The organism is Bacteroides sp. A1C1 (assembly GCF_004328515.1).
Taxonomy (GTDB): domain Bacteria; phylum Bacteroidota; class Bacteroidia; order Bacteroidales; family Bacteroidaceae; genus Bacteroides; species Bacteroides uniformis.
Genome location: NZ_CP036491.1, coordinates 115,343 through 346,028, shown reverse-complemented (window position 1 = coordinate 346,028; position 230,686 = coordinate 115,343). Strand labels below are relative to the sequence as shown.

Sequence of the window (230,686 nt, the reverse complement as noted above, 5' to 3'; positions counted from 1 at the left end):
TTCCTCAATCTCTTTCCAATAGCTGTTTCCAATGGTTCAAAGATACTAAAATGAGAGCAAATCACAACGGAGTAACGGCTTCGATGACTGTATATGCGCTGTTTCCAATGGTTCAAAGATACTAAAATGAGAGCAAATCACAACAACATGCTCGGTTATATTCTCCGTATGCCGCTGTTTCCAATGGTTCAAAGATACTAAAATGAGAGCAAATCACAACCGATGCACTTCAAATCCCTTGTTCCTCGATGCTGTTTCCAATGGTTCAAAGATACTAAAATGAGAGCAAATCACAACAATGGTGATAACCAACACACCGTCCTCTACGCTGTTTCCAATGGTTCAAAGATACTAAAATGAGAGCAAATCACAACCAGATGGGGGGTCAAGGCTATAGAGCACGAGCTGTTTCCAATGGTTCAAAGATACTAAAATGAGAGCAAATCACAACTATAATTTGTTTTGCTGTAACACGTGCAAAGCTGTTTCCAATGGTTCAAAGATACTAAAATGAGAGCAAATCACAACTATCCGCGCCCTTATCCATCTTACCGAACTGCTGTTTCCAATGGTTCAAAGATACTAAAATGAGAGCAAATCACAACTGGTACGAACCTATCGCCCAAACAGAAGACGCTGTTTCCAATGGTTCAAAGATACTAAATCTTAATAAGACTCTCTCTGATTTCCCTACTATTTTGTATCTTTACACACTTTTCTTTATACATGAGTACTGACTATAAATAAATCATATTGTGGAAATAACCCAACGCATTCGTCTCCTCCTTTCCGAAATGAACCGGGGAGTATACGAAAAAGAAACTGAAATAAACCTCTCCCTGCTGGCAGCTCTGGCAGGCGAGAGCATTCTGCTCCTGGGACCTCCGGGAGTAGCCAAGTCAATGGTAGCCAGGCGGCTAAAGTCGGCTTTTACAGATGCCCGTGCCTTTGAATACCTGATGTCCCGCTTCTCTACGCCCGACGAGATATTCGGCCCTGTCAGCATTAGCCGACTGAAAGAATCCGACAAGTAAGAACGTGCCATCGACGGCTATCTGCCCACAGCCGATGTCGTGTTTCTGGACGAAATATGGAAAGCAGGCCCTGCCATACAGAACACTCTGCTGACCGTCATCAACGAGAAACTTTTCCGCAACGGCGACAAGGAACTGCATCTCCCCCTCAAACTGCTCGTAGCTGCCAGCAACGAACTGCCTGCCCAAGGCGAGGGACTGGAAGCCCTATGGGACCGCTTCCTCATCCGCATTCTCTGCACCTGCGTCAAGCAGGAAGAGTCTTTCTACAAAATGCTGCTGGACGATTCTGCTGACCATCCGGAAACGACTGCCTGCGAATGGCAAATCTCCGACCGCGAGTATGCCGAATGGCAAGCAGAGATACGCCGCGTAACCTTGCCTCTCGATGTTCTTTCCTGCATCACAGCCATTCGCCACGGACTGACAAGCGTAGAGATGCAAGACTCCGACCTGCGCCGCAATGTCTATGTCAGCGATCGCCGCTGGAAGAACATCGTGAAGCTGCTCAAGACCTCCGCCTTCGTCCACGGCCGCACGGAAGTCTCCATGACCGACTTGCTTCCCGTCTACCACTGCCTATGGAGTGAGCCTGATGAGAGCGTTGCCATCCGTGACATTGTTATCCGTGCCTTATTCGTGTCCCACACAAAACAGATTGCCGGTATCGCCTCCTCGCTGAAATCCGATTTGAAAGTCAGCCGTGTGCGCGAAGCCCTCGACAAAGCCCGCCTTGCCGGCGACCGTAGGGACGATGACCTGCAGATAACGGACCACTTCTACTACCAGGTGGAGAAACATGGTACGGGCAACACCTACATCTTTATCGTGGACTACAAAAATCTGAAGGAGTATAGCACCAAAGATGCCCCCACCTTGGGTATAATGTATGCCGACCCCCTCAATCCCAAGCGTACAATCATCCGTGCCTTTGCCGACACCGGCGCCGTGAAAGAGGAAGGCACCGAACGCGTCACCCTCTACCGCGACGACAAGCATCTCTACATCAACGGTGTGTGCTTCCCCATGCGGCGTCTGCAACGGGGCGAGGAGCAACAACTCTGGCTGGGAAACCTCTCCGTCACCGACCGTGATTACGAGACGGAACTGGATACCGCCGCCACCAGCATAGACCGGCTGGTAAGAGATTTGTCCGCCAACCTTTTCGTCTCCGAAGAGGATAAAAAGAGCGTAGCTCAATACGTCTCCATCGTCCGCAAGGAGATAGCCTGGGCGCGTGTGGACATGCGCAAACTGAGATATGGAGACGAATAATCCTCCAGTAACCAAGAAGAAGATGAACACCACCGCCACCCGATATGACACCGCCTTCTATGTGCAGGCACTGGACCGTTTTGTAGCCACCGGAGAGTGTGCTGAGACGGATACCGAGCCCTTGTATGCCTATCTGCTCTCCGTGATGAACGACTCCATGGTCAAGGTGCAGGTGCTGGGCAATGAGGTCTGTGCACGTATCTTTTACGACACCATGATTCAGTTTATCCACTTGAATTTGGAGAAGGAGAGGTACAACCTCCGGAAAAGCCAGTCGGAACGAAATGAGATGAAACTCGTGCTGGAGTGGTCCATGGCAAAGCGGAAAGACGGCTGGCAAGCCTTGCTTCAGCAGATTTCCGACAAATACCGGGAGTACGGCTTCGACTCCCGCTTCTATCGCAGCCACTTCGGTACCGAAGGAGGATATGCGGACGATGAAGTCTGGGAGAAAATGGTGGACGACTGGGAAGACGCCTTCCAGCTGAAGATGCACGAAGAAAAGGAGAAAGAGATTGCTTTCCGCAAAGATGCCCTCGAGCGCAGGCTCCGTTCCAATCTGAAAGACATCCCCGAGTACATCCGCCAGAACCGCGTGGATAAGGACGAATTCTTCCAGACCTGGGGCATGATGAGCGGCTTGTGGAATACCGTCGACTTTGAGCGTATACGGAAAATCGTGCGCATCCAGCGCTCTTGCCCCGAGATAGTGAAAGTGGCCCACAAGATGGGGCGTATGGCAGACAACGAAGGACGTGAGCAAATCCGCGTTGCCGAGGGAAGCGTCTACAAAATGGAGCACTCCTCCAAATGTGACATCCTGGGCATCAGCACCGGCAACGACCTCAATGCTCTGCTTCCCATTGAGCTTGCCCATTCCGCCGACAGTGAACTGGAAGATTTGTTCGTCTACAAATACCTTACTCGCAAGCTCCAGACCTTCCGTTATAAATCGGAAATCATGCAGCCTGCCCGGCGCATCGAAACCAAGCCCGCCCGTCCCAAAGGTCCGATGATTGTCTGTCTGGACACCTCGGGAAGCATGGCTGGCAAGCCGGAGAAGATTGCCCACTCTCTGCTGATAAAGCTCCTGGAGATAGCCGACCGTCAACGGCGGAACTGCTTTCTGATAGCCTTTTCCGTCTCCATCCATCCGATTGATGTAAGGAAAGAGCGGGCAAGGCTGCTCGAATTCTTCTCAAAGACAGCTTGCGGGGATACAGATGCCACCCGCATGCTGGAAGCCACGTTCCGCCTGCTCAAAGAAGGCAAGGAGTATATGAATGCCGATGTACTTTGGGTCAGCGACTTCAAGATTCCTCACTCTTCACCTGCCCTTATGGAGGAGATTCGCCGTTACCGGGAAGCCGGTACACACTTCTATGGCCTGCAGATTGGCATCACGGAAAACGAGTGGGCACCTTTCTTCGACCGCATCTATCGGGCGGAGTATATCCCTTCGCGACAGTATTAAAAATTGATGTTTACACCTCCCATCACCGTGGCTTTCGGCATGGGGAAGCCTGCATTGATTTCATAGCGTTGTGCCAGCAGGTTTTCACCCTTGACAAAGACGTCGGCAAAACTGCACAGACGGTAGTTGGCACGCAGGTTCCAGAGTACGAAGCTTTCCTGCTTCTCCTTGCCCGGGGTGACCGAGGTATGGAGTCCCTTCACGTATTGTATACCGGTAGACAAGCTCCAGCGTCTTTGTGTAAAGTCCGTACCGGCATAGAGTTTGTGTTCGGGAGCCGCCAGTACCGGATTCTCCATGTGCAGCCAGCTATAATTGGCATTCATCTGCCAGTGTCGGTTGATGCGGTAGCCAAGGTTGGTTTCCACGCCCCAGTTCTCTATCTCTCCGGAGTTGACGTTCTTGCGCAGGGCAGGGTCTGTCATGATGATGTTGTCCCCGTTGATGTAGTAGAGGTTCACCCCATAGGACATGGCCCCTCCCAAAAGCTGCCCCGTAAAGGAGAGTTCATAGTTCATCAGGCTCTCCGCTTTCAAATCGGGGTTCTGTGGAGGGAACATGTACATCTCCCGGATGGTGGGGTTACGGAATCCTTTGCTCACCATTGCTTTCAGTTCCGCCTGCCGGGGCAGATGGAAAGCCAGTCCCCCTTGGGGAATCCATTCCGTGCCTACGTGCGAATGGTGGTCTATGCGGACACCGGCGTCCAGTGAAAGCCAGCTGTTGATGTCCTGCCTGAAATCCACATAGCCTGCAAATTCATCCATCTGCTTGTCCACACCGGGGATGCGGTCACCAATCTGCTGTCCGGGTTTTGCCTCGTCGATGGCGACAACCTTGTTCCAGGACTCTCCGCCGAAGTGCTGGTAATCGAAACCTACGGTCAGGCGGTTGCCGGTGAAGAGCGTGGCGCTTTGATACCACGATATGCCCAGCATCCGGTCCTTGGAGTTGAAGTGCGACTTCTGGGGCTCTCCTCCGGGATGGTAGCCGTCATTAATCCTGTGCCGGCCCCAGTTGTAGAAGAAGCTCACGGCGCCGGAAGTGCGGTCGTAACGATTTTCCAGTGCGAAGGAGGTCATGCCGCGTGTGATGCGCGAGTCGTTGTCTATATACGGATTGTCGGCTTCGCCGGGATTGGAGGCGTTGAAGCGGGTGATGTTCACGTCGCCCCACAGCTTCCAGGTGTCGCTGAAGTCGTATCCCAGTTTGGCATAGCCGCCATACTGCTCAAATTCCATGTCGTCACGGTGTCCGTCGGTACGGTTGTACGAGCCGGTCACCACGCTGCTGAAACGCCCTTTCCTCACGCGGTTGGAGACTTCCGTCTGCAGGGTATTGTAGGAACCGTATCCTATCTGCGCATTGGTTTTCACCCCGTCCTCCTGCATCTTGCGGGTGACGATGTTGATAACCCCGCCCATTGCATTGGACCCATAGAGGACGGAGGCGGGACCGCGCAGCACTTCCACCCGTTCGGCCATCATGCTCTGGTAGGCGTCGGCGATGGGATGCCCCATCAGGCCCATGTATTGCGGATGTCCGTCTATCAGCACCAGCAGGCTGGTCGTAGGTCCTCCGGCTGCGTTTACTCCGGCGCCTATACCGCGCAGGCTCATGCCTCCTGCGGCTCCCGTGGATACGCCGTAGCCCATGATGCCGCGGCTTGTGGTGAAAAGTCCGGGCACCTGCTCGGTCAGTGTAGGCAGGATGGAGGGCTGGTAGGTCTGTTCCAGTTGCTGGCGGCCCACTACGGAGATGGTCATTGGCAGGTGGCGGATGTCTGTTTCATTTCTTGTCCCGGTCACTACGACTTCATCAAGCTTGTAGCTTTTCAGCCGGAGGCTGTCGGCAGGTGCGGACAGCATGCTCCCTGGCAGAGCAATACTTATTAAAATAGCCGTTAAAATCTTTTTATTCATCGTTTATCTATGGTTCTTTCTGCAAAGTTATACAAAAAGATGAATCTGTATATGATTGGTAATCCTCGAAATGAAAACGGATGTGGAAGATAACTCCGTTAAAGGGTTTCCTGCTTCAGCGCTTCCACAAATCGGTCTATCTCCTGCAGTTTCGCCGGGATGTCGATGCCTTGCGGACAGTGTGGGTTGCATTGGCCACAACCGGTGCAGCGGTTGGCTTGGCGGAGACGGGGAACACTGCGGTCATAGCCTATCAGGAAGGCGCGGCGTGCCTCGCGGTAATTCTCGTCCTGGCTGTTCTGCGGCACGTTGCCCTCGTTGATGCAGCGGTTGTAGTGCAGCAGGATGGCTGGAATATCCAGTCCATAGGGGCACGGCATACAGTATTTGCAGTCGTTGCACGGCACGGTGGGGTATTGCAGCATTCGCTGGGCGGTATCTTCCAGTAGGGTAAACTCCTCTTCCGTACATGGAACAAGCGGGGAGAAGGTACGCAGGTTGTCTTGCAGATGCTCCATGTACGTCATTCCGCTTAGTACGGTCAGCACATCGGGGAAAGTACCTGCGAATCGGAAGGCCCAGGAAGCCACGCTCTCCTGCGGGCGGCGTTGTTTCAGATGTGCCATCAAGTGGTCGTTCAGGCGGGATAGGCGTCCGCCCAGCAACGGCTCCATGATAACGGCGGGAATGTTGCGCTTCACCAGCTCGGCATATAGGTATTCGGCATCCGTGTTGCGGGTATTCACTTCTTTGGCATGCCGCCAGTCTACGTAGTTCAGTTGGATTTGTACGAAGTCCCATTTCAGTTCGTCGTGGCGGGAGAGCAGGTAGTCAAAGACTTCGATGTCTCCATGATAGGAGAATCCGAGGTTGCGGATGCGTCCGGCTTCACGCTCTTTCAGCAGGAAGTCCAGCATGCCGTTGTCCAGATAGCGGGAGCGGAGGGCTTCCATGCCGCCCATGCCGATGCCGTGCAACAAGAGGTAGTCGATGTAGTCCACTTGCAGGTCGCGGAAGGAGCGGTGATACATGGCAAGGGACTCTTCGCGGCTGTGCGTGCTGGGACTGAAGTTGGACAGCTTTGTGGCAAGGAAGAATTTCTCCCGTGGATGGCGTTTCAAGGCAATGCCCGTGGCGCGCTCCGACAGACCTTGCACATAGGCGGGGGAGGTGTCGAAATAGTTCACTCCGTGGGCAATGGCATAGTCTATCAGGTCGTTCACGGCTTCCTGGTCTATTTCGTCTCCATTCCCGTCGGTGCGTTTGCGGGTGGGCCATCGCATGCATCCGTATCCTAGCAGGGAAACCCGGTCGCCCGTGTTGGGATTGGTACGGTAGGTCATCTTGTCGGTTGGTATCTCGCCCAGCGCGGCCGATTCGCTCTCCCCGTTGTTCTTGTTGCCCGAACAGCCGTACAGGGCTGCTGCCGAGGCAAGCGTTCCTGCACCGGCGAGCTTGAAGAAATCGCGGCGGTTTATCTTGTTCTTGTCTTCTTTCATTGTGATAGGACTGAAATTATAAATGGATATTTGGGTGATAAAGCTGCTTTAGACAGTTCTGTGCATCACATGGCCTTCCACATAAATGGCACTGAACGGACGCGACGGACAAAGGTTCTCGCATGCTCCGCATCCGGTGCAGCGTTCGGCGTTGACTACCGGTATCTTGATGGAGGCTTCGTCTTCCGGGTCTGAAGGAACCATCTGTATGGCACCGGCCGGACAATGGCGGGCACAGTTCCCACATTCCATCTTGTCTGTAATGCAGATGCAATTCTCCTTAATCCATACGGCATGACCGATTTGGATGGCCGATTTCTCGGCGAGGTTCGTCAGATGGATGGCATCGGTAGGACACACCTCCGCACACTTGGCGCATTCGGGGCGGCAGTAACCGCGTTCGTAAGACATTTCCGGCTGCATCAGTTTTGTCAAGTCCGAAGAAGGACGGAGCACTTGGTTGGGGCATACCGATACGCAGAGCTGGCAGGCTGTGCAGTGTTGTGCAAAGTGGCGGGCGCTCAGTGAGCCCGGAGGAGTGATGGGAGTGGCGCGCTCGGGGATTTTTTTGTCCTCGATGACAGCCAGTCCACCGTCCACTTTCTTCTCTTGTGCCTTGAGGGCTGCCGTAGCAGCAAACACGGCGGTTGTAGAGAGAAATGCGCGGCGGGCGTCGTTTACCTGCTCCGGTGCCACGGAGGTTTCCTGAGAGACTGCAGCGGAGGCCGGCTTGCGGCGTGTGTAAGTGATGGCACCTTTCCTGCACTTGTTGATACAGTCCATACATGCCACGCAACGGCTGTAATCTATTTCGTGTGCCTTGATGTTGATGCACGATGCCTTGCAGTTACGGGCACAAAGTCCACAACTGTTGCACTTCTTTGTGTCAATTACCGGTTTCAGCAAGGAATACTTCGAGAGGAAGCCAAGCACTGTACCTACCGGACAGATGGTGTTACAATAGGTACGTCCGCCTCGCCATGCCAGCACGATGAGGACCACCAGAGTGACCGTGGCAATCAGCAGGGTAGGGAGACTCTTCATCCATACATCCGTTTCATAGAAGGCATAGCTGTCAGCACGTTCGGCCAGGTAGGCCAGTCCGTTGTTTGCCCATTGGTAGAGCGGGGAGAAAAGGCTGGAAACGATGCGCCCGTATGAGCTGTAAGGGGCCAGTAGCACGACAAAAGAGTTCAGTCCGTCGATAATGGCAAGTACGAATACTCCCAGCACACCGTAGCGTAGCCATTTCAGTACAGGCGAATAGCGGAAACGGTTCTTCTTCCGTTTGGCGGAGAGCCAGGAAACAATATCCTGGAATACTCCTAACGGGCAGATGACGGAGCAGTAGATGCGTCCGAATACCAAGGTCAGCACTGCAAGAAACAGTACTACACCGATGTTCAGTGCCAGCACGGCCGGCAGGAATTGTATTTTCGCCATCCATCCGAACCAGGCATGCAGTGTTCCCGTGAAGTCGAGGAACAACAGCGTGATGAATGCGAAGAAGATGACGGCAAGGGTCAGTCTGATGGTACGTAGCATAAATGTTTAGTATTCGTTCTTTATACTTTTTTCCCCATCTCGTAGGCTTCGTGCATGGAAGGCTTGTCGTTTATCTCGCCTACCTTCCAGGCACCCACGCCATAAATGGTGCCGCATTCTTTGGGCTCTTCCAGGCAGTCGAGGAAGCCACGGAAACCATCAATGGTACGTTCCATCATGGGGACACTTTCTTCGGCGGCGGCGATGATGAAGTAGAACTCCTTGTTCTTTATTTCAAGGTAGCGTGCACAACAACGGTCAATCAGTGTCTTCATCTGCGCGCTCATGGTGTAGAAGTATACGGGAGTTGCCATGACGATGACGTCGGCGGCAATCATCTTTTCCACCACTTCGGCGGCATCGTCCTTTTGCGGGCAGGGTTTGCCGTACATGCTGCATATGCTGCATCCCGTGCAGTAGTTGATGTGCTTGTCTTTCAGGAAAATCTTTTCTACTTGATGTCCGGCTTCTGCGGCACCGCGCATGAATTCGTTGCACAAGAGGTCGGAGTTTCCATTCCTGCGGGGACTGGAGGAGAGGATTAATACTTTTTTGCTCATATTCGTTGTTCGTTAGTTAGTAAATGATTACGTGCTACAAAAATAGGCCGGTTTTATGAGAACAGCAGTATACAAATTACGGTTGTTGTTACCTAAATTACTGATTCATTCCAAAAGTATCTCCCGTTCGATGCCGGTGTCTTTCAGAAATTCCCGGTCGTGGCTGATGGCAATTACGGTGCCGGCGTAGTTGCGTATCGTTGCCGTTATTATTTCTATGCTCTCGATGTCCAGATTGTTGGTGGGTTCGTCCAAAATGAACATGTCCGGGGTGTTGTCGGCAATCATCAGGCAGCAGAAGGAAAGACGCATCTTTTCGCCGCCACTCAGTTTGCTGCACGGCTTGTTCCACACGTCGCGGGGAAAGAGATAGCGGTTGAGGATGGTTTTCACTTCATGTTCCGGCAGGTGGCGGTGGTTGAAGGCTTCTGCTTGTTGGAGTACGCTGCGCTCATTACGGACGAGGGAGTATTCCTGGTCCAGATAGACGGAGGTGAAGCCGGCACGCTCCATCACTCCGTCGGTGGGGTGCAATTCGCCCATGATGAGTTTCAGCAGGGTTGTTTTTCCACTGCCGTTTTTTCCTTTCAAGCTGAGGCGGTCGCCGCTTCTTAGCTGGAAGGTGAGAGGAGAAGCCCAGAGGCTCTTTGCAGTCGTCTCCGTGTGGGGTGTTTCTGCGGGGGAGGCTGTATGGTTGGGATAATGGAAGTTGATGTCCCTTGCCGTAACCAGAATCTTGCCCGTATGCAGATGGGAGGCGTTGAAGTCTGTTTTCAGCTTGTCCGTCTGCGACAGTGAACTTTTGATACCTGCCATTTCCGTCTGCAGCTTTTCCGCTTTCTCCGCATGTATGCTGATGAGTCTGCTACTACTGTTTTCCGCATTGTTTTTCAGTCCTCCCATTAGGATGCGGGGAATCCCTTTTTTGATGGAGGCTTTTTCTCCCCGCACATTCTGTTTGGCTTTGCGCTCTTCTACTTCGCGTGCCACTTTGCGGGCAAGGCGCAGGGCTTTCTGTTTCTCTTCCAGTTGTTGGGTAAGGGCGTTCTGTTGCAGGGTCTTTTGTTCTTTGTAGAAGTCGTAGTTTCCGCTGTAATACGTCAAACCCTGGGAGGAGAGTTCGCAGATGGCAGGCAGCAGATTCAGTAGCGTGCGGTCGTGGCTGATGACGAGTACGGTGGCCGATGTTCGTCGTAGCAGGTTATGCAGACGTTCCCGTCCGTCCGCGTCCAGATGGTTGGTCGGTTCGTCCAGCAGGATGGCTGTCGGGTTGTGCAGCTCCATGCCTGCCAGGAAGATGCGGGTCTTTTCGCCGCCGCTTAGTCCTTCCATCGGGCGGGAAAGCGGGATGCCGCCCAGTCCCCAACTGTCGAGGGCGGCTTGGGCGCGCTCTTCCACGGTCCAGTCATCGTTGAGCGTATTGAAATGTGCTTCGGCAGCGTCACCGCTCAGGATGGCATGTAGGGCGGACAGCTTGTGGCTGATTCCCAAAGCTTGTGCTATCGTTTGCCGGTCGTATTGTCCGAAGTGCTGGGGCACGTAGTACAGATGTTCGGGGCGTAGCACCGTTCCCGAACTTGGAGACAAGTCTCCTGCCAAAATACGCATGAGGGTAGACTTGCCGCAACCGTTATTTCCGGTCAGGGCTATTTTATCTCCGGAGTTGATACTCAAGTGGATGTGTGAAAACAAGATTTCTTTATCCGTATGGATATAGCTAAGGTCTTTAATGATAAAGCTCATAAGTTTCTACTGTGTTTTTAGAAGTAAGAATGATAGGGGAGATGCAAGCATTCCCCGAAATTGAAATTCTCGAAGGGGAGAGGTACAGACAAACACAGTATTGGCTAAACATCTATATAGGTGATGCTCAGCGTTCAGTCTGAAAAAGCATGTTGATAGTGATGTTTACCGAAATGTGTTGTCTTTAGTCGGATATTCTCATCGGTGGAATTAATTGGTTAGTGGGTGCAAAGGTAATGATTTCCACTGAATAACAAAGGTTTTTGCGATATTAATATCGTGTCGTCAAGAAGTTAATATCGTGTTTGCAAGAAATTAACTTCCTGCAGACACGATGTTAATACTTTATTGGTTCTGTTACTTCATGGCCGAAGCATCGAACGAGAGTGGCAGTAATTCTCCCACATTCTTCAGCTCGTAGATTCCCTTTTTGCCATACAGCAACACCCGCATTGGCTGCTTGAAGCGCTTCTCCGTTTCGAGCATCACTTGCCGGCAGGCGCCGCAGGGCGGGATGGGAGACTCCAGGAACTCGTCGTGCTCGTTGCGTGCGGCAATGGCGAGGGTGGTCACTGCCTGGTCGGGATGTTGGGAGTTGGCATAGAATAGGGTGGTGCGTTCTGCACACAGCCCGGAAGGATAGGCGGCGTTTTCCTGGTTGGTGCCGGTCACTACAATACCGTTTGCCAGTCTGGCTGCAGCTCCTACCGAGAAGTGGGAGTAAGGGGCATAGCTGCGGTTGGTAGCCTCGCGGGCGGCATCCATCAGTTCGCGGTCGGCGGCATCCAGTTCTTCATAGTCGTATATCTTGACGGCGATTTCGATATTTAATTCTTTCATAAGGCAAAGGGTTATATTGTAATTAATGTTACAAAGATAGGAAAGAGATTGGTTATTTCAATTCTTTTACGGACTTTTGTGCAGAACTCAACATTTTAAGCATGAAACGGATTTTCAGACTGACTGCTATCATAGCATTTCTTTTTATTTCCATAACAACAGTGCAGGCACAACGCCGGAATGCCCGCTACAATGAGTATATCAAACAGTATGCTCCCCTTGCCGTGGAGCAGATGCAACGTCATAAGATACCTGCCAGCATCACGCTGGCCCAAGGGCTGTTGGAGAGCGGTGCCGGATACAGTGAGCTGGCGCGCAAGAGCAACAATCACTTCGGCATCAAGTGTGGAGGCAACTGGCGCGGACGGACGGTGAGGCATGATGACGATGCCCGCAATGAATGTTTCCGCGCTTATCGCAATCCGAAAGACTCTTATGAAGACCATTCCGATTTCTTGAAACGGGGAGCACGTTATGCTTTTCTTTTCAAACTGAAGATTACGGACTATAAGGGTTGGGCGCGCGGCTTGAAGAAGGCCGGCTATGCTACCGACCCGTCGTATGCCAACCGCCTGATAACCATTATTGAGGACTATGAACTGTATAAGTACGACAGCCGTGGCATGAGCAAGCGCGATGTCCGCAGTTGGGAGAAGGAACTGAAAAAGAAACCTTGGCTGGCCAATCCGCATCAGGTGTACATTGCCAACGATATAGCTTATGTCGTGGCGCGCGACGGAGACACCTTCCAGGTGTTGGGCAAGGAGTTTGACATCAGCTGGAAGAAGCTGGTGAAATACAACGACCTCCATAAAGAATACACACTGGAGGCGGGAGACATTATTTACTTGAAAGAAAAGCGCAAGAAAGCCGCCAAACCCCATACCGTCTACATAGTGAAAGACGGTGATTCCATGCATACCATTTCCCAAAAGTACGGCATTCGTCTGAAGAACCTTTATAAGATGAATCGCAAGGATGCGGAATACGTGCCGGAGATTGGCGACAGATTGAGATTAAGATAAAGAAGCTATCCGAAAATGTACAGGGTGTCCGAAAACGGACACCCTTCTTTTTTCTTTTTTCGCTTACTTTCAGGGGTTTATGATTTTGGCATGGATTTAGTATATATTAAGCGTTATGTTCGCAAACAATAAAATTTAAAGATATGGATAGAGAAATTCCGAAAGAAGTGCGTAATAAAGAACGCAATAAGAAAATCATCCGCTACGGTGCTATCGGCGTGGCAGGTATCGTAGTGGTCAGTGTACTCATTTCATTGATGCGTACGGGAGTGAAGGAGAAAGACCTTGTTTTCTCCCAAGTGGGTAAAGGTACGATTGAAGTCAGCGTCAGCGCCTCCGGCAAGGTGGTCCCGGCATTCGAGGAAATCATCAACTCGCCCATCAATACCCGCATTTTGGAAGTGTACAGAAAAGGTGGCGACAGCGTGGATGTAGGTACCCCCATCCTGAAGCTGGACTTGCAGAGCGCCGAAACCGACTACAAGAAGATGCTGGACGAAGAGCAGATGCGCAGCTACAAGCTGAAACAACTGAAACTCGACAACCAGACCAAGCTGACCGACCTTCAGATGAAAATCAAAGTCTCCGCCATGAAGCTTGACCGCATGAAGGTGGAGCTGCGCAACGAGCAGTACCTCGATAGCCTCGGTTCCGGCACCACTGACAAAGTGCGCCAAGCAGAACTGAGCTACAACGTTTCACAACTGGAATACGAGCAATTACAGCAGCAGTATGCCAACGAGAAGGAAGTGTTGGCTGCGGAATACCAAGTGCAGGAATTGGATTTCAGCATGTTCCAGAAGACACTGGCCGAAACCAAACGTACGCTCGATGACGCGCAGGTGCGTTCGCCCCGGAAGGCCATCCTTACTTATATCAACAATCAGATTGGAGCTCAGGTTCCTGAAGGGACCCAGATTGCCGTCATCTCCGACTTGAGCCACTTCAAGGTGGAAGGCGAGATTGCCGATACTTACGGTGACCGTGTGGCTGCCGGCGGCAAGGCCATTGTGAAGATTGGCAGCGAAAAGCTGGAAGGTTCCGTAAGCAGTGTTACTCCGCTTTCAAAGAATGGTGTAATATCCTTTACCGTGCAGTTGAATGAAGATAATAACCGCCGTCTCCGTTCCGGTCTGAAGACAGATGTATACGTGATGAATGCGGTGAAGGAAGACGTGATGCGCATAGCCAATGCCAGCTATTATGTGGGACGTGGGGAGTATGAACTTTTTGTACGCAATTCCGATAAAGAAATCGTAAAGCGCAAGGTGCAGTTGGGCGATTCCAACTTTGAGTTTGTAGAAGTGGTCAGTGGCTTGCAACCGGGTGATGAAGTGGTGGTGAGTGATATGAGTAACTATAAGAACAAGAATAAGTTGAAATTGAAATGATAAAGTCTTACTTAAATAAGTCTGGGAACTGTTGAAGCAGAACAAACTGTGGCGCGCAGTATCAGTCGCATTCCACCTACGGAAGCCCTGCGTGACGGATAGATGAAAACGGACAAGGTGTTCATTTTCGGACACCTTACTGCATGTATAAATAGCAGATAATCAATAATAAACGATTTTGGTACAACTTTTGACCTCTTGAAGCAGAAATTGTGCGGAATAGAAACAGAACAGAATAATAACAATTTCTGATTATCCGTTTATGCACCTGTTATATTCGCAATTACTAGTCTGTCAAAGAGTTTGTCTCCAAAATACCGTCTGTTTAATTTGTAAATAAACTCGTTGAGATACAACTGTAAGTATTTCCTTTTGATTTTATGGTAGTTGCCCAGCAATGTCCGTTTTGCATTACTGATTGCGATATGCACCCATTTGAGTGTTTCCTTGGTGGTTTTGGCGTCTGATTTCTCGGTGACGTGCAATTCCACCAGATCGGAGATGTCAACGTAAGAAGTGCTTTTGTCCGAAAATACGATGGCATCATCCTCCATGCAGTCCCTGACCACGCCGTTGATTCCTTCACTTTGATGGCTATCCAGTACCCTGGCCTTGAAATAACGCACATGCTTCTCCTTTTTGCCCGTTTCGATATCTTCCAACGGGGTGCTTTCGGCCATCACCGCAACGTTCTGCTTTCCCTCGGCTCCCCGGCCACGTGTACCCTTGCCTCGCTCGATTTCCTTACTGGCCACCGAAAAGTTAACGAATTCTTGCGGTTTCTTTCAGCGCCGCCAATACCGCCAGCCCGTCGCGCAAGGGGCGCGGCTCGTGTGTGCGGATGAAGTCAGCTCCACCTGCGGCGGCGGCAAGCTCTGCAGCGAGTGTCGCGGCCCCGACATCCCCCGGACCACGGCCTGTGAGCGCGCGCAGAAAGGATTTGCGCGAAACAGACAGAAGCACCGGCAAATCGAAGCGCAGCCGCAATTCATCGAACCGCGCCAGCACCGAGAGCGAGGTTTCGGGAGCAGCCCCCAGAAAAAACCCCATGCCGGGATCAAGGACAAGGCGGTTGCGTTTGATACCGGCACCCGTCAGCGCCGCGATGCGCGCGTCAAAGAACGCCGCAATGTGATCCATGATGTCGCCAGCGGGTGCCTCGCGCCGATCTGCCTGCCCGTCTTGCACCGAATGCATAACGACGAGTTTGGCAGATGATTTCGCCAATTGCGGATAGAACGCAGCGTCTGGAAAACCGCGAATATCATTGAGATAGGCCACACCACGCGACAAGGCATAGGCTTGCGTCGCGGGTTGATAACTGTCGAGCGAGACGGGAATGCCATCTGCCTTGAGCGCGTCCAGCACCGGCGCGATACGCGCGATTTCTGTGTCGGACGAAACAGGCGCGGCGTCGGGATTGCTGGATGCCGGACCGAGGTCGATCACATCTGCCCCCTCGGCCATCAGCTTACGCGCCTGCGCAATGGCTGCGTCTGGCGCCAGATACCGGCCTCCATCGGAGAAACTGTCCGAGGTTATGTTGACGATGCCGAAAATGATGAGCGATTTATTCATGGGGGCTTCTATAATAATACCTAAAATCCGCAGGTAGTTAATTAGGATGTTTAAAGATTCTGATTATCCGTTTATGCACCTGTTATATTCGCAATTACTAGTCTGTCAAAGAGTTTGTCTCCAAAATACCGTCTGTTTAATTTGTAAATAAACTCGTTGAGATACAACTGTAAGTATTTCCTTTTGATTTTATGGTAGTTGCCCAGCAATGTCCGTTTTGCATTACTGATTGCGATATGCACCCATTTGAGTGTTTCCTTGGTGGTTTTGGCGTCTGATTTCTCGGTGACGTGCAATTCCACCAGATCGGAGATGTCAACGTAAGAAGTGCTTTTGTCCGAAAATACGATGGCATCATCCTCCATGCAGTCCCTGACCACGCCGTTGATTCCTTCACTTTGATGGCTATCCAGTACCCTGGCCTTGAAATAACGCACATGCTTCTCCTTTTTGCCCGTTTCGATATCTTCCAACGGGGTGCTTTCGGCCATCACCGCAACGTTCTGCTTTCCCTCGGCTCCCCGGCCACGTGTACCCTTGCCTCGCTCGATTTCCTTACTGGCCACCGAAAAGTAACCCTCATCCAGTTCTATCATCCCTTCCAGTGTATACCTTGCATCCCGGTTGCCCATCGCCCTGCGGAGTTTGTGTACCATCGCCCATACCGGTTCGTAACGCTTCAATCCTAATTGCTTCTGGAGTTCGTTGGTGGAGAATCCCTTTTTTGTGCAACTCATCAGGAACATCGTTTTGTACCACACCAGAAACGGCAGCTTGGAGCTCTCCATGATCGTACCGCTGCGCAACGAGGTGCGGAAACGGCAACCTTTGCATTCATAACTCCATTTACCCTGTAACCAATAATGGGAAGTGCCCCCGCATCGCTTGCAGACAACCCCTTCCTTATCACGCTGCTCCTTGAAATGCAAACGACAATCTTCCTCCGAACCGAAATGAGCCGTAAAACTGAATATGTTCATAATCCCTGCTTTTTGAGCGCTAATATACTAAAAATATTAGGTGTGTTTGCGGAGAATCAGATAACAATTAAATACTTACCATTATGATTAAGTTAACTGGCATCAACAAGATTTATCGTACAAACGAGATTGAAACCGTGGCATTGGAAAATGTAAACCTCGAAGTGAACAAGGGAGAATTTCTCAGTATCATGGGACCTTCCGGTTGCGGAAAATCTACGTTGCTGAACATTATGGGTTTACTGGATGCACCCACCAGCGGTACCATCGAAATAGCCGGTACGAAAGTGGACGGCATGAAGGACAAGGAGCTGGCTGCTTTCCGTAACCAGAAGCTGGGTTTTGTGTTTCAGTCTTTCCATCTGATTAACTCGCTGAATGTATTGGATAATGTGGAGCTGCCTTTGCTGTATAGAAAGGTGTCTGCCAAAGAACGCCGTCGTCTGGCGGAAGAGGTGTTGAAGAAGGTAGGTTTGAGCCACCGCATGCGCCACATGCCTACACAGCTCTCCGGTGGACAGTGCCAGCGTGTAGCCATTGCCCGCGCCATCATCGGCAATCCGGAGATAATCCTCGCCGATGAGCCTACCGGTAATTTGGACTCCAAAATGGGTGCCGAAGTCATGGAGCTGTTGCATCAGCTGAACAAGGAAGACGGACGTACCATTGTGATGGTGACTCACAATGAAGAGCAGGCCAAACAGACCTCGCGTACCATCCGCTTCTTCGACGGACGTCAGGTGGAATAATTACTGCTTAGAAACTATCAACTATTAATTATCAACTATCAATAAATGAAATGCAAACCGTAAGACAAGCTTTTACTATCTTGAAGCAGAATCCGCTGCTGAGTACAATTTCCATACTGGGTACGGCGTTTGCCATTACCATGATTATGGCTATTGTGATTATTTGGCAAACGAAGTATGCCGATTTGGAACCGGAAGTGAACCGTAGCCGGTGCCTTTACTTTTCTGCCATGCATATAAGCAGCAAGACAGAGGAGGGGGTACAAAACTATAATACTCCTTCACCGGCATTTATGAAAGAATGTATACAGCCGTTATCCGAAGTGGAAGCTTGTACTGCTTTTGTTCCGGCCAGTGCCGCTTTGGTGTCTCTTACAGATGGTAGCAACCGGGTAAAGGTGGATGCTATGCAGACCGATCAGGGCTTTTGGAAGGTATTCAGCCTGCAGTTCATGGCAGGACACGGTTTTGGCGAAGAGGATCGTGCAGGAGGTACAAAGGCTGTTGTGGTTTGTGCTTCTGTGGCACGGAAACTGTTTGGTACGACAGATGCGGTGGGACAGCAGTTATTGTTGAACCGCGAACCGGCGCGTGTGATAGGAGTGGTAAAGGATGTTTCTGTCACCGCAAAGGATGCTTACGCACAAGTATGGAGTATGTATCCGGCCGATAAGTTGGAAGTGACTTCGGTATGGAGTTATGGTGGTAGTGTTCATATTGCTGTGCTGGCACGTACATCCGACGATTTTCCGGCTATCAGTCAAGGTATTGCCAAACGGATAGAGGCTGTCAATGCAGGATTGGGAGATATGCAGATAGACATCATGGAGCAACCGGATGACATCGTGGCGCATGTGAACCATGTATGGGCTAACGTAGGACCGGATGTGACGATGCTATACCTGCAATATGCCATTGCATTGTTCATCATTCTGTTGGTGCCGTCGCTCAATTTGTGCGGGCTGAGTAACAGCCGGATGCAGCAGCGTACCTCGGAGCTTGGGGTACGTAAGGCCTTCGGAGGAACGCGCGGTGTACTGATACGCCAAATTCTGAATGAGAACCTGGTACTGACACTGCTTGGCGGTGTGGTAGGATTATTGTTCAGCTACGTAGCTGTATGGGGAATGCGTACCTGGCTTTTTACCAATAGCCAGAATGTCGGTACAGCCGGTGACTTTAGCTTGAGCATGGAGGCATTGTTCAGTCCCTGGGTATTTCTGCTGGCTTTTGCTTTCTGCGTGGTCATCAATACGCTTAGTGCCGGACTGCCTGCATGGATGGCAGCAAGACGGACAATTGTAGATTCACTGAACGATAAATAAAACAAGAAGTATTATGAAATTCATTTTACACAACTTACGCATGATATGGGCACGCCTGAGCAATAGTGGGTGGGTCTTGGCCGAACTTTTTTTGGTATTCATCGTGATGTGGTTTCTTTGCGACTCTCTGGGATGTATGAAATATACTTTCTATCGTCCGTTGGGATATGATATCGACCATGTTTATCGTCTTACTACGGTTCAGGGAGGCGAGAGTCGTGATACTGCATTGCTCGATGCCGACAAGTATCTGAATATCCTGAAAAGGCTGGAACAAGAACCGACTGTAGAGGCCGCTTCATTGAGTTATTGGAGTTTGCCTATGAGTGGCGCAAATAGTTATAACTCGCTGGCTGTACAAGATACCATCGGGCAGAACGGGCGTATGATTTATGCTACCGGTGGATATACCCGGGTTTTCCATATGCAGGAGGAACAAGGACGGACTTTTGCCGCTTTGCCTATCGGCATCAATAATGTGATGTTGAGTCAGGCTATTGCCGATGCCTTCAAGGAACGGCTACCGGAATTTTCACTCAACACACCGATGAAATGGCGTGGAGATACTGTGAATACTGTTACTCAAGGTGGCATTGTCGGCAGTTTCCGCGATTACCGCTATGGTAATGACGCTCATTGGATTTTTATGCGCCTGGGCGAGCAACTTATGCGTGAGGAATTCGGCAGTCAGCAGGCACAGATAGTTTTCCGTGTAAAGCCTGCAGCCGACGGACCGGACTATCGGGAACAATTTCTCCGCGAGATAGCACCGAGGCTGGATACGGACAATATATTTGTTGCCGATGCGGAACCTTACACGCAAATGCAGGCACAGTTTGAAGTGATGTATGGAGATACGGACAAAGTGAATAGTCAGACAATAGTGGTATTGTTCCTTTTGGGTAATGTCTTTTTGGGGCTGATAGGCACTTTCTGGGTTCGTACGCGCCGTCGTCGCTCGGAAATAGCCTTACGGTTGGCGATGGGTAGTACCAAGCATCAGGTTTTTTCCCTTCTTATGGGGGAGGGGTTACTGCTGTTGGCATTGGTTACTTTGCCTGCTATGCTGGTATGTTACAACGTAGGTGTCGGCGAATTCACCATTGGACGTACTGCATTGATTGCGACCTGGCCGGTAGAGTGGAGCATGATACGTTTCCTGATAGGCTCATTAGGTGCTTGGCTGTTGATAGCACTGATGGTGATGATGGGTATTTGGTATCCGGCCCGGCAAGCCATGAAGATAGAGCCGGCAGAGGCGTTACATGAAGAATAAGAAAATAATATCAATGATAAAAAAGAACGTATCATCTGTTTGTATCGAACACATCACTTGTTTGGGGCAAATATATCATCCGTTCGTACTAAATATATTATCTGTTTTTTGAGTAAGTAATCATCGTAATAAATAAGCAAGAATATGAAGACAAATATTATAGGTGTTATCATCGCATTGGCATTGGCATTTGCAGGCGTAATTTGTGCATGGGGACAAGATAACAAAGTGAGTGAAGTACGTAAGGTGGAGGCATTCTCATCCATCAGGATAACTTCTGTGGGTACGGTTTATTTCACACAGAGCGACAGTTACTCCCTACAGATTGAAGGACGGGAGAAGTACGTGAAGAATACGGAGAGCACAGTGAAGGATGGTCATCTCACCATCGGCTTCAAGGATAAGAAGGTGCGCAACCAAAATGACGGTGTTACCATCCGTCTCTCGGCTCCGGACTTAAAGATGGTGGAATTTATCGGTGTGGGTGAATTCAACTGTGAGGAACCCTTGAAACTGGATAAGCTGGAGTTTGAAGTGAAAGGCGTGGGTGATGTACATGTGAAGGATTTGACTTGCCGTGACCTGAGGGTGGCTTTACGTGGTGTGGGCAGTGCCGACATCCATGTAGTTTGCGATTATCTCTCTGCCAAAGTAGGTGGAGTCGGTGAAATTACTTTGAGTGGAACTGCCGGGCATGCTGACATTTCTAAAGGAGGCATAGGCGAGGTAAATACTGATAATTTGAAAATAGGCCGTTGAGATGATAAAGCAATTTTTCACACAAGCTTGGGCACAGTTGCGGCAGCAACCGATGATTAGTGCCGTCACCATAGCCGGTACGGCACTTGCCATCTTCCTCATCATGCTGGTGGTGATGATGCAGCAGGTGAAGGTGGCCCCGTTTGCCCCTGAAAGTAACCGTGACCGCTTTCTGCACGCCCATTATATGAGCATTACCAACAAGAGTTGGGGCGATGGAACCAGCAACGGACCGATGGGTATAAAGACGGCGCTCGAGTGCTTTAAATCGCTGAAGACACCGGAAGCGGTAACGATTTATACCTGCATGGTGGTTTCTACCCCCGTGAATCTGCCGGGACAACCTGCAACGGGTATCGATTTGTTGCAGACAGATGATACCTTTTGGCATGTATTCGATTTTTCGTTTGTTGCAGGAAAGGCCTATGACCGGGCTACGTTCGACGCCGGACTGCCCGTGGCAGTGATTACGGAAAGTGTGGCGCGCCGGCTGTTCCAGACAACGGAGGCCGTGGGCCGTGAATTCCTCTTGAACCATGCTCCTTATACAGTGGCCGGCGTAGTGAAGGATGTTTCTACTTTAGCCAACACAGCTTACGCGCAGGTATGGGTACCCTATACCTCTACTGAGATAACGAAGGATACCTGGAGCGACGAACACATGGGGATGATGAGCGTCACCATCCTGGCAAAAAGCCGCGAAGATTTTCCAGCCATCCGCGAGGAAACGGAGCGCCGCCGTCAGGAGTACAACACGATAATCGGTGAGAACGGTTATTCGTTGATTTACCGCAACCGTCCCTACGACCAGGAGAAGAGTGCCGCGGGCATGGCTGCCAACATCGAACCGGACGTGGACCAGGCGCGCAGACAGCGCCTCATTATCTTCATCATCCTACTGATTGTTCCTGCCATCAACCTCAGCTCGATGACACAGAGCCGTTTGCGCCAGCGTGTGGCTGAGATCGGTGTACGCCGGGCATTCGGTTCAACAAGACTGGAACTGATGGGGCAAATCATTGCAGAGAATTTGGTGGTGACACTGTTGGCAGGGATTCTGGGATTGTTACTGAGCGTCGTGTTTGCTTATTTGGGAAATACCCTGCTGTTTGCCCAGGAATTCAGCCAGACGCTGAGCCCTCCCGCCGTGGATGCAAGTATATTGCTGCATGGCTCTACTTTTGGCTGGGCACTGCTGTTCTGCTTTGTGCTGAACTTATTGAGTTCCGGTATTCCCGCATGGCGTGCATCGAGGGTAGGCATTGTAAATGCATTGGGTGGACGCTTGCATAAATAATCCCGTGTCACTAAACATTAATCGCTGAAGAAAATGACTAAGAAACTTCTTATACAGATAAAGAATGAATGGCTCTCAAACCTATGGTTGGTGCTGGAGCTGCTGGTGGTGAGCGTAGTGATGTGGTACGTGGTGGACTATCTCTATACTCGCGCCGCTACCTACCTGGAGCCGAAAGGCTTTGATATCGAGCATTGTTACCTCATCGAGTTGGGTGAACTGACACCCAAAAGCCCCGACTACATAGCCGGGCATACCTCTCAGCAGACCCACGATGACATAGCCAAGTTGCTGGAGCGTCTGCGCCACCGGCCAGAGATAGAGGCGGTGAGCCTTTCACAGAATTCGTACCCTTACAATGGAAGCAATTCAAGCGCTGAAGTGAGCTACGATACGTTGCGTTCTCCCGGTTGGACTATCCGGAGGTTGGTGACACCGGATTTTCCCCGTGTATTTCGCTATCGGGGCACGCGTGGCGAGACACCCGAACAATTGGCTGAAATGTTGGAACGCGGGGATTTCATGGCTTCGGACAACCTTTTTAGTAAGTATGACCGTAGGATGACCGACTTTGTGGGCCAGCGGTTCCATCTCTTTGGGGACACAACGAAGACCTACCGGCTGGGTGCCGCATTGCAAGATGTACGCTATCACGATTACGACCAGGCACGAAGCTCATATTCCATGATGGTGAAGCAGAATTTCTACTATGTCGGTCTCGAACTTTGTGTCCGTGTCCGTGAAGGGCAGGACAATGACTTCATTGAGAGGTTGAAGGCAGACAGTGAGAGCCAGTTTCGCGTAGGAAACATCTTCATTTCGGAGATACGTTCTTTCAAGGACATCCGCCGCAACTTCCAGCAGGCATGGACCAATGATATCCGTAACTATGTGATGGGTATGGGATTCCTGCTGCTGAACATCTTCCTCGGCTTGCTCGGAACATTCTGGTTCCGTACGCAGCAACGCCGTTCGGAAATAGCGCTGCACAAAGCGCATGGAGCGACAGACCGTGCCATCTTCATCCGGCTGCTTAGTGAAGGGATATTATTGTTGGCAATTGTCACTCCTGTTGCATTGCTCATCGACTATAATCTGGCGAATCTGGAATTGAACTCCTGGAGGAACGGTACGACATTGGAGTGGGGCCGTCTGCTGCTCTGTGCCGCGATCAGCTTTGTGTTGATAGCCCTCATGATTATTATCGGCATCGGCATCCCCGCCCGCAAGGCGATGAAGGTACAGCCCGCCGAAGCTCTGCACGACGAATAATTTAATTTTCAATTTTTAATTATTTATGATACGTCTCTACTTTCAGCAAGCCTTCTACCATTTGCGGGAGAATCCCATTATCACTTGGGTGTCCGTGATAGGTACCGCTCTTGCCATTTGCATGATTATGGTGCTTGTCATCACCCTGCAAGTACGTATGGTAGATTGTGAGCCGGAGATAAACCGCTCGCGTTCGCTTTATGTTTCTACCATGGCAGTAAGGTATAAAGGAACTGACCATGGGGCATATGGGCACATGTCTGTACAGACGGGTAAGGGATGTTTTAAACAGCTTTCTACGGCAGAGGCCGTCACGCTTATATCTTTACCGGAAAAAGTGCGTGTGTCGTTGCCCGCTGGAGCAAAGCTGACAGCGGATATGGTGCAGACGGACGAACAGTTCTGGCACATCTTCCGTTTCCGTTTTTTGAGTGGTAAAGGTTTCAGCAAGGCAGACAGCGATGCCGGAATACCTTGTGCCGTTATCTCGGCTACCGTGGCGCGTCGGTTGTTCGGCACTACGGAGGTAACGGGGCAGACATTGCAACTGAATCATGTGGATTACCGGGTTTCAGGTGTCGTGGCCGATGTTTCCATGCTTGCCACTTCAGCATACGGGCAAGTGTGGGTACCTTATAATTCGACCGATGCTGCCGGTTTTGCCTGGTGGGAAAATACGATGGGGCAGATGAAGGCTGTGATATTAGCACATTCGTCGGCCGATTTTCCGGCTATTCGTGAAGAGGCGGAGAGATTGCGCCTTGCGTATAACGCCGGTCTATCCGAAGCGGAAACCTTTTATCGTGACCAACCCGATGGGGTGTTTGCCAATCTGTATCGTAAATGGGACCATTTGCCGGATATGAAGGGGATTGTTTTGCGTTACGCGCTTGTCATCACCATCTTGCTACTGGTGCCTGCCATCAACCTTTCTTCCATGACCCTCTCGCGGATGCGGAAGCGTATGAGTGAAATCGGGGTACGCAAAGCTTTCGGTGCTACGGGTAGTGAACTGGTAAGACAGGTGTTTTTCGAAAACCTGCTGCTCTCTCTGTTGGCGGGTATGCTGGGGCTGGCTTTGAGTTACGGTGCTACTTTTTTATTGAACGGCTTCCTCTTTGGCAATAGCGCCAATGCCTATTTAAATGGAGACACTTCACTGACACCTGGCATGTTACTTTCTCCATGGGCTTTTCTGTCGGCTTTCGGTTTCTGTTTGCTGATGAATTTGCTTTCAGCCGGTATCCCGGCATGGAGGGCTTCGAGGATGAATATAGTGGATGCAATCAATCAGAGGGGGGAATGACATATGAAGAATATATTGGTTCAGATTAAGAATGAATGGCGTTCCAGCCTTTTCCTTTTTACGGAACTGCTGCTGGTCTTTGTGGTGCTTTGGTACATTGTGGACTGGACACTGGTTACTCTTCGTGTTTACAATGCCCCGATGGGTTTTGATACGGAACATTGCTATAATATTGCAGTCAGTAAGCTTACTCTCAAGTCTACTGCTTATAATTTCGATTTGACCAAGGACGATGATATGCGGCATCTTGTGGAACTTGCCGAACGTTTGAGGCATCGTCCAGGTGTGGAAGCTGTGGCACTTTCTCAGAATTGCTTTCCTTATAATGACGGTAGCAACGGTCTCAATCTGGGGCTGGATACTATATCGGAGAATGTTCATCTGCTTTGGGTGGAACCTGATTTTTTCCGTGTGTTCCGTTATGGTAGCTCGGATGAGGAGATGTTGACCCACATGGCCGCTGCCATACGGGATGACCATATGGTCGTTTCTTCCAATCTTTTTGCAGCCTATCCTGAATTGCACCTGAACAATGCAGCTTCTTTACAAGACCGTGAACTTACACTGTTGAATTTCGGTAGTGATGAACGGTGCCGCGTAGGGGCTGTCGGCACACCCGTACGTTGGTCGCACTTCTATACTTCTTCAGAGTGGGGAGGTACTTATGCAGCTTTGCATCTTAACCTTGACAGACTGAAAGAATATGGAAATCCACGATACATCACTCTCAGTCTTCGTGTCCGTCCTGATGCCGATTCCGGCTTTATGGAGAAGCTTATGGAGGATGCTGACCGCCTCTATCAAGTAGGGAATCTCTATCTGCTCGATGTAACTTCTTTCAAGGATTTGCGCGAGATATGCGAACGTGAGGACATGAATGAAGCCAAAACCCAGCTTTGTGTGCTCGGCTTTCTGTTGATGAATATTTTTCTGGGCGTTATCGGCACTTTCTGGTTCCGTACACAGCAGCGTCGCCGTGAAGTGGCACTCCGTATGGCTATGGGAAGTTCGCGTCAAGGTGTCTTCCTCCGTCTGATGTCGGAGGGTATATTGCTGCTTACCCTTGCAGCCGTTCCTGCCGTCATTATTGCCTTCAATGTGGGAATGGCGGAGTTGGTGGATGTTGAGAAACTTCCTTTCGGCGGAGGGCGTTTTCTGGCAGCTGTTGTGGCAACCTGGTCGCTTATGGCTGTCATGATTGTTGCAGGTATTTGGTATCCGGCAAGAGGTGCCATGAAGGTGCAGCCTGCCGAAGCATTACATGATGAATAGAAAGTTATGAAACAAATTTTAGCTCTTATCCGCCAGAATCCCTTTTTCAGTGCTGTTTCCGTCATCGGTACGGCAGTGAGCATCACCTTTGTCATGGTCATTTACATGGTGTATGACATCCAGACGGCTGACTTGGCTCCTGAGTCGCACCGCAGTAGTATGGTATATTCTTCTTATGGATATTCTTACCGTAAGTCCGACCGCAGCAATTCCAATACGGGTATGTCTTATCGGGCTGTCAACGCTATTTTTAAGGAACTTCCGGGAGCAGAACTTGTCACCTATCTGGGACCTACCTATCTTAGATACTGTGGGGAGTCGCCAGCGCGGGGAATGCGCCGCACGGTTCGTCAGGTGGATTTGAACTATTGGCGTGTCTACGACATCCCTCTTGTGGCAGGTCGTCTTTTCAGTACCGAAGAGTTCGATGCTTGCCGGGATGTTGTGGTTATAGGTGAACAGCTTGCCCGCGAAGCTTTCGGGTCTGCCGAAGCAGCCATTGGCAAGAATTATTTTGTTAACTTTCGCCCTAAACGCATTGTGGGGGTCACCAAAGATGTGAGCTCTCTGTTCACATTTGCCTATGGAGAGTTGTGGATGCCTTATTCCACCCGGAATTCCGATTTGGGCAGTGAAGGGCTACGGGGAGATTTCGAGGCTGTGGCCCTTGTCAGGCCCGGTGTCGGTAGAGAGGAGCTCAAGCGGCAGATAGAACAGTCGCTTGCCCGCTTCAACGAGACACTGACTGAGTATAAACTGGAACTTCCCGATCTCAGCACTTATACGGAACGGCAGTTCTTCCGTAATGATACGATGAGCCCTGCCGTAACCTGCATAATTCTGGGTCTGATATTACTGATTGTACCTGCTATCAATGTCAGCGGACTTATATCTTCGCAAATGTCCCGTCGCATGGCTGAGCTTGCGGTAAGGAAAGCATACGGTGCCAGCTGTTCTACTTTAATGGTGCAGTTGCTCCGTGAGAATCTGGCTTTGGCATTTGCCGGCGCATTGCTCGGTTTTCTCTTTTCATGCATATTCCTATGGCTGGGTAAGGATTGGATGCTTGGCTATGGCGCTCCCGGAACGAATTTTGATGTAAGTGTCTGGCTTTTCTTCCGTCCCACGGTTTTCGTGGCTGTATTGGTGGTGTGCCTGTTGTTCAACCTGCTTTCTGTGTTTATTCCGGCCTGGCATGCCACCCGCCGTCCCATAGCCGAGGTTCTTGGTGGAGAATGAACGGATAAACGAATCCCAATTAAAAAAACAGTAACGAGTATGATACATTCTATTTTACATCAGATATGGAACCAGCGCCGCAGTAATGGCTGGCTGTTTGCCGAGCTGTTGATTGTATTTACATTGATGTGGTATTGTGTGGATGTGCTCTATGGCTTTACCCATGCAGAACGGCAGCCTAAGGGGTATGATTTGGAGCATGTCTATAAGATAAGGATTTCCTGCAACCCCACACAGATAGTACCGTGCACATCGGAAGACAGTCTGCAGACCTTCTGGTTCAAACCGATGGAGGAGGTGCTCCGGCGTATCAGGCAATATCCTGCTGTGGAGAGTGCGGCCATGTGGTTGGGTACCGATACCTATACCCGCGGGCGTGTTTACCAGGGGTATACGACGGACAGCGTACATGTTGTCGAGACTACAGTACGCTATGTGTCTCCAGAATATTTCGACGTCATGCGCATTCCGTTGTTGCAGGGGAATGTCGTAGACTGGAATTCCACTGCCAGTCCTTTGCCTGCCGTGGTGACCTGTGATCTGGCAGACAGCCTTTTTCAGACAAGTACTGGGGCGGTGGGCCGCGAGTTCCTGGATTATTACAGCGGAGGTCTCCGTTACCGTGTCTCTGCAGTCTGTGCCTTGCAGAAGACGGATGATTACGCCCGTTACGGACCTTTTGTTCTGACTCCTTTCCCTGGTTGGTTCTATGAGGCCCAGTACCTTCCGTTCATCTCCCTACGGATACGTCCGGAGGCAGATACGGATAATTTTGCAGCCTGTTTCTATCAGGATATGACGTCGCAGCTGCAGGTCGCTCCATTCTATCTTTTCGACATACAGAGCTATAAGGACCAGAAGATAGAACGGGATGCTGCCGAAGGAATCACCCCATATATCCGTAGTGCAAGGCTCATTGTGATATTCTTCGTTTTCAATGTATTCATTGGGCTGATGGGAACTTTCTGGTTCCGTACCCGCCATCGTCGCAGCGAGATTGCCTTGCGCATGGCCATGGGCAGCAGCCGTGGAAGGATACGTTGGCAATTGCTGGGTGAAGGGTTGCTGCTGTTGGCGCTTGCTTCTATTCCGGCTTTGATAATATGTATTAACATGGTTATGGCAGATGTCACTTTTACAGAAGCCACGGATGCCACTTGGGGGAGATTTGTCATATGCGTTTCTATTGTCTGGGTATTGATGGCACTAATGGTGATTGCAGGAATCTGGTATCCGGCTTCACGGGCCATGGAGGTGCAGCCTGCCGAAGCATTGCATGATGAATGAGTTTTTTTTGAGTAATCTGTACTCATTCTCAATATAACTTGTATATTTGCGTGACGAATAAGAGTTTTTGCGTTGAGTATACAAAATCTATATTATGATGAAACGCCTTTTCTTTCCATTGCTTGCAGGCTTGTTGTGGTTGATGTCGGGAACACTTTCGGCTGCGGAACGTACGTACAATGTACTTTTCATACAGTCTTATACAAAAAATACTCCTTGGCACAGCCTCCTGACAGAAAATCTGGAGAACGGACTGAAAAAGGGGGGAGTTAGAGCCAATATCATTACCGAATATCTGAATGCCGATTACTGGTCTTTCGCTTCCGAATGTTTCATCATGCGCCGCATTTGCCAGCGTGCCAGGCAACGGAAAACGGACTTGATTGTGACTTCCAGCGATGAGGCTTTCTTCACATTGACCCATTGCGGTGATTCCCTGCCTTATCAGATACCGGTGGTGGTTTCGGGCATCAAATACCCGGATGAGAGGGTCTTTGAAAGAATGCCCAACGTCTCTGGCTATGTTTCGAAAACGGATTTCGATGTCTTGCTGGATGCGGCTGTCCGTATGTTCCCTTCCCGCAGGGAGTTGGTTTGTCTGTCCGACAGCAGTTTCCTGAGCCTTAAAGGGGTCAGGGCTGTGGAAGACTCTTGGGAACGCATAAAAAGCAACTATCCGGAGCATGAGTTGAAAGTGCTGAACGTGCAGGCCAAGTCCTTGAACTCTATCATCACTTCCATTTGCTATGACTACAATGCCTACAAGCATATTGTTATAGCTCCCAAATGGATTCCTTTTCTTTCCTTGAAGTTGAAGGCTCCCGTGTTTACCAGCCAGAACCTGGCTATGACGAACGGTGTGCTGTGTGTGTATGATGCCGTTCCCGGAGAGGATGCCTTTGCTGCCGGCCGGCAGGCTGCAAGTATTTTGAAGGGCAAGTCACCCGCCTCATTGGGAGTAAAGGACTTTGGGGGCAAGTTGCTGTTCGATTACAAACAGTTGCAGTTTTTCCGTGTGGACACGAACCGTGCGGAGAGCAAGGGCATCATTTTGAATATACCGTTGATGGAGCGTTACCGTGTCTGGTTCATTCTGTTCTATTCGCTGATTGTCGGGGCATTGGTGCTGCTGGTTGCCTGGCTTTTCCGTGCCAACCGCAGGGAGTCGCGTAAGCGCATACATGCCCAGACCCGCTTGTTGATACAGCACCGCCTGGTGGAGCAGCGCGACGAGTTCGACAATATCTTCTGTTCCATTCGCGACGGCTTGATTACGTATGATACCGACCTGCGCATCCATTTTGTCAACCGTCCGTTGTTACAGATGCTGGGACTTTCTTCCGAAACCTATACGTCCCGTTTCTATGAAGGGCAGATGGCCGGCTCCATTTTCAGGATTTACATGAATGGAGAAAACATCTTGCAGGACTTGTTGAAGAAAGTACGTACCGGAAAGAGACCTATTTCTATTCCGGAGAAAGCCTTCATGCAGGAAAACCATCAGGGAACGTATTTCCCCGTTTCCGGCGAGGTAGTACCTATCTTTGCCAATGAAAAGATGACGGGAATGGCGATTGTATGCCGCAATATCTCCGAAGAAGAGATGCAGAGACGCTTCTTCAATATGGCGGTGGAGGAAAGCTCCATTTATCCGTGGCAGTACAACATGCATATGAACCGTTTCCATTTCCCGGGTGGATTGCTGCGCCGTTTCGGGTATACCGGTGATACGGACTTGCTGGCACGTGATGAGATGGACACCCTTATACATCCGGAAGACTTGCTGCATACGCGCAGGAATTTTGATGCCATTCTGTTGGGCAATGAAATCAATTCACGGATGAGTTTCCGGTTGAAGAGTGCGGATGGGAGCTATGAATGGTGGGAGTTCCGCAGTACCGCTTATGACGGACTGACGGTTGATACCCCATACATGGTATTGGGAGTATGCCAGAGCATCCAGCGTTACAAGGATACGGAAGAGGCCTTGATTGCCGCACGTGACCGTGCCTTGCAGGCCGACAAGCTCAAATCTGCGTTTCTTGCCAATATGAGCCATGAGATACGCACCCCTTTGAATGCCATTGTCGGCTTCTCGGATTTGTTGAAGGATTTGGACGCTTTTTCTCCGGAAGAGGTAAAGCAGTTCGTCGAAACAATCAACATCAACTGTACATTGCTGTTGGCGTTGATAAACGATATTCTGGACCTCTCGCGCATAGAATCGGGCACGATGGACTTTAAGTTCGGAGCATTCAATCTGGCGTTCATCATGCAGGAAGTCCATGAATCCCAGCGTCTGAGTATGCCTCGGGATGTAGAGCTACGTATAAAGATTCCGGAAGGGGAAGACAAATTGGTCATCACCGATTCCGTCCGCTTGAAGCAGGTCGTGAACAACCTGATAAACAATGCCAAGAAATTCACGGTAACGGGCAGCATCACCTTCGGCTACGTCACGAACCGGGAAGGATATACCACCATCTTTGTCGAAGACACGGGAAGCGGTATCTCCGAAGACGCCCAGAAACATATCTTCGAACGCTTCTACAAAGAAGACAGCTTTACGCAGGGTGCCGGTTTGGGGCTGAGCATTTGCCAGACCATCGTAGACCGCTTGCATGGTTCTATCTCGGTCTCCTCAGAGTTGGGAAAAGGAACGCGTTTCGAGGTGGTGATACCGGATGCGAACGAATAATCATTCAATCCGTTTGCAGGCATTGGCTTGCAGAAACTCCTCCAATATATCCTCGTAATTGCCGTGTAACATGATGTGGTGGTTGCCCAGCGGTGTCTTGAGGAAATAGTCGGCAGGGGAGTTCATTTTTATCCGTACTTGGGTGCGGCACATATTGATGTAGTTTGTATTCTCAACAAGCGTGCCGGTGCTCAGGTAATATTCGTCCAGACTTTCGTTCCCGCATTTCACGATGGTTACATCTCCTGTCGGCAGGATTCCCTGAATACCGATGCCGATTTCCGTCTCAAAATGGTTGCGTATGATGAACTGCTCCGTTTGTGCGATACCGATGGTACAATGTGCCAATATGATTTCATTGGTACGGGCATTTATCATGGAAGGATTGGCCATGAAAGAGTTCTTCCCTGTCAGCACTTTTACGGCCAGCATGGTGAAGACGGATTGCAAATCGCCTTCACATCCGGCAATGATTCCTTCGTCGTTCAGCAAGGCAAGGGCAAGGCAGCCGGTGGTTCCCGTTTGGTCTATCAGACGGAAGCAGCTGAGGGTAATGGCGCTCAGTCGCTCTTCCTCTACAATCCTCTTGATGGCTCGATACAGCCGCATGGCCTTTATCATGTCTTCGGGGCTTGCCTCTCGGCAGGCAAGCGCTTTTCCTGCCAGTCCGGCGCATGCTTCGCCCACCTCGTCGTCCGTTATCTGTCCGTAGTATTCATAAATGCGGTCCAATGAGACGTCTGTGTACTCGATACCCCAGCGGCGTTTGGCAAGCAGATAATCCACATTGCTGGCAATGAGCCAACTGGACGGAGTGCCCATTACGCCGATGCGCATGCCGAAAAGGCTGCGTTGTGCCATGAAATTGCTGTGCAGGACAAAAATACGCTTGATGGTTTCGGGGAGCTCTCCGTGAAGAATCTCGCTTTTCATTCCCCGGCCGCGCAGCCAGGAAGATATTTCGAGAGCGGCGGCCAGTGAGTTCTGCATGCCGTCTGCCAGGAGGATGGCGGGGCGGGGAAGGGATTCGAAATGCTGGATTACCAGCCGTTCCACACCTCCGGTGGCAATGAATATAATACTGAAGTCATCGGGTGATAACTTGTCTATATCTTTGTAATCAATGAAGTTGACGGTAAAGTATTTTTCCAATTCAGTCAATATCACTTCGTGGGAGCTACGGACTGATGCTTGTTTATGCAGTATGGAAGCAAAAGTTATAAGGTTGATGACCATGGTGTTATTTACAATTTGACTATTTACTATTTACAATTGAGCCAGCTTGGTTCGTTTGCTTTTTCAAAGATACAAGTTTCCGTTTACATATCATAGAGTTTTTACGATAGATAAGTTTTTTAAAGTTTTTATGGTCTTGCCTTCCTTTTGGTTTCAAATAATTCGCTACATTTGCAACTTTAATGATAAAGTGATAGCAATATCACTTATAAATAGTCTATTAAATAGTAAATTGTAAATTGTCAAATAGTAAATAACCTCATGCCAACAATATCTATTCGCGGAATGGAGATGCCCGCATCTCCTATCAGAAAACTGGCTCCTTTGGCAGATGCTGCCAAGCAGAGGGGCATACATGTATTCCACCTGAACATCGGACAACCCGACCTGCCTACTCCGGAAGTCGCGATTGAAGCGATACGGAACATCGACCGGAAAGTTCTGGAATACAGTCCCAGTGCGGGGTATCGCAGTTACCGCGAGAAGTTGGTGGGTTACTATGCGAAGTACAATATCAATCTGACTGCAGACGACATCATCATCACTTCCGGCGGCTCGGAGGCGGTCTTGTTTTCTTTCCTGGCTTGCCTCAATCCGGGTGATGAAATCATTGTTCCCGAGCCGGCCTATGCTAATTATATGGCGTTTGCCATCTCTGCCGGAGCTAAGATACGCACCATTGCCACGACCATCGAAGAGGGTTTCTCGTTGCCCAAGGTAGAGAAGTTCGAAGAGCTGATTAACGAGCGCACGCGGGCCATTTTGATTTGCAATCCCAACAATCCTACGGGTTACCTCTATACACGCCGTGAAATGAACCAGATTCGCGACCTTGTGAAGAAGTACGATTTGTTCCTCTTCTCGGACGAGGTGTACCGTGAATTTATTTATACGGGTTCTCCCTATATCTCTGCCTGCCATCTGGAAGGCATTGAGAACAATGTGGTGCTGATTGATTCCGTGTCCAAGCGCTATTCGGAGTGCGGTATCCGCATCGGTGCCCTGATAACGAAGAACAAGGAAATCCGGGATGCTGTCATGAAGTTCTGCCAGGCGCGTCTCAGTCCTCCATTGATTGGCCAGATCGCCGCAGAAGCATCGTTGGATGCTGATGAGGATTATCTGCGCGACACATACGATGAATATGTAGAACGCCGTAAATGCCTGATTGACGGATTGAACCGCATACCGGGCGTATATTCGCCCATTCCGATGGGAGCGTTCTATACGGTGGCAAAGCTGCCGGTAGATGATTCGGACAAGTTCTGTGCCTGGTGCCTGTCGGAGTTTGAATACGAGGGACAGACGGTATTCATGGCGCCTGCGTCCGGCTTCTATACTACGCCGGGTTCTGGTCGCAACGAAGTGCGTATCGCATACGTACTGAAGAAAGATGACTTGAACCGCGCCTTGTTTATCCTGCAAAAAGCATTGGAAGCCTATCCGGGGCGAACCGAATAAAATGAAATAATTCATTAGGCGCGGATTACACGGAAAACTTAAGATAAAGACGTTTGTTTCAAATCTTCCGTGTAATCTGCGCCTAAAAAATAATGGCCCATGAATCTATCTCGCTTTATAGCGTTGCGCATTTATCGCAACTCGGAGCCGGGCAAGCAAGTTTCCCGTCCGGCTGTCCTTATTGCCATGGTGGGCATTGCCCTTGGACTGGCGGTGATGATTATTGCCGTGTCCGTCATTGTCGGCTTCAAGAGCGAGGTAAGGGATAAAATCGTGGGTTTCGGTGCCCATATCCAGATAGGCAACCTGGATGCTGCACGCTCATACGAGACGCGTCCGGTGGTGGTGGGCGACAGCATGATGGCTGCGCTTTCCGATTATCCCGAAGTGAAGCATGTACAACGCTACTCCACCAAGCCGGGGATGATAAAGACCGCCGATGCCTTTCAGGGAATGGTGCTGAAAGGTGTGGGGCAGGAGTATGATAGCACCTTCTTCCACCGCCATTTGCTGGAGGGGGAGTTTCCGCAATTCAGCGATTCTGCTTCGTCCAACCGCGTAGTCATCTCAAAGTCTCTTGCCAACAAGCTGCAATTGAAACTCGGTGACAAGATAGACACCTACTTCATCCAGGACGATGTGCGTGCCCGCCGCCTGAAGATTGCAGGTATCTACCAAACCAACTTCTCTGAATACGACAACCTATTCCTGCTTACCGACCTCTACCTGGTGAATCGCCTGAACAACTGGGAGCCAGACCAGGTGAGTGGCGTGGAGCTGGAAATACGCGATTATGACAAGCTGGAAGAAACCACCTATGAGGTAGCTGCCGATACGGACGGGAATCCCGACCGTTATGGCGCCGAGTATTGCGTCCGCAATGTAGAGCAGCTCAATCCTCAAATCTTTGCCTGGCTGGGCATCTTGGATGTCAACATCTGGGTCATTCTCATTCTGATGATTGGAGTGGCGGGGTTCACCATGGTATCCGGCCTGCTGATTATCATCATAGAGCGTACCTCCATGATAGGTGTGCTGAAGTCTTTGGGAGCCAACAACTTTACTATTCGTAAAGTTTTCCTTTGGTTTTCGGTCTTCCTCATCGGGAAAGGCATGCTCTGGGGGAACATAATCGGCCTTGCATTCTATTTTGTGCAGCGCTGGTCCGGCTTGTTCAAGCTCGACCCTGAGACCTATTATATGGCTACTGTTCCGGTATCTTTCAATATCTGGCTGTTCCTGCTACTGAATGCCGGTACATTGCTGGCTTCAGTCCTGATGTTGTTGGGCCCTTCATTTCTGATTACACGCATCCATCCGGCAACTTCCATCCGTTACGAATAAGAGAATCACTTTCTCAGAAAATCGCTTTTCTTGCGGAACAGACAGTACCATTTCCAACGTAAAGACTGTATCGGCTGCAATAGGTCGAAAGCCGGTAGTGTGAAGTAATATCTACGTTGTTCTTCCAGGTCGCGGGCAGTCTTGTTGACAATGACGGCCTGCAGGGTGAAACGGAACAGGAACAAAAGACAAGCGACGCCTGCTGCCAGCCAGTGGAAGTGCATAATGCCGATGAATATCGCTGCTATCCAGGATGCGTGGAATACCAGGCGAGTCAGGGTCTCAAAACCGGCCAGCCAGCGTTGCATCCCATGATACAGCCGTGCTGTGGAGGCGTAACCTATTTTCTCTTCTTTCCAGTCCTTGGCACGCAGAAGCGGTTGCATGCGTACAATGGCATTGGCATCCGTTTCTACCCGCGTGTTCTCCGGGGTAGCCACGTGGTTGATGAACAAATCGTCGTCTCCCCGTTGCAGGTTGAGGTGTGCGGAGAATCCTTTCTGTTGGTAGAAGAGTTCCTTCCGGTAGGCCAGGTTACGCCCGATGCCCATGTAGGGGCTGCCTGCCAGGGCAAATCCCAGATAGCGCATGGAAGTGAACAGATTGTCGAATGCCACCCGTTTGTGCAGCCAGCCTTTGCCGCGTTCGTAGCCGCTGTATCCTAGCACCACTTGGGTACGTGATGTGAAGTTGCGTGCCATCAGTCGCAGCCATTGGTTGCTTTGGGGCATGCAGTTGGCATTGGTAAACACCAGCCATTCATATTTGCTGGCCTTGATTCCAAGCGTCACAGCCAGCTTCTTACGGCTGATGTAGCGGGAGGAATCGGGCACGAAGCTGTGGTAGAGATGGGGGTATTTCTCCTCGAGGATGGTCAGGTAATCTTCGCTCTCATCAGTGTTGCCGTCGTTAATGACGATGACTTCAAATAGGGGATAGTCCTGCTCCAGCACGGCGCCCAGGTTGCGGCGCAGATTTTCGGATTCCTCGCGGGCGCAGATGATGACGGATATGGGGGGCAGTTCCTGGGTGAAGTGCATGTTTCCCTGCTTCACGGCACGGCGGCGTGCATGAATACGGTTGTAGAGACAGAGGTAGTAGATAATTTGAATAAGGAACAGACCACCCGCTACGGCGAGTACGATAATTTCAGTTGAATCTAATGTAAATGCTTCCATGTGCAGTAGGACGTTTATGTGCTGCAAATTTACGCAATTTCCGGCACTGCCTCAAACTTTGTTCCGGGAAAGTGCTTGGACAAATACTGCTTGATGTATTTCATCGTGTCTTCCTGGATAGTCTTATCCTCCACGGTGGGATAGAGGTTGTAGAGTACCGTATCGAGTGCGATGCCCCGGTTCTTGATGGCTTCGAAGCTCAGCAGGGTGTGGTTGATGCTGCCCAGCTTTCCGGAGGTGACGAAGATAAGCGGGTACTGCTTTTCCACAATGTAGTCTATCGTCAGGAAATCTTCGGTGAGGGGAACCATCAGACCTCCGGCTCCTTCTACGAGCACGGTATCATAGCGGTGGGAAAGTTCCCTGGTGGCACGCTCTATTTTCACGAAGTCTATCGGGCGCTTGTCTATGCGGGCGGCGAGGTGGGGGGAGCAGGGGTAGGAGAATATCTCGGGCATGGTCAGCCCCTCTTTGTCTTCCGGCAGGTAGCCGGTTCCGGTGAGGTGGCGGTGCAGGTCGATGTCCTCGGAATGGCCGGTGTTGCCGGTCTGGATGAACTTTTGGGTGATGACGCGCAGGCCGCGTTGCATAAGCTCACGGGCATACCAGGCGGTGCAATAGCTTTTTCCGGCATCTGTATCAATGCCGCTGATGAAGTAGATGTTTTTTGTTTCCATTATTTTGTCTTTTTTCGTGCGATGATATAAATAGGGTGATAGGTTAGGCTTACGTTGCCTGCGGCATCACTGAACCGGGTTGTGTATTCTTCGCAGAAGGATTGCAGGCGGCCACGCGTCCACATCCTTTTTTCCGTACCCGTGACTCCGGTTTGCTTCAGATGCTTCAGCACTGCCTGGGGAGTGGGGAAGGGCAGGGATATCACCTCTTCTTCGGCATGGAGAATATCGAAGCCGGGAGACAGCAGGGCTTGCAGCTCCTTAATGGAGGGATAGTCCAGCCCGTGCCCAGTCAGTTGGCGTATTTCGTGCATGTTTGTGGCGCCGAAGGTGCTGAAGGCAAGCAGGCCGTCTGCCACCAGTGCTTGGTGGCAGCGGGTGAAGAAAGCACCTGGGTCGTTGAACCATTGTAGGGTGGAGCACGAGGTTATCAGGTCGGTTTCTCCGGGGAAGTCGATGGCTTCGGCATCACCGGGGACGAACTGCACGGTAGTGCCGTCGCAAAGTTCCTTGACGCACTCTTCCATTTCCCGGCACAAGTCGTTCAGCAGCAGGGTTTCCGGTTGCAAGGTGTGGAGGAGGATACGCGAGTAGCTTCCCGTTCCGCAGCCAAACTCTACGACACGGTGGAAACGTGTGTATGGTTCCTTTATGAGCTGCATCATCTTCTCGGCGACTTGTTGCTGCACGCGGGCCTCCCGGGTATAGGTATTCCGGGCTTTGGCAAAGCGGGAGGCTATCAGTTGTTTGTCCATCGGGTTCAGTGGCTTGTCCATAGGTCTTGCAGGTAATGTCTGAATAACTCTTCCTGATAGTGGGCATCCTCCGTTTGCAGCACGGGGGTGCCGAGTGTTTCCCAGGCTTGCAGCTGGTTGGCTGGCGGAATGATGCGGTCGTTGCCTCCCGTTACTGCCTGCTGCCAGTGGAAGGTGGCAGCAGGCAGTGTGTGGTACATCTTCTCAATCTCCGTCAACTCATCTCTCAACTCTTCCAGCGGACGGCGGGGAGTGATTTCCAGGAAAGCTTTGAAGGCTGCTCCGTTGGCGCACATGCGGCGGAGGAATTTGTGCAGTGAAGCCCCGGTCAGTCCGTCCAATGTCCCGTGGTAGATGGCGGGTGGAATACCCATATGCTGGTCTATGGGGTAGGGTGTTCCGTTGATGGCGATGCTGTTTGCCATATGGATACCTTCGCCGGACGTACCTGGCGATGAGAGCTGTGGCATGGTCTGCGAAGCCGCCCATACCCCCATAGACCAGCCGATGAGGTTAATTTCGCGGTATTCTTCCAGTCCGGAGGCGTCAAAATCCAGTGTGCGGTAGTCATAGCACACCATGAAGTCGCTGGCTGCCGGACGATACATTTTGAAAGGAGTCTCATCGGCTCCCCAGCCGGCAAAGAACAGCAATAGCCGGGGATGATGTTCGTGTATAATGTAACTTTGTTTCATCTGTTTTTAGAATCGTATAGCGTTAGTATTCTTCTCTTCCTTTAGGGGAATAAGGGGAATCAGTTCTCCAATCTCATCTTCCCGTATGTCCGCTGTCAATGAGAAGCGGATGCGTGATGTTCCTTCGGGCACCGTGGGCGGGCGTACCGGCAGTGCATAGAACCCATGCCTCTGCAGCAACTCTGCGCACAGCACAGTGTCGGCACTGGGGCCGATAATCAGAGGGACGATATGGCTTGCGCTGGGGCATCCGTACCCTTTGGCTTGTAATGCTTCGCGCAGCGTCCGGCCGATTCTAGCCAGATGCTCGCGGCGGTTCTGCATTCCGGCAAGTTTCCGCACGATAAACAGTGTCCAGGCAATACTTGTCGGAGGCAATGCCGTGGTGAAGATGAGGGTTCGCATCCGGTTGACGAGATACTCGCGTATCGTCCGGCAGCAGGCGATGTATGCGCCGGCAGACGCCGCTGCCTTGCCGAAGGTGCCCACGAGGAAATCTATATCCCGGATGCATCCGGTTTCTTCGGCGCAGCCCAGGCCGCGCGGTCCCCTTACGCCGAATGCATGGGCTTCGTCCACATAGAGCAGTACGTTGGAGTATCTTTTTTTCAAACGCACCAATGCCGTGAGGTCGGCTTGGTCACCGTCCATGCTGAAGATGCTTTCTGTGACGATAATAAGTTGCCGGTATGTTGCATGGTGTTGTTCCAGCAGGCGTTCCAGTTGCACCAGGTCGTTGTGGCGGAAGCGGATGCAGCGTGCGGTGGATAGGCGGATGCCGTCGATGATGCTGGCATGCACCAGCTTGTCTGCCAGTATCAGGGTTTGTGCATCGCTCACGGCGGGCAGAATCCCCATATTGGCATGATAGCCGCTATTGAGCACCAGTGCTGTCTCTGTGCCGAAAAGTGTGGCGAGTTCCGTCTCCAGTTCTTCGTAAATCCCGAAGTTCCCCGTCAGCAGGCGGGAGGAGGAGGAAGTCGGCAAGAAGGTGTCCGGTGTTAGTGTCTGCAGGAATTCTTCCTTTAGCTGGCGGTCGGCAGCCAGACCCAGATAGTCGTTGGACGAAAGGTTCAGCATATGCCGGCCATCGGCTATAACCGTGCGTCCCTCGTGTGTCAGTTGCGGCAGGCGGCGCAGGTTGCTGTGTTCTTTCAATGTTTGCAGCTCTTGCTGCATATAGTTAGTTACGTTCATAAATTCTTGATATAATAATTTCCCCTTTATCCTCTCAATTCATTTCCTGTATAATTTTCATCAACCCTCCCGTCAGCTTCCTCAGCTGTTCCGGCTCTATAATGAACGGAGGCATCAGGTATACCAATCTTCCGAACGGGCGTACCCAGATTCCCTCCTCAACGAAGCGTTTTTGCATCCACGCCATGTCTACGGGTTCTTTTGTCTCAATCACCCCGATGGCTCCCAGCACACGTACATCCATCACTTGCGGCAATCGGCGTGCCGGTTCAAGCTCTTCTTGCAGTTGCCGGCTGATGCGAGTCACCTTGCCTTGCCAGTCGTATTCGGGCGAGGTCAGCAGCTTCACCGAAGCGCACGCCACGGCGCATGCCAGTGGATTCCCCATAAAGGTGGGTCCGTGCATAAACACCTCCGGTGTATGGTTGGAGATGGTATCCGCCACTTCATTCGTCGTCAGTACGGCAGACAGCGTCATGTATCCGCCCGTTATGGCCTTTCCTATGCACATGATGTCCGGTTCTACACCCGCGTGCTCCCAGGCAAAGAGTTTTCCCGTCCGTCCGAAGCCCGTGGCTATCTCATCGAATATCAGCAGCAGGCCATGTTCCTTGCATATCTGTGCCGCTTCGTGCAGGTACTGGGGGTGGTAGAACCACATGCCGCCAGCGCCCTGCACCACAGGTTCGAGGATAAGCGCTGCCAGTTCCTCGTGATGCTCCTCTACCAGTTTCCGCAGTTCCACCGTATCCCGTTCATCCCATTCGCCGTGGAAGCGCGAGCGCGGCTGCGGCACGAAATAGCGCACCGGCAATGATGCACCGAACAGCGAATGCATGCCCGTCACCGGGTCGCAGACAGACATGGCATTCCATGTATCCCCGTGATAGCCCGAACGGATAGTCACAAAATTGTTCTTCTTCGCCTTTCCCTTGCCATACCAGTACTGCACGGCCATTTTCAAGGCCACCTCTACTGCCACCGAGCCCGAGTCGGCATAGAATATCTTCTGCATGGACGGCGGGACAAGCGGTAGCAGCAACTGGCCCAGTTCAATGGCAGGGTCGTGTGTCAGCCCTCCGAACATCACATGCGACATCTTGCCCAGCTGTTCCTCTGCCGCCCGGTTCAGCGTAGGGTGGTTGTACCCGTGGACGGCGCACCACCACGACGACATTCCCTCTACGAGTGTTTCTCCGCTTTCCAGGGTGATGGTGGCGCCTTCTGCATGCTTCACCTTATACACCGGTAGCGGGTTGGTGGTGGAGGTATATGGGTGCCATAGGTGCTCTCTGTCGAACTGCGAGCCGCAGAACCGGTATCCGGCATCTTCTATCAGCACCTTGTCTTCCGACACTTTCGAGCCGAGCGTTGTCAGCAGGTCGCCCACGATGGCGGAGTTGATGCCGATGTGCAGCGCTTGCTTCACGGCCTCCTTGCTCAGTTGCGAGCGTCCTCCGGCAAAGCGGAGGAAAGCTGTCGGGTTGATGAAGCGGAAGAGGGCGATGGTGGTCAGTATTTCCTCCTCGCTGAGTGGTGCCTGCCGTTCCAGCGGTGTGCCGGGGATGGGGCTCAGGAGGTTGATGGGGATGGACTGTACTTCCAGCTCGCGCAGTGTGAAGGCGAATTCGATGCGTTGCTCCATGCTCTCGCCCATGCCGATGATGCCGCCGCTGCAGATGTCCATGCCTACGTTGCGGGCGGCTTGCAGGGTACGCAGCTTCTCTTCCTGCGTGTGCGTGCTGCACAGTTGGGGAAAGTAGGAGGGGGCTGTCTCCAGGTTGCAGTGATAGCGGGTGATGCCTGCGTCGTGCAGTGCCCGCATTTCGTCTTCGTTGAGCAGTCCCAGTGATGCGCACAACTGGATGGACGAGTGCCGGCGCATGTGCCGGGCGGCTTCGCACAGTTTCTCCATGTTTTTGGAGGAGGGCTTCCGTCCACTGGTCACCAGCGAGAAACGTGCCACGCCCTGGGCTTCATTATGCAGGGCATGCCGCAGGCATTCTTCTTTATTCACCAGGTCGTACACGTCTGCCTGGGTTTTGTAGTGCGACGACTGTGCACACCACTTGCAGTTTTCCGGGCATCGTCCGGACTTGGCATTAATGATGGAGCACATGTCGAACTCCTCCGAGGCTCGGGCCCGGGTTATCTCGTGGGCAGCTTCGTATAGCGCTTCCTTGTCTGGTTGCACAGCCAGCCATTCGGCTTCTTCCTTACTGATGTGGCTGCCGCGCAGCACTTGTTCCTTTAATTTCTGTAGGGTCATATCTTTCTTGGGTTATGTTCATGGATAAAGACAGAGGTACGGATTGCCGGGGCGGTGCAGCTCGTCATTCTGCTGCATGGCTTCCAGTAATCCGTACCTCTTATTCTCTTTTGTTTCAGGCTATGTGTGTCTTGTCCGCCCGTATTTCCGCAGGGGCGGATGACTTGTGTTTCAAAAAGAATGTGTCGGTTCGTTCCAAGCTCCGTGAGGATACTTGTCAGGGCGCTGCTGCTACCCAGCGGAATGCCGATGTCGCTTTTCCTTCCTTCCGTTTTACCCCTCCAGGCACTCTCTTCCCTGCATCCGGCATGTCCGGCAGTTCCTGCAGCTTTCTGTTTGGAGAGAGAACTGTCTGCCACGTTTTTGCGCAGGCAACCGATGGTGACACACCGCCCTATGCTGGCAAATGCAGCGTAGGCTTTTCTGCTCCAGCGGCGGAAGCGGATGGTAGGTGCGGCGGGTGATGTATTCCTCATGTTTTTTCTGCCTGATGCGGTTTTGTTTCCTTTTAGCAGATGCAAATGTAGAAAAAATAATTTCATAACGGTAATGGTCATGCATGAAAAAAACGCGCAAATTGGACTTAAGAATACTTTAGTGGGTTGGAAGGTTGTATAAAGTGAAATTGAGGCTAATTGGATGAATTGAATGGTATGGGCATAAAAAAAGGCTATCTATCCCAGACAGCCAATCTTTTGTTAACCTTAAATCTAATACTATGAAAAACACATTGCAAAGGTACGTGTTTTCTGATAATCTCCAAATTTGCAGTAGATAATATCATGTTTTATAACAAGACTTAATGGTCATTAAGAACTTTATCTGCAATATTCATCGTACATTTGCTCCTGATATATCATTCGTTTGCCCTTTATGCATTATGCATTCGGTGCAGACGGATGATGTGTTTTCGTGAACTTATATACAGACAAACAACTATAAAACAGACGTTTATAATGAAATCAATCCAGAACAAAGGAATAAACCTCACCGCAGAAGACCTCAAAAATCGAATCGCTGACAGAAAAGAACGATATGCCAAGCAGCAGGTACGACGCGAGAAATTGGAACAAACCATGGAGAACACCCGCAATGACATCGAGCAACTGGAGTATACCCTTGCACAGATGGAACGTACCGCCAAGCGCTCCCGCAATGCTGCCGCACAGCCTTCCCGTTTTGTCCCCCGCGAGCGTATCGCTAGCTTCTTTGCCCGTGTTTCCCGTTTTTTCGACCACCTTCAGCACCGCTTGCACCGTAGCTTGAACTATACTTGGTTCTGCCTTGTGCTATGCTCCCGATATACTTTTCAGAGCCGCCTGAAAAGCGTGGAACGCTGCTGTCTTACACCGGCCACGGTGCTGGGGTACTTCAAGAGGGAGAGGGAGATGTAACCAGTGACTTCGCTCTTATGGTAGAAGCAGCCTTAGGGATTAGTGCGGAACTTCTCGTTAATAGGCAGGCGAGATATAATATGGCTGTCTCTCTTAAAGAAAAATCGCTGACCGATAAGTTGCATGAAATACACAAAATGTGTGCTTCCCTATTATAGTATGAAAGTGTTGCTTTTATCAATAAGACAGTGAGGGTGTGTCATCAACCGTTTTGACACATTCATTTTTCTTGAGCAAGTTTTCTTATTGCCACTCGAACTTTCCCAGTTTTCCCTCCCATTCTAACTTTGCAACATGTTTTATTAATAAATATATGCAAAATGATAAAAGAACAAAGTTTTGAATGGCTGCTCGAGGGATGCCATCGCATTGCAGATGTGGCAGTGGCCTATTACCCAAACTACGCGTATGCCTGCTCGGCCGTAAAGGCCCTGCGCCGTTCCATTGCGGAACACGCTTGCCTGCTGAAGGATCTGACGGACCAGGGCTATACCGCCAGGACTGCCCACCTCACCCCCGTACAGATAGGCATCCTCCTGAGCTACTGGGGGATGCCCGACCACGTGAAGGATATGACCGTGAAAAATCCGTATCTTCTGGTCTCTAAAAAATATGCGAAATAGAGAATGTATTTCTAATACATTCTGATTATTTTAGTATATTATTATATAGGGTGGTGGAGGATGAGGTGAACCCCTCTCTCGCCACCTTATGTATTTCATTAATTTTTAGCCGATTCTAACTGCTTATTTGTATCCCCCTGGCTGGTCCCTTACCTTTGTCGCATTATCGAATTAAGAATAGACAAAAATGGAAAAAGAAATGAGCCCCATGACAACGGAGATGCTGAAGAAAGGCTATCTCCTCTTCCCCAAAGCCTTGTTTGAGGAACAAATGAATATGAAAACCGGAGAGAAAGCCGCCGATGCCTTCGAAGCCTTTGTCTTTGTGCTGACACACGTCAACTACAGCACGGTGACCTGCAACGTCAGGGGACACCTTTTCGACTGTGTACGTGGCGAGTCCGTACTTTCCCTGGCCCGCTGGATGGAGATATTGGGGTGGCCCCGCAACCGTACGCGCTACTTCTTCAACAAGATGTTCGACGCCGGCATCGTGGAGCGGGTGGCCAACCCCTACGTGATGCACATCCGTATCCCCGATTATGATTTCCTTACTGGCAATGCCCGTCCTAAAGCAGCCCCGCGGAAGAAGAAGGCAGCGCCGGTGGCTGGGGTGGGAGAGGACTTCTGCATCTTCTGGGAAAAGTTTCATGACATCACCGAGCATCCCAAGGTAAACATCGGCCGGGCCCGTCGCGAATGGAAAAAATTGACGGCAGGCGAGAAACAGCGGGCACTGGACAACATCGACGAATATTACGACCATCTGAACAACCAAAAATATTGTAAACAAGCCGCCACCTATCTGGCGGACAAATCTTTTGAAAATGAATATGATGACTGAAACTACTTTTTCCCACGACAGTGACCTCGAAGATGCTGTCATCGGTGCCTGCATGATAGAGCGCGCTGCCATGCCTCTGGTGGCGGACAAACTTCGTCCCGAGATGTTCTACGAGGAGAAGAATCTGGAAATTTTTGCCGCCCTGCAATCGATGTATCGCAGCGCAAAGTCCATAGATACCATCACGCTGAAGAACGAACTGGCAGCCCGTGGCAAACTCGATGCCGTGGGCGGGCCTTACGAACTGTTACGCATCAGCTCGAAGGTCAGCTCCAGTGCTCATCTGGAGTATCATGCGCTCATCCTTAGGCAATTGCACACGCGGCGTATCATGCGTACGGGATTCCAGCAACTGCTGGCGTTCAGTGCCGACGAGTCGATGGATATTGACGACATCCTGGTGGAAGCCCATCGACTGCTGGAGGGGCTGGAGGACGAGAGCGGCGTAGCCGACCACCTTCGCTCCATAGACCGGCTGATGGACGACACGCTGGCCGAGGTGGAGCAGCGTATGGAGCACGGATGCAACGGCATTACGGGTATCCCTACGGGTTTTGACGCTCTGGACCACGTTACGGCGGGCTGGCAGCGCGGCGACTTGAACATCCTTGCTGCCCGTCCGTCGGTGGGGAAGACGGCCTTTGCCCTCCACCTGGCCCGTGCCGCTGCCATGGCGGGGCGTCATGTGGTGGTCTTCAGCCTCGAAATGCAAGGCGAGCGCCTGGGAGACCGCTGGCTGCTTGCAGCTACGGAGGGGGTAGACCCGCAACACCTGCGTAGCGGTCAGCTCACACCCGGCGAGGTGAGGCAGGTGCATGAGGCGTCTGCCGAGTTGTCGCGGTTGCCCATACTGATAGACGACCATCCGATGACGAGCATGGACCGCGTGCGTTCTTCCGCCCGCCTGCTGAAGAGCAAGAATCGCTGTGACATGGTGATTGTGGACTATCTGCAACTATGTGACATGAGGAGTGACCAGAAAAACCGCAACCGCGAGCAGGAAGTGGCGCAGGCAAGCCGCAAGGCAAAGCTGCTGGCCAAGGAGCTGGATATCCCCGTACTGCTGCTGAGTCAGCTGAACCGGGCGAGCGACGGTAGCATAGACCATCGCCCCACCCTGAGCAACCTGCGCGAGAGCGGCGCCATAGAGCAGGATGCGGATATGGTAATGCTGCTTTGCCGCCCTGCCCTCTACGGCAAGACCGTCGATAAGAAGAGTACTTATCCCACCGATGGCCTGGGTATCGTCATCATAGCCAAGCACCGTAATGGCAAAACCGGTGAAGTCTATTTCCATCATAACCAAAGCATGACAAAACTGGTGGACTACATACCACCATTGGAGTGGCTGACGAGGAATGCAAAGTGATGGATGGAAATTTATAGAATACAGAGACACAAAGACACGGAGATTTTTCTTATTGCTTGAAAAACTCTGTGTCTCCGTGTTTTTTGTAGTAAAAAAAATGGCAAAACACTTGACTTCCGCTTCTTAATGTTGTATCTTTGTAATGTGCTTAAGAAAAGGAATAATCATTGATTCGGGCGCCCTATCCCTTCCCTTACCCACTTCTCTCTTATAACTCATTTTTCTTAACTTAAACCTTAACTTTTTAAATTTATGGATGTAATTGTAGAGCGCTTCCAGCGCCGTAAAATCGTGAGCAACCCGGCTTCGCCCATGTTGTACTATCTCCGTCAGAAACCCAAGACCTGCGGCACCGTGGACATCGATGTCCTTGCCGCCTCCATTCAGAAAAACTGTGCCATGACGAAGGGCGACGTGAAGCACGTCATCGAAGCCCTGGTGGAGGAGATTCAAGGCAACCTTGCCAACGGCGACAAGGTGAAGCTGAACCAGCTGGGCACTTTCCACATGACGTTCCGCTGTCCCGGCATGGAGGCCTCGGACAAATGTACGGTGCGCAATATCTCGAAGGTGAATATCCGCTTTATCCCCGACAAGGAGTTGAAGCTGGTGAACGGCAGTACCGCCGTGACCCGTAGCCCGGCGAATGTGGGCTTTGTGCTCGACAAGCCCGAGGAGGGCGGCTCCGGCGGCGGCAATCAAGGCGGTGGTTCCGGAGGCGGCTCCGGCGACGACGGCGACCAGGGCGAAAATCCGCTGGGATAAAAAAGGAATGATTAATGGTTAGTGATTAAGGGTTAATGAACACAAGCAAATCGTTTATCGCTAATCAATCCCTAATGATTAACCATTAATCATTAGCCATTAATCCTTAATCACTAATCCTTAACCATTAATTCTTAACCATTAATCCTTAATTTTATGAGTACAAAATCATCCGTTTGGGATAAGATTCTGAAAGTGATAATCGCTGTAGCCTCCGCGCTTATTGGTGCCCTGAGCGCCCATGCCATGACAGTGTAGCGGGTTTCCTTCACTTTTAATTTTTAATTTCTAATTTTTAATTCTCATGAGATTCATCAATCTTATCGTCGTCCATTGTTCCGCCACCCGCTGCGACCGCTGCTATACGGAGCACGACTTGACGACAGACCACCTGCGCCGGGGCTTCTCCGGCGCAGGTTATCATTTTTATATCCGCAAGAACGGTGACATCAAGTCCCTGCGTCCCTTGTCCCTGCCTGGTGCCCATGTCCGGGGGTGGAATGCAGGTAGCATCGGTGTCTGCTACGAAGGCGGTCTTGACGAGTGCGGTCGCCCTGCCGATACACGCACCCTTTTCCAAAAGCACTCCCTGCGTGTGCTTGTGTTGCTGCTGCTGAAGGATTATCCCGGTTCCCGGCTTTGCGGTCACCGCGACCTGAGCCCCGACCTGAACCATAACGGGGAGATAGAGCCGGAAGAGTGGGTGAAACAATGTCCCTGCTTTGATGCGGCGACTATACTGACAGAACCGCCACCACCCAATCCGGCATGCTTATAAAATGTTTTTATTCTCTTTCTTTGTGCTTTTCTCGCGCACGTATATATATAATGTATAGTTATTTTCTCTCTTTTTCCTTTCTTCAAAATTGTTCATGCGAAATGCTTTTATGAATCAGTAAGTTACAAAAAAGTTTCATTTTTATTAAAAGAAAATGATAGATATGTTTGGCTTGTATTGTTAAATCCTATACCTTTGCACTCGCTTTCCAAGAGAAGGAAAGTGGTAAGATTGAAATACTGAGACAGAAGTGTGGAAGGTGACACAGAGAAATAAAGAGAGATAAAAATATTTTTCGAAAAATATTTGGAGCTTATTAATAATTCTCTTTATCTTTGCAGTCCGATTCGCAAAGAAAAAGAATTTTTCTTGTTTTACTTTTCTTATCCTTGTTTAAAGGATTTGAAAATACAGAAAAAAAGAAAAAACTTCCGAAAATATTTGGAGGATATACTTAAAAGTTCTTACCTTTGCATCCGCTTTCTGAAAAGAACAGCAATCGTGAAACGAGCGATCTTTGAACAGATTTACATAAACAATACAAGTAGTACAAGAGCAAGGTTTTTCCTTATCAATGGGGAAAGCCTTGGGTAAAACAAGAGAACCGTCAATACTTATTTTATATAGGTAAAGATAAACTTTTGAATTCGAGCGTCCTGAACAGATAACAAGCTGTCGCATATTAATTTTTTTAATTTGCGCAGTCACGATACTTTTACAATGAAGAGTTTGATCCTGGCTCAGGATGAACGCTAGCTACAGGCTTAACACATGCAAGTCGAGGGGCATCAGGAAGAAAGCTTGCTTTCTTTGCTGGCGACCGGCGCACGGGTGAGTAACACGTATCCAACCTGCCGATGACTCGGGGATAGCCTTTCGAAAGAAAGATTAATACCCGATGGTATATCTGAAAGGCATCTTTCAGCTATTAAAGAATTTCGGTCATTGATGGGGATGCGTTCCATTAGGTTGTTGGCGGGGTAACGGCCCACCAAGCCATCGATGGATAGGGGTTCTGAGAGGAAGGTCCCCCACATTGGAACTGAGACACGGTCCAAACTCCTACGGGAGGCAGCAGTGAGGAATATTGGTCAATGGACGAGAGTCTGAACCAGCCAAGTAGCGTGAAGGATGACTGCCCTATGGGTTGTAAACTTCTTTTATACGGGAATAAAGTTAGGCACGTGTGCCTTTTTGTATGTACCGTATGAATAAGGATCGGCTAACTCCGTGCCAGCAGCCGCGGTAATACGGAGGATCCGAGCGTTATCCGGATTTATTGGGTTTAAAGGGAGCGTAGGCGGATGCTTAAGTCAGTTGTGAAAGTTTGCGGCTCAACCGTAAAATTGCAGTTGATACTGGGTGTCTTGAGTACAGTAGAGGCAGGCGGAATTCGTGGTGTAGCGGTGAAATGCTTAGATATCACGAAGAACTCCGATTGCGAAGGCAGCTTGCTGGACTGTAACTGACGCTGATGCTCGAAAGTGTGGGTATCAAACAGGATTAGATACCCTGGTAGTCCACACAGTAAACGATGAATACTCGCTGTTTGCGATATACAGTAAGCGGCCAAGCGAAAGCGTTAAGTATTCCACCTGGGGAGTACGCCGGCAACGGTGAAACTCAAAGGAATTGACGGGGGCCCGCACAAGCGGAGGAACATGTGGTTTAATTCGATGATACGCGAGGAACCTTACCCGGGCTTAAATTGCAAATGAATGTTCTGGAAACAGATCAGCCGCAAGGCATTTGTGAAGGTGCTGCATGGTTGTCGTCAGCTCGTGCCGTGAGGTGTCGGCTTAAGTGCCATAACGAGCGCAACCCTTATCGATAGTTACCATCAGGTTATGCTGGGGACTCTGTCGAGACTGCCGTCGTAAGATGTGAGGAAGGTGGGGATGACGTCAAATCAGCACGGCCCTTACGTCCGGGGCTACACACGTGTTACAATGGGGGGTACAGAAGGCAGCTACACGGTGACGTGATGCTAATCCCTAAAACCTCTCTCAGTTCGGATTGGAGTCTGCAACCCGACTCCATGAAGCTGGATTCGCTAGTAATCGCGCATCAGCCACGGCGCGGTGAATACGTTCCCGGGCCTTGTACACACCGCCCGTCAAGCCATGAAAGCCGGGGGTACCTGAAGTGCGTAACCGCGAGGAGCGCCCTAGGGTAAAACTGGTGATTGGGGCTAAGTCGTAACAAGGTAGCCGTACCGGAAGGTGCGGCTGGAACACCTCCTTTCTGGAGTGACGTCTCGACTCGATCGTTGGTTCTTGAAGTTATGCTTCCATAAGAACCTCTTGTACTGCGCGTACTTGTTTATTAAAATATACGAGAAAAGTAGAAGCCGAGCCGTAAGGCGAGGGTTTGACTGACAGTCCTATAGCTCAGTTGGTTAGAGCGCTACACTGATAATGTAGAGGTCGGCAGTTCAACTCTGCCTGGGACTACTTCTCAGTTGGTGACCGACCGGTTACGATTTAGCGGGTCTTTCATCAATGGTGAAGGGGGATTAGCTCAGCTGGCTAGAGCACCTGCTTTGCACGCAGGGGGTCAACGGTTCGAATCCGTTATTCTCCACTTCTCAAGATTAGGAATTATCTTTAATCCTTAATCCTTGACAACGATCTTTGACATGATGTGACCAAAAAAAGTAAAGTTGAAAGCTGAAAGTATATATCGACCATACGTGATCGGTAAGACAAAAAGTAAGTAAGGGCACATGGCGGATGCCTTGGCTCTCGGAGGCGATGAAGGACGTGATAAGCTGCGATAAGCCGCGGGTAGGTGCAAATGACCTTTGATCCGCGGATTTCCGAATGGGACAACCCGATATCCTGAAGGGATATCATCCCGCAATGCGGGAGGCTAACGCAGGGAACTGAAACATCTTAGTACCTGCAGGAAAAGAAAATAAATAATGATTCCCCCAGTAGTGGCGAGCGAACGGGGAACAGCCCAAACCATCCATGTTACGGCATGTGTGGGGTTGTAGGACCACGTTGTGGCAAGAAAGTTGGTGAGCAGAATGTTCTGGAAAGTACAGCCATAGAGCATGATAGCTGCGTATGCGAAGCCAACCGAAGCCTAGTGGTATCCTGAGTAGCGCGGAGCACGAGGAATTCTGCGTGAATCTGCCGGGACCATCCGGTAAGGCTAAATACTCCCGAGAGACCGATAGTGAACCAGTACTGTGAAGGAAAGGTGAAAAGCACTTCGAACAGAAGAGTGAAATAGTTCCTGAAACCATGTGCCTACAAGCGGTCGGAGCACTTTTAGTGTGACGGCGTGCCTTTTGCATAATGAACCTACGAGTTACTTTTTCCGGCGAGGTTAAGGATCTCAGATCCGCAGCCGAAGCGAAAGCGAGTCTGAACAGGGCGTATAGTCGGAAGGAGTAGACGCGAAACCAAGTGATCTACCCTTGGGCAGGTTGAAGGATGGGTAACACCATCTGGAGGACCGAACCAATAAGCGTTGAAAAGCTTCTGGATGACCTGAGGGTGGGGGTGAAAGGCTAATCAAACTTGGAGATAGCTCGTACTCCCCGAAATGCATTTAGGTGCAGCCTTGACTTATACTGACATGAGGTAGAGCGACTGATAAGATGCGAGGGCTTCACCGCCTATCAAGTCTTGACAAACTCCGAATGCGTGTCAGTTCTATGTCAGGAGTGAGGGCATGGGTGCTAAGGTCCATGTCCTAAAGGAGAACAATCCGGACCAACAGCTAAGGTCCCGAAATGAATACTAAGTTGAACTAACGAAGTCAGATTGCTAAGACAGCTAGGATGTTGGCTTGGAAGCAGCCATTCATTTAAAGAGTGCGTAACAGCTCACTAGTCGAGGAGTTTGGCGTGGATAATAATCGGGCATAAGTATTCTACCGAAGCTTTGGGATGAGAAATCATCGGTAGGGGAGCATTCCACTCAGCGTCGAAGGTAAGGCGTGAGCCTTGCTGGAGCGTGTGGAAAAGCAAATGTAGGTATAAGTAACGATAAAGGGGGTGAGAAACCCCCTCGCCGAAAGACTAAGGTTTCCTGATCAACGCTAATCGGATCAGGGTAAGTCGGGTCCTAAGGCTCAGCCGAACGGCGAGGCCGATGGCAGAACCGGTTAATATTCCGGTACTACCTTAAGGAGTGACGTGGAGACGGAGTCGTGACAGCGCCGCGGACTGACGGAATAGTCCGTTGAAGGGTGTAGATGTTGATTGTTCCAGGCAAATCCGGAATGAGAGTCGAACCTGACAGTATGGAGCGTCCTTCTGGACAATCCAATAGTGCGTGTAATCATACTTCCAAGAAAATCCGCTAAACTTAATCCTTACGGTACCCGTACCGCAAACGGACACACGTAGTCGGGTTGAATATACTAAGGCGCTTGAGTGATTCACGGTTAAGGAACTAGGCAAACTGACCCTGTAACTTCGGGATAAAGGGTCCTCAAGCAATTGAGGCGCAGAGAATAGGTCCAGGCAACTGTTTAACAAAAACACAGGGCTGTGCAAAATTGAAAGATGAAGTATACAGCCTGACACCTGCCCGGTGCTGGAAGGTTAAGAGGAGACGTCATCGCAAGAGAAGCGTTGAATTGAAGCCCCAGTAAACGGCGGCCGTAACTATAACGGTCCTAAGGTAGCGAAATTCCTTGTCGGGTAAGTTCCGACCTGCACGAATGGTGTAATGATCTGGACGCTGTCTCAACCGTGAGCTCAGTGAAATTGTAGTATCGGTGAAGATGCCGATTACCCGCGATGGGACGAAAAGACCCCGTGAACCTTTACTATAGCTTAACATTGAATTTGGGTAATTGATGTGTAGGATAGGCCGGAGGCTTTGAAGCGGGCACGCCAGTGTTCGTGGAGCCGCTGTTGAAATACGGCCCTTTGATTATTTGAGTTCTAACCCGCTGTTGCGGGGACACTGTTTGGTGGGTAGTTTGACTGGGGTGGTCGCCTCCAAAAGCGTAACGGAGGCTTCTAAAGGTGCCCTCACGACGATTGGTAACCGTCGGCAGAGTGTAATGGCATAAGGGCGCTTGACTGGGAGACTCACAAGTCGATCAGGTAGGAAACTAGAGCATAGTGATCCGGTGTTTCTGTATGGAAAGGACATCGCTCAAAGGATAAAAGGTACTCCGGGGATAACAGGCTGATCCCTCCCAAGAGCTCATATCGACGGAGGGGTTTGGCACCTCGATGTCGGCTCGTCACATCCTGGGGCTGGAGAAGGTCCCAAGGGTTGGGCTGTTCGCCCATTAAAGTGGCACGCGAGCTGGGTTCAGAACGTCGTGAGACAGTTCGGTCTCTATCTATCGTGGGCGCATGAAATTTGCGTGGCTCTGACACTAGTACGAGAGGACCGTGTTGGACTGACCTCTGGTTTACCGGTTGTGCCGCCAGGTGCATTGCCGGGTATCTAAGTCGGGATTGGATAAGTGCTGAAAGCATCTAAGTACGAAGCCAGCCACAAGATTAGATTTCTCAGGGTCGTTGTAGACTACAACGTTGATAGGACGCAGGTGTACAGGCAGCGATGTCATAGCCGAGCGTTACTAATTGCCCGTTCACTTTTTGCCTTGCCTTGTATGGAGGTATATACGTTCAGCCATAAATGAATGCTTTGCTTTTTTCGCATCATGTCTACCTTATTCAGGTGACTACAGCACCGGGGTTCCACCTCTTCCCATTCCGAACAGAGAAGTTAAGCCCGGTCACGCCGATGGTACTGCGTAACAGTGGGAGAGTAGGTAGTCGCCGTTTTTCAGAAGAAGCCTCCGTGTCTGATAAGGATACGGAGGCTTCGTTCGTTTTAGATACCTCCGGAACTGCTCCCCTTAATCCTTGCCATGCGTTGTTGTAGACGTATTTTCTGCTTCTTTTGTCATTCTTTTGTTATCATTACAGAACAAAGTTGGTGTAAAACGAGTTTTTTTTGGAAGAGCAAGAACTTTTCTTCCTTTCTTTCTATTCAATATCAAATGGATTTTTGTAAATTTGGCGTGAATCTAATAGGAAGGGAAAAAATCACGCAATTAATATTGTAATATAAATCATATAATAACTCCTGCAAATATGGAAAACAAGATTCAAGAGCTGACCGATAAGATCTACCGCGAAGGCGTAGAGAAAGGAAATGAAGAGGCACAGAAACTTATCGCAAAAGCTCAGGAAGAAGCCAAGAGAATTATAGAGGATGCACGTAAGGAAGCGGATTCTATCGTGGCTACCGCCCATAAGTCTGCCGATGAACTGGCAGAGAATACAAAATCTGAATTAAAGTTGTTTGCCGGTCAGGCTGTGAATGCTCTGAAGTCCGAAATCGCTACGTTGGTGACGGACAACATTGTGAATGCCGATGTAAAGGCATTTGCTGCAAACAAGAATTATCTTAATGCCTTCATCGTTGCATTGGCGTCCAAATGGAGTGTGAACGAACCAATCGTTATCTCTACTGCGGATGCGGAAGGCTTGACGAAATATTTCGCAGCGAAGGCGAAAGACCTGCTGGACAAGGGTGTGAAGATTGAGCAAGTGAATGGCATCAAAACCTTGTTCTCCGTATCGCCTGCCGATGGTTCGTACAAGGTGAACTTCGGCGAAGAAGAATTTATGAATTACTTCAAGGAATTCCTGCGTCCGCAATTAGTGGAAATGCTGTTCTAAAAACTCCCACAGGATTATGAGTAAATACTATTACTTGGTAGCCGGTTTGCCTGAACTTACTCTGGAAGACAGTAAACTGAGCTATACAGTAGCCGATTTCAGGACGGAACTATATCCTGCCTTGTCGGAAGATGATAAAAAGTTGATAGATTTGTTTTATCTGAAATTCGACAATGCGAATGTCTTGAAACTATTGAAGGATAAGGATGCTGCCATCGACCCGCGCGGAAACTATTCGTCGGAGGAACTGGCGGAATATATCTCACGACTGAAGGATGGCGACGAAGTCTCTGACAGTGTATTCCCATCTTATCTCTCCACGTTCATTTCCGAATACTTCAGCCTGCCTGCCGAGGACGGTTTCTTGTATGAAGACCGCCTGGCAGCGCTCTATTACGCCTATGCCATGGAATGTAAGAATCAGTTTGTGTCTTCCTGGTTTGGTTTCAACCTCACTCTCAATAATATATTGGTGGCGCTCACAGCACGTAAGTTCAAGCTGGACATTGCTCCGCTGATTGTGGGTGATACGGAAGTGTGCGAGGCTCTGCGTACTTCCAATGCCCGTGACTTCGGTCTGGGTACTGAGGTGGATTATCTGGAGCAGCTGGTGAAAATCAGTGAGATGGAGGAACTGGTGGACCGGGAAAAGAAGCTGGACCAGCTTCGCTGGGACTGGATGGAGGAGGCCACATTCTTCGATTACTTTACCGTGGAACGTCTGTTTGTCTTCCTGCTACAGCTGGAGATGATAGAACGGTGGATTTCGTTGGATAAAGAGAAGGGTAACCAACTGTTCCGCAGCATTATCGCTGCCTTGAAAGACGATGTGCAGATACCCGCAGAATTCAGATAAAATAAACAACTAAAAATATATGGCAACAAAAGGAACTGTTAGTGGCGTAATAGCCAACATGGTGACCCTCGTCGTCGACGGACCGGTAGCGCAGAATGAGATTTGTTATATCTCGACCGGAGGAGACAAGTTGATGGCGGAGGTGATTAAGGTAGTAGGTACCCAGGTCTACGTGCAGGTATTTGAGAGTACCCGCGGACTGAAAGTGGGGGCCGAAGCCGAGTTTACCGGACATATGCTCGAAGTGACACTGGGGCCCGGTATGCTTTCGAAGAACTACGACGGTCTGCAAAACGACCTCGACAAGATGGATGGCGTTTTCCTGAAACGCGGGCAATATACCTATCCGCTGGATAAAGGAAGCAAATGGCATTTTGTGCCTTTGGCAAAGGTGGGCGACCAAGTGGAAGCCGCTGCCTGGCTGGGACAAGTGGACGAGAACTTCCAGCCTCTGAAAATCATGGTGCCTTTTGAACAGAAAGGTGTGTGCACCGTGAAATCCATCGCAAAGGAAGGTGATTACAGCATTGAGGATACCATTGCAGTGCTGACGGATGGCGAAGGCAATGACATCCGGGTGAACATGATACAGAAATGGCCCGTGAAGCGTGCCATGACCAACTATAAGGAAAAACCGCGTCCTTTCAAACTGCTGGAAACCGGTGTGCGCGTAATCGATACCGTGAACCCGATTGTGGAAGGTGGTACGGGCTTTATCCCCGGTCCGTTCGGTACAGGAAAGACGGTACTACAGCATGCCATTTCAAAACAGGCGGAAGCGGACATCGTAATCATCGCTGCCTGCGGTGAGCGTGCCAACGAGGTTGTGGAAATCTTTACAGAATTCCCCGAATTGGTTGACCCGCATACGGGACGGAAGCTGATGGAACGTACGATTATCATCGCCAATACTTCGAACATGCCGGTGGCTGCCCGTGAGGCATCTGTCTACACGGCAATGACGATTGCGGAATACTACCGGAGCATGGGATTGAAGGTGCTGCTGATGGCGGACTCCACCTCACGTTGGGCGCAGGCATTGCGCGAGATGTCCAACCGTATGGAGGAGTTGCCCGGTCCCGATGCCTTCCCGATGGACTTGTCCTCCATCATCTCCAACTTCTACGGCCGTGCGGGTTATGTGAAGCTGAACAACGGCGAGTCCGGTTCCATTACTTTCATCGGTACGGTATCGCCTGCGGGCGGTAACCTGAAGGAGCCGGTAACCGAGAATACGAAGAAGGTGGCTCGCTGCTTCTATGCCCTTGAGCAGGACCGTGCTGACAAGAAGCGTTATCCTGCCGTAAATCCGATTGACTCGTATTCCAAATACATTGAATACCCTGAATTCGAGGAGTATATCACCAAGCACATCAACGGTGATTGGATTGGCAAGGTGAATGAAATCAAGACCCGTTTGCAGCGTGGTAAGGAGATTGCCGAGCAAATCAACATCCTGGGTGACGACGGCGTGCCCGTAGAATATCACGTGACTTTCTGGAAATCGGAACTGATTGACTTCGTTATCCTGCAGCAGGATGCCTTTGACGAAGTTGATGCCGTGACTCCGATGGAGCGTCAGGAGGAGATTCTGAATATGGTAATAGAAATCTGTCATACCGAATTTGAGTTCGACAACTTCAACGAAGTAATGGATTACTTCAAGAAGATGATTAACATCTGTAAGCAGATGAACTACTCGAAGTTTAAGTCGGAAGAATACGAGAAGTTCCATAAGCAGTTGCAGGAACTGGTTGAGGAACGTAAAGCCTAAGGATGTACTATGTGACTGTTTACAATTTACTATTTGCCTTGCGGATGCAGGTGTACGGAGGTTGTAGATAGGAAAATAGTAGAATAGGATGGCAGAGATTTAAATAGTAAATAGTAAATTGCTAAATTGTAAATAAATAGATGGCAACAAAAGCATTTCAAAAGATATATACCAAGATTACTCAGATTACGAAAGCTACGTGTTCGCTGAAGGCAACCGGAGTGGGGTATGACGAGTTGGCGACCGTAAACGGCAAACTTGCCCAGGTGGTGAAGATTGCCGGCGACGAAGTGACTTTGCAGGTGTTCGAGGGTACGGAAGGTATTCCCACCAATGCAGAGGTAGTATTCTTGGGCAAGGCTCCTACAATCAAAGTGAGCGAGCAGCTTGCCGGACGGTTCTTCAACGCCTTTGGCGACCCCATCGACGGTGGTCCGGCCATTGAAGGCGAGGAGGTGGAAATTGGCGGTCCGTCCGTGAATCCGGTGCGCCGTAAGCAGCCTTCGGAACTGATTGCAACCGGTATTGCAGGCATCGACCTGAACAATACGCTGGTGTCCGGACAGAAGATTCCGTTCTTTGCCGACCCCGACCAGCCCTTCAACCAGGTGATGGCGAATGTGGCTCTGCGTGCGGAGACTGACAAGATTATCCTTGGCGGTATGGGTATGACGAACGATGACTACCTCTACTTCAAGAACGTATTCTCCAATGCCGGTGCGCTCGACCGTATCGTCAGCTTTATGAATACCACCGAGAATCCTCCGGTAGAGCGTCTGCTGATTCCGGATATGGCACTGACGGCAGCCGAGTATTTCGCTGTGAACAATAATGAAAAGGTGCTGGTGCTGCTTACGGATATGACTTCCTACGCCGATGCGCTCGCCATCGTGTCCAACCGTATGGACCAGATTCCTTCGAAGGACTCCATGCCGGGTTCCCTTTATTCGGACTTGGCGAAAATATACGAAAAGGCGGTGCAATTCCCAAGCGGCGGTTCCATCACGATTATTGCGGTGACGACTCTGTCCGGTGGCGACATTACGCATGCCGTGCCCGACAATACGGGTTATATCACGGAAGGCCAGTTGTTCCTCCGTCGTGACAGCGACATCGGTAAGGTTATCGTTGACCCGTTCCGTTCCTTGTCCCGTCTGAAGCAGCTTGTTACGGGCAAAAAGACACGTAAGGACCATCCGCAGGTGATGAATGCCGCCGTACGTCTGTACGCCGATGCCGCCAACGCCAAAACCAAGCTTGAAAACGGTTTCGACCTGACGAACTACGACGAACGTACTCTTGCCTTTGCCAAGGACTACTCCAACCAGCTGCTGGCCATCGATGTCAACCTCGATACCACAGAGATGCTCGATGTGGCATGGAGTCTGTTCGGCAAGTATTTCCGTCCGGAAGAGGTGAATATCAAGAAAGAGCTTGTGGACCAGTTCTGGCCGAAAGCAAACTAAATAAATGTACGATTAGACGATTTACGGTTTACGATTGATATTACTGAAATTGTAAATCTGTAAATTGAGAAATTGAGTAGCTTCAGTCGTCTAATCGTAAATCGTTAAATCGTAAATAAAATGGCTATTAAGTTTCAATATAACAAAACCTCCCTCCAGCAGTTGGAAAAGCAACTGAAGGTGCGCGTGCGTACACTCCCCATCATCAAGAACAAGGAGAGTGCCCTGCGTATGGAAGTGAAGCGTTGCAAGGGCGATGCTGCCGCGCTGGATGCGAGGTTGGAAAAGGAAATCCAAGCTTACGAAGCCATGTTCGCCCTTTGGAATGAGTTCGACGCTTCATTGATAAAGGTCAGCGATGTTCATCTCGGTGTGAAGAAGATTGCCGGTGTACGGGTGCCATTGCTCGAGAATGTAGATTTCGAGATACGTCCCTACAGCTTGTTCAATGCGCCCAAATGGTATGCGGACGGGTTACATCTGCTCAAGTCGCTGGCACATACTGCCATCGAGCGTGAATTTATCGTTGCCAAGTTGAATTTGTTGGAACATGCGCGTAAAAAGACCACCCAGAAGGTGAATCTTTTTGAGAAAGTACAGATTCCGGGCTATCAGGATGCTCTGCGCAAAATCAAGCGGTTTATGGAAGACGAGGAGAACCTCTCCAAGTCATCGCAGAAAATCATGAAGTCCCATCAGGAGAAAAGGAAGGAGGCAGAGGCATGATTACGAAAATGAAGAAGCTCACGTTCCTTGTGTATCATAAGGAGTACGAAGCGTTTCTGGCACAGATCCGGGAACTGGGCGTGGTGCACGTTGTGGAAAGGCAGTGCGGCGAGATGGACGACACCTTGCAGCGATTCATGCAGAAGCGTACGCTCTACAAGAATATGCTTCAGAGCATGTACACCCTGGCGGACAAACAGCCGGAAGAAAAGGTGCATAAAGAGTTGTCTGCCGATGCTTTGGTGAAATCCTATGAGGATTTGCAGGCACGTATACAAGACTTGAACCAGCAGATTCCCGCCATTGACAAGGACGTGGCACAGATGGAGGCTTGGGGTGATTTCGATTGGGAATCCATCCGCCGGCTGGAAGATGCCGGCTGGTTCGTGCAGTTCTACACCTGCCCGGAGAAAGACTATAACGAAGCGTGGGCAGAGGACTACAATGCCATCGTGGTGAAAGAGAACGGCGGACATCTTTATTTTGTGACCGTCACTCCCCAGCCGGTAGAGCTGGATGTGGAACCGCTCCGTCTGCCTTCACTCAGCCTCTCCGAGCTGAGCCGGAAGAAAGCCGGTACGGAAGAAGCCCTTGTGCAGGCACATGCCGGGCTGAAAGACTTCTGCAAGGCGAATTACTGTACGTTGGAGAAATACAACCTCCAGCTTCAAGGAGAAATAGACCTGCTGAAAGTCAAGCTGAACAGCGAGCAGATGGCGGAAGGAGCCGTAGTGCTGATGGAAGGCTGGATTCCCGAAGACTGCGAGGCGGATGTGAGGAAACTTCTCGATGAAAACGGCACTTATTATGAGATAAGGGCGGCCAGACGCGAGGACAACGCTCCCATCAAGTTGAAAAACAACGCCTATACACGCATGTACGAAGTGCTTACAAAAATGTACGGCATGCCCGACTATGCAGAGTTCGACCCGACGCCAATACTTGCGCCGTTCTTCTCGCTCTTCTTTGCCTTCTGTATGGGAGACGCGGGCTACGGCTTGGTGCTGATAGCACTCGGGTTCATCCTGAAAAAGAAGATGTCCGAGTCCATGAAAGGCATGATGAATCTGGTGATTACGCTGGGTATATTCACGGCCGTCATCGGTGCCATACTGGGAACATTCTTCGGTGTAAGCCTCTTCGACCTGGAGATACCCGCCAAACTGAAGGAATTCATGATTGTGGGCAAGATAGGCGAGACCACCTATGACAAACAAATGCTGCTGGCGCTGATTATCGGTGCGGTACATATCTGTATTGCCATGACGGTGAAGGCAGTGGGGCAGACCGTGCGCTTCGGCTTCAAGGAGTCGCTCAGTGCCTGGGGATGGCTGTTGCTGGTAGTGGGATTTATCTGTACCGGCGGACTTTCCTTCTTCAAGATAATTTCGGAAGATGTGTCTACATGGGCATTCATCGTGATTGGCGGTGTTTCCGCCATTGGCATCTACCTGCTGAACAACATCCACCGGAATGTATTTGTCAACATCGGTGCCGGGGTATGGGACACCTATAACATGGCAACCGGACTGATGGGCGATATACTTTCCTACATCCGTCTCTATGCCCTCGGTCTGGCAGGCGGTATGCTTGGCGGCGTGTTCAATCAGCTTGCCTTCATGGTGAACGATGCGGCAGGACCTGCCCTGGGCTGGCTGTTCTGCGGACTGATACTGATATTCGGGCATACGCTGAATATCGCCATGTCTTGCCTGAGCGCTTTCGTCCATCCTCTCCGTCTGACATTCGTGGAATACTTCAAGAATTCCGGTTACGAAGGCAAGGGCGAAGCCTACAAACCTTTTACAGTAGTAAAGAAATAAACAAATTAAAAAACAAATAAAAATAGAAACATTATGAATGAAATTTTAGGTTATCTCGGTCTGGGCCTGATGTTGGCCCTTGCAGGAATTGGCAGTTGCTTCGGTACAACAATCGCCGGTAGTGCGGCAGAAGGAGCTTTGAAGAAAGACCCTTCCAAGTCAGCAAGTTATATGATTTTGTCGGCTCTTCCGGCTACGCAGGGACTTTACGGCTTCGTGGCTTTCCTGATGTCTATGGGCAGGGATTTTGCTACGGACGGCCCTTTGATGCTGGGTATCGGACTGGGTGTCGGGCTGGTATGTCTGTTCTCCGCTATCCGTCAGGGACAGATTTGTGCCAGCGGTATCGTGGGTATCTCACAAGGACACGACGTACAGACCAATACAATGATTTACGCCGCACTTCCTGAATTCTACGCTATTTTGGCGCTGGTAGCTGCATTGATGGTATAATCCGGATTATAAGAAAATAAGCTCCAGGGATTTACAACTGAAATCTCTGGAGCTTTTTGTTTAAATCCTTGGGGATTCAACTGAAAGCTCCAGGGATTCTCCGTCTAAACTTCGGGAAGTTTAGACGAAAAATGCAGGGATGGGCGAACCCATGAGGCTTTTGTGGCTAAACTATGATATTCCGTAAACGATTGTTTATGCATATTTAATCAGTTTTTTCGATTAAAAGGCTATTTTTCAAAGAATAATACGTACTTTTGCAGCCGTAATTAAGATAAAGAGATTATAACATAATATGACTAAAGAACTACTTACCCCCGATTACATCTTCGAAGCGAGCTGGGAAGTGTGTAATAAAGTAGGCGGTATCTATACGGTTTTGTCTACAAGGGCAAATACTTTACAGACTAAATTTCGCGATAGATTATTCTTTATAGGGCCGGATTTCTGGCAGGGAAAAGAGAACCCTTTGTTCATTGAGTCTGATAACCTTTGCGCAGCGTGGAAAAAATATGCTGCGTTGAAAGACAATCTCTCTGTTCGTGTAGGACGCTGGAACATTCCGGGGGAACCTATTGTTATATTGGTTGATTTCCAACCGTTCTTTGCAGAAAAAAATGAGATTTATACAGAGATGTGGAACCGCTATCAAGTGGATTCGCTGCATGGATATGGCGATTATGACGAAGCATCCATGTTTGCTTTCGCTACCGGAAAGGTGATAGAGAGTTTCTACCGCTATAATCTGACGGAAACAGACAAAGTGGTGTTCCAGGCACACGAGTGGATGACCGGTATGGCCGCCCTCTATCTTCAGTCTGCCGTTCCCGAGATAGGGACTATCTTCACCACACATGCCACGTCCATCGGCCGTTCCATAGCAGGCAACAATAAGCCGCTCTACGATTATCTCTTCGCTTACAACGGCGACCAGATGGCGGAGGAGTTGAATATGCAGTCTAAGCATTCCATAGAAAAGCAGACGGCTCATTATGTGGACTGCTTCACTACCGTGAGCGAAATCACAAACAACGAATGCAAGGAGTTGCTTGACAAGCCTGCGGACGTTGTGCTGATGAACGGTTTTGAAGATGATTTTGTACCGAAAGGCGCCACTTTCACGGGCAAGCGCAAACGTGCCCGTTCCACCATGTTGCGTGTGGCAAACTGCCTGCTGGGTGAGGACTTGGGTGATGATACGCTGATTATCGGTACCAGCGGACGCTATGAGTTCAAGAATAAGGGCATTGATGTGTTCCTGGAATCATTGAATAGGCTGAACCGGGATAAGGATTTGAAAAAGAAAGTATTGGCGTTTGTCAACGTGCCTAGTTGGGTGGGAGACCCCCGCGAGGATTTGCAGAAACGCCTTAAGAGCAAGGATAAGTTTACCGAGCCGTTACAGTGCCCTTTCATCACTCACTGGCTGCACAATATGACGCACGACCAGGTGCTGGATATGCTGAAATACCTCGGTATGGGCAATCGTCCCGAAGATAAGGTGAAAGTGATTTTTGTACCCTGCTATCAGGATGGCCACGACGGTATTCTCAACAAGCATTATTATGACTTGATTTTAGGCGAAGATCTTAGTGTTTATCCGTCTTATTACGAACCATGGGGATATACCCCGCTGGAAAGCGTGGCTTTCCGCGTGCCCACTATCACCACCGACCTTGCCGGTTTTGGACTTTGGGTGAACAGTCTGAAGAATCAGCATGGCATTGACGACGGAGTGGAGGTGCTGCACCGTTCGGATTACAATTATTCCGAAGTGGCAGACGGCATAAAGGATACCGTAGCCTTGTTCTCGACCAAGACAGAAGCCGAAATCAAGGAAATCCGTAAACGTGCAGGTCAGGTGGCAGAGCAGGCCTTATGGAAGCATTTTATAAAGTATTACTATGAGGCTTATGATATTGCGCTGTGCAACGCCATGAAGCGTCAATTAAGATAAAAGAATTATTAATCAATTAGTTATCATACAATGAAGATTAAAGTTAGTAATGTAAACACTCCTAACTGGAAAGACGTGAATGTGAAATCGCACATTCCTGCCGAACTGGAGAAACTGTCTGAACTGGCACGTAACATTTGGTGGTCATGGAATTATGAAGCCACCGAACTCTTCAGAGATCTTGAACCTGCCCTTTGGAAAGAAGTGGGACAGAACCCCGTACTTCTGCTGGAGCGTATGAGTTATGCCAAACTTGAAGCGCTTGCCAACGATAAGGTTATTCTGCGCAGAATGGAAGATGTATATTCAAAATTCCGTACATACATGGATGTGACGCCTGACAGCAAGCGCCCGTCTGTTGCCTATTTCAGCATGGAGTATGGTTTGAACCACGTACTTAAGATATATTCCGGTGGTCTGGGCGTACTTGCCGGTGACTATTTGAAAGAGGCTTCCGACAGTAACGTTGACTTGTGTGCAGTCGGTTTCTTGTATCGCTATGGTTACTTTACCCAAACCTTGTCTATGGACGGTCAGCAGATCGCCAACTACGAGGCGCAAAACTTCGGACAGTTACCCATCGATCGTGTATTGGACGAGAATGGACAACAAGTGGTGGTGGATGTTCCTTATCTGGATTACTACGTGCATGCTTATGTGTGGAGAGTAAATGTAGGACGCATCTCCCTCTATCTGCTTGATACAGACAATGAAATGAACAGTGAGTTCGACCGTTCCATCACTCACCAACTGTATGGCGGTGACTGGGAAAACCGTCTGAAGCAGGAGATTTTGTTGGGTATCGGCGGTATTCTGACGCTGAAGAAGCTGGGCATCAAGAAAGATATTTATCACTGCAACGAAGGACATGCTGCTTTGATCAACGTACAGCGCATCTGTGACTACGTGGCCGAAGGTCTGACTTACGACCAGGCTATCGAGTTGGTACGTGCTTCCTCTCTCTATACTGTACATACTCCGGTTCCTGCCGGTCACGACTACTTCGACGAAGGTCTTTTCGGCAAGTACATGGGCGGCTATCCTTCAAGAATGGGTATCAGCTGGGATGACCTGATGGACCTCGGACGTAACAATCCGGGCGACAAGGGCGAGCGTTTCTGTATGTCTGTATTCGCTTGCAACACTTCTCAAGAGGTGAACGGTGTGAGCTGGTTGCACGGGAAGGTTTCCCAGGAGATGTTCGCTTCCATCTGGAAGGGCTACTTCCCCGAAGAAAGTCATGTGGGCTACGTTACCAACGGTGTACACTTCCCCACTTGGAGCGCTACGGAGTGGAAACATCTCTATGCTGCGCATTTTGATGAAAACTTCCTCTACGACCAGTCCAACCCCAAGATTTGGGAGGCTATCTATAACGTGTCCGACGAAGAAATTTGGAAGACGCGCATGGTGATGAAGAACAAACTGATTGACTATGTCCGCAAGCAATACCGTGAAACTTGGTTGAAGAATCAAGGTGATCCCTCACGCATCGTTTCCCTGCTGGACAAAATCAATCCGAATGCCCTGCTGGTAGGTTTCGGACGCCGTTTCGCCACCTACAAGCGTGCACACTTACTGTTCACCGACCTCGATCGTCTGTCCAAGATCGTGAATAACCCTGACTATCCGGTACAGTTCCTTTTCACTGGCAAGGCTCACCCGCACGATGGTGCAGGTCAGGGCTTGATTAAGAGAATCATCGAGATTTCCCGCCGTCCGGAGTTCCTGGGTAAGATTATCTTCCTGGAAAATTATGATATGCAGTTGGCACGTCGCCTCGTTTCAGGTGTGGATATCTGGCTGAACACTCCGACACGTCCGCTCGAAGCATCCGGTACTTCCGGCGAGAAGGCGTTGATGAACGGTGTTGTAAACTTCTCCGTACTCGACGGCTGGTGGCTGGAGGGCTATCGCGAAGGTGCCGGTTGGGCATTGACCGAAAAGCGTACTTACCAGAATCAGGAACATCAGGACCAACTCGATGCCGCTACTATCTACAGCATTCTTGAGCAGGAAATTCTGCCGTTGTTCTATGCACGCAACAAGAAGGGATATTCTGAAGGTTGGGTGAAGACTATCAAAAACTCCATCGCACAGATTGCCCCCCACTATACAATGAAGCGCCAGTTGGATGACTATTACGATAAGTTCTACATCAAGGAAGCCAAACGTTTCAAGATGCTGGCTGCCGACGGTTATGCCAAGGCTAAGGAAATAGCTGCCTGGAAGGAAGAAGTTGCCGAAAAATGGGACAGCATTGAAGTGGTGTCTTGCGAAAAGACTGAAGACCTGGTGAAAGGCTCCATCGAGAGCGGTAAGGAATACACCATTACTTACGTTATCGACGAGAAGGGCTTGAACGATGCCATCGGTCTGGAACTGGTGACTACTTATACGGCTCAGGATGGCAAACAGCACGTTTACTCCGTAGAACCGTTCAATGTAGTGAAGAAAGAAGGTACCCTCTATACATTCCAGGCTAAGCACAAGTTGGAAAATGCGGGTAGCTTCAAGGTTTCTTACCGTATGTTCCCGAAGAATGCAGACCTGCCTCACCGTCAAGACTTCTGCTATGTTCGCTGGTTCGTATAAGAGCATAAAAAACAGATAATGTGTTTGCGATATGGCAGAACACATTGTCTGTTCAGATGAAAGATATCATCTGCATGATGCAGGCAGACCATCCGTTTACTTTAAACGGATGGTCTGTTTCTTTTCTAGAGCTTGCTTTTTATTTCGGCTGTCCAGGCGTCAATGCGTTCGGCGGTTTTGTCACTCTCGTTCACTTCGTCGAGGGGAAGTCCTACGAATGCATCGTTTACCACGGCGATGGAAGAGGAGAAGGAATACCCGTCCGTGCTGACTTTGTTGCCCAAGAAGGTACACCCACTATCCTTCAAGTCCTCGTAGAGTACTCCGATGCCGTCGCAGAATGTGTCGCAGTAGGATTCGGAGTCGCCGCAACCGAATAGGGCTACGAGCTTCATGGAAAGGTCGGTGCTCTTCAGTACTTTTACGCCGTCATACCAGTCGTCCTGCAGTTCGCCGTCTCCCCAAGTGGAGGTACCTAGAACCAGCACTTCATATTCCTTGATTTTATCGGCGGTCATCTTGTCAACACTATGTACGTCGGTGGAGGAAACTCCCAACTTTTTGGCTATCTGGTTAGCCAACTCTTCGCAGGTTCCGGTACTGGAACCATAAAAAACACCAGTCTTTTTCATTGTAAATAAAGTGATTAAATTGTTTGCTGCAAAGTAAAGGCTTTGCCGGAGAACGTGAAATACCTACATGTAGGGCTTTTAGTGTTGTGCCGCTCCCCATTTCGGGTTAGCTTGTGGCGTGGTTTATAGAGGTCGTGGCTACCTACTAATTGGGATGGCAGACTCTCTTTTTGATGAAAAGTAGGTATTGCCGGATTGTTAAAAATGAAGGACATTTGTACCGGTAATAATAGACAAGTGTTTATGGTTAGATTCGTACATTCCACTCATTCGCAATTCCATCCTTCCGTGGCTGGTAAGTGGCTGGTGTGGGGGACTTTGATGATGCTTCTTGCGGGGGTGGCTATCATTGTTTTTTCGGTATTCTCGCATGATGCACTCGATGCGTGCTGTAATTGCATAATCTGTACTTTCAACCGTGTCCCGAAGGAAGGGGAATATTTGTATAACCGCTACCTGCCGGTCATCAGCATGGTGTGGGTGGCGTTTCTGATACTTTTGGTATATGTGGTCCGCTATTGCATGAACAAGAGGAGGTAGCCGGGTGTTCTATAGGTAAAACTGAAAGGAGACTATATGAAAAAGATTGTTTTGCTTCGCCACGGCGAGAGTGCATGGAATAAGGAAAACCGCTTCACGGGGTGGACGGATGTTGATTTGACAGAGAAAGGCGTTGCTGAAGCTGTAAGAGCGGGTGAGCTGCTGGCAGAAAAGGGATTCCGCTTCAAGAAGGCGTATACTTCCTATCTGAAGCGTGCCGTGAAGACACTGGATTGTGTGCTGGACCGCCTCGACCAGGACTGGATTCCGGTGGAGAAATCGTGGAGGTTGAATGAGAAACACTACGGCCAGTTGCAAGGGCTGAACAAGGCAGAGACGGCTGCCAAGTACGGTGACGAGCAGGTGTTGGTATGGCGCCGGAGCTTTGATGTGGCTCCGCATGCATTGGCCGAGGATGACCCGCGTAATCCGCGTTTTGAGGACCGTTATCAAGAAGTGCCCGATGCCGAACTGCCCCGTACGGAGTCGTTGAAAGATACGATTGAGCGTATCATGCCTTACTGGAAATGTGTCATCTTCCCGAATCTGAAGACGGCCGACGAATTGCTGGTAGTGGCTCATGGCAATAGCCTGCGGGGTATTATCAAGCATCTGAAGCATATTTCGGACGATGAAATTGTGCATCTGAACCTGCCTACGGCGGTGCCCTACGTCTTTGAGTTTGACGATGAGCTGAACTTGACGAAAGACTATTTCTTGGGTGATCCCGAGGAGATAAAGAAATTGATGGAGGCTGTGGCCAATCAGGGAAAGAAGAAATGATTTTGGCGCGCGGAAGCGCGCTATTTCTTTATCCTCTCATTCCATGGAGCAGCGTCATGCTGAGCAGTACCCCGACCACTATACAGATGAGGATAAGGAAACAGTTCATGAGCCGTGCGCCCAGCTTGGTTTCCTTGTGCAAGTTCTGTTCAAAGTAGTTCTTGAAGAACAGATAGATGGCAGGCACGGTGGCGCTTGCCAGTAGCAGGTCTTCGGGAATCTTGTAGATGTAGACTTTGGAAAAGGCGATGAGCGCCCAGTGGCAAAGGAACAGAATGACGAGCAGGTTGACCCTGCGCGAGAAAGCCAGCAGCAGCCCGATGGTGAAAACTGCTACCGAGCAGGGCATCACGGTGGTGGTCATCATGGGAAATTCCATTCCGCGTGCCCACGAAAGGAGCGGGTAGAGGAAAGGCATTGCATAGAGTACCCCCACCAGTACCTTGTATTTCGGGTTGCGCTCGAACGGAGTGTAGCCGGTAAACAAATCCCATAGCCACAACACTGCAATCACTCCCCAGAAGATGGCGAGTATATGGTGGTGTCCGCGCGCTCCGCAATACATCATGTAGTACACGATGGATATCCACCCGTTCAGAAATACCATGTAGATTTTCATGGAGCGTTTTGCCCATAAGGTCGGTTTCCGGTAGAGCTGCGTGGTGAGCAGGATACCTGCTGCGGTGATGAGGAGCTGTGTCCACCAGGTGGCCTCGTTGTATTGTGCGATAGTATTCCAGAATATTTCCATTTGTGTCCATTAAAAAAACGGCTGCAAAGGTAGAGTTTTCTGCCGAAAGAATGAAATCGTTTTCTACATTTTGCCTATCTTTGTGCCTCCAAAAAAATAGGTAAAAAGATTCATGGATAAGACTTTGACTGAACAAGAGATTGCCCTGCTGCGCAGGAAACTCGATTTATTGCTTCGTACCGGACAGCTGCTGGTGGAGAGTGCGGCTGATACAAACCGTGTTGTTCGTAACCTGAACCGTGTTGCCGCCTATCTGGGGCTGCCGGAAGAAAAGCTCCACATCGACGTAAGTTATACCATGCTGGTGGTGAATGTGAGCGACGGCCTGCATTCGTTCTCCAAATTCCAGAAATGCGAAAAGCATGGCATCAACATGACTGCCATTTCCGAAATCAGCAAACTGTCCTGGCGGGCTATTGAGAATGACTATTCCCTCGACCAGTATGAGGAGGAACTGGAAAGAATCAAAAACAAGAAGCGGAACTATGTGCCATACGTTGTTGCCATCGGTGCCGGCTTTGCCTGCGGAGGTTTCTGCAAACTGTTCGGTGGTGACTGGATGGCGTTTCTGTTTACCTCTATCTGCGCTTTTGCCGGTTTCCGCGTCCGTGCCCGTTGCATGGAGTTCGGCATCAATCACTATATGAGTATTGCCATTGCCGCATTGATTTCTACCTGTCTGGCCTATGTGTCTTCGTTTGCCGGGCTCTCGGAAACTCCCTATCATCCGTTGTTGGCGTGTGCACTGTTCATCGTTCCGGGGGTGCCGCTGATAAACTTTGTGGATGATATGATTGACAATTATATCCAGGTGGGCATTGTGCGGGCTGTGAATACGGTGCTGATGGTCTGTGCAATGGCCTTCGGCATTGTAATAGCCATGCGCCTGCTGACGGTGGAGGATGTCGTGATTGACAAGAAGTTCAGCGAATTGAGTATGGTGCCTCATGACAGTTATCTGGTGTATGCCATTGCGGCGGCGATAGCTGCCATGGGATTTTCCATGATATTCAACATACAGCGGCGCTTGTTGTGGGTTGTTGCGGTGGGCGGTATCATTGCCGTTTGTACGCGTAACTTTGTCAATTTCGAATTGGGTTACGGACCGGTGATAGGTTCGTTCATGGGCAGCATGGTTGTCAGCCTGATAGCCGTGAAGGCAGTGCATTGGTTCCATGTTCCCAATCACGTACTGACGATTCCTTCTGTCATCCCGATGATTCCGGGAGTGCTGATGTATCGTGCACTTTTCGGGCTTATCAATATGCACGGTGTGGTAGGCGAGGTGACGGCGGTTGTTTCCAACGGCATCACGGCTTCACTGATTATTCTCTGCATAGCGCTGGGGGTAGCGGTGCCCAATATTTTTGCCCGCCGGTATATCGCCAAGGATAGGCAGCGCTTTCTTCAGGAGGAGCTGCAGAAGCGCAGGGAAAGAGGGAAATTTATAGAATGGTGATGTAGGTATCCCGTCATTCGGAGCGAAGCGAAGAATGACGGGATACTTTTTTAAATGCCCTTTTGGGGATTATAGTGGTAAATTACGGTTTCCCCCTTTTGCAGGGATGTCTGTACGTCAATCAGACGCTGGTTGCGGCTTCCCCGGAAATAGAGTTCCTCATCCCTCAGTTCTTTCTTGAATTTGCCGTCCACCAGTACGTCGATGTACTTCAGCAGTTGGGCTTGGCGCGGGTTGCGCAGTAGCTTTTCGAAAGTATAGCCCGTATAGCACCAGATGTTTTTCCGGCTCCGCTCCTTGATGGCATGCGCCAGTTGGGTGAATCCTTCCGGCTGGAACATCGGGTCTCCACCACTGAAGGTGACGTCTGCAAAGTTGTCGGCAAGGACTTTTTCCAGAATCTCTTCCGTACTCATCCAGTGCCCGCGGTTGATGTCCCACGACTCCGGATTGTGGCAACCGGGACAACCGTTGGGGCATCCGGCAGCATAAATGGCGGTCCGGAAGCCCGGACCGTCTACTGTGGTATCTTCTAAAATGTCGAGAATAGAAAGCATGAGTAGGGAATTAAAAATTAAAAATTAAACATCGCAGGTAGAAAGCTGAACATTAATCATTAAAAATTAAACGTCAACCATTAAAAATGAAGCTCCGCTTTGCACTGCGCAGCCCTTTAATTTTTAATTATGAACGACCCTGTCGTTCAACTCTGCCAGCTTGGCATTGTTCCAGCGGTCGGTTGTCCCCACCAGGTAGCCGGTGATGCGTTGCAGCTTGTCGATATGCTTGCTGCCGCACTTCGGGCATTCTTCCAGGTTTGGGGTGGAGTTTTCGTGGCCGCACTCCAGACAGCGGTTACGGTTGTGGTTTACCGAACCGTAGCCGATGTTGTATTGGTCCATCATGTCCACTACACGCATAATGACTTCCGGATTGTGGGTGGCGTCACCGTCTATCTCCACATAGAAGATGTGTCCGCCGCGGGTCAGCTCATGATAAGGAGCCTCCACTTCCGCTTTGTGGCGGGCGCTGCATTTGTAGTATACGGGCACGTGGTTGGAGTTGGTGTAGTAGTCACGGTCCGTAATGCCCGGCAGCGTGCCGAACTTCTTACGGTCGATGCGGGTGAACTTGCCCGACAGCCCTTCGGCAGGAGTGGCAAGCACGCTGTAGTTGTGCTGGTATTGCTCCGAGAACTGGTTGGCACGGTCGCGCATATAGGTCACGATTTTCAGTCCCAGCTCCTGGGCTTCGCCAGATTCGCCGTGATGTTTTCCGAGTAATGCTACGAGGCATTCTGCCAATCCGATGAAGCCGATTCCCAGTGTTCCCTGGTTGATGACGGAAGCAATCGTGTCGTTCGGTTTCAGTTTTTCGCTGCCTATCCACAAGGCGGACATCAGTAACGGGAACTGTTTGGCGAAGGCGGTCTTTTGGAATTCCATACGTTCGTGCAATTGGCGTGCGGTCACCTCAAGCATGGCATCCAACTTGGCAAAGAACCGGGCGATACGCTGTTCCTTGTCTTCTATGTTCATACACTCGATTCCTATGCGGACAATATTGATGGTAGAGAAAGAGATGTTGCCGCGTCCGATGGAGGTCTTCGGTCCGAAACGGTTTTCGAATACACGGGTACGGCATCCCATGGTAGCAACTTCGTGCTGGTAGCGTTTCGGGTCATCGGCTTTCCAGTCCTCGCTTTGGTTGAAGGTGGCGTCCAGGTTCAGGAAGTTCGGGAAGAAACGCCGTGCCGTCACCTTGCAGGCCAGTTGGTAGAGGTCGTAGTTGCGGTCTTCCGGCAGGTAGCTCACACCCCGTTTCTTTTTCCATATCTGGATGGGGAAGATGGCGGTTTCTCCGTTTCCTACCCCCTGATAGGTGCTTTTCAGCAGCTCGCGGATGATGCAGCGCCCCTCGGCAGAGGTGTCTGTGCCGTAGTTGATGGAGCTGAACACCACTTGGTTGCCGCCGCGTGAGTGGATGGTGTTCATGTTATGGATAAACGCCTCCATGGACTGGTGCACGCGCGATACGGTCTTGTTGACGGCATGCTGCACGATGCGGTCCTCGTCCGTCAGTCCGTCCAACGGCTGTAGCAGATAGTCGGCCAGTTCCTTCTGATAGAGATGGGAATAGTCTTTTCCATTCAGTTCTTCCAGGTTCTTGACTTCCTCGATGAAGCTGTTGCGCACGTAGGGGGCAAGGTAGAAATCGAATGCAGGGATGGCTTGTCCGCCGTGCATCTCGTTCTGGGCTGTTTCCAGCGAGATGCATCCCAGGATACTGGCAGTCTCGATGCGTTTGGCCGGGCGCGATTCGCCGTGTCCGGCAGAGAAGCCGTATTTCAGAATATGGTCCAGCGGATGTTGTACGCATGTCAGGCTCTTGGTGGGATAATAATCCTTGTCATGGATGTGCAGATAGTTCTGGGTGACGGCATCCAGAACTTCTTCACTCAGCAGATAGTCGTCCACAAAAGGCTTGGTGGTTTCGCTGGCAAATTTCATCATCATGCCTGCCGGGGTATCAGCATTCATATTGGCATTTTCGCGTGTGATGTCGTTGGACTTGATGTTGATAATCTCCAGGAACATGTCGCGCGTCTTTGCCTTGCGGGCAATGCTTCGCTGGTTGCGGTAGGCGATGTATTTTTGGGCAACGTCCTTGCGGCTGCTCTTCATCAGCTCCACTTCCACCAAATCCTGGATGGCTTCCACCGTCATCTGCGAATCCCCCTTGAAAGAGATGCGGTCCGTAATCTGGTGTATCAGTTGCAGGTCTTCACCTTTATCTGTATGCAACATGGCTTTCCGGATGGCGGTGGCTATTTTTTCTTCGTTGAATCCGACGACGCGCCCGTCGCGCTTGAGTACTGTCTGTATCATAACCTTTTATACTTAAATGTGACTATCTATTTAGTTTAAATGCGGAAACAAAGGTATTATAGTTATTGATAGGTTTTACTTTTTGGGAAACTTTTTGTGATTTAAAAAGTGTTAATCGTTTGATAATTAGTGGTGTTTTATTTGTAAATGGAAAACTTTGAATAAAAATTACTTTTTAAAGTTGTTCGTTATAGGCTGTTGTTGTATACTTGAGCATTCTCTGAATTTTCAAGTGTCAAATGAAGATAAATCTTTGGAGCGGATTGTGGATTTTCGGATTCTTTAGTTATATTTGTAACGAATTGGTTTATTTAAGGTTCTCAATCCTTGATAATGTCTCTTGTTACCGTTCAATTGTATTGCTTTATTGCCCGTGGCATAGGGGCTGAAGTATCATTATTTTAATAATCAAAGAAAGGATGAATATGGCAAATGTATTTCCTCCGTTTAAAATAGACATCGCTGGAGCTTTTTGCGTACCTCGTGCATTGAAGGATGCCCGCGAGCAATATCAGAACGGACAAGTGAGCCGGCAGGCTTTGCAGGCGGTTGAAGATGCGTCAGTGCGCAATCTTGTGGAACGGCTGGAACAGGGAGGCATGAAGGTGGTTTCCGACGGTGGTTTCCGAAGTCGTGATTTTTTGGAAAGCTGGGAGGGTATCCGTTCCAAAGACGGCCAGTTTTTCTCCGAAGGTTCTCCTTTGGAGGTTACGGAACGGCTCGGCTTGCTCCGGCATCCGGTTCTGGAAGAATTTGCATTTCTTGATTCCATTGCGGGTGGGGAGGTGATGAAGAAACAGCATATCCCCTCGCCGGCAGAACTCTTGACCCAGATTATTCAACGCGTGGAGCGGACTCAGATAGAAACCGTTTATTCCGACATTCGGCTTTTGACGGATGATATTGCTTCCTGCTACAAACTTTTGCTTACCCAACTCTATGATGCCGGTTGTCGCTACGTCCAGTTCGACGGGGTGCATTCGGTGATAATGGAAGATACCGTTCGGCTGAATAACCGTGTTTTGCGCGAGCGTCCAGCAGGGATGTATGTTGCATTCCATGCACCTACGGATATGTTGGTGCAGCTGCATGGGGCCGATGCCTATTTCTTGAATTACGACTGTGGCGCGTGCGACCGCAACCGTCTGCTCTGGTTTATACACGAGAAAGAGGCAGTATTCGGTTTCGTGCTGTCCCATTATCCCCAGGAAGACGAACTGGATGAATTGCAGGCGAAGACCGAGAGCGTGTTGAACTATATCCCCTTGAAACGTTTTACTTTGTGCCTGCCGGATGCGAATGCGCTTCTTTCCCCTTCGGAGGCCGATGAGGAAAAGCAGTGGGAAACCGTACGGCTGGGTATGGAAATGGCGGCACGCATCTTCTCTTGAAAATGCCGCACTTCATCATCCCGAATGCCGCACTTCATTGACCGAAATGCCACATTTTATCAATTGAAATGCCACACTTCGCAAGGCGCAATCAATAGCATTTGCCTTTGCGAAGTGTGGCATTCTTCTTTAGCTTCCGGTGTGTCCGGCTTTATTATTTAACAGCTTCAGCTATCTTTTCCTGAAGTTCGTCACCGTGCAATCCGCGTGCAAGGATAGTTCCTTCACCGTCAATCAACACAGTGTGGGGGATGCTGCTTACGGCATAAAGCTGTGCGCCTTCGCAGTTCCAGTATTTCAGGTCGGACATTTGCGGCCAAGTGATGTTCAGCTTCTTGATGGCTTCTTTCCATGCGTCAGCACTCTGGTCCAGGGATACGCCTACAATCTCGAAGTTCTTGTTCTTGTATTTGGCGTAAGCTTCCACCAGGTTGGGCATCTCGCGACGGCAGGGGCCGCACCAGCTTGCCCAGAAGTCAACAAGGACAACTTTGCCCTTGCCTACGTAGTCGGACAGTTTTACCGTTTTTCCTTCCGGCGTCTGCATCTCGAAGTCTGTGAACTTCTGGCCTACGGCAGTGGCTTTCATTTTCTCAACGTTGTTCTTTATCTTGACGATGGCTTCGTCGTTGTCGTAAGCTGCGGGGATTTGGGGCATCAGCGGGTTGAGGTCTGCCACATCCATGTAGTAATAGTTCTGCTTCAGCAGGAGTACACCCACCGGGTTGGTGATGTTCTTTTTGATGCCGGCTTTGATGGCAGATATCATGCTGTTTTCCAGATTTTCCATCTCTTTGCCTTTGGTTTCACGCTGTTCGTCGGTCAGTGTGGTGTCCGACATGGATTCGTAGATGCTCATCATCTGTTTGTTCAGACCGTTGATTTGGGCTCTGATTTCCTGGTAGGCATCATTGTTGGCAGTACCGGTGGCAGAGTTGTTTTCCTGCGACAAGTTGATTATAATCTTGCCGTTTTCCAGGAAGAAGTCGATGGCTGCGCCGTCTTTTCCTTCGGCTTTGTAAGAGATGTAGCGGTTGACAGCAGTATCTTGTGTGCCCTTGAAGGTAAATGTTCCACCTTTGATGACAGCAGAATCCAATTTGACGAATTGGCGTCCTTCCACGGTTTCCAGATATACGGTGTCGCCGTCGGCTGCACCCTCTACAGTTCCGGTTACGGTGTAACCGTTGTTTCCACTGTTACAAGCCGTAAACACAGCGGCTACAGCGAGCAGATAAGTAAACTTTTTCATTGCTTGTTTTTTTAATGAATGATTATAGCTGCAAATATAGTAATAAAAAATCCCCTCCGATATGAACCGGAGAGGATTTTTATAGTTTTAATCCCATTTTTAGCGATAATGCTGTGCTTACTATTATTCGGCAGCAGTTTCTTCAGCAGCAGGGGTTTCTTCTGCAGGAGCCTCTTCAGCCGATGCTTCAGCAGCAGCTTTTGCGGCAGCTTCAGCAGCTTTCTTTTCTGCCAATGCTTTTGCTTTTTCTTCGTTTACTTTCTTTTCTGCTTCCAGACGTGCCTTTGCTTCAGCTTTCTTAGCTTCGTCTTCCTTAGCCTTCAGAGCAGCCAAACCGCTTTGTTTGTTGTTCTTCCAAGCTTCGAACTTAGCGTCAGCTTCCGCTTCGCCAAATGCGCCTTTTGCTACACCGCCCAGCAAGTGCTTCTTCATATAAACACCTTCGCGAGAGAGGATGTTACGAACTGTGTCAGTAGGTTGTGCACCCTTCAACACCCAGTCAAGTGCGCGGTCGAACTTCAAATCTACTGTGGCAGGATTGGTGTTAGGATTGTAAGTACCAATCTTCTCAATAAATTTACCATCACGTGGTGCTCTTACGTCTGCAATAACGATAGAGTAAAAAGCGTAGCTCTTACGTCCATGTCTTTGCAATCTGATTTTTGTTGCCATTTAATTAAAATATTTTTAGTTAATGATTTGAATTATGCTACTATCTCGTAATAGCGGGTGCAAAGGTAAGAAAAGATTTTGAGTTATGAGTTATGAGTTATGAGTTATTTGTTGGCATGAGGGTGTTTTTTTTAAATGTTCACACAACACCACTCATCACTCATCACTTATCACTCATCCTTCTCCCGAGTATTTCCTGGGGTATCTCAGGAGAATGGCGAGTATGGCGCAGGCTCCCATGCAGAAGGGGTAGTATAGGTTTCCGATGATGCTGATGGGGGAGATGCCGGCAAGTCCGGCGGCTATCAGCATTTGTGCTCCGTAGGGGATGATACCTTGCACAAGGCATGAGAAGGTGTCCAGTATGCTGGCTGTTTTCCGGCGGTCCAGGTGGAAGCGGATGGCGATGTCCTTGGCTATGGGGCCGGTGGTGATGATGGCAATGGTGTTGTTGGCGGTGCAGAGATTGGCGATGCTGACCAGGGCGGCGATGCTGAATTCGGCTCCCCGCTTGCCGCTGACGTGGCGGGTCAGCCGGGAGATGATGAAGTCGATGCCGCCGTTGTAGCGGATGGTTTCGAGCATGCCTCCGGCCAGCAGGGTGATGATGATGAGCTCGCCCATGCCGGTGATGCCCGTTCCCATGGCTCCGAACCAGTCGAAGAAGGCGGTGCCGGTATAGACACCGATAATTCCGGTAGAGAGGATGCCCAGCAGCAGTACCAGCATGACGTTGACGCCTGCTACGGCCGTACCCAGTACGATGAGGTAGGGGATTACCTTTATCCACTCGATGGTCTGTACTTGTGGTGGGGCAGAGACGGACAGTCCTTGAAAGATATAGATGCCCAGTATGATAAGTGCTGCCGGTACCACAATCATAAAGTTGACGCGGAACTTGTCCCTCATCACGCAGTCCTGCGTCTTGGTCGATGCAATGGTGGTGTCGGATATGAAGGAAAGATTGTCTCCGAAGAACGAGCCTCCCACCACGATGGCAACCATGTAGGGCAGGTCGATGCCCGTCTTTTCCGCCAGCCCCACGGCTACGGGAGTCAGTGCGACGATAGTTCCTACGCTTGTTCCTATCGAGAGGGAGATGAAGCAGGCGGCGATGAAGATGCCCGCCAGCAGCAGGTTGTCCGGCAGTATATGCAGGGTCAGATTTACGGTCGCATCAATGGCGCCCATCTGCTTGGCGCTTTGGGCGAATGCTCCTGCAAGGATGAATATCCATACCATCAGCATGATGTTCTTGTTACTGGCGCCCACGGAAAACTGGTAGATGCGCTGTTCCAGATTCAAGCCGCGCGTGATGGCGATGGCATAGCAGGACGAGGCGAGGAAGGCTACCGTGATGGGGACTTTATAGAAGTCGTTCACCAGGAGCGAAGTCACCAGATAGAGGCAAAGGAACACCGCCAACGGGCTGAGTGCCCACCAGCCGCTTTGGGTTTTAGGGGTTGTATCGGTTGTTGCTGACATAGTTGTATTGTTTGGTTGAGATTGATGGTTCACCACAGATTTCTACCTTTCAATCAATTCCATGTTAATCGGGGTAATCTGTGGTGAAATCAATTCCGCCGCAAAGGTAACAAAAACAAAGGGCGGCACAAAATGGTTTTGTCCCGCCCTCCATCTATCAGTCTTTAATTTTCAATTTACAAAGTTACTCCGGTCTTGAAGATGGCTATTTCCTTGTAGCCTTTCTTTTCGTTGTTCACGAATTCACCGCTTGCTACTTTGATGATATACTCGATGAAGCGTTCGCAGGTTTGCTTCATCGGTTCGTTCTCGACGATAACTCCGGCGTTGAAGTCTATCCAGCCCGGTTTGTTCTTTGCTAAAGTGGAGTTGGTGGAAATCTTCATGGTCGGCACATAGGTTCCGAAGGGCGTTCCGCGTCCTGTGGTGAACAGCACCATGTGGCATCCGCAAGAGGCAAGGGCAGTGGCGGCTACAAGGTCGTTTCCCGGAGCAGACAGCAGGTTCAGTCCCTTTACTTTCAGGCGTTCGCCATATGGAAGTACCCCTTCCACGTAGCTTGTGCCGCATTTCTGGGTGCATCCCAAGGCCTTGTCCTCCAATGTAGAGATGCCACCTGCCTTATTTCCCGGAGACGGGTTTTCGCCTACCGGTTCACCGTGTGAGAGGAAATATTCCTTGAAGTCATTAATCAGCTTCACCGTGTCCTCAAACAACTCTTTGGTGCGGCAGCGGTTCATCAGAATGGTTTCTGCACCGAACATTTCCGGTACTTCCGTCAGTACGCTGGTGCCGCCTTGTGCTACCAGGAAGTCGGAGAACATGCCCAGTAGCGGATTGGCGGTGATGCCGGAGAAACCGTCCGAACCGCCACACTTCAAGCCTACGCGCAATTCACTTAAGGGAATATCCTCGCGCTGGTCCTGGATGACTTTGGCATAAAGTTCGCGCAGCAGCTCCATGCCTTCTTCGTATTCATCACCCACTTTCTGGGTCACCATAAACTTTACGCGATCCCGGTCATAGTCTCCCAGAAACTCGCAGAATACATCCGGCTGGTTATTCTCACATCCCAGGCCTACCACGAGTACGGCTCCCGCATTGGGATGCAGCACTATGTCGCGGAGGATTTTCTTTGTATTCTCGTGGTCGTCACCCAACTGGGAGCAGCCGTAATTATGGGGATAAGCCATGATAGCATCCACGCCCTTTCCGCCCGTTTCGCGGCGCAGGCCTTCGGCAAGTTGGTTGATGATTCCGTTTACACAGCCCACTGTCGGAATAATCCATATCTCATTGCGCACGCCTACATCTCCGTTTTTGCGTTTGTACCCTCTAAAGGTCAGGTTTGGCGCGCCAGTATTGAGGTTTAGGACCGTAGTATTGAGGTCTACATTGACGGGGTTGTATGTGTATTCCAGCAACCCGGACAAGTTGGTCTTGATATTGTTTTCATTCATCCAGTCTCCCTGCTTCTGCGCTTTCCGGGCATGGCCGATGAGGTATCCGTATTTAATGACGTTTTCGCCTTCCTCAAAGTCTTTCAGTGCAAATTTGTGTCCGGCAAGAACATCCTCATTCAAGGTGATTTCCTTTCCGTCCACCGTGAGTTTTTCACCAGCCGGAAGTGCTGTGATAGCCACTGCAACATTGTCGGAAGGATTGATTTTCAGGTGCTTTGCCTCCATCTTTTAAATTCCCCATTTACCATCTACAATGTACAATTTGGCTGCGCTGCGCTAGTATTAGTCCCCTTCCGCATGCCCGAATTGTACATTGTAGATGGTACATTGTACATGCAACTATTTATTGTAATAAAACTCTATATTCTCCTTCGTTAGCAAGTCAATTGGCATGAAGTTTTCCCTTGTGATTTCCTTCTTCAGAATCAGGTATTCGCACAAGGCCTTGATGCCGTCGAATCCTTGCAGGGTGGGCTGTTGTGCTATGAGGAAGAAGATGCTTCCTTGTTTCAGACAGTCTACATTGCGTTGCAGCAGGTCATAGCCCATCAGGTTGAAGTTTTTTTTCTGCTTCTTCAGCAGGTATTCCCCGATGATGTATGCTTTGGAGTTGAAGGTGATTCCGTTCTTTACGGTAGGATGCTCTTGGAAGAACTCGTCTAGCATCAGTGTGTCCTCGCTGTCGCGCTTGGCATGCAGGTCCAGTTCCCAGATGCGGCAGGCGGGATGATGCTTCTGCATGTATTCGCGGAAACCTATTTCGCGGCGTTCCTGCTGGTTCGACCCAACGATGCCTTCGTTTATTTTGCGGAAGATGACGATTTCCTGCGCGTCTTCTCCGGCAAGCAGCATCAGCATGCGGGCGGCAAAATATCCGCTTTGGTGCGAGTTCTGCCCGTAGAAGGATAGGGCGGGCTCTTCCTTTATATTGGAGTCTATATATATATAAGGTATATTATGTTGCGTCAACTCATCCGTAAAGGGCTTGGTGTATTGCGGAACGGTGGGGGCAAACATCACTCCGTCCGGCTCCAGTGATAGAATCTGTCTGGAGGCTTCCGCGAATGAATGATAGTCATACGGGTCATAGTAGGAGAGGTGCACGGCGACGTTAAAGTCAGAATAAGTCTCTACGGCGTTGTGTATGCCTGTCTCTACGTCTGTCCAGTATTCGCCTTTCTCGTGCAGTGGCAGCAGGCAGGCAAATGTGTACTTCTTGTTCGAAGCCAGTGCACTGGCATACATATTTGGTTGGTAATCCAGCTGTTTCAGGATTTCTTCCACCCGTTTCCGGCTGGATTCGGACACACCGCTGCGTCCGTGAATCACACGGTCGACGGTTCCCACTGATACATCTGCCATCTTGGCGATATCTTTTATTCTGACTCTTTCCATCTATATTTATAATTTACAATGTACCAAGTAGAGTATATGTCTTGTGCTCGTGCACAATAATAATCTTGATATTTCCGCTACAAATATATGATAATTTTTTGTATTTCAAAAATTGTTGTATCTTTGTGCCCGCACACGAAGACTGTGAAGAATGAATGTTGTTTTGATTTACTATTCATATTTTCAAGTGTTTAAGTTCTTTTTATACCTCGTAATGATAAATTGAAAGGAAATAAATTAATTTCATATTAAAATAAAATATAGAAAGATTATGGGAAAGAAAGTAGTTACATTAGGTGAAATAATGCTGAGACTGTCTACTCCGGGAAATACCCGTTTTGTGCAGTCCGACTCTTTTGATGTGGTATATGGCGGTGGCGAGGCCAACGTAGCTGTCAGCTGTGCCAACTACGGGCATGATGCTTATTTTGTAACTAAGTTGCCGAAACATGAAATAGGCCAGTCGGCTGTCAACGCATTGTGCAAGTATGGCGTAAAGACAGATTTCATTGCGCGTGGTGGTGATCGTGTAGGTATCTACTATCTTGAAACTGGTGCTTCCATGCGTCCCAGTAAGGTAATCTATGACCGTGCACACTCTGCCATTGCCGAGGCAGATGCGGCAGACTTTGATTTCGATGCCATCATGGAAGGTGCAGACTGGTTCCATTGGTCAGGTATCACTCCCGCCATCTCCGACAAGGCTGCGGAACTGACTCGCTTGGCTTGCGAAGCTGCCAAGTGTCACGGCGTTATGGTGTCGGTAGACCTCAATTTCCGTAAAAAACTCTGGACCAAAGAAAAAGCCCAGTCCATCATGAAGCCTTTGATGCAGTATGTGGATGTCTGCATCGGCAATGAAGAAGATGCTGAACTCTGTCTGGGCTTCAAGCCCGATGCAGACGTGGAAGGCGGCAAGACGGACGCTGAAGGCTACAAGGGAATCTTCAAGGCGATGGCGAAGGAATTCGGCTTCAAATATGTCATCTCTACGTTGCGCGAGTCTTTCTCTGCCACCCACAACGGCTGGAAGGCAATGATTTACAACGGTGAGGAATTCTACGAATCAAAGCGTTACGACATCAATCCTATCATCGACCGCGTAGGTGGTGGCGACTCTTTCTCAGGCGGTATCATCCACGGCCTGCTGACAAAACTTAACCAGGGTGCCGCCCTCGAATTTGCAGTAGCGGCTTCTGCCTTGAAGCATACTATCAACGGTGACTTCAACCTTGTTTCTACCGAAGAGGTAGAAGCGCTGGCAGGAGGGGATGCAAGCGGACGAGTACAACGCTAAGCTCATTTACGATTTGACGATTTACGATGTACGATTGAAATTACTTCTACAGTGAACTCGGAGGAATTGAAAATACGATTGAAGGTGTTCTCTTTGAGAATAATCAAGATGGTAGATTGTATGCCTAATCGGATTTCGTCAATGGCTATAGCTAAACAAATAGTACGTTCAGGGACTTCACCTGCTGCCAATTATAGGGCAGCTTGTTTGGGAAAGTCTGATAAGGATTTTCTGAATAAACTGAAAATGGTAGAGGAAGAACTGGATGAAACTATACACTGGTTGGAAATTATTGCTGAAAGTGAGATGATTCCTGCTAATAAACTGCTTGGGTTGCAACAAGAGGCGCATGAATTGTATAAAATAATAGTGAGTTCTATTGTCACTACAAGAAATCGGTTAGCAAAGGAAGTTTGAATCGTCAAATCGTAAATAAAAAGAATAGATATAAAGTAATATTAATCGTAAATCGTCAAATCGTAAATAAAAAGATGAGTAAATTTGATAAAATCGCAGTATTGAATAAGATTGGTTCTACCGGAATGGTGCCCGTCTTTTATCATAAGGATGCAGAAGTTGCAAAGAAAGTTGTAAAGGCTTGTTACGATGGAGGTGTTCGTGCGTTCGAGTTTACGAACCGTGGTGACTTTGCCCACGAGGTGTTTGCGGAAGTTGTGAAGTTTGCGGCAAAAGAGTGCCCGGAGGTGGCTATGGGTGTAGGTTCCATCGTCGACCCTGCTACTGCGGCGCTGTATTTGCAGTTGGGGGCATGTTTCGTTGTAGGCCCGTTGTTCAACCCGGAGATTGCTAAGATTTGTAACCGTCGTCTGGTAGCTTATACTCCGGGGTGCGGCAGCGTTTCAGAAGTAGGTTTCGCGCAAGAAGCAGGTTGCGATCTCTGCAAGATATTCCCGGGCGATGTGCTTGGTGCCAAACTTGTGAAAGGTTTGCTGGCTCCGATGCCTTGGTCCAAGCTGATGGTGACCGGTGGAGTGGAGCCGACCCAGGAAAACCTGACCTCTTGGATTAAGGCGGGTGTGTTCTGCGTAGGTATGGGTTCCAAACTCTTCCCGAAGGATAAGGTCGCTGCTGAAGACTGGACTTATGTTACGGAAAAATGTAAAGAAGCTTTGGGCTATATTGCTGAAGCGAGGAAATAAATAAGAAATTCATTTTGTTTAAAGGTGTTTAAAGGGGACAGTCATCGAAGCGTTTCGGCGTTTCGGTGGCTTGTTTTTTACTGGAAAGTATGCTCCCGATGAACAACAAATTGTTTATAAGTGTAAACTATACTCTTAAACTCTAAAACAATGTTATAAAACGCGCGAAAAATGTGTCGGCATTTTGTGCGCGCGGATAAAACACTTACCTTTGCAGTGCAGTTGGGAAACTGCATTTGGATTTGATAAATAATAAAACAGTTTTCAATAAAGGATATTAGTTATTAGGTAAAAGGATTGAAAATAGATTTTTTTCATAAGCTAAATGTTTTGAATAAATAGGTAAATTAGGTAAAGGTAAAATTGGATTTTGAAGTTTTCAGAATAGGTAATTGAAGTTTTATTTTTTTAGGTAAAGAGAAAGATTGATTTTTAGGTAACATTGATGTAGTTTAAAAGAAAAGCCTTAAAGGCTTTTCTTATAGGGGCGAGGGGTTCGTGAGAGCTTGCTCGTTTTTTTATTCCTATATTCTTCGCATTTTTTGTATATTTTATCCAAACTCTACTTCTTTTTTGTATCTTTGTGTCGGATACCCATTAAAAACAAGCAGCAGCTCTAAAGCTTAAATAGCCCTGAATTTGGAACATATATTGAATATACTTGATTGGCTTTTGTACATATTGTTTGCAATAAACATACTGTATCTATTGGTTTACAGTCTGGCGTCACGCCGACGTGACCTGCCTCTACCCCCTCCAGCCAAGGAACACAAACGTTTTGCCATATTGATTCCTGCCTATCGCGAAGATGCCGTGATACACGAGTGTGTTCATTCATGCCTGGAGCAGGATTATCCCGCCGACTGTTTTGATACGGTTGTCATTTCGGACCGTATGCAGCCCGAAACCAACGCTTCCCTCGCTATGCTTCCTGTCCGCCTGGTTGAAGTGCATTTTGAGAAAAGTACCAAGTCCAAATCTCTGAATGCCGCCATGACTGCCATCGGTAATAATTATGACATCGCTTTGGTGCTCGATGCGGACAATGTCATCCCTTACGATTATCTGAGTGATATTAACGACCTCTTCGCCAATCCGGAAGTCGAGATTGTGCAGACCCACCGGAGTGCAAAGAACCTGAACAATGACATGGCCTTGCTCGATGCCATCAGTGAGGAAATCAATAACACCATTTTCCGTTTGGGGCATGCCAAGCTGGGCTTGTCGGCCGCCCTTATCGGTTCCGGCATGGCGTTCCGTTATGACTTGTTCCGTGATACGATGGCTGACATCAAGGCTGTAGGCGGTTTCGACCGTGAATTGGAGCTGACCCTGCTCTATCGCGGCAAGCGCTTTTATTATCTGCCCGAAACCTTTGTATTTGATGAGAAGATACAGAACACCGGTGATTTCTCCCGTCAGCGCCGCCGCTGGCTGTCGGCACAATGGCACTACTGCCAGACTTTCGCCAAGTTTCTGTGGAAGGCGCTTGTTGCGCGTAACTGGGACTTCTGCGACAAGCTTTTCCAGCAGCTTTCCATTCCTCGCCTGCTGTTGGTGGGCTTCACGTTCCTCTTCTCCGTGTTGTTCACGGTTTATCGCTGGACATGGGGGCTGAAGTGGTGGCTGCTCTTGGTGTTGCTCGCTGTCGCACTGCTCGTTGCCGTTCCCAAAAGGTTCTGCACCAGCCGCCTGGCAATGGCCCTGCAAAAGATACCCTATACATTCCTGCTGATGGCAGGAAACATCTTCAAGCTGAGGGGAGCAAACAAGACCTTTATACATACCAGGCATGGGGTGGTGGAATAGAAAGGGATACACAATAAACAAGTCTATAAGCAAACAAATGATATACGGAAAAATCACTTTAGAAGATTGGCGTACAGCCTGTGTAGAGGGAGAAGAGCCGGAATCTTCTTTTGAAAGTTATAATCTGAGACTTTTCTTTTTCGGAACTTTGTATAATCGGGACACCTTGCAGGCAACTCCGGATGATACCAATGCCAAGCTTGCTGCCGATGCGTTTCTATCCGATCCGGCATATGGCTTTTCACGTCTGGACGGTTCGTTCACCATAGTATATTATTCAGAAAATGAATGCGGAGTGGTGCGCGACCATCATGGCACGCATTATCCCGTCTATTGTCACATTGATGGTAATTTTGCCACTTCCTGGCAATTTTTAGAGGACCAACTGGAAGAAAATTTCGAGCCTAATCTGGTTTCATTGAGTACATTCCTTCAGCGTGGCATTTTGAAGAAGAATAATTTCGCCCTATTCGATGTTCATTCTTTAGGTGCCGGCGAAAAGTTCTACATGTTGACAGAGCTTGGTTATCTGATGCCGGTTTGGGCTTCTGTAAAGTTAGAGACACAAGCGAACGTACATTCCATGTTTGATTCGCTGAAGGAAAGAAATCCCGGCTTATATGAGAAGGTGGCAGATGACATTTATTGTCTGAAGCGCGACAGCGTTTTTGAGCATGAACCCAAGGTGGCGACTGAACGGAATCCGGATGTCGAGGCCTATTCCCGCCGTTATGGAGAATTGCATGCGCAAGCCATCCGTCGGCGTATCGGAGACAGCCGCAAGGTAGGCATCCTGCTGAGTGGCGGCTATGATTCCGGGTCCAACCTTGCTGCGCTGCGCAGCATTTACGACGGCCAGATTGACTCCTATTCCGTGGGCTTTAAAGGAGATGCCTGGACGGAGCTGCCCATGGCCCGTCTGATGTCCGAAACCTTCGGCACGCGCCATCATGAGTACGAGATTGACGGTACGGAAACCAGTGCCTTGCCCGACATTGTCCGTTTTCTGGGTGAGCCTTTTATGGAAGGCGGGCTGATGGTAAACTATTGTGCCATGCGCATGATAGGCGATGACAAGCCCGACGTGATTCTGGGAGGTGACGGCAGTGACCAGTATTTCGGTACTTCCGGTCGCGAAGTGGCGTTGCATTATCTAGCCGCCCGCATAGGATTGCGTCCCTTGCTGCGTGGCATCAGCCGTCTGGTGGAGCATGAAACCTTTGATACCGGCGGAGAGCTTTCCCGCATCAATTTCCATTTGGATAAGATACTTCATATTCTGGAAGGGGAGCGTTTCGGCTTTTCCGACTCTGCCTTGTGTGCCCTTCTGCAAAATCCGGAAGAAGATTTTGAGCCGGTAAAATCACTACGGCCTGATATCCATAGTTTCGAGCATCTTTACGCGCAGCATGCCATTCTTTCCGATTTGGAGACTGTAATCAACCGTATCATTCTTTTCAAGGCTTCCAGCATGGCACGCATGTTCGGTAACAATCTGACGTATCCTTTTATGGACCTGGAGCTTTTCCATTTCCTGCAGGAGCTACCGGTAGGGTTGAAGTGCAGGGGCAGCAGTGTACTGGACATTGCGCGGGGTCGTTCCGTTTCTAAATATCTGTTAAAGCACCATTATAAACCTTTACTTCCCGAGGCCATTACCTTGAAGAAGAAGCAGGGCGGTTTTGCACCTATGCCACTGTTCTTCCGTGATAGGGCCCGACGTGCTCTCTTTAAGGAATTCATTCTTGCTTCCGGCATTATGGACAACTATCTGCGTCGTGATGCAGTGAAGAAGTTTCTTACAGATTATGAACAAGTTGCAGAGAAGGCGGGCGGTTGGTTCTGGCATAGGCAGAACAAGGCTTTGCAATATTTCAATCTGTTGACGCTTGTTGTGTGGTGGGAAGAGTTTGTGGAAGGCCATGAGGTGAAATTCTGAAAATATGATTGAAAGTATGAAAGTTTCCATTATTGTTCCGGTTTATAATGTTGCCAAGTACATAGAACGGTGTCTGCTGTCTGTGTTGAACCAGACCTGGCCGGATTTGGAAGTTATTCTTGTGAATGACTGCACTCCGGATAACTCTATGGAGATAGTCAGACGGGTGGTGGCTTCGCATCCGCGCGGAGCGGTGGTGAGATGTCTGGAACATGAAGAGAACAGAGGGCTTTCTGCTGCAAGAAACACCGGTATTTTAGCGTCTGTTGGCGATTATCTGTACTTCTTGGATAGCGACGACTATATTTCTGCGAATGCAATAGAGCTTTTGGCAGATGCAGCGGTGCAGAAGCGACCGGATTTTGTGATAGGCAATTACGAGGTGACCGGTGCCAGACGTTGGGCTCCTCCTTTATCATTAGGCACCGGGTTTTATGAAGGGAATGCTCTTGTACTTTCCACTTATGTGCAGGGAAAATGGTATGTCATGGCATGGAACAAACTGGTGAGTCGTCCCCTCGTTTTGCAGCATAAACTCTACTTCCAGGAGGGAATTGTACACGAGGATGATTTATGGTCATTTAAGTTGGCATGTATGGCTCAAAGTATGTATGTCGTCGGTGAGACCACTTACTATTATTCTATGCAGCCAGACTCCATCATGCGGGCGCCGTCTATGCGTAATTTGGAATGTCGTGTGCTGGTGCTGGGTTATATCTACGATTTTATCCGGTCTTCTCGGTGTTTGCAGGATAACCGGGATATATATATTTTTTTTGAGACTCTGAAGGCAAAATATTTTGACCGTATTCTGTATTTCACGAAAGACACATCCTTTCATTATCAGAGTTATTTGGTATTCAGGAACAAAAAGTATGCGTCTTTGTTGGAGATGACGGGCCTGCGTCCCGAATGGAAGCTGATGTTGCAGAACATCCATTATGTGCTTCCTACGTATGCCGGCTATTTGTATTTTAAGGCTTTTGTAAAGTCAGCCTACTATTTGTTGGTGTTGTCTATAAAAATGAAGGCAGTGTTGCATACAAAATGAGCGAATATGAATCATGTCCCGGAAATATCCGTTATAGTCCCCGTTTATAAGGTAGAAGAGTACTTGCCTCAGTGCGTTGACAGTATTCTTGTACAGACCTTTACGAATTTTGAGCTGTTGCTGGTAGATGACGGGAGCCCAGACCGTTGCGGGGAGATTTGTGAAGAGTATGCCGGAAAGGATACGAGGATACGGGTGTTCCATCAACAGAACAGTGGCGTTAGCGCTGCACGTAATATAGGATTGCAGCATGCTAAGGGTACATATATTGTTTTTGTGGATTCAGATGATTGGGTTTCCACGGATTATTTGTTGCATTTATATAAGAGCCTGCCCGATACGGGTATTGGTTTGGTGATGGGAGGAGCTTTAAAATATTCAATTGATGGTAAGTTAATAGGAAAGATTACACTTCCAGAAATATTCATAGGAAGTAATATAGGTGAAGGTTTCGCGGAGTATGGCCTTGACCGTTTTGGATTTTCTTGTTCAAAACTATATAGTGCAGAATTGATTCGTGAAAATAAATTATGTTTTGATTGTAATGTCCATTGCATGGAAGATTTGATTTTTATGATAGATTACATATTGCTTTCAGATTATATCCGTCTTTGCAATTTCATGGACTATAATTATAGGATAGCCTATTCTGCAGAAACGCTTTCTTCCCGTATGAATACATACAGCGATGAGTACAATATTTTTTCAGCTTATAGAAGCAGAATGGAAAGATTTGAGGACGTTTGTTGCCTGTCGGATGAACTTACCCGCTATTTGAGGCACTCCGTAAGTCTGGTTTTTCAGCGTGTACTGCTATCCCTCCATACTAATGGCTACCCATTCAGGCAGCGGGTGGCTTGTCTGGACGATTTATTGTCCAAGGAAAAGGAATGGATAGAAGAAAGATTCATGCCAGATTATAAAGCAGATTGCATAGCGAAATATCTTCTTTGCCACATGGGAGGCGGTTTCTTTGATTGCTGGATTTCTTTGTTACGTTTTCTCCGGTTCAAAAAAAGTTTCGGGATGCATTGACTATAAATATGATAATATAGATAGAAATTCAAGATGAAAGAAGAACCTATTATATCCGTCATTGTTCCTATTTATAAAGTGGAACAATATTTGTCGCGCTGTGTTTCCAGTATTCTTTCGCAGACATTTGCGGATTTTGAACTATTGCTGATTGATGATGGTAGTCCCGATCGTTGTGGAGAAATTTGTGACGAATGGGCATCTAAGGATTATCGTGTCAGAGTATTTCATCAGGAGAACTCTGGAGTCAGTGTTGCACGAAACCGAGGGCTGGATCACGCCACCGGGAAGTATGTGGTTTTTGTAGATCCGGATGACTGGATACTGCCTGATTATTGCTTGGGGCTTTATAATTTGCAGGCAGCCTATTCAGGAAGAGGATTAGTGATTCAAGGGATGTTGTGTAGGAGAACTGATGGTACCTCTTTGCCTTCTTTATCTTTGCCGGATCGTTATTTGCCTTTCTCCAGTATAGGTAAATCTTTTGCAGAGAATAATATTTGTGAAATGGGATATGCTGTGTCAAAAATTTATGCAAGGAGTATAATAGAAGAATTTTCAATTCGCTTTGATGAGAATATACATTGTCTTGAAGATTTGTTGTTTATGTATCAGTACTTGTTGCATTGTGATTATCTTGTATTGAACCATATGCAGAATTATGTGTACGTGAAACATTCCTTTTCACTATCCCACCGTATTCATTCATTTGAATCTGAATACTGTTGTTTCGTGAAATATCAACAGCTTCTGGCAGAAATGATGAAAGTATGGAAAATACCAGCGGGAGATATGGTAGTTACAGTTAATTCTATGCTGGTTCCATTCCGAAGAGCTTTGAAAAGTGATTATCAGCCGGATAGGACTATCCCGCGTGAGATGAGGGTAAAGCATCTGAAGAGGATGATTTCAGAAAGTAGGGATGTTTTTTTGAAATATTATCATCCGGTATTTAAGACAGATAAATTGGGAAAGGTTCTTTTAGGATTCAACTGCTATATATTATATGATTTCTATATTCGTCTTTTGTTCCGTTTGAATATAGGGCCGGTGTTTTATGGGCCTAAACATATGTATTAACTGATTTGTTGTCAAAAGTAAGGAGTATGGATTATACTTATACTATTATTATACCTCATAAGAATGCTCCGTTGTTGTTGCAGCGCTGTTTGGATTCTATTCCTTTCCGTGATGACATCCAAATTATTGTGGTTGATGATGACAGTTCTTCTGATGTCGTGGATTTTATGGACTTTCCGGGAAGTAGTCGGGAAGATGTAGAAATCATTTTCACCAAAGAAGGGAAGGGAGCTGGATATGCCCGTAATTGTGGCCTGCTTCATGCTCGAGGCAAGTGGCTGCTGTTTGCTGATGCTGATGATTTTTTTCTGCCCGGTTTTTTAGAGGTACTGGATTGTTATTGTGCTACGGACTACGATTTGATAACATTCAGAGCTACAAGTGCAGATTCGGAAACTTTAGTTCCTATGCGTTCACGTCAATCTGATTTTTTAGGTTTTGATGTGACTGAAAGCATAGATGCGGAGAGACTAAAATATCGGAATGATGTACCCTGGGCAAAAATGGTTTCCAGAAATATAGTTCAGAAGCATTCCATCCAATTTGATGAGACATTGGCTGGAAATGATGTAATGTTCTCTTATTATTTGGATTATTACGCTCGGAATGTGGCAATATGCTCTGTAGCCATTTATTGTGCTACAATACGTGAGGGTTCTTTACAATATAGTGTTTTGCTCGACAATTTGTTGGCACGGGTTTGGGTAGCATGTCGCTGTAACCGGTTTCTGAGAAAAATAAATCGGGAAGATAGACTTGTGAGCAGCTATTACCGTGTGATGCAATGCAGAAAGTATTTCGGAAGGCGGGGATATTACAAAGCCTTGTGGATTTTTATATGCAATGAACAATGGAATATCGTGTATGGTACCTTTAGGGGTGTTTTTATGGATAAAATGAAAAATATTTGCGAAAAGTTGAAATTATGGTAGAGTCTCGTCTCAAAAAAAGCTATTTGAATGCCCGGGTAAATGTGCTTTTTTATTTTATTACCCTATTCATCTCTTTTTTTTCTCGCAAGATATTCTTGGATATGTTGGGAGCAGATTTTGTGGGTCTAATGGGGACATTACAAAATTTATTGGGTTTCTTGAATTTGGCCGAATTAGGAATTGGGGCATCTATTGGTTTTGTACTTTATAAACCTTTATTTAATGATGACAAGGACAAGATACGAGATATTATTTCTGTATTGGGGTATCTTTATCGCAACGTCGGATTGATAATTATAGGGGTAGGGCTCATATTGGCTTGTTTTCTTCCTTTGATATTTGCAAATATCAGTATTGATTTAGGTGTAGTCTATTTTGCCTATTTTGCTTTTTTGTCTTCTGCCCTCATCAGTTACTTTATTAATTATCGGCAAACTTTGTTAGGAGCCGATCAACGTAATTATGTTGTAACGGCCTATTTCCAGACTGCAAATATTATAAAGATATTGGTACAGATGATGCTTGTTTGCTACATAGGTAGTTTTTATCTATGGATTGCCATTGAATTACTTTTTGGCATCTTATATTCATATATACTTAACTGGAAGATAAATAGGGTATATCCATGGCTGAAGTGTAGTATTGCTGAAGGTCGTCGAAAATATCCGGAGAATAAGATAATCGTACGCAAGGCACGCCAAATGTTTGTACATCAATTGGCAGGAATGGGGCGGTCTCAATTACTTCCTTTTTTGGTTTACGCGTTTACTTCCTTAAAATTGGTAGCCTATTATAGCAATTACATGTTGCTGTTGACGAAATTGAACCAGCTCGTTAATAATTTCTTAGGAAGTACGGGAGCAGGAGTGGGTAATTTGATTGCCGAAGGTGACTCAAAGCGCATACAACAAGTATTTTGGGAACTCAGCTCTTTACGTTTTATGGTAGCTTCCTTTTTAACATTTGCTCTCTATCATTTGATGGATTCTTTTATTATTGTATGGTTAGGAGCAGAGTATGTGCTGCCTCATTCTGTATTGATAGTGATTCTTGCCAACTTTTTTATTAGTCAGTTCCGTGGCACGAATGATCAGTTTATTTATGGTTATGGGCTTTTTCAAGATACTTGGGCGCCTATTGCTACACTTGGAATTACGATATTGGTAGCATTGGTTGGCGGGTATTATTGGGGGTTGCCGGGAGTGTTACTGGGGGATGTTGCCAGTTCCATAACTGTCATAAGCATTTGGAAACCTTATTTCTTATATCGTGACGGTTTTAAAATGAACGTTAGTGTTTATTGGAAGAATATCTTGTTGTATTTATGTCTGTGTGCTTTGTCTTGGCTATTAGCGGATGTCATTCTTTCATTATTACCTTTATCAGAACCTATGGAAGGCTACTTGGAATGGATTTTCTATGCTTTGATTTCTTCACTGTTATTTTTGGTGATTTTAACCATTTTCTTTTATTGCTTTTCAAAGGGTATTCGAACGTTGTTGGGACGTTTTATTCATTTGTAATTTTCAAGGTGTATGATGCGTTATATTGGAAAGCTGTGTGTATGGATAGAGGACGATTATTTCGTTATTCTTATGCTGATTCTTAGAATTTTATTTTATCTTTGTGTGGTAGGCTTTTTGCAAAATAATCTAAAGATGACTTGAAATGATACCCAAAACGATTCATTATTGCTGGTTCAATGATACGCCGATACCTTATAGTTTACAGGTGTGTATGGATTCATGGAAGAAAAATCTCCCTGACTATAAATGGAAATTATGGAGTTTAAAGGATTTTGATGTAAATTCTTTGTCATGGACCAAAGAGGCCTTTAGTGTAGGTGCTTTAGCTTTTGTGGCAGATTATGTGCGTTTACATGCATTATATACCGAAGGAGGAATATATATGGATACCGATGTCATGGTGAAAAAATCTTTTGATCCACTATTATCCAATGGCTTTTTTACTGCTATAGAATATCATCCGGAAATGATAGAGGGAGATGAGATGGCAGGTAAACGTCTTGGACCGGATGGAACAAATCGTTTCCCTGGTGTACGTGTACCAGGCTTAGGTTTGTTATCAGCCATATTAGGAGCTGAAAGGGGACATCCTTATTTAGTGGAAGCTATGAAATTCTATGAAGGTCGCCATTTTATACAAGAAGACGGTAGTTGGTATACAAAGGAGATAGCACCAGATGTGCTGGCGTTGGCTGCTGAAAAATTCGGATTAAAGTATAATAATGAAATAGAACAACAATTAGAAGAAAGAATGCTCATTCTTCCTTCTCGTATATTAGGAGCTGCTTGGAAACAAGTCACAGATGATACTATTGCCGTTCATTTAAGTAAAGGAAGTTGGCGTAAGCGTACATGGTTACGGAGCATTCTTACAAAACTTAATTTTTATCGAAAGATTTTCAGGGCTCAGAAGTAATCATTGGAGGTAGTAAAAGATTTACTCTCTCATTTATATTATACGGCTAAACTTTGTTGGATGCGCATTTTGCTTAATTAGAACAGATGTATGAATAAAAAATGAGGTGACAAAGCTTTTGTCATGCTTTGCCATCTCCATTTTCTTAGTTACCACTTCTCTTTTTTCACCTCAAAACACGGGCATTGTTTCGTCCATTCCATCGGTTCCACTTCTCCGTTGTTGTTATGGTCGGGACTGAGGTTGTGATGTCCCGCTACTTTTGCTCCCGGATAGTCCATCAGCAAAGCACGTACCAATACGCGGAGCGAGTGGTGTTGCCATTCCATGCGTGTGGTCAGGATTTATCTGTCACGTTTAAATTGATTTTTTTCCATGATTGCCATTGTTTTTTCGTTTGTACTTAAAAAATGGTGCGAAGGTATGAAAAAATAAGAAGAGGATGAAGTTTTATAGGAATAATACAGCACCATTGGAATAAGGTGGAGATTCCTTATTCTATGGATCGCATTGTAAAAACTTACTTCTTATTTCTATTCAGAAAATACATCAGTACAAAATACATGACAGCGGATAAAGAGATTTCAATTATATGAACTTCTTCTGTAAAAAGGAAATCGAGACAAAGATAAGTGGCAAAGAAACCAAACGTTTGAATGAATAGAATTTTCTTTTTCATGATTTAAACACTAAAAGTATTTGGCGGGAATAATAAGTTTAACCTATACTGCAAAGGTATTGAATATTATTTTATATCCTATATTTAGAATTGATAAAAGCATGTGTGCTGATGTCTTTTCTGCAATGGCTTTGATACAATAAGAGAAGAATGTAGTTTGTATCACTAATGAAGGAACCAGGATAGTGATGTTCTTGAAGCTGGCATTCCACTTATTGTTTTTTTAAGTCCAAATCCATGACTGCATGATTTTGGGGCATTTTTTAGACAATATATAAATATCATGCTTTTTGATTGTTTTTATTATTAAATTTGCGTAAACTTTTAGAATTTCGGTTTAATAGTGATTTCTACAATGAATAGCATGAAATACTCGGAACTCATAAAAAATAATAGTTGTAACAATTACTGTCGTTGTTATTCTCATCATTTTTTGAATCTTAATAAGTGTATGTGTCCGGAACTCTGTTAGAATTGTACCCGAAGGAGAACGGTATTTGAAATCAGAATTTAAAAAACATTAGGTTATGTGTAAAAAATTATTTGGAATATTGGCATTGTTTTCTTTCCTTCCATATTTTTCAGTTTGCCAAAATAAATTTCGGGAAAATGGTTGGTATCATATTTTATCCGGACAAACAGATAGTATCTCCCGAGAACCTATCGTGACGATAAAAGATTTTATTTCACTTAGATTGGAAACGGACTATTTTGGGAAAAATGTGATTAGTGGGCAAATCAGTAAATACAAATTGAACAAATGGGCTAAAGAAACGGAAAAGGCAATAGGCAGGCAGATCGCTTTTGTATTCAACGACTCTATCATAACCAATCCACGTGTTAATTGTAGAATAGAAAGTGGGGCTTTCCAGATAACTTCCATTCTTGATAAAGAATTGCCGGATATATATGAACGGCTGAAGCAAGAGAAGATCAATTCTATTGAAGCTCTTTTTGAAGGCTGGGAAAAAGACTCCTTGTTTTACGCGATGTCTCCGGAACAAAGAGATTCCATAAGAATGGTAACCGATTATTGGGAAGCCAGTGCATGGGTGGATCTAATAACTAAACCCGATGAACATTATTGGTACAGTATAACGGACTCTACTGAGTATAAAAAACTGGAAGAGGCATTAAAAGAAGAGCTTGGTAAACTCAATTTCAGCAGCAGGGTTTCAGACTATATGAAGTCTAAAGCATATCAGGCATATAAAACGTATATATGCAATAATCCTATATATATCAACCTTATGTTCAAAAGTTTCCTTTTCAAGCAATTCAAGGGGCTGGACGGCTATCTGATAGATGATATTATCCGGGCCAAATATCCTTCCGCCCCAAGTATAAGAACATATGTGGAAAAGACTGACGACTCCGATGATGAGAGATTTGCAGTGTATGAATGGCAGCGAAAAATCTGGTTTTTGATGAATAAGGAAAAAAAGAATCTATAGTTTTTTACTTCATGAAAGAAAATCTTTAATATGTATTTTTTGATAAAAGTAAGGACTTTGGCGTTAAAAATATTCGCCTGCTACCTGATTTATAATGCAAAAAAATCAATCGGACAATTGAACAACTGAATAAATCTTGGGGTGCTCGGTCTGAGGTCAGTGATCATTTCGTCGTGAATGAATACCAGAATGGAGAAATTACCACTCTTGGAAACATAAAAAATAACCGGAGTCGGATTATGATTTCCTTCTCCGGTTCGTAATTCCGGGCAACTCTGTATCAACAATCTTCTCAGCCAGCTTCGGATCCATTTCTGACCTGGGTATCGGAACGATAAGAAACCTCCTGAAATACCCATTGGACTTGTTGTTGGTTCTTGTAAGCTCCTTTAGACAGAAAAGGTTTTTGCATGCCCTTATTTTTCTAGCCAACGATTCAAGTGATTACCAGGAGCAACGATGACAAACTTATAGAACTTCGATTCTGGCAAAGCTTGTAGATCGACTGTGTAACTTCTCTTTCCGGCCGGTAGCGTCACCAATTTGATCCATTCGTCTTCATCTCCCTCTTTGAATTTATTTGTGACGGCAACATAAACGGTCACTGGAACATTCTCCGAATAACATTTCCAGGATAAACCGACCGTATTATCATAAGGCATTGTCTGCAAATCGTAAATGTCAGCATCCCCGACAAAGGACATGCCATCTTGTTCCCACAAGACAGATTGTGGAACCTCAAAGTCCATGAACCGGCAGATGGAAGGTGCAATATCGGTGATTGCCAAATTGCCGGATGTGAAATGACTGTTTACCGGTACATTCGTTGAAACCCAGGTCGTACGTTCACGCCAGGACTGTCCCCCGTGGTCGTGTCCATTCTCTCCGCGTCCATGATCGGTGGTAATAACGACCATCCATTCTTCATCAAAATTGGCCTCCCTATATTTCACGGCTTCCCAAATGCGGGCAACCTGCTCGTCTGCTTTACGCACATATTCATCGAAAAATGCTCCGTTACCGGCAATATGCCCTGCATCGTCAGTGTACCATAAATACACCCAACTCAGATCGGGCGCATCTGTGCGGATACCTTCAGCTGCATCTTTCGAAATTTGTTCGTCTATATCGAAAATATGCAAATCCTTCTCTTTTTTCGGAAAACGGATGCTGTCCAAATCGTAACCGTCTTTTACATAATCAATCTTGAGATAGTTTGTTTCCTTTTTCCCCTCCCCAATCAAAACTGTCCGGTTATTCGTCCAACTGGAATAGATAGCCGTTTTATATTTTTGGGGTTGCTCTTTGGCAATCCGAAAGATCGTCCAGTAATTGTAATTCGGTTTCAGGTCGGAATTGCCTCCTACGTTATGCTTATTAAACCAAGTTGCTGTCAGCAGATTGGTATAGCCAATAGCTGAGATTGTCGCCGTCTGTGAATATCCACCAATTTCTCCTCCGGTATATGCCCGACTGTAAGCGCCTTTTGAAGCAATATCGAATATAGCCGGTGTATGAAGCCTTTCAATCTGGTCGGCAGGAATTCCGTCAACAATTACATATACTGCCTTCTTTGCCTTAGCAAACGTCTGTGCAGACAATAACCAAGGATATAACGCAAGTATAACCACCCAAAGAATTTTAAAAAAACGTTTGCTATCTGAATTCCGCAAACCGGCTTTTAAAAAAACATTTGTCCCCATTATAAAAAAAGTTTTAGAAAATTATTAACTGATGCAATCTAAATTTGCAATCATAATTTAAATTGATATTGTTTGACGATTTAAATCTATAACTTTTTTTTTAATTCATTGTTGTTTTAACAATTAATTATATTTAGTAAAACAGACACTTACTCTTGTGTGTACATCTCTTGTTTTCCTCATACTCTATGCTTGAATTTATAATGGAAGATAGTTAATATGCTCACGTGTTATCCCAAATCTCAGCTTTCGGTAAACGGAAATTACTTTTGTATTATTCTGCAAGACCTTTAAGAGATACATAAGGCGGTTCTTTAAATCCGTTCTTTTTTCACGTTCTTTAATTCTGTTCTTTCGAACAAATGCACTATATTTGTTTCATGGTGAATCAGGAAAAAAACTTATCTATTGAAACTTTGCGTGGTATCGCTATTTTATTGGTAGTGGTGGGGCATGTCATCGGTTCCGGACCTGGTGGGGGCATGAAATTTGATTTTCCACATCCATTGCGTTATCTTTACGTATGGATAGATTATATTCAGATGCCGTTGTTTACGGCTATTGCCGGCTGGGTTTATGCGTTGAAGCCTTTCTCTGCATCTTCCGGTTTTGGAAGTTTTGTCCGGAAGAAAGCTTTGCGTCTGCTGGTGCCGATGGCGGCGGTGGGCACGTTGTATTTTCTGGTACAGTATCTGATGCCGGGCACTAATAATAAAGGGGAGCTTAGCCAAATGTGGCGCATTTATGTATTCCCTTATACCATATATTGGTATCTGCCGTCGTTGTTCTTGATTTTTGTAGTGCAATGGTGGATGGACAGCCGGAAGTGGATGGACACTCCGGGCAAGTGGGCTGTTTGTTGCATTGTGGCGCTGATTTTCAGTAGGATAAATGATGTATGGATTCTGCATGAGGTTCCCGACCTGTTCAGTTTCAAGGGCGCTTTGGGACAGTTGCCCTATTTCTTTGTCGGCGTGGCTGCCTGCCGTTTTGCTGTGTCGCTCTACAGTCGTCTGGCTGTCAGGCGTGTCTTGCTTGCCGTGGCGCTATGGGGGATTGTCTTGATACAGATAGTGTGGTTCTATCCCGGTAAATACGCCTCTTTGAGCATGTTGCTTTATCCCGTGACGTTGATTCCCACCTTGTTCCTGCTGCTGGCATTGAAGTGGCACAACCGTTTTTTTGTCTGGATAGGCGGCTATGCGTACAGTATTTATCTTTTTCATGGTTTCGGTACTTCCGGTGGGCGGATTATACTGAAAATGATGGGGATTGATGCGATTGTCCCCATATTGCTGTCTGCAACTTTTATTGCAACAATCGGGCCGGTATTAGTAGACAAACTGTTTAACTGTTCCAAAATGCTGCGAATGCTATTTCTTGGAAGGAGATAATGCTCTCAGTCTGTTGCGCACCCTTATCATAAAACGCCGTAGCCACGGGAATGTTTCTCCCGACTTCAGATTATAGTATAGTGATTTGGATTCATAAATCATCTGGAAAGTTTCTGTACAAAGCACCGGTTTCTTGGTCAGGCGGTTGATTTCCGCAGCCTGCGGCATAGAGCTTTCTACAAACAGCATGTAGTCGGTGGATGAACCGTATTCTTTGGCTTTGAAGGAGGCGTGGCAATTCGCCCGTTGGCGTGCAGCCATATCCGGCAGGTCCAGCATGACGAGCTTATTGTATTTCACATGGTTCTTCTGGAGCCAGGCTTCCGTCTCCGGACGGTATTTCTCCAAGCGTGAAGTGACCAGTGTGCCAATGGTGACTTTGGGAATGAATAGCGGAAGAGCGTTCAGCAGGAAATGACGGTACTTCTCGCCGTCATCGTTCTCTTCCGGAGTGGGGTCTGCGCAAAGCACACCGTCGATGTCCATGCACGTTTTTTGCAGAATAGAGTGGTTCATGATGTTCCATTGGAAGAAACGGGGATAATCGACTATTTCGAAAAAATAATCAACAGAATGAGTGTGTAGTGGAACTGCATAAATGGCACAGTATTTGATGTTGTATAAATGTTCTATGTCCTTCAGGAGCTCGCGGCATTTCTTCACAGCTTTTCCCGTGGCTATGCTGTCGTCCACAACCAGTACTTTGTGTATGTGGGTCATGTTGAAAGTTTTCCCCCGTTCTCCGGTCTGATAAATATGCCCGTTGCGGAAAGAATCAATGTCCGTGACGGGCAGGTTCAGATAGAGTGCCAGCAGGTTGGCGGGAAACATGCCACTGCGGGGTACACCGACAATGAGGTCGAAATCCCGTGGCAGAATGCTGAGATGTTGCAGGATGCAATGGTTCAAGTCGTCTATGTTACGATAGTTCATGTAGTTTTCTTCTTTAGGAATGAGTCGATTATTTCATAGATTTTCTTCACGCTATGCCCCCAACTGTGGGTCTCGGCAAAGGCTATGCGCTGTTTGGCCAGTTCTTTGTCGTCAGCTTCGGTCACAGCACGGTCTATGGCCGCAAGCCATTCCTCCGGGTTGATGGCCAGGTGCGTGTGACCTGTAAATATGTTGCGCATGGTGTGGGTACTGGTTGCGACAGTGGGTTTACCCATAGCCAGATATTCGTCTATTTTCAACGGATAGTTGCCGTTGGTAATCTTGTTCACCATTTGCGGATTGATGCAGACATCGTAGGCAGCTATGTAGGCCGGTAATTCGTCCACTTTTTTTTGTCCGGTGAAATAGGCATTTTTCAAACTATGGATACGGTCCCGACGGAAAATGTCATCTTCCGGGCCGGTGAACACAAAACTATAATCGGGACGCTGACTTATTATCTGATAAAGCAGTTCTCCGTCAAGGCGGGTACTGTTTATCGTACCCATATATCCGATGATAGGATGTGGAATATTTTGTACATCATCGGGTGTTCCGTACTCTTTGGCGGGGTCGTATAGCGTCAGGTTTACTCCGGTTTCGATGGGGTAGGTATGGGGATTGTAGGCTTGCAACTCTGCGGCAAAACGGGTGGAGTTTGCCAGAACAATGTCTGCAGAGGCTGCTAATTCCGGCTCAAGACGGGTGCCGTGCCTGCGCCAGTAAGCTTCGCCTATGACGTAGTCGCGCCGATAATAGATGCTGACAGCCGGATGAATATACTCCTTCAGATAGCGGCTGCGGTAAATGTCTGTATCAATGAGGTGAATGTAATTCTTGAAGCCGAGTGCGGTGGCCTGCTCTACAATCCATCGGGCTATGCGGGCATTGTTTTTTCTGTTGACGATATTGAAAAGCGATGCGGGCAGGAAATTGGCCGAGAGCACTGTGAAAGGACAGTCCAGTATCCACATGTTGGCGTTGATTTGCCGGAGCGGTGAAGTCTCTCCCTTGATGACAGCCATGCGCCGGATGTAAGACGGAGATTGTCTGTCCCCTCTCAGCCGGATGGAAATGTCCATCGGAGTGTTTATGTAGAGCACCCGGTTCTGCTTTGAAATTTCCAATGCAGTATTCTTGATGGTACTACCTATTTCGATGTCCCATGTTTGCAGGCTGGTGATGATGAAGTCTCTCATGATGTTTGCCGATTACTGGTGAATACTGTGATATATCTTTACATATTCTTCTGCTGTGTGTTTCCAGGAGAACAGTTTTACACGTTCCAGACTGTAATTTACTTGTTGCTGATAGAATGTTGCATCATTCTCCAGACGTAGCAAGGCATCTGCTATTTTTTGCGGTTTTTGAGGGTCGACTAAAATGGCACCTTTACCGGCAACTTCGGGCATTGCCGAAACGTTGCTCGTCACTACAGGAGTACCGCAAGCCATAGCCTCCAGCATAGGAATTCCGAAACTTTCACGCAAGGAAGGATAGAGGAATGCAAATGCTGCATTATAAAGGGTTACTAAATCTTTGTTGCCGATATATCCTGGATAATACAGATGTTTTTTTATCCCGGTGATTCCTTCTTGCTGAAGAAGCTGGTCGATATATTCTTCTTTTAAATCGGCAATGAGAAGGGGGCGTTTCGTTTGGGATGCTTGCAGATATAACGCGTATGCTTTCAGGGTACGCGCCGCATTCTTTTTGGGGTCTGTATTTCCAAGAAAGAAAAGAAAGTCCGGATGCGGTATGTATTTCTGCACAATACTCTTATCGGGTGTTTCCTGCATCGTAAAGTAAGCGCTGTAGCCGTTGTACACGGCTTTAATGACTTCTTTGGGAAGCTGCAAAGCTTCCTGTATGCGGGTACACTCGAACTGCGAAACTGTAATAATCTTTCTTGCTTTCTTCAGGATGCGGGGAACAATCAGGCGACGGTAATGCCATCCCATTTCCTGATAGAAGGAAGGACTGCGATGCTGACGCGGCTCCAGATAGATAATGTCATGAAGCGTCAGCACCAAAGGGATGGGACACCATAGCGGGGCTGTGTTCGATGTACAATGCAGCAAGTCCGCTTTCAGCTTCCTGGCGGCCTGGGGCAATGCTATCTGCTCCCACAGTGGATAAGTAGGGCAGCAAAGCTCAATGATATGGAGGTTTTCCGATTCTTCCAGGCACCGGTCCTCCCCCGGAGCAACGAATACGTAATATTCATTACTGTCTTTCCGCTTTTGCAGTTCTTTCAGTGTCTCCAGGATGACAAAGTCCATACCATGCTTGTCTTTGCGGAAAATGCGTTGGGCTTCGATGGCGATTCTCATTTTGCTGCCTTTCTTTTCTTTTTCCGTTTAAAGATTCTTGTGATGTGGCTCATGGAAGAGGTGACTACCAATATGGGCAGAGACCAGAAAGCGCTCCGGAATTTGCGGCTGATTTCCCCTTCGGGCATGGCCATCAAAAAAGTGATGAATAAAACGGCTAAAAGTGCATACCATTTTGTAGCAAGCGGCCACTCCAGGAATGTTATTGCCACGGCACATATCGTGATATATAAGATGAGCAGAAAACGGGATGGAAGTAGCCATTGGAATAATTTTTCGCATAAATCCCACTTTCCTTGTAAGAAGGCTATCGGAAATTGTTGCAATGCCAGTATGGAGCTGCGATACTGTGAGCCCAACCAGCGTTGGCGTTCTTTGCTGTACCCCGATGTATCGTCCGTCTTTTTGCAATAGCAGACTATTTCTTCCATGTATTCGGTATATATGTTTTCCTTCAAGAGTTCCATTTCTGTAGCTTTGGCCAAATCGCTTCCTGATAATCTGGGAGCGATTTCCTGAAACATCTCAAAATCAAACATCATGCCCGAACCGATGAGGGCGGAGGAGAATCCCAGTGCCGTATGTGCCTTGCGGAAGAGGTGGTTGTTGATTTCTTCGCTGGTGGCGTTTAATACGGCGATGTTGGTATTCAGGTTTTCCGTCATGCGGTGGGCTTGGATGGCATCGCATCCGGAGTAGTAGGCGTTGTTGAAAAGCTCCAATGCGTTAGGAACAACTTTGTTGTCTGAATTGAATATGGTGATGGCATCGTACTCATGAGGAGAATAACGCTCCATAACCTGCTGTATGGCATATATCTTTGTGCAATGCTCTTTATCGGGCACGACAATATTGACCGACATCTGGAGCAGCGTAACTAAGTCTTCTTCGGACAGTTGTGTGGCAGCTACTGCGATGTCGTATTTTTCTCTCGGATACATCTGCGTATCAAGGAAATGATTGATGGACTCTATCACTTCCTTGCCGTTTTTCAACACAACAAAGAGGACCAGGAAACGATGTTGCTTGGGGGACGGTGGATAGGGATTCTTGTATTTCCGCAAGGAGGCCAATGCATAGATAAACAAGTAGGCTACGGGGATGCCCAGCAATAAGAAAAGAACCGCGTCTGTCATTTGCAAGGCATTGTTGTTCTCGTCCATCCACCAGTCGGGATTGAATATGGAAAAAATGTCGTTCATATATGTTTTCTATTTAATATTTTCTATTTCTTTTTCATTTTTTGTTGGGTCAGCAGTTGGTCGATATGCTCCCCATTAATCAGGACTGACAAAAATAAAATAACCATGAATCCTGTAGGGAATTGGAAGAAAAAAGCATTTCCATAGGCGCTTATCATTAGTCCGAAAATGCCGCAAGCAATGGCCGTGAGTATTCCACGTAGCTCGTTATTCTTAATCCGAAACATGATAAGATAGCAACCTCTTAACAATGTACTGACATATATGGTAAGAAAAAGCACTAATCCTACAATACCGGTTTCCATCCATATCTTGACATAAAAAGAATCATGGGGAATGAGTGTTGTGAGACGGGAACCATATTTTCTGGCTTCTACCCCTCCCAAACCGAGTCCTTCTCCGAAAGGTTTGTATTTTAGATATTCAGCCAATCTTTTTTGGTTTTCTTTGCGGACAGTGTATGAGGCATCTTCTGTAGGTCTGAAAGCTGTGCGCATGCGTCTGATTGAAGAGTTACTTTCACCGATATAGGTATGGGCGAAAAAGATATAAAAAAATAAGCCGAATATGACTGTAGCTCCCATGAGCTTGATATTTTTACTGAGGAAAGTAAACAATATGCTTCCTCCGATGGGGACAAACAGTGCACCGCGAGTTCCGGAAATGAACAAGGCATATATGGAACAAAGGGCAATAATTATATAATAGAGTCTTATGAAACGTTCTTTCACGAAGATAGCCGAGATACCGAACAGAATGGCAGCAAAACCCATGTTGGAACCGAAATTTCCAGCATCTGTGAAAAAGGAAAAATATCGGGTGACATTGGATAAAAGGTGTGTCTTGTACATTTCCGTTTCAATCAGCATGGTTGTTTCTGTCTCATCAAAACCTACATATTTCTGGTAAACAGTTTTGGCTACGGCTGTCAATGTGAATATGGACAGAAAAAGCATAATGATGCGCAATCGCTTATAGGAGGTCATTGTTAAAACGCCAATTAATGACATGACAAGGGTGCTGTATATGATTCCACGAGAGTAAATCCAAGCTTCCGTGAGAGCTGTTGGGTTTATGATTTCAGCCGCAGTATATATGGCCCATATGCAACCTCCAAACGTCAGAATATTTTTGGTGTATTTCCATGCAATCTTACCTTGTTGATGATAGGAATATATCAAAAGTGTTATAAGCAGGGTGACGGTTGCAACATCATACCAGACACTCAACCCACTACCTTGCGTGTATCTGTACCAGGGAATGAAAAAGTAATTGAATGTGAATAGGAAACATACACCGGCAAAAGGGTTTCTTAATGCTTGTATTGCTATTATCAAGAAGAAAGGGGAAAGGCAAACGTATGCAATGATATCCCAAGTACTGAATAATATGCTATAGATGAGTGCACCCAGTCCGATGATGAACACTAATAATGTTACCGCCAAGGGAGATATGCTATGTCCTTTGATATCCGTTTGCATTTATTTGACAGCTGCTGATTTTGATGTTAAACCTAATTGTGCCAACCGGCTGAAGAAACTGTGGACCGGAGTATGAGGAGGTAATTCTCCGGTAAAGCTTTCAACCACTTCGCGGTCTGCATTGTTGAGATACATAAATAGAGGAGTTCCTTCCAATTCTTCCTTTAACGGTTTCAATCGGGTGTCGTCATCTCTGCCCCACAATCGGGCAGCGTTGGCTATCAGCAAATTGAAATCTGCTTTTTTCAATACCGACATAGGTAAAGTGGCGGTACTGACAGCAGGATATTCCACTAAAATAATGTCCGGTATTTCTTCTGCTTCATTTAAAGCCCAGAAGTCAGACAATTCTTGAGCTTGTACATATCCCTTGTTTTGGGTGTCGAAATCGTGGTCGTATTTTACAAGGCGCACTTTCATACCCTCAGTTTCCCAGTAATCGATGAAATATTTGGCAAGGAATGATTTCCCTTCACGTTTCTCCATGCTGAGCAGGTTTATGACGGTGGGACGATCCGGATGTAAGTAGTTGTTGAATTGTCGGCAACTGTAGGCTGCGGCAAGCCGGTTGCAAGCCTTGAGGAATCCACGGAATTTTAAGTTGCTTACACCGTTGAATGCTGCAATGACAGATAGTCCGGTCAGACGTTTGCTGCGGTCAGGGTCTCGGAGAGTGCGGTCTAACAATTCAATCAGCAGGAAGTAACCGCTTATGAATATTAAACTGCCGAAGAATGCCGCAAGGACGTAGATAATTCTTTTTCTGCCATTGTCTGTCAGCGGATACTCGGGTGATGCTATGACCTGCAGGTTGGCAGTTGTCATCTTGATATTCTGCAAACGGAGGTGTGCTTCAGCAAGGCCTCCTATTTGTCGGCGGTAATTGTCTTCGGCAATGCCTACGGCACGTTCTTTTCGCTTGATTTGAGTGCCTACGGGTGAGAATTCCCGGTATTGGCCGATAATGTCCCGTTGGCGGTCAACCAATACTTTCACTTCAGCTTTGGCTTTCGCCTCATTGATGCATGCCGTCAGCCATTCTGTCACCATTTCTCGAATGCCTACACCCTCCTTGGAGAAACCATACTCGTTTAAATTATCGGAGAGATGGCTTATTTTTTCTTCTGCCTTTTGCAGAGCATCTTTTTCTCTTTGAAGTTTATCACTTTTCTTCTGACTTTGTTCTGTGGTAAAAATTTCTTGTTCGAGAATGCTTTGGTTCAAGGTGCTGACTTTTTCCAACTCTTGTAATAAATTCGTATTTGTGCGTATAATCTTGGCCCGTATGTCCATTTTATTCTCTAACATTTGGCGCAAGGCTACTGCACTTCCATAATTTCGTTGCACTGCTTCCATACGGTCGTCTGTCGCATATTTGGTCAAAGCCAATGCCTTGGATTGTTCGTCGTAGTTGATGACTTGTTTTTGAACACTATAGTCTGTCAAATCATCTTCTTCTGCAGTAAGTGCTTTTTTGGCTATTCGCACTTGTTCTTCAAAATAGGCGATAGCACTGTTTGTGGCACTGAACCGGAGTTGCTCATAAGCCTTTAACAGTTCATCTTCCAATATCTTGAGGGTGTTTTGCGTAATACCGGGATCGGAGGAGGTATATACCAATTCTATCAGGTCACTGGTACCCAATCGTTTAATGGTGATTGAATTTAATGCGTTATAGCTATAAAACGGATAAGGGCGGTTGAATATGGAATAGACAAAATTGCTACTGTTCTCCTTTCTGTAATTCATTAAATTAGTTACGGTTTTATCCAAAGAGGAACGGTCTACCAAAGCCAATACTTCTTTTGGAAGGATTTGGACAAGTTGTCTGTAATGTTTGGCTTGAATGTACATATTGTCTTTCCATTCATCACCGTGTACAAGATTGGTTGCAAGCAGTCGAACGGAAACCTTTGCCAAAGTGTTTTTGGACTTGCCAATATTAATGATATTGTCGAAAGTACTGTTGATGTTGATAAGCTGGCTTCCATCCAAATTGGTACTATTGGTTACGCCTGCATATAAACTACTGTTTACCGTATAACTGTATGGTAAAAATTGGGTAAAGTATATGACCAATGCCGTAACAAGAAGACTTCCCCACAATAACCAATAACGGATGCGGTAAAAGAAGCTTGCCAAAAATTGTACTATATTCATAATTAGTTTACTTGTCTGTTATAACTTTTACATTAGTCAACATTTCCAATAATACAATTGAATTGTGTAAAGCTACACGACTCTGCTCATACGTGGTCACGGCACCGGTGCGGCGCGCACGCTCTAAAGAAAGTGCAATGATGTCGATGGCTCCTTGTATGAAATTATTTTCAGATATTTTCATTTGTGCATTATACAAGGCAGCCGTTTCTGCTTTGGCTTTGATGGTGGCTAATTGTTCGGTAACTGCATTGTAGGCTTCCAAGACCTTTAGTCTCCGTTCTTCCATGACATCTTCTTGTACATATTGCAATTGTTCTATCTGGTAGCGATAATCTTTCAGTTTCAACGGACGGTTGAATAGATCACCCAGGCTGACACCGACGCTGGCCCCGACATTGAAGTTGTGCTGGGCACTTGACATCGTTGTCTGGTACATAGGGGTGAACTCGTCACTGGCATTGCCTATGATGTTGTAGCGTCCGTAAGAATAGTTACCGTTCAGCCTGAAGTAGTTCCACCAATTCCTTTTTTCCAGGCGATATTGGTTCTTGACTTGCTCTACTTGGGATTGGGCTCTTTTTACTGACGCATTCTCTGTTACTGCATCAAGAAAGACGGATAGAGGAGGCAACTCTAAATTCTCAATATCTATTGATGTCTTCGAACTGATTAAACCCAATGTGTTGACTTCTATTTTTTTGTCCTCCATTTTGAGCTGTTCCAATATCTTGATGCGCTCCTCCCGTGTCAACTCCTGCTGCGCAGCCACAGACAAAGACACCCCCAACAATCCTAAGAGGATTACACTGTAAATGATGGAACTGATATATCTTTTTATTGTCTCTAAAGCCATATAATTCCTGTTATCTTTATTTTATACATTCTCTTTTTGTACAAATGCCGTCAGCGTTTTGCACAGTATCTTCATGTCCAGCCAGAATGAGAATTCTTTGGCGTATTTAATGTCCAGTTGTTTGCGTTCTTCGGCCGACATCTTCCCGGCGCCACCTCGTTTCTCCACTTGCCACAGTCCTGTCAGTCCGGCAGGGGCCATGAAGCGTTCGATATATGCGTCGCTGGTCAGCAGCTCGGCTTCGTAGAGGGGGAGCGGGCGGTTGCCCACGATGCTCATGTCTCCTTTGAGGACGTTGAACAGCTGCGGCAGTTCGTCAATGCTGTACTTGCGGATGAAACGGCCTACGCGGGTGACACGGGGATCGTTCTCTATCTTGACAAACGTATTCTGTTTTTCTTGGGCCTTCTTTTTAAGGAAATCTTCTTCGGAGATGACAAAATCGTCCGAAATCAGCAGGGTAGCCTCCTCTTCGGAAGTGCCGGTCAGGTCGTCGAAGCGGATATCGGGCTGCTCGTCCGTAAGCTCTTCCTCTATCTTATATTGGTTGAGGGCATTCAGTTCTTTCAGGCGCTTGTCTGCATTGGTGTACATGGAGCGGAACTTCAAGAAGTTGAATATCTGGTAGTTGCTGCCTACACGCTGGGATTTGTAAATCACTTTGCCTTTACTCTCCATGCGGATGGCTATGGCTGTGGCAATGAGTAGCGGAGAAAGCACAACGAGCACTGCACACGCAAACAGTATATCGAAGATACGTTTCCACATAGGCAGGTGGAAGGTGTTGAATATCTTACGGTGTGACTGGCTGAATTCCTGCAGTTTGTGCTCCTTGCGCAACCGGAGGAATTTCGTCATTTGCTGGAGGCTCTCTTCGCTGGCCATAGGGGAAAGGGTGTTGTTGACACCTGCCTGCAGATAGAGCTTGCGGTGTTCCTTCTGCAACCCTTCGGTGATGAGGATGATGTAGACACGGGGGAAGCGCTTGTGCAGGAAAGTGATGTCCTGGCTGTCCTTTTGAGGGGTACTTTCTTCGTAAAGAATGGATGTGTTGTACCGTTCGCGGATACCGTCGATGACTTTCGCCGCTTTGTTGCAGGATGAAACAGCCATGAACATGCCTCCCGCAATTTTGCTCAAGTGGCCGATGGTGACGCGGTTGCTACCTATGTAGATATAATATAACATATCCATTGATTTTGTTGTTTAGAGAAATTTCTTGATGCGGGCCTTCAGCTCCATAGGATTGAAAGGTTTCAGTATGAAATCCTCGGCTCCTGCTTCGAGCAGGTTGATGCGCTCGGTGGTACTTTCCTCACTGGAAAGCATCACAACCGGAATGTCCTTGAACAGTGAATTGCCTTTCAGATATGCCAGAAATTCACCTCCGGTCATTTTGGGCATGCGTATGTCCGAAATGATGAGAGCGGGCTCGTTCCCCTCATTCAGCCATTCTATGGCTCTGACGGGATCTTCGAAATAGACCAGCTCATTTTCTTTTCCTAAATAGACCGAGAGTACCTTGCCTATGGCAGGTTTGTCATCTACAAATAATATTTGTTTCATTGCTTATGATAATTGTTTGCTATATTTATCTATATACATTTTCTTCTACCGGGTGTTCGTACCATTCCGTATACTGGGTTCTGTCTTGGGCCCAATAGATGAATTCCGGATATGCGCTTGCTTCGGGGATATCAGTGCGTGAAATATTGATGGTTTCCTTGGGATAGCGGAAGCCATACGGCACGCAGATTGCCCATGTGTTGTTGCCTGCTAAGTCAAGATTCTCTTGCTGTATGGTTCCGGCGGCAGTGGCGCCATATCCCCAAAATTCGTAAAGATGAACTTCCATGCGTTGTTCCATGCTTTTATATTGATAACAGATGAAGAAGTCCAGATTGTCTTTTGAGAATAGGGGTTCTGTCCGGTTTTGGTCTGCCAGTTCAATAATGACTTTATAAGTATACTCTTTGGCGGTCACTCCAATGCCGGTATTTACCATCTTACCCGATTCAACTCCAAATACATTGTGTACTTCGCCTGCGATGGGGATTATGACATTCGGATCGGAATCTTCCATATAAGTAGCGTTATTGTACCTGAATTTGTTGTACGAGCTGTTGAATGACTCCTGGAAACGCGAATCGTCGCCTCCGGTCTTGATTTCCCGGATATCGGATTTATTGATTCCGGTAATCCGGAGCCCTACGCCCAACGGCTTGCTTGCTCCTGCCGCAGCAAGGGTCACGTCGAGCTGTATGCGCTTGATGTGGTTCGTCTTTTTCTCGCGGTGATAGTAGGTCTCCACGTCCAAGACCACGTCGTTGAAGTCATAGTCGCCTACCAACGGGAAGTTGTCTTCGAATACGTACGTATAGGAGACTGGGTCTGTAGGGGGCTCTGAGCCGGACTCGTTCGGAGTATTGCCTTCGCCCGTGCAGTCTCCGGCGGGAATGGTGATGGGGGATTCTCCCCATTTGGATATGGTTCCTTCGGTATTCTTGATGGCATCAAGGAATTTGGCTTCCCACCAGATGTCCTCAGTGATATCATCGTCAATTTCTTTCACTTCATAATGAATGTTTCCCTGGCTGGAAAAATTCCCTATATCTTCAACTTTATTGATTTTTACCAGTGCATATTCATTGTTTGAGCCCATAAATTGTGCTTGTGACAATTCTGCTTCATCAAGTACGGTTATCATGGAGTTGTCACCCATTGTGATTCTGGTGTTGTAATTGTTGCTATGGTCCCCGAAATCCTCTATCTCTGCAGAAGAGGTGTCTCCCATGTTCAGTGTGCCTACAAATTCTTCCGTATATAGATAGCATCCGTTGTCTATAGTGATGTTGCTGTGGGTTTTCCCGATGTAGGCTTTGCCCTGGTTGATGAATTTGCATCCGCTGTCGAAATTCATTTCATCGACACGTACGGTACCGCAATTATAGAATACTCCTCCCTGGCTGACATGGAAATCATCTATTTCTATGGTGCCGGCATTGTAGTTGTAGCTGCCTCCGGATGCATTGGTCAATTCGATGTCGTTCCCTTTGATGGTTCCACCCGCGTAGACGATAAACCGGCTGGATTGCACTAAAGTGAAGGTGTGCTCGTCCGGTATCACGATTTCCCCTCCGTCAATCACATAGAATTCGAAGCCTCGTTCAACGGTCATGTTGTTTCCATTGGGTTCCCAGCTGCCTTCAATGATGATGATGGCCGGATTGTCACTTCCCATGCCGTCCTTGCTGATTTTATTCCTATATATATTGTCTTTGGAGATTTTGTAGGCTTTTCCGTTTTGAAAATCGGTATTCGGCCTTATTTCTTCGGCGCTTGATAGCATTGCGGTGATTTCCGCCTCAGACTTTTCCGGTGAATAGGTCTCGATGCTGACACTGCGCGTCCATGCGGTACGTGTAGTTGCAAGGGAATTGCCGAAAGCGGCATGGAGCTGACCGTTTTGGATGGATACATATTTTACTATGTTGCGGCTGTGTGTATCGGTGCGGCACACAAAAGCGCTCGTCAGTACAGAAGGGCAGTCCATGACGGTAGTAAATACTGTTGTATTATTGGCGGTGCCTTCTGCCAGCAGTTTGGCAGATGACCGGCTGATTAAGGGGTTCTTGTCGTAAATACGTATGGTATAGTCGATGCCGGTATCTTCGGATACAGAAACATTGACCCGGACCTGCTGAGTCATTTTCCAATCCATAGCCGGGTCTATGTTCTTGACCGGAAACCTGTCTTGATAGGCTGCTTTCACTTTTTCGGGGTTAAAAACATCGTCTTTACAACCCTGCAGCAGTATGCCTACTGTAAGAATAACAAGTGGCAGAAAGCGTTTGTATAGGGTATTTTCTCCCATATTTTATATTTGTTTTGCTTGATTGTAAGCAAAAGTACGTTTATTTAAACTAATAAGCTTTATTAATGGGGGATAAAAGCATGGTGATTAACCCTTTTTAACGCTTTTGTGCGAATAGATAAAACAAGTTTATTTTGAAAATTGTCAATATAACTATATACCCTCTGTGTTGCTGCTTTACTGAATCTTGGTGATTTCTCCTGCCAGGTCGGAATTCATGCGGTGGCGGATTTCGGCTTGGTCCAGTCCGTGTCCCAGGAGGAACATGAGTTTGGTGACGGCACATTCGGGGGTACTGTCATAGCCGCTGATGACACCTGCCTGGAGAAGTTGCAGACCGGTTTCGTAACGTCCCATCTCGACGGCGCCACTTTGGCATTGGGTGATGTTGACGATGACAATGCCACGTTCGCTGGCTTCTTTCAGCTGGCGGATGAACCATTCTTTCTGGGGGGCATTGCCGGAACCGAAGGTCTTGAGGACAACAGCTTTCAGGCCGGGAACATGAAGCACGGAGTTGATGATGCTTTCCTGGATGCCGGGAAAGAGGGTGAGCACTACGACATTGGTGTCGAAAAGGTAGTGCGGCTTCATGGGGCGTGACGGGTCGGGACGGTGGATGAGGTGCTCGTTATAACGGATATGGATGCCTGCCTTTGCCAGTGCGGGATAGTTGAAGGAGCGGAAAGCATTGAAATTCTCGGCATTGATTTTGGTGGTACGGTTGCCCCGCATCAGCTCGTTCTCGAAGAAGATGCACACTTCGGGGACGATAGGAGTACCGTCCGGATGCTTGGCGGCGGCTATTTCAATGGCGGTGATGAGGTTCTCTTTCCCGTCGGTGCGCAGGGTGCCGATGGGAAGCTGGGAACCGGTGAGGATGACCGGCTTGGAAAGGTTCTCGAGCATGAAGCTGAGTGCGGAGGCTGTATAGGCCATCGTATCGGTACCGTGCAGGATGACGAAGCCGTCGAAATTGTCGTAGTTGTAGTTGATGATTTTTACAATCTTTGCCCAGAGGGAAGGTTCCATATCGGAAGAGTCGATAGGCGGGTCGAACTGATAGGAAGAGATGCGGTAGTTGAAGCGCTTCAGTTCGGGGACATGCTGCAGCAGTTGGTCGAAGTTGAAGTTCTCAAGCGCACCGGTCTCGGGATTTTCTATCATTCCGATAGTTCCACCAGTGTAAATCAATAGTACGGAAGGGCAATCGACTTTCATAAATTTCGTATTTGGGTTCTTTTTGGGGTACAAAGATAGCGAAAAAAGTCATGAGTGATATCACTCATAACTTTCTTACCTCTTCTTTCAACTGCCTGATAGCTTTTTCCGCATCTCCTTCCTTCTCGTTGAGCAACGTGACGAAGCGGCTGCCGATGATGGCACCGGATGAATGGGTGCAGGCGGCATCGAATGTCTGCTTGTTGCTGATGCCGAAGCCTACCATGCGTGGATTGCGCAGGTTCATATCTTTTATCTTCTTAAAGTAGGCTTGCTTCCGGGTGTCGAAGTCTTTCTGGGCACCGGTGGTGGCGGCACTGGACACCAGATAGATGAAGCCGTCGGTGTGGGCGTCTATTTCGCGGACGCGGGCTTCGCTGGTTTCGGGGGTGATGAGCATGATGACACGGATGTCATACTTCGAGGCGATGGCTTTGTAACTCTTTTCGTAATCGCGGAAAGGGAGGTCGGGAATGATGACGCCGTCGATGCCGCATTCCACGCACTTCTGGCAGAAGGCTTCGAAGCCGAACTGCATGATGGGATTGAGGTATCCCATAAGGACAAGCGGGATGCGGACATCGCGACGGATGTCGCGCAATTGTTCGAAAAGCAGACGGAGGGACATGCCGTTGTGCAGGGCGCGGGTGGCGGCATTCTGGATGACAATGCCGTCGGCCATGGGGTCACTGAACGGAATTCCGATTTCAATCATGCTGACTCCGTTTCTTTCGAGGGCACGGATAACGTCGGCAGTACCGTCGAGGTTGGGACAGCCTGCACAAAAGTAAATGGACAGCAGATTCTTGGGGCTGTCCTGGAAAAGTTGGTTAATGCGGTTCAACATACTATTTACAATTTTACAATTTACTATTTACTATTTGGCTGCGCAATATATGCTGCATGTTACGATTTACAATTTTACAATTTACTATTTACTATTTGGCTGCACAATGTACGCCGCATGGCAAATTGTACATTGTACATGGTAAATCGTAAATCGTCAAATAGTAAACCCATCGAGTTCTTTCAGGAAGTTTGAGATGCGTTCCACATCCTTTATTCCCGGTGCCGTTTCGAAACGGCTGTTGATATCGATACCTGCGAAATAGGGGTGGCGGAACTCCCGGAGGGCTTTTACGCTGTAGGGGTTGATGCCGCCGCTGAGCAGGAACGGGGTGGGACCGTTGTAGCGGTGCAGGAGGTTCCAGTCGAACTGGTTGCCGGAACCGCCGTACTGCGGGGTCTTGGTGTCGAAGAGGTAATAGTCGCACAGACCATTGTAGGCAGATACGGAAAGCAGGTCCTTGGGCAGCAAGATAGAGAAAGCCTTGATGAGGTGCAGGCCTGCATTGCGCAGGGAACGGCAGTACTCGGGAGCTTCATTGCCATGCAGCTGGATGTAGTCAAGGCCGAAACGGTCGGTATACATCAGGATGTTTTCCTTACTTTCGTTGACAAAGACGCCGACGCGCTTGGCGCAGGCTGGCAGATACCCGGGCATCTGGCACAGACAACGGGGAGATTTGGGGTAGAAGATAAAACCAATCATATCTGCACCTTGCAGTTCTACATTGCGGATGTTTTCTGCTTCGGTCATTCCGCATACTTTGATGAGAGGAGACATTTTATTTACGATTTACTATTTACGATTTACTATTTACTATTTGGCTGCGCGATGTAACGCTGTATGAGAGACTTTTGTATTTACAATTATCAACTTTCAACTTTCAATTATTAATTAAGAGACTGTCTTGGATGAACTTTTTCAGGGTTTCGCCCGGGTTGGCTGTTTTCATGAAGGTTTCGCCGATGAGGAAACCGCGGAAGCCGGCGGCACGCAGGCGGCAGATGGTTTCGGGGTCGGAGATGCCGCTTTCGGAGACAAGGAGCGGGGATGCCGGTCCGTGGGTGGCTTCGCGCAGTTGCCGGGCTATCCGGAAGGAGTTTTCCACATCGGTGACGAAAGAGCCGAGGTTGCGGTTGTTGACACCCACCATGTCGACCTCCTTATTTATATAGGAGAGTTCCGAAGGGCTGTGGATTTCGAGCAATACCTCCAGCCCGAGTTCGTGGGCTTGGGCGGTGAGGGTGCTGCACTGCTCCGGACTGAGGCAGGCGGCAATGAGCAGTACGGCGTCGGCACCTACGATGCAGGCTTGCAGAAGCTGGTACTCGTCGATGATGAAGTCCTTGCGCAGAATGGGGATGCGGACGAGCGGACGGACCGTGCGGATGTCGCGCAGCGTACCGCCGAAGAACTTCTCATCCGTCAGGATGGAGAGGGCGGCGGCGCCGGCGGCTTCGTAGGAGGCGGGTATTTCCTCTGCTTGGGCAGCCTCGTTTATCCAGCCTTTGGAGGGTGAACAGCGTTTGAACTCGGAGATGATTCCTGTAGAAGAAGCGGCAAGGGCCTGCTTCATGCTGCGGCGGTGGACCGCATTCTCCCGGATGATGACTTCGGCTTGCTCCTGCAACTGCTTCGGAGAGACGGTTTGCTTCTGCAGTTCAATCTCTGTTTGCTTATGGGCGATGATTTCGGACAGTATATCTTTCATTGCTTCATTTATTAATCTCGATAAATTTTTTCAGTGTAGCCAGCGCCCGTCCGCTATCCAGTGATTCGCGTGCGATGGCGATGCACTCTTCAATCTCTTTCTGCGGCTCCATCACCTGGATGGCAAAGGCGGCGTTGACAATGACGCATTGCGTTTGTGCAGGTGTGGCATGCCCCGTAAGGATATTGTCGAAGATGCGGGCGGCATCTTCCTTGCATGCGCCACCGAAGAGTTCTTCGGGACGGGCATCTTTGAAGCCGAGGGCCTGCGGACGGTAGATGCGCTCGTAGTTGCGGGTCATCACCTTGAACTCGTCCGTCAGGGAGATTTCGTCGTAGCTGTCGAGGCTGTTGACTACGGCAAAGTCAATGCCGAGCTTATAGAATACGTTGGTGTATAGGCGCATCTGCGAGAGGTCTGCCACACCGAGCAGCTGGTATGCCGGGCAGCATGGATTCACCAGTGGGCCGAGCAGATTGAACAAGGTGCGTACTCCCAGCGTCTTGCGTACGGGACCGACAAACTTCATCGCCGGGTTGAAAAGTTGGGCATGAAGGTAGGCGATGTTGCACTCCTCCATGCTGCGTTTCAGCGTGTCGGGGTTGTTGGTGAAGCGTACGCCGTGCTGCTCGATGACATTGCTGGCTCCGCTCACGGAAGTGGCTCCGTAGTTGCCGTGCTTGGCAACCTTGTAGCCGGCTCCCGCCACTACGAAGCAAGCGCAGGTGGAGATGTTGAAGGTGTTCTTTCCGTCGCCGCCCGTACCTACAATGTCGATGGGGCGATAGGGGGCGAAGTCGATGGGAAGGCGTGTCTCCATCAGTGCTTCGCGGAAACCGATAAGCTCGTCCACAGTGATGCTCCGCATCTGGAAGGCAGTGAGCAAGGCTGCTATCTGCGCCTCAGGATACATTTCCTTGGTGATGTTGAGGAGGATTTGTTTGGTCTCCTCCGACGTGAGCTCTTCGTGGTTGAAGAGACGGGTGAGTATTGCTTTCATCTTTTTATTTACGATTTGACGATTTAGGATTTGACGATTGAATTTACTCTTTTTCTGAAGTGCCTCATTTGAAAAGCCAGTTTTTTACGATTGTTTTTCCGTCGGGTGTCAGTACCGATTCAGGATGGAACTGGATGCCGTGTATGTCATATTCCCGATGTTTCAGCGCCATGATTTGTCCTTCGGGGCTGATGGCGGTAATGGCAAGTTCGTCGGGAAACTCCTTCGTATCCACTACCCAGGAGTGGTATCGTCCGACGGGAATCCTATTGGGTAAACCGCAGAAGATATAGTCTTCTTCGAGAGAAATACCTTCATAATCCTTTCCCCCTAATCCTTCATCCCTTGTCCCTAGTCTTTCCTCCTTCCTCCTTATCTCCGTCTGTACCCCATGGAACACCTCTTCCAGATTGACCAGCTTTCCACCGAACGCTTGTCCGATGGCTTGTTCGCCCAGACAGACACCGAGTATGGGTTTCCGTCCGGCATAGGTGCGGATGACATCCAGCAACAGTCCGGCTTCCTCGGGGACACCGGGGCCGGGTGAGAGGATGATTTTATCGTATGGCTCCAATTCTTCGAGCCGGAATTTATCGTTGCGCAGCACATCCGTTTCTGCGCCAAGCTCTTTCACCAGATGGGCAAGGTTGTAGGTGAAGGAGTCGTAATTGTCTATGATAACTGTTTTCATCTTTTGTATTTACAATCTATTTTATTTACTATTTGACGATTTACGATGTACGATTGAAGTTACTTTATTTACGATGTACGATTTGGCTGCGCAATGTACGCCGCATGGCAAATCGTACATCGTAAATCGTCAAATCGTACATAAACTCACATTTTTTCCGCCATCTCAATCGCCTTTTTCAGTGCGCCGAGCTTGTTGTTCACTTCTTGCAGTTCGTACTCGTCGTTGCTCTTGGCTACGATGCCGCCGCCTGCCTGGAACCAGAGGACACCGTTGCGGCTGACAAAAGTACGAATCGTAATCGCCTGGTTCAGCGAGCCGTTCAGTCCGATGAAACCGATGCAGCCGCCGTAGGCTCCACGGTTGTGCGGTTCCAGCTGGCTGATGAGTTGCATGGCGCGTACCTTGGGGGCGCCGCTCAGGGTACCGGCAGGGAAGGTGTCGATGAAGGCCTTGACGGGGTCGGCCTCTTCGCGGAGCGTTCCGCTGACACGGCTGACGAGGTGGATGACATGGCTGTAATACTGCATCTCCTTATAGAAATCCACCTTTACATCGTGGCAGTTGCGGGAGAGGTCGTTGCGGGCAAGGTCCACCAGCATCACGTGTTCGGCGTTCTCTTTGGGGTCGTCGTGCAGGTACCGGGCATTGAGGGCATCCTGCTCTGCATCGCCGGTGCGCTTCGTGGTTCCGGCAATGGGGTCGATATAGGCATGGCGGCCTTCGATGCGGCAATGGGTTTCGGGGGACGAGCCGAAAATGCGGAAGCCTCCGAAGTCGAAATAGAACAGATAGGGAGAAGGGTTGATGCTGCGCAGGGCACGGTAGAGCTTGAAGTCATCGCCTGTGAAACGCTGCTCGAACCGGCGGGAGAGGACTATCTGGAAAACGTCGCCGCGCAGACAGTGGGCGATGCCCCGGCGGATATTCGCCTTGTGCTCCTCGTCCGTAAGCGGAGAGGTGGTGGGGCCGATGGCGCGGAAATCGTAGGCGGTGTAGTTGCGGTTATGGATGGCCTTCTGTACCTGGTCCAGTCCGCTGGTCTCGCCGGGCGCCAGCATCTCGAGGAGCAGCATCTCATTCTTGAAGTCGTTGAAGACGATGAGGTACTTATATAATATGTACAGCATGTCCGGCGCATCGTTGGTAGCTTCGCGGCTGTCCTTCACGGGGATATTCTCGAAGTAGCGGACAGCATTGAAGGAGGTGTATCCGTAGAGTCCGCAGTAATTGCTGTATTCGCCCTCCACGCGGAAGCGGGCGCGGAAATCGTTCAAGGCATTCTCCACCCGGTATGCATCGGTTATGGGATGCTCTTCGCGGCTGTCGTCCGGCAGGCGGAAGATAGCCGTGCCGTGGTCTATGCTGACACTAGCCAGCGGACACAGAGCGATGAACGAACGGTTGTTCTCACTGCCGTGATAGTCGGAACTCTCCATAAGTGCGCTCTGCGGAAAGATGTCACGCACCTTCAGATACGTGCTCACCGGCGTATGCAAGTCACCGAGCATGGTGCGGCTGACTGTTTTATAATCATATTGTTTCATTGTATCTTGTATTTTATTTCATTGCATCTCGTATTTTCAAATAGCTCATCACTTATCACTTATAACTCATCACTCAAATACGTCTCTATATCCTTATCCCCCCGTCCCGACACCGTCAGCACCACCACGTCCGTCGGCTTGAACCTCATCTTCTCCAGCGCACCCAGTGCGTGGGCACTTTCCAATGCGGGGATGATGCCTTCGAGCCGGGTCAGTTCGTAGGCGGCGCGGATGGCTTCATCGTCGTTGACGGCGAGGACGATGGCACGTTTCTGCTTGGCAAGGTTGGCGTGCATGGGGCCGATGCCCGGATAGTCCAGTCCGGCAGAGATGGAATAGGGCTCTTCTATCTGTCCGTCCTCGTTCTGGATGACGTAGGTGCGCGAGCCGTGGATGATGCCCATCTTGCCGAGGGCGATGGTGGCGGCTGTCATTCCCGTTTCAATGCCTTTTCCGCCGGCTTCGGCGAGGACGATTTGCACGTGCGGGTCGTTGACGTAGTGATAGATGGTGCCGGCTGCATTGCTTCCTCCACCTACGCAGGCGATGAGGTAGTCGGGGCATTCGCGTCCCTCGTGTTCAAGGAGCTGCTTCCTGATTTCTTCGCTGATGACGGACTGCAGGCGTGCCACCATGTCGGGGTACGGATGCGGGCCGACGGTGGAACCTATCACGTAGTAGGTGTCCGAGGGATGACAGCACCAGTCGCGGATGGCTTCGTTGGTGGCGTCCTTCAACGTCATATTGCCACTGGTGACGGGAACGACGGTGGCGCCGAGCATCTTCATCTTCTCCACATTGACGCGCTGGCGCTCTACGTCGGTCTTACCCATGTAGACGATGCATTCCATGTTCATCAAGGCGCAGACGGTGGCTGTGGCCACACCGTGCTGTCCGGCTCCGGTTTCGGCGATGATGCGGCGCTTGCCCATGCGGCGTGCCAGCAACACCTGCCCGATGCTGTTGTTGATTTTGTGGGCACCGGTGTGGTTCAGGTCTTCACGCTTGAGGTAAATCCGGCAACCGTACTTCTCGGACAAGCGGTGTGCCAAGTAGAGTGGGGAAGGGCGTCCCACGTAGTCGCGCAGCAACTGGTCGTATTCACGCTTGAAGTCCTCACTTTGCAGCACCTTGAGGTAGGTGTTCTGCAACTCTTCTACACATTTGTGGAGGATTTCGGGAACGTATGCCCCGCCGAACTCTCCGTAATAACCTTCTTTGTCAACTAAGAAATTCATCATGTTATTTACTATTTGACGATTTACTATTTACTATTTCAGAAATCAAAACGCATTATTGCTTAAACGAAAAAAGCCCCGTCGCTTGGTGCGACAGGGCTCTTTTTGTTTTTTACTATATATTACATATATACATACGAGCGCTGCTCCCTTACGACTGTCGGAGTTGTAACGGGTGCCACCACCAATATGTATTTACTAACATTGTTTTCATTGACTTTTTTTGTTTTATCGGGGGCAAAGACAGTGCAAACCGAATGTATAATAAAATGAACTTGTTCATTTTTTATGCTGAGGTGCAGCCTGTCTTCGTTTTCGCGACAAATATAAGCACTTTGTTTTAACTGCCAAAATAAATATGACTTTTTTTCTGGATAAGAACATTTTTCTTGAAATATTGTTCTTATAAGTGTAGTAAAAACGAATATTCATTCAAAAAAAGAAAGGAACAAACTATGAATAGAAAACATTTAGTTGCCATAGGCGTGGTTATTGCTGTACTGTTGTTATTATACTGGCTTTTTGTGGCCGAAGATATGAATGCCTGGCTGAATGTAAACTGATTTTTCGGGATTTTCGTGTGGAGTTATTCGGATAAAGATGTATCTTCGCAAAAAAACATAGACTCATGAAAGGATTAAGTTATTCATTTTTGCGTGCTATATGTGCGCTGGTTATCGGTTTGGTGCTGGTGATGTTTCCCGACCAGGCGGGTGATTACTTTGTGATTACGATAGGTGTCATTTTCCTGGTGCCTTCGCTTATCAGCATCATAGGCTACTTTGCACAGAGCACGGAGATGCGCAGCCGTTTCCCTATCGAGGGAGTGGGCAGCCTGCTGTTTGGCTTGTGGCTGATTATCATGCCCGGTTTCTTTGCCGATTTGCTGACATTTGTATTGGGATTTATCCTGGTGATGGGAGGAGTGCAACAGATTGCCTCGCTTTCCGCTGCCCGTCGCTGGATGCCGGTACCGGGAGGTTTTTATGTGGTTCCGGTATTGATTCTGCTTGCCGGCTTGGTTGCGCTGTTCAATCCTACGGGAGTACGCTCCACGGCATTTATCATTATCGGTATCAGCAGTCTGGTCTATGCGGCTTCGGAACTGCTGAACTGGTTCAAGTTTACGCGTCGCCGCCCGAAGACACCGGATGCTTCAGTAAAGGCAGTGGACGATATTGAGGATGCACAAATTATAGAATAAAAAAACAGACCATCTGTTGAGGTAGAACAGATGGTCTGTCAGGAGTAAACGGATGGTCTGTTCATGCCACACGGACCATCCGTTTTTATTGTTTCAACCATTCATTTATCAGCTCCATCACTTGCTTCTTTTCCTCTTCGGGCAGTGTGCCGATGCGTGCCCGATGGCTTCCGCCGGGCTCTACGAATACATGGATGTTTTTCTTTCCTTTCAGCCAGGTCACTCCGGCAGCTGTCCACGGGTCGTTCTGTCCGTAGATGAATATCATTTTCGGGTCATTCTCTTTTAGGAACTTCGTGATTTTCTTGCTTAGGGTCTTGTCGAAGGGCATGTCTTTCAGCTCTTCGGGAAGCATCAGACGATGCAGGTAATCCTTGCTCGATTGGATGGAAAGATACTTCTTGAAAGGCTTCGTATCGTAGCCGTAATAGCCCAGTTCGCGGGCGGCCTGCACGAAGAATGAGGCTGTGGGACTGTCGGCAATGAAGTAGTCGGGATTACTGATGTTGAGCAGATGGGCAAATATCTCATCGTCCGAGGCCGTGGTGGCAGGGATGCTGCTGACGGGAGTTCCCCACTGCCAAAGGGCAAAAGAATACTCCAGCACGCAATAGTCGTATATCTCTTCAACGGGCGCACGGAACTTGAGTCCTTTTTCATTGCAATATTTCTCAAAGCGGGGGAGCAGTGCGGCTTTCCGTTTCAACACTTCCAACTGGAAGTCCTCAATCCGTTTGCGGTCCTCCGGAGTAGACACTTTCCTGAGGAAAGGCTCGTGGCGTCCGTCTTCCACCCCGTAGCAGAGCGGAGCTACATAAGGCACGGAAATATCCACGTCGTCCGGATAGAACGTGCGGTAGAGCAGGGTAGTCTGCCCGCCCTTGCTGATGCCGGTCGCAATCCATTTGCCGGGATAGATGCTTTTAAAGGCGTTGCGGACGGCGTGCAGGTCGTCTGCGGAATTCTCGGCGGTGAGGTATTGCCAGTCTTTGGGCTCAGGGGTGGATTCCAGGAAATAACGGTATTCCACAAAAATCATGTTGGCATCGAGCAACTCTGAAAGTTCCTCGCGATACTTGGGGTTGAGGGCATAGGCGGCTCCATAGCCTTCGGTTACAATCACCGTGGGACGGTCGAAGCCGACGTGGGAGACAATCACACGCTGGCGGAAACTGCCCTTTTCGGGACGACGGTGGTCCAACGGCTGGGTGAAATAGGTTACATACTTCTCGGAGAACCGGGTGGACTCCAACGGACGGGTTTCCGTAATGGCGGAAATCCGACCCAGTTTTTGCTGCAGATCGGTTTGTGCCGGGGCGGCAGCCGCAACGAACAGCAAGGCAAACAGCAGGAACGCTGCATAGCAGTTACGTAAATTCTTCATGATGACAGGATTGTTTTATCTGACGGACAAAGATAGGTTATTTCCCGCTTACCGCCAACAGTTGGCATGGACGAAAAAAGAGAGAGAACTGCCTCGCGGCACCTCTCCCCCCTGCAAACTTAAAACAACCAACAAAAGAATGAGATAGGGATTAAGGATTCATCCTTCATCCTTCATTTTTCATCTTATAAACAGTAACTCGCGATATTTGGGCAACGTCCACATCTGATTGTCGACGATGAGTTCCAGCTTGTCGATGTGGTAACGGATTTCCTCCATCATCGGTACGATGTTGTCGTGGTAGGCGATGGCTTTTTCACGTTCACTCTCAATTTTGTTGGCCACTTTGCGCGCCTCGATCATGGCATCCACATGCTCCTTGATGAAGGCGGTACGGTCGGCAATCTCTTCGATGAGTTCCAGATTCTTGGCAGACAGTTTTGCAGCCTTCTCTGCGGGGAACAGGTCTTTCATCTTGTAGACGTTGTCAATCAAATCCGACTGATACTGTGTAGCTACGGGGATAATGTGGTTCATGGCCAAATCTCCGAGCACGCGGGCTTCAATCTGTATTTTCTTGGTGTACATTTCCCATTTCACCTCGTTACGGGCTTCCAGTTCCTTCTTCGTCATGACACCGATGGACTCGAACATCCGGATGCTCTCCGGTTTCAGGTAGTTGTCGAAAATGACGGGAACACTTGTCTCGCAGTCCAGACCGCGGCGGGCTGCTTCGGCTTTCCATTCATCGCTGTAACCGTTGCCGTCAAAGTGGATGGGTTTGCAGACTTTGATGTACCGGCGGATGACTTCGAGGATGGCGGAGATTTTCGGCTCCCCCTTTTCAATCAGTTCGTCCACATCTTTCTTGAATTCCACCAACTGCTCGGCAAGGGCGGAGTTCAGCGCAATCATGGCACTGGCGCAGTTGGCCTCGGAACCCACGGCGCGGAACTCGAAGCGGTTGCCGGTGAAGGCGAACGGGCTGGTGCGGTTGCGGTCGGTATTGTCTATCATCAGTTCCGGAATCTGCGGGATGTCCAGCTTCATGCCTTGCTTGCCGCTGAGGCTGACGAGGTCGTCCTTGGTGCTCTCTTCGATGTGTTCCAGCACCTGGCTCAACTGCTTGCCCAGGAAGGAAGAGATGATGGCCGGAGGCGCTTCGTTGGCACCCAGCCGGTGGGCGTTCGTCGCACTGGAGATGGAGGCTTTCAGCAATCCGTTGTGACGGTATACGGCCATCAGCGTATTCACTACGAAGGTGATGAAACGCAGGTTCTCTTCGGGCAGTTTGCCGGGTGCGTGGAGCAGGATACCGGTGTCCGTACCCAGCGACCAGTTATTATGCTTGCCGCTACCGTTGACACCCTTGAAGGGCTTTTCGTGCAGCAGTACGCGGAAACCGTGGTTACGTGCCACTTTACGCATCAAGGCCATGATGAGCATGTTGTGGTCTACCGCCAGGTTGCATTCCTCGAAGACGGGAGCCAGCTCGAACTGGTTGGGAGCCACTTCGTTGTGACGGGTCTTGACGGGGATGCCGAGTTTCAGCGCTTCGATTTCCAGTTCCTTCATGAAAGCGGCCACACGGCTGGGGATAGCCCCGAAGTAGTGGTCTTCCAACTGCTGGTTCTTGGCGCTGTCATGGCCCATCAGCGTGCGTCCGGTCATCAGCAGGTCGGGGCGTGCGGCGTACAACCCTTCGTCAACCAGAAAATATTCCTGCTCCCAGCCCAGATAGGCAACCACTTTCTTTACTTCCGGATTGAAATAGTGGCATACGTCGACGGCAGCCTTGTCTACGGCACGCAGGGCTTTCAGCAACGGTGCCTTGTAGTCCAGAGACTCACCGGTATAGGCGATGAAAATAGTCGGGATGCAGAGCGTGTCGTCTACGATGAATGCCGGGGAGGAGGGGTCCCATGCCGAGTAGCCACGTGCCTCGAACGTATTGCGGATACCGCCGTTCGGGAAACTGGAAGCGTCCGGTTCCTGCTGCACGAGCAGTTTGCCGGTGAATTCCTCCATCACGCCGCCTTTGCCGTCGTGTTCCACAAAAGCATCGTGCTTTTCGGCAGTACCTTCGGTCAGCGGATGAAACCAGTGCGTATAGTGGGTCGCCCCCATTTCAACCGCCCATTTCTTCATACCTGCGGCAACCTCGTCGGCTATGCTGCGGTCCAGCGGAGCTCCGTTGTCAATCACATCCGTCAGTTTGGCATACACCTTGCTCGGCAGATAGCGGAACATCTTCTCCTTGTTGAATACATACTTGGCAAAATACTCTGACGGACGTTCCGCCGGAACTGCCACTGCAACGGGTTTCTTCTTAAACGCCGTTTCTACTACTCTGAATCTCAATTTTGACATAATACCTTAGAGTTGTAATTGTTGGTTTAATAAAACATAAAATCATTAGCGTAGAATACAGTCTGGAATACCAGGAAACCTTCCGTGGGAAGCCCGCCTCCGTCGTAGAACGAGAGGTCGAAGAAATGGGGCATTCCTATGAATCCGCCTGCACCGAACATCAGTCCGAAACTGATGAACCAGTGGAGCAGACAGCCAAACATGAAGTCAACGAAGTTCTTCATCTGGATATTGGCCGTATTTTTTACTCTTGCAAAACCGGCTTCGACCAGTGCAAAGCCCGGCTGCATGAAGAATACCAGCGATATGGCAAGGGCCATACGCAGTCTGTAGAGACTGTATTTACTATTTGCCTTTCGGCGTGTGTAAATCATAGTTCTTTGCTTTTAGAAGCTTAGTCCGACTACAAAGTATGCACCTTCAGACCTTGGATTCCAGGTTGCTTTGGCAAACAACGGGAGGGAGAAGGAATCGGTGATTTTGATGTCTTTTGATACTCCCAGGCTGACGTCGCATACGGCAAATCCGTTGGCTCCATAGAAGTCCGTGGCCCAAGGGGTAGCGCCTATCTCGGCCGTCCAGTCCAGTCCGCCCAGTGTGAAGGGAGCTGCTACGGAGATGTAGGATGAATAAGCACGGTCACCGTCTTTGTCAACACCGTCGTCGCCTGCAAAGTTGGTGTACCAGTTTACGGCTACGGGGCCGAAATCATAGCCGATTTGCGCTTCGAACAGATGTGAGTTGGCAGCATTGTGTGCGCCGTACTGGAAGTATTTGGCTGTCACCCCATCTCCGGTCACATTGTACCAGTAGTCCGTCACTGATACGCTGAAACCTCCGGTTGAATATCCCAGTATGAGGTCGAACTCTTTCGTGTCCGAACTCTCGATGCCTACGGAGCCCCAAGCTCCCAGAGAGAAACCTTTGTAGGCGATGGATGCGCTCGGCTGGAGGCTTACCCCTCCCAAATCCTGGCCACGCCACACGTAACCGCTTACGAGGTCGACGCCTACCGACGCTTCCACTTTATCCTGAGCCTTTGCCGTGAAAGGCATTGCCATTGATAATAGCGCCATTGCCATTATTACCCATTTTACACTTCTTGTTTTCATACCTTTTTACCTTTAAGTTTAGAAAAATTCCGGATGATCAGTCCGACTCGATTATAACAAGTACCTCGCTAATTCAATTGTTTTTTTATTTCAGCCACTTCCGGATGCGCTTCATGGCTTCCACGCAATCTTCATGTTTGCCGAAGGCCGTCAGCCGGATATATCCTTCACCGCTGGGGCCGAAACCTACACCCGGTGTGCCCACTACATTGGCTTCGTACAGCATCTGTTCGAAGAACCGCCAGGAACTTGTTCCGTCGGGTGTTTTCAGCCAGATGTAAGGAGCGTTCACACCGCCGTAGACTTTCAGCCCGGCCGCTTCAAGGCCCTGCTTCATGGTCCGGGCATTGTCCATATAATAATCTATCGTTTCCTTTATCTGCCGCTGTCCCTCCGGTGTGTAGATGGCTTCCGCCGCTCGCTGGGTGATGTAGCTGGTGCCGTTGAACTTGGTAGATTGGCGGCGGTTCCAGAGCTTGTTCAGCGGGATGCGTTCGCCTTCCAGCGTGGCGGCAGTGAGTTCTTTCGGCACAACGGTGTAGCCACAGCGTACTCCCGTGAATCCGGCAGTCTTCGAGAAGCTGCGGAACTCGATGGCGCATTTCTTCGCTCCCTTTATCTCATAGATGGAGTGGGGCACGTCGTCTTCGCGGATGAAGGCTTCGTAGGCGGCATCGAACAGAATCAGCGTGTCGTTGGCGAGCGCATAGTCCACCCATTTCTTCAGCTCGGGCTTGGTCAGGGTGGTGCCCGTGGGGTTGTTGGGGTAGCAGAGGTAGACGATGTCGATGCGCTTGTCCGGAATCTCCGGGATGAAGTCGTTCTCGGCGGTACAAGGCATGTAGGTGACGTTGCTCCACTGGCCGTTTTCCTCCAGTACTCCGGCACGTCCGCACATCACGTTACTGTCTATATAGACCGGATAAATCGGGTCGGTCACTCCCACGCTGTTGTCGTGGCGGAGAATGTCGCCGATGTTTCCCGTGTCGCTCTTTGCTCCGTCGTTCACGAAGATTTCCGTAGGACCGAAGTGGATGCCTCGCGGAAGGTAATCGTGCTTGATGATGGCTTCTATCAGGAAGTCGTATCCCTGCTCGGGACCATATCCACGGAATGTCCGTGCGTCAGCCATCTCCTCCACTGCCTTGTGCATCGCTTCGATGCAGACCGGTGGCAGTGGCCGGGTAACGTCTCCGATACCCAGACGGATGACCTCTTGCTTGGGATGTGTTATCCTGAAAGTATTTACCTTCTTGGCTATGTCTGAAAACAGATAACTGCCCGGTAGCTTTAAAAAATGTTCGTTTACTAATGCCATAATCTTTTCTTGGTTGATAGTTGGTGGTTAGTCAATTAATTCAATTTTGCCGTCGAATACTTTGGTGGCTTCTCCCGTCATCAGTACATGCCTGGTGGCGATGTCCCATCGGATGGTGAGTGAGCCTCCGTCCATGATGATGATGGATTCCCTTCCTGCGCGTCCGGTGAGGAAGGCTGCCACGGCGGTGGCACAAGCTCCGGTTCCGCAGGCTTGGGTGATGCCCGAGCCTCGTTCCCAGACACGCATCCTTATTTTTCCTTCTCCCAATATCTGGGCAAATTCTACATTGATGCGTCCGGGGAAGAGAGGGTGATTCTCCAGTTTGGGACCGATGACTGTAAGGTCGATGGCTTCAATATCATTGACAAAGATTACCAGATGCGGGTTTCCCATGGATACGGTGGTCCCTACATATCGTTCTCCGTCCATTTCGATGGGCTGTTCTTTCATCGGTTTGGCTCCTTTGCCGTCGTAGTCTGCCGGTTCGTCGGCAGGTATGCCCATGTCTACGGTTACAGAGTTGACCTTTCCGTCTGCCAAGTGCAGGTTTAGCATCCTTATACCTGACAGTGTATCGAGTGCGATTTCTGTTTTGGAGGTCAGTCCGTAGTCAAAAAGATATTTTCCGATGCAGCGGCTTGCGTTGCCGCACATCCGGGCTTCCGAGCCGTCGGCATTGAATATCCGCATGCTGAAATCGGCCTTGTCCGAAGAACCGATAAGTACCAGACCGTCACTTCCAATTCCCGTATGCGGTGCACTCCATGCCCTCGCAAGCTCTTCCGGATGGCTGATAGGATATTGGGTCGTATCTACATAAATGTAGTCGTTTCCGGCACCGTGCATCTTGGTGAATTTTATGGCTCTTGTCATTTTATCCTTTATTGGTTGGTTAATATATCCTTTTGTTTTATTTCGATGCAAATATACGACGTTTTGTTTTATAATTAACTGTAAAGCATGTCTATTTTCTATTATTTTTTAGCGAAACTTTCATTCAATGAGAATATCTACTGTCAGGCTTTCAATTTAAAAGCATATGGCTTTGTTTTTATATAAATTGTAATCCATGTGAAAGTTTAGTTTGATTCAAAATAAGAAAAAAGATTTTTTATAAGACTAATTGCTATCTTTTTGAAAACAAGAAACCGCTCCATTGCGGACATAATGAAGCGGTTTGTTTGGTTTTTGTTTCTAAATGTATAAGGAGCGGCTATTTTTTCTTTAAAATTTCTTCCAGCACTACCGGTTCATTGGTTGTGATGAAATCTACTCCTTGGCTGATGAGCCATTCCATGTCTTTGGCTTCGTTTACGGTCCAGGCGTTTACTTTCATGCCGAGGTCGTGGCATTCCTTTATCCATTCAGGATGTTTTTGGAAGACACTGAAGTGATAGTCGGGACCGGCACAACCCCATGCTTTCAACTCCTTGGGGGTAAGGTCACCGGTCAGGTAGTAGACGGGGGTGCCTTTGGGTGCCAGACGGATAAACTCCTTGGTGGCATGTTGGGAGAAGGTGATATATTCCGTACGGTCCTCCAGTCCTTTGTCCTTTATCATTTTTACGATACCCTCTACGGCTCGTGTTTCCTGTTCGGGGGTCTTGTGGGCTTTCAGTTCGAGGATAAGGCGGGTTTTCAGGCTTTTTGCCTTGTCCAGATACTGTTGCAGGGTAGGGAGTTGTTCGCCGTTGTCCAGTTGTACGGCGGTGCATACCTTGGCTGTGGCATCTTGCATAGTTACGCCTTTAAAGGTGGCGTCATGATTGACAACCAGCTGATTGTCTGTGGTGAGCCAAACGTCGAACTCGGAGCCGTAGCAGTGGATAGAATCAGCCTTTACAAGTGCGGCAAGGGAGTTCTGGGCCGAGCCGTCCGTAGTCCAGAAACCACGGTGGGCAATGACTTCCTGGGCCTGGATAGTGCCGCATGCAGCAAAGAGCAGGGCGGAAGCAAAAAATAGTTTTTTCAGATTCATAATGATTAGGGTGTTTTGTTATGGACACAAAGATAAGTATTATATTTCTTTTATTAAATCTAACCCCTGAGTAATTTCAGTATATACTTTCCGGGCATCACGATGCGGGCTTTCAGTTGGGGTGAGCTGTTCAACTCATATAGGATTTTCCAGATTTTCCCTCCCAGTTTTCCAAAATCCGTCAGTCTCAGGATGGCATTCAAATCGTGGATGTCGGTTACTTTCTGCCTTGCCAGTTCTTCCATTAGGCCTTGGTAATTATGCGTCTGTCTGTTGAGCGTGTACTCCGGTGGAGTCAGAAGAATCTCCTCCTTCCTTCTTCCCGTCTCCCCTTGGGGAGATAGAGAGGGGTTTTCTTTATTCTCTTTATTTAGTTTATTTGCTAAAGCGCTGCTTGTCTTGGCATCCCTGATTCTCTGCTGGTTAACCAGTCCACCGCGACGTCCGGCTTCCTTTTTAGCTTCTTGTTGGGCGTCCCATGGCTCCATGCGGCGGCTTAGTCCGGGGGATGAGAAGCTTGTCTCGTTCACCTCGAACAGCGCATAGTCATAGATGATTCGCTTCAGTGTGGCAGTTGTCACCCTTGCTTTTTGTGCCAGTATGGGAATCACTTTCAGGCTGGCTTTATATTCGTTCTGCAATCTGAGGAATTCGAGCACTGTCCAGTAAATGCCATATCCTTTCATACCTTCTTCTTGTATCATAATCATTAATTTTAGGTTGCTGCCGGCATTGGCATCATGTAGTAAATAAGCCTCCATAGCTTTTGATATTGGTGTTTTTTTGTTAGTTTACTATCGGTCTCCATTCCATAAAGTTCTCAATCAGAAAAGTCCGCCAGCCTTGTTGTTCCGCGTCCCAATAGGCTACGTGAGCTTTAATGCTTGTCATGTCATGTTTCTTTTTGAAGTCGCTTTCGTAGGAAACAAGGGTTCCTCTTCCCATGTAGAAGCTGCCGTCCTGCTTTCGGTAGGCTATCAATGCATATCCGTATCGCATGTATTCCAATAGGGAATTTATGCGTTGTGCCATCCATTGTACAGACTCCATGCTCAATGTCGTGTTTTCCGTAATCCGTTTTTCCCATAGCTTTTTTGCTTTTTCTGTTTTGGATACAAATTTCTCCTCAAATTCAGTTTTTTCTTTTCCCATTTTTTATGTTTTTAGGGTTAGTAAATGTATGATAATCAGCAATGAAAAAGGGCTACTCCTTTCAGTACGGATGGCTACGCCCTTGCCTTGTTGAGGCTACACCATCCGACAAGAAAGGTGTAGCCCTTCTGTCCGGTTGCTGACGGCGGCAAAATTACTGCCTTTCCAGGTACTGAACTATCAGTGATTTATCCTTACATCATATCCGTATGGGTCAATCAGTGTGGTGTCTTCCTGTTTTATGATGGCCCATACCTTCTCCAATTCGGTGATTATCGTACTGTAAGTCAAAGGCTTTTGCTCTCCTCTGGTTCTCTTTGTGAAGTTTTCGGAAGCAACGAATAGTTTGGCTATATCTGTAATTTTCTTGATATTTGTTCCTTCAAAATAGCCTGATTTAAAGGCTCTTAAGTAACCTACATAAACATGGGTCTGGTCTCCGTAGTAAACCCGTTCTGACAATAGATTTTCGTTCACTATGGAGCAGTGCTCTTTGACTTTTGTTACTTTTATTTTCTGTGTATCAGATTGATACGACATGCTTCTCTGTTCGTTACTGTTGAGATGCTTCTTTTTTTGAGTTCTTTCATTTGTGTAATTCTTCGTTCGTTTAACTGTTTTTTATTCTGGTTAAAAAATGCGAAAGTATAAAAAGTGAGGGAGAAATAAGGGGATTTTGGAGGGAAATGTGAAGGGTGAGTTGTAAATGGTTGATATATAAGATGATATGCTGTTTTAAAAACGTACGTTTAATGAACGCAAAGATAGAGACGTTTTTTGTAATGGCAAAATGTTTGATAGAAAAATGTTCCTAATAATAAATAATGATAAGTATATTGCATTGAATTTCAGTAGTATATGCAATATATGTAATCAGTTAAAATCTTCTTATTTTTAGCTCTTTGAGTATGTCTTGTATAAGTTCGAAATAGGTGTTTTTTAAACGTACGATTAAAAAACGCTTTTTTGTTTCTAATACGTTCGTTTATAGTCTCTTACCAAAAGGTAATGAACAACCGCAGAGAATCTGTTGACAAGAAGAGCATAGTGCTTGTCAAACTTCCCATAAAATGCTCGCAAGTGATTGAACTACAGTTCTGTAATAGTAGTTCAAAGCCCCCAAGGAATACCTTTTTCTAAGTAAAATTAGCAAGAATAGAAATGGATAAAGAGACCGAAGTTTGGTTTGCCATGCGTGCCACATACCGCAGGGAGCTTGAGGCTATGCATCTTCTCGAAAAGGCAAATCTTGGCTGTTTCATTCCCATGCAATATAAGATAAGTATCCGTAGGGGCAGGAAAGTCCGTGCTTTGGTTCCCGTCATCCGTAACCTGGTTTTTGTCCATGCACGTCCTTCCGAAGTACAGCGATTTAAATCTCAAATTACTTATTTGCAATATATCACCGATACCCGTAGCGGTCGGAAAATAGTCATTCCCGACCATGATATGCAGCGTTTCATAGCCGTCGCCGGTACCTACAATGACCATCTTCTCTATTTCCAACCCGAAGAACTGAATCTCTCCAAAGGTACGAAAGTCCGTATCACCGGTGGCGACTTCGAGGGTCAAGAAGGTGTTTTTCTAAAAGTAAAAGGTGCCCGTGATCGTCGCGTAGTGATTGCTATACAAGGTATCATTGCCGTTGCCATGGCGACCATCCATCCAGACCTCATTGAAGTAATCCGCTAGTCTTTAATTTATAATTACTACTCATGTCTCTTTTAGAAGAAGCACTCCTCCTTCAGCGTGCCGCGCACGATCTGATGTATTTGGGTATGGACGGTAGTCCTATCTATAGCGATGATTTGTCTCGTCGTAACAGCGAAGTCTATCGCTTGACCACAACTTTGTATAATTCCGGCACCTGGGGCACCACGGTGGAGGAGCAGGCAAATGTCTGTCTTGCTCTCTTGAAGGGGTATAGTGCCTCGTTCATTGACCATGGTGAAAAACTACAGCATGTGCAGGAGGTATTGAGGCGTTGCTGGGATACCCTTGATTCCCTTCCTTCCTCTTTGCTGAAACTCCGCTTGCTTACGGCTTGTTATGGAGAGGTTTTCGATGAGCCTTTGGCCGACGAAGGCCGTTCTATCATTGCTTCTTGGAGTGTTGCATCACTGACTGCCGAGCAGCAGGAAGCAGTTGACGAGTTTCAGAATGTGGTGGATAATCCTTATCCATGGGAGGAAATGGAATAAAAATGTATAAATAGGATTTCTCTTTGAAGAAAAAACGTATATTTGCATATAGCTTCTAAAAAAGAGAAATAAGATGGAACAGATGCGTAAACTGCCAATTGGTATACAGACTTTTGAAAAGCTGCGTGAAGAAAATTATCTTTATGTAGACAAAACAGCAATGGTCTATAAGATAGCATCCAATTCCACTCCCTATTTTTTGAGCCGTCCTCGCCGTTTCGGTAAGAGTTTGCTTATATCTACCTTCGAAGCTTACTTTCAAGGACGTAAAGATTTGTTTCACGGGCTTGCCATCGAAAAACAGGAAACCCGGTGGGAGGAATACCCTGTATTGCATCTGGACTTGAATGCACGTAAATATGAAACAGCCGGAGATTTGGTAGCCATGCTTAATCAATATCTGGAAAAGTGGGAATTGAAATATGGTGCGGAAAAGCAGGAGCGTAGTCCCGAAGAGCGTTTTGCCTATGTGATAGAGCAGGCGTATGCCCAGACGGGTAAGCAAGTGGTAGTGTTGATTGATGAATACGATAAGCCTTTGCTTCAAGCTCTTTCGGATGAAAAGTTAACGGAAGAGTATCGTCGGATATTGAAAGCCTTTTATGGGGTACTGAAAAGTGCCGACCGTTATCTCCGCTTTGTTTTTTTGACGGGTGTGACGAAGTTTGCGCAGATTAGCGTGTTCAGTGATTTAAATCAGTTGCAGGACATCAGTACATGGCCCGACTATTCTTCTTTATGTGGTATTACTAAGGAAGAACTGCTCACAACGTTTACTCCGGAGATAGAACGTTTGGGTGTTTCCAATGGGATGGACTTCGATACAACTTTGGAGCGGATGACGAAGCTGTATGACGGTTATCATTTTTACCCTCATTGTGAAGGGGTTTTTAATCCTTTCAGTGTGTTGAATGCATGCAAGTCGAAGATTTTGGATAATTTCTGGTTTCAGACCGGTACTCCTACCTACTTGGCTAACTTGTTGAAAAAGAGTGATTATGATTTGCGCCTTTTGATTGAGGGAGTTGAAGTGACGGCTTCTGCTTTTTTTGAGTATCGTGCAGAAGTAAAGAACCCGCTTCCCATGATTTACCAGAGTGGTTATCTGACCATCAAAGACTACGACAGGGATGTTTTATTGTACACTTTGGGTTTTCCCAATGATGAGGTACGCTATGGTTTCTTGAATTTTCTGGTACCTTATTATACGGAAGTGACCGATGATGAAACCGGTTTCCACATAGCCAAGTTTATGCGTGAACTCCGTTCCGGTGATGTGGATGCTTTCATGGAACGTCTCCGGGTGTTTTTTGCCGGTATGCCATACGATTTGAGCGATAATACGGAACGTCACTACCAGGCTGTCTTTTATGTGGTTTTCACTTTGATGGGACAATTTGTTGAGACGGAAATCCGTAGTGCCCACGGTCGTGCCGATGCCGTGGTGAAGACGAAAGATACCATTTATGTTTTTGAGTTTAAACTGAACGGCAGTGCCGAGGAGGCTTTACGGCAGATTGATGAAAAAGGGTATCTGATTCCTTATAGGTTGGACGGGAGGCGTCTTGTCAAAGTGGGGGTGAATTTCAGCAAGGAAAGGCGTAATGTAGACAGGTATATTGTGGAAGATTTTGTTTTCTAAAATTGGAAATATGGTTACCATCAAAAATAAGGAATACGGTTCTAATATCAGCCTTGCTGCCATCTGCAATTCTCTTTGCAAGGCGGAACATCAGTTGCTTGAGGAGTTTGTCACGGTCGGTGCCAATGCATACGTGGTACGCAATACGCAAAACTCCCTATAAACTCTAGAAGTTCGGTCTTGTGCTGACATATGAGGATGATGTTAAAGGTGAATGGCACATGCTGATGCCTGACTCTGTACGAGATTCCCTTTCGGACCTCGTCCCTCAGTTTATGAATTATATAAATGCCGGCCAGCTGATACCTTCGGTAAAGGAAATCCGGATGCGGATGGCGTTGCATCGCTTTTTGGATAGGGAGAGTTGGTGCCGGATTCAAAAAATAACGTATTATTGCTTACCCATATGGACGGTAAGCACTCAATTGTTTATTTGCTTTACCGCCCCGTATGCTAGATTTTTGTGCCATAAAGATAAAACGAATGCTTATGGCAAGCAGCACGGATTTCAAGAATTTATGGAAACGCTATCAAAAGGAGGGAGTTTCCAAGTTCATCTCTCATGTCCGGGCAAAGTTCAAACTTGCTGCAGACATCGCCAAAGACGAAGAGGCGGCATGGTTTGTGGAACAAATTGGGCGGTTGTATCTGATAGAGGCTGAATGTTTGATGCGTCGGCTCACTCTCGGGGAGATAAGGAAAAGAAGAAATAAATCCGATGTCAGTGAGATATTGAAAGGCTTGAGGAAACAGGTATTGGAACTTCAGCAGGATAAACGCTGTCACTACGGTAAAATGATGGAGACAGCTTTGGCTTATATGTTGAACGGCTGGGATGACCTGCTTAAATATCGCCACTGGGGCGACTACACGATAGACAACATGGTGGCGGAACGTGCGATACGTCCCTTTGCCGTATCGCGAAATAATTCTCTTCACTTCAGCAGTGAGGAGGGTGTCAATGTGGCAATGACTTTCTATACCATTATCGAAACGGCCAAGATGTACCTCTCGGATATCAAGGGATATCTTATACATGTATTCCGTGAACTATTGTCAGGAAACAAGAACTACGAAATGCTGATTCCATCAGGCATTTCGGTTTGAATTAAGTTAAATCGAAGTCAAATATAATAAGACCAATTCCCTTTCTCGCTGATTTTCAGTAGGGAAAAAGGTATTGAGTGCTTACTTTTAAACCTTTTCAGGTCTAAAATGACTGCTTACTTATTTTCAGAAGAGTCCAAAGTGATTGAGTGCTTACGATGATGTTAATTTGCAAAGTGAAAAATATATCTGACTATATATATAGGTATAAAACCTTAATTGAAAATTTTGGCTATCTAACTTTATTACAGATATGTAATTTATTGATACCACTTGTTACATATCCTTATTTAATTAATACTTTAGGAAAAAATTTATATGGTGTAATCATATATTCTCAGGCAATAGTTAGTTATTTAGCAATATTTGTAAACTGGGGATTTAATATCTCAGCTACGAAATATATTAGCATTAATAGAGAAGATTCAAAGAAGATAAACGAAATAGTTAGTGTGGTATATATTGTAAAAACCTTGCTTTTAATTATAGTATTTGGATTCTTATTTTTAATATTTCTTTTTCCTGAAATTCGAGAATATAAATTATTATATATTTTTTCAATGTGGCAATGTATTTATGAATGTTTATTTCCTATATGGTTTTTTCAAGGTATAGAAAAAATGAAATATATTGCAATTTTTTCTTTCATAGGACGTGTAGTGTTTATTCTATTGATATTTATATGGGTCACTACACCGCAAGATTATTTATTGGTTCCACTTATAAATGGCATTGGAGCTATTATTACATCTCTTATAGCCATATATATACTAATATATAAATTTAAAATTAAGTTTAGATGGCAGTCTTTAGCGACTATATTTTATCATACAAAAGATTCAACCAAACTTCTCTTAACGTCAATAACAGGTATAGTGAAAGATAGGACTAATACTATAGTTATTGGTAGCGTTTTGGGAATGGGAGAAGTTGCTTATTATGATTTTGTAGAAAAAATAGTAAATGTATTATCTACTATATTTTATACAATAAGTAATGTTGTATTTCCATATTATAATAAAAATGCTAATAAAATATTTGCCCGTAAACTTTTAATATATACTACTGTAATAGGAGTTTTATTATATTTTATTGTTGGATGTTCTTTGAAATCATTTATTCTTTTATTTTTTAATAATGATATGCTAATGGCAATTCCTGTGTATTGGATGTTGGGAACTCTGTTTATATATCGCCATTTAAGTTATTTTCTTGGAACTGTTATATTAATAAGTCACAATCATGTAAAAGATGTTATTGTCAATATGTTTTATAGTATGTTCGTGTATTTGTTCGTAATAATGTTTTTGGGAATTATTGATTGTTTAAATATATATACTTTATCTATATCATTGGTAATATCTGTTTTCTTTGAAACTTTACAGAGATGGTATTATTGTAAAAAATATGGTATAATATGATGAATTTCATAAATCGGTTTATGAGACTCTTTAGGAGAAGGACTGTCAATATAGGACGAGATGTACAATTATTAGGAAATACTGTTATAGGCTGTGATTGTTCTTTTTCAGCTCGCGTTATTTTCAGTAATTCTATTATTGGAGATTATTCATATGTAAATTATAACTCTATTATACATTGTTGCCATATAGGAAAGTTTTGTTCAATAGGTCCTAATGTCGTAGCTGGCTTGGGTAATCATCCAGTAGAAAAGAACGTTACGACTTCTCCGAGGTTATTTTTAAAAGGAAAGTTCCTTTTAGAAGATAGGTATGACCAGTTTGCTATAGTTACTATTGGAAATGATGTATGGATTGGTGCTAATGTGACTATTGTAAATGGAGTTACAATTGGTGATGGTGCAGTAATAGGAGCAAATTCTATTGTAACTAAAGATATACCGCCTTATTCAATTTATGGTGGAGTACCGGCTAAATGTATTAGAATGCGCTTTGAGCAGAATCAAATAGATTTTTTGTTAAAATTAAAGTGGTGGAATATGGATGAGGAATGGATAAGAAGTAATAGTTTACTTTTTTCAGATGTTAATTGTTTAATGGAAAAATATGGAATTTCTCTTTAGTGTATTTACTCCGACTTACAATAGAGCGAATACTATAGGACGTACCTATGAATATTTGTGTAAACAAACATTACGTAGTTTTGAATGGATTATTGTGGATGATGGTTCCACAGATAATACAGAAGAAATAGTTCAGAAATGGATAAATACAAATAAAATTTCCATTGTATATTTGAAGCAGGAGAATGGGGGAAAGCATCGTGCATTTAATAGAGCAGTGCAGATAGCTAAAGGGGAAATCTTTATTTGTTTAGATTCTGACGATTATTATATTGAAACTGCACTAGAAATAATTTATTCATATCATTTGATACATAAGGATAATCCTTGGATAGCAGGATTTTCATGTAATTCTTTAGATTTACATGGAAATCTAATAGGAACTTCGCTACCTGTAGACGAGTTGGTTGTTTCACATTATAACCTTTACAATTCATTGTCAGTAAAAGGAGATAAAGGGTTAATTTATTATACTCGTATTTTGAAAGAATATCCATTCCCTGAATTTGAGAATGAATTCTTTGTAACAGAAGCATTGGTTTTAAATAGAATTTCTTTGCGATATAAAATATGTTGTATTAAGCGAAGTTTAGAAATAAAAGATTATCAAAGAGATGGTCTGTCTAGCAAATACAGACATCTGTGTTTAAGAAATCCTAATGGTTATGCTCTGTATATAAATGAGAGGAATTATTTTAATTTATCATTTACTAACTATGTTATTAATGCTGCAAGTTATGTGCGTTATAGTCTATTTGCAGGAAAAAGTTTTAGGAATATATATAAAGAAGCTATAAATAGAAGATGGACTTTTATAATAGCCTGTTTCTTAGGAATTTTATTATATATTAAAGATAAAAGTAGGTCATGAAAAAAAATCTTTTATTCATTATAGATAATTTGAAAGGTGGTGGAGCAGAAAGGATATTGATAACAATACTTCAACATCTTGATGCAAAAAAATATAATGTAGATCTTTTTTTAATAAATAGAGAGGGTGTTTATCTTGATAGTGTTCCTCGGAATATATGTTTATATTCTGCTTTGGGGGATTCAAATCTGCTAATAAATAAAATTAAGAGACGTATTTTACTAACGTTTCCTAGCTTGTTCTATATCTTTCATATAAGGAAACTATACGATTGTTATATTGCTTTTAGAGAGGATACTGCTACCAGAATTTTATTTAAAGCTCCTGCTACTGCGCAAAGAGTGGCTTGGCTACATACAGATTTAATAAAGCATACCTACTGTAAAACAACTAATAAGCGGAGATATTTTCGTGACCTTCCTTCTTTAAATCAAATAGTATGTGTTTCTAAAGCTTGTCAAAAGACATTGATAAATTTATGCCCTGCTGTCAAAAATAAATCGATTGTTTTATATAATCCTATTGATATTTCTGATATTATACAAAAATCAAATGTACATATTAATGTACCATTTAGTCGGGATAGAATAAATTTATTGGCTGTAGGTAGGATTGACAAAGGTAAAAATCATCGATTTTTGATTGAGTGTATGCCTTTATTGTTGAACAAGGGAAATTTTACATTATGGATTTTAGGTGTGGGGCCTTTACAAGTTGAGTTGGAAAAACTGAGAGATGATATGGGATTGCAAGATTATGTACATTTTTTAGGGTTTAAAGAAAATCCATATCCTTTAATAAAATCCTGTGACGTATTTGTTTTATCTTCCCTATATGAAGGATTACCGACTGTAATAATAGAAGCTTTAATTTTAGAAAGAAATATTGTTTCCTCTCCTTGTGTAGGTGCTGAAGAAGTATTGTGTAATGGAGAGTTTGGATATGTGGCTTCATTGGATATAAATTCTTTTTCGGAAGCAATTTGTAAAGCGTCAGAACATTCTTTGTTGATATCCACTAAATTAAGGCATAGATTATCTGATTTTGATTTGAATCAGCAAATATGTAAAGTTAATACTTTATTTAGATGATAAGTTTTACGTGGAAATATTCCATTTTTCAAGTAATACAGATTTTTATTATTATTTGCTATTTTCTCCAATTTTTATTTTGTATTGGATTTGGATATAATGATGTAACAATTAATATACTACAATATGAATTGTTACTCATTTTTTTGTGGTCACTTTTTTCTGCGATACATGAAAGTGGAACATTCAATTTGTATGTTCTTTTTCTATATATGCTATGTGTGTTTATTTATTCGCGTATATTCTTGGATATTTATGGTTTGTTTAATTGGACATGGGCAGATAAATATAATGATTTCATTTTCCCTATAAACGTACAGTTTCAAATATTAATATTGTTAACATTTTCATTGCTATTTATGCATCTTGGATGCTTGATGGGTAGAAAATATTTGTCTTATAGAAAGATAAATTTTGAATATTCGAGGTATCTAGATAAAATATCTACTTTCTTATTTCTATTCTCCGTTCCAGGTACTTTTATTAAATATTTGATTCAGTTTAAAGCTGTGTTGGAGCATGGATATTTAGCTGTATATGATGGAACTATTGCAAATTTGAAATATCCAATATGGACGACGGGAGCAATATCTATTTTTGAATTTTCATATTGCTTATTTTTAGCATCGAAACCTTCTAAAAAGAAGTTCTTTATCATATCGTCAATTTTCTTTGCTTTAAGAATTGCAGATGTTTTAAAGGGTGGACGTTCTAAACTATTTTTACCTATTATATTTTTATTATGGTATTATTATTCATTTTATTCTGAACAACAAAAACAAAAAATAGGCAAATTATTATTGATTTCAATCGTGTGTATTATTCTGTCACAAGTATTATTGGAGTTCCGGAGGGGGGACGTTGATACTGGTTATGATTCTGATTTATTTATGATGTTTTTTTCTCAACAAGGGGTTTCGTTATTAGTATTTGCATATATGATATTTTATAAATCAACATTTGTAAATACTGGATTACCATATATTTTGTATCCTTTATCCTTAACATCAACTTTTGAAGGTCAATCTATGGAATTTGTGGAGCAAACTAATAGTTTAGGACATCGATTGACTTATTTTTTAGCACCGGATGCATACTTGGGGGGAGAGGGAGTTGGTTCTAGTTTTCTCGGAGAGTTTTGGGATTTGGGATTAATCGGATTTCTACTAATGAGTTTTTTAGCTGGATATATTATTCGTTATTTTGAGAAAAGTGTTCGTAATACTCGTGTTATCATGTTTTTGGCTTTTATATTAGTTCCTAATATAGTGTATATGCCTCGTGCTTCATTTTTCCCTTCATTGATAAATATTTTGATATTCTTATTTTTTTATAGTTTAATTCTATATGTTCCGAAACTTAAAATAAAATTCATTTAGTTTTATGCTTATTTCAATTATCATTCCTATATATAATGTTGAAAAATATTTGAACAGATGTTTAGATAGTGTCATGAAACAGTCTTTTCAGGACATTGAAATTATATTGGTAAACGATGGTTCGACGGATAATAGTGATAATATCATAAAAAGTTATTTATTTGATGAAAGAATTAAATATATATATCAGAAAAATAAAGGTTTAAGTGAAGCTCGTAATACAGGATTAAATATAGCATCAGGAGAATATGTTTTATTTTTAGATAGTGATGATTCTATAGAGCCTAATACATGTTATGAGTTATCGCAAGTAATAGAGAGATTTGAGGTTGATATAGTGGTTTTTGGTCGATATTTGATAAAGGATTGCATAGAAAAAGTTAGAGATCCTGCGTATTGGGGAAATAATCTGTTAGATGGTAAGGAATATTTGGTCCAGGCTAAGCTGAATAATCGCTTTAGCGCATCAGCCTGTAACAGATTATATAAATTATCATTTTTACGACAAAGAGGGTTGAACTTTAAATCGGGAATTGTTTATGAAGATTTGTTGTTCAATTTCCAATGTATGATACAAGGGGCACGAGTTTATGTGTTAAATGAATTGTTATATAATTATTATATAGGACGTAACGATAGTATTATTAATACTATAAAAGAAAAGGATTTGGATATTTTGTTTACTGTTAATGAATTATTTGTGATATATGAAAAATATAAATATCCAGTTATTAAAGATGTTTTTTATTGGATTATTTATGATTGGGTTTCTAATGCAGTGAGTTATAAATATCCTCGAATAGCCATATTCAATAAGAAAGCTATTTCAATAACTCGAATTATAACTCAAGACTCCAGGTACAAATCAGTTTTATTATATTGTAGTACTTGCCATGTAATAGGGTTTAAGAGGAGGATTTTGTCTTGGTTACAGGTAAGAATGTTTTATGTTTACTATTTTTTAATTGGATTATTAGTTAGAATAAAGAAATTAGCATGAGAAATGTTGCTGTAATTTTAGCAGGTGGTGTCGGAACTCGTATGGGAGGGACAATGCCTAAACAATTTTTTAAAGTTTCGGGAAAAACAGTTTTAGAACATACCATTTCTGTATTTGATAACCATCCGCTTATTGATGAAATTGCAATTGTGGTACACCCTAATTATCTTGAAAAAGTGGAGGAATTGTGTTGCATTAATAATTTTAAGAAAGTAGGACGAATTCTACAAGGAGGAAGTGAACGTTATTATTCAAGTTTGTCAGCTATAAATGCCTATGCTTCTACAGAGAATGATATTAATTTAATATTTCATGATAGTGTACGTCCCTTAGTTACTAAAAGAATAATATCAGATTGTATTACTATGTTGGGTAAGTATGGAGCTGTTGATGTTGCAATTCCTGCAACAGATACCATTATCAAAATGAATCTGAATACGCATGAAATAGAGGATATTCCTAACCGACAATTTTTATACAATGGACAGACCCCACAAGCATTTAAATTATCCGTTATTAGGGAAGCATATAAACGTGCATTGGTAGATCCTAATTTTAAAACAACCGATGATTGTGGGGTTGTTTTAAAATATATGCCTGATATACCAATAGGAGTTGTACCGGGAGAGAAATTTAATATGAAGTTAACGCATAAAGAAGATTTGTTTTTGTTGGATAAGCTTTTTCAATTAAAATCTGTAAGTGATGTTTCTTTATATGGACAAGAAACCGCATTAGAGCATAAAGTTATAGTCATTTTTGGGGGAAGTTATGGTATAGGACATAGTATTGCAGAACTGTGTACCGGATTGAAAGCTAAGGTTTATTCGTTTAGTCGAAGTGAGACTGGAACAGATGTTGCTGATGCATCATTAGTAAAAGAAGCTTTGGAAAAAGTATATCTGATTGAGAAAAAGATTGATTTCGTTATAAATACAGCAGGTATATTATTGAAAATTCCTTTGATGACAATGAAATATGATGATATTTTAAATTTAATACGTGTAAATTATTTGGGAGCGATAAATGTAGCGAAGGAATCATTCTCATATTTAGCGAAGTCTCATGGAGGTTTATTACTATTTACTTCCAGTTCATATACACGAGGCAGAGCGATGTATAGCCTATATTCATCTTCAAAAGCTGCAATTGTGAATTTAGTTCAGGCTTTATCTGAAGAATGGAAAAGTTATAATATAAAGATTAATTGTATTAATCCGGAAAGAACTAAAACACCTATGCGTATCCAAAACTTTGGTATAGAACCGGAAAATAGTTTATTAAGTCCCCAATTTGTTGCAGAAACTTCAATAATGACATTACTTTCTGGATTGACGGGACAAGTTATAGATGTCAGACGTAAAACAGACTGACTATGAATAATCTTCATTTTATAAAATGGGTATTTAGTAATAGAAATTATACTGATATAATATATCGTTTAATTTCCTTATTTCTAGGATATCCATTATTGTTACTTTCATACTTAATTCCAAGAAGTAAGAGAAAATGGGTTTTGGGATATAAAGTGGGTTTTACGGACAATGTGAAATATTTATATAGATATTTATATAAATATGAGAAAACAGTAATTCCTATTTGGATATCTTCTAATAAATCGGAAATATTGTTATTAAGAGAAAAAGGTATTAATGCATATTATAGATGGAGTTTATATGGGCTATATCATTGTTTGACATCCTACTATTATATTTTTTCTTCTCATTTATCAGATATTAATTATTGGACTTCGGGAGGATGCTTTGCTGTAAATCTATGGCACGGTGTTGGAATAAAAAAAATTGAGTTTGCAACAACTGTTGGCATTGATTCTAAGATATATGTAAAAAATATATTTAATCGTATTTTATTTCCTTATTTATTTCGTAAGCCTGATTTATTCCTTTCTACTTCAGTGTTTATGTCAATGCATTTTTCTAAATGCTTTCAAATAGATATACGTAAATGTCTTAATTTGGGATATCCTAGATGTGAGTTATTCTTTTTAAATGCAAATTTAATAAAGAAATATGTAGAAGAATATGAACCGCAAGGAGTTAATAGGCTGATAAAGGATATACAAGAATTTTCCCATACTATTATTTATATGCCAACTTTCAGAGATGACCAATCTGATTTTATGTTAGCCTCAGGTATTAATTTGGATTTATTGAATGATTTTTTGGAGAAACGTGATGAACTTTTTTTATTTAAGTTACATCCTGCCACTGTAGTATCTAATGTTTCAAGTATATTTTCTAACATTCGTTTCTTAGATAAGGATGTAGATGTTTATCCAATATTACCATTTACGGATTTACTAATAACAGACTATTCTTCTATTTTTTACGATTATTTGTTATTGGATAAAGGTATTGTTTTATTCCCTTTTGATTATGAAAAATATATTTGTCAATGTAGGGATTTGGCTTTTGATTTTGATGATTATACTCCAGGTGTTCGAGCCTATAGTTTTGATTCATTAATGGAAATATTATCTGATTGGAATTATGGTAATAGTTTGACTACTGAACAAAACAGAATAAAAAAAATATTTTGGGGAGATATTCCGATGCAAAATTCATGTAAGGTATTAACTCGTTATATTATAAATAATGGTAGCAGTAATAATGTCGATTTATAAAAATGATAAATTGATATATGTAGCACAATGTGTTGACAGTTTGCTAAAACAAACATTTAAGGATTTTCATGTTTATGTTCAATATGATGGAGTTGTTGAAAGTGGTATAGAACACTTCTTCATGGAGTTAAATGATAGTCGGTTTCATGTTTATGGTAGAGATGAAAATTATGGGTTGGCATATTCATTGAATGAGTTGTTAACTATTGTACTATCTAAAGGGTATGATTACGTTCTCCGTATGGATGCTGATGATATTTGTCTTTCAAATAGATTTGAAAAACAAATAATCTATATGAACAATCATAAAAATATAGATATATGTGGAGGACATATTGAAGAAATGGATGAAAACAAAAAATCTATAGGGGTTATAAGATATCCTCTATCACATGATGAAATGAAATGTTTCTTTGGGAAAAGAAACCCATTGGCACATATGAGTGTTATTTTTAGAAAATCTTATTTTCATAAAGCAGGTTTATATCCCGTTGATACGGATAAAGATGAAGATACAATATTTTGGCTAAATGGTTTTTTATCAGGATGTAAGTTTGCCAATATAGATGAAGTGTTGGTACGGGTACGTGTAAATAAGGATTTTTATTTAAGAAGAAATGGTTTATCAAAAAGTCTATCTGATTTGAAAAATAGATGTCTTGTTATTAGAAAACTGAACTTATCATATGTGAATTATATATTTGCTTGTGCTCGTTTTGTTATATTTATTATTCCTATCCCTCATGTAACTCAATTTGCTTATAAGTTTTTAAGATAATTTTACAAGATTGAATGTTTATCAAATCTCTCTTTGACCGTGGTGCATCACTCTTCGGTTTAATCTTTTTATTCCCGGTTTTAATTATAATCAGCATTTTGATTCGTATCAAGATGCCCGGAGGTCCTGTCATATTTAAACAGAAAAGAGTTGGACAATATGGGCGGTTGTTTACGATGTATAAGTTCCGTTCAATGACTGTCGCCCATTCTGGAAGTTCCATTTCTGTAAAAGGAGAGAGTCGTATCACTCCGTTAGGAGCAGTACTCCGGAAATATAAATTGGATGAATTGCCGGAGTTATGGAATGTGTTGATTGGTGACATGAGTTTCGTTGGCCCTCGTCCCGATGTTCCCGGTTATGCTGATAGGCTTGAGGGGGAGCATCGGAGAATACTTCTCTTAAAACCCGGCATTACCGGCCCCGCAAGTTTAAAGTATCGGAACGAGGAAGAATTATTGGCAGAACAGAAGGAACCTCAAAAATATAATGATGAGTTTTTGTTTCCGGACAAAGTGCGGATAAATATTGAATATTTGGATAGTTGGTCTTTTTGGAATGACATCAAAATCATCATTTACACAGTGCTTGGGAAAGATTTATAAAATCCTTTCTTTCCTTTTTATTCCCCACTACGTGAGGAAATCGAATCATTAGAATAATCACATATATTTTATGGATAAGAGAATTTATCTTTGCCTCGCTCACATGAGCGGCAAGGAGATGGGCTTCATACAAGAAGCTTTCGATACGAACTGGGTGGTTCCACTCGGTCCGAACGTAAGCGGCTTTGAACAGGATTTGGAGGCTTTTGTAGGTGAGAATAAGCATGTGGTGGCTTTGTCTGCCGGTACGGCTGCTGTACACTTGGCTTTGGTGGCTTGTGGAGTGGGACAGGGTGATGAAGTGATGGTGCAGAGTTTTACGTTTTGCGCATCGAGCCATCCTATGACTTATCTGGGTGCTACTCCTGTGTTTGTGGACTCAGAAGGGGATACCTGGAATATGGATCCGCAGCTGCTGGAAGCGGCAATCAAAGACCGCATCGCTAAAACTGGTAAGAAACCAAAGGCTATTGTCCCGGTTTATCTATATGGTATGCCAGCCAAGTTGGATGAAATAATGGCTGTGGCGGAGAAGTATGGCATTCCGGTGATTGAGGATGCTGCGGAAGGTTTCGGCAGTAGGTACAAAGGACGGGTTTGTGGTACGTTTGGCAAATATGGTGTGCTGTCTTTCAATGGCAACAAGATGATAACCACCAGCGGTGGCGGTGCCTTGATTTGTCCGGATGCGGAGGCAAAGAAGGAGGTTATGTTCTATGCCACACAGGCACGTGAGGCTTATCCTTATTATCAGCATGAGAAGATAGGCTATAACTATCGCATGAGTAACATTTGTGCGGGTATCGGTCGCGGCCAGATGACGGTGGTGGATGAGCACATAGCACACCATAAGCATCTGTGCGGTCTGTATCGTGAGCTGTTGGCCGATGTGGAGGGAATCACGCTTCATGAGAATCCTTCCGGACGTTATGACAGCAACTATTGGCTGAACACGGTACTGCTTGACGGGAATCTGCATGTGAGAGGTGAGGAGGATGCCTACCGTGAGACAGTGAAAGGTGCCGTTGGTGGTGCTGCGGGTGTTACTCATGAGTCAGTGAATGCCCATACTTCTTGTGAGCCTAACCGTAATGTGGAGGCCATGCGTGTTTGTTTGGATAAAGCCGGTATCGAGAGCCGTCCCTTATGGAAGCCCATGCATCTCCAGCCGGTTTATGCGGCTAATCCTGCCTATGTGAATGGTGTCAGTGAGGGCTTGTTCAAGCGTGGTCTTTGCTTGCCGAGCGGTCCTTATGTGATGGATGAGGATGTGAGATACATAGTAGATGAAATGAAGAATTGTATATTGTAGAAATATTTTTTGTTGATTTATAGCACTTTATCACTTTTCTCAGAAAAACTACTCCCAAGCACCTTTTTTCTTTGGCTACATAGTTTTTAATCCTCACCTTTGCATCGTTGATCAACGAAACGTGTGAATAGGAAAACGAATTTAAATCTCTAAAGAAAAAAAAGTATGAGTGTAATTTTCAGGACGGTGGAGAGACCGTCGGACCCCAGGGTTGAAAACTCTCCCAAGAAGTATTATCCGCAGTTGGTAACATTGGGGCAAAGCGTGGATTTGGCGTTTATTGCACAGAAGATGCAGGACCGCTCTTCTCTGTCTATCGGTGACATCAAGAGTACGATGCAGAACTTTGTGGAAAAGCTGAAAGAGCAGTTGCTGGAAGGAAAGACGGTTAATATAGCCGGGCTGGGTGTTTTTATACTGGCAGCCAAATCGAAAGGTGAGGAAAAGGCTGATGACGTGACAGCCAAGAGTGTGGAGAGCGTCCGTATCTGTTTTCAGGCGAATAGGGAACTGAAGATATCGAAGGCTGCTACCCGCGCTGGAGAGAGGCTGGATTTGGTGAGTTTGGATGATTATCTTAAGGGGAAGACTTCTACAGATGGCGGCTCCGGTTCGGAAGGAGGAGGCTCGGATTCGGATGGAGACCAAGGTGAGAATCCACTGGGATAACAGTAGCTATGAATTATTAATCAGATAATGGATAATCTTTATGAAGAAAACGTGGAATGTGATTTTGAAACTTATTATTGCCGTAGCGAGTGCTGTGGCAGGTGTGATTGGTGGACAGACAATGATGTTTTAGTCCGATAGGATTTGATAAATAAAAAATGAGAAGAGCTGCTGGCAGGAAATCTGTCGGCAGCTCTTTTTTTAATCCTTGTATGCTTCTTCGTGTACCCCCGCTACAGCCCGTCCGCTGGGGTCGTTCTTTCCTTGGAAAGAGACGTCCCATGCCAGCGCTTCGGCGGTGGAGCATGCCACACTGGGCACGCTGGGAACGCTTCGGGCCGCGCTTTCACTGGGGAAATGCTCTTCGAAGATGGTGCGATAATAGTACTCTTCCTTGTTTTGCGGGGTATGTACTGGGAAGCGTTCGGCGGCATGTGCCATCTGTTCGTCGCTGACGGCAGCGGCAGTGACGGCTTTCAGCGTATCAATCCAACTGTAGCCCACACCGTCGGAGAACTGTTCTTTCTGCCGCCAGGCAACGTTCTGTGGGAGCATGTCGGCAAAGGCTTCGCGGACTACTTTCTTTTCTATCTCCTTGCCGGGGCACATCTTGACTGCCGGATTGATGCGCATGGCAACATCCAGGAATTCTTTGTCGAGGAAGGGGACACGTCCTTCCACTCCCCAGGCTGCAAGGCTTTTGTTGGCACGGAGGCAGTCGTACAGATGCAGTTTGGAGAGCTTGCGCACGGTTTCTTCGTGAAAGGCTTGCGGTGTGGGCGCCTTGTGGAAGTAAAGGTAACCGCCGAACACCTCGTCCGCACCTTCGCCGCTGAGTACCATCTTGATGCCCATGCTTTTGATGACACGTGCCAGCAGATACATGGGGGTGGAGGCGCGGACAGTGGTTATGTCGTAAGTCTCAATGAAATAGATGACGTCGCGGACAGCATCGAGGCCTTCCTGAACGGTATAGTTTATCTCGTGATGCACGGTACCGATATGACGGGCCACTTCGCGGGCTTTAATCAAGTCGGGAGCACCCTTCAAGCCGACGGCGAAGGAATGGAGCTGCGGCCACCAGGCATCTGCCTTGTTGTCTGTCTCGATGCGTTTGGCGGCATATTTCTTGGCGATGGCAGAGATGACGGAAGAATCGAGTCCGCCACTGAGCAGGACACCGTAGGGGACGTCGGACATCAACTGGCGCTGTACGGCGGCTTCAAGGGCGTCGTGCACAGCCGTGACTTGTGTGCTGTAGGCTGTCCGGCCTATCGAAGCCGGCGCGGCATTGCGTTCGGCGGCAGGAGTGTAGTTGTCCTTCACAGCGGCATAGTCCATCCAGTCGCGGGTGTACCAGCGGTGCATCTTGCCCTCGCGCCCACGGTAGTAGTGGCCGGGAAGGAAAGGCTCATACTCGTCGCAGAAACCCTCAAGGGCTTTCAGCTCACTGCCGAAGTAGATGTGTCCATCCTTGTCGCGTCCTATATAAAGGGGGATTACGCCGATGGGGTCGCGAGCGATGAGGTAATCGTCCGTTTCTTCATCATAGAGGGCGAAGGCGAAGATGCCGTTCAGCTCTTCGAGGAAGCGGATGCCTTTGTCTTTGTAAAGGGCAAGGATGACTTCGCAGTCGGAACCTGTCTGGAAGGCGTATTTTCCGGCATAGCGGGCACGGATGTCGCGATGGTTGTAAATCTCGCCATTGACGGCAAGCACCTGCTTGTGGTCGGGTGAATATAAGGGTTGTCCGCCGGATTCCGGGTCGACAATGGAGAGGCGTTCGTGGGCGAGGATGGCGGAGCCGCCTACGTAGATACCACTCCAGTCCGGTCCGCGATGACGGATTTTCTGCGCCATCCGTAGCGCTTTGTTTCTCAATTCAGGAGTTTGAGACTGTATGTTGAAGATTCCTGCTATTCCACACATGAGAATTAAAAATTAAAGGTTAAAAATTAAAGAAAGGGAAATCATTTCTTGTTTTCTTTTAGAGGTTCGAGGTAACGATCTATTTCTGTTGCCACTCGTCGTCCGTCGGCCAAGGCACGTACCACGAGGCTGGCGCCGTGGGCGGCATCGCCTGCCACGAATACGTTTTCTGCAAACTTCGGTTGCTCGGGCTTGAGGAAACCCATGGCAAGAAGCACCATATCGGCTTCGATGACCTCTTTCTTACCCGTAGATTTCATGGTAGGGCGGTTACCGTCTGTTGCCGGAAGCCACTCCACTTCTTCCACTTCCACACCGCATACCTTGCCATTCTTCCCGATGAACCGGGTAGAGGCGAGGGACCATCGACGGGTACAGCCTTCTTCGTGGCTGCTGGTGGTTTTCAGTACGACGGGCCATTGCGGCCAGGGAGTATCCGGGTTGTGTCCTATGGGCGGTTGGGGCATAATTTCAATCTGGGTTACGCTGACGGCTCCCTGGCGAATGCTGGTGCCTATACAGTCGGACCCGGTATCGCCGCCGCCGATGACGAGTACCCGTTTGCCGCGGGCGTTGACGAGCTGGTCTTTCGGGAAGGTATCTCCATCCAGAATATGGTTCTGCTGTGCCAGCATGTCGAGGGCAAAGTAGATGCCTTTCAGCTCCCTGCCCGGAATGGAGAGGTCGCGGGCGGTGGGCGTACCGGTACAAATGGCGTAGGCATCGAATCCGACGGGCAGTTTCTGCACATCGACATGGACTCCCATCTTGAACAAGATTCCTTCGGCCTTGAGGATTTTCATGCGGCGGTCGATGACGGCTTTGTCCAGTTTGAAGTTGGGGATGCCGTAACGCAACAGTCCTCCCGGCATCGGTTTGCTGTCGAATAGGGTAACTTCGTAACCTTTGGCGTTCAGCCGTACGGCAACGCTCAATCCGGCAGGGCCGGCGCCGATGACGGCTACTCTCTTTCCGTTGCGTTCGGGCTGGAGGGGGGTGATGTAGCCCTCGCGAAAAGCAGCCTCGGCAATGGCGGCTTCGTTCTCGCGGATAGTGACCGGTTCGTTGCACGAGAGTTTCAGTACGCACGACTTCTCGCAAAGGGCAGGGCAGATGCGTCCCGTAAATTCCGGAAAATCATTCGTACTGTTCAGTATTTGATAGGCTTCGCGCCATTTGCCCCGGTAGAGCGCGTCTTGGAATTCCGGGTCTTTATTGCCCAGCGGACATGCCCAGTGGCAGAAGGGTACGCCGCAGTCCATACAGCGCGAGGCCTGGAGCTTGCGGTCGTGGCTGTTCAGTGTCTGTTCCACTTGGCTGAAGTCTGTGATACGTTCGTGTATCGGACGGTAACCCGCCTCTTGGCGGGGGATATTGAGGAATGCTTTTGGATCTCCCATGATGAACAAATTAAAAAGTTAAAGAATTAAAGAATGAAAGGGGAATTTCCTCAGTCTTTCATTCTTTCATTATTAATTCGCGATTCAATAATCGCGTTGCATTTCTGCAATCTTCTGTTGCAATTTCTGCATCTGCTCCTCTTGCAGCACTTTTTTGTATTCGATAGGGACTACCTGGATGAACTGGTCGGCATAGCGTGGCCAGTCATCGAGCATGGTGCGTGCCAGTTTGGAACCGGTGTACAGGTAGTGCTGGCAGATGAGCTCGTGCAGTTCCTTGCGGTAGGAGGCCTCTTCGATGAGGCTCAGTTCCACCATTTCCATATTGCAGAAATAGTCGAAGTTGCCGTCCCGGTTCCATACGTAGGCCACACCGCCGGACATGCCTGCGGCAAAGTTGCGTCCCGTCTGTCCGAGTACTACCACGCGCCCGCCGGTCATATACTCGCAGCAGTGGTCGCCTACACCCTCCACTACGGCTGTGGCACCGGAGTTGCGGACGGCAAAGCGCTCGCCTGCACGGCCGTTGATGTAAACTTCACCGCTTGTGGCGCCGTAAAGCAGGGTGTTGCCTGCAATCGTGTTTTTCTCTGCCTCGAAGTTGCTCCGTACCGGAGGCAGGACAGCGATGCGTCCGCCACTCAGACCTTTGCCCAGATAATCGTTGGCCTCGCCTTCCAGCTTGAAGTTGACACCCGGGACAAGGAATGCCCCGAAACTCTGCCCGGCAGAGCCTTTGAACTTCACGTTCAGCGTATGTTCGGGCAGCCCTTTTTCTCCGTATTTTGCGGCAATGACACCAGAGAGCATGGCGCCGCAGGCACGGTCGGTATTGGCGATGGTGTACTCCAGCGAGATTTCTTTCTGGTTCTCTACGGCTTCGGCGGCGGCATGTAGCATCTCTACATCTTTCACATGGTCGATGCCATGCTGTTGGTCGGTGACGTGGCGGATGGCGGCTTCATTGTCTACGCGTGCCAGTAGTTTGTCGAAGCTTATCAACTGATGTTTCCTGATTCCGTCATCCGGCTTGCGGACGATAAGGTCTGTACGTCCAATGATGTCGTCCAGGCGTTCCACCCCGATTTCCGCCAGGTATTCGCGTACCTCTTGGGCCAGGAAAGTGAAGAAGTTCACCAGATACTCGCTGCGTCCGCGGAAGCGCTTGCGCAGTTCTTCGTTCTGTGTCGCCACCCCTACGGGGCAGGTGTTCTGGTGACATTTGCGCATCATTACGCAACCCAGTACAATCAGGGCACTGGTGGCGAAGCCGAATTCTTCGGCTCCGAGCATTGCCATCAGTATGATGTCGCGGCCTGTTTTGAGCTGTCCGTCCACTTGCAGCATCACTTGTCCGCGCAGGCCGTTCAGCACCAGTGTCTGTTGCGTTTCGCTCAAACCGAGTTCGGGCGAGATGCCGGCATAGCGGATGGATGATGCAGGAGAGGCTCCCGTACCGCCCTCTGCACCCGAGATGACTATCAAATCGGCCTTTGCCTTTGCCACACCGGCGGCAATGGTGCCCACACCGCTTTCTGCCACCAGCTTCACGCTGATTTTTGCCCGTGGGTTCACGTTCTTCAGGTCGAAGATGAGCTGTGCCAGGTCTTCGATGGAGTAAATGTCGTGGTGGGGCGGGGGGGAAATCAGCGAGATGCCCGGAATGGAGTGGCGTGTCTTGGCAATCACTTCATCCACTTTGAAGCCCGGCAGCTGTCCGCCTTCGCCCGGCTTGGCGCCTTGGGCAATCTTTATCTGTATTTCGTCCGCATTCACCAGATATTCTGCGGTGACACCGAAACGTCCTGAGGCCACCTGCTTGATGGCGCTGCGCAGACTGGTGCCGTCTTCGCGCGGTATGAAGCGTGCCCGGTCTTCGCCTCCTTCGCCCGTATTGCTCCGGCCATGCAGCTTGTTCATGGCAATAGCCATGGCTTCGTGGGCTTCGCGGCTGATGGAGCCGTAGGACATGGCGCCGGTGACAAAGCGCTGTACGATGTTCTCTACCGGTTCCACCCGGTCTATGCTGATAGGAGCGCGGCGGAAGTCGAGGAAATCGCGTAGGAAGATGGGAGATTCCTTGCTGTCTACCATGGCAGTGAACTCCTTGAATTTCTTATAGCTTCCCAGGCGTGTGGCAAGTTGCAGTGTGCTGATGGTTTCCGGGTTCCAGGCGTGCTTCTCACCATCCTTGCGGAAGGCATACAGTCCGCGGTTCGGCAATAGCTCCGCTTCCCCCTTCTTTTTAAGAACCTCCATCCCTTCCTTGTGGAAGGCGATGGCGTCGCGTGCCACTTCATCCAGGCGTATGCCTCCGATGCGTGAACTCAGTCCGCCAAAGTAGGCATTGCTCAACTCCTCGCTCAGTCCTACGGCCTCGAAAATTTTCGCGCCCCGGTAAGAACGGATGGTGCTGATGCCCATCTTGCTCATAATCTTGAACAAGCCTTTGCAGACGGACTTGATATATTTCTTTTCGGCAGTGGCGTAGTCGAGCTGTATTTCCTTTTCGTTCACCAGTTTGTCGATGACGGCAAAAGCCATATACGGATTCAGTGCGCTGGCTCCGAAACCCAGCAGCAGTGCGGCGTGCATCACTTCGCGGATTTCGCCGCTTTCTACAATCAGTGCCGTCTGCACCCGTTTGCCCACGGAGATAAGATGGTGGTGTACCGCCGACACGGCAAGCAGTGACGGAATGGCGGCATGGGCGGCGTCTACGTCGCGGTCGGAAAGCACGATGTAGTTCACTCCTTCGTTGACGGATTCTTCCGCCTGCTTGCAGAGGGTTGCCAATGCTTCCTGCAATCCCTGGCACCCTTTTGCCACTTCGAAGAGCAGGGGCAGTTTCACGGTCTTGAAGCCTTTGTACCGGATGTTGCAGAGAATATCCAGCTGGGCGTTGTTCAGGATGGGATGGTTCAACCTCACCATCTTGCAATGGTTTTCGCTGGGTGTCAGTATGTTCATGCCTACGGCTCCGATGTATTCGGTCAGCGACATTACCAGTTCTTCGCGTATCGGGTCGATAGGAGGGTTGGTGACTTGGGCAAACTGCTGGCGGAAATAGTTGTACAGTAGTTGCGGCTTGTCCGAGAGTACTGCCAGCGGGGTGTCATTGCCCATGGAGTTGATGGGTTCGGCACCGGTGGTACACATCGGGACAATCAGCCGTTCCACGTCTTCTTTGGAGTAGCCGAAGATGCGCAGCATGCTGTCGTAGTTCTCCACGCTATGGGAGACTTTGCGACCGCTTTTCAGTTCGTCCAGCTCGATGCGGTTGCCGGCCAGCCAAGTGCGGTATGGTTTGGCTTCGGCAAGTTGTTTCTTCAGTTCGCCGTCATAATATATTTCGCCTTTCTCGGTGTCTATAAGCAGTATCTTGCCCGGTTGCAGGCGTCCTTTTTCCTTGATGTCTCCCGGCTCGAAATCCATCACGCCGACTTCGCTGGCCACTACCATCATGCCGCCCTGCGTAATCAGGTAGCGTGCAGGGCGCAGTCCGTTTCTGTCGAGCATGCCGCCTGCATAGCGCCCGTCGCTGAAAAGCAGTGCCGCCGGTCCGTCCCACGGCTCCATCAAGATGGAGTGGTATTCATAGAAAGCTTTCAAATCTTCGCTGATGGGATTCTTTTCGTTGAAAGATTCCGGCACAAGCATGGCCATGGCATGGGGCAGGCTCAGGCCTGACATGAGGAGAAACTCGAGTACATTGTCCAGCGAGGCACTGTCGCTCATGCCCGGTTGCACGATGGGGCGTATCTCCCGGATGTCTCCCAAGGCGGGAGAGGAGAGTACACTCTCACGGGCTTCCATCCAGCCGCGGTTGCCGCGGATGGTATTGATTTCGCCGTTGTGTGCCAGCAGGCGGAAAGGCTGTGCCAGTCCCCAGGTGGGGAAAGTGTTGGTGCTGAAACGGGAGTGCACCAATGCCAGTCCGCTGGTGAAGTAGCTGTTGGTGAGGTCGGGGAAGTAGTTGCGCAACTGCAAGGAAGAGAGCATGCCCTTGTAGACGATGTTCTTCGTAGAGAGCGAGACGATGTAGAAATCCTCGCGGGTGGGGATGTTCGACTTGCGTATTCTGTTCTCTATCCTTTTCCTTATTATATAGAGTTTGCGGTCGGCAGTTTCGCTTTCCGTAAATCCGGTGATGAAAATTTGCTTGATGTCCGGTTCGTTGGCAAGAGCCGCTTCTCCCAATATTTCGGGGCAAGTGGGCACGTTGCGCAGATGCATCAGGGTCAATCCCTCCTTTTCAATCTCTTCGATAATGACGCTCAAGATGACAGCCTGGTCTTTTCCGTCTTTGGGAAGGAAAAGCAGGCCGGTGCCGTATTTCCCTTTCTCGGGAACGGGAATGCCCTGCAACAGAATGAATTCGTGCGGTATCTGCAGCATGATGCCGGCACCGTCTCCGGTTTTGTTGTCCGCCCCTTCCGCTCCACGGTGGCGCATGTTTTCCAGTACCTTCAATGCCGATTCTACCAGTTCATGTGATTTTCCTCCCTGGATATTGACCAGCATGCCTACTCCGCAGGCATCGTGCTCATGGGATGCCTCATACAAGCCCAACTGTTTGGGCTGTCGCTGGTAATCCTCTGCTTTTGTTTTGTTGTTAAAAAGTTCTTGTTTCATGATTATAAGCTTTCTTTATTGCTGTATAATATTGTTTGTGGTTTCAAAATGTTTGGCAAATATATGGTATTAATTGCAAAATGCTAATATGTGTTCCTGCCTTCTTTCTTGCAAAATTCCTGCGATAGAAGATGAAGTTATGAATTGATAGAAAACACCCTCTGTTTTCTTTTAATCCTAAATCAAAATCAGACGGTTTGATTTGGATTTATAAATTAAGCCTTTTGCTTTTAAAATAACACTTTCTTTAACTTTTTGATGTAAAAACAACTTTTTTCTATTCTTTTGATAAATAAATAGTGGAAAGATTAACTTTATGTTCTTAAGAATATGTATATTTGCAGCGCAAAATCAAATACTGATACATTATGTGTGGAATAGTAGGCTATATAGGTCAAAGGAAAGCCTACCCCATTCTTATCAAGGGTCTGAAGCGGTTGGAGTACCGTGGATATGATAGTGCAGGGGTAGCATTAATCAGTGATAACCGACAGTTGAACGTGTACAAAGCGAAAGGTAAGGTTTCGGAACTTGAAACTTTCGTTGCTCAAAAAGATATTTCCGGTAACATTGGTATTGCACATACACGTTGGGCTACTCATGGAGAACCTTGTTCCGTCAATGCCCATCCCCATTATTCCTCTTCCGAACGCCTCGCCCTCATCCATAACGGCATCATTGAAAACTACGCCGTCCTTAAAGAAAAACTTCAAGCCAAAGGTTATGTATTTAAAAGCAGCACTGATACCGAGGTGCTGATACAGCTCATCGAATACATTCAGGTGACAAACCATATTGACCTGCTGACGGCGGTGCAACTTGCCTTGCAGGAAGTGATTGGGGCGTATGCCATTGCGGTGCTCGACAAGGACAATCCGGATGGGATAATCGCTGCACGCAAGAGCAGTCCGTTGGTGGTGGGCATCGGTGAAGGAGAGTTTTTCCTGGCTTCGGATGCCACGCCGATTGTGGAATACACGGACAAGGTGGTGTATCTGGAAGATGAAGAGATTGCCCTCATCTGCCGGGGAGAGAAGCTGAAGGTTGTTAACCTGAAGAATGTGGAATGTCCGCACGAGGTAAAGACGGTAGCGCTCAATCTCGGCCAGCTGGAGAAGGGCGGTTATCCGCACTTCATGCTGAAGGAAATCTTCGAACAGCCCGGCTGCATTCACGACTGCATGCGCGGGCGTATCAATGTGGAGGGTACGAACGTGGTTCTTTCTGCAGTGATTGATTATAAGGAACGTCTGCTGGCGGCCAAACGCTTCGTCATCGTGGCATGCGGTACGTCATGGCATGCCGCCCTCATCGGCAAGCATTTGATTGAAAGCTTCTGCCGTATTCCGGTGGAGGTGGAGTATGCCAGTGAGTTCCGTTACCGCGACCCGGTGATTGACAGCAACGATGTGGTGATTGCCATCTCGCAAAGCGGTGAAACGGCCGATACGCTGGCTGCCGTGGAGCTTGCCAGAAACCGTGGGGCATTTATATACGGCATCTGCAATGCCGTCGGTTCCAGTATTCCCCGTGCCACGCATACGGGTTCCTATATCCACGTGGGACCGGAAATAGGGGTGGCATCCACCAAAGCCTTCACCGGGCAGGTAACGGTGCTTACCATGCTGGCCCTGACACTTGCCAAAGAGAAAAAGACGATGGACGAAGGGCAATACCTGGCAATTGTCAAGGAATTGGGACATATCCCCGACAAGATGAAGGAGGTCTTGAAACTGAACGACCGTATAGCGGAACTTTCCAAGATATTCACCTATGCACACAACTTTATCTATCTGGGACGCGGATACAGTTATCCCGTAGCCTTGGAAGGCGCCTTGAAGTTGAAGGAGATTTCGTATATCCATGCCGAGGGCTATCCTGCCGCCGAAATGAAGCACGGCCCCATTGCCCTGGTGGATGCCGAAATGCCGGTAGTGGTCATTGCCACCCGGAATGGGCTTTATGAAAAGGTGCTGAGCAATATCCAGGAAATAAAGGCGCGTAAAGGCAGGGTTATCGCCATTGTGACAAAGGGAGATACGGTCATCAGTAAAATAGCCGACACTTGCATCGAGCTTCCCGAAACAATGGAGTGCCTTGATCCGTTAATAACTACGGTACCTCTGCAACTGCTTGCCTATCACATTGCCGTGTGCAAGGGAATGGATGTGGACCAGCCGAGGAACCTTGCTAAGTCGGTGACTGTAGAATGAGGACATGTACAATTTACCATTTACAATGTACAATGGGGCTGCGCTTGGGAGGGGTAAATGTAAATGGTAATTGTATGCTATAATAAGGAAAAGAAAATTGTACACTTAAAATTGTACATTGTAAATGGTAAATAGTAAATAAATAGATGGAACAACTGAAGCATGAATGCGGCGTCGCCATGATACGCCTGCTGAAACCTTTGGAGTACTATGAAGAGAAGTACGGAACATGGATGTACGGACTCAACAAGCTCTATCTCCTGATGGAGAAACAACACAACCGTGGGCAGGAAGGTGCCGGACTGGCCTGCGTGAAACTGGAAGCCAATCCCGGTGAGGAATATATGTTCCGTGAACGTGCGCTCGGTTCGGGCGCCATTACCGAAATTTTCGGTACGGTGCAGGGCAACTTCAAGGACTTGACCAAGGAACAGCTGCACGATGCGGACTATGCCAAGCGTGTGCTGCCCTTTGCAGGGGAGGTCTATATGGGACACCTGCGTTACTCCACTACCGGAAAGTCCGGCATCTCGTACGTGCACCCGTTCCTCCGGAGAAACAACTGGCGTGCCAAGAATCTTGCCCTCTGCGGCAACTTCAACATGACGAATGTGGATGAAATCTTCGCACGCATTACCGCCATCGGCCAGCATCCGCGCAAATATGCCGATACCTACATCATGCTGGAGCAGTTGGGACATCGCCTCGACCGCGAAGTGGAACGCCTCTTCAACCTTGCCGAAGCGGAAGGGCTGGCAGGCATGGACATTACCCGTTATATAGAAAACCACATCGACCTTGCCAACGTGCTGCGCACTTCGAGCAAGGAGTGGGACGGAGGATACGTGATGTGCGGACTTACCGGCAGCGGAGAGACTTTCGCCGTACGCGACCCATGGGGCATCCGTACAGCCTTCTGGTATCAGGACGACGAGATAGCGGTGCTTGCCAGCGAACGTCCCGTGATACAGACAGCCCTTAATGTTCCTGTCGAATCCATCAAGGAGCTGCAACCCGGACAAGCCATGTTTATCAACAAGGCCGGCAAGGTGCGCACCGTGCAAATCAATAAGCCGCGCGAGGTGAAGCCTTGTTCCTTCGAGCGCATCTATTTTAGCCGGGGCAGTGATGTGGACATTTACCGGGAACGTAAACTGCTGGGTGAGAAACTTGTACCCAACATATTGAAAGCCATTGACAACGATGTGGACCATACTGTCTTCTCCTTCATACCCAATACGGCGGAAGTCGCCTTCTACGGCATGTTGCAGGGACTGGACGACTACCTCAACGAGGAGAAGGTGCAGCAGATTGCCGCCTTGGGGCATAGTCCCAGCCACGACGAGCTGGAGCATATCTTGTCGCGGCGCATACGGAGCGAGAAAGTGGCAATCAAGGACATCAAGCTGCGTACCTTCATTGCCGAAGGAAACAGCCGGAACGACCTTGCCGCCCATGTGTACGACATCACTTACGGAAGCCTTGTTCCGGGAGTGGATAATCTGGTCATCATCGACGACTCGATAGTGCGCGGAACCACCCTGAAGCAGAGCATCATTGGTATCCTCGACCGTCTGGGGCCGAAGAAGATAGTCATTGTAAGCTCTTCACCGCAGGTGCGCTATCCCGACTACTATGGCATCGATATGGCTAAGATGAGTGAATTCATCGCCTTCAAAGCTGCTGTGGAACTGCTGAAGGAGCGTGAGATGCGGGATGTAATTGCCGCCGCCTACCGCAAGTCCAAGGAGCAGGTAGGCCTGCCCAAAGAACAGATGGTGAATTACGTGAAGGAGATTTATGCTCCTTTCACTGACGAGGAAATCTCTGCCAAGATGGTGGAGCTTCTCACTCCGAAAGGAACGAAAGCCAAAGTGCAGATCGTCTACCAGCCTCTCGAGGGGCTGCATGAGGCCTGCCCCAAGCATCCGGGTGACTGGTACTTCAGCGGCGATTATCCTACGCCGGGCGGTGTGAAGCTGCTGAATAAGGCATTTATTGATTATATAGAACAAGTTTATCAATTTTAATTGAATCAATGAGAAATGTAACTCTAATCCTCGACGACGGGAGCCGCTTCCACGGCAAGTCGTTCGGCTTTGAAAAACCGGTAGCGGGAGAGGTGGTCTTCAATACAGCCATGACGGGTTATCCCGAAAGTCTGACCGACCCTTCGTATGTCGGACAGCTGATGACGCTCACCTATCCGTTGGTGGGCAATTACGGTGTGCCGCCTTTTACTCTCGAACCGAATGGGCTTGCCACTTTTATGGAGAGCGAGCATATCCATGCCGAAGCCATTATTGTAAGCGATTATAGCGAAAATTATAGCCATTGGAATGCGGTGGAAAGTCTCGGTGACTGGCTGAAACGCGAACAGATTCCGGGCATCACGGGCATCGATACCCGCGAACTGACAAAGGTGCTTCGCGAGCATGGGGTGATGATGGGACGTATCGCCTTTGATGATGAATCGGATGAAATGCCTGAGGCCTCTTATGCCGATGTGAATTATGTGGATAAAGTCAGCTGCAAGGAGGTTATCCGTTACAACGAAGGAACCGGTAAGAAGAAAGTGCTCCTTGTGGATTGCGGCGTCAAGCATAACATCATCCGCTGCCTGCTGAAACGTGATGTGGAAGTGATTCGCGTTCCCTGGGACTATGATTATACCGGGATGGAGTTCGACGGGCTGTTCATCTCCAACGGCCCCGGCGACCCTGATACCTGCGATGCTGCCGTACAGAATATCCGCAAGGCAATGCAGAACGAGAAACTGCCCATCTTCGGCATCTGTATGGGAAACCAGTTGCTTTCCAAAGCTGGGGGCGCCAAGATATACAAATTGAAATACGGCCACCGCAGCCATAACCAACCGGTGCGTATGGTGGGTACGGAACGTTGCTTCATCACCTCACAGAATCATGGGTATGCCGTAGACAACAATACGCTGACAGAAGACTGGGAACCGCTTTTCATCAATATGAACGATGGTTCTAATGAAGGAATCCGCCACAAACGCAATCCCTGGTTCTCCGCACAGTTTCATCCCGAAGCTGCCAGCGGGCCGACGGATACGGAGTTTCTTTTTGATGACTTTGTGAAGTTGCTTTAGTAAGAGAATTTTATCAAGAATGGTTGTGTTCGTAATCTCTTGATAATCAGTATGTAAAAGACGGTGTAATGAGTCCCATACTGAATGTCATTCAGTCCCAGAGTGAATACCTTTCAGTCCTATACTGAATGTCATTCAATTAGTGACTGATTGTGTAAGGTAAGAGAAAGATAAGGTTTTATTACTACTATTACATTTTTAATAAACAGATATGCAAATGAAAGAAAACAATATAAAGAAAGTCCTGCTGCTTGGCTCCGGTGCACTGAAAATCGGTGAGGCAGGAGAGTTTGACTACTCCGGTTCGCAGGCGCTCAAGGCATTGAAGGAGGAAGGTATCTACACGGTTCTCATCAATCCGAACATTGCCACGGTACAGACCTCGGAGGGCGTTGCCGACCAGATTTACTTCCTGCCCGTCACTCCTTACTTCGTGGAGAAGGTGATAGAGAAGGAGCGCCCAGACGGAATCATGCTTGCTTTTGGCGGACAGACGGCACTGAACTGCGGTGTTTCCCTCTACAAGGACAAGATTTTCGAGAAGTACGGCGTGACGGTTCTCGGCACTCCCGTACAGGCTATCATTGACACGGAGGACCGTGAAATCTTTGTGCAGAAACTGAATGAGATTGATGTAAAGACCATCAAGAGCGAAGCTGTGGAGAATGCGGCAGATGCCCGTCGCGCAGCCCGGGAACTGGGATATCCGGTCATTGTCCGTGCCGCATACGCGCTTGGCGGACTGGGTTCGGGCTTCTGCGACAATGAAGAAGAGCTGAATGTGCTGGTAGAGAAAGCCTTCTCCTTCTCCCCGCAGGTGTTGGTGGAAAAATCGCTGAAGGGATGGAAGGAAGTGGAATACGAGGTGGTGCGCGACCGCTTCGACAACTGCATCACGGTCTGTAACATGGAGAACTTCGACCCCCTGGGCATCCATACGGGCGAGTCCATCGTTATTGCCCCGTCACAGACGTTGAGCAATACGGACTATCATAAATTGCGTGAACTCGCTATCCGCATTATCCGTCACATCGGTATTGTGGGAGAGTGTAACGTGCAGTATGCCTACGACCCGATGAGCGAGGACTACCGGGTAATCGAGGTGAATGCACGCTTGAGCCGTTCCTCTGCATTGGCCTCTAAAGCAACGGGTTATCCGTTGGCATTTGTGGCGGCAAAACTCGGCTTGGGCTATGGTTTGTTCGACTTGAACAACTCCGTAACAAAGACCACAAGCGCTTTCTTCGAACCTGCTCTGGACTATGTGGTTTGCAAGATACCGCGTTGGGATTTGGGCAAGTTCCATGGAGTGGACAAGGAACTGGGTTCGAGCATGAAGTCGGTAGGCGAGGTAATGGCTATCGGGCGTACTTTCGAAGAAGCTATTCAGAAAGGCTTACGTATGATAGGCCAGGGCATGCACGGCTTTGTGGAGAACAAGGAACTGGTGATTGCCGATTTGGACAAGGCTCTGCGCGAACCTACCGACAAACGTATCTTTGTCATCTCCAAAGCCTTCCGTGCCGGGTATACGGTGGATCAGGTGCACGCATTGACCAAGATAGACCGTTGGTTCCTGGAGAAGCTGATGAACATCATGGATACCAGCAGGGAACTGCACTCTTTTATGGCTGATGGAGAGTTGCCAATGATTCCCGTGGACTTATTGCGTAAAGCTAAAGTACAAGGCTTCTCTGATTTTCAGATAGCCCGTGCCCTCGGCTTGGAACAAGCAATGGACGGCGAAGAAGCCATCCTTGCCGTCCGCAATTTCCGCAAGAGTGCAGGCATTCTGCCCGTAGTGAAGCAGATAGATACCCTTGCCGCCGAATATCCCGCACAGACCAACTATCTCTACCTGACGTATAGCGGCACGGCAAATGATGTCCGTTACCTCGGCGACCGCAAGTCCATTGTCGTATTGGGCTCCGGCGCCTACCGCATCGGTTCTTCCGTAGAGTTCGACTGGTGCGGCGTGCAGGCCCTGAACACCATCCGTCAGGAAGGCTACCGCAGTGTCATGATAAACTACAACCCCGAAACCGTGTCTACGGACTATGACATGTGCGACCGTCTTTACTTCGACGAGCTCACCTTCGAGCGTGTGATGGATATTCTCGAACTGGAGAATCCCCACGGGGTGATTGTCTCTACCGGTGGTCAGATACCGAATAACCTTGCCCTGCGCCTCGATGCGCAGAAGGTACCTATTCTCGGTACAAGCGCCAGGAGCATCGACAATGCCGAAGACCGTGACAAGTTCTCCGCCATGCTCGACCGCATTGGTGTAGACCAACCCGAATGGCGGGCGCTGACCTCCCTGGAGGACATCAACGCCTTTGTGGATAAGGTGGGCTTCCCGGTATTGGTCCGTCCTTCCTACGTATTGTCCGGCGCTGCGATGAACGTCTGTTCCAACCGGGAGGAGCTGGAACGCTTCCTGAAGCTGGCGGCGAATGTCAGCAAGAAACATCCCGTAGTGGTGAGCCAGTTCATTGAGCATGCCAAGGAGGTGGAGATGGATGCTGTGGCGCAAGATGGAGAGATTATCGCGTACGCCATCAGTGAGCATATCGAGTTTGCCGGAGTGCATTCCGGTGACGCCACTATCCAGTTCCCGCCACAAAAGTTGTATGTGGAGACAGTGCGCCGCATCAAGCGCATCAGCCGCGAGATTGCCCGTGAGCTGAACATCTCCGGTCCGTTCAATATCCAGTATCTGGCACGCGAGAACGACATTAAGGTGATTGAGTGCAACCTCCGCGCCAGCCGTTCGTTTCCGTTTGTCAGCAAGGTGCTGAAGATAAACCTTATTGAACTTGCCACGAAGGTGATGCTCGGCATTCCGGTACAGAAGCCGGACAAGAATCTGTTCGATTTGGATTATGTAGGCATCAAGGCGAGCCAGTTCTCCTTCAACCGTCTGCAGAAGGCCGACCCGGTACTGGGTGTGGATATGGCAAGCACGGGCGAGGTGGGTTGCATCGGCAGCGATACTTCCTGCGCCATTCTCAAGGCGATGCTCTCCGTGGGCTACCGCATTCCGGAGAAGAACATCCTGCTTTCTACCGGTACTCCGAAGCAGAAAGTGGACATGCTTTCTGCCGCGCGTATGCTTCAGAAGAAGGGGTATAAGATATTTGCCACGGGTGGTTCCAGCAACTTCCTTACGGAGAACGGTGTGGAGAATACGCGCGTCTACTGGCCCAGCGAACCCGAACGCCAGCCGCAGGCACTTGACATGCTGCACCGCAAGGAGATAGACATGGTGGTCAATATTCCGAAGAACCTCACCGCAGGCGAGTTGGATAACGGCTACAAGATACGCCGTGCCGCCATCGACCTCAATATTCCTTTGATAACGAATGCCCGTCTGGCAAGTGCGTTCATCAATGCATTCTGCACGATGACGCCGGATGATTTGACCATCAAGTCGTGGGCGGAATATAAATGATAAATATTTTTCGGACAGAAAAACAGAAGGACAAGGGAGAGAAGAAAAAATGTGCCGTCTTTTTTTCCCTTGTCTCCTTGTCAGTCTTGTGTATTAATATGGAAAAACAACGCATACAGTACCGGTATGAACAGCAACGTTATCAGTGTGCCGAATGTCAGCCCGCCCATAATGGAAGCTGCCAGCGAGCCGAACATGGCATCGGGCAGTAACGGTATCATGCCCAGAATTGTAGTCAGCGCCGCCATAGATACCGGGCGCAAACGACTCTGTGAACTGTCTATCAAGGCTTTCATCGGTTCCACTCCCTGATTAATCTGCAAGGTTATTTCATCCATCAGTACGATGCCGTTCTTGATGAGCATCCCTATCAATCCCAGTGTCCCTACGATTGCCACGAAATTGAATGTCTTTCCCGTAAGCAGCATCACTGCTGCCACGCCTACCACAACCATCGGAATGCAGCAGAAGATGATAAGCGGTTTACGGTAATCCTTGAACAGCATGATCAGAATGGCAATCATCAGGATGATGGCCAGTGGGAAGTTCTTGAACAGATACTTCATGGACTGGTCACTGGCGCTTTTCTCACCCTGCCACTGCAGTGTGTATCCCTCGGGAAGCTCTATCCTTTCAATCTGCCGTGCGATGGCCTGCCTTGCCTTTTCCGTCTCTATACCCGGTGTGGGAGAGCATTGCACGCGTTGGCTCCGTTGTCCGTTGTAGCGCGGCACTACCGGGTCTTCCCAGCGTATGTCGATACTTTTGCTGATTTGTTTCAGTGGAGTGCTGCCCATCAGACTTTCCACCAGCTCTTCTTTGGAGAGGGTACCGGCTTTCAGCTTTACCATTGTTTCTTCGTTCAGCAGTCCGTTCAGCGATGGCAGCGAGGAGAACACTTGCGTATTGGAGAGGTCCTCTATCGGTTGTCCTTCCTCGTCCAGGCATTTCAGGTAGATATTGTCCCGATGGATGCCTTCGTAGAAGAATCCGATGGGGATACCTCCATTGGCCGAGAGCAGTGACAAGCTTACGTCATTGCGGCTCAACCCCAAAGTACGGGCGGCGGCTTGGTCGTACTCGATGGAGAGTACCGGAACCTGCGGTTCCCAATCGGTGGTGATGAGGCATATCTCCGGTGTGTTTTCCATGATACTGCGGGCGCTGTCTGCCAACCGGTGCAGTACGGCAGGGTCCGGTCCCATGAACTGGACTTCGATAGGATATTTTTTGAACATCAGGTTGTAGCGCTTCATCTTGACGTAGGCATTGGGATAATGATGCGTCAGGTAACTTTGTATCTCGTCCATGTTGTCTACCAGCTCTTCGGGAGAAGTGAAATCTATAATCAGTTCGCCGTATGCCAAAGACGGGTTGGCGATGCTCCTTACCAGATTGTAGCGTCCCGGTGTACCGCCTATGGAAGTGGTGACGTGCGTCACTTCCTTGCGTGTTTTCAGGTATGTTTCTATCTCCCGGAGGTCTTGAACCACTTGTGTGGAGTTATTGCCTTCGGGCAGTTTATATTCCATATATAGTTGGTCGTAAACCATGTCGGGGAAGAATCCCTGGCGCATGTACTGGTAGCCGAAGGCAGACAGTCCGAGCAGGACGAGCATTGTCAACACAAAGCTCCAGCGGTGTGCCAGTCCCATCCGCAGGGCGGCGCGCAAGACAGCATAAGTGCGTCCTTTGTATTCTCTCGCTCCTGTGGCGTTGGTTTCGACGGCAGGATGCAGATACCGATTGGCCATCAGTGGTACATGAACCAACGCCAGTACCCAGCTTAACAGCAAAGACACTGCCAGGACGATGAAAAGGTCACGTGTGTAGACCCCTGCCGTGTCGGGCGACATGAAGATGGGCAGAAAAGCTATGATGGCTATCAGCGTAGCTCCCAGCAGCGGCATGGCTGTCTGTCTCCCTATGGCTGTCATGGCTTCCATCCGTTTTTTTCCGGCTTTCAGGTCTACCAGTATGCCGTCAATGATGACGATGGCATTGTCTACCAACATACCCATTGCGAGGACAAATGCGGCCAGTGATACACGCTGCATTGTTCCGCCTGCCGTATATAGAAACATAAATGAACCGAAGACGGTGACCACCAGACTGATTCCGATAATGACCCCACTTTTGAATCCCATAGCCACCATCAGAATGAGCACTACGATGATGACAGACTCTATCAGGTTGATGATGAATGTCCCCAATGAAGCGCCGACGCGTTCCGGCTGGTAGAAAACCTTATGGCAGTCTACGCCTGCAGGCAGACGGGTTTCTTTGAGCTGTGCTAACCTCTTTTCTACTTCAGCGCCTACTTTCACAATGTCTGTTCCGCTGGAGGCGGCAATCAGGATACCTTGTGCCCGTTCGCTGTCGAAGAACATTTCGTTGCGGGTAGGCTCTTCGTATCCTTTTTCTATCTGTGCGATGTCGCGCATGCGGAGCTGGTCGTCGTCATGTCCTTGTATAAGCATGTTGCCGATGTCCTCCACAGTCTTGAATTTGTCGCTTACAGTTACACGGATGCGGTGGTCACCATTGTCGTAATAGCCGCTGTAAGTGGTCTTGTTCTGCCCGTTCAGGGTGGCAAGCACCTCAGCTGGTTTCACACCCAAATTTGCCATGCGGTCTTGCAGCAGGGAGATGTTGATGCACTCGGAGCGTTTTCCGTAGAGTTCCACCCGGTCAATTCCTTCCATGTCGCTGATTTCCCGCTTCACGAGTTCCGCATAGTCGGACAATTGCCGATCGGACAAGCCGTCGCCGGTCAGTGCGTAGAACATACCATATACATTCCCGAAATCATCTTTGACGATAGGTGTACCGGCCCCGTCGGGCAGTGAGGCACGGGCATCGTTCACTTTGCGGCGTAGCATGTCCCAGCATTGTTCCACCTCATCGTCTCGGGTGGTTGTTGTCAACTCTATCTGTATCAGTGAAAGGTCGTTGTAGGAGTAGCTTTCCACATTGTCTATGTGGCCCATGCTGCGGATGCTCTTTTCCAGTACATCCGTCACTTCCAGTTCCACTTGATGAGCCGAGGCTCCCGGATAGGGTGTCACTACCATGGCGAGTTTCACCTTTATTTCCGGATCTTCCAGTTTGCTCATCTCATAGCTGGAATAAGCTCCTCCCAGCAGCAGGACAGCTACTAGGAAGTATATCAGATTACGGTTCTGAAATGCCCATTTACTTATATCCATAGTTTTTTAGGGATTAGTGGTTACAATAGTCCTCCAATATTTGTTCCGCTGGTTCCGGCGAGCGGTTTTACGGTTTCTCCGTCTTTGATGTGGTGGACTCCGGAAGACACGACCAGTTCGCCCGGTTTCAGATGGTTGGAGCTGATGAGGCTGCGACCGTTGCTTGTCAGGCGAAGGAGGGTCACTTCGCGGGCGGTAATCCGGTTGTCGGACGGGTTGTAGACAAATACCTGCGCTTTTCCGTCTATTTGCAGTACGGCGCCGCTCGGAACGGACAGTTGGCATGAATTCTCTTCGTCGTACTGGATGGTAACCATCGTATTCATGCCCGGAGAGGGTACGGGCTGCTGCTTGTCGGCAAGCAGTTGCAGGCGTACGGTATAGAGCTGGTTGGCATTGGCTTTGGGAGTGATGCTTATCAGTTTCAGCCGGTAGGTCTTGCCTGGATAGACATCGAATGAACAGTAATAGCTGTGGAACTGTCCGCGCCGGATGTATTCCGCTGCCGGAAGATTGATTTCCACTTCGGGCATACTGCTGCTGATTATGGAGAGAACAGGCATACCGGCGCCTATCGTTTCGTGCGCCTCAAAAAGACGTTTCTGTACAAAGCCGTTGAAGGGGGCGTAGAGCTTGGTGTAGTTGAGCTGGTCCTTGTGGTGCCGGTATTTGGCTGCAATCTGCTTTAATCCATATACCGCCTTGTCGTTGGCGCTGGAAGTAGTGACGGAGTCTTTGTAAAGTGACATCACCCGTTTGGCATCCGCCTTTATCTGTTTATATTCGGCTTCTGTGGCATCCAACTGCACCTGATAGTCTGTCGGGTCGAGTTCGGCGAGCAGTTGTCCCTGACTTACGCGTGCACCGTTCTCCACATATATTTTCTGGATGGTTCCGCTGACTCTGAAAGCAAGGCTGATATCCTGTGCTGCTTTCACTTTGCCTGGATATTGCAGATAGGTCTGTTCGTCTGCTGAAATAACTGTATCTATTTTCACTGTCTGGCAGTCTCTTGCCATCTTGACCTTTCCCTTGCAGGAAGCCAGTGAGAGTAGGGAAATGCCTACTATAAGCCAATAGAACTGTTTCATTGTATATTATTTAATCATATGTTTTTATATATTTACAAATATACCCCGATACTGTCAAATGGAAAAGGTCGGAATGTATTATAATATGTTCTATCTTGTACATCCGGATATAAATATCTATTTTTGTCGGAAGCATCGGAAGTGCAAATATACAAAAAAGCAAGTTTATGGAAACAATTCGGATTCAGCATTATCGGTCTCCTTATGGCGAGTTGATGCTCGGCTCTTTAGGAGACAAACTTTGTCTGTGCGACTGGGTAAGCGAAAAGCGCAAGGAGAAAATCGGCAGGCGGATGCGGAATACGCTGCATGCCGTTTATGAGGAGGGCACTTCGGAAGTTATTTCAACGGCAATCATTCAGTTGGATGAATATTTTGCCCGTAAGCGGACGGCGTTCGACATGCCGTTACTGTTGGCAGGGACGGATTTCCAGAAAACGGTATGGCAGGAGTTGCTGAATATTCCTTACGGGAAAACGGTGTCCTACGGCGAGCTGTCCCGAAAGTTGGGCAACCCGAAGGCTGTACGGGCTGTAGCGGCTGCCAATGGGGCGAATGCCCTCTCCATATTCATTCCCTGCCATCGTGTGGTGGGCAGCAACCGTCAACTGATAGGCTATGCCGGTGGACTGGCAGCAAAACAAGGGCTGCTGGCATTGGAAGCAGACTCCTGCGATGGATTGCCGAATTCTCGTGTAGTACAGCTGTTTTAAGGTCAGATTTGTTTCTGGTATTCTGCCGGTGTCATCCCCGTCATGCGTTTGAAGAACTTCGAGAAGAACGACGGATTGGGAAAGTTCAGTTCGTCTGATATTTGAAACACCAGTAGATTACTGTGTTTCAGCAATACTTTGGCTTCGAGGATAACTGCTTGATTAATCCATTGCATCACGGTTTGCCCGCTTGTTTCACGTATCACCGAACTCAGATAGTGCGGTGTCAGGCATAGCTTGTCGGCATAGAAGTTGACGCTGCGTTCGTGCTTACTGTGTTGGTTCACCAAAGCGATGAAGCGGCGGAATAGCTCTTCCTGGCGTGAAAGACGTGCCGGAGTTGACTTGCATGTGTGCTCGTGGATATACTTAAGGTTATAGAGAAGTGAGACAATCAAGTGCTGTACGGTTTCGCGGCGGTAAGGCGAACAATGAAGTATGTCCCATAATAAAGAGAAAAAGTGGCTGATGCGTGTCCATTCCGTGTTGTTGCATGAAAAGAGAATCCCGTTTCGTGTGTAAGCTTCCGTAAGAATGGAATTCTGTATCACAGGCAGAAAATGGGCGGTAGGCATGAGGACTTGGAATTCATAGTCGGGACTGATTTCCAGTATCTCTATCAGCGAGTTGTCGGGAATGATAATAATATCATGGGCTGTGGCTTCGTATTCGATAAGATTGATAGATATCCGGCCACTGCCCTGCATGATACGTATAATCCTCCCTTCTTTGGCACGGTAAGGTTGCCCGGTACGGAATAGTCTAGAGCCCATGGCAAAGAAACTGATAACCATTCCCAAATCACCATTTATAAATCTGTATTCAGAATGTTCTATAAAATCCGGATTGTTGCGGATGTCCTCGAATGCGACGCTTATCGGTTTGTTCTTTTCCATATCTTTCCCGTTATGAATAATGTATATTTCCACCGCAAAGATAATAAAGTGTTCCTATTATTTGCCTTTTCCTACGAAATGTCGTACTATTAGAACATCTTTGCGCACAAATGGATTGTAAGGGTATAGGATTATGCCTTTATCTTTGCATGTGTATAGAACAAAACCATGTAGAATAAACAAGAAACAGAATGGATATGAAACGAACCGTTTTCTTTTTTACCCTTTCTCTTGCCGCCATGCTGGCACATGCCCAGCTCACGTTGGAGGAGTGTCAGCGCCGGGCGCAGGACAATTATCCGTTGGTCAGGCAATATGGACTGATAGAAAAGGCACGCGAGTACGACCTCTCTAATGCCGGAAAAGGTTACTTGCCCCAGTTCTCCCTATCCGGCAAGGTCACGTACCAGAGTGACATCACCCGGCTACCGGTCGAAATCCCTAATCTCGACATCAAGACTGCTTCGAAAGACCAGTACCAGGTGATGCTCGAAGTGCAGCAGACCCTCTGGGATGGTGGGGATATACGTTCCAGAAAACGATTGACGCGTGCCGCCTCGGAAGTGGAACTGGAAAAACAGCATGTAGACATGTATGCCTTGACTGACCGGGTGAACCAGCTCTTTTTCGGCATCCTGCTGCTGGACGAACAGCTGAAACAGAACAGCCTCTTGCAAGAAGATTTGGGCAGAACCCACAAGCAGGTAGCCGACTATATAGCCAATGGCATCGCCACCCCGAGCGACCTGGATGCAGTCAGCGTAGAGCAACTGAACACCAGGCAGCACCGTGTGGAATTGGAGACCACCCGTCGTGCATACCTCAGCATGCTTGCTGCCTTTACGGGCAAGGATCTCTCTTCCGAAACGGTTTTATTGAAACCGGCTGCCGAAGAAAACATAGACCGGCAGATGAACAACCGTCCCGAACTTCGTTGGTACGATGCGCAGGGAGAGCAACTCCGCCAGCAGGAGGCAGCCTTGAACACCCGGTTGATGCCGCGTTTCGGCCTTTTTGTACAAGGGGCATACGGCAATCCGGGGTTGAATATGCTGAAAGATGAATTCAACGCCTATTACATGGCGGGGGTGCGCATGTCCTGGAATTTCGGCAGTCTGTATACGTTGAAGAACGACCGCCGCAGGATAGACAATACCCGCCAACAGATAGAGACCGGCCGGGATGTGTTCCTTTTCAACATTCGCCTGCAGGCTACGCAGCAGGATGCGGGCATTGTATCCATGCGCCGCCAGATGGTGGATGATGACGAGATTATCCGTCTGCGTGGGAATATCCGCCGTGCAGCCGAGGCCAAGGTACAGAACGGGACAATGACCGTGACCGATATGCTGCGGGAGATTACCAACGAAAGTATGGCACGACAGACTAAGGCATTGCATGAGGTGCAGTTGCTGATGAACATCTGGCAGCTGAAATATACGCTGAACAATTAGTGACTATAATCCGTAATTTATAACTTGAAATAGTATGAAATCATTGAAATTATTTCCTTTTTTATTTCTCCTTGCCGCCTGCACCGGCGGTGCTCCGAAATATGATGCGACGGGAACGTTCGAGGCTACCGAAGTCATCGTTTCTGCCGAGGCGTCCGGAAGACTGCTGAGTTTCGACATCGAGGAAGGCACGACACTGAAAGACGGGCAGGAAGTAGGCATTATAGATACCGTCCAACTCTATCTGAAGAAACTCCAGTTGGAGGCCAGTGTCAAGTCCGTGGAAGGCCAGCGGCCCGATATCCTGAAACAAGTAGCCGCCACTCAGGAACAGATTGTGCAGGCACGGCGCGAACGCGATCGTGTGTCCAACCTGCTCCGTGTGGGTGCCGCCAACCAGAAGCAGCTCGATGATGCCGAGTCCCTTCTCGAAGTCCTCCGCAAGCAGCTCGACGCCCAGAACTCCACCCTGCGCAACAGCGACCGCAGCCTCACTTGGCAAAGTTCCTCCGTCGGCATCCAGGTGGCGCAGATAGAAGACCAGCTGCGCAAATGCCACATCACCTCTCCGCTGACGGGAACCGTCCTTGCCAAATATGCCGAAGCCGGAGAGCTGGCTGCTCCCGGTACCCCTCTTTTCAAAGTGGCGGATATGGAGCAGATTTACCTCCGTGCCTACATCACCTCCGAACAGCTTGCCGAAATCAAGCTGGGGCAGCAAGTGAAGGTTTATGCGGATTATGGCAAGGATGTGCGCCAAGAATATCCTGGCGTTGTCACCTGGATTTCCGATACCTCCGAATTTACTCCAAAAACTATCTTGACGAAAGACGAGCGCGCCAATCTGGTCTATGCCGTAAAGATTGCCGTGAAGAATGACGGGATGCTGAAAATAGGAATGTATGGAGGCTGTAACTTTAACTAATATCTCCAAACGTTACGGCAGCGTGGAAGCCCTGCGGGGTGTCTCTCTGTCAGTAGCTCCCGGTGAGCTTTTCGGCATCATCGGGCCGGACGGTGCGGGCAAGACATCGCTTTTCCGCATCCTCACCACCTTGCTGCTTGCCGACGGAGGCTCGGCTTCGGTCTGCGGCCTGGATGTGGTGAAGGACTACAAAGCCATCCGCAGGCGGGTGGGGTATATGCCCGGACGCTTCTCCCTCTATCCGGACTTGACGGTAGAGGAGAATCTCAATTTCTTCGCCACCGTTTTCCACACCGCCATCGAGGAGAATTATGATTTGGTGCGCGACATTTACCGGCAGATAGAACCTTTCCGCAAGCGCCGCGCCGGAGCGTTGTCCGGCGGCATGAAGCAGAAACTCGCCCTTAGCTGTGCTCTTATCCATAAACCGGATGTCCTCTTCCTGGACGAACCCACTACGGGCGTCGACCCCGTGTCCCGCAAGGAATTCTGGGGAATGCTCTGCCGGCTGAAGGAGCAGGGTATCACCATCATTGCTTCCACCCCCATCATCGACGAAGCGCGCCAATGCGACCGCATCGCCTTCATCAACGAAGGGGAGATAAAAGGCGTCGATACCCCTGACCGCATCCTGACACGTTTTGCGGGCATCCTCTGCCCTCCGGGCTTGCAGCACGAACGGGTGGAAAACCACGAAAACAATGTGATTGAAGTGGAAGGGTTGACCAAGCGTTTCGGCAATTTTACCGCCGTAGACCACATCTCCTTCCAAGTCCATCGGGGCGAGATTTTCGGTTTCCTGGGAGCCAACGGGGCAGGCAAGACCACCGCCATGCGCATGCTTACGGGGCTTAGTCGTCCCACCGGCGGCAAGGCGTGCGTGGCAGGCTTCGATGTGGCTTCCCAACCCGAAGAAGTGAAGAAGAACATCGGCTACATGAGCCAGAAATTTTCCCTTTACGAAGACCTCAAGGTGTGGGAGAATATCCGCCTCTTTGCCGGTATCTACGGCATCCCCGAAGCGGAGATTGCTCCTAAAACGGAGGAGCTGCTCCTCCGCCTCGGGTTGGAAAAGGAACGTGACACACTGGTGAAAAGCCTTCCACTGGGCTGGAAGCAGAAGCTGGCCTTCTCCGTCTCCATCTTCCACCGTCCCAAGATTGTCTTTCTGGATGAGCCTACGGGTGGGGTAGACCCCGCCACGCGCCGCCAGTTCTGGGAACTGATTTACCAGGCTGCCGACGAGGGCATCACCGTCTTTGTCACCACCCACTTTATGGACGAGGCAGAGTATTGCGACCGCATCTCCATCATGGTAGATGGCGTCATCCGTGCACTCGACACTCCCGGGGAGCTGAAACGGCAGTTCAATGCCACTACAATGGACGATGTATTCCAACAACTGGCTCGCCAAGCCGTGCGAACCGCCGACTGAGAATCCGTGAAATCCGCGTTATCCGAGCCTAAATATAAATATAGACAATGAAACAATTCATATCTTTCATCCGAAAAGAGTTCTTCCATATCTTCCGCGACCGGCGCACGATGCTGATTCTGCTGGGCATGCCCATCGTGCAGATAATCCTTTTCGGTTTTGCCATCACCACCGAGGTGAAGAACGTGCGTGTGGCGGTGCTCGACCCGTCGAATGACGTAGTTACCCGCCGTATCATCGACCGCATGGATGCAAGCGAATACTTCACCGTCATCTGCCGCCTGCATTCTCCCGCCGATATGGAGGCTTCTTTCGGAAGAGGGGAGATTGACATGGCGCTTGTTTTCAGCGAGCGTTTCTCGGACAAGCTTTATACCGGCGAGGCGCGCGTGCAGCTTGTCTCCGACGCCACAGACCCCAATATGGCGACTATGCAGGCAGGCTATGCCGCAAACATCATTTCCTCTGCCGGGCAGGAGATGCTTCCGCCGGGAGTGCATGCCGCTGCCATCGTACCCCAGCTCAAGCTGCTGTACAATCCGCAGATGAAGAGTGCCTACAACTTCGTGCCGGGTGTCATGGGGCTTATTCTGATGCTGATTTGCGCCATGATGACCTCCATCTCCATTGTGCGCGAGAAGGAGACGGGGACGATGGAGGTCCTGCTGGTTTCTCCCGTCAAACCGCTTTTCATCATTCTGGCAAAGGCGGTGCCCTATTTTGTGCTGTCGTTTGTCAACTTGACCACCATTCTTCTGCTTTCGGTCTATGTGCTCGATGTTCCCGTGGCGGGCAGCTTGTTCTGGCTGGTGGTGGTGTCGCTGCTATTCATCTTTGTCTCCCTGGCGCTGGGGCTGCTGATTTCCACGGTCACCCGGACGCAGGTTGCCGCTATGCTGGTGTCCGGACTGATGCTGATGATGCCCACCATGTTGCTTTCGGGCATGATATTCCCCATTGAGAGTATGCCCGTTATCTTGCAGGCCATTTCAGCTGTGCTTCCTGCACGCTGGTATATCCAGGCGGTGCGTAAGCTGATGATTGAGGGAGTGGATGTTTCGCTTGTGCTGATGGAGGTCGGCATACTTGCCACGATGGCGGTATTGCTGATAACGGTGAGTTTCAAGAAATTCAAGCATCGGCTTGAGTAAAGAGCGGATATGAATTTTATATTAATTATTCAGGCAGAAGAACATAAGGACAAAAGGATACGGGAAATCTGTTCTTTTGTTCTTATGTCTAAAATCTTTAAAATATCGTCTTATGATAAAGTTTCTCATTGAAAAGGAATTCAAGCAGTTGTTCCGCAACTCCTTCCTGCCCAAGCTGATTTTCATTTTCCCGTGCATGATTATGATACTGATGCCCTGGGCCGCCAATCTGGAGATAAAGAACATCAATCTGAATATAGTGGACAATGACCACAGCGTCTTGTCCCGCCGTCTGGTAGATAAAATCGGCGTATCCACTTATTTCCGCCTGACAGCGCTTTCCGATACATACGATGAGGCTTTGCTCGCCATTGAAGCCGGTTCGGCGGATGTCGTGCTGGAGATTCCCCGCGATTTCGAAAAGGATTGGGTGAAGGGAGAGGCGCCCCGTCTGCTGGTGGCGGCCAATGCCGTGAACGGTACGAAGGGCAGTCTGGGAGGTTCCTACTTGTCTTCCATCATCAGTGACTATACCCGTGAACTGGGTTCGGAGTCGTCTTCGCAAGGGCTTGCCGGGAAGTCGCTTCCCCGGGTGGATATCGCTACACAAAACCTTTACAATCCCACTCTGAACTATAAGCTTTTCATGGTTCCCGCCCTTATGGTGATGCTGCTGACCATGATTTGCGGTTTTCTCCCCGCCCTCAATGTGGTGGGCGAGAAGGAGGCGGGCACCATCGAGCAGATAAATGTCACTCCCGTCCGCAAGTTCACCTTCATTGCCGCCAAGCTGATACCTTACTGGCTGATAGGCCTGGTGGTGCTCACCATCTGTTTCGTGCTGGCATGGCTGCTTTACGGCATTCTGCCGGCGGGGCATTTCCTCACTATCTATGGCATGGCTCTGGTGTTTCTGCCGGTGGTGTCGGGGTTCGGGCTGGTCATATCCAATCATTCGGCAACGTTGCAGCAGGCCATGTTCGTCATGTGGTTCTTCATGCTTATCCTTATCCTGATGAGCGGTCTTTTCACTCCCATCCACAGTATGCCCGAATGGGCGCAATGGATTACCCGCATCAATCCGCTGCGCTATTTTGTGGAGGTGATGCGTACCATCATCTCCGTGGCGGCGGATTTGCCGAACTGTTTCCGCAGTTGGGAGCCTTGTTGGTCTTTGCATTGGTCTTCAATCTGTGGGCGGTAAAAAGTTATAGGAAAAGCAGTTAACTGATTTTTCTATATTAGCATCCCATTTGGCTTTTTTTCTTGAAGAAAGGCTACACCATTTGCCTTGGATAGCTACACCCTTTTGTGTTTAAGGCTACACCATGAGGAGGAAAAGGTGTAGCCCTTTTATTATGGATAATGAAAGCTGTTTTTTGTGTGGAAAGGGGGCTAGTAGTGATATATATCTAATAGCTGTTATACTTGTTAATTAATTGATAGAGTTTATATGATATTTATCAGTTCCCTTATTGGAAAAAACTCTTATCTTTGCGCGCAAATTAATAAATATCTTATACCAAAATGAATACACAGACTACTTATCTTGCCTCGAAACCGCATTATGAGATTCTTGACGGACTGCGCGGCGTGGCGGCTGTCATGGTTATTATCTTCCATCTTTTTGAAGCACATGCAGGCGGCAGTCATCTTACTCAAATTATCAATCATGGCTATCTGGCAGTGGATTTCTTTTTCATGCTCTCCGGTTTTGTTATCGGTTATGCTTATGATGACCGTTGGAACCGGATGACCGTGGGCACTTTCTTCAAACGCCGTATCATTCGCCTGCATCCTATGGTGATTATGGGAAGCATTGTGGGCGCTGCCTTTTTCTATTTTCAAGAGTCGCCTTGTTTTCCACCTATCGAGAATACGTCTGTTGGAACCATGCTGCTGGTAATGTTACTAGGCTGTACTTTGCTTCCCCTTCCGCTGAAGTTCGACATTCGTGGCTGGACGGAAATGCATCCGTTGAATGGTCCGGCATGGTCGCTCTATTATGAATATATCGGTAATATTCTGTATGCGTTGTTTGTACGCAAGTTCAATAAGGTGGCCTTATCGGTGCTGGTATTTGTGGCAGGGTGTTTTACGGTGTACCGTTGTCTGACTGCTCCTGCTGGTGATATTGTGGGTGGTTGGGCCTTGAACTGGGAACAGCAGTATGTGGGCATGGTCCGGCTGATGTATCCGTTTTTCGGCGGATTGCTTCTGTCACGCCTCGGCTGGCTGATACGGCTTGAAAAGCGTGCTTTCTGGTGGTGTAGCCTGCTGATTGTGGTGGTTCTTTCCATTCCCCGTATCGGAGGTGAGGACGGCTACTGGATGAACGGGCTTTACGAGGCTTTCTGTATTATCTGCATCTTCCCGGTCATTGTTTCAATGGGAGCGGGCGGCAAGGTGACCGGTAAGCGCTCTACTGCCGTATGCAAGTTCCTGGGAGACATTTCCTATCCGATTTATATCACCCATTATCCACTGGTATATACTTATACGGCTTGGGTATGCAACAATAACGCTACAATGGCAGAAGGTATCCCTTATATGATACTTACTTTCGTGGGAGCCGTTGTCCTTGCTTATGCTTGTTTGAAACTCTATGATGAACCGGTGCGCAGGTGGCTTACAGACCGTTTCCTGAAAGGGAAAAAGAAATAATTCCTATAGATATGGATATAAAAAATCTCCCGTTGCATTATCTTGTGCAGCGGGAGATTTTCTTTAATGACCGGGCGTTATTTTACGTCAATGAATTTCTTGGCCTTTTCTTTTTCTGCTTCCGTAAATTTAGGCAATGTAATGTTCAACACGCCGTTTTCTACATGGGCACCAATCTTTTCCTTATCGACATCGTCCGGAAGAATCATGGTTTGCTGGAACTTGGTGTATGAGAATTCGCGGCGCAAGTAGCGGCCTTCCTTCTTTTCGTCCTTGTTGTTCTCTTCCTTACTTTCAGTTTTCTTTTCCATGCTGATGACCAGATTGTTTTCTTCATCGATGTGAACGTTGAAGTCTTCTTTTGTCATACCGGGAGCAGCCAATTCAACTTTGTACTCTTTTTCTGTTTCGAATACGTTGATGGCAGGGGCGGTGGCATTTGCTTTTACCATCCAATCATTGTCAAAGAAATCATTAAAAATACTCGGTAACCAATTTTGGTTTCTTCTTACAGGCATCATAGTTATAGTCTCCTATTGTTTAAGTTAAACATGCTATTTAGTTTTGAACTCCGGTTCTTTGTCTTCGGGTGTCTGCCTTTTGGGTTTTTCACCGTCCGTTTCTTGAACCGTCGTTCGCTAATAATATTGCAAACCTTATGCCAACCGGTTTTTACTGACTTTATTGACTATTTGTCATTGAAAAACTGACTTATTTGCCTATTTAATGCCATTTTGTTATCTTATTTATTTAATTTTGATAGTTTTTCAGACTAATTTAAAACGCATTCTCCAACGCTTGGCTTCTTCGTCCCAATCGTGGCTGATGATTTTAAAAGTTCCGATTTCTGATGTGTTTTCTACATGTACTCCAATGCAGAGACATTCGTCGTAATCGCCTACTTTCACGACACGTACCGTTTCCGAAGCATCATCGGGCAGGCGTTCCAAGTCGAAGCGTCCTTGAGCTTCCTCTTGCGTAATGAATGCTGTTGTGACGGGCAGATGTCGGGCGATTACCTCGTTTACGGCCTCTTCCAGCTTCTTTATTTCTTCTTCCGTGGGGCAGGCGGCAAGACGATAGTCCAGCTTGCTCTTCTTCCGTTCTATGTGTGCTGATATGGAGCGGCCGCAACCGAATAACCTTATCATGGTCTGGTTGATGATGTGCTCCGTTGTATGCATAGGAGGGTACTCCTGCTTGTTGTGGTCATTGAGATGAGGTTGTTGTTCCATGTATAATTTCAATAGTTGATATATATTTGATATTTTATTGTTTGAGGTTGGCTAGCACTTCTTCTTTCAAGATGCTGTATATATGTATATCTGTATATTCTCCAGAAGCCAGCAGTTCTCCGCAACGTTCTGTTCCCTCATGGATGAAACCGAGGCGAACCGGTATCGCGTTACTGGCTGCATTACCCACGGCACAGCGAATTTGTATCCGCTTTATCTTTTTTTCTTGTACGGCCCACAGACACAGCTTGCGGACACTTTCAGTAATGATGCCCCGGTGCTGGTATTCCGGCAGTAGCCAATAGCCGAGTTCTGTACGGTGGTTGTCGAAATCGGAGAAATGGAAACCTATCAGTCCGCAGATTTCATGCTGCTGGTTCCAAATACCGAATATAGGTTCATTTCGTTCGGCAGGAGCAGATAGTACCTGACGTAAAAAAGCTTCTTCATCAGCTGTTGTGCGCATATTATCCACAAATGGCAGCCATGTTCTTAAGTAATCTCGGTGTGTGTCGATGGCATAGTAGATGGCTGCGGCATCTTCCATTCTGATTTCCTGCAGATAAATGTCCGGAAGGATGGGGAAGGAGATGGGAGAGGGGAGGATATGTACGTCTCTTGATTGGGAAAGCTGTATCCTTTCCTTGATTTTTCCCCAGGCATGTGTATCGAACAGACAGCTTTCACGCATGGTGTGATACATCTCCTTGAACCGGGACATGGGGATAGTGAAGCTCAATAAGTCCGCTTCGAAGTATGGGCGGACGGAGGGGTCGAAGAATCCCAGGAAAGTGCGTTTCCCTTGTTTCCGGTTTTCAATGATGGTTTGAGTAATGACGGAGCAACAGCCGGAGCCGAATGGGGCTGCCACGGCATCCAATGCATTGTTGTCAAAAGAAGCCCATGTTGCCAGTCCGGATAGAATATCGGGTGTGGGCAGGAACAGCACGCCTTCCACCTCGTCAAAGGAAGGTATCTTGTCTATGCGGGCAAAATGCAGATAGGCTTTGTCAGTTCTGGGAATCTGTAGCTCATTGACAAAATCTACCACCATTTCGGGAGTCTTCTTGTATTTCTCTTTCAAGGAGACAAAACCCGGGACGCGCTCGGGCATTTCTGTAAATCCGGTATAGAACTTGCCTCCTCCGCAGGTGATTGTTTCGTTGCTGAGACTGACGGTTTTGCCGTCTCTGACTTGTTTCATGCATTTGAAGAGACAACCGGTTACTTTCTCTGTAGATGCCTCCATTCGGTCTGAATACCAAAAGGCGATGGGGAGTTCGGCATGTTGGCCGAAAGCTTCTTGATAATTGGCAATAAATGTGTGTATATCCATGATGCTCGGATGATATTTATGATATGGTCTTTCTTTGGATTTTCCGTAAAGGTAATTCAATATTTTGATTCTTTTGCTTGCAGTATGCCTTTTTATCACTCTGCTTTCGAGCTTTTAATGATAGTAGAATAGGTTTTTATGGTATTTTAATTACTTTTGCATGAGGATTCTCAAAAAGTATTGCCTTTAACTAATCGGAAAGCCGGATGAAAAATATAATCATATTCTTGTGTCTTTGCACCATCTGTATGTGCCGCCTTCATGCTGCAGACAGCAGCCGGGCGGATTCTTTGCTGCTGAAACTGGACCAGGCGATAAAGGAGCGTCCCATATATATGGAGCAGAAGGAGCTGAAACTGGCGGAATTGAAAAGACAGTTGCATCGGCAGATACCGGATGAAGAACGTTTTGCCATTCTTGGCACATTGCTGGATGAGTACCGTTCGTTCAATACGGATTCTGCATTGCACATGGCCGAGGAAAGGGAACAGATAGCCATACGTCTTGGAAACCGGGAATACATAGACAATGCCCGCATGAATAAAGCAGATGTTTTGGGAATGACCGGTATGTATAAGGAAGTTATGGATTTGATGCGGAATATCCATATAGACCGATTGTCGGTGGATATCCATCCATATTATTACCATATCTACCGTACGGTCTATGGCCTTATGGCCGATTATGCCGTGACGGCATATGAAAAGAAGCTTTATACGGAGCTTACGGACAAATATCGTGATTCGTTGCTGTTGGTCAATAAAGATAATCTTCTGATACATACCTTGATTCAGTCCGACCAGTATAATGTACGCAATGAATATGACAAGGCCATCCGTTTGCTGACGGATTATCTGGCGCTGCAGAAGGACTATGAACACGACGTTGCGATTTGTGCCTATACTTTATCAGAGTCTTACCGGCTGAAAGGGGACAAAGAGAAGGAAAAGGAATACCTGATTGTTTCTGCTATGGCGGATATGAAAACCGCTGTCCGTGAATATATCTCTTTACGCAAGCTCGCCGTACTGCTTTACCAGGAAGGAGACATCGAGCGTGCCTATTCTTATGTAAAGATATGTATGGAAGATGCAGCCGCCTGCAATGCCCGGTTGCGCAAGCTGGAGATTCTGGAAATCTTTCCCATCATTAATGATGCTTACCAGCAAAAGACGGAGAAGCAGCAGGAGCAGATGAAATGGGCACTGGTATCTATCAGCCTGCTTTCACTTTTTCTGTTACTTGCCATATTTTATGTATACAAGCAGATGAAGAAAGTGGCTGCCGCCCGTAGGGAAGTGATTGACACCAACAAACGGTTGAAGGAGCTGAATGATGAGCTTCACCTTTCCAATGCACAACTCAAGGAGGCCAACCACAGCATTGCCGAAAATTCCTATCTGAAGGAGGAGTATATCGGCCGTTATATGGACCAGTGCTCGGTCTATTTGGAAAAGATGGACAATTACCGCCGGTCGCTGGGAAAGATTGCCGCTACCGGAAATGTGGAGGAACTCTACAAGAACATCAAGTCTTCTAAATTCATAGAGGGGGAATTAAAGGAATTCTATACCAACTTTGATAATACCTTCCTGCAGCTGTTTCCTACTTTTGTAGAAGACTTCAATGCCCTGCTTGCCGATGATGAGCAAATATCCTTGAAAGCCGGCGAACGGATGAATACAGAGTTGCGCATCTTTGCATTGATACGTTTGGGCATTACTGACAGCGTGAAGATAGCCCAGTTCCTTCGGTATTCTGTTACCACCATTTATAACTATCGTACGAAGGTTCGCAACAAGGCTGCCGGTGACCGCGACTTGTTGGAACAGGAAGTGATGACAATTGGCAAGTCGAAGAACTGAGAATAGGGGTTTTGAAGCTTGGAAGTGTCTCTTTTACGCTTATATTTTCACTACTTTTTTAGTTGGGCAATAATTTTATATATTATTGGTATATAGTGGTTTAAGCCTTTTTGAATGATGTAAACCACTACTTTTTTACTCTTTCCTCCACTATTGGCTTCTCTTATCTGATACATTTGCATTGTTCCTCTTCGGAAAGAGTGACACATGTGATTTATGTTTTTATTATTAACTTTAAATTCTTATATTATGCAAAAGTACAAAATGCCAATCAGCAGGCTACGGATGATGGTTTGTCTGATAGGAATGTTACTTCCGATGTGCATGTTCGCACAGCAAATTACAGTACAAGGTGTAGTGAAAGACCAGACCGGTGAAACGGTTATTGGCGCCAGTGTAATGGAAAAAGGAACCACAAATGGGACAATAACCGGTATTGACGGTGATTTCTCTTTGAACATGTCTCCGAACGGTACTCTTGTCGTTTCATTTGTAGGCTATAAGACTCAAGAGGTGCAGGTGAAGGGACAGAAACAGCTTCAGGTAGTTTTGTCTGAAGATGCCGAAATGCTGGATGAAGTGGTGGTGATAGGGTATGGCACCATGAAGAAAAGCGACCTTACAGGAGCAGTGTCCTCCATCGGTAACAAGGATATCAAGGATTCCCCCGTATCCAATTTGGGACAAGCCATCCAGGGAAAAATCTCAGGTGTGCAGATTGTAGATGCCGGTAAACCGGGAGACAATGTATCCATCAAGATTCGTGGTTTGGGTTCTATCAACAACTGCGACCCGCTGGTCGTGATTGACGGAGTGCCTACCGACTTGGGCTTGTCTTCCTTAAATATGGCCGATGTGGAACGTTTGGATGTATTGAAGGATGCTTCGGCCACAGCCATCTACGGTTCCCGGGGAGCTAATGGAGTTGTGATGATTACCACCAAACGCGGTACGGAAGGAAAAGGAAAACTTGCTGTATCTGCCAATTACTCTTTCCAGAATGCTACGAACGTACCTTCTTTATTGAACGCGGCGCAGTATGCCGAGTTGAGTAATGACATGATGGTGAACAGTGGACGCAATCCTAATCCGGAATGGGCCAATCCTTCTGAATTGGGTGCAGGTACCGACTGGGTGGATGAATTGCTCCGTACGGGTGTGATGCAGAACTATACGGTAAGTTATTCCGGCGGTAACGAGAAATCCCATTATTATGTGTCCGGTGGTTTTCTGGATCAGTCCGGTATCGTGAAGAGTGTGAATTACCGTCGCTTCACATTCCAGTCCAACAGTGATGCGCAAGTCTTGAAATGGTTGAAGTTCTCCAATAACATTACGTTCAGTGCCGATACGAAGAAGTCGGGCAGCTATAATATAGGTGACGCGCTGAAAGCGCTCCCCATTTATCCGGTGAAGAATGAAGATGGCAGTTGGAGTGGTCCTGATGGTAACTCGGAATGGTATGGCAGCACGCGCAACCCCATTGGACCGACGGAACTGAACAAGAGTCAGACTGATGGATATAACTTCCTGGCCAACTTGACGGCAGAACTTACTTTTACCAAATGGCTTAAGTTTAAAAGTACTTTCGGCTACGATGCCAAATTCTGGTTCATAGACAACTTTACCCCCAAGTATAACTGGAAACCCACTCCCACAGAGGAGACTTCACGTTATAAGAGCGATAACAAGTCGTTCACTTATTTGTGGGACAACTATTTCCTATTCGACCATACTTTTGCAGAAAAACATCGTGTGGGATTGATGGCCGGTATGTCTGCCCAATGGAACACCAACGACTACCTGAATGCGCAGAAGAATGTGTTTATGTTCGACAATGTGCACGAAATGGATAATGGCGAGGAAATGTATGCCATCGGTGGAAACGAGACAGAGTGGGCATTGCTCTCTTACATGGCACGTGTCAACTACTCTTACGAAGACCGCTATTTGCTGACTGCAACCATTCGTCGTGACGGTTCCAGCCGTTTCGGTAAGAAACATCGCTGGGGTACTTTCCCTTCCGTATCTGTGGCATGGCGTGCCTCTCAGGAAAAGTGGTTTCCAAAAAACGACTATATCAATGACTTGAAAGTGCGTGCGGGATACGGTGTGACCGGTAGCCAGGCAAGTGTTGGAAACTACAGCTATCTGGCATCCTACAATACCAGTGTATATCCTTTCGGCATTTCGAGCGGCAATCAGACAGCGCTGGTTTCTTCTACTCTCGCCAACCCGTATATCCATTGGGAAGAGGTGGCACAAACCAACATCGGTTTTGATGCCTCACTGTTCAATTCACGCGTTATGTTCTCGTTCGATGCTTATCTGAAGGAGACGAGAGACATGCTGGTAAAGGCGTCTATCCCCATCACATCGGGATTTGAAGATACTACAACCACGTATACCAATGCCGGAAAAGTACGTAATCAAGGTATTGAAATGAGTCTGCATACCATCAATCTTACCGGTGAACTGGGATGGGAAACGAACCTGACCGCCACTTACAACAAGAATAAAATTAAGGATTTGAACAGCGACGTTCCTTATTACATTAACCAAATCAATAACTCCTATGTAACGATGCTGGCAAAGGACTATCCCATTAATGTCTTCTACGGCTATGTTACGGACGGAATCTTCCAGAACCAGTCTGAAGTGAATACACATGCCGTGCAGCCGGGAGCTGAGCCGGGTGATATCCGTTTCAGGGATTTGAACAACGATGGTGTCATCAATGATAGTGACCGTACCGTCATCGGTAACCCGAACCCAAGTTGGCTGTTCTCCATGAACAATAGCCTTTCCTATAAGGGTTTCGAACTTTCTGTTTTCTTACAAGGTATAGCCGGAAATAAGATATACAATGCCAACAATATCGACAATACCGGTATGGCAGCTGCCTATAACCAGACTACCGACGTACTGAAGCGTTGGCAAGGAGAGGGGACCAGCAATTCGATGCCGCGTGCCGTGTTCGGCGACCCCAATCAGAATACACGCGTGTCAGACCGCTTTGTGGAGAATGGTTCTTATCTGCGTTTGAAGAATATCACACTCTCATACACTTTCCCGAAGCAGTGGTTACAGAAAGCCCAGATTGAGAATGCACGCCTTTCCCTATCTTGTGAGAATGTGGCTACCATCACCGGATATTCCGGTTTCGACCCCGAAGTGGGTATTAACGGAATAGACCAGAACCGTTACCCCATTTCCCGTACGTTCAGCTTAGGATTAAACTTTAACTTTTAATGATTGACTCGGATATGAAAAAGATAACAAATTTACTATATATGCTGGCAGTATTGCTGCTGGCTTCCTGCAGCGACTTTCTGGACAAGTCTCCTAAAAATACGGTTGACCCGGAAACGACGGTGACCGATGATGTGGCCATTGCTCTGACCAATGCCTGCTATCGCACCCTTCAGTCTTCCAATATGTACAACCAGCGTATCTGGACACTGGATATTGTGGCGGGTAACAGTCTGGTGGGTGCCGGTGGCGGTACCGACGGCCTTGAAACGATACAAGCTTCTAACTTCATAACGCAGAGCGACAATGGCATGGCATTGTACATGTGGCGTTCTCCCTGGGTGGGGATAGGACAATGCAACATTGTGTTGAATAGTCTTCTGGAGGCTGAAGCCGTGTCGGAGAAAATCAAGAACCGCTGTCTGGGAGAGGCTTATTTTCTCCGTGCACATTATTACTATGTATTGGTACGTCTGTACGGTGGTGTTCCACTGCGTTTGGCTCCTTATAATCCGGGAGAACCGACAGACATTGCACGCGCTACAGTCGAAGAGACTTATGCCCAGATAATTTCCGATTGTAAGAATGCGGTTGACCTGCTTCCTGCCAAGTCTTCTTACGACGACGAGAACGTGGGACGTGCCTGCAAAGATGCAGCTTTGGCCATGTTGGCAGATATTTATCTGACGCTGGCTCCTAATCATACGGAATATTATCAAGAGGTGTCTGATTTGTGTGATGAGATAACAAATTTGGGGTATGACCTTTCTTCCTGCAAGTATGAGGACAATTTCGATGCATTGGTCAATAACGGGCCGGAATCTTTGTTCGAGGTCCAGTATTCGGGCAATACGGAATATGATTTTTGGGGAAACAATCCGCAGTCTTCCTGGCTTTCTACTTTCATGGGTCCCCGTAATTCGGACTTTGTTGCCGGCAGTTATGGCTGGAACCAGCCTACAGAAGAATTTGTGGGTCAATATGAGAGCGGTGACAAACGTAAGGATTTGACCGTGCTTTATGCCGGATGTCCGGATTTTGACGGTAAGGCTTACAAAAGCTCTTATTCCAATACGGGATACAATGTACGCAAGTTCCTGGTGTCGAAAACGGTTTCTCCGGAATACAATACCAATCCTGCCAACTTCGTGATTTATCGTTATGCGGACGTCCTGCTGAAGAAGGCCGAAGCTTTGAATGAAATGGGACGCTCTGACCAGGCTGCCGTGCCTTTGAATATTGTACGTAAGCGTGCCGGACTGCCGGAGGTTTCGGGCTTGTCACAGGAAACCATGCGTGAAAAGATTATTCATGAGCGCCGCATGGAACTAGCTTTCGAAGGGCATCGCTGGTTCGACATGATTCGTGTCAACAATGGAGAGTATGCCATTAAATTCCTGCAGTCCATTGGAAAGAGCAACGTGAACAAGAACCGCTTGCTGTTCCCTATTCCGCAGACGGAGATGGATGCTAATACCTTAATGGTGCAGAACCCGGGTTATTAATTAATTTAATCAGAAGAATATGAAGAAATATATTTCACACCTTGTATTTGCCTTACTGGGCTGTGCAGCCTTATCTGCTTGTGTAGATGATGATTACATGGAATTGGATAAAGGACAGAATGAACTTGTACTGACGGCCAGCAAGACGGAAGTTGTTTTGAATGAGCAGGCACATGCCGATGATGCCCTGGAGCTTTCCTGGACTACGGGAACCAATTATGGGACGGGTAATAAAATTTCTTATACGCTGGAATTGGCCAAGACCGGCAGTGATTTTGCAGATTCTTATGTAGCTGTGGAGAATGCCGTACAAGAATACTCATGGAAAAAGAGCGTAGAGGAATTGAATGACATCCTGCGCAACCATTTTGGGGCAACTGCCGGGGAGAACATTTCGTTGGAAGCGCGCTTGACAGCTACTGTAACGGAACGGGACGAAAAACAGGTGTCTACCACTGCTTTCAGTGTTACAGCCTATAAACCGCTCACATCCACCCTTTATCTGATAGGTAGTGCCACTCCGGGCGGCTGGAGTGCCGATGATGCGACAGAGATGACCCGCAAGGACAATGGTATCTTTACATGGACGGGCCGGCTTGTGGCCGGTGAATTTAAGTTCATCACGACCTTAGGCTCATTCCTGCCCTCTTACAACAAAGGAACAGATGGATTGCTGGTTCTTCGTAGCAGTGATGACCAGCCGGATGAACCTTTTGTTGTCGAAGAAGACCATAATTACATCGTCGAGGCCAATCTGTTTACCGGTGTTCTTACATTGACCCAGACAGAGACGTTGGCACCTGCCTACGACCAGCTTTATTTTGTGGGTAACGCTACGGATTGGGGATTCGTGAAGATGAAACAAGATGTGCTCGACCCATACTTGTTCCGCTTCGGCAAGTTCTTTGAAGTGGGCAAAGGAGGGGAATTCAAGTTCGGAACCTCCGATGGAAGTTGGGAGAACATGTATAAGGCCAAGAATGCCGATGCTGCTTATACCGATACAGAAGTGGTGTTTGTGAAAGGGTTCGACCCGGACAATAAATGGGTGCTGAAAGACGGGGAATGCGGCAAGGCCTACAAGATTTGCATGGATATCCGTAGTGGTAAGGAACGCATGATGATGAGCGAATTTACTCCGTATGAGATGATTTATATGGTAGGTGATGCTACTCCGGCCGGTTGGACGATTGGTGATGCTACGCCGATGCAGACAACGGATAATCCGTATGTGTTTACTTGGAAAGGTACGCTGAATGCCGGTGAGTTGAAATTTACTTGTGATAAGCAGGAAGATTGGAATGGAGCCTGGTTCATGCCGGCTGTAGCAGACAAACAGCCTGCAGGAGAAACAGAACCGATGCTTTTCCTTGATAAATCAGACGAAGCGTTCAAAGCGCAATATCTGGACGTGATGGTAGGCGGCATCGACCAGAAGTGGAAGATTACGACAGCAGGTTCCTATCTGATTACTTTGAATCAGCTGGAAGAGACAATTTCAATCGTGAAACAATAGGTATCTACAATAGATGAAGAAGATAGTTTATACAACACTGGTAGCCTTGCTGCTGGTTGCATGCAGCAAGGATGATACCGGCAGCGGTACCGGTGGAGGCGGAGAGAGTGGAGGGGTTACGGAAGTAACCCCAGTCACCTCGGACTTGACGGTCAACCTCACTACCGACAAGGCATGTTACCGGCCGGGCGAGAGTGTTTCTTTTACAGCTGACGCCCTTCCTGCCGGAGCTAAAATCCGCTACCGGACAATGGACAAGGTTGTATCGGAGCAGGCTGCTGCCGGTACTACTTGGACTTGGACTGCTCCGGCAACCGATTATACCGGTTATCTGGTGGATGTGTACCGTACGAAAGAGAATGGAACAGAGGTTATTCTTGGTACTATTGCCGTAGATGTATCCAGTGACTGGACACGTTTTCCACGTTATGGTTTCGTTGCCACTTTTGATGCTTCGAAAAAGGTGGATGGAGTGATAGAGAAGGAGATGGCTTTCCTGAACCGTTGCCACATTAACGGGGTACAGTTTCAGGATTGGCACAACAAGCATCATTGGCCGTTGGGCGGTACGCGTGAGCATCTGGACGAGGTCTATAAGGACATTGCCAACCGGGAGGTCTATACCGAGGTAGTGAAGAAGTATATCTCTACACAACACAGCCTGGGCATGAAGTCCATGTTCTACAATCTATGTTTCGGAGCTTTGGACGATGCCGTTTCCGACGGGGTAAAGGAAGAATGGTACATATTCAAGAACACGGGACGCATGGATAAGGATTCGCATGACTTGCCCTCCAGTTGGAAAAGTAATATCTTCCTGCTCAATCCCGCCAATACGGAATGGCAGGCATATATTGCCCAGAGAAACGATGATGTTTATGCCAATCTGGACTTTGACGGTTATCAGATAGACCAACTGGGAAACCGGGGTGACCGCTATGACTATGATGGCAATAAGGTAAATCTGCCTAAGGGATATGCCTCGTTCATCGAAGCCATGAAACAGAAGCATCCGGACAAGCGTTTGGTGATGAATGCCGTCTCCAGCTATGGAGCTTCCCAGATAGCTGGTACGGGTAAAGTGGATTTCCTTTATAATGAAGTATGGGGCGATGAGGCAGGCTTCAAGGATCTGCACACCATTATCAAAGCGAACGACCAGTATGGCAACCATGCCTTGAAAACGGTGTTTGCCGCATATATGAACTATGACAAGGCAGGTAGCAGTACCGGTGAGTTCAATACACCGGGTGTGCTGCTGACGGATGCTGTGATATTTGCTTTGGGAGGCTCTCATTTGGAATTGGGTGACCACATGCTATGCCGCGAGTACTTTCCAAGCACGGCTTTGCAGATGAACGATGTACTGAAAATAGCCATGATTCGTTATTATGACTTTATGACGGCTTATCAGAACCTGCTTCGTGATAAAGATACGGAGGCGGAGATTTCCGTTTCTCTGAACTGTACGGATGCTGCGCGGAATCTTTCTCTGAATGCATGGCCGCCGCAGAAGTCTGCCATCACTGTATATGCCAAGAATGTAAATGGCAGGCAAGTCATTCATCTGCTCAACTTCCTCAATGCGGATAACTTAAGCTGGAGGGATCTGAACGGAACAATGCCCGAACCGCGTCTGGTGTCCGACGTGCCGTTGAAGATGAATGTTTCCGGTAAAGTGAACAAGATATGGGTTGCATCGCCCGATTTCCATGCCGGTGCTTCGCAGGAACTGGCATTCGAACAGAAGGACGGCACGGTTACCTTTACCTTGCCCTTGCTGAAGTACTGGAGCATGCTTGTGATGGAATAAGAATATCCAATAAAGGAACAAACAAATTATAGTAATGAAGAAATATATATTTTTATTTTTTGCCGTCTGTGCATTTTCAGTATATGCGAATGCACAGAACCGCACCGGAGACTGCACTTCCTATACCAGTGACGACCGGAGTGTGACCTTCTATTTAAATGACAGTTCTGCCATACAATTACGTCTGTGTAGTCAGTCTACGGTACGTATATGGTTTTCTCCCGACGGTAGTTTCCAGCGGAATAATCCTTCCTTTGCCGTCGTCAATGAGGACCTGGAGGATGTCGGTACCGTCCATGTGGACGAACAGAATGCCTGCTACGAGATTTTTACCCCTAAACTCCGTATCCGGGTAAACAAGTCTCCGTTTAACTTACAGATATTCGACAAGTATCAGAAACTGCTGTTCAGTGATTATGCCGATAAGGGGCATATCAGTAACGGGCAGCGCAAATTGGAATACAAGACCCTCCGTCGTGACGAACACTTCTTCGGCTTGGGAGAAAAGACCGGCAAGCTGGACCGTCGCGGCGAAGCCTACAAGATGTGGAACAGTGACAAGCCTTGTTATAGTACCGTTGAGGACCCGCTCTACAAGAGTATTCCGTTCTTTATGAGCAGTTATCGTTATGGTATTTTCCTGGACAATACGTATAAGACCGAATTTAAGTTTGGTACGGAAAGCCGCGATTACTACAGTTTCGAGGCTCCTGGGGGAGAGATGATTTATTATTTCATCTTCGGGAAGGATTATAAGGAAATCATGAAACAATATGTCGACCTGACGGGAAAACCCATAATGCCTCCTAAATGGGCATTGGGCTTTGCACAATGCCGGGGACTGCTGACGAGCGAGAAATTGTCTTATGAAATAGCTGAAGGCTATCGTAAGCGCGGAATTCCTTGTGATGTTATTTACCAGGACATAGGCTGGACACAGTATTTGCAGGATTTTGAGTGGCGGAAAGGGAACTACGAGAATCCGAAAAAGATGCTTGCAGACCTCAAGGATATGGGCTTCAAGGTGGTGGTTTCGCAAGATCCGGTCATTTCACAAGCCAATAAGCGGCAATGGGAGGAAGCCGATAGGTTAGGGTATCTGGTAAAGGACTCCACCAACGGCAGGAGTTATGACATGCCCTGGCCCTGGGGTGGTAATTGTGGCGTAGTGGACTTCACCCTTCCTGCTGTGGCAGACTGGTGGGGAGCTTATCAGCAGAAGCCCATTGATGATGGTATTGTCGGTTTCTGGACTGATATGGGTGAACCTGCCTGGAGCAATGAGGAGCAGACGGAACGCCTGGTGATGAAACACCATTTGGGCATGCATGATGAGATTCACAATGTTTATGGCCTTACGTGGGATAAGGTGGTGAAGGAGCAGTTTGAGAAAAGGAATCCTGACCGTCGCGTATTCCAGATGACACGTGCCGCTTTTGCGGGCTTGCAACGCTATACTTTCGGCTGGACCGGTGACTGTGGAAACGGTGATGACGTGACGCAGGGTTGGGGACAGATGGCCAATCAGATTCCGGTACTGTTGTCTGCCGGTTTGGGAATTATTCCTTTTACTACTTGTGACATTACCGGTTATTGCGGAGATATAGAGGATTATCCTGCGATGGCTGAACTTTATACGCGGTGGATACAGATGGGCGCTTTCAATCCCCTGAGCCGCATTCATCATGAGGGCAACGTGGCTGTGGAGCCGTGGCTGTTCGGCGAAGAGGCCGAGAAGAATGCCAAGGCAGCCATCGAATTGAAGTATCGTCTTTTGCCTTATATCTATACGTATGCCCGCGAAGCACACGAAACGGGGTTGCCTCTCATGCGACCGATGTTTCTGGAATATCCGGCAGATATGGAAACGTTCTCTACGGATGCCCAGTTCATGTTTGGCAGCGAACTGCTGGTTGCTCCGGTGGTAAAGAAAGGAGCGCGAAACAAGAATGTGTATCTTCCTGAAGGAACTTGGATTGACTACAACAACAAACACACAGCATATAGCGGTGAGCAATGGATGACGGTGGATGCTCCCCTCAATACTATTCCTATGTTTGTAAAGCAGGGAAGTATCATACCTCAAATGCCGGTCATGAACTATACGGATGAGAAACCGGTCTATCCGGTTACGTTTGAGATATTTCCTGCTGCAGCGGGCAGTGAAACTACCTTCTCGCTTTATGAAGATGCAGGAACTGATTTAGGATATTTGCGTGGAGAGTTCATGCGCACTCCTATTACTTGCCAGACTACCGACACAGGCTATACGCTGAAAGTAGGTACACGGACCGGTGAGAAATATAGCTTACCCGGCCAACGAAACCTGATGTTCTGCATCTATACGGAACAGATGCCGAAAACAGCTTTGCTGGACGGTCAGAAAATCAAGAAAACGAATGTCGGAAAGCTGGAAGAAAATTGGGAGACAGAGTTTACGATAACTGCCTGGTGTCCCGACAAGAAGCAGGGGACCTGCCTGCTGAGGTTGCCGGATGATGGAAAGGAACATATCATTGAGTTTGTCTATTAACACAAAAAACATATCATTATTATGAAGAAATTTGTACTTAGCGCAGCTTTGCTTTTTTCTGCCCTGGCGGGGAATGCTGAAGGCATTTCATCCCCTTCGGGCATGGTGAAGCTGGATTTTGAACTGACAAAAGACGGGAGACCAGCCTATCAGGTAGATTATAAAGGGACTCCCGTCATCAATCCCAGTACGTTGGGATTGGAACTGAAAGGAGCTACCAGCCTGATGGATGGTTTCAAAGTAGTAAAGACTTCTACTTCCACTTTCGATGAAACCTGGCAACCGGTGTGGGGGGAAACAAAAGATATCCGCAACCACTACAACGAATTGCTGGTAGAACTTGAACAACCGTCTACCACTCGTTTTATGAATATCCGTTTTCGGGTATATGATGACGGCGTGGGATTCCGTTATGAGTTTCCGCAACAGAAGAATCTGGTTTATTTTGTGATAAAGGAAGAGCATTCCCGGTTTGCCATGACCGGCGACCATACTGCCTGGTGGATTCCGGGAGATTATGATACCCAGGAATATGATTACACGGAGTCCAAACTCTCTGAAATCCGTGGACTGCTGCAGGGAGCTGTGAGTGACAATGCGTCACAAACTGTCTTTTCGCCGACGGGTGTCCAGACTTCCATACAGCTTAAAACAGCTGATGGAGTGTACCTTAACCTGCACGAGGCAGCCTTGGTAGACTACTCTTGCATGCATCTCAACCTGGATGACAAGAACCTCGTTTTTGAATCCTGGCTGACTCCGGATGCCCAAGGAAATAAAGGGTATATGCAGTCTCCCTGCCATACTCCCTGGCGTACGGTCATGGTCAGTGATGATGCCCGCGAGATACTGGCCTCCAATTTGATTCTCAATCTGAATGAGCCTTGCAAGTATGATGATACCTCCTGGATTAAGCCGGTGAAATATGTCGGCGTATGGTGGGAAATGATTGCAGGGGGAAAGCCCTGGGCATATACTTTTGACCTCCCTTCTGTGAAACTGGATGATACGGACTATTCCAAGGTGAAACCGAACGGCATTCATCCGGCCAACACGGCTAATGTGAAGAAGTACATAGACTTTGCTGCCGAACACGGTTTTGACCAGGTATTGGTGGAGGGTTGGAATACGGGTTGGGAAGACTGGTTCGGTAATTCCAAGGATTATGTTTTCGATTTCGTGACTCCTTATCCCGATTTTGACATCAAGTATCTGAATGAATATGCCCATTCCAAGGGCGTCCGTCTGATGATGCACCATGAAACATCGGCTTCCGTCCGTAACTATGAGCGGCACATGGAAGCTGCCTACCGTCTGATGAATAAATATGGATATAATTCGGTAAAGAGTGGCTACGTAGGCAATATGATTCCCCGTGGCGAGCATCACTATGGACAATGGATGAACAACCATTACCTATACGCCGTGACCGAAGCTGCCAAACACAAGATAATGGTCAATGCCCATGAAGCGGTACGTCCAACCGGTTTATGCCGTACCTATCCCAATCTGATAGGCAATGAATCTGCCCGAGGCACGGAGTACGAGGCTTTTGCCGGTAACAAGCCCTTCCACACAACGGTACTTCCGTTTACCCGTTTGCAGGGTGGTCCGATGGACTATACGCCCGGTATCTTTGAAATGGACATCAATAAGTTGAATCCGAACAGCCATACGCATGTCAATACTACCTTGACGCGTCAGCTGGCACTTTATGTCACTATGTACAGCCCTCTACAAATGGCTGCCGACCTTCCTGAGAATTATGAGCGTTTCATGGACGCTTTCCAGTTCATCAAAGATGTGGCTGTGGATTGGGACGACAGCCGCTATCTGGAAGCTGAGCCGGGACGTTACATCACTGTTGCCCGTAAGGCAAAAGGTACGAATGACTGGTTTATCGGTTGCACCAGCAGTGAGCACGGACATGCTTCAACTCTGAAACTGGACTTCCTGGATGCAGACAAGCAGTATATTGCAACCGTCTATGCCGATGCAAAAGATGCCGATTATAAAACAAATCCGCAAGCTTATGTTATCCGTAAAGGTATCGTTTCTCCCAAAACGGTCTTGAAACTGAAAGCTGCCTCCGGTGGTGGCTATGCCATCAGCATCATGGAGGTGAAAGATAAATCTGTATTGAAGGGACTGAAGAGGCTTTCCGGGAATATCTGATTTACGGGCATAAAAAAAGGAGTACCGCTGTACTCCAACCTTTGTTAACCTTAAATCTAATACTATGAAAAACACATTTCAAAGATACGGACTTCTGATAAATCTGCAAATTATCCAACTAAAAAAGTATGTTTTATAACACTTATTAGCTGTTTATTCCTTTGCTTCTATTTTTGTTAACAAAAAGGATGCGAATGTGTCAAAAGCACATGAAGACTTTTATAATGTTATAATATTAGGCGCGGATTACGCGGAATAACGCAGATTCAATAAACTGAATCCGTAAAATCTGCGTTATCCGCACCTAAAATAAAGCGTTAAAGAAGGTTTTGATACATTCCCCTTACCCTTTTGCTTCCTGATACATAAATCTTTTAATGCTCTTCTTTGCTGTTTTCTCGAACTCCTCGAAGTGTATCTTGACTTTTGTAATCTGGCTGTAGGCCGGTAATTGCAGATTCAATTCATTCCGATTGTTCTCCATAACCTTTTCGATGTCCGATTGTTCCATACCGTGGGCGAATGCATCGTCAAAGTCCGGATAGATAAGAGCCACGAGCTTGTCGTTCTGCAATACGATCAGTGATTCGGACACATAGGGCATGTTATTCAGTTTGCTTTCAATCTCTTCGGGATAGATGTTCTGGCCGCTGGCTGTGAGCAACATGTTCTTGCTACGTCCGCGGACAGTGACATATCCTTCGGCATCCATCGTTGCAAGGTCGCCGGTGTGCAGCCAGCCGTTTACATCGATGATTTGGGAAGTCGCTTCGGCATTTTTGTAATAGCCCAGCATCAGATTGGCACCTTTACAGATTATTTCTCCTGCCACGTTCTGAGGGTCGGGAGAGTCTATCTTTACTTCCATGCGGGTGGTTGCCTTGCCACAAGAGGCCAGTTTCAATGTTTCCCAGCGGCTGGAACAAATGATGGGGCCGCATTCCGTCATTCCGTATGCAATGGTATAGGGGAAGCCTATCTGCTTCAGGAAGCGTTCCACTTCGGCATTGAACGGTGCCCCTCCGATGATTATTTCATCGAAATTACTGCCGAATACTTCCATTGCCTTTTTGCGCATGTCAGCCTTGATTTTATCGTTGACAATGGGCATCCGCAATAGCAGCTTGCCTATTTTATTGTCTATCCGGGGCAGGATATCCTTCTTGATAATCTTTTCTACGATGAGCGGTACACACGAAATGACCCGTGGCCTGATTTCGGAGAATGACTGTGCAATAATCTTGGGAGACGGCATACGGGTAAGGAAATACAGATGGGCGCCTGCGGAAAAACCGTATAGAAAATCGTACACCATACCAAATACATGTCCCAGAGGCAGCATGGATACAATATGGTCGCCCGGACGTACGGGGAGCATCTCATGGCAATATGCAACATTGGACCAAAGGCTGCGATAGGGGAGCATGACCCCTTTGGAATATCCCGTGGTGCCCGAAGTATAGTTTATGACAGCCAGTTCTTCGGGTGATTCCTCCTTGCGGTAGCTGATATGCTCGGGGCGGAAATTCTTGGGGAAACGTGTGCCATAGAGGACGTTGCGATGTTCGAAAGCCTCCATCAGCTGCTCGTTGCGGCAAACTACCGGAGTGAAGTCCGTCAGCAGTACGATACCCATCAGCAGGGGCATTGCCTCTTCATTGAGGTTTTCCCATGCCCGGTCGCCGACAAACAGCAGCTTGGCTTCGGAATGGTTGACGATGTTGTGGATATTGTCGGCCTTGAACTCATGCAGAATGGGAACGATGACAGCTCCATAGGTAACTGTCGCCAGAAAAGCGACTGCCCAATGTGCACTGTTACGTCCGCAAACGGCAATCTTGTCACCGGGCCTAATGCCGGCGCTTTCCAATACGATATGGAATTTGGCTATTTTCCGTGCTACATCTTTGTATTGCAGTGTAATTCCTTTGTAGTCTGTCAGGGCGTTGCGATCCCAGTTTTTAATAATGCTTTGTTCTATATAATCGATGAACCCTTGTTCTTGTTCCATTCAGCTGTTGCACACTTTAGTTAAAACTGCGCAAAGATAGGTCTTATAGTGATGCAAAGCAAATAGTTTCCACTTTTTTCTTGCCCTGAAACGGATAGAAACTTATCTGTAATTCTTATTCCTTGCTATTTTCCGAAATAAGAAGCAGCTTGTCACCGGCATGAAGTTTTAATGTTCCGTTCGGAATGAGGTACTCATCGCCACGTTTTACAATCATCACCAGTGTGCCTTTGGGCAGGTTCATGTCTTTCAGGGTGTCTGCCTGCTCCAGCATTTCTTGTGTAATGGTCATGTCGTGCAGGTTGGAGTCAATCTCTTCGGGCAGCTCAACTCCGAAATCATTTCCGGTCTTTTCCAGCGGGGTGGAGAGGCCCAGCAGCCGGGCTACCCAGGAGACTGTGGTACCCTGGATGATCAGTGAGACGATGGTTATGAAAAATACGATGTTGAAGATGACATGGGCACCGGGCACATTAGCCACCACGGGATAGGTGGCAAAGATAATGGGTACTGCGCCACGTAATCCTACCCACGATACGAATAGCCGTGACTTGAGGGTGATTCTCTTGCCAAAAGGCAGCAGGCAGAGAAAAACGCTGAGAGGACGTCCCACAACAATCATGAAGACGCCGATGAGCAATGCCACGACTGCCACTTCCAGCATCTCATGGGGGTTGACGAGCAGACCGAGGCAGAGGAACATGATGATTTGGAAAAGCCAGGTCAGTCCATCCATAAAAGTATAAATCTCTTTCCGGTGCATGATTTTGTTATTGCCTACCATCATTCCGGCGATATACACGGCCAGGTAACCGTTGCCTTTCAGCAGGTCGGTGATGGAGAAAGTGAAGAATACAAAGGACAGCAACAGGATAGGATAGAGTGCCTGGTTGTCTATATTCAGCCGGTTCAGCATAAGGATAGCCAGCTTTCCGAGGAAATAACCGGTTGCGGCACCGACAATGAACTGTATGGCAAAAGAGCCTAATATCTGGGGAACTCCCATTCCGGAGGACTGGATGAATTGAATCAGCACGATTGTCAGCATATATGCCATCGGGTCGTTACTACCGCTTTCCAGTTCCAGCATGGGGCGCAGATTATGCTTCAGGTTCATTTTTTGTGAACGCAGAATGGCGAATACAGAGGCTGAGTCGGTAGATGACATGGTGGATGCAAGCAAAAGGGAGGTTATCAACGGCAGGTGGATGTTGGTCCAGCTCATGCCGGACAGCCACCAGATAAATAATCCGGTAAAGAGGGCCGTGAGCAGCACTCCTGCAGTTGACAAAACAATGCCGGGAGTCAATATGGGCTTTATCTCCGTAAACTTGGTGTCCATGCCACCGGAGAACAGAATGATGCTGAGTGCAACCATGCCGATGAACTGTGCTTCCTTGGCGTTGTGGAACTGCAATCCCAATCCGTCACTGCCGAACAGCATGCCGACGACAAGAAAAAGCAATAACGCAGGCACTCCGAAACGGTAGCCGGTCTTGCCGACAATGATGCTGACGAAAAGTAATATGGAACCTATAAGTAGTATGTTTCCTGCTGTAAATATCATAAATTCTATGCTATATAGTTTGAAATGTGATGTTTCTTATGTCTAATAGTACAAAGATATGCATTGTGTTTAACAAATACAAATCTAAAATAGTTCAATTGAACTTTAAAATAAAGGTGGTTTCTTTACTGGGCAATAAGGATAAATTTCCACCGGAAAGCCTCATTATTTGCCGGGAAATACTCAATCCAATACCGCTTCCACCCTCTTTGGTCGTAAAGAAGGGGATAAATATGTGTTCGGCAATGTCATTGGGAATGGCAGGTCCGTTGTTGGAAATTTCTATCAGTATGGCTTCCGCTTCATTGCAGTAGGCACGTATGTTGATATGTCCTTCTTTATCTGTATTTTTATCCGATTCGATGGCTTGTATGGCATTTTTCAGTAAGTTGATGACTACTTGTGATACCAGGTTCTCATCGGCATATAGAATAAGGTCGCTTGGCGCGATGTCCGTATGAAAGGTGACCCGGACATCGGGGTGCTGGTGACGGGCGAGTTCGACCATCCGCTCGATAAAACTTTTTACATAGAACAAGGATGGTTCGGGGGTGGGAATACGGGTGAATTTCCGGTATGATTCCACAAAAGAGAGCAGGCCCTTGCCCGTGCTGCTGATAGTCTGCAGGCCGTTTCTGATTTCTTCTTTGGAGGCTTGTGCCTCGGTCAGTCCCAGCAGTGTATCGCTCAGGGAGGTTATGGGAGTGACGGCGTTCATTATTTCGTGCGTCAGTACGCGGGTAAGCCTAATCCAGGAATCTATTTCCTTTTCATCCAGCTCGTTGTTGATGTCGTTCAAGGCGAGGATGCGAAGATGCTCTTTACGGACTGTAATGTCGCTGACGCGGACAGACATGTTTACAGTGCCTCGTTCGTTGTTGAAAGGCATTTGCAATTTGTCTCCCGGGCGGCAATTGGCAAGAAGGGACGAAAGACGCGGATCCACGCGGTTCAGCTGGCTGACGTGGGTAAAGACATTGAGGCCCAGCAAACGGAGGGCTTCACTGTTTTTTTGATATACGGCACCATTGTCGTTCAGGACAAGGATACCGGTATTCACGCAGTCCAGAATGAGTTCGTAGTACTTTTCTTGCTGGGCTGTTTCACTTTTCACATTATAAAGTATATGGGCAACCCGGTTCAATGCACGGTTCACGAGGCGTGCGTCGGCAGTGTTTTCCGTTTCGGAGAAGTGGATGGCATTGTCGTTGTTTTCGATGGCGTCGAGCATGAAAAGCACCTTCCGCACATGATGGCGGTATAGCCTTTGCTGCCAGTACAGGGCTATGGGAAGCAGCGCAGTGCAGAACGCGCCCCAAAATACGTCTACAGTCCACATCACCCCTGCAAGGAGTGCTACTGCCAGACTGACGGCAACGCGGAATGAATAATTAAAGGCCATACTTCTTCATTTTGTTGTACAACGTCTGGCGGGTGATACCCAGCTGTGCGGCGACGGCAGAGAGATTTCCGCTGCATTTGTCGAGCGTCTTCCGTATCATCTGCATTTCCATTTCTTCGAGCGTGGATGCGGTTGCTTCGGGAGTGCCGGTTCGCCGTGCCAGCTGGAACAGTTCTGCAGGAAGGGTTTCGTTGTCACAGATGATAATGGCTTTTTCGATGGCATGTTCCAGTTCGCGGATATTGCCGTACCAGGGGTGGAGCGTAAGCTTCTCGCAGGCGCCGTCCGTCAGCTTGACGGGGGGCTTGTCATATTGCTTGCAGAAGCGGGCGATGAAAAGTTCTGCAAGGGGGATGATGTCTTCGGGCCGCTCGCGCAACGAGGGTATCTCAAGATGTATCGTGTTGATGCGGTATAGCAGGTCCTCGCGAAATTCGCCTTTTGCCACCATCTCGGGCAGATTGCGGTTTGTAGCGCAAATCAGCCGTATGTCTACGGGAATGGGAGTGTTGCTGCCTACACGGACAATGCTGCGGCGTTGGATGGCGGTCAGCAGTTTGGCTTGCAGATGGTAGGGGAGATTGCCTATTTCATCGAGAAAGAGGGTGCTGTGGCTGGCTGCTTCGAACTTGCCGGCACGGTCGGCATGGGCATCGGTGAAAGAGCCTTTCACGTGGCCGAACAGTTCGCTTTCGAAAAGGCTTTCGGTGACTGCACCCATATCCACACTTACCATGTCCTGCCGGTTGCGCGGTGAAAGGGAGTGGATTTCGCGTGCCAGCATCTCTTTACCGGTGCCGTTCTCGCCCGTAATAAGAATATTGGCATCGGTAGAGGCCACTTTTTCCACCAAGAGGCGAAGTTGCTGCATGGCGGAGCTGTTTCCCCAATACATGTTGCGGATATCCGCAAGCGGGTGGTTGTTTTCTGCCGTACGTCTGGCATTTGGGCCGTTGGCCGGAGATTTTGTTTCAGAAGCTGATACGGCATTCAGTAAGGTTTCCACCAGTTTCTGATTGTTCCAGGGTTTCACGACGAAGTCTGTGGCTCCTTCCTTGATTCCCCGTACGGCAAGGTCAATGTCGGCATAAGCGGTAAACAGCACTACGGGCAGGGTGGGACATAGCTTCTTTATTTCATGGAGCCAGTATAGTCCCTCGTTGCCGGTATTGATGCCCGAGGTGAAGTTCATGTCAAGAAGAACCACTTGCCATGACCTTTCCCGCAATACGCTGGGCAGGGTTACGGGAGAGGGAAGTGTGATTATCCCTTCAAAATATGGCTTCAACAAAAGCTGCAAGGCGGTAAGTACGCCTCGGTTATCATCGACAATCAGGATGTTTCCATTTTTTTTTGCCATAAACTATTTCTGTTTTCTGCAGGCAAAGTTAATGATTTATCTGTATTATATTCGGTAAATCTCTCAGTTTTCAAAGTATTAAGATTCTCCTTCTCATTTAGCAAATCCTTATGCCGCTTTATTTTATATTTTTGCTTACTAAGAATTAATCGTCCGACAGTTGTTGAATTATCGTCCGACAGCTGTCGGACGATAATTCAACAACTGTCGGACGATAATATAACGATTGTGGGACGGATAGATTTAAGTAAAACAGAAATTAGTTGGCAGCAACTTCAGTAAGAGTTCATGGCGGTACTGAAAAAAGAACTTATAGCAGTTGCAGTTTGATGCCAAACGACAAGCTCAGATAATCCTTGGGTTTCAGATATTTGTTGGTGAAAGCGCTGACTACATATAGGTCACATGTACTTATTTCATAGAAGAAAGTGATTTCCTTGGCCGTGAACCGTCGTTGCGGGTCGATGTCGTAAGTGATGCGCTGTCCTAAGAATGCATGGATGCGTACCTTGGAGGAGAAACCATAATATCCTTTAGGGTAGCGTTCCGGTTCATTGACCCAGAATTCATCGCCGAATACCGTGTTCAGATACATACCGCAAGCCAGCGGTTCTACAGAAAAACGGCTCTGTTTTATTTGCAGGCTCCAGGGAAGGTAGTTCTGCTTGACGGTGAATGTCAGCTTGGTACGTTTGGAGTCATATTTGGGCAATACTCCGAAGAATACGTCTGTTTCCCATTGGTTTCTTCTGCCGTAATCCCATCCGGTACCGAATGACAGCAACCCCATATTGCCGGCAAACTGAATTTTGGTGTGCGTCGGAATCAAGGCCTCCCAATGCCTGCGGTAGCGGTGTACGCGGCGGTCATAACGGTTCTCTCTGGTCTGGCTTTCAATGACGGCATCCGGTTGCAGGTCCATCCATACGGTATCGTGTTCTATGATGAAGATGGTATCTCTCTCTTGTGAAAAAGCAGAAAAAGAGCATACCGACAAGAAGACGACGGCGCATGCCAGATGATTAATAATATGCCACTTCGCGTTCATATCCGTCGGGGGTTATGGTGAATATATAGTAATTGCGGTTCTTCATGCAGTCGCTCATGTAATACATTATCCCATCTTCAAAGAGGTCTTTCTCGAAGCGATGGTGTTCGTGTGCGGATGTACAGAACTGCAGTCCGGGAAATTCCTTGATGTAACGCTGGAATACGTGTGCCACATTATTGTTGAACTCGTTGCAGAACGGGCGTATATGCATGGACACAACGGTTTTATCGAATTCCTCTTCATGGTCGCGTATCTGTGCGGCAAGAAACTCGAAGTCGGGAATGGGGCGGGAGTAGTCAAATTCGATGGCGTTGGTATTCAGGCAGACAAACTTTACCCGTCCTGCAATGAAGGAGAAATTGGGGTCTCCGAATATTGCACGATAAGTCTCTTCGCCCGTGCCCAGGCAGTCGTGATTGCCGAGAAGTACCACATAGGGTATCTTGAGTTTGTTCATAATGTCCCGTTGCCAAAGGAACTCGTCTGTTACACCGAAGTCACTGACGTCTCCGCCATGAATGACGAAATCTATGTCGTCCCGCTTGTTGAGGTGGCTTACAAAATCGGCGGTCTCGTCGTACCAGCGCTGGGAGTCACCCATTGTTACGAACCGGATTGTTGTCTTGTTCTGGCAGTTCTGCTCTATTTGGGCAATGTTGTGGGCATTGACATCGGTTTCACCGCTGATGTGTACATCGTAAGGGTGATAATCTATCATGTCGCAGCCGGCTATAAGCAGGCATAGGAATGAAGGATATAAGAGTTTGGGGAATTTCATGTGCAGGTGCTTCATTTTACGTTTATACTCTATCTTTAGAAAACTGTGGGCAAAGGTAAAGTTTTCATTCTTATGGATTCTTTTCTAATTTCCCTTTTTTTTGTTCTATGAGGCTGAACAGAGATTCGGCCTCTGTCTAATTTTTAGACGGGAGTGTCTAAAAATTAGACACCTTTGTCTTCTTCTGAAATGCAATATGCATTGATAATCAGATTTGTGCATTCTTTGGCACGCTTTCTGCAATATGAAAAGCAAGAAAATAAATCTAATAAACGATAAACGGAATGAAACAAATCTATTATGTAATTCAGACTTTACTGCGGGGACGCGGTTCGAATATCATCAAGGTCATTTCTTTGGGATTGGGATTGACGATGAGTATTCTGCTTTTCTCCCGCGTGGCATATGAACAGAGTTTTGACACTTGCTTCAAGGATTATGATAACTTGTATCAGGTATGGTCGATATTCTCGGTGAAAGGAGAGAAGTTTGAGCCTCAGGAGTGGAATTGCGGTCCCGTGGCAGGGGCCATTTTGGAGAACTTCCCCAAAGAGGTGGAGTCGGCGGTAAGTTTGAGCACGTCTATGGTATCTGCTCCCCTTTACAATGGAAGCGTGCGTCTTGATGACAGGAAGATTGCAGCCGATTCGCTGTTCTTCCGTACCATGGGTATCGACGTCCTGAACGGGAATCCCGAAAAGGACTTGGTGCAGAAGGATATTATTTTCTTGAGTGAACGCTTTGCAAGGAAAGTGTTCGGTGAGGAGAATCCTATAGGGAAAACGCTTAATTATGACCATCAGTTTGACCTGACGGTGAAGGGAATCTATGCCAATTTGCCTGAGAACGCCACAATCAATCCGGAAGCGGTTATCTCGATGCCTACCTTGTGGAGCCGCAACTGGAATAACTACTCGTGGAGCGGGGGAGACAGTTGGGTAGAGTTTATCCGTTTCCGTCCCGGTGCCGACAAATCTGTTGTCAATGCGCGTATTGATGCCATGATAGACAAATATCGCCCGGCAGAAGATAAGAAAGAGTACGGTTACACGGCTTTTGTGCAGCCCATCCGTGATACATACCGCAATTATGATGATGTGCAGCGGATGCGTGTCATCATGAGCATTCTTGGTTTTGCCATTCTTTTCATTGCGGCGTTGAACTATGTGCTGATTTCCATTTCCTCTTTGAGCTACCGCGCCAAGTCGGTAGGCGTACATAAATGCAGCGGTGCGAGCGGTGGCACGGTTTTCAGCATGTTTTTGCTGGAAACGGGTATCATCATTGTGGCGGCATTGCTGCTGATGGCGTTGATAATGCTCAACTTCCGCGATTTTGTGGAAGACACGGTCGTTGTAAAGCTCTCCACCTTGTTGGCTCCGGAGCGTATCTGGGTACCGTTGTCGGTAGTGCTTCTGCTGTTTATAGTGGGAGGCGTGTTGCCGGGTCGGCTCTTTGCGCGTATTCCCGTATCGCAGGTGTTCCGCCGCTATACCGAGGGGAAGAAGGGCTGGAAGCGTCCGTTGCTGTTTGTCCAGTTTGCAGGCGTGGCATTCATCAGTGGATTGATGTGTGTGGTGATGTCGCAATATCAGTATGTACTGAAAAAGGATATGGGGTATAATCCCAAGCAGATAGCCATAGGCAATGCCTACTGGGATAATGAAGCGACGCGTGACGCGGCTTATCAGTTCTTCAAAGGATTGCCCTACGTGGAAGCGGTGTCCAGTGCCAACAGTACGCCCATTAGCGGATATAGCGGTTCGATGATTCATAGTGAGAGCGGGCAGGCACTTTTCTCTTGCCGTTCTTCTTATTTCATGCGCGAGGACTTTCCTGCTTTGATGGGCATGACTATGAAGACGGGACGTATGGCGCGCGATAAAGAGGAAGTCGTGGTGAACGAGACCTTTGCCGAGATGATGCGTTGGGGAGACGACGTCGTGGGCCGTACGGTATATACCGAAGGGAATACATTCAAGGTCGTAGGGCAGTTGAAGGATTTCCAGATAGAGAGTTTCAGAACCGAGAAGATGCCTTTCATAGCCCGTGGGAACAAGAATTTTTATGGAACGGTACATGTTCGTTTGAAAGAACCCTTTACCGAAAATCTGCAGAAGTTGAACCACGATGTAGCCGAGGCTTTCCATGACCAGACCATTGACTTTACCGGTTATGAGAAAAGGATAGAGAACAGCTATAATTCTGTCCGTGTATTCCGCAATGCCACTTTGATGGCGGCAGTGACCATGTTCTTCATCATGCTGATGGGGCTGATTGGGTATACTACCGACGAGGTGCGCCGCCGCAGTAAGGAGATTGCCATCCGTAAAGTGAACGGGGCAGAGGCTTCCGGTATCTTGGAAATGCTGTCGAGGGATATACTTGTGGTGGCGGCTCCGGCAGTTGTCATCGGTACGGTATTGGCATGGTATGTCAACGGAATGTGGATGGAACAGTTTGCGGAGCGTATTCCCATCAGTTGGGCAGTATACGTACTGGTAGTGATGGTCAATTTGGTGATTATCGTAGCCTGCGTACTTTGGAAGTCCTGGCGGATAGCGAACGAGAATCCGGTGAATAGTATTAAGAGCGAATAAAACAATATTAAAACATTAAATATCATGATTGAGATTAACAACATCAGCAAAGTATTCCGTACTTCGGAAGTAGAGACGGTAGCATTGAATCACGTAAACCTCGATGTAAAGGAGGGAGAGTTTGTAGCCATTATGGGGCCGTCCGGTTGCGGCAAATCCACCTTGCTGAATATTCTGGGACTGCTGGACAATCCTACTGAGGGCAGTTACAAGTTACTCGGCCAGGAAGTGGCGGACTTGAAAGAAAAGGAACGTACACGCGTACGTAAGGGGAAACTGGGATTCGTGTTCCAGAGCTTCAACTTGATAGACGAACTGAACGTCTACGAGAATGTGGAACTTCCCCTTACGTATCTTGGCGTAAAGGCGGGTGAACGTAAGCGTATGGTAGAGGATATACTGAAAAGAATGAACATCAGCCACCGTGCCAAACACTTCCCGCAACAGCTTTCCGGCGGTCAGCAGCAACGTGTGGCGATAGCCCGTGCGGTCGTAACCAATCCCAAGCTGATACTCGCCGATGAGCCTACCGGTAACTTGGACTCCAAGAACGGAGCTGAGGTGATGAATCTGTTGACAGAACTGAATAAAGAGGGTACTACGATTATTATGGTGACCCACAGCCAGCACGACGCCTCGTTTGCACACCGCACGATACATCTTTTCGACGGTAGTGTGGTGGCAAGTGTGGCAGCGCAGGATTTGTAACGGACTTTTAAAACAACTTCCATGAGACAACTATATTACACTCTCCAGACATTGATACGAGGAAAAGGCTCCAACCTCATCAAGATTGTTTCTCTGGGACTGGGGTTGGCAGTCAGTATCCTCATTTTTTCCCGTCAGGCATTCGAGCTCAATTATGATACCTGCTACAAGGACCATGAACGTTTGTGTCTTGTCAAAACAGTATGGTATTACAACAACGAGTATCATCCTTCGCACATAACTCTTGGACCGGTGGCTGGTACTATTGCCGAAAACCTGCCTGACGAGGTGGAGAGTGTTACCGTCACTCAGCAATGGTGGAGCAATTCGGCTTGGTTTGCCAATGAACGCCGTTTCCAGACCAATGCCATGACGGCCGATTCTTGTTTCTTTGCCACTATGGGCATTGATGTTGTCAGTGGAGACCCTCGCGAGCTGAATAATCCGGAGGTAGTCTTCATCAGCAGGGAGCTGGCCGGCAGCATGTTTGCCGATAAGAATCCCATCGGGCAGACGGTGGTCTATAACAAACAGATGCCAATGACCGTGAAGGGCATTTTTGAGGATTTTCCCGAAAACTCCAGTTTCTATGGAAGTGGTGTCGTGATGTCTTTGGCTACCTCCTTCAAGCATCATTGGGGATACTGGGGATGGGGAGGTGGAGACAGCTATATGTCCTTTGTCCGTCTGCGCCCGGGGGTGCAACTGGACGATGTGAACACCCGAATAGAGAAACTTGCCGAGCAGGTGCGCAAGAGCGATGATGTGTTTATCAGTCTGGTTCCGATAAAGGACTACCGTATGGAATTTGGTATCAGTACCATGCGTATGGTATGGATTCTGTTGACGCTGGGAACCGCCATACTTTTTATTGTGGCGATGAATTATGTGCTTATTTCCATCTCAGCCATGAACCGTCGTGCCAAAGCTATAGGCGTACATAAATGTAGTGGGGCAAATACGGGAACTATTTTCGGTATGTTCTTATGGGAGACCGGAGTCATCATGCTTTTTTCCTTGCTGCTTGTAGCGCTGCTTCTATTTAATTTCCGTGAGCCGTTGGAGGACATGCTCGACGTTAGTCTTGCCGGTCTTTTCTCTTGGGAAAACATTTGGGCACCGCTTTCAGTGATAGTCATTTTGTTTATGATAGGCGGCATGTTGCCCGGGCAGCTTTTTGCCCGCATTCCGGTGACGCAGGTTTTCCGCCGGTACACCGAAGGCAAGAAAGGCTGGAAACGTCCGCTCTTGTTTGTGCAGTTTGCCGGTACCTCCTTTATTTTCGGCTTGTTGGGGCTGGTGCTTATGCAGAGCCATTACATCACCAATAAAGAACGTGGATTCGATTACCACCGGGTGGCTTATGCTTCGGGCGTATCCTTTGACTCGGATGCGGAAAGCGATGCCAATCGTAGTGTGATGCTTTCTTTGCCTTATGTGGAAGATGGAGCTTGTAGCAGTAATCTTCTTACAGATGGATTGAGCGGAGAAGGGGTTACGACTGATAACGGGCAGTGGATGAGCATGCGTTGGGTGGAATTTGGCAAGGACTATGCCCCGTTTATGAAGTTGGAATTTGCGGAAGGCAAGAATATGGATGCTCCTGGGCAGATATTGGTCAATGAAACATTTTTGAAAATGATGCATTGGGAAGATAAACCGATAGGCAGGCAAGTGCGCAACGGCGATCGCATAGCGGGCAATATTGTAGGTGTACTGAAAGACTTTGCCACATCCAATGCCGCTTATGTGGCGGTGCAACCTATGTATGCAACTTATCTTGACCGATTTTCCGGAAACATCCAATTACGTCTGAAAGAGCCTTTTGACGATAACCTCAAGCGTTTGAATGAAGACATGGAAAAGCTGTTTCCCACCCGTGACATTGTATTTTCCTCGTTCCAAAAGGTCATTGACGACCAGAACAGTACCGTCACGGATTTCCGTAATGCAGCTTTACTGGCTGCCATAACCATCCTTTTTGTTACGTTAATGGGGTTGATTGGCTACATCAATGACGAGATACAACGCCGCAGCAAGGAAATTGCCATCCGTAAAGTGAATGGTGCGGAAGCGTCATCCATTCTCCGGCTTTTCTCGAAGGATATATTCTGGATATCCTTGCCGGCCGTTTTTCTTGGAGGGCTGGGAGCCTGGTATATAGGCGGTGTCTGGATAGAGCAGTTTGTGGAGGGAGTGGATTTTGGTATCTGCGGATTCTTGCTTATTGCATGCATTGTACTATTGCTCATCATCGGTTGTGTAGTATTCAAGGCATGGCAGATTGCCAATGAGAATCCGGTAGACAGTATCAAGAGTGAATAAAGAATAACTTCAGGAAATTATGATGAGTAGTCACATTTATTATACATTGCAAAGTTTATTGCATAGACAGGGGACCAATGCCATTAAAATCGTATCGTTAGCATTGGGACTGTTGATGTCCGTATTCCTATTTGCGCGGATTGCATTCGAGTTGAATTTTGATAGCTTTTATCATGATCCGGATAACCTTTATATTGTGAAGACGGGTTGGATGAAGAATGGTGTATTGGAAGGAGGAGAGAGTTTCTACACCATTATTCCGATTCCTGGCATTATAGCTGAAGAATTTTCAGATAAGGTGCAAGGGGCTACGGTCAGTTGTTCACTATTCGATGACGATTATAAGTTGGGTAACCGTCCGTTGGAATTGAAGACAGTGATTGCTGATACGCTCTATTTTTCTGTTCTCGGTTTGGATGTAGTAAAAGGAAATCCGCAGGATTTAGCGAATCCAGATGTAGTTTTCCTTTCAGAAACGGCAGTACGGCAGGTATTTGGTGATGAAAATCCCATAGGTAAGACTGTGTCATACGATTTCTGGGGGCATGAAGCTACTTTGCTTGTTAAAGGTATTTTTCGGGATGTTCCTTTGAATACTTCTTTGTATAAGCGTCCCGAAGCAGTTGTGTCTTTCTCGAATATAGAGAAGTACACGCAGTGGGGAATGGGATGGCAGAGTGGTGGGAATTATGACGGTTTCGTTCGGTTACGCAGTCCGCAAGATGCCGATTGGTTGAACGAACGGATATCAGCGGCTGTCGCACGGCACTTGCCATCGGATAGCGGGCTGGAACTGTCGGTCCATATTGTACCTATCCGCAGTGTGCATCTGGGTGAAGCGCAAGTCCGCAAAATGGTTTGGATTATGTTTTTCTTGGGTGCTGTGTTACTTTTCACCACGACGTTGAATTATGTATTGATTTCCATTTCTTCGTTGACACAACGTGCCAAAGCGATAGGCGTACATAAATGTAGTGGTGCATCAGGTGGCAGTATCTTCTGTATGTTTCTGGTGGAAACGGCGATAGTAATAAGTGCGGCATTGTTGGTAGTCGGAATATTGGTTTATGTCTTCCATGAGCGGATGGAGGAGTTGGCGGCAGTCCCTCTTGCCGTATTGTTCGATTGGCAGCATTTATATGCGCCTTTGGCGGTAGTGGCGGTCTTGTTTGTTTTTGGAGGATGCTTACCTGCCATGCTCTTTGCCCGTATTCCCGTGACGCAAGTATTCAGGCGTTACACTTCCGGCCGCAGGGGATGGAAGCGGGTATTGCTCTTCGTACAGTTTATGGGTGCAGCATTCATTATAGGTATGATGCTGATGGTGTTCTTGCAATACCGCTATATGGTAGGGCGCGACCGTGGTTGGCGACCGGAACGTGTAGTGTCTATCTTCCAGAGAAAAGTGAATGCTGATCTGTTACGTACACAACTTCGTAACTTGCCCTATGTAGAGGCGGTTGCCTCGGCCGAACGCTCTATAACGGGCTTTGGAGCCAATCGCCCGATACTTGACGCTCAAGGCAACGAGATGTTCTATCCGCGTAATTCGTGGTTCGATAGTGACTACTTGCCTTTTATCGGTTTGAAATTGAAAGAGGGACATAACCTCACAGGGAAACACCAACTGCTGGTCAACAGCACGTTCTGTGAGAAAATGCATTGGACGGACAGCCCCATTGGCAAGCAGGTGAATGATTATGGTACGGTGGTAGGTTTGTTGGATAGTTTTGCATTTGTCGGCTGTACCAACGACAGTGAAGCCGTTATGATAGAATGGTTTGAAGGTACCGCATTTTGTCTGGAAGCCCGTCTTAAAGAACCGTTTGATGACAACCTGCGCCGACTGAATGAGGAAATGAGCCGTCTATATCCACAAGATGACCTTGTGTTCCGTTCTATGGAGCAAATGTTGGGCAATTATGCCGAATCTGTACGTGTCTTCCGCGATGTCACTTTATGGGCATCTTTCACCATTCTTTTTATCATTTTAATGGGGCTGGTGGGATATGTGGATGATGAAATACGTTTACGTTCCAAAGAGATTGCCATTCGTAAGGTGAATGGAGCGGAAACATCCGGTATATTGCGATTGCTGTCGCGTGATGTGCTTTGGATTGCCATACCGTCTGTAGTGCTTGGAACACTTGGAGCTTATGAGGTAGGGCAAATCTGGATCAGTCAGTTTAGTGATGTGGTACTACTGCCTATCGTCGGATATATCAGTATCGGCTTTTTGTTGCTTGCATTTATCGTGGGATGTGTAGTGATGAAATCATGGCATGTTGCCAACGAAAATCCGGTAAAGAGCATCAAGAGTGAATAAGATATTTTCCCACTTGGATGGCCTGCTCAAGGTAAACACATCATGCGTTTGGGGTGTATGGATGATGTGTTTTCCGGGATCCACCGTTAATCTTTCGTAAATCTACTCTTGACAGATAATCGGGTATTATATATCCATAAAGCTATAACAGCCGTTACAAAAGCAAAGAAGTCCGATACCGGCATACATATCCAGATGCCGTCCAGCCCAAAGTAATGCGGGAATATCAGTAGTCCCGGCAACAGATACAGTAATTGGCGTGTCAGCGATAAGAAGATACTGATTTTCGCTTTCCCGATGCTTTGGAAGAAATTGCCGATGACAATCTGTGCGCCTACCAGCGGGAATATGGCTACGGCAATGCGCACGCCTCTGGAAGCAATATCTATCAACTCTTCATCACTGGTAAAGATGGCAGATATGGCATGGGGGAACAATTCGCAGATAAGGAAACCTGTACTGGTGATACATACTCCGGCAATGATGGTCAGACGCAGGGTAGCCTTCACACGGTCGTGTTTTTGCGCACCGAAGTTATAGCCTACAATCGGTTGCATTCCCATCGTCAACCCCAATACAATCATTACATAGAGTACCAGCAGCCGGTTGATAATGCCATATGCCCCGATGGCCATATCGCCTCCGTACTGTTGGAGGCTGTTGTTTACGATAATCACAATGACACATGCCGTAACATTCATTAGGAACGGTGACATACCGATGGATAATATACTGCTGATGATGCGTTTTTTCATCTTCCAGAACCCCCGTTGCAGACGTACCACACTTGTCTTTTGCAGGAAATGGCTTACTACCCACACCATGCCGATGAACTGCGAGATGACCGTTGCCGTTGCAGCTCCCCGTATTCCCCAGTCAAATTGGAAGATGAAAATGGGAGCGAGGATTATGTTACAGACTACCGTTACCATAGACGTAAGCATCGCTTTCTTGGGATATCCCGTGGCACGCATGATATTGTTCAGGCCAATCATGGTATAAGTGACGGGGGTACCCAGTAATATCACCTGCATGAAGTCGCGGGCATATGGCAACGTATCATTGCTGGCACCGAAGAAGCGCAGAATATCATCCAGGAATATGAATGAGATGCCGCCGAATATGAATGCATTGACCAGGCAGAACATCAGTGTGTTTCCCAGGACTTCGGTAGCTCCGTCCAGGTCTTTCTGTCCCAGCCGGATGGATGAAATGGTAGAGCCGCCTGCCGATACCATCGTACAGAAAGCTACGACCAGATTCATCAGAGGGAAGGTGATGGCAAGTCCGGCAATGCCCATGGGACCTACGCCATGGCCAATGAAAATGCTGTCGATGATGTTGTACAACGAAGTAATCGTCATGCCTATAATGGCCGGAATGGAATACTGCACAAGCAGTTTGCCAATGCGCTCGGTTCCTAATATATGCGGGTTGTTCATTTGATATGAGTCAATTAAGGAGTGCAAAGATAAGAAATATTTGTTTGGTTCGCAGATTATTCTCACCTTTGTGCACTATAGTGTTTTGGTATTAACAGATTTAGGTAAAAGAAAGTTTATGGACACAACAAAAGCAACCGCCGTACTTTTTGATTTCGACGGCGTGGTGGTAGACACGGAGACACAGTACAGTCACTTCTGGCATGAAATGGGAAAGCAGTATTTGGGTATGGATGATATTGAAGGTAAAGTGAAGGGCCAGACGCTGGTCTATATTTATGACACCTTTTTTCCGGGCATGGTGAAGGAACAGGCCGAAATTACCGAACGGCTGAACCGCTTTGAACAGGAAATGTCATTCGACTTTATTCCCGGAGTGCTTGACTTCATTGCCGACCTACACCGGAATGGGGTGAAGACTGCCGTAGTGACCAGCTCCAACGAAGCGAAGATGGCAGCTGTCTATCGGGTTCATCCCGAAATAAAGACTCTTTTCGACCGTATCCTTACGGCCGAGATGTTTACGGCTTCCAAGCCTGCACCGGATTGTTTTCTGTTGGGTATGGAGGTTTTCGGCACAACTCCCGACACCACATATGTATTCGAGGATTCTTTCAACGGGCTGAAAGCCGGCATGGCTTCAGGAGCTACCGTTATAGGGTTGGCAACCACCAATTCCCGTGAAGACATAGCTCCGTTGTGTCATTATGTATTGGATGACTTTCAGGGATTCACTTACGATAAATTAACTCAATTGTACAAGTAATCAGAAAAAGGATTACCTTTGCGCCGAAAATTAAATTGAGTAATTGTAAATTGCCAAATTGTAAATATTATCATGGGTTATATTTCAGACGACACTCGTAAAGTGACTACACATCGCCTTGTTGAAATGAAGCAAAGAGGCGAAAAGATATCAATGTTGACATCTTATGACTATACTATGGCGCAGATTGTAGACGGTGCCGGTGTAGACGTGATTCTGGTGGGAGATTCCGCTTCCAATGTAATGGCAGGCAATGTCACCACGCTTCCCATCACGCTCGACCAGATGATTTATCATGGCAAATCCGTGGTTCGCGGTGTGAAGCGTGCTATGGTCATCGTCGACATGCCTTTCGGCTCTTATCAGGGCAACGAACTGGAGGGATTGGCTTCCGCTATCCGTATTATGAAAGAAAGCCATGCCGACGCCCTCAAACTGGAGGGAGGCGAGGAAATCATCGGTACGGTGAAACGTATCCTTAGCGCCGGTATTCCTATCATGGGACATCTCGGACTGATGCCCCAATCCATCAATAAGTATGGAACATATACTGTCCGTGCCAAGGATGATGCTGAAGCCGAGAAACTGGTACGCGATGCGCATTTGTTGGAAGAAGCCGGATGCTTCGGACTGGTATTGGAGAAGATTCCCGCCGCATTGGCTGCCCGAGTGGCCAGTGAGTTGACTATACCCGTTATCGGCATCGGTGCCGGTGGCGATGTGGACGGCCAGGTGTTGGTGGTTCAGGATATGCTGGGTATGAATAACGGTTTCCGTCCTCGTTTCTTGCGTCGCTATGCTGACCTGCATACAGTGATGACGGATGCCATCAGCCGTTATGTATCTGATGTGAAGAACTTAGATTTCCCGAATGAGAAAGAACAGTACTAACAAACTTATGACACTCAATTTTTGGCGGATGTGTACGGCAAATCTGTTGCTGTACATATCCGTCTATATGCTTTTTCCTTTGCTCCCTTTTGTGATGGGAGAGCAGTTGGGTGTTTCCGTCGGACAGGCGGGCAGCATGTTTCTGGTTTTTGCGGTGGCCATGTTTGCTGTCGGTCCTTTTCATGCCTATCTGGTCGATGAATATAAAAGGAAGCACGTGCTCCTTTACTCCACACTCATTATGCTGGCGGCTGTTCTGGGATATGCCTTTGTGGATGGTTATACGAAATTTCTGCTGCTTGCCGCTGTGCAGGGAGTATGTTTCGGGCTGGCAACCACAGCGGGCATTACGGTGGCCATCGACATAACGACTTCCACACGCCGCAGTGCAGGAAACATGGTATATGCATGGGCTGCATGCTTGGGCATGCTGGTGGGTGTTATGTTGGGCATTGGAATGTATAAGATGTATGGTTTCCGTATGGTGACCTATCTGTCCGTAGCGGTCGGACTGGCCAGCATATTTTTCGCATCGAGGGTATATGTGGCTTTCCGTGCTCCGATAGGCGTGTCGCTGTGCAATATGGACCGTTTCTTATTGCCGCGTGCATGGGTACCTGCCATCAATATGCTGCTGATTGCTTTTGTACCGGGAGCATTGCTACCGCTGATGTTTGTGGGCGATTATTGGTCATTGGCGGCATTGGCTGTACTGGTGTTCATTACAGTCCCGTTCATGAAGATGTTTGTCAAATTGTCGCACCACTGCCAGCGTGGAACGGCAAACACCACTTGCCATTTGTTTATGGAAGCAGGGCTGCTGGTGGGCATGGCTGTGGCTTGCCACCTGATGGACAGAGTACAGATATACCATGTGGCATCTGTTGCTGCTATGCTTGCCGTATTTTTCTTTGTGCTGCTGACCTATCCTTATTATAAGAAGAAGCGGGTGAGGTAAGGGATAAATACAATCAATCCTATAATGGCCGCCGTTGCAGCACATACCAATACTGCTCCGGCGGCTATGTCTTTTACTTGCCCTGCAATGGGATGTCGTTCCGGAGAAACCAGGTCGACCAGCTTTTCAATGGCGCTATTGAACAGTTCAGCTGCTATCACCACTCCGATGCAAAGAATAACAATCATCCAATCGATCCGGGTAATCTCCAATAAGAATCCGGCAATCACCGTAACCACTGTGGCAATCAGATGGAAGCTCAGGTTCTGTTCTTTTCCTATGCAGCACCGGATACCTTTCCAGGCATATCCGAAACTGCGCAACTGCTTTTTAAAGTCGTACTTCATGGATTATAGTTGTCATTTAATTCCTTGAAACTTGTTTCACTCCCTTTACCGTCCTTAGTTTTTTGACAAGTGCTTCCAAATGTCCCGTGTCGTTTACCATGATGGTCAGCGTTCCGGAAAACAGCCCGTCATGCGAGTCAATACCGATGCTTCTCAAGGTAATACCCGTTTCTTTGGAAATGATGGAAGTGATGTTGGTCACGATGCCGATGTCATCGTGTCCCACTACGCGCAGGGTGATGGGGTACTGTGTACCTTGTGACTTTCCGGCCCAGCGTGCTTTCACGATACGGTAGCCGAAACGTGAGTGCAAATCACTGGCATTGGGACAATCGCAACGGTGTATCTTGATACCTCCCGTTACACTGACAAAGCCGAATACATCATCTCCATAGATGGGATTGCAGCAGCGTGCCAACTTGAAATCTAATCCTTTCAGATTTTGGTCAATGACCAGTACATCTTCTTTAGTACCTATCTCTTCCGGTATGCCTTGTTGAAGGTTATAGCCTTCAGCACTGCGGTAGACAATATCGTCACGTGTGTCGTTTTCCCGTTTTTGCTGTTCAAGATATTTGTCTATAATCTCGTTGACATCCAGCACTTCATCGGCAATAGCCTGGTAGAAGTCTGTCACTACCTTGAAGCCGAGGCGCTTGATGAGGCGCATCATGGTTCCTTCATCATACTCTATTTTCCGGTTCTTGAACTTGCGTTCCAGGGTTTCCTTGGCGAAGGCGTGCTGGCGTGCAGCCATTTCCTTCAACGCCTGGCGTATTTTGGTACGCGCCTTAGAGGTGGTTACGATGTTCAGCCAGTCCTGCTTGGGTGTCTGCGTATTCGATGTCATTATCTCTACTTGGTCACCGCTATGCAGCATTTGCTTCAACTGTACATTTTTGCCGTTCACTTTGGCACCGATGCATTTGCAACCTAGTTTGCTGTGAATATGAAAAGCAAAATCGAGCACGGTGGAGCCTTTAGCAAGTTTGAACAAATCGCCTTTCGGGGTAAATACAAATACCTCGTCTTCGTACAAATCCAGTTTGAACTGGTCCATCGTTTCCAGTCCGTTGCTGTCCGAGCTCTCTAAGGCTTCGCGTACGGAAGTCAGCCATTCGTCAAGACCAGATTCACCTTTCACTCCTTTGTATCGCCAATGGGCGGCCAGGCCTCGTTCGGCAATATCATCCATGCGTTCGGTACGTATTTGTACTTCCACCCATTTGCCTTCGGGACCCATCACGGTGATGTGCAGTGACTCATATCCGTTGCTTTTAGGTACGGACAGCCAGTCGCGTAGCCGTTTCGGGTTAGGCTGGTACATATCTGTTACGATGGAGTAGGCCTGCCAACATTCCAGTTTCTCCTTGTCCAGGCAAGAGTCCAGAATGATGCGGATGGCAAACAAGTCATACACGCCTTCGAAGGGGCATTTCTGCTTCTTCATTTTTTGGTAGATGGAGTGGATGGACTTGGTGCGTCCTTTAATGTGGAACTTTAGTCCGGCGTCTTCCAGTTTCTTTTGTACCGGTGCAATGAAAGAGGCGATGTACTTGTCGCGTGATGCCTTTGTCTCGTTCAGCTTGTCCTTGATATGATAGTAAACCTCTTTTTCGGTATATTTCAGCGAGAGGTCTTCCAGTTCCGACTTCAATTTATACAGACCCAGCTTATGGGCAAGGGGCGCATAGAGATAGGCCGCTTCGTTGGCTACCTGCCGGCGGGCTTCATCGTTCTTGCAATCTTTTATCTGCCGCATGATGTTTACGCGGTCGGCAATCATAATGAGAATGACACGCATGTCCTCGGCGAAAGTCAGCAACAAGTTGCGGAAATTCTCGGACTCGATGGTAGGGCTTTTGGAATAAAGTTCGTTTACACGTATCAATCCCCGGATGATGCCTGCCACGTCCTCGCCATAAATTTGCTCTACTTCTTGGGCGGTGCAAGTACCGCAGCGCACGGAGTCGTGCAGCATGAGTCCCAGAATGGAGGCGCGCTTCATGCCAATTTCTTCCGCTACGATGACAGCCGTTTGCATATCTTTGATGACGGGATTCAAACCGAATATATCACGCTGGATACGGTTGTTCTGTATAGTGTTGACAAGATGTGTTTTCAGCTTTTTGCAGTCCCCCTTCTGGAGGGTTTCTCCGGAAAGTTGCAACAGTTTGCGGTAGAGCGAGAAGAGTAAATCTTTCTCTTTAGTAGTGAAAAATTCATCAGTTTCCATAATCGTCCGTATTTTATGCTTCAAAGGTAAGTTTTTTCTTCATTTTCTTGACGGCAGTTCTGCTTTTTTTGTATTTTTGGGCATGAATTAATAAAACAAGATATTATGATAACACCGCAAGACAAAGAGTTGCTCGAAAATAAAGGCATCTCCGAAGAACAAATAGCCGAACAGTTGGCTTGTTTTGAAAAGGGTTTTCCATACTTGAAACTGTCTGCCGCTGCTTCTGTAGAGAAGGGGATATTGGCTCCGGATACGGATGAACAGAAGAAATACCTGGACGCTTGGGAGGCATATACACAGACCGATAAGGTGGTAGTGAAGTTTGTACCGGCTTCGGGTGCTGCTAGCCGTATGTTCAAAAACTTGTTTGAGTTTCTTGGAGCAGATTATGATGCCCCCCAGACAGGCTTTGAAAAGACTTTCTTTGAGAAGATAGAGAAGTTTGCCTTCTATGACGACCTGAATATCGCTTGCCGGAGAACTGCCGGAAAGGATATATCGGCTCTGCTTGCTGCCGGAAACTACAAGGCGGTTGTTGCAGCCTTGCTCGAAGGGGCCGGACTGAATTATGGTGCGCTGCCCAAAGGACTGCTGAAGTTCCATAAGTATGAAGACGGTAGCCGTACGCCGTTGGAAGAACATTTGGTAGAAGGGGCCTTGTATGCTGTCAATAAAAATGGTAAAGTGAATGTACATTTCACGGTTTCGCCCGAACACCGTGCCTTATTCAAGGCTTTGGTGGACGAAAAGGCTGCCGCTTATGCTAAGAAGTACGGGGTGGATTATAACATCACCTTTTCGGAACAGAAACCGAGTACTGATACCATTGCTGCCGATATGGAAAACAAACCGTTCCGTGACAATGGTAAACTTTTGTTCCGTCCGGGCGGTCATGGTGCATTAATTGAAAACTTGAACGACCTTGATGCGGATATTATCTTCATAAAGAATATCGACAATGTGGTACCCGACAAACTGAAGGGTGACACCGTATTATATAAAAAGCTGATTGCCGGTGTACTGGTAGCTTTGCAGCAGAAGGTATTTGCCTATTTGCAGTTGCTTGAAAGCGGGAAATATACACACGAACAAATTCTTGAAATCCTGCAATTCCTGCAGAAGCAACTCTATTGCAAGAACCCGGAGACGAAGAATCTGGAAGATGCCGAACTGGTGATATACCTGAAAGAAAAACTGAACCGTCCGATGCGCGTCTGCGGTATGGTGAAGAACGTAGGCGAACCAGGTGGAGGTCCGTTCTTGGCATACAACAGTGACGGCACTATCTCTCTGCAGATTCTGGAAAGTTCGCAGATTGATATGGACGATCCGGAAAAGAAGGAAATGTTTGAAAAGGGTACCCATTTCAATCCGGTGGATTTGGTTTGCGCTGTACGTGACTATAAAGGACATAAGTTCAATCTTGTGAAGTATGTGGATAAAGCCACGGGGTTCATCTCCTATAAGTCCAAGAACGGCAAGGACCTGAAGGCGCTTGAACTTCCCGGTTTGTGGAACGGCGCCATGAGTGATTGGAATACTGTATTTGTAGAAGTGCCTCTGACTACATTCAATCCGGTAAAGACGGTGAATGATTTGTTGAGAGAACAGCACCAATAAAGGAATTTACTATTAGACGATTTACTATTTACTATTGGCTGTGCTGTAATCGGGTAGCGGATGGTGAATAGTAAATCGTCTGATTGTATAGTGTTGAATAGTAAATTGAAAATTGTCAAATAGTAAATAAATAGATAGGATGAAAAAGATTTTATTGTTGGGTTCTGGTGAACTGGGCAAGGAGTTTGTAATTTCCGCCCAACGCAAAGGTCAGTATATTATCGCCTGCGATTCGTATGCCGGAGCGCCTGCCATGCAAGTGGCAGATGAATGTGAAGTATTCAGCATGCTTGATGGAGATGCTTTGGAACGCGTGGTACGCAAACACCAGCCGGATATCATTGTTCCGGAAATCGAGGCTATCCGTACGGAACGTCTGTACGATTTCGAGAAAGAAGGCATTCAAGTGGTGCCCAGTGCACGCGCTGTGAACTTTACTATGAACCGTAAGGCTATACGCGACCTTGCAGCTAAAGAGTTGGGACTGAAAACAGCTAAATATTTTTATGCCAAATCTCTGGATGAACTGAAAATTGCAGCTGAAAAGATAGGTTTCCCATGCGTGGTGAAACCGCTGATGTCCTCTTCCGGCAAAGGCCAGTCTCTCGTAAAGAGTGCCGACGAATTGGAGCATGCTTGGGAATATGGCTGTAATGGTAGCCGTGGAGACATAAAAGAACTTATCATTGAGGAATTCATCAAGTTCGACAGTGAGATAACATTGCTCACCGTAACGCAGAAGAATGGCCCGACCTTGTTCTGCCCGCCTATCGGCCATGTACAGAAGGGTGGGGACTATCGTGAAAGCTTCCAGCCTGCCCATATTGACCCTGCCCATCTAAGGGAGGCGCAGGATATGGCAGAGAAAGTGACCCGTGCCTTGACCGGTGCCGGATTGTGGGGAGTGGAATTCTTTCTCAGCCATGAGAACGGTGTCTATTTCTCCGAACTTTCTCCACGTCCGCACGATACGGGTATGGTAACCCTGGCCGGAACCCAGAATCTGAATGAGTTTGAATTGCACTGTCGTGCGGTGCTTGGTCTGCCTATCCCTGGCATCAAGCAGGAGCGTATAGGAGCCAGTGCTGTCATCCTCTCTCCGATAGCCAGTCAGGAACGTCCCAATTATCGTGGCATGGAAGAGGTTACAAAAGAAGAGGATACTTATCTGCGTATTTTTGGCAAGCCTACTACCCGCGTAAACCGCCGTATGGGTGTAGTGCTGTGTTATGCACCTCTTGACAGTGATCTTGACACGTTGCGCGACAAAGCGAAGCGTATTGCTGATAGGGTAGAGGTATATTAATGATTGGTGATGAATGATTGGTGATTTGTTGATGAATGGATACCATCGACAAATCACCAATCGTCAGTATTAATCATTGAAAAAGAGTCCGGGATAGATCTCTCCTCCAAGTTCTGTTACATCGAGGCTTTGTAATAGTTTTCCATCCGGAGCATAGAACAGTTGGAATTCTTCATCGGAATTGTATTGTTCCACCTCAATTATAATCACTGTGGGATGTTTGGGAAAGGTGATGATTCTTACGTCCCTTAACTTCATGCCGGCCATTGTACTGCTCATGAATGCTTCTGCCACGGGAGCCGGCACTTTTTCCAGTGACTCTACATCCGTTTCAGTCATGACCCACTCCGCTTGTTTATTGAACCAGACATCAACTTCCTGACCATCTGCAATAAATTCTGCCACGTAGCAACTGGCCATTTGCTCCCATTCCACATCCGTTGCTTGAGGATAGAGCTTTTGAAAAGCTGTTTGTATATTTACGGGAAGACGTCCTTCCGCAAAAGCGGACACTGACAGCAAGACAAGTAGTCCTGCCAGAATACCGAATTTGAACTTTTTCATAATCAAGGTTGTTTTGAGTTTTCTGTAAGAACAACCTTGTTGTGTTTTTGTTTCCGGAAATCAGTATATTGGTTGATGCATTTTTAAACATCAGTGAACCGGCCTTTGTATACAAAAGCTTTTTCTCCGAAATCCACTTCCGGCAATACGGCATCTTCCTTGAATAATCCGTAAACAGATGACCCCGAACCACTCATGGAGGCATATACAGCTCCTTGCCGATACATCTCTTCCTTGATTTCTCCGATAGTGGGAAATTGGGGGAATACGCTTTCTTCAAAGTCATTGACCATTCGTCCGTTCCATTCTTCAACGGGAAGTTGGGCAATTTCTTTCAGAGACATTTCCGGATGATGCGGTTTTATTTTTGCAAAGGCATCCCGTGTAGAGACGAAAATGTCCGGCTTCACCAACCATATCCGATATCCTTTCAGTGAGAGGGGAAGGGGAGAAAATATGTTTCCGATACCTTCTGCGTAAGTCGGACGGTTTTTGATGAAGAAGGCACAATCGGCACCCAGCTTGGCGGCATACTCTTCCAGAGTGTCATCCGGCAGTCCGAGTTCAAACTTATTATTCAGAAGCTTCAGCATGAAGGCTGCGTCGGCCGAACCGCCACCCAGTCCGGCTCCCGAGGGAATATGCTTGAAGAGATGGATGTCTACCGGAGGAAGGTTGAATTGGTCGTCCAGCAACTTGTAGGCTTTCACTACCAGGTTGCTCTCTGCTTCTCCCTCAATTTCCAGACCTGCCTGATGCAGACGGAACTTTCGGTTTCCTTCGTTCAAGATATTTATTTCCAAAGCATCTTCTATGGGAACCGGATAGAAAATGGTTTCCAGATTATGGTATCCGTCCGGACGCTTCTCTGTGATATTCAGTCCCAGGTTTATTTTGGCATTTGGAAAAGTCAGCATGGCGTTGAAAATTAAGAATTAATAATTTAAAATTAAAAGGGGAAGCTATGAAGTGCAGCTTCCGAAGACAAAGTTAGTGATTTCTGTTCATAGTAGATTGAAAACTTAGCAATGATTTATTTACCGCTTATAAATAAATTCGCTTATCTTTGCCATACGAGCGAAGATAGGCTGCACCTCAACATAACTTTTTCATGCAAGCATGAAAGTTATGTATTCGGTTTGCATTATCTTTGCTTCCCCTTTCTAAAAGGGAAGTTCATTTAATTTTTAATTTTCAATTATTAATTCTTAAAGTGGCAGAACAAAGAAGAACATCCCGTACTCCGAAAGGAAAGGCACCACAGCCCGTAACAGACTACGGACGTATCCAGCCGCAAGCGCCGGAGCTGGAAGAAGCAGTCTTGGGAGCCTTGATGATTGAGAAGGACGCTTATTCGCTGGTAAGTGAAATTCTTCGTCCGGAGTCATTCTATGAGCATAGACATCAGCTGATATATTCCGCTATTACCGATTTGGCCGTGAATCAGAAGCCGGTCGATATCCTCACCGTGAAGGAGCAGCTTTCAAAGCGGGGAGAATTGGAGGAAGTGGGCGGCCCGTTCTATATTACCCAACTTAGCAGTAAGGTGGCATCTTCTGCACACATCGAATATCATGCACGTATCATTGCGCAGAAAGCTTTGGCACGTGAATTGATTACTTTTACCAGTAATATCCAGAGCAAGGCTTTCGACGAGACGCTGGATGTGGACGATTTGATGCAGGAGGCCGAAGGAAAACTGTTCGAGATTTCCCAGCAGAACATGAAGAAGGATTATACACAAATTAATCCTGTCATTGCCGAAGCCTATGATTTGATTCAGAAAGCTGCTGCCCGTACCGATGGTTTGAGTGGCTTGGAAAGTGGGTATACCAAGCTGGACAAGATGACTTCCGGATGGCAGAAGTCCGACCTCATCATTATTGCAGCCCGTCCTGCTATGGGTAAAACGGCGTTCGTACTTTCCATGGCGAAAAACATTGCCGTGAATTTCCGCAATCCCGTAGCGCTGTTCTCGCTTGAAATGAGTAACGTGCAGCTGGTGAATCGTTTGATATCCAACGTGTGCGAGATTCCGAGTGAGAAAATCAAGAGTGGTCAGTTGGCGGACTATGAATGGCAGCAATTGGATTACAAACTGCGTGACTTGCTGGATGCTCCGCTTTATGTGGATGATACGCCTTCTTTGTCGGTATTCGAACTCCGTACGAAGGCACGGCGTCTGGTACGTGAGCACGGAGTGAAGATTATCATCATCGACTACCTTCAGCTGATGAATGCAAGCGGAATGTCTTTCGGCAGCCGTCAGGAAGAAGTTAGTACCATTTCGCGTTCATTGAAAGGTTTGGCCAAGGAGCTGAACATTCCTATCATCGCTCTGTCGCAGTTGAACCGTGGTGTGGAGAACCGTGAAGGCGAGGAAGGCAAGCGTCCCCAGTTGAGCGACCTTCGTGAATCCGGTGCCATCGAGCAGGATGCCGATATGGTGTGCTTCATCCACCGTCCCGAATATTACAAGATTTATACTTCTGCCGATGGCAGTGACTTGCGCGGTATGGCGGAAATCATCATAGCAAAGCACCGTAACGGTGCCGTGGGGGATGTGCGTCTGAGGTTTATCGGACAGTACACCCGTTTCCAGAATCCCGAGGATGATATGGTTATTCCACCTCCGACGGAGGGTGGAGGAGCTACATTTGGTTCACGTATGAATGCGCCTATCGGAAGTACGGCAACACCGCCACCTCCATCGGCTGCTGATTTTCCGCCACAGACGGACAACCCGTTTGGAGGTGTGGGGTCGGACGGGCCATTGCCTTTCTGATGTATTTTTATGGCTACACCCTTTGCCTTGAATGCCTATACTATCGTAGAGTGATGGCTACACCTTTAGGTACAAAGGGTGTAGCTATTTAAATGCTGTATTCGAGCCTATTTGCTTATTCTAAAACCTTCAATGTGGACAGTAAGAACGTCAATCTTACTTTTGCTCCCTTTTCCGTTTTGATTGTGCCTCGGGCATCTGCTGTTCTGTGTTTATTTTATCAGTGGATAGGGTATCTTGTTTTATTTCTTGTTCCTTTCTCAGCCGCTTGAGTTTCCATCTGTTCCAGAAAAGGAGCTCACTCCATTTGTTGAAATCCTTTTTGAAGATAATACCAATACCTTGTGTTGTCAGATTTGTCCGGGTGTAGTAGCGGTCGTTCGTTTCGTTGTACGCTTTCAGGCGGATGTCTCCGGAACGGTTGACGAGCCATTCCGCTTCAAAGTCTCCCACAAAATTGGTATTTGCTATCGGATTATCACGATAACCAAAATTACCATTGATAAGTAGTCGGTTATTCAATAATTGTCCTGAAAGCATAGTCTCGAACTCCATGTCTGTCCAGCCTCTTTCACCGGTACTGAAATTGGTGCCGAAGTTCCAGTTATTGACATCGAGAATGTTCGATAAAGCGTTATTCAACTGTCCGGAAAGGGTGGATGAAACAACACTGGACATCATATTCGAATTCTGGGTGGCTCCTAAGTTTTCCGGGGTATAGAACTTGCCGATAGCCAACAGATAGAGTATCTGCATGTTCATTTGCTCGTCGGTAGGAATATAGTTACGGACAATGGCCTGCACTTCATCGCGTTCGTTGGGCAGTTCGATGTCGAATTTTACATCAGGTGAGGTCAATTGTCCGGTAAGGTCCATCATACAGTTCACTTTTACATTTGTCTGGCTGATGTAGCCGGAGGTTGCCTCGTTGGGCATTAGGTCATTTAAGGATGCTGAGTTGACCGTATAACCTGCTTTTATGTCCAGAGTGGCATCCAGTGGCGAGCCGTTGAATGTAATGGAACTTCCATCCCTGATAATAAAGTCCTTTCGGATAACCTCTTGCAGACTGAATTTATAGACTCCCTGGCTTATCCGGTAACTGCCAAACATCTTTACATCTCCTTTATTGAAGAACTCAGTACGGATATTTCCAGTTCCCCGTCCACTGATATAGTCGCCAGCGATAGGGTCCATGATAATCTTCATGGTAGCGTCGGGAGTGGCGTCTATCAAGAGATTCAGCCGGATATCAGTGTCGCTCTCTCTTTCTTCCTCGATTTCCTTTTGGGCAATTTCGTAGTCGGAAAGGCGGATAGAGTCTTGTACGGCACGGCGTGGTGTCTTGTCCACAAATTTGATGAACTGGTTGCTGACTGCTGTAGATACGTTATCTTTTATATAGGTAAAGGTAGTGTTGCGATTGGTAGTCATTGCAACATCAATGTTAACGCCATCTTGGGCATTACCGGCAATAGTGGCATTTCCCGTACCGTAGACGGTGCCGTAGAAGGGATAGTCCGGTGATTCTTTGGTATTCATCACCAGCATGTCGTTGACATTGAAATTGAAACGGTACTCCAGGTTCTTAAAATGCTGATAGTGCAGATAGCCGCTCATACTTCCTTGATGCCCTTGCGTGTCGAAAATGCGGTTGTTGCGGAAGGTCAACCCGCCGGGCTCGATGTAGATGCTGTCTTTGACGGAGAAAGTGGTGTTGAGCACGTCTACCTTCATAGAAGCATCGCCGAATACACGCCCTTCCATGGTGAGAGCCTTGAATTTGCCATAGAAATGTACATGGCCGGTAGCACGTCCGTTGAATTCGGGCGTGATGCTACTCATATAATGATGTATAAACTTCAAGTTGGTACCGTCCGCTTCAATTTGGAGATCCAATGAACTAGTGGGCTTCAAAGGATAGATATAGCCATACACATGGCTTTTGGCAATATCTTTCTCCCGGATATGGGCATCCAGATAGATGCCCTTCACGTCGTGGTGCCATTCTCCGTGTATGTTGGCATCACCCAGCAAGCCTTCGTTCAATCCGAGGTTGCGGATAAACAAGTCGGTGCTCATGACGGGGTTTTCCAATACTCCGCTGGCGAAAGCCGGACCGGTGGCTTCTCCTTTGAAATTGACTCCGAGGTCTGCAATGTCGAACACATAACCGATGTTGATTTCCTTCAAATCCAGACGTACTGTATCTTCGGGTTGTGGTGAAACGATACCATTGATACGCAAGTGCCGGTCTTTATGGCTGAAGTAGAAATCATTGACATACACTTTGCCGGAGTCGAGTACTACTTGGGAAGGATGTATATCCCACAGCGTATCGTTCAGTATCACGTTGGTGGGCTGGACATCAATGACGGTTTTTAAGGGGGGAAGTTTCCTCTTGCTTTCATTCGCTTCGTTCTGTTCACGGATGAAGTGGGCGACGGCGGCGAGTTTCCCGCTGTAGGTTACAGTGCTACTGTTACCCCAATTCAGCGTGGTCTGTATGTTATTGTTCCGGGCTTGCGCTTCTAAAGCTATATTGACAGCGCCGTTTGATTTGCGGTTGCTGAAGCGTAGGCGTGTATGGAACTGGTCACCGGGATTCTCGCAAAGGAACATTCCGGATTCGATGAATTTGTTTCCATAACGGAGACGGGGAAAATAGCCTTCTACGCGGAGCCGCTGTGCCTTGTCATTGAAGTATCCCTTAATGGTGGAATGGGTATATACTTTTACCGGAATCTGAAAGACGGTGGAGAACAGTTCCGTATTGTAAATGTGCATGTCAAAATGGAAATTGTTCTCTGTCTCTATGGGTTTCTTGTCTGGCAGAATCAAGGCGGGGATATAACGTCGCATGATATTCAGTACACTGGCAGGCAGGGTACGATAAGAGTAGTCACCTTCTATGCTACCTTGGAGAAAGTTGGATTGGATGGTCAGCCGTTTCTGGCCTTCGCTTTCTCTTATGGCAGATATCTTCAGATTGTCCAGGAAGTATTGTGTTTCCGGAGCTGCGAATAGTAAGCTGTCAACGTTGATTTCACCGTTCATCTCGTCAATGGAACCGCCGGTGAAGTCTGCCTTGACTTTGACTGATATTTCCGTATCTTCATAGTTGGGTGTAAGATGTAGGGCATGAGGACGAAATTTGTCGATGCTTGCCTGAAAGTTGAAAGTCGGTACCCGACTGGCGGTATTGATGGTGCCGTTCAAAATAACAGAACCATTGGTGTCATCCAAGGCGACTTTTCCCGTGAAGCCTCCCTGCTTGTATTCTCCATCTAGGGTGATATTTTCGTAATTGTAGTCGCTGTAATCAATGGAGGCAACCAGCCCTTTCAGCAGTACGGACGGGTATTGGTTTTCGTAATGGTTGCTGTTGACATCTAGATTGAAAGTTACTTTACCCAGTTTCTTGTTGCCCAGCATCTTGCCCAGCTCAAACTCTTTGGTTTTCACTGCACCGGAATAGGCAAAATAACCTTTATCTTTGTTAGAACTTAGTTTTACGTCAGTTTGGATGGTTCCGATGTCAGTGCGTACTTGTCCGTAAGTTACGAGGTCTGTGAAGTAGCCCGAGACTTCTCCACGGAAGGAAACCGTTCCTAAGTGTTGCAGGACGGGAGGTACTCCATTGTAGTTCTTGCTGAAATTCCGGACAAAGAAGGCAATTCCTTCCGGGTCTGCGTACAAATTGGACAAATTACCGAATACATAAGCATTTTCCGGATGGGAAAGGTCTTGTAGAGATACGTCTCCCCTCAGATAAAAATGATTTCCGACAGAGACGGAAAGGTGCGGGCAATTCAGTTGATTGATGGTGCCGTCCGTCTGTACCTCTACTTGCAATTTTTCCTTGAAAGAACCAAAAGCCGGAACAAAAGCCGATAAATCCTGCAAGGCGATTTGAGAGGGCAGCAAATGGAATGAGAAACGGACATCTTGGGCAAGATTGTCAAACGCCCCCAGACTGTCATAATCCATGTGTATAGTATCCATTGCCAAAGAGGTGTTGGGGAGGTCGATAGCGAAATTTTCGATTTTCATCCGTTGGTCATTGCCGATAACCTTTAGACTTAGTTTCTTCAATTCAAATCCGGAATGTTCTTCTTCGATGCTCAGACGCTTGATGGCGGCATTGATAGAATCATTTTGTAATGCTTTTAGGGAGATGTTTGCAATAATGTTACGTAAACGGAGATGCTGTGGATTGAATTTTCCCGGAGTCTCTTTCTCGGACAGCACATCATACGAAACCTTTCCGCGGCGTATCAGTAAGGAATTGATACGGAGATCCAGGTTGTTTTTCTTTTGAACTGTATCTTTGGATGCGAATGCGTCGAGTACAAACTGAAAATTAGGTTTATCCTTGGGAGTCTGCTTGCTTAGATTGATGTTAAAGCCGAACAATTGTATGTTACTAATGGATATTTTGCCGCTGAATAGGGGGAGAATATCGAATTTGGCAGAAAGACGGGTCACTTTCAGCATTTCCTTGCCGGATTGGTCGTTCAGGAGCAGGTCGTCGATGATGATGCGGTTCAACAATCCTATGTTTATTCGCCCGATGGAAATCTTGCTGTCCAGTATGGAAGCCAGTTCATTGGCAACAAATACAGACATTTGTCGCTGAACAGATGGAATGTTCAGCAACAATATGGTACCAATGTACAATCCCAATACAATACCGAGTACCCAGCGTACTGTTTTTTTTAGCTTTCTGATAGGCGGTTAATTTTTATAATCAGCCAACAAAAATATGAAATAATACGTTATGAATCGTACTTTTATCACTATTTTTGCAGCGTTTAAACGTAAATAAACATTATGAGTACAATAATCTTGGGAATAGAATCTTCTTGTGATGACACTTCTGCAGCTGTCATCAAAGATGGTTATCTGCTTTCGAATGTGGTGGCCAGCCAAGCTGTGCATGAAGCATACGGTGGGGTAGTGCCTGAACTGGCTTCCCGCGCGCACCAACAAAATATAGTTCCGGTAGTGCATGAGGCATTGAAACGCGCCGGAATAACCAAAGAGGAATTGAGTGCTGTGGCCTTTACGCGTGGACCGGGATTGATGGGATCATTGTTGGTGGGGGTATCTTTCGCCAAAGGGTTCGCCCGTTCATTAGGTATTCCAATGATTGATGTTAATCATTTGACTGGTCATGTGTTAGCTCATTTTATTAAAGTAGAAGGTGAAGATAATGTGCAGCCGGGATTTCCTTTCCTCTGCTTGCTGGTTTCCGGTGGAAACTCACAGATTATCTTGGTGAAAGCCTATAACGATATGGAAATTTTGGGGCAGACTATTGATGATGCCGCCGGTGAAGCCATTGACAAATGCTCAAAGGTGATGGGATTAGGATATCCGGGTGGTCCAATTATTGACAAGCTGGCTCGGCAAGGTAATCCTAAAGCCTTCTCGTTCAGCAAACCGCATATTCCAGGGTTGGATTATAGTTTTAGCGGACTTAAGACCTCGTTCCTTTACTCTCTGCGCGACTGGATGAAGGACGACCCTGATTTCATCGAACATCACAAGACGGATTTGGCGGCATCGCTGGAAGCTACCGTCGTAGATATCTTGATGGATAAGTTGCGCAAAGCCGCCAAGCAATATAAAATAAAGGAAGTGGCTGTTGCCGGAGGTGTTTCTGCCAATAATGGATTGCGTAATGCTTTCCGTGAGCATGCCGGGAAGTATGGTTGGAAAATATTTATTCCGAAGTTCAGCTACACAACGGATAACGCTGCCATGATTGCCATTACCGGATATTTCAAGTATATGGATAAAGATTTTTGTCCGATGGAAGCACCTGCTTATTCACGGGTAACTTTAAGATAATATATATAATAAGGTATGAAGCTGGAAGAAAAGGTAGGAGAGCTGCTGAAAGCAAAGAAATTGTCCCTTTCCACCGCAGAAAGTTGTACGGGTGGAGGAATTGCCGCTCTGATAACTTCCGTTCCTGGCAGTTCGGAATACTTTAATGGTAGTATAGTGGCGTATTCCAATGAAATAAAGATGTCTTTGTTGCATGTATCTGCCGAAACATTGGAAAAATATGGAGCAGTAAGTCGTGAAACTGTTACAGAAATGGTGAAAGGTGCGATGAAAACGCTGAAAACAGATTGTGCAGTGGCTACTTCCGGTATTGCAGGTCCTGGAGGTGGGACTTCGGAAAAACCGGTGGGTACGGTGTGGATAGCTGTTGCCTAT

At 47.5% G+C, this 230,686-nt stretch carries 171 protein-coding genes, 2 tRNA genes, 3 rRNA genes, 5 pseudogenes and 1 CRISPR repeat array (2 of these 182 cut by a window edge); of the genes and pseudogenes, 104 read left to right on the top strand and 77 right to left on the bottom strand.

Annotated elements, in window-relative coordinates:
• Positions 1-605: a CRISPR direct-repeat array (repeat unit 47 nt; unit sequence GCTGTTTCCAATGGTTCAAAGATACTAAAATGAGAGCAAATCACAAC); it reaches 208 nt to the left of the window's first position.
• A gap of 150 nt (positions 606-755) precedes the next feature.
• Both EYA81_RS01480 and EYA81_RS01475 read left to right on the top strand, forming a co-directional pair.
• Positions 756-2,309, top strand: a pseudogene (locus EYA81_RS01480) (AAA family ATPase).
• 22 nt (positions 2,310-2,331) lie between these two features.
• The gene (locus EYA81_RS01475) at positions 2,332-3,783 is read left to right on the top strand and encodes a hypothetical protein (RefSeq protein ID WP_131226406.1); all 1,452 of its coding nucleotides are present in this window, start codon (positions 2,332-2,334) and stop codon (positions 3,781-3,783) included.
• Here the strand turns inward: EYA81_RS01475 and EYA81_RS01470 are convergent.
• The 6 genes from EYA81_RS01470 to cdd form a co-directional block, all read right to left on the bottom strand.
• Positions 3,780-5,651 carry a TonB-dependent receptor gene (locus EYA81_RS01470; protein ID WP_370293439.1) on the bottom strand — a complete coding sequence of 624 codons (1,872 nt, stop codon included), beginning with the start codon at positions 5,649-5,651 and terminating at the stop codon, positions 3,780-3,782. The genes EYA81_RS01475 and EYA81_RS01470 overlap by 4 nt on opposite strands.
• 152 nt (positions 5,652-5,803) lie before the next feature.
• Positions 5,804-7,204, bottom strand: a complete 1,401-nt coding sequence (locus tag EYA81_RS01465; protein ID WP_118132373.1) for an aldo/keto reductase — start codon at positions 7,202-7,204, stop codon at positions 5,804-5,806.
• A 48-nt stretch (positions 7,205-7,252) separates the two neighbouring features.
• Positions 7,253-8,749, bottom strand: coding sequence for a 4Fe-4S binding protein (locus tag EYA81_RS01460; protein ID WP_131225293.1), 1,497 nt, complete (start codon positions 8,747-8,749; stop codon positions 7,253-7,255).
• Between the two features lie 20 nt (positions 8,750-8,769).
• Positions 8,770-9,309, bottom strand: a complete 540-nt coding sequence (locus EYA81_RS01455) for a flavodoxin family protein (protein ID WP_131225292.1) — start codon at positions 9,307-9,309, stop codon at positions 8,770-8,772.
• Between the two features lie 105 nt (positions 9,310-9,414).
• Complete coding sequence (locus EYA81_RS01450) at positions 9,415-11,052, bottom strand: ABC-F family ATP-binding cassette domain-containing protein (protein WP_131225291.1); 1,638 nt, start codon at positions 11,050-11,052, stop codon at positions 9,415-9,417.
• Between the two features lie 357 nt (positions 11,053-11,409).
• Positions 11,410-11,892 (bottom strand): cytidine deaminase, encoded by a 483-nt coding sequence (cdd, locus tag EYA81_RS01445; protein WP_005837423.1) that lies wholly within the window; start codon positions 11,890-11,892, stop codon positions 11,410-11,412.
• 101 nt (positions 11,893-11,993) lie between these two features.
• On the opposite strand from cdd, the gene EYA81_RS01440 reads away from it, so the two are divergent.
• Together EYA81_RS01440 and EYA81_RS01435 are read left to right on the top strand one after the other, a co-directional pair.
• A complete protein-coding gene (locus EYA81_RS01440) occupies positions 11,994-12,917 on the top strand; it encodes a glucosaminidase domain-containing protein (RefSeq protein WP_035448747.1) in 924 nt (307 codons plus the stop codon).
• Between the two features lie 143 nt (positions 12,918-13,060).
• Complete coding sequence (locus EYA81_RS01435) at positions 13,061-14,308, top strand: efflux RND transporter periplasmic adaptor subunit (RefSeq protein ID WP_131225290.1); 1,248 nt, start codon at positions 13,061-13,063, stop codon at positions 14,306-14,308.
• A gap of 260 nt (positions 14,309-14,568) precedes the next feature.
• Here EYA81_RS01435 and EYA81_RS01430 read toward each other — a convergent pair.
• From EYA81_RS01430 to EYA81_RS01420, 3 genes and pseudogenes are all read right to left on the bottom strand, one after another.
• Positions 14,569-15,069 (bottom strand): annotated as a pseudogene (locus EYA81_RS01430) (IS1595-like element ISBbi1 family transposase); the annotation flags it as partial.
• A 1-nt stretch (position 15,070) separates the two neighbouring features.
• Complete coding sequence (gene sul2, locus EYA81_RS01425; RefSeq protein WP_001043260.1) at positions 15,071-15,886, bottom strand: sulfonamide-resistant dihydropteroate synthase Sul2; 816 nt, start codon at positions 15,884-15,886, stop codon at positions 15,071-15,073.
• Between the two features lie 71 nt (positions 15,887-15,957).
• Entirely contained in the window at positions 15,958-16,866 is a 909-nt protein-coding gene (locus EYA81_RS01420; protein ID WP_005807145.1) for an IS1595-like element ISBbi1 family transposase, read from the bottom strand.
• A gap of 83 nt (positions 16,867-16,949) precedes the next feature.
• Between EYA81_RS01420 and EYA81_RS01415 the strand changes: the two genes are divergently transcribed.
• The 11 genes from EYA81_RS01415 (at position 16,950) to EYA81_RS01365 (ending at position 31,346) form a co-directional block, all read left to right on the top strand.
• Positions 16,950-17,615 carry an ABC transporter ATP-binding protein gene (locus EYA81_RS01415; RefSeq protein WP_117601249.1) on the top strand — a complete coding sequence of 222 codons (666 nt, stop codon included), beginning with the start codon at positions 16,950-16,952 and terminating at the stop codon, positions 17,613-17,615.
• Positions 17,616-17,665: 50 nt separating this feature from the next.
• A complete protein-coding gene (locus tag EYA81_RS01410) occupies positions 17,666-18,940 on the top strand; it encodes an ABC transporter permease (RefSeq protein WP_117601248.1) in 1,275 nt (424 codons plus the stop codon).
• Between the two features lie 13 nt (positions 18,941-18,953).
• Positions 18,954-20,216, top strand: coding sequence for an ABC transporter permease (locus tag EYA81_RS01405; RefSeq protein WP_117601247.1), 1,263 nt, complete (start codon positions 18,954-18,956; stop codon positions 20,214-20,216).
• 144 nt (positions 20,217-20,360) lie between these two features.
• On the top strand, positions 20,361-20,975 hold the full coding sequence (locus EYA81_RS01400) for a GIN domain-containing protein (RefSeq protein WP_117601246.1): 615 nt from the start codon (positions 20,361-20,363) through the stop codon (positions 20,973-20,975).
• A gap of 1 nt (position 20,976) precedes the next feature.
• On the top strand, positions 20,977-22,272 hold the full coding sequence (locus EYA81_RS01395; protein ID WP_131225289.1) for an ABC transporter permease: 1,296 nt from the start codon (positions 20,977-20,979) through the stop codon (positions 22,270-22,272).
• Positions 22,273-22,305: 33 nt separating this feature from the next.
• Complete coding sequence (locus tag EYA81_RS01390; RefSeq protein ID WP_117601244.1) at positions 22,306-23,544, top strand: ABC transporter permease; 1,239 nt, start codon at positions 22,306-22,308, stop codon at positions 23,542-23,544.
• A 25-nt stretch (positions 23,545-23,569) separates the two neighbouring features.
• On the top strand, positions 23,570-24,850 hold the full coding sequence (locus EYA81_RS01385; protein WP_131225288.1) for an ABC transporter permease: 1,281 nt from the start codon (positions 23,570-23,572) through the stop codon (positions 24,848-24,850).
• A 3-nt stretch (positions 24,851-24,853) separates the two neighbouring features.
• Complete coding sequence (locus EYA81_RS01380) at positions 24,854-26,122, top strand: ABC transporter permease (protein WP_117601242.1); 1,269 nt, start codon at positions 24,854-24,856, stop codon at positions 26,120-26,122.
• A 6-nt stretch (positions 26,123-26,128) separates the two neighbouring features.
• Positions 26,129-27,361 carry an ABC transporter permease gene (locus EYA81_RS01375; RefSeq protein ID WP_131225287.1) on the top strand — a complete coding sequence of 411 codons (1,233 nt, stop codon included), beginning with the start codon at positions 26,129-26,131 and terminating at the stop codon, positions 27,359-27,361.
• Positions 27,362-27,400: 39 nt separating this feature from the next.
• Positions 27,401-28,648, top strand: coding sequence for an ABC transporter permease (locus EYA81_RS01370; protein WP_117601240.1), 1,248 nt, complete (start codon positions 27,401-27,403; stop codon positions 28,646-28,648).
• Positions 28,649-28,742: 94 nt separating this feature from the next.
• Positions 28,743-31,346 carry a PAS domain-containing sensor histidine kinase gene (locus EYA81_RS01365; RefSeq protein ID WP_117601239.1) on the top strand — a complete coding sequence of 868 codons (2,604 nt, stop codon included), beginning with the start codon at positions 28,743-28,745 and terminating at the stop codon, positions 31,344-31,346.
• On the opposite strand, the gene EYA81_RS01360 is transcribed toward EYA81_RS01365, so the two are convergent.
• A complete protein-coding gene (locus EYA81_RS01360) occupies positions 31,347-32,582 on the bottom strand; it encodes a fucose isomerase (protein WP_117601238.1) in 1,236 nt (411 codons plus the stop codon).
• A 261-nt stretch (positions 32,583-32,843) separates the two neighbouring features.
• On the opposite strand from EYA81_RS01360, the gene EYA81_RS01350 reads away from it, so the two are divergent.
• Together EYA81_RS01350 and EYA81_RS01345 are read left to right on the top strand one after the other, a co-directional pair.
• Complete coding sequence (locus tag EYA81_RS01350; protein ID WP_117601237.1) at positions 32,844-34,043, top strand: pyridoxal phosphate-dependent aminotransferase; 1,200 nt, start codon at positions 32,844-32,846, stop codon at positions 34,041-34,043.
• A 99-nt stretch (positions 34,044-34,142) separates the two neighbouring features.
• Positions 34,143-35,387, top strand: a complete 1,245-nt coding sequence (locus EYA81_RS01345; protein WP_005837409.1) for an ABC transporter permease — start codon at positions 34,143-34,145, stop codon at positions 35,385-35,387.
• 5 nt (positions 35,388-35,392) lie between these two features.
• Here the strand turns inward: EYA81_RS01345 and EYA81_RS01340 are convergent, their stop codons facing one another.
• Genes EYA81_RS01340 through EYA81_RS01310 form a run of 7 tightly spaced genes read right to left on the bottom strand, consistent with a single transcriptional unit; the run spans position 35,393 to position 42,634 of the window.
• On the bottom strand, positions 35,393-36,565 hold the full coding sequence (locus tag EYA81_RS01340) for a glycosyltransferase (RefSeq protein ID WP_131225286.1): 1,173 nt from the start codon (positions 36,563-36,565) through the stop codon (positions 35,393-35,395).
• A 29-nt stretch (positions 36,566-36,594) separates the two neighbouring features.
• Entirely contained in the window at positions 36,595-37,242 is a 648-nt protein-coding gene (bioD, locus tag EYA81_RS01335; RefSeq protein WP_117601234.1) for a dethiobiotin synthase, read from the bottom strand.
• Positions 37,242-38,018, bottom strand: coding sequence for a malonyl-ACP O-methyltransferase BioC (gene bioC, locus EYA81_RS01330; RefSeq protein ID WP_117601233.1), 777 nt, complete (start codon positions 38,016-38,018; stop codon positions 37,242-37,244). Before bioC ends, bioD begins: the two co-directional genes overlap by 1 nt.
• Positions 38,003-38,692 carry a pimeloyl-ACP methyl esterase BioG family protein gene (locus EYA81_RS01325; RefSeq protein WP_131225285.1) on the bottom strand — a complete coding sequence of 230 codons (690 nt, stop codon included), beginning with the start codon at positions 38,690-38,692 and terminating at the stop codon, positions 38,003-38,005. The genes bioC and EYA81_RS01325 overlap by 16 nt, the downstream gene beginning before the upstream one ends.
• Before the next feature lie 6 nt (positions 38,693-38,698).
• The gene (locus tag EYA81_RS01320) at positions 38,699-39,889 is read right to left on the bottom strand and encodes an 8-amino-7-oxononanoate synthase (protein ID WP_117601232.1); all 1,191 of its coding nucleotides are present in this window, start codon (positions 39,887-39,889) and stop codon (positions 38,699-38,701) included.
• A gap of 34 nt (positions 39,890-39,923) precedes the next feature.
• Positions 39,924-42,158, bottom strand: coding sequence for an adenosylmethionine--8-amino-7-oxononanoate transaminase (bioA, locus tag EYA81_RS01315; RefSeq protein WP_117601231.1), 2,235 nt, complete (start codon positions 42,156-42,158; stop codon positions 39,924-39,926).
• Complete coding sequence (locus EYA81_RS01310; protein ID WP_117601230.1) at positions 42,155-42,634, bottom strand: hypothetical protein; 480 nt, start codon at positions 42,632-42,634, stop codon at positions 42,155-42,157. The genes bioA and EYA81_RS01310 overlap by 4 nt, the downstream gene beginning before the upstream one ends.
• Positions 42,635-43,114: 480 nt before the next feature.
• On the opposite strand from EYA81_RS01310, the gene EYA81_RS01305 reads away from it, so the two are divergent.
• The 21 genes from EYA81_RS01305 (at position 43,115) to EYA81_RS01195 (ending at position 66,251) form a co-directional block, all read left to right on the top strand.
• Positions 43,115-43,552: a hypothetical protein gene (locus EYA81_RS01305; protein ID WP_005831111.1), complete on the top strand. Its 438-nt coding sequence runs from the start codon at positions 43,115-43,117 to the stop codon at positions 43,550-43,552.
• Positions 43,553-43,872: 320 nt separating this feature from the next.
• Positions 43,873-44,175, top strand: coding sequence for a DUF4248 domain-containing protein (locus EYA81_RS01295; protein ID WP_005831107.1), 303 nt, complete (start codon positions 43,873-43,875; stop codon positions 44,173-44,175).
• Positions 44,176-44,362: 187 nt separating this feature from the next.
• A complete protein-coding gene (locus EYA81_RS01290) occupies positions 44,363-45,019 on the top strand; it encodes a hypothetical protein (protein ID WP_008664714.1) in 657 nt (218 codons plus the stop codon).
• A complete protein-coding gene (gene dnaB / locus EYA81_RS01285) occupies positions 45,009-46,388 on the top strand; it encodes a replicative DNA helicase (protein WP_131226404.1) in 1,380 nt (459 codons plus the stop codon). Before EYA81_RS01290 ends, dnaB (EYA81_RS01285) begins: the two co-directional genes overlap by 11 nt.
• Positions 46,389-46,640: 252 nt before the next feature.
• Positions 46,641-47,153, top strand: coding sequence for an HU family DNA-binding protein (locus EYA81_RS01280; RefSeq protein ID WP_005837397.1), 513 nt, complete (start codon positions 46,641-46,643; stop codon positions 47,151-47,153).
• A gap of 156 nt (positions 47,154-47,309) precedes the next feature.
• Positions 47,310-47,411, top strand: a complete 102-nt coding sequence (locus tag EYA81_RS19105; RefSeq protein WP_005837396.1) for a smalltalk protein — start codon at positions 47,310-47,312, stop codon at positions 47,409-47,411.
• Positions 47,412-47,457: 46 nt separating this feature from the next.
• Positions 47,458-47,931: an N-acetylmuramoyl-L-alanine amidase gene (locus tag EYA81_RS01275; RefSeq protein WP_035448724.1), complete on the top strand. Its 474-nt coding sequence runs from the start codon at positions 47,458-47,460 to the stop codon at positions 47,929-47,931.
• Between the two features lie 717 nt (positions 47,932-48,648).
• A 16S ribosomal RNA gene (locus EYA81_RS01265) occupies positions 48,649-50,175 on the top strand.
• 135 nt (positions 50,176-50,310) lie between these two features.
• Positions 50,311-50,384, top strand: a tRNA-Ile gene (locus EYA81_RS01260).
• Between the two features lie 56 nt (positions 50,385-50,440).
• Positions 50,441-50,514: transfer RNA gene (locus EYA81_RS01255), tRNA-Ala, on the top strand.
• 122 nt (positions 50,515-50,636) lie between these two features.
• A 23S ribosomal RNA gene (locus EYA81_RS01250) occupies positions 50,637-53,514 on the top strand.
• 73 nt (positions 53,515-53,587) lie between these two features.
• A 5S ribosomal RNA gene (rrf, locus tag EYA81_RS01245) occupies positions 53,588-53,698 on the top strand.
• Together the 16S, 23S and 5S rRNA genes with 2 tRNA genes alongside form the textbook arrangement of a ribosomal RNA operon.
• A gap of 312 nt (positions 53,699-54,010) precedes the next feature.
• Positions 54,011-54,601, top strand: coding sequence for a hypothetical protein (locus EYA81_RS01235; protein WP_117601385.1), 591 nt, complete (start codon positions 54,011-54,013; stop codon positions 54,599-54,601).
• Between the two features lie 16 nt (positions 54,602-54,617).
• Positions 54,618-55,457: a DUF2764 domain-containing protein gene (locus EYA81_RS01230; protein WP_117601384.1), complete on the top strand. Its 840-nt coding sequence runs from the start codon at positions 54,618-54,620 to the stop codon at positions 55,455-55,457.
• A gap of 19 nt (positions 55,458-55,476) precedes the next feature.
• Positions 55,477-57,231, top strand: a complete 1,755-nt coding sequence (locus tag EYA81_RS01225) for a V-type ATP synthase subunit A (RefSeq protein ID WP_117601383.1) — start codon at positions 55,477-55,479, stop codon at positions 57,229-57,231.
• A 140-nt stretch (positions 57,232-57,371) separates the two neighbouring features.
• Entirely contained in the window at positions 57,372-58,697 is a 1,326-nt protein-coding gene (locus EYA81_RS01220; RefSeq protein ID WP_005827389.1) for a V-type ATP synthase subunit B, read from the top strand.
• A gap of 120 nt (positions 58,698-58,817) precedes the next feature.
• Positions 58,818-59,423 (top strand): V-type ATP synthase subunit D, encoded by a 606-nt coding sequence (locus EYA81_RS01215; RefSeq protein ID WP_117601382.1) that lies wholly within the window; start codon positions 58,818-58,820, stop codon positions 59,421-59,423.
• On the top strand, positions 59,420-61,246 hold the full coding sequence (locus tag EYA81_RS01210; protein ID WP_117601381.1) for a V-type ATP synthase subunit I: 1,827 nt from the start codon (positions 59,420-59,422) through the stop codon (positions 61,244-61,246). Before EYA81_RS01215 ends, EYA81_RS01210 begins: the two co-directional genes overlap by 4 nt.
• A gap of 33 nt (positions 61,247-61,279) precedes the next feature.
• The gene (locus EYA81_RS01205; protein ID WP_005827396.1) at positions 61,280-61,699 is read left to right on the top strand and encodes an ATPase; all 420 of its coding nucleotides are present in this window, start codon (positions 61,280-61,282) and stop codon (positions 61,697-61,699) included.
• Positions 61,700-61,994: 295 nt separating this feature from the next.
• Complete coding sequence (locus tag EYA81_RS01200; protein WP_117601379.1) at positions 61,995-63,656, top strand: glycogen/starch synthase; 1,662 nt, start codon at positions 61,995-61,997, stop codon at positions 63,654-63,656.
• A gap of 30 nt (positions 63,657-63,686) precedes the next feature.
• Positions 63,687-66,251, top strand: a complete 2,565-nt coding sequence (locus EYA81_RS01195) for a glycosyltransferase family 1 protein (RefSeq protein ID WP_131225284.1) — start codon at positions 63,687-63,689, stop codon at positions 66,249-66,251.
• Between the two features lie 125 nt (positions 66,252-66,376).
• On the opposite strand, the gene fldA is transcribed toward EYA81_RS01195, so the two are convergent.
• Positions 66,377-66,883 (bottom strand): flavodoxin FldA, encoded by a 507-nt coding sequence (gene fldA, locus EYA81_RS01190; protein WP_131225283.1) that lies wholly within the window; start codon positions 66,881-66,883, stop codon positions 66,377-66,379.
• A gap of 243 nt (positions 66,884-67,126) precedes the next feature.
• Between fldA and EYA81_RS01185 the strand changes: the two genes are divergently transcribed.
• Positions 67,127-67,423 carry a hypothetical protein gene (locus EYA81_RS01185; protein ID WP_005837364.1) on the top strand — a complete coding sequence of 99 codons (297 nt, stop codon included), beginning with the start codon at positions 67,127-67,129 and terminating at the stop codon, positions 67,421-67,423.
• 36 nt (positions 67,424-67,459) lie between these two features.
• Positions 67,460-68,206, top strand: coding sequence for a 2,3-diphosphoglycerate-dependent phosphoglycerate mutase (gene gpmA / locus EYA81_RS01180; protein WP_005827407.1), 747 nt, complete (start codon positions 67,460-67,462; stop codon positions 68,204-68,206).
• A gap of 28 nt (positions 68,207-68,234) precedes the next feature.
• Here the strand turns inward: gpmA and EYA81_RS01175 are convergent, their stop codons facing one another.
• A complete protein-coding gene (locus tag EYA81_RS01175) occupies positions 68,235-68,957 on the bottom strand; it encodes a DUF6064 family protein (RefSeq protein ID WP_057256453.1) in 723 nt (240 codons plus the stop codon).
• A gap of 112 nt (positions 68,958-69,069) precedes the next feature.
• On the opposite strand from EYA81_RS01175, the gene EYA81_RS01170 reads away from it, so the two are divergent.
• A complete protein-coding gene (locus EYA81_RS01170; RefSeq protein ID WP_005827410.1) occupies positions 69,070-70,416 on the top strand; it encodes a threonine/serine exporter ThrE family protein in 1,347 nt (448 codons plus the stop codon).
• Positions 70,417-70,466: 50 nt separating this feature from the next.
• On the opposite strand, the gene nrdG is transcribed toward EYA81_RS01170, so the two are convergent.
• Together nrdG and EYA81_RS01160 are read right to left on the bottom strand one after the other, a co-directional pair.
• The gene (gene nrdG / locus EYA81_RS01165) at positions 70,467-70,973 is read right to left on the bottom strand and encodes an anaerobic ribonucleoside-triphosphate reductase activating protein (protein WP_117601373.1); all 507 of its coding nucleotides are present in this window, start codon (positions 70,971-70,973) and stop codon (positions 70,467-70,469) included.
• 123 nt (positions 70,974-71,096) lie between these two features.
• Positions 71,097-73,304, bottom strand: coding sequence for an anaerobic ribonucleoside triphosphate reductase (locus EYA81_RS01160; RefSeq protein ID WP_117964507.1), 2,208 nt, complete (start codon positions 73,302-73,304; stop codon positions 71,097-71,099).
• A 419-nt stretch (positions 73,305-73,723) separates the two neighbouring features.
• Between EYA81_RS01160 and EYA81_RS01155 the strand changes: the two genes are divergently transcribed.
• The gene (locus EYA81_RS01155; RefSeq protein ID WP_117964508.1) at positions 73,724-74,695 is read left to right on the top strand and encodes a cobalamin biosynthesis protein; all 972 of its coding nucleotides are present in this window, start codon (positions 73,724-73,726) and stop codon (positions 74,693-74,695) included.
• Positions 74,696-74,849: 154 nt separating this feature from the next.
• Here the strand turns inward: EYA81_RS01155 and EYA81_RS01150 are convergent, their stop codons facing one another.
• From EYA81_RS01150 to EYA81_RS01130, 5 genes are all read right to left on the bottom strand, one after another.
• The gene (locus tag EYA81_RS01150; RefSeq protein WP_117601371.1) at positions 74,850-75,947 is read right to left on the bottom strand and encodes a TlpA disulfide reductase family protein; all 1,098 of its coding nucleotides are present in this window, start codon (positions 75,945-75,947) and stop codon (positions 74,850-74,852) included.
• 123 nt (positions 75,948-76,070) lie between these two features.
• A complete protein-coding gene (locus EYA81_RS01145) occupies positions 76,071-76,619 on the bottom strand; it encodes a 30S ribosomal protein S16 (protein ID WP_117601370.1) in 549 nt (182 codons plus the stop codon).
• 174 nt (positions 76,620-76,793) lie between these two features.
• Positions 76,794-78,104 (bottom strand): Na+/H+ antiporter NhaC family protein, encoded by a 1,311-nt coding sequence (locus EYA81_RS01140; RefSeq protein WP_117964510.1) that lies wholly within the window; start codon positions 78,102-78,104, stop codon positions 76,794-76,796.
• Between the two features lie 176 nt (positions 78,105-78,280).
• On the bottom strand, positions 78,281-79,792 hold the full coding sequence (locus tag EYA81_RS01135) for a UxaA family hydrolase (RefSeq protein WP_131225282.1): 1,512 nt from the start codon (positions 79,790-79,792) through the stop codon (positions 78,281-78,283).
• Positions 79,793-79,906: 114 nt separating this feature from the next.
• Positions 79,907-80,962, bottom strand: coding sequence for a LacI family DNA-binding transcriptional regulator (locus EYA81_RS01130; protein ID WP_117601367.1), 1,056 nt, complete (start codon positions 80,960-80,962; stop codon positions 79,907-79,909).
• Between the two features lie 271 nt (positions 80,963-81,233).
• Here EYA81_RS01130 and EYA81_RS01125 point away from each other — a divergent pair, with 271 nt between their 5' ends.
• The 11 genes from EYA81_RS01125 to EYA81_RS01075 all read left to right on the top strand — a co-directional run bounded on the left by EYA81_RS01125 (position 81,234) and on the right by EYA81_RS01075 (position 93,707).
• Positions 81,234-82,259, top strand: coding sequence for a sugar kinase (locus EYA81_RS01125; protein ID WP_131225281.1), 1,026 nt, complete (start codon positions 81,234-81,236; stop codon positions 82,257-82,259).
• Between the two features lie 51 nt (positions 82,260-82,310).
• Positions 82,311-82,676 carry a four helix bundle protein gene (locus EYA81_RS01120; RefSeq protein WP_080650799.1) on the top strand — a complete coding sequence of 122 codons (366 nt, stop codon included), beginning with the start codon at positions 82,311-82,313 and terminating at the stop codon, positions 82,674-82,676.
• 74 nt (positions 82,677-82,750) lie between these two features.
• The gene (locus EYA81_RS01115; RefSeq protein WP_117964513.1) at positions 82,751-83,419 is read left to right on the top strand and encodes a bifunctional 4-hydroxy-2-oxoglutarate aldolase/2-dehydro-3-deoxy-phosphogluconate aldolase; all 669 of its coding nucleotides are present in this window, start codon (positions 82,751-82,753) and stop codon (positions 83,417-83,419) included.
• Between the two features lie 639 nt (positions 83,420-84,058).
• Positions 84,059-85,228: a glycosyltransferase family 2 protein gene (locus tag EYA81_RS01110; protein WP_119961502.1), complete on the top strand. Its 1,170-nt coding sequence runs from the start codon at positions 84,059-84,061 to the stop codon at positions 85,226-85,228.
• Between the two features lie 37 nt (positions 85,229-85,265).
• The gene (locus EYA81_RS01105) at positions 85,266-87,167 is read left to right on the top strand and encodes an asparagine synthase C-terminal domain-containing protein (RefSeq protein WP_117601363.1); all 1,902 of its coding nucleotides are present in this window, start codon (positions 85,266-85,268) and stop codon (positions 87,165-87,167) included.
• 16 nt (positions 87,168-87,183) lie between these two features.
• The gene (locus EYA81_RS01100) at positions 87,184-88,218 is read left to right on the top strand and encodes a glycosyltransferase family 2 protein (RefSeq protein WP_227186882.1); all 1,035 of its coding nucleotides are present in this window, start codon (positions 87,184-87,186) and stop codon (positions 88,216-88,218) included.
• Positions 88,219-88,224: 6 nt separating this feature from the next.
• Positions 88,225-89,253, top strand: a complete 1,029-nt coding sequence (locus EYA81_RS01095; protein WP_117601361.1) for a glycosyltransferase family 2 protein — start codon at positions 88,225-88,227, stop codon at positions 89,251-89,253.
• A 33-nt stretch (positions 89,254-89,286) separates the two neighbouring features.
• Positions 89,287-90,333: a glycosyltransferase family 2 protein gene (locus EYA81_RS01090; RefSeq protein WP_117601360.1), complete on the top strand. Its 1,047-nt coding sequence runs from the start codon at positions 89,287-89,289 to the stop codon at positions 90,331-90,333.
• Positions 90,334-90,359: 26 nt separating this feature from the next.
• Positions 90,360-91,265 carry a glycosyltransferase gene (locus EYA81_RS01085; RefSeq protein WP_117964516.1) on the top strand — a complete coding sequence of 302 codons (906 nt, stop codon included), beginning with the start codon at positions 90,360-90,362 and terminating at the stop codon, positions 91,263-91,265.
• Positions 91,259-92,788: a lipopolysaccharide biosynthesis protein gene (locus EYA81_RS01080; protein WP_117964517.1), complete on the top strand. Its 1,530-nt coding sequence runs from the start codon at positions 91,259-91,261 to the stop codon at positions 92,786-92,788. The genes EYA81_RS01085 and EYA81_RS01080 overlap by 7 nt, the downstream gene beginning before the upstream one ends.
• 145 nt (positions 92,789-92,933) lie before the next feature.
• Entirely contained in the window at positions 92,934-93,707 is a 774-nt protein-coding gene (locus EYA81_RS01075) for a glycosyltransferase family 32 protein (protein ID WP_117601357.1), read from the top strand.
• A 149-nt stretch (positions 93,708-93,856) separates the two neighbouring features.
• Here EYA81_RS01075 and EYA81_RS01070 read toward each other — a convergent pair.
• Positions 93,857-94,042, bottom strand: a pseudogene (locus EYA81_RS01070) (N-acetylmuramoyl-L-alanine amidase); the annotation flags it as partial.
• A gap of 871 nt (positions 94,043-94,913) precedes the next feature.
• Here EYA81_RS01070 and EYA81_RS01065 point away from each other — a divergent pair.
• Positions 94,914-95,840, top strand: a complete 927-nt coding sequence (locus tag EYA81_RS01065; protein ID WP_117964518.1) for a hypothetical protein — start codon at positions 94,914-94,916, stop codon at positions 95,838-95,840.
• A 416-nt stretch (positions 95,841-96,256) separates the two neighbouring features.
• On the opposite strand, the gene EYA81_RS01055 is transcribed toward EYA81_RS01065, so the two are convergent.
• Positions 96,257-97,471 carry a hypothetical protein gene (locus tag EYA81_RS01055; RefSeq protein WP_117964612.1) on the bottom strand — a complete coding sequence of 405 codons (1,215 nt, stop codon included), beginning with the start codon at positions 97,469-97,471 and terminating at the stop codon, positions 96,257-96,259.
• Positions 97,472-97,905: 434 nt separating this feature from the next.
• Here EYA81_RS01055 and EYA81_RS01045 point away from each other — a divergent pair, with 434 nt between their 5' ends.
• The gene (locus EYA81_RS01045; RefSeq protein WP_242672405.1) at positions 97,906-98,937 is read left to right on the top strand and encodes an acyltransferase family protein; all 1,032 of its coding nucleotides are present in this window, start codon (positions 97,906-97,908) and stop codon (positions 98,935-98,937) included.
• Here the strand turns inward: EYA81_RS01045 and EYA81_RS01040 are convergent.
• The 18 genes from EYA81_RS01040 to trpB form a co-directional block, all read right to left on the bottom strand.
• Positions 98,917-99,870 (bottom strand): phosphoribosyltransferase, encoded by a 954-nt coding sequence (locus tag EYA81_RS01040; RefSeq protein WP_117964519.1) that lies wholly within the window; start codon positions 99,868-99,870, stop codon positions 98,917-98,919. The two genes, EYA81_RS01045 and EYA81_RS01040, sit on opposite strands and share 21 nt — an antisense overlap.
• On the bottom strand, positions 99,867-101,069 hold the full coding sequence (locus EYA81_RS01035) for a glycosyltransferase (protein ID WP_131225280.1): 1,203 nt from the start codon (positions 101,067-101,069) through the stop codon (positions 99,867-99,869). The genes EYA81_RS01040 and EYA81_RS01035 overlap by 4 nt, the downstream gene beginning before the upstream one ends.
• A 12-nt stretch (positions 101,070-101,081) precedes the next feature.
• A complete protein-coding gene (locus EYA81_RS01030; RefSeq protein WP_131225279.1) occupies positions 101,082-102,203 on the bottom strand; it encodes a glycosyltransferase family 1 protein in 1,122 nt (373 codons plus the stop codon).
• The gene (locus EYA81_RS01025) at positions 102,200-103,405 is read right to left on the bottom strand and encodes a glycosyltransferase family 2 protein (protein ID WP_131225278.1); all 1,206 of its coding nucleotides are present in this window, start codon (positions 103,403-103,405) and stop codon (positions 102,200-102,202) included. The genes EYA81_RS01030 and EYA81_RS01025 overlap by 4 nt, the downstream gene beginning before the upstream one ends.
• 23 nt (positions 103,406-103,428) lie before the next feature.
• Complete coding sequence (locus EYA81_RS01020; protein ID WP_131225277.1) at positions 103,429-104,886, bottom strand: O-antigen ligase; 1,458 nt, start codon at positions 104,884-104,886, stop codon at positions 103,429-103,431.
• The gene (locus EYA81_RS01015) at positions 104,887-107,046 is read right to left on the bottom strand and encodes a hypothetical protein (protein WP_119961504.1); all 2,160 of its coding nucleotides are present in this window, start codon (positions 107,044-107,046) and stop codon (positions 104,887-104,889) included. It lies immediately after the preceding gene.
• A 7-nt stretch (positions 107,047-107,053) separates the two neighbouring features.
• Entirely contained in the window at positions 107,054-107,902 is an 849-nt protein-coding gene (locus EYA81_RS01010; RefSeq protein WP_119961505.1) for a TolC family protein, read from the bottom strand.
• A 21-nt stretch (positions 107,903-107,923) separates the two neighbouring features.
• Positions 107,924-109,090 carry a sugar transferase gene (locus EYA81_RS19845; RefSeq protein ID WP_131226401.1) on the bottom strand — a complete coding sequence of 389 codons (1,167 nt, stop codon included), beginning with the start codon at positions 109,088-109,090 and terminating at the stop codon, positions 107,924-107,926.
• An 18-nt stretch (positions 109,091-109,108) separates the two neighbouring features.
• Positions 109,109-109,468, bottom strand: coding sequence for a PleD family two-component system response regulator (locus EYA81_RS01000; protein WP_119961506.1), 360 nt, complete (start codon positions 109,466-109,468; stop codon positions 109,109-109,111).
• A gap of 25 nt (positions 109,469-109,493) precedes the next feature.
• Positions 109,494-111,776, bottom strand: coding sequence for an LruC domain-containing protein (locus EYA81_RS00995; protein ID WP_131225276.1), 2,283 nt, complete (start codon positions 111,774-111,776; stop codon positions 109,494-109,496).
• Positions 111,777-111,953: 177 nt separating this feature from the next.
• Positions 111,954-112,997, bottom strand: coding sequence for an asparaginase (gene ansA, locus EYA81_RS00990; RefSeq protein ID WP_087333088.1), 1,044 nt, complete (start codon positions 112,995-112,997; stop codon positions 111,954-111,956).
• 64 nt (positions 112,998-113,061) lie between these two features.
• Positions 113,062-113,844 carry a tryptophan synthase subunit alpha gene (gene trpA, locus EYA81_RS00985; protein ID WP_131225275.1) on the bottom strand — a complete coding sequence of 261 codons (783 nt, stop codon included), beginning with the start codon at positions 113,842-113,844 and terminating at the stop codon, positions 113,062-113,064.
• Between the two features lie 156 nt (positions 113,845-114,000).
• The gene (locus EYA81_RS00980; RefSeq protein WP_131225274.1) at positions 114,001-114,624 is read right to left on the bottom strand and encodes a phosphoribosylanthranilate isomerase; all 624 of its coding nucleotides are present in this window, start codon (positions 114,622-114,624) and stop codon (positions 114,001-114,003) included.
• 103 nt (positions 114,625-114,727) lie between these two features.
• A complete protein-coding gene (gene trpC, locus EYA81_RS00975) occupies positions 114,728-115,555 on the bottom strand; it encodes an indole-3-glycerol phosphate synthase TrpC (RefSeq protein WP_119961510.1) in 828 nt (275 codons plus the stop codon).
• A gap of 4 nt (positions 115,556-115,559) precedes the next feature.
• A complete protein-coding gene (trpD, locus tag EYA81_RS00970) occupies positions 115,560-116,555 on the bottom strand; it encodes an anthranilate phosphoribosyltransferase (protein ID WP_005837316.1) in 996 nt (331 codons plus the stop codon).
• Between the two features lie 64 nt (positions 116,556-116,619).
• Entirely contained in the window at positions 116,620-117,246 is a 627-nt protein-coding gene (locus EYA81_RS00965) for an aminodeoxychorismate/anthranilate synthase component II (RefSeq protein WP_117945590.1), read from the bottom strand.
• Between the two features lie 146 nt (positions 117,247-117,392).
• Positions 117,393-118,793 carry an anthranilate synthase component I family protein gene (locus EYA81_RS00960; RefSeq protein WP_117588554.1) on the bottom strand — a complete coding sequence of 467 codons (1,401 nt, stop codon included), beginning with the start codon at positions 118,791-118,793 and terminating at the stop codon, positions 117,393-117,395.
• Between the two features lie 59 nt (positions 118,794-118,852).
• Positions 118,853-120,031: a tryptophan synthase subunit beta gene (gene trpB, locus EYA81_RS00955; protein WP_171029006.1), complete on the bottom strand. Its 1,179-nt coding sequence runs from the start codon at positions 120,029-120,031 to the stop codon at positions 118,853-118,855.
• Between the two features lie 628 nt (positions 120,032-120,659).
• On the opposite strand from trpB, the gene EYA81_RS00945 reads away from it, so the two are divergent.
• Positions 120,660-121,235 carry an HdeD family acid-resistance protein gene (locus EYA81_RS00945; protein WP_005827537.1) on the top strand — a complete coding sequence of 192 codons (576 nt, stop codon included), beginning with the start codon at positions 120,660-120,662 and terminating at the stop codon, positions 121,233-121,235.
• 85 nt (positions 121,236-121,320) lie between these two features.
• Here EYA81_RS00945 and EYA81_RS00940 read toward each other — a convergent pair whose 3' ends face one another.
• From EYA81_RS00940 to EYA81_RS00895, 10 genes and pseudogenes are all read right to left on the bottom strand, one after another.
• Positions 121,321-122,619 (bottom strand): S28 family serine protease, encoded by a 1,299-nt coding sequence (locus EYA81_RS00940; RefSeq protein WP_131225273.1) that lies wholly within the window; start codon positions 122,617-122,619, stop codon positions 121,321-121,323.
• A 180-nt stretch (positions 122,620-122,799) separates the two neighbouring features.
• Complete coding sequence (locus EYA81_RS00935; protein ID WP_005837309.1) at positions 122,800-124,989, bottom strand: glutamine synthetase III; 2,190 nt, start codon at positions 124,987-124,989, stop codon at positions 122,800-122,802.
• Positions 124,990-125,036: 47 nt separating this feature from the next.
• Positions 125,037-125,363: pseudogene (locus EYA81_RS00930) on the bottom strand (hypothetical protein); the annotation flags it as partial.
• Between the two features lie 12 nt (positions 125,364-125,375).
• Entirely contained in the window at positions 125,376-126,101 is a 726-nt protein-coding gene (locus EYA81_RS00925) for a hypothetical protein (protein ID WP_009038319.1), read from the bottom strand.
• Positions 126,102-126,186: 85 nt separating this feature from the next.
• On the bottom strand, positions 126,187-127,419 hold the full coding sequence (locus EYA81_RS00920) for an LL-diaminopimelate aminotransferase (RefSeq protein ID WP_005827552.1): 1,233 nt from the start codon (positions 127,417-127,419) through the stop codon (positions 126,187-126,189).
• A 27-nt stretch (positions 127,420-127,446) separates the two neighbouring features.
• Positions 127,447-128,295 carry a diaminopimelate epimerase gene (gene dapF, locus EYA81_RS00915; RefSeq protein ID WP_120138347.1) on the bottom strand — a complete coding sequence of 283 codons (849 nt, stop codon included), beginning with the start codon at positions 128,293-128,295 and terminating at the stop codon, positions 127,447-127,449.
• 340 nt (positions 128,296-128,635) lie between these two features.
• Positions 128,636-129,400 (bottom strand): glycerophosphodiester phosphodiesterase family protein, encoded by a 765-nt coding sequence (locus EYA81_RS00910; RefSeq protein ID WP_005837303.1) that lies wholly within the window; start codon positions 129,398-129,400, stop codon positions 128,636-128,638.
• 59 nt (positions 129,401-129,459) lie between these two features.
• Positions 129,460-130,161, bottom strand: coding sequence for a Lin1244/Lin1753 domain-containing protein (locus EYA81_RS00905; RefSeq protein ID WP_005827562.1), 702 nt, complete (start codon positions 130,159-130,161; stop codon positions 129,460-129,462).
• Between the two features lie 25 nt (positions 130,162-130,186).
• Positions 130,187-130,552 carry an SH3 beta-barrel fold-containing protein gene (locus EYA81_RS00900; RefSeq protein ID WP_008664384.1) on the bottom strand — a complete coding sequence of 122 codons (366 nt, stop codon included), beginning with the start codon at positions 130,550-130,552 and terminating at the stop codon, positions 130,187-130,189.
• Positions 130,553-130,732: 180 nt separating this feature from the next.
• Entirely contained in the window at positions 130,733-131,092 is a 360-nt protein-coding gene (locus EYA81_RS00895) for a hypothetical protein (protein ID WP_057097873.1), read from the bottom strand.
• Between the two features lie 615 nt (positions 131,093-131,707).
• Between EYA81_RS00895 and EYA81_RS00890 the strand changes: the two genes are divergently transcribed.
• The 18 genes from EYA81_RS00890 (at position 131,708) to EYA81_RS19095 (ending at position 148,028) form a co-directional block, all read left to right on the top strand.
• A complete protein-coding gene (locus EYA81_RS00890) occupies positions 131,708-132,244 on the top strand; it encodes a UpxY family transcription antiterminator (RefSeq protein ID WP_057097874.1) in 537 nt (178 codons plus the stop codon).
• A gap of 23 nt (positions 132,245-132,267) precedes the next feature.
• Positions 132,268-132,753, top strand: a complete 486-nt coding sequence (locus EYA81_RS00885) for a UpxZ family transcription anti-terminator antagonist (RefSeq protein ID WP_057097875.1) — start codon at positions 132,268-132,270, stop codon at positions 132,751-132,753.
• 73 nt (positions 132,754-132,826) lie between these two features.
• A complete protein-coding gene (locus EYA81_RS00880) occupies positions 132,827-134,395 on the top strand; it encodes an ATP-binding protein (protein ID WP_057097876.1) in 1,569 nt (522 codons plus the stop codon).
• Positions 134,396-134,405: 10 nt separating this feature from the next.
• On the top strand, positions 134,406-134,558 hold the full coding sequence (locus EYA81_RS19100; protein WP_005827578.1) for a hypothetical protein: 153 nt from the start codon (positions 134,406-134,408) through the stop codon (positions 134,556-134,558).
• Between the two features lie 326 nt (positions 134,559-134,884).
• Entirely contained in the window at positions 134,885-135,502 is a 618-nt protein-coding gene (locus EYA81_RS00875; RefSeq protein ID WP_158562836.1) for a transposase, read from the top strand.
• A gap of 176 nt (positions 135,503-135,678) precedes the next feature.
• Positions 135,679-136,923, top strand: coding sequence for an oligosaccharide flippase family protein (locus EYA81_RS00870; RefSeq protein WP_165491347.1), 1,245 nt, complete (start codon positions 135,679-135,681; stop codon positions 136,921-136,923).
• Positions 136,920-137,546, top strand: coding sequence for a CatB-related O-acetyltransferase (locus EYA81_RS00865; protein ID WP_057097879.1), 627 nt, complete (start codon positions 136,920-136,922; stop codon positions 137,544-137,546). The genes EYA81_RS00870 and EYA81_RS00865 overlap by 4 nt, the downstream gene beginning before the upstream one ends.
• Complete coding sequence (locus tag EYA81_RS00860) at positions 137,530-138,417, top strand: glycosyltransferase family A protein (RefSeq protein ID WP_005827587.1); 888 nt, start codon at positions 137,530-137,532, stop codon at positions 138,415-138,417. The genes EYA81_RS00865 and EYA81_RS00860 overlap by 17 nt, the downstream gene beginning before the upstream one ends.
• A complete protein-coding gene (locus EYA81_RS00855; protein WP_005827589.1) occupies positions 138,414-139,508 on the top strand; it encodes a glycosyltransferase in 1,095 nt (364 codons plus the stop codon). Before EYA81_RS00860 ends, EYA81_RS00855 begins: the two co-directional genes overlap by 4 nt.
• A complete protein-coding gene (locus tag EYA81_RS00850; protein WP_005827591.1) occupies positions 139,505-140,887 on the top strand; it encodes an O-antigen polysaccharide polymerase Wzy family protein in 1,383 nt (460 codons plus the stop codon). Before EYA81_RS00855 ends, EYA81_RS00850 begins: the two co-directional genes overlap by 4 nt.
• Before the next feature lie 4 nt (positions 140,888-140,891).
• A complete protein-coding gene (locus EYA81_RS00845; RefSeq protein WP_005827592.1) occupies positions 140,892-141,887 on the top strand; it encodes a glycosyltransferase in 996 nt (331 codons plus the stop codon).
• The gene (locus tag EYA81_RS00840) at positions 141,884-143,260 is read left to right on the top strand and encodes a bifunctional cytidylyltransferase/SDR family oxidoreductase (RefSeq protein WP_005827593.1); all 1,377 of its coding nucleotides are present in this window, start codon (positions 141,884-141,886) and stop codon (positions 143,258-143,260) included. The genes EYA81_RS00845 and EYA81_RS00840 overlap by 4 nt, the downstream gene beginning before the upstream one ends.
• A 2-nt stretch (positions 143,261-143,262) precedes the next feature.
• Entirely contained in the window at positions 143,263-144,531 is a 1,269-nt protein-coding gene (locus EYA81_RS00835; RefSeq protein WP_005827594.1) for a CDP-glycerol glycerophosphotransferase family protein, read from the top strand.
• Positions 144,503-145,309, top strand: a complete 807-nt coding sequence (locus EYA81_RS00830; protein ID WP_081027380.1) for a glycosyltransferase — start codon at positions 144,503-144,505, stop codon at positions 145,307-145,309. Before EYA81_RS00835 ends, EYA81_RS00830 begins: the two co-directional genes overlap by 29 nt.
• 14 nt (positions 145,310-145,323) lie before the next feature.
• Entirely contained in the window at positions 145,324-145,914 is a 591-nt protein-coding gene (locus EYA81_RS00825; protein ID WP_005827596.1) for a sugar transferase, read from the top strand.
• Between the two features lie 70 nt (positions 145,915-145,984).
• Positions 145,985-147,226: a DegT/DnrJ/EryC1/StrS aminotransferase family protein gene (locus tag EYA81_RS00820; protein WP_005827597.1), complete on the top strand. Its 1,242-nt coding sequence runs from the start codon at positions 145,985-145,987 to the stop codon at positions 147,224-147,226.
• 165 nt (positions 147,227-147,391) lie between these two features.
• Positions 147,392-147,895, top strand: coding sequence for an HU family DNA-binding protein (locus EYA81_RS00815; RefSeq protein ID WP_005827604.1), 504 nt, complete (start codon positions 147,392-147,394; stop codon positions 147,893-147,895).
• 40 nt (positions 147,896-147,935) lie between these two features.
• Positions 147,936-148,028 carry a smalltalk protein gene (locus tag EYA81_RS19095; RefSeq protein WP_005837261.1) on the top strand — a complete coding sequence of 31 codons (93 nt, stop codon included), beginning with the start codon at positions 147,936-147,938 and terminating at the stop codon, positions 148,026-148,028.
• A 68-nt stretch (positions 148,029-148,096) separates the two neighbouring features.
• On the opposite strand, the gene asnB is transcribed toward EYA81_RS19095, so the two are convergent.
• The 3 genes from asnB to gltB form a co-directional block, all read right to left on the bottom strand.
• Positions 148,097-149,824, bottom strand: coding sequence for an asparagine synthase B (gene asnB / locus EYA81_RS00810; protein ID WP_117959159.1), 1,728 nt, complete (start codon positions 149,822-149,824; stop codon positions 148,097-148,099).
• 41 nt (positions 149,825-149,865) lie between these two features.
• On the bottom strand, positions 149,866-151,224 hold the full coding sequence (locus EYA81_RS00805) for a glutamate synthase subunit beta (RefSeq protein WP_057097913.1): 1,359 nt from the start codon (positions 151,222-151,224) through the stop codon (positions 149,866-149,868).
• 84 nt (positions 151,225-151,308) lie between these two features.
• The gene (gene gltB / locus EYA81_RS00800; protein ID WP_370293460.1) at positions 151,309-155,862 is read right to left on the bottom strand and encodes a glutamate synthase large subunit; all 4,554 of its coding nucleotides are present in this window, start codon (positions 155,860-155,862) and stop codon (positions 151,309-151,311) included.
• Between the two features lie 365 nt (positions 155,863-156,227).
• On the opposite strand from gltB, the gene glmS reads away from it, so the two are divergent.
• From glmS to carB, 4 genes are all read left to right on the top strand, one after another.
• Positions 156,228-158,072, top strand: coding sequence for a glutamine--fructose-6-phosphate transaminase (isomerizing) (gene glmS / locus EYA81_RS00795; protein WP_131225271.1), 1,845 nt, complete (start codon positions 156,228-156,230; stop codon positions 158,070-158,072).
• A 146-nt stretch (positions 158,073-158,218) separates the two neighbouring features.
• A complete protein-coding gene (locus tag EYA81_RS00790) occupies positions 158,219-160,102 on the top strand; it encodes an amidophosphoribosyltransferase (protein ID WP_131225270.1) in 1,884 nt (627 codons plus the stop codon).
• A gap of 8 nt (positions 160,103-160,110) precedes the next feature.
• Entirely contained in the window at positions 160,111-161,187 is a 1,077-nt protein-coding gene (gene carA, locus EYA81_RS00785) for a glutamine-hydrolyzing carbamoyl-phosphate synthase small subunit (RefSeq protein WP_131225269.1), read from the top strand.
• Positions 161,188-161,404: 217 nt separating this feature from the next.
• Positions 161,405-164,641: a carbamoyl-phosphate synthase (glutamine-hydrolyzing) large subunit gene (gene carB / locus EYA81_RS00780; protein ID WP_117600901.1), complete on the top strand. Its 3,237-nt coding sequence runs from the start codon at positions 161,405-161,407 to the stop codon at positions 164,639-164,641.
• A gap of 80 nt (positions 164,642-164,721) precedes the next feature.
• On the opposite strand, the gene EYA81_RS00775 is transcribed toward carB, so the two are convergent.
• Complete coding sequence (locus EYA81_RS00775; protein ID WP_119961532.1) at positions 164,722-167,850, bottom strand: efflux RND transporter permease subunit; 3,129 nt, start codon at positions 167,848-167,850, stop codon at positions 164,722-164,724.
• A 20-nt stretch (positions 167,851-167,870) separates the two neighbouring features.
• On the bottom strand, positions 167,871-168,941 hold the full coding sequence (locus EYA81_RS00770) for an efflux RND transporter periplasmic adaptor subunit (protein ID WP_117600899.1): 1,071 nt from the start codon (positions 168,939-168,941) through the stop codon (positions 167,871-167,873).
• A gap of 167 nt (positions 168,942-169,108) precedes the next feature.
• Here EYA81_RS00770 and EYA81_RS00765 point away from each other — a divergent pair, with 167 nt between their 5' ends.
• Positions 169,109-169,654 carry a methylated-DNA--[protein]-cysteine S-methyltransferase gene (locus EYA81_RS00765; RefSeq protein ID WP_117600898.1) on the top strand — a complete coding sequence of 182 codons (546 nt, stop codon included), beginning with the start codon at positions 169,109-169,111 and terminating at the stop codon, positions 169,652-169,654.
• 2 nt (positions 169,655-169,656) lie between these two features.
• On the opposite strand, the gene EYA81_RS00760 is transcribed toward EYA81_RS00765, so the two are convergent.
• Positions 169,657-170,550, bottom strand: a complete 894-nt coding sequence (locus EYA81_RS00760; RefSeq protein WP_131225268.1) for an AraC family transcriptional regulator — start codon at positions 170,548-170,550, stop codon at positions 169,657-169,659.
• A gap of 191 nt (positions 170,551-170,741) precedes the next feature.
• On the opposite strand from EYA81_RS00760, the gene EYA81_RS00755 reads away from it, so the two are divergent.
• The 6 genes and pseudogenes from EYA81_RS00755 (at position 170,742) to EYA81_RS00730 (ending at position 178,179) form a co-directional block, all read left to right on the top strand.
• Entirely contained in the window at positions 170,742-172,004 is a 1,263-nt protein-coding gene (locus EYA81_RS00755; RefSeq protein WP_131225267.1) for a TolC family protein, read from the top strand.
• Positions 172,005-172,038: 34 nt separating this feature from the next.
• Positions 172,039-172,929 (top strand): HlyD family secretion protein, encoded by an 891-nt coding sequence (locus EYA81_RS00750; RefSeq protein ID WP_117600895.1) that lies wholly within the window; start codon positions 172,039-172,041, stop codon positions 172,927-172,929.
• Complete coding sequence (locus tag EYA81_RS00745) at positions 172,907-174,364, top strand: ATP-binding cassette domain-containing protein (RefSeq protein ID WP_129643801.1); 1,458 nt, start codon at positions 172,907-172,909, stop codon at positions 174,362-174,364. Before EYA81_RS00750 ends, EYA81_RS00745 begins: the two co-directional genes overlap by 23 nt.
• A 47-nt stretch (positions 174,365-174,411) precedes the next feature.
• Complete coding sequence (locus EYA81_RS00740; protein WP_016273869.1) at positions 174,412-175,515, top strand: ABC transporter permease; 1,104 nt, start codon at positions 174,412-174,414, stop codon at positions 175,513-175,515.
• 112 nt (positions 175,516-175,627) lie between these two features.
• Positions 175,628-176,742, top strand: a pseudogene (locus EYA81_RS00735) (ABC transporter permease).
• A 300-nt stretch (positions 176,743-177,042) separates the two neighbouring features.
• Positions 177,043-178,179: an acyltransferase gene (locus tag EYA81_RS00730; RefSeq protein ID WP_131225266.1), complete on the top strand. Its 1,137-nt coding sequence runs from the start codon at positions 177,043-177,045 to the stop codon at positions 178,177-178,179.
• 77 nt (positions 178,180-178,256) lie between these two features.
• Here EYA81_RS00730 and EYA81_RS00725 read toward each other — a convergent pair whose 3' ends face one another.
• The 3 genes from EYA81_RS00725 to EYA81_RS00715 form a co-directional block, all read right to left on the bottom strand.
• Positions 178,257-178,700, bottom strand: a complete 444-nt coding sequence (locus tag EYA81_RS00725) for an Hsp20/alpha crystallin family protein (RefSeq protein WP_025832163.1) — start codon at positions 178,698-178,700, stop codon at positions 178,257-178,259.
• Between the two features lie 246 nt (positions 178,701-178,946).
• Complete coding sequence (locus EYA81_RS00720; RefSeq protein ID WP_117964534.1) at positions 178,947-179,414, bottom strand: hypothetical protein; 468 nt, start codon at positions 179,412-179,414, stop codon at positions 178,947-178,949.
• A gap of 34 nt (positions 179,415-179,448) precedes the next feature.
• On the bottom strand, positions 179,449-180,750 hold the full coding sequence (locus tag EYA81_RS00715) for a GNAT family N-acetyltransferase (RefSeq protein ID WP_117964615.1): 1,302 nt from the start codon (positions 180,748-180,750) through the stop codon (positions 179,449-179,451).
• Between the two features lie 206 nt (positions 180,751-180,956).
• Between EYA81_RS00715 and EYA81_RS00710 the strand changes: the two genes are divergently transcribed.
• The 7 genes from EYA81_RS00710 to EYA81_RS00680 all read left to right on the top strand — a co-directional run bounded on the left by EYA81_RS00710 (position 180,957) and on the right by EYA81_RS00680 (position 195,409).
• On the top strand, positions 180,957-182,615 hold the full coding sequence (locus EYA81_RS00710; protein WP_117749592.1) for a DUF6377 domain-containing protein: 1,659 nt from the start codon (positions 180,957-180,959) through the stop codon (positions 182,613-182,615).
• 249 nt (positions 182,616-182,864) lie between these two features.
• A complete protein-coding gene (locus EYA81_RS00705) occupies positions 182,865-185,867 on the top strand; it encodes a TonB-dependent receptor (RefSeq protein WP_117689001.1) in 3,003 nt (1,000 codons plus the stop codon).
• Between the two features lie 14 nt (positions 185,868-185,881).
• Complete coding sequence (locus tag EYA81_RS00700) at positions 185,882-187,372, top strand: RagB/SusD family nutrient uptake outer membrane protein (protein ID WP_165491346.1); 1,491 nt, start codon at positions 185,882-185,884, stop codon at positions 187,370-187,372.
• Positions 187,373-187,391: 19 nt separating this feature from the next.
• Positions 187,392-188,888: a SusF/SusE family outer membrane protein gene (locus EYA81_RS00695; RefSeq protein WP_016273861.1), complete on the top strand. Its 1,497-nt coding sequence runs from the start codon at positions 187,392-187,394 to the stop codon at positions 188,886-188,888.
• Positions 188,889-188,901: 13 nt separating this feature from the next.
• The gene (locus EYA81_RS00690) at positions 188,902-190,701 is read left to right on the top strand and encodes a glycoside hydrolase family 66 protein (RefSeq protein WP_005837232.1); all 1,800 of its coding nucleotides are present in this window, start codon (positions 188,902-188,904) and stop codon (positions 190,699-190,701) included.
• Between the two features lie 34 nt (positions 190,702-190,735).
• A complete protein-coding gene (locus EYA81_RS00685; RefSeq protein WP_131225265.1) occupies positions 190,736-193,234 on the top strand; it encodes a glycoside hydrolase family 31 protein in 2,499 nt (832 codons plus the stop codon).
• A gap of 21 nt (positions 193,235-193,255) precedes the next feature.
• Positions 193,256-195,409, top strand: coding sequence for a glycoside hydrolase family 97 protein (locus EYA81_RS00680; RefSeq protein WP_131225264.1), 2,154 nt, complete (start codon positions 193,256-193,258; stop codon positions 195,407-195,409).
• Positions 195,410-195,752: 343 nt separating this feature from the next.
• On the opposite strand, the gene EYA81_RS00675 is transcribed toward EYA81_RS00680, so the two are convergent.
• From EYA81_RS00675 to EYA81_RS00650, 6 genes are all read right to left on the bottom strand, one after another.
• Positions 195,753-197,420 (bottom strand): long-chain fatty acid--CoA ligase, encoded by a 1,668-nt coding sequence (locus EYA81_RS00675; RefSeq protein ID WP_131225263.1) that lies wholly within the window; start codon positions 197,418-197,420, stop codon positions 195,753-195,755.
• A 115-nt stretch (positions 197,421-197,535) separates the two neighbouring features.
• Entirely contained in the window at positions 197,536-198,987 is a 1,452-nt protein-coding gene (locus tag EYA81_RS00670) for a potassium/proton antiporter (protein WP_009038359.1), read from the bottom strand.
• Positions 198,988-199,081: 94 nt separating this feature from the next.
• Positions 199,082-200,389: a PAS domain-containing sensor histidine kinase gene (locus EYA81_RS00665; protein ID WP_131225262.1), complete on the bottom strand. Its 1,308-nt coding sequence runs from the start codon at positions 200,387-200,389 to the stop codon at positions 199,082-199,084.
• Complete coding sequence (locus tag EYA81_RS00660) at positions 200,379-201,749, bottom strand: sigma-54 dependent transcriptional regulator (protein WP_131225261.1); 1,371 nt, start codon at positions 201,747-201,749, stop codon at positions 200,379-200,381. The genes EYA81_RS00665 and EYA81_RS00660 overlap by 11 nt, the downstream gene beginning before the upstream one ends.
• Positions 201,750-202,059: 310 nt before the next feature.
• Positions 202,060-202,797 (bottom strand): hypothetical protein, encoded by a 738-nt coding sequence (locus EYA81_RS00655; protein ID WP_005827685.1) that lies wholly within the window; start codon positions 202,795-202,797, stop codon positions 202,060-202,062.
• Positions 202,772-203,578 carry a metallophosphoesterase gene (locus EYA81_RS00650; protein ID WP_044468801.1) on the bottom strand — a complete coding sequence of 269 codons (807 nt, stop codon included), beginning with the start codon at positions 203,576-203,578 and terminating at the stop codon, positions 202,772-202,774. The genes EYA81_RS00655 and EYA81_RS00650 overlap by 26 nt, the downstream gene beginning before the upstream one ends.
• 284 nt (positions 203,579-203,862) lie before the next feature.
• On the opposite strand from EYA81_RS00650, the gene EYA81_RS00645 reads away from it, so the two are divergent.
• The 4 genes from EYA81_RS00645 to EYA81_RS00630 are packed head-to-tail and all read left to right on the top strand — an operon-like array spanning position 203,863 to position 211,537.
• Entirely contained in the window at positions 203,863-206,178 is a 2,316-nt protein-coding gene (locus tag EYA81_RS00645; protein ID WP_131225260.1) for an FtsX-like permease family protein, read from the top strand.
• A gap of 24 nt (positions 206,179-206,202) precedes the next feature.
• Positions 206,203-206,886 (top strand): ABC transporter ATP-binding protein, encoded by a 684-nt coding sequence (locus EYA81_RS00640; RefSeq protein ID WP_005827694.1) that lies wholly within the window; start codon positions 206,203-206,205, stop codon positions 206,884-206,886.
• A 21-nt stretch (positions 206,887-206,907) separates the two neighbouring features.
• Positions 206,908-209,211, top strand: a complete 2,304-nt coding sequence (locus EYA81_RS00635) for an ABC transporter permease (RefSeq protein WP_131225259.1) — start codon at positions 206,908-206,910, stop codon at positions 209,209-209,211.
• A gap of 22 nt (positions 209,212-209,233) precedes the next feature.
• Positions 209,234-211,537: an ABC transporter permease gene (locus EYA81_RS00630; protein ID WP_117600881.1), complete on the top strand. Its 2,304-nt coding sequence runs from the start codon at positions 209,234-209,236 to the stop codon at positions 211,535-211,537.
• 86 nt (positions 211,538-211,623) lie between these two features.
• On the opposite strand, the gene EYA81_RS00625 is transcribed toward EYA81_RS00630, so the two are convergent.
• On the bottom strand, positions 211,624-212,979 hold the full coding sequence (locus EYA81_RS00625) for an MATE family efflux transporter (RefSeq protein ID WP_117600880.1): 1,356 nt from the start codon (positions 212,977-212,979) through the stop codon (positions 211,624-211,626).
• Positions 212,980-213,097: 118 nt separating this feature from the next.
• Between EYA81_RS00625 and EYA81_RS00620 the strand changes: the two genes are divergently transcribed.
• The 3 genes from EYA81_RS00620 to EYA81_RS00610 all read left to right on the top strand — a co-directional run bounded on the left by EYA81_RS00620 (position 213,098) and on the right by EYA81_RS00610 (position 215,594).
• On the top strand, positions 213,098-213,745 hold the full coding sequence (locus EYA81_RS00620) for an HAD family phosphatase (RefSeq protein ID WP_117600879.1): 648 nt from the start codon (positions 213,098-213,100) through the stop codon (positions 213,743-213,745).
• A 69-nt stretch (positions 213,746-213,814) separates the two neighbouring features.
• Complete coding sequence (gene panB, locus EYA81_RS00615) at positions 213,815-214,636, top strand: 3-methyl-2-oxobutanoate hydroxymethyltransferase (protein ID WP_025832138.1); 822 nt, start codon at positions 213,815-213,817, stop codon at positions 214,634-214,636.
• Positions 214,617-215,594 (top strand): MFS transporter, encoded by a 978-nt coding sequence (locus EYA81_RS00610; RefSeq protein WP_117600878.1) that lies wholly within the window; start codon positions 214,617-214,619, stop codon positions 215,592-215,594. The genes panB and EYA81_RS00610 overlap by 20 nt, the downstream gene beginning before the upstream one ends.
• On the opposite strand, the gene EYA81_RS00605 is transcribed toward EYA81_RS00610, so the two are convergent.
• Both EYA81_RS00605 and EYA81_RS00600 read right to left on the bottom strand, forming a co-directional pair.
• The gene (locus EYA81_RS00605) at positions 215,570-215,941 is read right to left on the bottom strand and encodes a diacylglycerol kinase family protein (RefSeq protein WP_117600877.1); all 372 of its coding nucleotides are present in this window, start codon (positions 215,939-215,941) and stop codon (positions 215,570-215,572) included. The genes EYA81_RS00610 and EYA81_RS00605 overlap by 25 nt on opposite strands.
• A 16-nt stretch (positions 215,942-215,957) precedes the next feature.
• Positions 215,958-218,177 carry a bifunctional (p)ppGpp synthetase/guanosine-3',5'-bis(diphosphate) 3'-pyrophosphohydrolase gene (locus tag EYA81_RS00600; protein WP_131225258.1) on the bottom strand — a complete coding sequence of 740 codons (2,220 nt, stop codon included), beginning with the start codon at positions 218,175-218,177 and terminating at the stop codon, positions 215,958-215,960.
• Positions 218,178-218,282: 105 nt separating this feature from the next.
• Here EYA81_RS00600 and EYA81_RS00595 point away from each other — a divergent pair, with 105 nt between their 5' ends.
• Together EYA81_RS00595 and purT are read left to right on the top strand one after the other, a co-directional pair.
• Positions 218,283-219,800: a DUF4301 family protein gene (locus EYA81_RS00595; protein WP_117600875.1), complete on the top strand. Its 1,518-nt coding sequence runs from the start codon at positions 218,283-218,285 to the stop codon at positions 219,798-219,800.
• Between the two features lie 139 nt (positions 219,801-219,939).
• Positions 219,940-221,106: a formate-dependent phosphoribosylglycinamide formyltransferase gene (gene purT, locus EYA81_RS00590; protein ID WP_057089426.1), complete on the top strand. Its 1,167-nt coding sequence runs from the start codon at positions 219,940-219,942 to the stop codon at positions 221,104-221,106.
• Between the two features lie 69 nt (positions 221,107-221,175).
• Here purT and EYA81_RS00585 read toward each other — a convergent pair whose 3' ends face one another.
• Both EYA81_RS00585 and ispE read right to left on the bottom strand, forming a co-directional pair.
• The gene (locus EYA81_RS00585; RefSeq protein WP_117600874.1) at positions 221,176-221,670 is read right to left on the bottom strand and encodes a PepSY-like domain-containing protein; all 495 of its coding nucleotides are present in this window, start codon (positions 221,668-221,670) and stop codon (positions 221,176-221,178) included.
• Positions 221,671-221,753: 83 nt separating this feature from the next.
• Entirely contained in the window at positions 221,754-222,587 is an 834-nt protein-coding gene (gene ispE, locus EYA81_RS00580; protein ID WP_117600873.1) for a 4-(cytidine 5'-diphospho)-2-C-methyl-D-erythritol kinase, read from the bottom strand.
• A 296-nt stretch (positions 222,588-222,883) separates the two neighbouring features.
• Between ispE and dnaB (EYA81_RS00575) the strand changes: the two genes are divergently transcribed.
• The gene (gene dnaB, locus EYA81_RS00575; RefSeq protein ID WP_008664493.1) at positions 222,884-224,455 is read left to right on the top strand and encodes a replicative DNA helicase; all 1,572 of its coding nucleotides are present in this window, start codon (positions 222,884-222,886) and stop codon (positions 224,453-224,455) included.
• 156 nt (positions 224,456-224,611) lie between these two features.
• Here dnaB (EYA81_RS00575) and EYA81_RS00570 read toward each other — a convergent pair whose 3' ends face one another.
• Positions 224,612-229,084, bottom strand: a complete 4,473-nt coding sequence (locus EYA81_RS00570) for a translocation/assembly module TamB domain-containing protein (RefSeq protein WP_131225257.1) — start codon at positions 229,082-229,084, stop codon at positions 224,612-224,614.
• A 204-nt stretch (positions 229,085-229,288) separates the two neighbouring features.
• Between EYA81_RS00570 and tsaD the strand changes: the two genes are divergently transcribed.
• Positions 229,289-230,311 carry a tRNA (adenosine(37)-N6)-threonylcarbamoyltransferase complex transferase subunit TsaD gene (tsaD, locus tag EYA81_RS00565; RefSeq protein WP_131225256.1) on the top strand — a complete coding sequence of 341 codons (1,023 nt, stop codon included), beginning with the start codon at positions 229,289-229,291 and terminating at the stop codon, positions 230,309-230,311.
• A gap of 15 nt (positions 230,312-230,326) precedes the next feature.
• Positions 230,327-230,686 carry the 5' portion of a CinA family protein gene (locus tag EYA81_RS00560; RefSeq protein ID WP_117600870.1) on the top strand. It continues 108 nt past the right edge of the window, so the window shows 360 of its 468 coding nt (coding positions 1-360); the start codon lies at positions 230,327-230,329; its stop codon lies beyond the right edge, outside the window.

Bases quoted from the DNA above. Each gene is read 5' to 3' on its own strand.
- EYA81_RS00840 (WP_005827593.1), top strand. From the start codon at position 141,884: ATGAGAAATGTTGCTGTAATTTTAGCAGGTGGTGTCGGAACTCGTATG.
- dnaB (WP_131226404.1), top strand. From the start codon at position 45,009: ATGATGACTGAAACTACTTTTTCCCACGACAGTGACCTCGAAGATGCT.
- EYA81_RS01130 (WP_117601367.1), bottom strand. From the start codon at position 80,962: ATGGAAAGAGTCAGAATAAAAGATATCGCCAAGATGGCAGATGTATCA.
- EYA81_RS19095 (WP_005837261.1), top strand. From the start codon at position 147,936: ATGAAGAAAACGTGGAATGTGATTTTGAAACTTATTATTGCCGTAGCG.
- EYA81_RS01040 (WP_117964519.1), bottom strand. From the start codon at position 99,870: ATGAACTATCGTAACATAGACGACTTGAACCATTGCATCCTGCAACAT.
- EYA81_RS00895 (WP_057097873.1), bottom strand. From the start codon at position 131,092: ATGTCGTATCAATCTGATACACAGAAAATAAAAGTAACAAAAGTCAAA.
- EYA81_RS01360 (WP_117601238.1), bottom strand. From the start codon at position 32,582: ATGGTCATCAACCTTATAACTTTTGCTTCCATACTGCATAAACAAGCA.
- EYA81_RS00880 (WP_057097876.1), top strand. From the start codon at position 132,827: ATGGAACAGATGCGTAAACTGCCAATTGGTATACAGACTTTTGAAAAG.
- EYA81_RS00830 (WP_081027380.1), top strand. From the start codon at position 144,503: ATGGTAGCAGTAATAATGTCGATTTATAAAAATGATAAATTGATATAT.
- tsaD (WP_131225256.1), top strand. From the start codon at position 229,289: ATGAGTACAATAATCTTGGGAATAGAATCTTCTTGTGATGACACTTCT.
- EYA81_RS00570 (WP_131225257.1), bottom strand. From the start codon at position 229,084: ATGTCTGTATTTGTTGCCAATGAACTGGCTTCCATACTGGACAGCAAG.
- EYA81_RS01475 (WP_131226406.1), top strand. From the start codon at position 2,332: ATGAACACCACCGCCACCCGATATGACACCGCCTTCTATGTGCAGGCA.
- EYA81_RS00710 (WP_117749592.1), top strand. From the start codon at position 180,957: ATGAAAAATATAATCATATTCTTGTGTCTTTGCACCATCTGTATGTGC.
- EYA81_RS01185 (WP_005837364.1), top strand. From the start codon at position 67,127: ATGGTTAGATTCGTACATTCCACTCATTCGCAATTCCATCCTTCCGTG.
- EYA81_RS00605 (WP_117600877.1), bottom strand. From the start codon at position 215,941: ATGAAGTACGACTTTAAAAAGCAGTTGCGCAGTTTCGGATATGCCTGG.
- EYA81_RS00650 (WP_044468801.1), bottom strand. From the start codon at position 203,578: ATGAAATTCCCCAAACTCTTATATCCTTCATTCCTATGCCTGCTTATA.
- EYA81_RS00745 (WP_129643801.1), top strand. From the start codon at position 172,907: ATGGAGGCTGTAACTTTAACTAATATCTCCAAACGTTACGGCAGCGTG.
- EYA81_RS01175 (WP_057256453.1), bottom strand. From the start codon at position 68,957: ATGGAAATATTCTGGAATACTATCGCACAATACAACGAGGCCACCTGG.
- EYA81_RS01000 (WP_119961506.1), bottom strand. From the start codon at position 109,468: ATGAAACAAATATTATTTGTAGATGACAAACCTGCCATAGGCAAGGTA.
- EYA81_RS01385 (WP_131225288.1), top strand. From the start codon at position 23,570: ATGATACGTCTCTACTTTCAGCAAGCCTTCTACCATTTGCGGGAGAAT.
- EYA81_RS00765 (WP_117600898.1), top strand. From the start codon at position 169,109: ATGGAAACAATTCGGATTCAGCATTATCGGTCTCCTTATGGCGAGTTG.
- EYA81_RS01365 (WP_117601239.1), top strand. From the start codon at position 28,743: ATGATGAAACGCCTTTTCTTTCCATTGCTTGCAGGCTTGTTGTGGTTG.
- EYA81_RS01155 (WP_117964508.1), top strand. From the start codon at position 73,724: ATGAATATGGCAAATGTATTTCCTCCGTTTAAAATAGACATCGCTGGA.
- EYA81_RS01455 (WP_131225292.1), bottom strand. From the start codon at position 9,309: ATGAGCAAAAAAGTATTAATCCTCTCCTCCAGTCCCCGCAGGAATGGA.
- carA (WP_131225269.1), top strand. From the start codon at position 160,111: ATGAGAAATGTAACTCTAATCCTCGACGACGGGAGCCGCTTCCACGGC.
- EYA81_RS01195 (WP_131225284.1), top strand. From the start codon at position 63,687: ATGAAGATTAAAGTTAGTAATGTAAACACTCCTAACTGGAAAGACGTG.
- EYA81_RS00910 (WP_005837303.1), bottom strand. From the start codon at position 129,400: ATGAATCTGAAAAAACTATTTTTTGCTTCCGCCCTGCTCTTTGCTGCA.
- EYA81_RS00625 (WP_117600880.1), bottom strand. From the start codon at position 212,979: ATGAACAACCCGCATATATTAGGAACCGAGCGCATTGGCAAACTGCTT.
- EYA81_RS01440 (WP_035448747.1), top strand. From the start codon at position 11,994: ATGAAACGGATTTTCAGACTGACTGCTATCATAGCATTTCTTTTTATT.
- EYA81_RS01035 (WP_131225280.1), bottom strand. From the start codon at position 101,069: ATGAGAGACTTCATCATCACCAGCCTGCAAACATGGGACATCGAAATA.
- EYA81_RS01280 (WP_005837397.1), top strand. From the start codon at position 46,641: ATGGATGTAATTGTAGAGCGCTTCCAGCGCCGTAAAATCGTGAGCAAC.
- EYA81_RS01025 (WP_131225278.1), bottom strand. From the start codon at position 103,405: ATGAACGACATTTTTTCCATATTCAATCCCGACTGGTGGATGGACGAG.
- EYA81_RS00700 (WP_165491346.1), top strand. From the start codon at position 185,882: ATGAAAAAGATAACAAATTTACTATATATGCTGGCAGTATTGCTGCTG.
- EYA81_RS01290 (WP_008664714.1), top strand. From the start codon at position 44,363: ATGGAAAAAGAAATGAGCCCCATGACAACGGAGATGCTGAAGAAAGGC.
- EYA81_RS00940 (WP_131225273.1), bottom strand. From the start codon at position 122,619: ATGAAGAATTTACGTAACTGCTATGCAGCGTTCCTGCTGTTTGCCTTG.
- trpA (WP_131225275.1), bottom strand. From the start codon at position 113,844: ATGTTGAACCGCATTAACCAACTTTTCCAGGACAGCCCCAAGAATCTG.
- EYA81_RS01220 (WP_005827389.1), top strand. From the start codon at position 57,372: ATGGCAACAAAAGCATTTCAAAAGATATATACCAAGATTACTCAGATT.
- EYA81_RS01295 (WP_005831107.1), top strand. From the start codon at position 43,873: ATGATAAAAGAACAAAGTTTTGAATGGCTGCTCGAGGGATGCCATCGC.
- EYA81_RS01395 (WP_131225289.1), top strand. From the start codon at position 20,977: ATGATAAAGCAATTTTTCACACAAGCTTGGGCACAGTTGCGGCAGCAA.
- EYA81_RS01215 (WP_117601382.1), top strand. From the start codon at position 58,818: ATGGCTATTAAGTTTCAATATAACAAAACCTCCCTCCAGCAGTTGGAA.
- EYA81_RS00695 (WP_016273861.1), top strand. From the start codon at position 187,392: ATGAAGAAATATATTTCACACCTTGTATTTGCCTTACTGGGCTGTGCA.
- EYA81_RS00680 (WP_131225264.1), top strand. From the start codon at position 193,256: ATGAAGAAATTTGTACTTAGCGCAGCTTTGCTTTTTTCTGCCCTGGCG.
- EYA81_RS00610 (WP_117600878.1), top strand. From the start codon at position 214,617: ATGAGAAAGAACAGTACTAACAAACTTATGACACTCAATTTTTGGCGG.
- EYA81_RS01030 (WP_131225279.1), bottom strand. From the start codon at position 102,203: ATGAGAATCGCCATCGAAGCCCAACGCATTTTCCGCAAAGACAAGCAT.
- EYA81_RS00770 (WP_117600899.1), bottom strand. From the start codon at position 168,941: ATGAAACAGTTCTATTGGCTTATAGTAGGCATTTCCCTACTCTCACTG.
- EYA81_RS01390 (WP_117601244.1), top strand. From the start codon at position 22,306: ATGACTAAGAAACTTCTTATACAGATAAAGAATGAATGGCTCTCAAAC.
- purT (WP_057089426.1), top strand. From the start codon at position 219,940: ATGAAAAAGATTTTATTGTTGGGTTCTGGTGAACTGGGCAAGGAGTTT.
- EYA81_RS00600 (WP_131225258.1), bottom strand. From the start codon at position 218,177: ATGGAAACTGATGAATTTTTCACTACTAAAGAGAAAGATTTACTCTTC.
- EYA81_RS00675 (WP_131225263.1), bottom strand. From the start codon at position 197,420: ATGGAACAAGAACAAGGGTTCATCGATTATATAGAACAAAGCATTATT.
- EYA81_RS01345 (WP_005837409.1), top strand. From the start codon at position 34,143: ATGAATCTATCTCGCTTTATAGCGTTGCGCATTTATCGCAACTCGGAG.
- EYA81_RS00775 (WP_119961532.1), bottom strand. From the start codon at position 167,850: ATGGATATAAGTAAATGGGCATTTCAGAACCGTAATCTGATATACTTC.
- nrdG (WP_117601373.1), bottom strand. From the start codon at position 70,973: ATGCTTTCTATTCTCGACATTTTAGAAGATACCACAGTAGACGGTCCG.
- gpmA (WP_005827407.1), top strand. From the start codon at position 67,460: ATGAAAAAGATTGTTTTGCTTCGCCACGGCGAGAGTGCATGGAATAAG.
- EYA81_RS01160 (WP_117964507.1), bottom strand. From the start codon at position 73,304: ATGATACAGACAGTACTCAAGCGCGACGGGCGCGTCGTCGGATTCAAC.
- EYA81_RS01105 (WP_117601363.1), top strand. From the start codon at position 85,266: ATGATATACGGAAAAATCACTTTAGAAGATTGGCGTACAGCCTGTGTA.
- EYA81_RS01100 (WP_227186882.1), top strand. From the start codon at position 87,184: ATGAAAGTTTCCATTATTGTTCCGGTTTATAATGTTGCCAAGTACATA.
- EYA81_RS01380 (WP_117601242.1), top strand. From the start codon at position 24,854: ATGAAGAATATATTGGTTCAGATTAAGAATGAATGGCGTTCCAGCCTT.
- EYA81_RS00750 (WP_117600895.1), top strand. From the start codon at position 172,039: ATGAAATCATTGAAATTATTTCCTTTTTTATTTCTCCTTGCCGCCTGC.
- EYA81_RS01235 (WP_117601385.1), top strand. From the start codon at position 54,011: ATGGAAAACAAGATTCAAGAGCTGACCGATAAGATCTACCGCGAAGGC.
- ansA (WP_087333088.1), bottom strand. From the start codon at position 112,997: ATGAAAGTCGATTGCCCTTCCGTACTATTGATTTACACTGGTGGAACT.
- EYA81_RS01470 (WP_370293439.1), bottom strand. From the start codon at position 5,651: ATGCTGTCCGCACCTGCCGACAGCCTCCGGCTGAAAAGCTACAAGCTT.
- EYA81_RS00875 (WP_158562836.1), top strand. From the start codon at position 134,885: ATGGCAAGCAGCACGGATTTCAAGAATTTATGGAAACGCTATCAAAAG.
- EYA81_RS00925 (WP_009038319.1), bottom strand. From the start codon at position 126,101: ATGAAAACAAGAAGTGTAAAATGGGTAATAATGGCAATGGCGCTATTA.
- bioD (WP_117601234.1), bottom strand. From the start codon at position 37,242: ATGGAAACAAAAAACATCTACTTCATCAGCGGCATTGATACAGATGCC.
- EYA81_RS01450 (WP_131225291.1), bottom strand. From the start codon at position 11,052: ATGAGCTTTATCATTAAAGACCTTAGCTATATCCATACGGATAAAGAA.
- EYA81_RS00945 (WP_005827537.1), top strand. From the start codon at position 120,660: ATGAAAGGATTAAGTTATTCATTTTTGCGTGCTATATGTGCGCTGGTT.
- EYA81_RS01135 (WP_131225282.1), bottom strand. From the start codon at position 79,792: ATGGAGGCAAAGCACCTGAAAATCAATCCTTCCGACAATGTTGCAGTG.
- EYA81_RS01150 (WP_117601371.1), bottom strand. From the start codon at position 75,947: ATGAAAAAGTTTACTTATCTGCTCGCTGTAGCCGCTGTGTTTACGGCT.
- EYA81_RS00665 (WP_131225262.1), bottom strand. From the start codon at position 200,389: ATGGCCTTTAATTATTCATTCCGCGTTGCCGTCAGTCTGGCAGTAGCA.
- EYA81_RS00755 (WP_131225267.1), top strand. From the start codon at position 170,742: ATGGATATGAAACGAACCGTTTTCTTTTTTACCCTTTCTCTTGCCGCC.
- EYA81_RS00855 (WP_005827589.1), top strand. From the start codon at position 138,414: ATGAAAAAAAATCTTTTATTCATTATAGATAATTTGAAAGGTGGTGGA.
- EYA81_RS01230 (WP_117601384.1), top strand. From the start codon at position 54,618: ATGAGTAAATACTATTACTTGGTAGCCGGTTTGCCTGAACTTACTCTG.
- EYA81_RS00705 (WP_117689001.1), top strand. From the start codon at position 182,865: ATGCAAAAGTACAAAATGCCAATCAGCAGGCTACGGATGATGGTTTGT.
- EYA81_RS00620 (WP_117600879.1), top strand. From the start codon at position 213,098: ATGGACACAACAAAAGCAACCGCCGTACTTTTTGATTTCGACGGCGTG.
- EYA81_RS00585 (WP_117600874.1), bottom strand. From the start codon at position 221,670: ATGAAAAAGTTCAAATTCGGTATTCTGGCAGGACTACTTGTCTTGCTG.
- EYA81_RS01170 (WP_005827410.1), top strand. From the start codon at position 69,070: ATGGATAAGACTTTGACTGAACAAGAGATTGCCCTGCTGCGCAGGAAA.
- EYA81_RS00905 (WP_005827562.1), bottom strand. From the start codon at position 130,161: ATGGAGGCTTATTTACTACATGATGCCAATGCCGGCAGCAACCTAAAA.
- fldA (WP_131225283.1), bottom strand. From the start codon at position 66,883: ATGAAAAAGACTGGTGTTTTTTATGGTTCCAGTACCGGAACCTGCGAA.
- EYA81_RS00960 (WP_117588554.1), bottom strand. From the start codon at position 118,793: ATGAAACAATATGATTATAAAACAGTCAGCCGCACCATGCTCGGTGAC.
- EYA81_RS01090 (WP_117601360.1), top strand. From the start codon at position 89,287: ATGAAAGAAGAACCTATTATATCCGTCATTGTTCCTATTTATAAAGTG.
- EYA81_RS01010 (WP_119961505.1), bottom strand. From the start codon at position 107,902: ATGGCTTTAGAGACAATAAAAAGATATATCAGTTCCATCATTTACAGT.
- bioA (WP_117601231.1), bottom strand. From the start codon at position 42,158: ATGACCCTACAGAAATTAAAGGAACAAGTGCTGCGCGGCAGCCACATC.
- EYA81_RS01275 (WP_035448724.1), top strand. From the start codon at position 47,458: ATGAGATTCATCAATCTTATCGTCGTCCATTGTTCCGCCACCCGCTGC.
- EYA81_RS01375 (WP_131225287.1), top strand. From the start codon at position 26,129: ATGAAACAAATTTTAGCTCTTATCCGCCAGAATCCCTTTTTCAGTGCT.
- EYA81_RS01080 (WP_117964517.1), top strand. From the start codon at position 91,259: ATGGTAGAGTCTCGTCTCAAAAAAAGCTATTTGAATGCCCGGGTAAAT.
- EYA81_RS00640 (WP_005827694.1), top strand. From the start codon at position 206,203: ATGATTGAGATTAACAACATCAGCAAAGTATTCCGTACTTCGGAAGTA.
- EYA81_RS01125 (WP_131225281.1), top strand. From the start codon at position 81,234: ATGGGAAAGAAAGTAGTTACATTAGGTGAAATAATGCTGAGACTGTCT.
- EYA81_RS00760 (WP_131225268.1), bottom strand. From the start codon at position 170,550: ATGGAAAAGAACAAACCGATAAGCGTCGCATTCGAGGACATCCGCAAC.
- EYA81_RS00820 (WP_005827597.1), top strand. From the start codon at position 145,985: ATGGATAAGAGAATTTATCTTTGCCTCGCTCACATGAGCGGCAAGGAG.
- EYA81_RS01065 (WP_117964518.1), top strand. From the start codon at position 94,914: ATGTGTAAAAAATTATTTGGAATATTGGCATTGTTTTCTTTCCTTCCA.
- ispE (WP_117600873.1), bottom strand. From the start codon at position 222,587: ATGCTGACTTTTCCAAATGCCAAAATAAACCTGGGACTGAATATCACA.
- EYA81_RS00690 (WP_005837232.1), top strand. From the start codon at position 188,902: ATGAAGAAGATAGTTTATACAACACTGGTAGCCTTGCTGCTGGTTGCA.
- EYA81_RS01140 (WP_117964510.1), bottom strand. From the start codon at position 78,104: ATGTCAGCAACAACCGATACAACCCCTAAAACCCAAAGCGGCTGGTGG.
- EYA81_RS00740 (WP_016273869.1), top strand. From the start codon at position 174,412: ATGAAACAATTCATATCTTTCATCCGAAAAGAGTTCTTCCATATCTTC.
- EYA81_RS00920 (WP_005827552.1), bottom strand. From the start codon at position 127,419: ATGGCATTAGTAAACGAACATTTTTTAAAGCTACCGGGCAGTTATCTG.
- glmS (WP_131225271.1), top strand. From the start codon at position 156,228: ATGTGTGGAATAGTAGGCTATATAGGTCAAAGGAAAGCCTACCCCATT.
- EYA81_RS01095 (WP_117601361.1), top strand. From the start codon at position 88,225: ATGAATCATGTCCCGGAAATATCCGTTATAGTCCCCGTTTATAAGGTA.
- EYA81_RS00805 (WP_057097913.1), bottom strand. From the start codon at position 151,224: ATGGGAGATCCAAAAGCATTCCTCAATATCCCCCGCCAAGAGGCGGGT.
- EYA81_RS01320 (WP_117601232.1), bottom strand. From the start codon at position 39,889: ATGAACGTAACTAACTATATGCAGCAAGAGCTGCAAACATTGAAAGAA.
- trpD (WP_005837316.1), bottom strand. From the start codon at position 116,555: ATGAAAGCAATACTCACCCGTCTCTTCAACCACGAAGAGCTCACGTCG.
- EYA81_RS01325 (WP_131225285.1), bottom strand. From the start codon at position 38,692: ATGAAACAAAGTTACATTATACACGAACATCATCCCCGGCTATTGCTG.
- EYA81_RS00900 (WP_008664384.1), bottom strand. From the start codon at position 130,552: ATGGGAAAAGAAAAAACTGAATTTGAGGAGAAATTTGTATCCAAAACA.
- EYA81_RS01085 (WP_117964516.1), top strand. From the start codon at position 90,360: ATGGATTATACTTATACTATTATTATACCTCATAAGAATGCTCCGTTG.
- EYA81_RS00685 (WP_131225265.1), top strand. From the start codon at position 190,736: ATGAAGAAATATATATTTTTATTTTTTGCCGTCTGTGCATTTTCAGTA.
- EYA81_RS01015 (WP_119961504.1), bottom strand. From the start codon at position 107,046: ATGAATATAGTACAATTTTTGGCAAGCTTCTTTTACCGCATCCGTTAT.
- EYA81_RS00670 (WP_009038359.1), bottom strand. From the start codon at position 198,987: ATGATATTTACAGCAGGAAACATACTACTTATAGGTTCCATATTACTT.
- EYA81_RS00860 (WP_005827587.1), top strand. From the start codon at position 137,530: ATGGAATTTCTCTTTAGTGTATTTACTCCGACTTACAATAGAGCGAAT.
- EYA81_RS01045 (WP_242672405.1), top strand. From the start codon at position 97,906: ATGCACTATATTTGTTTCATGGTGAATCAGGAAAAAAACTTATCTATT.
- dapF (WP_120138347.1), bottom strand. From the start codon at position 128,295: ATGACAAGAGCCATAAAATTCACCAAGATGCACGGTGCCGGAAACGAC.
- EYA81_RS00655 (WP_005827685.1), bottom strand. From the start codon at position 202,797: ATGAACGCGAAGTGGCATATTATTAATCATCTGGCATGCGCCGTCGTC.
- EYA81_RS00720 (WP_117964534.1), bottom strand. From the start codon at position 179,414: ATGGAACAACAACCTCATCTCAATGACCACAACAAGCAGGAGTACCCT.
- EYA81_RS01420 (WP_005807145.1), bottom strand. From the start codon at position 16,866: ATGAACATATTCAGTTTTACGGCTCATTTCGGTTCGGAGGAAGATTGT.
- cdd (WP_005837423.1), bottom strand. From the start codon at position 11,892: ATGAAAGAATTAAATATCGAAATCGCCGTCAAGATATACGACTATGAA.
- bioC (WP_117601233.1), bottom strand. From the start codon at position 38,018: ATGGACAAGCCACTGAACCCGATGGACAAACAACTGATAGCCTCCCGC.
- EYA81_RS00835 (WP_005827594.1), top strand. From the start codon at position 143,263: ATGAATAATCTTCATTTTATAAAATGGGTATTTAGTAATAGAAATTAT.
- EYA81_RS19105 (WP_005837396.1), top strand. From the start codon at position 47,310: ATGAGTACAAAATCATCCGTTTGGGATAAGATTCTGAAAGTGATAATC.
- EYA81_RS19845 (WP_131226401.1), bottom strand. From the start codon at position 109,090: ATGTTATATTATATCTACATAGGTAGCAACCGCGTCACCATCGGCCAC.
- EYA81_RS01340 (WP_131225286.1), bottom strand. From the start codon at position 36,565: ATGGAAGCATTTACATTAGATTCAACTGAAATTATCGTACTCGCCGTA.
- EYA81_RS00935 (WP_005837309.1), bottom strand. From the start codon at position 124,989: ATGTCAAAATTGAGATTCAGAGTAGTAGAAACGGCGTTTAAGAAGAAA.
- EYA81_RS00730 (WP_131225266.1), top strand. From the start codon at position 177,043: ATGAATACACAGACTACTTATCTTGCCTCGAAACCGCATTATGAGATT.
- trpC (WP_119961510.1), bottom strand. From the start codon at position 115,555: ATGAAAGATATACTGTCCGAAATCATCGCCCATAAGCAAACAGAGATT.
- EYA81_RS01200 (WP_117601379.1), top strand. From the start codon at position 61,995: ATGACTAAAGAACTACTTACCCCCGATTACATCTTCGAAGCGAGCTGG.
- EYA81_RS01075 (WP_117601357.1), top strand. From the start codon at position 92,934: ATGATACCCAAAACGATTCATTATTGCTGGTTCAATGATACGCCGATA.
- EYA81_RS01020 (WP_131225277.1), bottom strand. From the start codon at position 104,886: ATGCAAACGGATATCAAAGGACATAGCATATCTCCCTTGGCGGTAACA.
- EYA81_RS00845 (WP_005827592.1), top strand. From the start codon at position 140,892: ATGCTTATTTCAATTATCATTCCTATATATAATGTTGAAAAATATTTG.
- EYA81_RS01225 (WP_117601383.1), top strand. From the start codon at position 55,477: ATGGCAACAAAAGGAACTGTTAGTGGCGTAATAGCCAACATGGTGACC.
- EYA81_RS01350 (WP_117601237.1), top strand. From the start codon at position 32,844: ATGCCAACAATATCTATTCGCGGAATGGAGATGCCCGCATCTCCTATC.
- EYA81_RS00790 (WP_131225270.1), top strand. From the start codon at position 158,219: ATGGAACAACTGAAGCATGAATGCGGCGTCGCCATGATACGCCTGCTG.
- EYA81_RS01415 (WP_117601249.1), top strand. From the start codon at position 16,950: ATGATTAAGTTAACTGGCATCAACAAGATTTATCGTACAAACGAGATT.
- EYA81_RS00865 (WP_057097879.1), top strand. From the start codon at position 136,920: ATGATGAATTTCATAAATCGGTTTATGAGACTCTTTAGGAGAAGGACT.
- EYA81_RS01405 (WP_117601247.1), top strand. From the start codon at position 18,954: ATGAAATTCATTTTACACAACTTACGCATGATATGGGCACGCCTGAGC.
- EYA81_RS01435 (WP_131225290.1), top strand. From the start codon at position 13,061: ATGGATAGAGAAATTCCGAAAGAAGTGCGTAATAAAGAACGCAATAAG.
- carB (WP_117600901.1), top strand. From the start codon at position 161,405: ATGAAAGAAAACAATATAAAGAAAGTCCTGCTGCTTGGCTCCGGTGCA.
- EYA81_RS01115 (WP_117964513.1), top strand. From the start codon at position 82,751: ATGAGTAAATTTGATAAAATCGCAGTATTGAATAAGATTGGTTCTACC.
- EYA81_RS01205 (WP_005827396.1), top strand. From the start codon at position 61,280: ATGAATGAAATTTTAGGTTATCTCGGTCTGGGCCTGATGTTGGCCCTT.
- EYA81_RS01370 (WP_117601240.1), top strand. From the start codon at position 27,401: ATGATACATTCTATTTTACATCAGATATGGAACCAGCGCCGCAGTAAT.
- EYA81_RS00980 (WP_131225274.1), bottom strand. From the start codon at position 114,624: ATGTCTCCTCTCATCAAAGTATGCGGAATGACCGAAGCAGAAAACATC.
- EYA81_RS00965 (WP_117945590.1), bottom strand. From the start codon at position 117,246: ATGAAAACAGTTATCATAGACAATTACGACTCCTTCACCTACAACCTT.
- EYA81_RS01145 (WP_117601370.1), bottom strand. From the start codon at position 76,619: ATGGCAACAAAAATCAGATTGCAAAGACATGGACGTAAGAGCTACGCT.
- EYA81_RS01465 (WP_118132373.1), bottom strand. From the start codon at position 7,204: ATGAAAGAAGACAAGAACAAGATAAACCGCCGCGATTTCTTCAAGCTC.
- EYA81_RS00885 (WP_057097875.1), top strand. From the start codon at position 132,268: ATGTCTCTTTTAGAAGAAGCACTCCTCCTTCAGCGTGCCGCGCACGAT.
- trpB (WP_171029006.1), bottom strand. From the start codon at position 120,031: ATGAATTTCTTAGTTGACAAAGAAGGTTATTACGGAGAGTTCGGCGGG.
- EYA81_RS00645 (WP_131225260.1), top strand. From the start codon at position 203,863: ATGAAACAAATCTATTATGTAATTCAGACTTTACTGCGGGGACGCGGT.
- EYA81_RS00595 (WP_117600875.1), top strand. From the start codon at position 218,283: ATGATAACACCGCAAGACAAAGAGTTGCTCGAAAATAAAGGCATCTCC.
- EYA81_RS00725 (WP_025832163.1), bottom strand. From the start codon at position 178,700: ATGATGCCTGTAAGAAGAAACCAAAATTGGTTACCGAGTATTTTTAAT.
- EYA81_RS01460 (WP_131225293.1), bottom strand. From the start codon at position 8,749: ATGCTACGTACCATCAGACTGACCCTTGCCGTCATCTTCTTCGCATTC.
- EYA81_RS00715 (WP_117964615.1), bottom strand. From the start codon at position 180,750: ATGGATATACACACATTTATTGCCAATTATCAAGAAGCTTTCGGCCAA.
- sul2 (WP_001043260.1), bottom strand. From the start codon at position 15,886: ATGAATAAATCGCTCATCATTTTCGGCATCGTCAACATAACCTCGGAC.
- EYA81_RS01305 (WP_005831111.1), top strand. From the start codon at position 43,115: ATGAAATCAATCCAGAACAAAGGAATAAACCTCACCGCAGAAGACCTC.
- EYA81_RS19100 (WP_005827578.1), top strand. From the start codon at position 134,406: ATGGTTACCATCAAAAATAAGGAATACGGTTCTAATATCAGCCTTGCT.
- EYA81_RS00995 (WP_131225276.1), bottom strand. From the start codon at position 111,776: ATGGGAGAAAATACCCTATACAAACGCTTTCTGCCACTTGTTATTCTT.
- EYA81_RS00630 (WP_117600881.1), top strand. From the start codon at position 209,234: ATGAGTAGTCACATTTATTATACATTGCAAAGTTTATTGCATAGACAG.
- EYA81_RS01400 (WP_117601246.1), top strand. From the start codon at position 20,361: ATGAAGACAAATATTATAGGTGTTATCATCGCATTGGCATTGGCATTT.
- asnB (WP_117959159.1), bottom strand. From the start codon at position 149,824: ATGTGTGGAATAGCAGGAATCTTCAACATACAGTCTCAAACTCCTGAA.
- EYA81_RS01310 (WP_117601230.1), bottom strand. From the start codon at position 42,634: ATGAGGAATACATCACCCGCCGCACCTACCATCCGCTTCCGCCGCTGG.
- EYA81_RS01410 (WP_117601248.1), top strand. From the start codon at position 17,666: ATGCAAACCGTAAGACAAGCTTTTACTATCTTGAAGCAGAATCCGCTG.
- EYA81_RS00660 (WP_131225261.1), bottom strand. From the start codon at position 201,749: ATGGCAAAAAAAAATGGAAACATCCTGATTGTCGATGATAACCGAGGC.
- EYA81_RS01210 (WP_117601381.1), top strand. From the start codon at position 59,420: ATGATTACGAAAATGAAGAAGCTCACGTTCCTTGTGTATCATAAGGAG.
- EYA81_RS00825 (WP_005827596.1), top strand. From the start codon at position 145,324: ATGTTTATCAAATCTCTCTTTGACCGTGGTGCATCACTCTTCGGTTTA.
- EYA81_RS00815 (WP_005827604.1), top strand. From the start codon at position 147,392: ATGAGTGTAATTTTCAGGACGGTGGAGAGACCGTCGGACCCCAGGGTT.
- EYA81_RS00850 (WP_005827591.1), top strand. From the start codon at position 139,505: ATGATAAGTTTTACGTGGAAATATTCCATTTTTCAAGTAATACAGATT.
- EYA81_RS00635 (WP_131225259.1), top strand. From the start codon at position 206,908: ATGAGACAACTATATTACACTCTCCAGACATTGATACGAGGAAAAGGC.